205 protein-coding genes, 1 tRNA gene and 1 pseudogene (1 of these 207 only partly in view) are annotated in these 187,062 nt (G+C 56.3%); 123 read left to right on the top strand and 84 right to left on the bottom strand.

What is annotated here, in order from left to right:
• The 14 genes from BC777_RS10195 to BC777_RS10130 all read left to right on the top strand — a co-directional run.
• Positions 1-132: EF-Tu C-terminal domain-related protein (locus tag BC777_RS10195; RefSeq protein WP_446001710.1), on the top strand; the 132-nt coding region annotated here is incomplete at its 5' end.
• Positions 133-309: 177 nt separating this feature from the next.
• The gene (locus BC777_RS10190; protein WP_100367931.1) at positions 310-1,212 is read left to right on the top strand and encodes a hypothetical protein; all 903 of its coding nucleotides are present in this window, start codon (positions 310-312) and stop codon (positions 1,210-1,212) included.
• Between the two features lie 273 nt (positions 1,213-1,485).
• Positions 1,486-1,797, top strand: a complete 312-nt coding sequence (rpsJ, locus tag BC777_RS10185; protein WP_008236563.1) for a 30S ribosomal protein S10 — start codon at positions 1,486-1,488, stop codon at positions 1,795-1,797.
• A 12-nt stretch (positions 1,798-1,809) separates the two neighbouring features.
• Positions 1,810-2,664 carry a 50S ribosomal protein L3 gene (rplC, locus tag BC777_RS10180; RefSeq protein ID WP_100367930.1) on the top strand — a complete coding sequence of 285 codons (855 nt, stop codon included), beginning with the start codon at positions 1,810-1,812 and terminating at the stop codon, positions 2,662-2,664.
• Positions 2,661-3,281, top strand: coding sequence for a 50S ribosomal protein L4 (rplD, locus tag BC777_RS10175; RefSeq protein ID WP_100367929.1), 621 nt, complete (start codon positions 2,661-2,663; stop codon positions 3,279-3,281). The genes rplC and rplD overlap by 4 nt, the downstream gene beginning before the upstream one ends.
• Complete coding sequence (locus BC777_RS10170; RefSeq protein ID WP_008236551.1) at positions 3,278-3,574, top strand: 50S ribosomal protein L23; 297 nt, start codon at positions 3,278-3,280, stop codon at positions 3,572-3,574. The genes rplD and BC777_RS10170 overlap by 4 nt, the downstream gene beginning before the upstream one ends.
• Before the next feature lie 123 nt (positions 3,575-3,697).
• On the top strand, positions 3,698-4,597 hold the full coding sequence (ltnD, locus tag BC777_RS10165; protein WP_100367928.1) for an L-threonate dehydrogenase: 900 nt from the start codon (positions 3,698-3,700) through the stop codon (positions 4,595-4,597).
• 232 nt (positions 4,598-4,829) lie between these two features.
• On the top strand, positions 4,830-5,510 hold the full coding sequence (locus BC777_RS10160; RefSeq protein ID WP_100367927.1) for a hypothetical protein: 681 nt from the start codon (positions 4,830-4,832) through the stop codon (positions 5,508-5,510).
• Between the two features lie 254 nt (positions 5,511-5,764).
• Positions 5,765-6,607, top strand: a complete 843-nt coding sequence (gene rplB, locus BC777_RS10155; protein ID WP_100367926.1) for a 50S ribosomal protein L2 — start codon at positions 5,765-5,767, stop codon at positions 6,605-6,607.
• 2 nt (positions 6,608-6,609) lie between these two features.
• Positions 6,610-6,888, top strand: a complete 279-nt coding sequence (gene rpsS / locus BC777_RS10150) for a 30S ribosomal protein S19 (protein ID WP_008236480.1) — start codon at positions 6,610-6,612, stop codon at positions 6,886-6,888.
• A 3-nt stretch (positions 6,889-6,891) separates the two neighbouring features.
• Positions 6,892-7,272, top strand: a complete 381-nt coding sequence (gene rplV, locus BC777_RS10145) for a 50S ribosomal protein L22 (RefSeq protein WP_008236481.1) — start codon at positions 6,892-6,894, stop codon at positions 7,270-7,272.
• Positions 7,272-7,973, top strand: coding sequence for a 30S ribosomal protein S3 (rpsC, locus tag BC777_RS10140; protein ID WP_100367925.1), 702 nt, complete (start codon positions 7,272-7,274; stop codon positions 7,971-7,973). Before rplV ends, rpsC begins: the two co-directional genes overlap by 1 nt.
• A 15-nt stretch (positions 7,974-7,988) precedes the next feature.
• The gene (rplP, locus tag BC777_RS10135) at positions 7,989-8,402 is read left to right on the top strand and encodes a 50S ribosomal protein L16 (RefSeq protein ID WP_100367924.1); all 414 of its coding nucleotides are present in this window, start codon (positions 7,989-7,991) and stop codon (positions 8,400-8,402) included.
• Positions 8,403-8,741: 339 nt separating this feature from the next.
• Positions 8,742-9,380, top strand: a complete 639-nt coding sequence (locus BC777_RS10130) for a DUF2726 domain-containing protein (protein WP_133122540.1) — start codon at positions 8,742-8,744, stop codon at positions 9,378-9,380.
• Positions 9,381-9,542: 162 nt separating this feature from the next.
• Here the strand turns inward: BC777_RS10130 and BC777_RS10125 are convergent, their stop codons facing one another.
• Both BC777_RS10125 and BC777_RS10120 read right to left on the bottom strand, forming a co-directional pair.
• The gene (locus BC777_RS10125; RefSeq protein WP_168769125.1) at positions 9,543-9,968 is read right to left on the bottom strand and encodes a DUF1569 domain-containing protein; all 426 of its coding nucleotides are present in this window, start codon (positions 9,966-9,968) and stop codon (positions 9,543-9,545) included.
• A gap of 4 nt (positions 9,969-9,972) precedes the next feature.
• Positions 9,973-10,593 carry a TIGR02466 family protein gene (locus tag BC777_RS10120; protein ID WP_100367921.1) on the bottom strand — a complete coding sequence of 207 codons (621 nt, stop codon included), beginning with the start codon at positions 10,591-10,593 and terminating at the stop codon, positions 9,973-9,975.
• Between BC777_RS10120 and BC777_RS10115 the strand changes: the two genes are divergently transcribed.
• The 12 genes from BC777_RS10115 (at position 10,552) to rpmD (ending at position 16,235) form a co-directional block, all read left to right on the top strand.
• Entirely contained in the window at positions 10,552-11,631 is a 1,080-nt protein-coding gene (locus BC777_RS10115; RefSeq protein WP_168769124.1) for an outer membrane protein, read from the top strand. The two genes, BC777_RS10120 and BC777_RS10115, sit on opposite strands and share 42 nt — an antisense overlap.
• A gap of 266 nt (positions 11,632-11,897) precedes the next feature.
• A complete protein-coding gene (rpmC, locus tag BC777_RS10110; protein ID WP_100367919.1) occupies positions 11,898-12,104 on the top strand; it encodes a 50S ribosomal protein L29 in 207 nt (68 codons plus the stop codon).
• A gap of 3 nt (positions 12,105-12,107) precedes the next feature.
• Positions 12,108-12,338 carry a 30S ribosomal protein S17 gene (gene rpsQ, locus BC777_RS10105; protein WP_100367918.1) on the top strand — a complete coding sequence of 77 codons (231 nt, stop codon included), beginning with the start codon at positions 12,108-12,110 and terminating at the stop codon, positions 12,336-12,338.
• A gap of 82 nt (positions 12,339-12,420) precedes the next feature.
• A complete protein-coding gene (rplN, locus tag BC777_RS10100; RefSeq protein ID WP_008236500.1) occupies positions 12,421-12,789 on the top strand; it encodes a 50S ribosomal protein L14 in 369 nt (122 codons plus the stop codon).
• Complete coding sequence (gene rplX / locus BC777_RS10095) at positions 12,789-13,094, top strand: 50S ribosomal protein L24 (protein WP_100367917.1); 306 nt, start codon at positions 12,789-12,791, stop codon at positions 13,092-13,094. Before rplN ends, rplX begins: the two co-directional genes overlap by 1 nt.
• On the top strand, positions 13,094-13,657 hold the full coding sequence (gene rplE, locus BC777_RS10090) for a 50S ribosomal protein L5 (RefSeq protein WP_100367916.1): 564 nt from the start codon (positions 13,094-13,096) through the stop codon (positions 13,655-13,657). The genes rplX and rplE overlap by 1 nt, the downstream gene beginning before the upstream one ends.
• A gap of 13 nt (positions 13,658-13,670) precedes the next feature.
• Positions 13,671-13,976 carry a 30S ribosomal protein S14 gene (gene rpsN / locus BC777_RS10085; protein WP_100367915.1) on the top strand — a complete coding sequence of 102 codons (306 nt, stop codon included), beginning with the start codon at positions 13,671-13,673 and terminating at the stop codon, positions 13,974-13,976.
• 12 nt (positions 13,977-13,988) lie between these two features.
• Positions 13,989-14,381 (top strand): 30S ribosomal protein S8, encoded by a 393-nt coding sequence (gene rpsH, locus BC777_RS10080; protein WP_100367914.1) that lies wholly within the window; start codon positions 13,989-13,991, stop codon positions 14,379-14,381.
• Between the two features lie 9 nt (positions 14,382-14,390).
• Positions 14,391-14,924, top strand: coding sequence for a 50S ribosomal protein L6 (gene rplF / locus BC777_RS10075; RefSeq protein WP_100367913.1), 534 nt, complete (start codon positions 14,391-14,393; stop codon positions 14,922-14,924).
• An 11-nt stretch (positions 14,925-14,935) separates the two neighbouring features.
• The gene (gene rplR / locus BC777_RS10070; RefSeq protein ID WP_100367912.1) at positions 14,936-15,301 is read left to right on the top strand and encodes a 50S ribosomal protein L18; all 366 of its coding nucleotides are present in this window, start codon (positions 14,936-14,938) and stop codon (positions 15,299-15,301) included.
• A 153-nt stretch (positions 15,302-15,454) separates the two neighbouring features.
• Positions 15,455-16,033, top strand: coding sequence for a 30S ribosomal protein S5 (rpsE, locus tag BC777_RS10065; protein ID WP_100367911.1), 579 nt, complete (start codon positions 15,455-15,457; stop codon positions 16,031-16,033).
• A 13-nt stretch (positions 16,034-16,046) separates the two neighbouring features.
• The gene (gene rpmD, locus BC777_RS10060) at positions 16,047-16,235 is read left to right on the top strand and encodes a 50S ribosomal protein L30 (RefSeq protein WP_008236512.1); all 189 of its coding nucleotides are present in this window, start codon (positions 16,047-16,049) and stop codon (positions 16,233-16,235) included.
• Positions 16,236-16,368: 133 nt separating this feature from the next.
• Here the strand turns inward: rpmD and BC777_RS10055 are convergent, their stop codons facing one another.
• A complete protein-coding gene (locus tag BC777_RS10055; RefSeq protein ID WP_100367910.1) occupies positions 16,369-17,118 on the bottom strand; it encodes a sulfotransferase family 2 domain-containing protein in 750 nt (249 codons plus the stop codon).
• Between the two features lie 931 nt (positions 17,119-18,049).
• Here BC777_RS10055 and rplO point away from each other — a divergent pair.
• From rplO to BC777_RS09965, 18 genes are all read left to right on the top strand, one after another.
• The gene (gene rplO / locus BC777_RS10050) at positions 18,050-18,523 is read left to right on the top strand and encodes a 50S ribosomal protein L15 (RefSeq protein WP_100367909.1); all 474 of its coding nucleotides are present in this window, start codon (positions 18,050-18,052) and stop codon (positions 18,521-18,523) included.
• A gap of 104 nt (positions 18,524-18,627) precedes the next feature.
• Positions 18,628-19,986, top strand: a complete 1,359-nt coding sequence (secY, locus tag BC777_RS10045) for a preprotein translocase subunit SecY (protein WP_100367908.1) — start codon at positions 18,628-18,630, stop codon at positions 19,984-19,986.
• Positions 19,983-20,561: an adenylate kinase gene (locus BC777_RS10040; RefSeq protein ID WP_100367907.1), complete on the top strand. Its 579-nt coding sequence runs from the start codon at positions 19,983-19,985 to the stop codon at positions 20,559-20,561. The genes secY and BC777_RS10040 overlap by 4 nt, the downstream gene beginning before the upstream one ends.
• 262 nt (positions 20,562-20,823) lie before the next feature.
• The gene (gene rpsM, locus BC777_RS10035; RefSeq protein ID WP_100368099.1) at positions 20,824-21,192 is read left to right on the top strand and encodes a 30S ribosomal protein S13; all 369 of its coding nucleotides are present in this window, start codon (positions 20,824-20,826) and stop codon (positions 21,190-21,192) included.
• Between the two features lie 14 nt (positions 21,193-21,206).
• Positions 21,207-21,596 carry a 30S ribosomal protein S11 gene (gene rpsK, locus BC777_RS10030; RefSeq protein WP_008236527.1) on the top strand — a complete coding sequence of 130 codons (390 nt, stop codon included), beginning with the start codon at positions 21,207-21,209 and terminating at the stop codon, positions 21,594-21,596.
• A gap of 109 nt (positions 21,597-21,705) precedes the next feature.
• Complete coding sequence (locus BC777_RS10025) at positions 21,706-22,722, top strand: DNA-directed RNA polymerase subunit alpha (protein WP_168769123.1); 1,017 nt, start codon at positions 21,706-21,708, stop codon at positions 22,720-22,722.
• A gap of 172 nt (positions 22,723-22,894) precedes the next feature.
• A complete protein-coding gene (gene rplQ, locus BC777_RS10020; protein ID WP_100367905.1) occupies positions 22,895-23,314 on the top strand; it encodes a 50S ribosomal protein L17 in 420 nt (139 codons plus the stop codon).
• Between the two features lie 175 nt (positions 23,315-23,489).
• Positions 23,490-24,200 (top strand): hypothetical protein, encoded by a 711-nt coding sequence (locus BC777_RS10015; protein ID WP_133122538.1) that lies wholly within the window; start codon positions 23,490-23,492, stop codon positions 24,198-24,200.
• 158 nt (positions 24,201-24,358) lie between these two features.
• On the top strand, positions 24,359-25,669 hold the full coding sequence (locus BC777_RS10010; protein ID WP_100367903.1) for a replication-associated recombination protein A: 1,311 nt from the start codon (positions 24,359-24,361) through the stop codon (positions 25,667-25,669).
• Positions 25,670-25,700: 31 nt separating this feature from the next.
• On the top strand, positions 25,701-26,060 hold the full coding sequence (crcB, locus tag BC777_RS10005; protein ID WP_100367902.1) for a fluoride efflux transporter CrcB: 360 nt from the start codon (positions 25,701-25,703) through the stop codon (positions 26,058-26,060).
• The gene (locus tag BC777_RS10000; protein WP_100367901.1) at positions 26,057-27,112 is read left to right on the top strand and encodes an RluA family pseudouridine synthase; all 1,056 of its coding nucleotides are present in this window, start codon (positions 26,057-26,059) and stop codon (positions 27,110-27,112) included. The genes crcB and BC777_RS10000 overlap by 4 nt, the downstream gene beginning before the upstream one ends.
• Positions 27,105-27,770, top strand: coding sequence for an HAD-IA family hydrolase (locus tag BC777_RS09995; protein ID WP_100367900.1), 666 nt, complete (start codon positions 27,105-27,107; stop codon positions 27,768-27,770). Before BC777_RS10000 ends, BC777_RS09995 begins: the two co-directional genes overlap by 8 nt.
• A gap of 3 nt (positions 27,771-27,773) precedes the next feature.
• A complete protein-coding gene (locus BC777_RS09990) occupies positions 27,774-28,484 on the top strand; it encodes an ATP12 family chaperone protein (protein ID WP_100367899.1) in 711 nt (236 codons plus the stop codon).
• Between the two features lie 217 nt (positions 28,485-28,701).
• Positions 28,702-29,721, top strand: coding sequence for an amino acid ABC transporter substrate-binding protein (locus BC777_RS09985; RefSeq protein ID WP_100367898.1), 1,020 nt, complete (start codon positions 28,702-28,704; stop codon positions 29,719-29,721).
• Between the two features lie 128 nt (positions 29,722-29,849).
• The gene (locus BC777_RS09980; RefSeq protein WP_100367897.1) at positions 29,850-31,064 is read left to right on the top strand and encodes an amino acid ABC transporter permease; all 1,215 of its coding nucleotides are present in this window, start codon (positions 29,850-29,852) and stop codon (positions 31,062-31,064) included.
• Position 31,065: 1 nt separating this feature from the next.
• Positions 31,066-32,361, top strand: coding sequence for an amino acid ABC transporter permease (locus BC777_RS09975; RefSeq protein WP_100367896.1), 1,296 nt, complete (start codon positions 31,066-31,068; stop codon positions 32,359-32,361).
• 14 nt (positions 32,362-32,375) lie between these two features.
• Entirely contained in the window at positions 32,376-33,143 is a 768-nt protein-coding gene (locus tag BC777_RS09970) for an amino acid ABC transporter ATP-binding protein (RefSeq protein WP_100367895.1), read from the top strand.
• A 259-nt stretch (positions 33,144-33,402) separates the two neighbouring features.
• A complete protein-coding gene (locus BC777_RS09965; protein ID WP_168769122.1) occupies positions 33,403-35,007 on the top strand; it encodes a serine/threonine protein kinase in 1,605 nt (534 codons plus the stop codon).
• 19 nt (positions 35,008-35,026) lie between these two features.
• On the opposite strand, the gene BC777_RS09960 is transcribed toward BC777_RS09965, so the two are convergent.
• The 12 genes from BC777_RS09960 to BC777_RS09910 all read right to left on the bottom strand — a co-directional run bounded on the left by BC777_RS09960 (position 35,027) and on the right by BC777_RS09910 (position 46,238).
• Positions 35,027-35,554, bottom strand: a complete 528-nt coding sequence (locus tag BC777_RS09960; protein ID WP_100367893.1) for a SixA phosphatase family protein — start codon at positions 35,552-35,554, stop codon at positions 35,027-35,029.
• On the bottom strand, positions 35,551-36,156 hold the full coding sequence (locus BC777_RS09955; RefSeq protein ID WP_100367892.1) for a ferredoxin: 606 nt from the start codon (positions 36,154-36,156) through the stop codon (positions 35,551-35,553). The genes BC777_RS09960 and BC777_RS09955 overlap by 4 nt, the downstream gene beginning before the upstream one ends.
• On the bottom strand, positions 36,149-36,664 hold the full coding sequence (locus BC777_RS09950) for a hypothetical protein (protein WP_100367891.1): 516 nt from the start codon (positions 36,662-36,664) through the stop codon (positions 36,149-36,151). Before BC777_RS09950 ends, BC777_RS09955 begins: the two co-directional genes overlap by 8 nt.
• 59 nt (positions 36,665-36,723) lie before the next feature.
• Positions 36,724-37,578, bottom strand: coding sequence for an acetylglutamate kinase (gene argB, locus BC777_RS09945; RefSeq protein WP_375342417.1), 855 nt, complete (start codon positions 37,576-37,578; stop codon positions 36,724-36,726).
• 17 nt (positions 37,579-37,595) lie between these two features.
• Complete coding sequence (yihA, locus tag BC777_RS09940) at positions 37,596-38,243, bottom strand: ribosome biogenesis GTP-binding protein YihA/YsxC (RefSeq protein WP_100367889.1); 648 nt, start codon at positions 38,241-38,243, stop codon at positions 37,596-37,598.
• A 1-nt stretch (position 38,244) separates the two neighbouring features.
• Positions 38,245-39,000, bottom strand: a complete 756-nt coding sequence (locus tag BC777_RS09935) for an MOSC domain-containing protein (RefSeq protein WP_100367888.1) — start codon at positions 38,998-39,000, stop codon at positions 38,245-38,247.
• Positions 39,001-40,824, bottom strand: coding sequence for a membrane protein insertase YidC (yidC, locus tag BC777_RS09930; protein ID WP_100368098.1), 1,824 nt, complete (start codon positions 40,822-40,824; stop codon positions 39,001-39,003).
• A 151-nt stretch (positions 40,825-40,975) separates the two neighbouring features.
• On the bottom strand, positions 40,976-41,146 hold the full coding sequence (locus tag BC777_RS19365) for a hypothetical protein (RefSeq protein WP_168769121.1): 171 nt from the start codon (positions 41,144-41,146) through the stop codon (positions 40,976-40,978).
• Between the two features lie 253 nt (positions 41,147-41,399).
• Entirely contained in the window at positions 41,400-42,701 is a 1,302-nt protein-coding gene (locus BC777_RS09925) for an NAD(P)/FAD-dependent oxidoreductase (RefSeq protein WP_100367887.1), read from the bottom strand.
• Positions 42,702-44,096 carry an aspartate aminotransferase family protein gene (locus BC777_RS09920; RefSeq protein WP_100367886.1) on the bottom strand — a complete coding sequence of 465 codons (1,395 nt, stop codon included), beginning with the start codon at positions 44,094-44,096 and terminating at the stop codon, positions 42,702-42,704.
• Positions 44,097-44,104: 8 nt separating this feature from the next.
• The gene (locus BC777_RS09915; RefSeq protein ID WP_100367885.1) at positions 44,105-45,481 is read right to left on the bottom strand and encodes a glutamine synthetase family protein; all 1,377 of its coding nucleotides are present in this window, start codon (positions 45,479-45,481) and stop codon (positions 44,105-44,107) included.
• 73 nt (positions 45,482-45,554) lie between these two features.
• Complete coding sequence (locus BC777_RS09910) at positions 45,555-46,238, bottom strand: GntR family transcriptional regulator (protein WP_100367884.1); 684 nt, start codon at positions 46,236-46,238, stop codon at positions 45,555-45,557.
• A gap of 143 nt (positions 46,239-46,381) precedes the next feature.
• Here BC777_RS09910 and BC777_RS09905 point away from each other — a divergent pair, with 143 nt between their 5' ends.
• The 16 genes from BC777_RS09905 (at position 46,382) to BC777_RS09830 (ending at position 66,120) form a co-directional block, all read left to right on the top strand.
• A complete protein-coding gene (locus BC777_RS09905) occupies positions 46,382-47,470 on the top strand; it encodes a polyamine ABC transporter substrate-binding protein (protein WP_100368097.1) in 1,089 nt (362 codons plus the stop codon).
• 69 nt (positions 47,471-47,539) lie between these two features.
• Positions 47,540-48,661: an ABC transporter ATP-binding protein gene (locus BC777_RS09900; protein ID WP_100367883.1), complete on the top strand. Its 1,122-nt coding sequence runs from the start codon at positions 47,540-47,542 to the stop codon at positions 48,659-48,661.
• 5 nt (positions 48,662-48,666) lie between these two features.
• Positions 48,667-49,557, top strand: coding sequence for an ABC transporter permease subunit (locus BC777_RS09895; RefSeq protein ID WP_100368096.1), 891 nt, complete (start codon positions 48,667-48,669; stop codon positions 49,555-49,557).
• Positions 49,554-50,372 (top strand): ABC transporter permease, encoded by an 819-nt coding sequence (locus BC777_RS09890; RefSeq protein WP_100367882.1) that lies wholly within the window; start codon positions 49,554-49,556, stop codon positions 50,370-50,372. Before BC777_RS09895 ends, BC777_RS09890 begins: the two co-directional genes overlap by 4 nt.
• A gap of 70 nt (positions 50,373-50,442) precedes the next feature.
• Positions 50,443-51,411 carry a GAF domain-containing protein gene (locus BC777_RS09885; protein WP_245834238.1) on the top strand — a complete coding sequence of 323 codons (969 nt, stop codon included), beginning with the start codon at positions 50,443-50,445 and terminating at the stop codon, positions 51,409-51,411.
• Positions 51,412-51,635: 224 nt separating this feature from the next.
• Positions 51,636-52,121, top strand: coding sequence for a (2Fe-2S)-binding protein (locus BC777_RS09880; RefSeq protein WP_100367881.1), 486 nt, complete (start codon positions 51,636-51,638; stop codon positions 52,119-52,121).
• Positions 52,122-52,133: 12 nt separating this feature from the next.
• Complete coding sequence (locus tag BC777_RS09875; RefSeq protein WP_100367880.1) at positions 52,134-54,500, top strand: xanthine dehydrogenase family protein molybdopterin-binding subunit; 2,367 nt, start codon at positions 52,134-52,136, stop codon at positions 54,498-54,500.
• Between the two features lie 63 nt (positions 54,501-54,563).
• Positions 54,564-55,346 carry an FAD binding domain-containing protein gene (locus BC777_RS09870; protein ID WP_100367879.1) on the top strand — a complete coding sequence of 261 codons (783 nt, stop codon included), beginning with the start codon at positions 54,564-54,566 and terminating at the stop codon, positions 55,344-55,346.
• A gap of 126 nt (positions 55,347-55,472) precedes the next feature.
• Positions 55,473-56,849 carry a cytochrome P450 gene (locus tag BC777_RS09865; RefSeq protein ID WP_168769120.1) on the top strand — a complete coding sequence of 459 codons (1,377 nt, stop codon included), beginning with the start codon at positions 55,473-55,475 and terminating at the stop codon, positions 56,847-56,849.
• Positions 56,850-56,856: 7 nt separating this feature from the next.
• Positions 56,857-58,179, top strand: a complete 1,323-nt coding sequence (locus tag BC777_RS09860) for a hydroxymethylglutaryl-CoA reductase (protein WP_245834235.1) — start codon at positions 56,857-56,859, stop codon at positions 58,177-58,179.
• The gene (locus tag BC777_RS09855) at positions 58,176-59,087 is read left to right on the top strand and encodes a UbiA family prenyltransferase (RefSeq protein ID WP_100367877.1); all 912 of its coding nucleotides are present in this window, start codon (positions 58,176-58,178) and stop codon (positions 59,085-59,087) included. The genes BC777_RS09860 and BC777_RS09855 overlap by 4 nt, the downstream gene beginning before the upstream one ends.
• Entirely contained in the window at positions 59,084-61,477 is a 2,394-nt protein-coding gene (locus BC777_RS09850; protein ID WP_100367876.1) for a PEP/pyruvate-binding domain-containing protein, read from the top strand. The genes BC777_RS09855 and BC777_RS09850 overlap by 4 nt, the downstream gene beginning before the upstream one ends.
• Complete coding sequence (locus tag BC777_RS09845) at positions 61,474-62,577, top strand: BtaA family protein (protein ID WP_100367875.1); 1,104 nt, start codon at positions 61,474-61,476, stop codon at positions 62,575-62,577. The genes BC777_RS09850 and BC777_RS09845 overlap by 4 nt, the downstream gene beginning before the upstream one ends.
• The gene (locus BC777_RS09840; RefSeq protein WP_133122537.1) at positions 62,574-63,890 is read left to right on the top strand and encodes a hypothetical protein; all 1,317 of its coding nucleotides are present in this window, start codon (positions 62,574-62,576) and stop codon (positions 63,888-63,890) included. Before BC777_RS09845 ends, BC777_RS09840 begins: the two co-directional genes overlap by 4 nt.
• Positions 63,887-64,729, top strand: coding sequence for a hypothetical protein (locus BC777_RS09835; RefSeq protein WP_100367873.1), 843 nt, complete (start codon positions 63,887-63,889; stop codon positions 64,727-64,729). Before BC777_RS09840 ends, BC777_RS09835 begins: the two co-directional genes overlap by 4 nt.
• Entirely contained in the window at positions 64,726-66,120 is a 1,395-nt protein-coding gene (locus BC777_RS09830) for an AMP-binding protein (protein WP_100367872.1), read from the top strand. The genes BC777_RS09835 and BC777_RS09830 overlap by 4 nt, the downstream gene beginning before the upstream one ends.
• 147 nt (positions 66,121-66,267) lie before the next feature.
• Here BC777_RS09830 and BC777_RS09820 read toward each other — a convergent pair.
• The 4 genes from BC777_RS09820 to BC777_RS09805 all read right to left on the bottom strand — a co-directional run bounded on the left by BC777_RS09820 (position 66,268) and on the right by BC777_RS09805 (position 69,976).
• Positions 66,268-66,344, bottom strand: a tRNA-Arg gene (locus tag BC777_RS09820).
• Between the two features lie 61 nt (positions 66,345-66,405).
• Positions 66,406-67,806, bottom strand: coding sequence for a sensor histidine kinase (locus BC777_RS09815; RefSeq protein ID WP_100367870.1), 1,401 nt, complete (start codon positions 67,804-67,806; stop codon positions 66,406-66,408).
• Between the two features lie 16 nt (positions 67,807-67,822).
• Positions 67,823-69,241, bottom strand: a complete 1,419-nt coding sequence (locus tag BC777_RS09810) for a dihydrolipoyl dehydrogenase family protein (RefSeq protein ID WP_100367869.1) — start codon at positions 69,239-69,241, stop codon at positions 67,823-67,825.
• 3 nt (positions 69,242-69,244) lie between these two features.
• The gene (locus BC777_RS09805) at positions 69,245-69,976 is read right to left on the bottom strand and encodes a TVP38/TMEM64 family protein (protein ID WP_100367868.1); all 732 of its coding nucleotides are present in this window, start codon (positions 69,974-69,976) and stop codon (positions 69,245-69,247) included.
• A 300-nt stretch (positions 69,977-70,276) separates the two neighbouring features.
• Between BC777_RS09805 and rpmH the strand changes: the two genes are divergently transcribed.
• The 4 genes from rpmH (at position 70,277) to BC777_RS09785 (ending at position 71,948) form a co-directional block, all read left to right on the top strand.
• The gene (rpmH, locus tag BC777_RS09800; protein WP_008231458.1) at positions 70,277-70,411 is read left to right on the top strand and encodes a 50S ribosomal protein L34; all 135 of its coding nucleotides are present in this window, start codon (positions 70,277-70,279) and stop codon (positions 70,409-70,411) included.
• A 14-nt stretch (positions 70,412-70,425) separates the two neighbouring features.
• Positions 70,426-70,812, top strand: coding sequence for a ribonuclease P protein component (rnpA, locus tag BC777_RS09795; protein WP_100367867.1), 387 nt, complete (start codon positions 70,426-70,428; stop codon positions 70,810-70,812).
• Positions 70,809-71,030: a membrane protein insertion efficiency factor YidD gene (yidD, locus tag BC777_RS09790; protein ID WP_100367866.1), complete on the top strand. Its 222-nt coding sequence runs from the start codon at positions 70,809-70,811 to the stop codon at positions 71,028-71,030. Before rnpA ends, yidD begins: the two co-directional genes overlap by 4 nt.
• A gap of 213 nt (positions 71,031-71,243) precedes the next feature.
• Complete coding sequence (locus BC777_RS09785) at positions 71,244-71,948, top strand: outer membrane protein (protein WP_100367865.1); 705 nt, start codon at positions 71,244-71,246, stop codon at positions 71,946-71,948.
• Between the two features lie 122 nt (positions 71,949-72,070).
• Here BC777_RS09785 and BC777_RS09780 read toward each other — a convergent pair whose 3' ends face one another.
• Positions 72,071-72,607 (bottom strand): DUF3833 family protein, encoded by a 537-nt coding sequence (locus tag BC777_RS09780; protein WP_100367864.1) that lies wholly within the window; start codon positions 72,605-72,607, stop codon positions 72,071-72,073.
• Positions 72,608-73,027: 420 nt separating this feature from the next.
• Between BC777_RS09780 and BC777_RS09775 the strand changes: the two genes are divergently transcribed.
• From BC777_RS09775 to BC777_RS09765, 3 genes are all read left to right on the top strand, one after another.
• Positions 73,028-74,623 (top strand): PstS family phosphate ABC transporter substrate-binding protein, encoded by a 1,596-nt coding sequence (locus BC777_RS09775; protein WP_100367863.1) that lies wholly within the window; start codon positions 73,028-73,030, stop codon positions 74,621-74,623.
• A gap of 243 nt (positions 74,624-74,866) precedes the next feature.
• Positions 74,867-75,757 carry a serine hydrolase domain-containing protein gene (locus BC777_RS09770; protein ID WP_100367862.1) on the top strand — a complete coding sequence of 297 codons (891 nt, stop codon included), beginning with the start codon at positions 74,867-74,869 and terminating at the stop codon, positions 75,755-75,757.
• A 301-nt stretch (positions 75,758-76,058) separates the two neighbouring features.
• Positions 76,059-76,664: a LolA family protein gene (locus BC777_RS09765; protein WP_100367861.1), complete on the top strand. Its 606-nt coding sequence runs from the start codon at positions 76,059-76,061 to the stop codon at positions 76,662-76,664.
• 19 nt (positions 76,665-76,683) lie between these two features.
• Here BC777_RS09765 and BC777_RS09760 read toward each other — a convergent pair whose 3' ends face one another.
• Positions 76,684-77,274 (bottom strand): transglycosylase SLT domain-containing protein, encoded by a 591-nt coding sequence (locus BC777_RS09760; protein ID WP_100367860.1) that lies wholly within the window; start codon positions 77,272-77,274, stop codon positions 76,684-76,686.
• 75 nt (positions 77,275-77,349) lie between these two features.
• Entirely contained in the window at positions 77,350-78,231 is an 882-nt protein-coding gene (locus BC777_RS09755; RefSeq protein ID WP_100367859.1) for an AEC family transporter, read from the bottom strand.
• 81 nt (positions 78,232-78,312) lie between these two features.
• Between BC777_RS09755 and hspQ the strand changes: the two genes are divergently transcribed.
• The 3 genes from hspQ to BC777_RS09740 all read left to right on the top strand — a co-directional run bounded on the left by hspQ (position 78,313) and on the right by BC777_RS09740 (position 80,295).
• The gene (gene hspQ, locus BC777_RS09750) at positions 78,313-78,639 is read left to right on the top strand and encodes a heat shock protein HspQ (RefSeq protein ID WP_100367858.1); all 327 of its coding nucleotides are present in this window, start codon (positions 78,313-78,315) and stop codon (positions 78,637-78,639) included.
• A gap of 103 nt (positions 78,640-78,742) precedes the next feature.
• Positions 78,743-79,513: a peroxide stress protein YaaA gene (yaaA, locus tag BC777_RS09745; protein ID WP_100367857.1), complete on the top strand. Its 771-nt coding sequence runs from the start codon at positions 78,743-78,745 to the stop codon at positions 79,511-79,513.
• A complete protein-coding gene (locus tag BC777_RS09740; protein ID WP_245834231.1) occupies positions 79,483-80,295 on the top strand; it encodes an aspartate dehydrogenase in 813 nt (270 codons plus the stop codon). The genes yaaA and BC777_RS09740 overlap by 31 nt, the downstream gene beginning before the upstream one ends.
• On the opposite strand, the gene BC777_RS09735 is transcribed toward BC777_RS09740, so the two are convergent.
• The gene (locus BC777_RS09735) at positions 80,292-80,585 is read right to left on the bottom strand and encodes a Dabb family protein (protein WP_100367856.1); all 294 of its coding nucleotides are present in this window, start codon (positions 80,583-80,585) and stop codon (positions 80,292-80,294) included. The genes BC777_RS09740 and BC777_RS09735 overlap by 4 nt on opposite strands.
• A gap of 75 nt (positions 80,586-80,660) precedes the next feature.
• Complete coding sequence (locus tag BC777_RS09730) at positions 80,661-81,836, bottom strand: acetyl-CoA C-acyltransferase family protein (protein ID WP_100368092.1); 1,176 nt, start codon at positions 81,834-81,836, stop codon at positions 80,661-80,663.
• A gap of 271 nt (positions 81,837-82,107) precedes the next feature.
• Between BC777_RS09730 and BC777_RS09725 the strand changes: the two genes are divergently transcribed.
• The 7 genes from BC777_RS09725 to BC777_RS09695 all read left to right on the top strand — a co-directional run bounded on the left by BC777_RS09725 (position 82,108) and on the right by BC777_RS09695 (position 89,784).
• Entirely contained in the window at positions 82,108-82,449 is a 342-nt protein-coding gene (locus BC777_RS09725; protein WP_245834229.1) for a VOC family protein, read from the top strand.
• A gap of 5 nt (positions 82,450-82,454) precedes the next feature.
• Positions 82,455-82,994 (top strand): VOC family protein, encoded by a 540-nt coding sequence (locus BC777_RS09720; protein ID WP_100367854.1) that lies wholly within the window; start codon positions 82,455-82,457, stop codon positions 82,992-82,994.
• A gap of 63 nt (positions 82,995-83,057) precedes the next feature.
• On the top strand, positions 83,058-83,714 hold the full coding sequence (locus BC777_RS09715) for an ABC transporter ATP-binding protein (RefSeq protein ID WP_100367853.1): 657 nt from the start codon (positions 83,058-83,060) through the stop codon (positions 83,712-83,714).
• Positions 83,711-86,095, top strand: coding sequence for an FtsX-like permease family protein (locus tag BC777_RS09710; protein WP_100367852.1), 2,385 nt, complete (start codon positions 83,711-83,713; stop codon positions 86,093-86,095). Before BC777_RS09715 ends, BC777_RS09710 begins: the two co-directional genes overlap by 4 nt.
• Positions 86,085-87,113 (top strand): lipocalin-like domain-containing protein, encoded by a 1,029-nt coding sequence (locus tag BC777_RS09705; RefSeq protein WP_100367851.1) that lies wholly within the window; start codon positions 86,085-86,087, stop codon positions 87,111-87,113. Before BC777_RS09710 ends, BC777_RS09705 begins: the two co-directional genes overlap by 11 nt.
• On the top strand, positions 87,106-87,663 hold the full coding sequence (locus BC777_RS09700) for a pyridoxamine 5'-phosphate oxidase family protein (protein ID WP_100367850.1): 558 nt from the start codon (positions 87,106-87,108) through the stop codon (positions 87,661-87,663). Before BC777_RS09705 ends, BC777_RS09700 begins: the two co-directional genes overlap by 8 nt.
• Before the next feature lie 24 nt (positions 87,664-87,687).
• On the top strand, positions 87,688-89,784 hold the full coding sequence (locus tag BC777_RS09695; RefSeq protein ID WP_100367849.1) for a slr1591 family oxidoreductase: 2,097 nt from the start codon (positions 87,688-87,690) through the stop codon (positions 89,782-89,784).
• Here BC777_RS09695 and mnmH read toward each other — a convergent pair.
• Positions 89,771-90,823 (bottom strand): tRNA 2-selenouridine(34) synthase MnmH, encoded by a 1,053-nt coding sequence (mnmH, locus tag BC777_RS09690; protein WP_100367848.1) that lies wholly within the window; start codon positions 90,821-90,823, stop codon positions 89,771-89,773. The genes BC777_RS09695 and mnmH overlap by 14 nt on opposite strands.
• 82 nt (positions 90,824-90,905) lie before the next feature.
• On the opposite strand from mnmH, the gene BC777_RS09685 reads away from it, so the two are divergent.
• Positions 90,906-92,831, top strand: a complete 1,926-nt coding sequence (locus BC777_RS09685) for a hypothetical protein (RefSeq protein WP_100367847.1) — start codon at positions 90,906-90,908, stop codon at positions 92,829-92,831.
• Here the strand turns inward: BC777_RS09685 and BC777_RS09680 are convergent.
• The 3 genes from BC777_RS09680 to BC777_RS09670 are packed head-to-tail and all read right to left on the bottom strand — an operon-like array spanning position 92,828 to position 96,404.
• Complete coding sequence (locus BC777_RS09680; RefSeq protein ID WP_100367846.1) at positions 92,828-93,616, bottom strand: metallophosphoesterase; 789 nt, start codon at positions 93,614-93,616, stop codon at positions 92,828-92,830. The two genes, BC777_RS09685 and BC777_RS09680, sit on opposite strands and share 4 nt — an antisense overlap.
• A gap of 11 nt (positions 93,617-93,627) precedes the next feature.
• A complete protein-coding gene (serA, locus tag BC777_RS09675; protein ID WP_100367845.1) occupies positions 93,628-95,220 on the bottom strand; it encodes a phosphoglycerate dehydrogenase in 1,593 nt (530 codons plus the stop codon).
• Between the two features lie 44 nt (positions 95,221-95,264).
• Positions 95,265-96,404 (bottom strand): phosphoserine transaminase, encoded by a 1,140-nt coding sequence (locus tag BC777_RS09670; RefSeq protein WP_100367844.1) that lies wholly within the window; start codon positions 96,402-96,404, stop codon positions 95,265-95,267.
• Between the two features lie 303 nt (positions 96,405-96,707).
• On the opposite strand from BC777_RS09670, the gene serB reads away from it, so the two are divergent.
• The gene (gene serB / locus BC777_RS09665) at positions 96,708-97,583 is read left to right on the top strand and encodes a phosphoserine phosphatase SerB (RefSeq protein ID WP_100367843.1); all 876 of its coding nucleotides are present in this window, start codon (positions 96,708-96,710) and stop codon (positions 97,581-97,583) included.
• A gap of 41 nt (positions 97,584-97,624) precedes the next feature.
• Positions 97,625-98,746, top strand: a complete 1,122-nt coding sequence (locus BC777_RS09660; RefSeq protein WP_100367842.1) for a trans-sulfuration enzyme family protein — start codon at positions 97,625-97,627, stop codon at positions 98,744-98,746.
• Positions 98,747-98,933: 187 nt separating this feature from the next.
• On the opposite strand, the gene BC777_RS09655 is transcribed toward BC777_RS09660, so the two are convergent.
• Entirely contained in the window at positions 98,934-99,620 is a 687-nt protein-coding gene (locus BC777_RS09655; RefSeq protein WP_100367841.1) for a response regulator transcription factor, read from the bottom strand.
• Positions 99,621-99,777: 157 nt separating this feature from the next.
• Here BC777_RS09655 and ribA point away from each other — a divergent pair, with 157 nt between their 5' ends.
• Together ribA and BC777_RS09645 are read left to right on the top strand one after the other, a co-directional pair.
• Entirely contained in the window at positions 99,778-100,854 is a 1,077-nt protein-coding gene (ribA, locus tag BC777_RS09650; protein ID WP_100367840.1) for a GTP cyclohydrolase II, read from the top strand.
• A 106-nt stretch (positions 100,855-100,960) separates the two neighbouring features.
• Positions 100,961-101,563, top strand: coding sequence for a hypothetical protein (locus BC777_RS09645; protein WP_133122536.1), 603 nt, complete (start codon positions 100,961-100,963; stop codon positions 101,561-101,563).
• Between the two features lie 61 nt (positions 101,564-101,624).
• On the opposite strand, the gene BC777_RS09640 is transcribed toward BC777_RS09645, so the two are convergent.
• Positions 101,625-102,176 carry a pyridoxamine 5'-phosphate oxidase family protein gene (locus tag BC777_RS09640; RefSeq protein ID WP_100367838.1) on the bottom strand — a complete coding sequence of 184 codons (552 nt, stop codon included), beginning with the start codon at positions 102,174-102,176 and terminating at the stop codon, positions 101,625-101,627.
• Positions 102,177-102,306: 130 nt separating this feature from the next.
• Between BC777_RS09640 and BC777_RS09635 the strand changes: the two genes are divergently transcribed.
• The 3 genes from BC777_RS09635 (at position 102,307) to BC777_RS09625 (ending at position 103,912) form a co-directional block, all read left to right on the top strand.
• Positions 102,307-102,801, top strand: a complete 495-nt coding sequence (locus BC777_RS09635; RefSeq protein WP_100367837.1) for a L,D-transpeptidase family protein — start codon at positions 102,307-102,309, stop codon at positions 102,799-102,801.
• A gap of 69 nt (positions 102,802-102,870) precedes the next feature.
• Positions 102,871-103,353 carry an RNA pyrophosphohydrolase gene (locus BC777_RS09630; RefSeq protein WP_100367836.1) on the top strand — a complete coding sequence of 161 codons (483 nt, stop codon included), beginning with the start codon at positions 102,871-102,873 and terminating at the stop codon, positions 103,351-103,353.
• 73 nt (positions 103,354-103,426) lie between these two features.
• On the top strand, positions 103,427-103,912 hold the full coding sequence (locus tag BC777_RS09625; RefSeq protein WP_100367835.1) for a hypothetical protein: 486 nt from the start codon (positions 103,427-103,429) through the stop codon (positions 103,910-103,912).
• Here BC777_RS09625 and BC777_RS09620 read toward each other — a convergent pair.
• A complete protein-coding gene (locus BC777_RS09620) occupies positions 103,892-105,079 on the bottom strand; it encodes a lytic murein transglycosylase (RefSeq protein ID WP_245834227.1) in 1,188 nt (395 codons plus the stop codon). The two genes, BC777_RS09625 and BC777_RS09620, sit on opposite strands and share 21 nt — an antisense overlap.
• A gap of 130 nt (positions 105,080-105,209) precedes the next feature.
• Between BC777_RS09620 and BC777_RS09615 the strand changes: the two genes are divergently transcribed.
• A complete protein-coding gene (locus tag BC777_RS09615; RefSeq protein ID WP_211095350.1) occupies positions 105,210-105,614 on the top strand; it encodes a DUF1801 domain-containing protein in 405 nt (134 codons plus the stop codon).
• A gap of 230 nt (positions 105,615-105,844) precedes the next feature.
• A complete protein-coding gene (locus BC777_RS19220) occupies positions 105,845-106,960 on the top strand; it encodes a hypothetical protein (RefSeq protein WP_133122535.1) in 1,116 nt (371 codons plus the stop codon).
• 226 nt (positions 106,961-107,186) lie between these two features.
• Here the strand turns inward: BC777_RS19220 and rnr are convergent, their stop codons facing one another.
• The 9 genes from rnr to BC777_RS09570 form a co-directional block, all read right to left on the bottom strand.
• Positions 107,187-109,442 carry a ribonuclease R gene (gene rnr, locus BC777_RS09605; protein WP_100367833.1) on the bottom strand — a complete coding sequence of 752 codons (2,256 nt, stop codon included), beginning with the start codon at positions 109,440-109,442 and terminating at the stop codon, positions 107,187-107,189.
• Between the two features lie 34 nt (positions 109,443-109,476).
• Positions 109,477-109,890 (bottom strand): GNAT family N-acetyltransferase, encoded by a 414-nt coding sequence (locus BC777_RS09600; RefSeq protein WP_100367832.1) that lies wholly within the window; start codon positions 109,888-109,890, stop codon positions 109,477-109,479.
• A complete protein-coding gene (gene dapE, locus BC777_RS09595; protein WP_100367831.1) occupies positions 109,887-111,029 on the bottom strand; it encodes a succinyl-diaminopimelate desuccinylase in 1,143 nt (380 codons plus the stop codon). The genes BC777_RS09600 and dapE overlap by 4 nt, the downstream gene beginning before the upstream one ends.
• 61 nt (positions 111,030-111,090) lie before the next feature.
• Positions 111,091-111,213, bottom strand: a complete 123-nt coding sequence (locus BC777_RS19615; protein ID WP_281251791.1) for a hypothetical protein — start codon at positions 111,211-111,213, stop codon at positions 111,091-111,093.
• Positions 111,214-111,316: 103 nt separating this feature from the next.
• Positions 111,317-112,015, bottom strand: coding sequence for a heme-dependent oxidative N-demethylase family protein (locus BC777_RS09590; RefSeq protein WP_100367830.1), 699 nt, complete (start codon positions 112,013-112,015; stop codon positions 111,317-111,319).
• A 34-nt stretch (positions 112,016-112,049) separates the two neighbouring features.
• Positions 112,050-112,382 carry a DUF8846 family protein gene (locus BC777_RS09585; RefSeq protein ID WP_100367829.1) on the bottom strand — a complete coding sequence of 111 codons (333 nt, stop codon included), beginning with the start codon at positions 112,380-112,382 and terminating at the stop codon, positions 112,050-112,052.
• On the bottom strand, positions 112,379-112,660 hold the full coding sequence (locus BC777_RS09580) for a hypothetical protein (protein WP_100367828.1): 282 nt from the start codon (positions 112,658-112,660) through the stop codon (positions 112,379-112,381). Before BC777_RS09580 ends, BC777_RS09585 begins: the two co-directional genes overlap by 4 nt.
• Positions 112,661-113,488 carry a 2,3,4,5-tetrahydropyridine-2,6-dicarboxylate N-succinyltransferase gene (dapD, locus tag BC777_RS09575; protein ID WP_100367827.1) on the bottom strand — a complete coding sequence of 276 codons (828 nt, stop codon included), beginning with the start codon at positions 113,486-113,488 and terminating at the stop codon, positions 112,661-112,663.
• A 57-nt stretch (positions 113,489-113,545) separates the two neighbouring features.
• Positions 113,546-114,091, bottom strand: a complete 546-nt coding sequence (locus tag BC777_RS09570) for a thioredoxin family protein (RefSeq protein WP_100368090.1) — start codon at positions 114,089-114,091, stop codon at positions 113,546-113,548.
• Between the two features lie 90 nt (positions 114,092-114,181).
• Between BC777_RS09570 and BC777_RS09565 the strand changes: the two genes are divergently transcribed.
• A complete protein-coding gene (locus BC777_RS09565) occupies positions 114,182-115,027 on the top strand; it encodes an LOG family protein (protein WP_100367826.1) in 846 nt (281 codons plus the stop codon).
• A 128-nt stretch (positions 115,028-115,155) separates the two neighbouring features.
• Here the strand turns inward: BC777_RS09565 and BC777_RS09560 are convergent, their stop codons facing one another.
• The 3 genes from BC777_RS09560 to BC777_RS09550 form a co-directional block, all read right to left on the bottom strand.
• On the bottom strand, positions 115,156-115,605 hold the full coding sequence (locus BC777_RS09560) for a DUF805 domain-containing protein (protein ID WP_100367825.1): 450 nt from the start codon (positions 115,603-115,605) through the stop codon (positions 115,156-115,158).
• A gap of 184 nt (positions 115,606-115,789) precedes the next feature.
• Positions 115,790-116,965, bottom strand: coding sequence for a dual-specificity RNA methyltransferase RlmN (rlmN, locus tag BC777_RS09555; RefSeq protein ID WP_100367824.1), 1,176 nt, complete (start codon positions 116,963-116,965; stop codon positions 115,790-115,792).
• A gap of 93 nt (positions 116,966-117,058) precedes the next feature.
• Positions 117,059-117,589, bottom strand: coding sequence for an invasion associated locus B family protein (locus BC777_RS09550; RefSeq protein WP_245834225.1), 531 nt, complete (start codon positions 117,587-117,589; stop codon positions 117,059-117,061).
• A 192-nt stretch (positions 117,590-117,781) separates the two neighbouring features.
• Here BC777_RS09550 and BC777_RS09545 point away from each other — a divergent pair, with 192 nt between their 5' ends.
• From BC777_RS09545 to BC777_RS09535, 3 genes are read left to right on the top strand one after another with little or no spacing between them, the layout of a single operon-like run.
• On the top strand, positions 117,782-118,774 hold the full coding sequence (locus BC777_RS09545) for an asparaginase (RefSeq protein ID WP_100367823.1): 993 nt from the start codon (positions 117,782-117,784) through the stop codon (positions 118,772-118,774).
• Positions 118,775-118,828: 54 nt separating this feature from the next.
• The gene (locus tag BC777_RS09540; RefSeq protein ID WP_100367822.1) at positions 118,829-119,617 is read left to right on the top strand and encodes an exodeoxyribonuclease III; all 789 of its coding nucleotides are present in this window, start codon (positions 118,829-118,831) and stop codon (positions 119,615-119,617) included.
• Positions 119,618-119,626: 9 nt separating this feature from the next.
• Positions 119,627-120,652, top strand: coding sequence for an alcohol dehydrogenase catalytic domain-containing protein (locus BC777_RS09535; RefSeq protein ID WP_100367821.1), 1,026 nt, complete (start codon positions 119,627-119,629; stop codon positions 120,650-120,652).
• Here the strand turns inward: BC777_RS09535 and BC777_RS09530 are convergent.
• Both BC777_RS09530 and BC777_RS09525 read right to left on the bottom strand, forming a co-directional pair.
• Complete coding sequence (locus BC777_RS09530; protein ID WP_100368088.1) at positions 120,633-120,872, bottom strand: helix-turn-helix domain-containing protein; 240 nt, start codon at positions 120,870-120,872, stop codon at positions 120,633-120,635. The genes BC777_RS09535 and BC777_RS09530 overlap by 20 nt on opposite strands.
• A gap of 5 nt (positions 120,873-120,877) precedes the next feature.
• Positions 120,878-121,405: a hypothetical protein gene (locus tag BC777_RS09525; protein WP_100367820.1), complete on the bottom strand. Its 528-nt coding sequence runs from the start codon at positions 121,403-121,405 to the stop codon at positions 120,878-120,880.
• 66 nt (positions 121,406-121,471) lie between these two features.
• On the opposite strand from BC777_RS09525, the gene BC777_RS09520 reads away from it, so the two are divergent.
• The 6 genes from BC777_RS09520 to BC777_RS09495 all read left to right on the top strand — a co-directional run bounded on the left by BC777_RS09520 (position 121,472) and on the right by BC777_RS09495 (position 126,998).
• Positions 121,472-121,987, top strand: coding sequence for a hypothetical protein (locus BC777_RS09520; protein ID WP_100367819.1), 516 nt, complete (start codon positions 121,472-121,474; stop codon positions 121,985-121,987).
• 143 nt (positions 121,988-122,130) lie between these two features.
• Positions 122,131-122,484: a ribosome silencing factor gene (gene rsfS, locus BC777_RS09515; RefSeq protein ID WP_100368087.1), complete on the top strand. Its 354-nt coding sequence runs from the start codon at positions 122,131-122,133 to the stop codon at positions 122,482-122,484.
• Positions 122,484-122,954 (top strand): 23S rRNA (pseudouridine(1915)-N(3))-methyltransferase RlmH, encoded by a 471-nt coding sequence (gene rlmH / locus BC777_RS09510; RefSeq protein ID WP_100367818.1) that lies wholly within the window; start codon positions 122,484-122,486, stop codon positions 122,952-122,954. Before rsfS ends, rlmH begins: the two co-directional genes overlap by 1 nt.
• 102 nt (positions 122,955-123,056) lie before the next feature.
• Positions 123,057-124,571, top strand: coding sequence for a 2,3-bisphosphoglycerate-independent phosphoglycerate mutase (gene gpmI, locus BC777_RS09505; protein WP_100367817.1), 1,515 nt, complete (start codon positions 123,057-123,059; stop codon positions 124,569-124,571).
• Positions 124,568-125,641 carry a murein hydrolase activator EnvC family protein gene (locus BC777_RS09500; RefSeq protein ID WP_100367816.1) on the top strand — a complete coding sequence of 358 codons (1,074 nt, stop codon included), beginning with the start codon at positions 124,568-124,570 and terminating at the stop codon, positions 125,639-125,641. Before gpmI ends, BC777_RS09500 begins: the two co-directional genes overlap by 4 nt.
• 13 nt (positions 125,642-125,654) lie before the next feature.
• A complete protein-coding gene (locus BC777_RS09495) occupies positions 125,655-126,998 on the top strand; it encodes a S41 family peptidase (RefSeq protein WP_100367815.1) in 1,344 nt (447 codons plus the stop codon).
• A gap of 56 nt (positions 126,999-127,054) precedes the next feature.
• Here BC777_RS09495 and BC777_RS09490 read toward each other — a convergent pair whose 3' ends face one another.
• A complete protein-coding gene (locus BC777_RS09490) occupies positions 127,055-127,360 on the bottom strand; it encodes a YciI family protein (protein WP_211095349.1) in 306 nt (101 codons plus the stop codon).
• An 88-nt stretch (positions 127,361-127,448) separates the two neighbouring features.
• Between BC777_RS09490 and BC777_RS09485 the strand changes: the two genes are divergently transcribed.
• From BC777_RS09485 to BC777_RS09460, 6 genes are all read left to right on the top strand, one after another.
• A complete protein-coding gene (locus tag BC777_RS09485; RefSeq protein ID WP_100367813.1) occupies positions 127,449-128,333 on the top strand; it encodes a LysR family transcriptional regulator in 885 nt (294 codons plus the stop codon).
• A gap of 102 nt (positions 128,334-128,435) precedes the next feature.
• Positions 128,436-129,359 (top strand): MBL fold metallo-hydrolase, encoded by a 924-nt coding sequence (locus BC777_RS09480; RefSeq protein ID WP_100367812.1) that lies wholly within the window; start codon positions 128,436-128,438, stop codon positions 129,357-129,359.
• Between the two features lie 156 nt (positions 129,360-129,515).
• A complete protein-coding gene (locus tag BC777_RS09475; protein WP_100367811.1) occupies positions 129,516-129,899 on the top strand; it encodes a GFA family protein in 384 nt (127 codons plus the stop codon).
• A 140-nt stretch (positions 129,900-130,039) separates the two neighbouring features.
• Positions 130,040-130,855: an ABC transporter substrate-binding protein gene (locus tag BC777_RS09470; protein WP_100367810.1), complete on the top strand. Its 816-nt coding sequence runs from the start codon at positions 130,040-130,042 to the stop codon at positions 130,853-130,855.
• A gap of 1 nt (position 130,856) precedes the next feature.
• Positions 130,857-131,690: an amino acid ABC transporter permease gene (locus BC777_RS09465; protein WP_100367809.1), complete on the top strand. Its 834-nt coding sequence runs from the start codon at positions 130,857-130,859 to the stop codon at positions 131,688-131,690.
• Positions 131,690-132,421 carry an amino acid ABC transporter ATP-binding protein gene (locus tag BC777_RS09460; protein ID WP_100367808.1) on the top strand — a complete coding sequence of 244 codons (732 nt, stop codon included), beginning with the start codon at positions 131,690-131,692 and terminating at the stop codon, positions 132,419-132,421. The genes BC777_RS09465 and BC777_RS09460 overlap by 1 nt, the downstream gene beginning before the upstream one ends.
• 380 nt (positions 132,422-132,801) lie before the next feature.
• Here the strand turns inward: BC777_RS09460 and BC777_RS09455 are convergent, their stop codons facing one another.
• The 10 genes and pseudogenes from BC777_RS09455 to BC777_RS19695 all read right to left on the bottom strand — a co-directional run.
• Complete coding sequence (locus BC777_RS09455) at positions 132,802-133,677, bottom strand: alpha/beta fold hydrolase (RefSeq protein ID WP_100367807.1); 876 nt, start codon at positions 133,675-133,677, stop codon at positions 132,802-132,804.
• Positions 133,664-134,836: a glycosyltransferase gene (locus tag BC777_RS09450; protein ID WP_100367806.1), complete on the bottom strand. Its 1,173-nt coding sequence runs from the start codon at positions 134,834-134,836 to the stop codon at positions 133,664-133,666. The genes BC777_RS09455 and BC777_RS09450 overlap by 14 nt, the downstream gene beginning before the upstream one ends.
• Positions 134,837-134,855: 19 nt before the next feature.
• Positions 134,856-136,157 (bottom strand): cytochrome P450, encoded by a 1,302-nt coding sequence (locus tag BC777_RS09445; protein WP_168769119.1) that lies wholly within the window; start codon positions 136,155-136,157, stop codon positions 134,856-134,858.
• A gap of 78 nt (positions 136,158-136,235) precedes the next feature.
• Positions 136,236-137,141, bottom strand: a complete 906-nt coding sequence (locus BC777_RS09440) for an Lpg1974 family pore-forming outer membrane protein (RefSeq protein WP_100367804.1) — start codon at positions 137,139-137,141, stop codon at positions 136,236-136,238.
• A gap of 97 nt (positions 137,142-137,238) precedes the next feature.
• On the bottom strand, positions 137,239-137,697 hold the full coding sequence (locus BC777_RS09435; protein ID WP_100367803.1) for a hypothetical protein: 459 nt from the start codon (positions 137,695-137,697) through the stop codon (positions 137,239-137,241).
• A gap of 563 nt (positions 137,698-138,260) precedes the next feature.
• A complete protein-coding gene (locus BC777_RS09430) occupies positions 138,261-140,705 on the bottom strand; it encodes a GcvT family protein (RefSeq protein WP_100367802.1) in 2,445 nt (814 codons plus the stop codon).
• A gap of 93 nt (positions 140,706-140,798) precedes the next feature.
• The gene (locus tag BC777_RS09425) at positions 140,799-141,743 is read right to left on the bottom strand and encodes a GlxA family transcriptional regulator (protein WP_100367801.1); all 945 of its coding nucleotides are present in this window, start codon (positions 141,741-141,743) and stop codon (positions 140,799-140,801) included.
• Positions 141,740-142,618, bottom strand: a complete 879-nt coding sequence (locus BC777_RS09420; RefSeq protein WP_100367800.1) for a homocysteine S-methyltransferase family protein — start codon at positions 142,616-142,618, stop codon at positions 141,740-141,742. Before BC777_RS09420 ends, BC777_RS09425 begins: the two co-directional genes overlap by 4 nt.
• A gap of 197 nt (positions 142,619-142,815) precedes the next feature.
• Positions 142,816-143,043 (bottom strand): hypothetical protein, encoded by a 228-nt coding sequence (locus BC777_RS19530; RefSeq protein WP_245834222.1) that lies wholly within the window; start codon positions 143,041-143,043, stop codon positions 142,816-142,818.
• 7 nt (positions 143,044-143,050) lie between these two features.
• A pseudogene (locus BC777_RS19695) lies at positions 143,051-143,242 on the bottom strand (LysR family transcriptional regulator substrate-binding protein); the annotation flags it as partial.
• A 314-nt stretch (positions 143,243-143,556) separates the two neighbouring features.
• Between BC777_RS19695 and BC777_RS09410 the strand changes: the two are divergent.
• A complete protein-coding gene (locus BC777_RS09410; RefSeq protein ID WP_211095347.1) occupies positions 143,557-143,778 on the top strand; it encodes a hypothetical protein in 222 nt (73 codons plus the stop codon).
• Positions 143,779-143,924: 146 nt separating this feature from the next.
• Here the strand turns inward: BC777_RS09410 and BC777_RS09405 are convergent, their stop codons facing one another.
• A complete protein-coding gene (locus BC777_RS09405) occupies positions 143,925-144,395 on the bottom strand; it encodes a DUF6173 family protein (protein WP_100367799.1) in 471 nt (156 codons plus the stop codon).
• Positions 144,392-144,853, bottom strand: coding sequence for an Lrp/AsnC family transcriptional regulator (locus BC777_RS09400; RefSeq protein ID WP_100367798.1), 462 nt, complete (start codon positions 144,851-144,853; stop codon positions 144,392-144,394). Before BC777_RS09400 ends, BC777_RS09405 begins: the two co-directional genes overlap by 4 nt.
• A 105-nt stretch (positions 144,854-144,958) precedes the next feature.
• Here BC777_RS09400 and BC777_RS09395 point away from each other — a divergent pair, with 105 nt between their 5' ends.
• Together BC777_RS09395 and BC777_RS09390 are read left to right on the top strand one after the other, a co-directional pair.
• Positions 144,959-145,198, top strand: coding sequence for a DUF6356 family protein (locus BC777_RS09395; protein WP_100368086.1), 240 nt, complete (start codon positions 144,959-144,961; stop codon positions 145,196-145,198).
• Complete coding sequence (locus BC777_RS09390) at positions 145,199-145,972, top strand: class II glutamine amidotransferase (protein WP_100367797.1); 774 nt, start codon at positions 145,199-145,201, stop codon at positions 145,970-145,972.
• Here BC777_RS09390 and BC777_RS09385 read toward each other — a convergent pair.
• Positions 145,969-147,006, bottom strand: coding sequence for an MBL fold metallo-hydrolase (locus BC777_RS09385; protein ID WP_100367796.1), 1,038 nt, complete (start codon positions 147,004-147,006; stop codon positions 145,969-145,971). The genes BC777_RS09390 and BC777_RS09385 overlap by 4 nt on opposite strands.
• Positions 147,006-148,709 (bottom strand): acyl-CoA dehydrogenase, encoded by a 1,704-nt coding sequence (locus BC777_RS09380; RefSeq protein ID WP_100367795.1) that lies wholly within the window; start codon positions 148,707-148,709, stop codon positions 147,006-147,008. The genes BC777_RS09385 and BC777_RS09380 overlap by 1 nt, the downstream gene beginning before the upstream one ends.
• Positions 148,710-148,823: 114 nt before the next feature.
• Between BC777_RS09380 and BC777_RS09375 the strand changes: the two genes are divergently transcribed.
• Positions 148,824-149,771, top strand: coding sequence for an L-threonylcarbamoyladenylate synthase (locus BC777_RS09375; RefSeq protein ID WP_245834220.1), 948 nt, complete (start codon positions 148,824-148,826; stop codon positions 149,769-149,771).
• 259 nt (positions 149,772-150,030) lie between these two features.
• Here the strand turns inward: BC777_RS09375 and BC777_RS09370 are convergent, their stop codons facing one another.
• From BC777_RS09370 to ubiA, 5 genes are all read right to left on the bottom strand, one after another.
• Positions 150,031-150,435: a carboxymuconolactone decarboxylase family protein gene (locus BC777_RS09370; RefSeq protein ID WP_100367793.1), complete on the bottom strand. Its 405-nt coding sequence runs from the start codon at positions 150,433-150,435 to the stop codon at positions 150,031-150,033.
• Positions 150,362-150,796, bottom strand: a complete 435-nt coding sequence (locus BC777_RS09365; RefSeq protein WP_100367792.1) for a MerR family transcriptional regulator — start codon at positions 150,794-150,796, stop codon at positions 150,362-150,364. The genes BC777_RS09370 and BC777_RS09365 overlap by 74 nt, the downstream gene beginning before the upstream one ends.
• A gap of 204 nt (positions 150,797-151,000) precedes the next feature.
• The gene (locus tag BC777_RS09360) at positions 151,001-151,327 is read right to left on the bottom strand and encodes a hypothetical protein (protein ID WP_100367791.1); all 327 of its coding nucleotides are present in this window, start codon (positions 151,325-151,327) and stop codon (positions 151,001-151,003) included.
• Positions 151,328-151,336: 9 nt separating this feature from the next.
• Entirely contained in the window at positions 151,337-153,235 is a 1,899-nt protein-coding gene (locus tag BC777_RS09355; protein ID WP_100367790.1) for an OmpA family protein, read from the bottom strand.
• A gap of 55 nt (positions 153,236-153,290) precedes the next feature.
• Positions 153,291-154,256 (bottom strand): 4-hydroxybenzoate octaprenyltransferase, encoded by a 966-nt coding sequence (gene ubiA / locus BC777_RS09350; RefSeq protein ID WP_100367789.1) that lies wholly within the window; start codon positions 154,254-154,256, stop codon positions 153,291-153,293.
• Positions 154,257-154,268: 12 nt separating this feature from the next.
• On the opposite strand from ubiA, the gene BC777_RS09345 reads away from it, so the two are divergent.
• From BC777_RS09345 to BC777_RS09325, 5 genes are read left to right on the top strand one after another with little or no spacing between them, the layout of a single operon-like run.
• On the top strand, positions 154,269-154,991 hold the full coding sequence (locus BC777_RS09345) for a 16S rRNA (uracil(1498)-N(3))-methyltransferase (protein WP_100367788.1): 723 nt from the start codon (positions 154,269-154,271) through the stop codon (positions 154,989-154,991).
• On the top strand, positions 154,988-155,704 hold the full coding sequence (locus BC777_RS09340; RefSeq protein WP_100367787.1) for a hypothetical protein: 717 nt from the start codon (positions 154,988-154,990) through the stop codon (positions 155,702-155,704). Before BC777_RS09345 ends, BC777_RS09340 begins: the two co-directional genes overlap by 4 nt.
• Entirely contained in the window at positions 155,701-156,540 is an 840-nt protein-coding gene (locus BC777_RS09335) for a GNAT family N-acetyltransferase (RefSeq protein WP_100367786.1), read from the top strand. Before BC777_RS09340 ends, BC777_RS09335 begins: the two co-directional genes overlap by 4 nt.
• Positions 156,533-157,051, top strand: coding sequence for a hypothetical protein (locus BC777_RS09330; protein ID WP_100367785.1), 519 nt, complete (start codon positions 156,533-156,535; stop codon positions 157,049-157,051). The genes BC777_RS09335 and BC777_RS09330 overlap by 8 nt, the downstream gene beginning before the upstream one ends.
• Before the next feature lie 57 nt (positions 157,052-157,108).
• Positions 157,109-158,479, top strand: a complete 1,371-nt coding sequence (locus BC777_RS09325; RefSeq protein ID WP_100367784.1) for a glutamate--cysteine ligase — start codon at positions 157,109-157,111, stop codon at positions 158,477-158,479.
• Positions 158,480-158,516: 37 nt separating this feature from the next.
• Here the strand turns inward: BC777_RS09325 and BC777_RS09320 are convergent, their stop codons facing one another.
• From BC777_RS09320 to BC777_RS09280, 9 genes are all read right to left on the bottom strand, one after another.
• Positions 158,517-158,861, bottom strand: coding sequence for a hypothetical protein (locus BC777_RS09320; RefSeq protein WP_100367783.1), 345 nt, complete (start codon positions 158,859-158,861; stop codon positions 158,517-158,519).
• A gap of 14 nt (positions 158,862-158,875) precedes the next feature.
• Positions 158,876-159,298 (bottom strand): hypothetical protein, encoded by a 423-nt coding sequence (locus tag BC777_RS09315; RefSeq protein WP_100367782.1) that lies wholly within the window; start codon positions 159,296-159,298, stop codon positions 158,876-158,878.
• A 27-nt stretch (positions 159,299-159,325) separates the two neighbouring features.
• Positions 159,326-159,853, bottom strand: coding sequence for a GbsR/MarR family transcriptional regulator (locus tag BC777_RS09310; RefSeq protein WP_245834218.1), 528 nt, complete (start codon positions 159,851-159,853; stop codon positions 159,326-159,328).
• Between the two features lie 76 nt (positions 159,854-159,929).
• A complete protein-coding gene (gene plsY, locus BC777_RS09305; RefSeq protein WP_100367781.1) occupies positions 159,930-160,541 on the bottom strand; it encodes a glycerol-3-phosphate 1-O-acyltransferase PlsY in 612 nt (203 codons plus the stop codon).
• A complete protein-coding gene (gene pyrC, locus BC777_RS09300; RefSeq protein WP_100367780.1) occupies positions 160,541-161,824 on the bottom strand; it encodes a dihydroorotase in 1,284 nt (427 codons plus the stop codon). The genes plsY and pyrC overlap by 1 nt, the downstream gene beginning before the upstream one ends.
• A gap of 67 nt (positions 161,825-161,891) precedes the next feature.
• Positions 161,892-162,473: a hypothetical protein gene (locus BC777_RS09295; RefSeq protein ID WP_100367779.1), complete on the bottom strand. Its 582-nt coding sequence runs from the start codon at positions 162,471-162,473 to the stop codon at positions 161,892-161,894.
• A 1-nt stretch (position 162,474) separates the two neighbouring features.
• Positions 162,475-163,029, bottom strand: coding sequence for a hypothetical protein (locus BC777_RS09290; RefSeq protein WP_100367778.1), 555 nt, complete (start codon positions 163,027-163,029; stop codon positions 162,475-162,477).
• Positions 163,026-163,982 carry an aspartate carbamoyltransferase catalytic subunit gene (locus BC777_RS09285; RefSeq protein ID WP_100367777.1) on the bottom strand — a complete coding sequence of 319 codons (957 nt, stop codon included), beginning with the start codon at positions 163,980-163,982 and terminating at the stop codon, positions 163,026-163,028. The genes BC777_RS09290 and BC777_RS09285 overlap by 4 nt, the downstream gene beginning before the upstream one ends.
• A gap of 52 nt (positions 163,983-164,034) precedes the next feature.
• Complete coding sequence (locus BC777_RS09280; protein ID WP_100367776.1) at positions 164,035-164,805, bottom strand: hypothetical protein; 771 nt, start codon at positions 164,803-164,805, stop codon at positions 164,035-164,037.
• 101 nt (positions 164,806-164,906) lie between these two features.
• Here BC777_RS09280 and BC777_RS09275 point away from each other — a divergent pair, with 101 nt between their 5' ends.
• The 5 genes from BC777_RS09275 to BC777_RS09255 all read left to right on the top strand — a co-directional run bounded on the left by BC777_RS09275 (position 164,907) and on the right by BC777_RS09255 (position 171,735).
• Positions 164,907-165,698: a uracil-DNA glycosylase gene (locus tag BC777_RS09275; protein ID WP_100367775.1), complete on the top strand. Its 792-nt coding sequence runs from the start codon at positions 164,907-164,909 to the stop codon at positions 165,696-165,698.
• A gap of 11 nt (positions 165,699-165,709) precedes the next feature.
• On the top strand, positions 165,710-166,264 hold the full coding sequence (locus tag BC777_RS09270) for a hypothetical protein (RefSeq protein ID WP_133122534.1): 555 nt from the start codon (positions 165,710-165,712) through the stop codon (positions 166,262-166,264).
• Between the two features lie 7 nt (positions 166,265-166,271).
• Entirely contained in the window at positions 166,272-166,814 is a 543-nt protein-coding gene (gene moaB, locus BC777_RS09265) for a molybdenum cofactor biosynthesis protein B (protein WP_100367773.1), read from the top strand.
• A gap of 71 nt (positions 166,815-166,885) precedes the next feature.
• A complete protein-coding gene (locus BC777_RS09260; RefSeq protein WP_100367772.1) occupies positions 166,886-168,340 on the top strand; it encodes an efflux RND transporter periplasmic adaptor subunit in 1,455 nt (484 codons plus the stop codon).
• Complete coding sequence (locus BC777_RS09255) at positions 168,340-171,735, top strand: efflux RND transporter permease subunit (protein WP_100367771.1); 3,396 nt, start codon at positions 168,340-168,342, stop codon at positions 171,733-171,735. The genes BC777_RS09260 and BC777_RS09255 overlap by 1 nt, the downstream gene beginning before the upstream one ends.
• Here the strand turns inward: BC777_RS09255 and BC777_RS09250 are convergent.
• On the bottom strand, positions 171,732-172,535 hold the full coding sequence (locus tag BC777_RS09250) for a protein-disulfide reductase DsbD domain-containing protein (protein ID WP_100367770.1): 804 nt from the start codon (positions 172,533-172,535) through the stop codon (positions 171,732-171,734). The genes BC777_RS09255 and BC777_RS09250 overlap by 4 nt on opposite strands.
• A gap of 104 nt (positions 172,536-172,639) precedes the next feature.
• On the opposite strand from BC777_RS09250, the gene BC777_RS09245 reads away from it, so the two are divergent.
• From BC777_RS09245 to BC777_RS09235, 3 genes are all read left to right on the top strand, one after another.
• Positions 172,640-173,209 (top strand): YqgE/AlgH family protein, encoded by a 570-nt coding sequence (locus BC777_RS09245; RefSeq protein ID WP_100368084.1) that lies wholly within the window; start codon positions 172,640-172,642, stop codon positions 173,207-173,209.
• Positions 173,210-173,479: 270 nt separating this feature from the next.
• Positions 173,480-174,244 carry an SDR family NAD(P)-dependent oxidoreductase gene (locus BC777_RS09240; protein WP_100367769.1) on the top strand — a complete coding sequence of 255 codons (765 nt, stop codon included), beginning with the start codon at positions 173,480-173,482 and terminating at the stop codon, positions 174,242-174,244.
• 90 nt (positions 174,245-174,334) lie between these two features.
• Positions 174,335-174,712, top strand: a complete 378-nt coding sequence (locus BC777_RS09235) for a MerR family transcriptional regulator (RefSeq protein ID WP_211095346.1) — start codon at positions 174,335-174,337, stop codon at positions 174,710-174,712.
• 162 nt (positions 174,713-174,874) lie between these two features.
• On the opposite strand, the gene BC777_RS09230 is transcribed toward BC777_RS09235, so the two are convergent.
• From BC777_RS09230 to BC777_RS09205, 6 genes are all read right to left on the bottom strand, one after another.
• Positions 174,875-177,328, bottom strand: coding sequence for a GcvT family protein (locus BC777_RS09230; RefSeq protein ID WP_100367768.1), 2,454 nt, complete (start codon positions 177,326-177,328; stop codon positions 174,875-174,877).
• 14 nt (positions 177,329-177,342) lie between these two features.
• Complete coding sequence (locus BC777_RS09225) at positions 177,343-177,726, bottom strand: GFA family protein (RefSeq protein ID WP_100367767.1); 384 nt, start codon at positions 177,724-177,726, stop codon at positions 177,343-177,345.
• Positions 177,727-177,734: 8 nt separating this feature from the next.
• Positions 177,735-178,301, bottom strand: coding sequence for a helix-turn-helix domain-containing protein (locus BC777_RS09220; protein WP_245834215.1), 567 nt, complete (start codon positions 178,299-178,301; stop codon positions 177,735-177,737).
• Positions 178,302-178,404: 103 nt separating this feature from the next.
• Complete coding sequence (msrC, locus tag BC777_RS09215) at positions 178,405-178,857, bottom strand: free L-methionine (R)-S-oxide reductase MsrC (protein ID WP_100367765.1); 453 nt, start codon at positions 178,855-178,857, stop codon at positions 178,405-178,407.
• A gap of 4 nt (positions 178,858-178,861) precedes the next feature.
• Positions 178,862-179,920: an alcohol dehydrogenase family protein gene (locus tag BC777_RS09210; RefSeq protein WP_100367764.1), complete on the bottom strand. Its 1,059-nt coding sequence runs from the start codon at positions 179,918-179,920 to the stop codon at positions 178,862-178,864.
• A gap of 12 nt (positions 179,921-179,932) precedes the next feature.
• The gene (locus BC777_RS09205) at positions 179,933-181,087 is read right to left on the bottom strand and encodes an acetyl-CoA C-acyltransferase (protein WP_100367763.1); all 1,155 of its coding nucleotides are present in this window, start codon (positions 181,085-181,087) and stop codon (positions 179,933-179,935) included.
• 189 nt (positions 181,088-181,276) lie between these two features.
• On the opposite strand from BC777_RS09205, the gene BC777_RS09200 reads away from it, so the two are divergent.
• A complete protein-coding gene (locus BC777_RS09200) occupies positions 181,277-182,851 on the top strand; it encodes a gamma-glutamyltransferase family protein (protein WP_100367762.1) in 1,575 nt (524 codons plus the stop codon).
• A 137-nt stretch (positions 182,852-182,988) separates the two neighbouring features.
• On the opposite strand, the gene BC777_RS09195 is transcribed toward BC777_RS09200, so the two are convergent.
• The 3 genes from BC777_RS09195 to BC777_RS09185 all read right to left on the bottom strand — a co-directional run bounded on the left by BC777_RS09195 (position 182,989) and on the right by BC777_RS09185 (position 184,891).
• The gene (locus tag BC777_RS09195) at positions 182,989-183,687 is read right to left on the bottom strand and encodes an alpha/beta fold hydrolase (RefSeq protein ID WP_168769117.1); all 699 of its coding nucleotides are present in this window, start codon (positions 183,685-183,687) and stop codon (positions 182,989-182,991) included.
• Between the two features lie 168 nt (positions 183,688-183,855).
• The gene (locus BC777_RS09190; RefSeq protein ID WP_100367760.1) at positions 183,856-184,248 is read right to left on the bottom strand and encodes a hypothetical protein; all 393 of its coding nucleotides are present in this window, start codon (positions 184,246-184,248) and stop codon (positions 183,856-183,858) included.
• Positions 184,249-184,360: 112 nt separating this feature from the next.
• Positions 184,361-184,891 carry an NADPH-dependent FMN reductase gene (locus BC777_RS09185; RefSeq protein ID WP_100367759.1) on the bottom strand — a complete coding sequence of 177 codons (531 nt, stop codon included), beginning with the start codon at positions 184,889-184,891 and terminating at the stop codon, positions 184,361-184,363.
• 87 nt (positions 184,892-184,978) lie between these two features.
• On the opposite strand from BC777_RS09185, the gene BC777_RS09180 reads away from it, so the two are divergent.
• Both BC777_RS09180 and BC777_RS09175 read left to right on the top strand, forming a co-directional pair.
• Positions 184,979-186,646: a thiamine pyrophosphate-binding protein gene (locus BC777_RS09180; RefSeq protein ID WP_245834213.1), complete on the top strand. Its 1,668-nt coding sequence runs from the start codon at positions 184,979-184,981 to the stop codon at positions 186,644-186,646.
• Positions 186,643-187,062, top strand: partial view of an NUDIX hydrolase gene (locus BC777_RS09175; protein ID WP_100367758.1) — the 5' portion only. It continues 48 nt past the right edge of the window; the window shows 420 of its 468 coding nt (coding positions 1-420); its start codon is at positions 186,643-186,645; the stop codon falls past the right edge of the window. Before BC777_RS09180 ends, BC777_RS09175 begins: the two co-directional genes overlap by 4 nt.

The raw sequence follows: 187,062 nt of genomic DNA, 5'->3' as shown, positions 1-187,062 counted from the left end.
ATGCCGGGCGACAACCTGAAGTTCAACGTCGAGCTGATCGCACCGATCGCGATGGAAGACGGCCTGCGCTTCGCGATCCGCGAAGGCGGCCGCACCGTGGGTGCGGGCGTTGTGTCCAAGATCGTCGAGTAACCCGTAGGTCGGGGTTCTCCCCGACACAACGGACAGGCAAACGGAAGGCCGCCGCAGAAATGCGGCGGCCTTTTGGTTTTGTGTTACTGATTTACACACTTAAAAATTGTATTGATTTAGAAACAGTACCCTCTAAAGTTGTTTTTAGAGTAAAAATCAGTTATTGGAGAAGTAACATTGAGTGACCAACCTACAATTACCGTAGATGTGAATGACCAGGTAGCCATAGACATATTGGGTGCAATCGAGTTTCCTTTGGAGTTCAACATACCCGGCGATCGCAAGAGCCTGCAACTTGAGGGCCAAATTCCGATTGGAGAGGCTGAAATCATCAGTGTTGAAAGAATTGTCGACGGAGAAGCTGAAGACCAAAGTGAAATTCATGAAATAGGCGAATTATTTGAGCAAGCTATTCTTGGTGCTCTGAGCGAACTGGAACGCGGGCTACTGAATACGGATGAAATAAGTGGCAGTGAATTGGCGCTAATCTCCAAAATTGCGAACCTTCAGCAAGATGGCGCTCTTACGCTGAAAGCAGCAAATGCTGGGACTTTGGATGAGATTGGCGAAGCGCTAAGCGCCGTAGTTAACAAAAAATTCTTTGAATTCAGTGTCCTTTGGGCTCAGCTCCGGATCGTCGATAGACCAAAGGTAGATCTAGGAAATCCGATCCGAGTACTTGATCTATCAACGCGTTCAAGAGCGAAGGCCGAGGGCTGCATCAAGGTGTTTGGCAAGCGATATTGCGCGCGAGTTACCTCTCCTTGGATAAGGGTAGACGGGCAAGAAGCGGCACTGAACCTTATTACAAGTGGAACAGTTGTCAGTGCTCGGCCACGCTTCAAGAACCTTGATTTCGTCATTACAATCAAGATTTTGCGATGGAGGTTTAAGATCAAGATTGGCCTGACTACGCTTGTTAATCGATACTTTGATCGTTTGCCACCGGCAGAGATTGCAGACCTAAGCGCGTTTGAACAACCAATACCGTTTTCCAGCAGTCAAACAAAGCTCAAGGGAATATCAATCTCAACCGTTGAGGGGGGCTTGCGCCTCACTGCTGAAACAGAAGTTGTCTAGAGTTTCCGGGTGCGTGTTGCGTTTCAAGTGTTTAAATGCAGTACCATCCGTTCTGCTACAAGATCCGAAAGGGCAATTACTAGCTGGAGTATCACTTGACTTGTCTTTGCCTCTCCAACCCCCTTTACACCTCACCCGACTCCCCCTATAGCACCTCAATCCAACAAGGGTGCGCCGCGCGTGCCCTTTATACGTTGGACCAAAGACGCGACGAGGGTGGGGGATGAGCCTCTATCGTCCAATCCGTTAAGACCCTAATTTAAGGGTGATGACATGGCAGCGAGCCAAAACATCCGTATTCGCCTCAAGGCGTTTGATTTCCGGGTGCTTGATGCAAGCACACAGGAAATCGTCAGCACAGCAAAGCGCACAGGCGCAAGCGTGCGTGGACCGATCCCACTTCCAAACAAGATCGAAAAGTTCACCGTTCTGCGTGGCCCCCACGTAGATAAGAAATCCCGCGATCAGTTTGAGATCCGTACGCACAAGCGTCTTCTCGACATCATCGACCCAACACCGCAAACAGTAGACGCGCTGATGAAGCTCGACCTGGCGGCCGGTGTTGACGTTCAGATTTCTGTATAAGGGGTAGATCATATGCTCCGTACAGGACTTATCGCAAAGAAAGTCGGCATGACCCGGCTGTTCATGGAAGACGGCAAGCAGATCCCTGTGACCGTTCTTTCCCTCGAAAACTTGCAGGTTGTTGCACAGCGTACTGCTGACACCAACGGCTACACAGCTGTTCAGCTGGGTGCAGGTAACGCCAAAGCCAAGCGCACATCCAAAGCGATGCGCGGTCACTTTGCTGCTGCCAAAGTAGAACCAAAACGCAAGGTTGCTGAGTTCCGCGTTGCCCCTGAGAACATGATCAACGTGGGCGAAACACTGACAGCGAACCACTACTTCGAAGGTCAGTATGTTGACGTCTGTGGTACATCCATCGGTAAAGGTTTTGCCGGTGCGATGAAGCGCCACAACTTTGGTGGTTTGCGCGCGACACACGGTGTTTCGATCTCTCACCGTTCGCACGGTTCCACCGGTCAGTGTCAGGACCCGGGTAAAGTCTTCAAAGGTAAGAAGATGGCCGGTCACATGGGTGCGGCGAAAGTCACAACCCAGAACCTGCAAGTCGTCAAGACAGATGCTGACCGTGGTGTCATCATGGTCAAAGGCGCTGTTCCCGGCTCCAAAGGTGGTTGGGTCACAATCAAGGATGCGGTCAAAAAGCCGACACCTGAGAACGTGATCTACCCTGCTGGTCTGAAATCCATGGCCGAAGAAGCAGAGCGTCTTGCTGAAGAAGCTGCCGCCGCTGCCGCCGCTGAAGAGGAAGCCGCCGCAAAGGCCGCTGCCGAAGCAGAACAGGCCGCATTGGAAGCTGCTGAAGCAGAAGCCACAACTGAAGCCTCGGCAGATGATGCCGCGCCAGAAGAAGGTGAAAAAGAATGAAGGCTGATGCAATCAAACTGGACGGCAAGAAAGCTGGTTCCGTCGAACTGAACGACGAAATCTTCGGTCTTGAGCCGCGCAAGGACATCTTGCACCGCGTCGTTCGCTGGCAGCGTAACAAGGCAATGGCAGGCACACATGATGTGCTTGGTCGTTCCGAAGTGAGCTATTCCACCAAGAAGATTTATCGCCAAAAGGGCACAGGTGGCGCACGTCACGGCTCTCGTGGTGCACCGATCTTCCGTTCTGGTGGTATCTACAAGGGTCCAACACCCCGTAGCCACGCGCATGATCTGCCCAAGAAGTTCCGCAAGCTTGGTCTCAAGCACGCTTTGTCTGCAAAAGTTGCAGCAGGTGAGCTGGTGATTGTCGATGACATCAATGTCAAAGACGCCAAGACATCTGCCTTGGCCAAACAGGTCGGTGCATTGGGCTGGAAGCGCGCGCTGATCATCGACGGTTCTGAAGTCAACGCTGACTTCAAAAAGGCCGCCGCCAACATCACAACCATTAACGTTCTCCCGTCGCAGGGTGCCAACGTTTATGACATCCTGAAGTCAGACACACTTGTGTTGACCAAAGCTGGTGTCGAAGCTCTGGAGGCTCGTTTGTCATGAACGCCAAAGCAGAACATTACGATGTGATCCGCAAGCCGATCATCACCGAGAAAGCAACAATGGCTTCTGAAGCCAATGCCGTTGTTTTTGAAGTCGCGATCGACGCGAATAAGCCGATGATCAAGGAAGCTGTTGAAAGCCTCTTTGGTGTGAAGGTCAAAGCGGTCAACACATCCATCACCAAAGGTAAAGTGAAGCGCTTTCGCGGATCATTGGGCACACGTAAGGACGTGAAGAAGGCCTATGTGACGCTGGAAGAAGGCAACACAATCGACGTATCCACTGGTCTCTGATCAGACGTCGCAGAATTGAAGAAGGCCCTCGGTGCGAACCGGGGGCCTTTTTTGTTGTGCGGGCTCTTTCGTCCGATGTGGAACGCGATACTTTGTGTGCTGTGATGACAGAGGGTGAACACGATGAATGATGCTTTGACAACGGCTGTGGTCGGTCTTGGGTCGATGGGGTATGGCATGGCGGCCTCTTTGGTGGTGGCGGGGCATCAGACCCATGGGTTTGATATCAACCCTGATCAGGTAGCGCGCTTTCAGGCGGAGGGCGGTGCGCCCGGTGATATGGGGGCGGTTGTTGGCACTGTTGATGCGCTGCTTGTCGTTGTCCTCAATGCGGCGCAGACCGAGGCTGTACTCTTTGGCAAAAACGGTGCCGTCCCGCAGATGAAGCCTGGCAGTGTCGTGATCGCCTGCGCGACGGTTTCGCCAGAGTTTGCCCGCACCATGGCTGCGCGTTGTGCGGACCACGGCGTGCATTACCTCGACGCCCCGATTTCTGGCGGGTCGGTGAAGGCAGCTGCGGGCAAGCTGTCGATCATGGCGGCGGGTTCGGACGCCGCCTTTGCTGCTGCCGCCCCGGTGTTGGATGCCACGGCAGAAAAGGTGTTCACCTTGGGCGACGCGGTGGGCGCAGGCTCGGCCATGAAAGCGGTGAACCAGTTGCTGGCGGGCGTGCATATCGCGGCAATGGCCGAGGCGATGACCTTTGGCATGACCCAAGGGGTTTCCCCTGAAAAGTTCGTCGAAGTCATCCCCGCCTGTGCGGGCACCAGCTGGATGCTGGAAAACCGCGCGCCGCATATCGTGGCGGGGGATTACACGCCGCATAGCTCGGTTAACATCTGGCCCAAGGACCTTGGGATCGTGTTGGAAATCGCAGAGGAGGCGGGGCTCGACGCGCCCGTGACGCAAGCGGCCCTGGCCCAGTTTATGGAGGCAGCCGCACTTGGGCTGGGCGGCGAGGATGATGCAGCGGTGGCGAAGGTCTATGCGGGGCAGGTTGGGGTGCGGTTGCCGGGGGTGTAATGTGTCGGGGGAGCCCCCGACCTACGTAGGCCGGGGTTCTCCCCGGCGTTCCGAATTTGCCTCAAACGAAAGCGGCAGCGCCAGCCCGCCGGACGGGCCGTCGCTGGCCCGGCGCCTTCGGCTTGATTCTGGTCCGCGGTCGAGTATCTGTGTCTGACCAGTATTTGGCGGGTGGGACTGCGGGCCGCTAGAATTGCGTTTGGCAAAGTGACTTGTTTGGATTGGAATTGATATGCCCAAAGAAATTGATCGTGAGCCCCGTCCACTACGAAAGAACTTGGAGAGTGTACGCATCACTTTTGAAGAACTCACTCAGCTACTGGAGAGGCTCAGTATCAGCCATGCGGAAATTGAAGCAACGTCAAATGGTGCTAAGTTTGAAGGTTTGAGCGATATTAAGTCTGCTCCAGCAAGATTCGCTGGGAACCCTTTTATCCAGATTCCAAGTGGTACTAATGGCGAACTTGCCGCAAAAGCATCCATTGAGTTCCACAATGAAACAACCGAAGTAAGCGCTGGCTGGTACAAAGGAGGCAACACTCACAGCAGTGCAGACGATGCGCTGGCTAACACTCTTTACGAGGAGCTCAAGCCATTTGAATCCACCTTCTTTAAGCGTTTGAGCTGGCTCCAATCAAAAATTATGGGGGCTATTTTCATTGGTATTGCCGCGTTACTTTTAAATACTCGGATCGAAAATACTGTACTACTCGGTGGCGGACTACTACTAACCGGCATTTCCTCGGTGTCTCTGATTGCGATATGGTTGATCCGCGACTCTTTGGGCAAGGCAGCCGCAGTTTCATACAATCCAAGAGAGACTTTCTGGCAAAGACATGGCGAGTCCTCGATCGTAGGAATCTTCTCCAGCGTGGTAACCGGTGTGATCGTCTGGTATTTGACTAGTCCTTAGTCTTGCCGACATTTATGGTTTTCTGAATGAACCAACAAGTACACCCCCTTGCCACCCACACCCCTCCCTGCTACATCCCCGAAATCGCGTGGCCTCGGATTCGTTCCGGGGTCTTTGCGTTATGCGAAAAGCCGGGGAGAACCCCGGCCTACGTAGGTCGGGGTCTTCCCCGACGCACTAAATCGGGCACCTACGGGGGCCTATAACATCAGGGTCCTCTTGCAGGGCCCGCCAAGCAAACGGAAGAAGCTAACATGGCACTCAAGTCGTACAAACCGACGACGCCGGGCCAGCGTGGGCTGGTGCTGATCGACCGTTCGGAGCTTTGGAAAGGACGTCCTGTCAAATCCCTCACACAGGGTTTGACCAAATCGGGCGGCCGGAACAACACCGGACGGATCACTATGCGTCGTATTGGTGGGGGCGCAAAGCGTCTTTACCGCATCGTCGATTTCAAGCGTAACAAGCTGGATATGTCCGCTGTTGTCGCACGGATCGAATATGACCCGAACCGCACCGCATTTATCGCGCTGATCCAGTACGAAGACGGTACACAGAATTACATCCTTGCCCCACAGCGTTTGGCTGTTGGTGACAAGGTGATCGCATCTGCCAAGGCTGACATTAAGCCCGGCAACGCCATGCCATTCAGCGGCATGCCAATCGGTACGATCGTTCACAACATCGAAATGAAGCCAGGCAAAGGCGGCCAGATCGCCCGTGCAGCCGGTACTTACGCCCAGTTTGTGGGCCGTGATGGTGGCTACGCGCAGGTGCGTCTGTCATCCGGTGAATTGCGCCTGATCCGTCAGGAATGCATGGCCACTGTCGGTGCTGTGTCGAACCCTGACAACTCAAACCAGAACTTCGGTAAAGCGGGTCGTACCCGTCACAAGGGCATCCGCCCAAGTGTCCGTGGTGTTGCCATGAACCCGATCGACCACCCGCACGGTGGTGGTGAAGGCCGCACATCTGGTGGTCGGACGCCTGTGACACCTTGGGGCAAAGACACCAAGGGCAAGCGTACCCGTAACAAAAACAAAGCATCGCAGCGCCTTATCGTGCGTTCGCGTCATGCCAAGAAGAAGGGTCGTTAAGTATGGCTCGTTCCGTCTGGAAAGGCCCCTTTGTGGACGCCTATGTTTTGAAAAAAGCAGAAGCATCGCGCGAAAGCGGCCGCAACGAAGTGATCAAGATCTGGTCGCGTCGTTCTACAATCCTGCCTCAGTTCGTTGGTCTCACCTTTGGCGTCTACAACGGTAAGAAGCACATCCCTGTCAACGTCAGCGAAGACATGATTGGTCAGAAGTTTGGTGAATATTCCCCAACCCGCACCTATTACGGTCATGCCGCTGACAAAAAAGCGAAGCGGAAGTAAGCCATGAGCAAGGATAAGAATCCCCGCCGCGTGGCCGATAACGAAGCAATGGCAAAACTGCGCATGCTTCGCACGTCCCCGCAAAAGCTGAACCTCGTTGCTGGCCTGATCCGTGGCAAGAAAGTTGAGCAGGCATTGACTGACCTGACTTTCAGCAAAAAGCGGATTTCGGACGACGTGAAGAAATGCCTTCAGTCGGCCATCGCCAACGCCGAAAACAACCACAACCTTGACGTCGATGAACTGGTCGTCGCAGAGGCTTATGTCGGCAAGAACCTGACCATGAAGCGCGGTCGCCCTCGGGCCCGTGGCCGTTTTGGGAAAATCATCAAGCCGTTTGCAGAGATCACCATCAAGGTGCGTCAAGTTGAGGAGCAATCATAATGGGTAACAAAGTAAACCCGATCGGTATGCGTCTTCAGGTCAATCGCACCTGGGATAGCCGCTGGTACGCTGACACCAAAGACTATGGCGACCTTCTGTTGGAAGACCTCAAGATCAAGGCTTTCATCAAGAAAGAATGCGCACAGTCCGGCATCAGCCGCGTGATCATCGAACGCCCGCACAAAAAGTGCCGCGTCACGATCCACGCAGCACGTCCTGGTGTGATCATCGGCAAGAAAGGTGCAGACATCGAAGGTCTGCGCAAGAAGCTTGCAGCACTCACAGACTCAGAGCTGCACTTGAACATCGTTGAAGTTCGCAAGCCAGAACTTGACGCAGCCTTGGTTGCCGAAAGCATTGGTCAGCAGCTGGAACGCCGTGTCTCTTTCCGTCGCGCCATGAAGCGTTCGGTTCAGAACGCCATGCGCATGGGTGCCTTGGGTATCCGTGTGAACCTTGCTGGCCGTCTGGGTGGTGCAGAGATTGCCCGCACAGAATGGTACCGTGAAGGTCGCGTTCCGCTGCACACACTGCGTGCTGACATCGACTATGCACTGTATGAGGCGATGACGCCTTATGGGATCATCGGCATCAAGGTCTTCATCTATAAAGGTGAGATCATGGAGCACGATCCGTCAGCGCACGACCGCAAACATGCTGAGCTGCAAGAGGGCGCTGTCCCTCGCGGCCCACGTCGCTAAGGGGAGCTGATTTAAATGCTACAGCCAAAGCGTACAAAACACCGGAAACTGCACAAAGGCCGTATTCGTGGTGAAGCCAAAGGCGGTTCTGATCTGAACTTCGGTACATATGGCCTCAAAGCCATTGAGCCCGAGCGGATCACAGCTCGTCAGATCGAAGCCGCACGTCGTGCCATGACGCGTCACATGAAGCGTCAGGGCCGTGTCTGGATCCGCATTTTTCCGGACACTCCTGTGACATCCAAGCCCGTCGAAGTACGTATGGGTAAGGGTAAGGGCTCCATCGATTTTTGGGCATGCAAGGTCAAACCCGGCCGCGTGATGTTCGAAATCGACGGCGTGAACGAAACAATCGCCCGCGAGGCCCTGCGCCTTGCTGCGATGAAGCTGCCGATCAAGACACGGACCGTGGTTCGCGAAGATTGGTAAGTGTGCGTCGGGGCAGGCCCCGACCAACGGTGAGAATAGAGAGCCCCTGCCGAGAGATCGGTGGGGGCTTTTTTTAGGGTAGATCACCAAACTACATCGATAACGCCGCCATCGCTGTGGTTACAAAAACAGGTATTCAGACGTTTTGTAGCATCAGACAAATTGAGCTCATTAGATAGGCGCCACCTCTCGCGTTAAAATAGCTTACGCCGTGTTTCCTGTTTCGAAGTAGCACGCTGGATCGTCTATTTTGGCCGTTACGCGTTTGTCTTGGTGAAGATACACAAGATACACTAGCGTCAAAGTTGCAAATCCATCCTTTCAAACGGAGTGATTTCTTTGGAAGTAATTCTTATCATCGTGCTCATAGTCGTTGCCATATTGTGGCAGTCATCGCGCACTAAAAGTCAGCGCAACCGGCCAAATACATCGCGGATACAGCCAGCGCAGTCCAACAACAAACCCGTAGAAACCGCTCAAAAAAAAGTTCACCCAAACGATATGCGTGTGCCGGAAAACCAGCTGCGCGTTATTCGAGAAAATGAGTTTGGCCCGCGCAAGCCAATTAACCCCGAAGCATTCAAAAAGGTTTATCGGCCCGTTGAACGGTATTTGCAGCAAAATCAACCCGGCTTTCGGATGTTCGCAGAAGTTGGCATGGGTGGGTTTATTCAAACGACGCAAAAAGGCATGAGTTATCGTCAACGGCAATTTCTCTATGCTGCATACGGCAGCAAGCGCATTGATTTTCTTGTGATCGATCCACTGGGACGACCGGCCTTGGCCATCGAATATCAAGGTACTGGACACGCGATGCGCGACGATACGGTGGAACGTGATCAAGTGAAGCGCGCGATACTTTTCGCCGCTGGTATCCGGCATATTGAGGTACATCAAATGACCGAGCCCGCTGAATTGATTGCTGACGTTACCACACAGATTGAAGGGCATAAGAGCAAGTCTAAGCAATCCACCTAGAGAGCAAATCAGCGAGACCCAACCATCGGTTCGGTATCATCTTTGTCCGTATGGACTTTCAGACAGGTCTCAAAATGCCCCGGCGCATATTGCGAGCACGCGTCCGTGTCTTGATCGACAGCTTCATCGCGGTAAAGCCCGTCCTCTCGCGCAGGCCCTGTTTTACGAACCCACCTCTTCCAGATGGTTCTCAATATGCAGCAAATGTGCCTTCCCGAATTGCGCCTTGCTCAACCCGCCGTATGCGAAGTGCGGCTGCATCTTTCCTTCGAAGTTGCGGAACGTCTCCAATGACGTCCACAACCGCTCCAGCCCTGCCTCGGCGCTGATCTCGCTGACCACTTCGCCGGGGATCGGTTCGTCTAGCCCGTGTTTCATCTTTCCACGTGCGGAAAACATTTTGAACGCCAACGTCCCGACGGTGGCCTGGAAGAGCTTGGGCTTTTGCACCGGGTAGCCGTGCATTGAAAACTCAACCCCTTGGGCGAGGTGGTTGAACACCCGCCCCAACCCCCAATCGCCTGTGCTTTCGATGGCCGAAAGGTCCAGCCCTTCCAGCCGTGCGAATGCCAGATCTATATCGGGCATGATGTTACCCCCACGCATAGTTAAAACTCACCGACACCCGGTCGTCTTCGGCCATGTTCATCGGCACCTCGTGCCGCAGCCAGCTTTCCCATAGCAGCACATCGCCCACCGCAGGCTTCGCATAGAAGAAGGTGCGCAGCTCATCCCGCGCGTCTTTCGTCCTTGTGGGCGCGGCCATCATCATCGCCAGCCGCGGGTCTTCGAATTTAATCGCACTCGCCCCGTCGGGCATGGCGACGTAGGTTGTGCCGCTGATCACGGAATGGGGGTGGATGTGTCCGGTGTGGATGCCGCCTTCGGGTAGGATGTTGATCCAAATGTCTTCGAGTTGCAGTGTCTTGTCGCCAAGGTCGAATTGCAGGTCTTCGGCGAAACCCGCGACATGGGCGTCGAGGACCTTGACCAGATCGGCGAAGATGGGGAACCGCCAGGGCAGGTCCGACAGCGAGGCGTAGGAGGTGTAGCCGGGGTAGCCGTTGTCTTCGCACCAGTCTTGGCCCGCTTCATCGTCTTGGGCGATGGCGTAGCAGGATTTCTCAAATTCGTCGGTGTCGAGAGCTGCGCCCAAGGCAGAAAGTTTGGCGTGGTAGAGGCGGGTGGCGAACAGGGATGTGATATTGGACATGGACTATGCATAGCGCAAGCGAAAGGGCAGGGCGAGACCAACATAATCCAAATTCTCGGGCCAAACGCTTTGCCAGTCAAACAATTTAGGTCGCTGTTGTCATCTGCGGCCAACCGAGAGAGCACTGCTACTATATTTGTTTTGCGCGACTTTACCGGTGAAAAAGCACATAATATTCGGCTCTTTCACAAAAAGGTTGACGCTATGTTAACGATATTTAAACACTTTGCGTGGGTGGCGGTAACAATTGGTTGGGAATCTACAGTGCGAAAATTCATTCAACTTTTGCAAAAATCATCTATCAGTTGTGTCATGTTGCCTATGTTTTTGGGGCTTGGCACATCGGCCCATTCGGGCGGCCTGTCTGGCGCAATAGAAGAAGCGCCTATTGTCGCGGAAACGGACCGCGGCTGGCATGTGCTGGGCGTTGAGGCCTCTCTTAGTTATGGTGAACTGGACGGCAAACGCATCCTGACATCAAGCGCAGACAATAATGAACTTAACGTCGATTACCCCCTGCAGTCATTTGACCTTGCTCTCAACATCGCAAGTGGTGATCTGGCCCCGGGCAAGTCACGATGGATCATTAGCCCGTTTCTGACTGTTGTGATGGATGGTGCCGAAAATCTTGAAGTGCCCGATGGCGGTGCAACCGTTGAAAGCGGCGACTTTGATTGGCACGAAATTGGTCTGCGTGTTGAGCAAGAACGGTATCTGACGGACATGTGGTCATGGACAATAGGTGGAAACGCGTCGCTAGTTGACGCAGAAAACACACTGGTCGTTGAGACCAACGGCAACTTGCGTATCAAGGAAAATGAGGGCTGGCGTGCGGGCCTCTATGTGGGTGCAAACGCAAAGTTGAGCGAAAATTTTACGATCACCTCACGGCTTGGTTATGACTGGGCTGCATTTAATGAAAGTGCCCAGTGTCTCGAGCCCGGCGGCGGTGGCGACTGCCGGCCGGTGGCAAGCGATGACGACGATACAGAAATTGATGGGGCAGTGGCCAGTATTGGCGTGCGGTATAGTTTCTAAGATGTCCCTATCCTGACGTCACTGTTGTGTTGGGGTGGCCAGAGCGATGATTGCGTAACGAACGCTGTAATGATCATTCCTAATGGCGCATTTCTAAGATAAAACTGGGCTACACATACTGACTGTGTGACGCCCCGCAACTCTTTACCCACAAGGGGTTGCTTTGTGGGGCGATGGGGTCTAAACGGCCCACTTCTACACCCACTCCACCGGGAATCGGGTCACGCTTTTGCGGCCTGCCGGTGATGTTGACAAAGGAATATGGCATGAACGCCAATGAACTGCGGGATAAAACGCCCGATCAGCTCCGTGAAGAGCTGGTGAACCTGAAAAAAGAATCCTTCAATCTGCGCTTTCAGCAGGCCACTGGTCAGCTGGAAAACACAGCAGGCATTCGTGCGGCCCGCCGCAACGCTGCCAAAGTGAAGACAATCCTGAACGAAAAGGCCGCAGCGGCCGCCAAGGAGGCTTAATCTATGCCTAAGCGTATCCTGCAAGGGGTTGTGACAAGCAACCAGAACGCCCAGACCGTCACCGTTTCGGTTGAGCGTCGTTACAAGCACCCGCTGCTTCAGAAAACTATTCGTAAGTCGAAGAAATATCGCGCTCACGATGAACAGAACGCATTCAACGTTGGTGACCAGGTCCGTATCCAGGAATGCGCACCAAAGTCGAAAACGAAACGCTGGGAGGTTATTGCCTCTTAAGGCAGTAACACCTGGTTCAATCGAAACCCTGGGCCCCCGGACAGAAATCGGGACTTGCTCATAGGTCGGAAAAGGAAACCAAATGATCCAGATGCAGACCAATCTGGATGTTGCTGACAACAGCGGCGCACGCCGTGTTCAGTGCATCAAGGTTCTGGGTGGTTCTCACCGTCGTTACGCCAGTGTTGGAGACATCATTGTTGTTTCGGTCAAAGAGGCCATTCCACGTGGTCGCGTAAAGAAAGGTGACGTCCGCAAGGCCGTCGTCGTACGCACCGCCAAAGAAGTTCGCCGCGACGATGGTACAGCCATCCGCTTTGACAGCAACGCTGCTGTCATCCTCAACAACAACAACGAGCCTATCGGTACACGTATCTTTGGCCCAGTTGTTCGCGAGCTGCGCGCAAAGAACTTTATGAAAATCATCTCGCTTGCTCCGGAGGTGCTGTAATGGCTGCGAAACTCCGTAAAGGTGACAATGTCGTCGTTCTGACTGGCAAGGACAAAGGCAAGACTGGTGCGATTACCAGCATCGACCCTAAGTCTGGCAAAGCCATCGTGGACGGTATCAACATTGCGATCCGTCATACAAAGCAATCTCAGGCAACACAGGGTGGCCGCACGCCAAAGGCGATGCCGATCCAACTGTCTAACCTGGCAATCGTTGACAAGAATGGCAAAGCAACCCGCGTTGGCTTCCGTATGGATGGTGACAACAAGGTGCGTTTCGCCAAGACAACAGGGGATGCGATCTAATGCTTGATGCTGCAAATTATAGCCCCCGTCTCAAGGACCTTTATAAGTCCACCATCCGTGGTGCGCTGAAAGAAGAGTTCGGTTACAAAAACGAGATGCAGATCCCGAAGCTGGACAAGATTGTCCTGAACATCGGCTGCGGTGCAGAAGCTGTCCGTGACAGCAAGAAAGCAAAAACCGCACAGGAAGATCTGACAACAATCGCTGGTCAAAAGGCCATGACAACACGCGCCAAGAAATCCATTGCTGGTTTCCGCGTTCGTGAGGACATGCCTCTTGGTGCAAAGGTCACTTTGCGCGGCGACCGTATGTTTGAATTCCTTGATCGTCTGATCACGGTAGCTATGCCACGTATCCGCGACTTCCGCGGCGTATCCGGCAAATCCTTCGACGGCCGCGGCAACTATGCCACCGGTATCAAAGAGCACCTGATCTTCCCAGAGATTAACTTCGACAAGATCGATGAGAACTGGGGCATGGACATCGTGATCTGCACAACAGCGAACACTGACGCTGAAGCAAAGGCACTGTTGAAAGCTTTCAACATGCCGTTCAACAGCTGAGGGGAAATTAGATATGGCTAAGAAATCCATGATCGCACGCGAAGTGAAGCGTGAAAAGCTGGTCAAGCAGTACGCCGAAAAGCGCGCCGCCTTGAAGGCAATCATCAACGACAAAGAGGTTCCCGTAGAGGAGCGGTTCAAGGCGACCCTTGAACTGGCGAAACTGCCACGTAACTCCTCTGCGACCCGTTTGCACAACCGTTGCCAGCTCACCGGGCGTCCACACGCCTATTACCGTAAACTCAAGATCAGCCGGATCGCGCTGCGGGACCTTGGTTCCAATGGCGAAATCCCCGGCATGGTCAAGTCAAGCTGGTAAGGAGCACATATTATGAATGATCCTATCGGTGATATGCTCACACGTATCCGCAACGGCCAGATGCGCGGCAAAGCGTCGGTGGAAACACCTGCGTCCAAACTGCGCGGTTGGGTTCTGGATGTGCTTTCCGACGAAGGCTACATCCGCGGTTATGAAAAGAAGGACGGCAAAGACGGCCATCCTGCTTTCAACATTGAGCTGAAATATTACGAGGGTGACCCTGTCATTCGCGAAGTGAAGCGGGTTTCCAAGCCTGGCCGTCGCGTTTACCTGGGCGCCAATGACATCCCAACTGTCCGTCAAGGCCTGGGTGTGTCGATTGTCTCCACCTCGCAGGGTGTGATGTCGGATGCAAAAGCACGCAGCGCCAATATTGGCGGCGAAGTGCTCTGCACTGTATTCTAAGGGGATATCATGTCTCGTATTGGTAAAAAACCGGTTGAGCTGCCCTCTGGCGTTACCGCCACGGTGTCAGGTCAAACCGTTGAGATGAAGGGCCCCAAAGGGACCCGGACTTTCAAAGCGACTGACGATGTGACCATCTCTGTTGATGGCAATGTTGTCACCGTCGAACCACGCGGCAAATCCAAGCGCGCACGCCAGCAGTGGGGCATGAGCCGCACAATGGTTGCGAACTTGGCCACCGGCGTTTCCGAAGGCTTCAAGAAAGAGCTTGAGCTGTCGGGTGTTGGTTACCGCGCACAGATGCAGGGCAACACATTGAAGCTGTCGCTGGGCTATTCCCATGACGTCAACTTTGAAGTGCCTGAAGGTGTGACAGTCACAGCGCCAAAGCCAACGGATGTCATCGTCGAAGGTATCGACGAACAGCAGGTTGGTCAGGTTGCGGCGAATATTCGTGCTTGGCGTAAGCCCGAGCCCTACAAGGGCAAAGGTATCAAGTACAAGGGCGAATACATCTTCCGCAAAGAAGGCAAGAAGAAGTAAGGAACGCGACAATGGCAAACAGCAAAAGAACTCTGTTTCTGAAGCGCCGCATGCGCGTTCGGAACAAACTGCGGGGCGTGACAGCCAATCAAGGGCGTGCGCGTCTTTCGGTGCACCGCTCCAACAAGAACATCAGCGCCCAGCTGATCGACGACGTGAATGGCGTGACACTCGCGTCCGCTTCGTCGCTCGAAAAAGATCTGGGCGTGGTCGGCAAGAACAACATCGAAGCCGCTTCCAAAGTGGGCACTGCAATTGCAGAGCGCGCAAAGAAAGCCGGCGTAGAGGTTGCTTACTTCGACCGTGGTGGTTTCCTGTTTCACGGCAAGATCAAGGCTTTGGCCGATGCGGCCCGTGAAGGTGGTTTGAAGATCTAAACGACACGTCGGGGTAGGCCCCGATCTACGTAGGTCGGGGCGTGCCCCGGCTGCGATATGTAAAACGGGGCGACCCGGTTTCGATGATCCGGGGGCTTGAAACCCACCGCGATTGGACAACGCCTTCGGGCATGAAAACAAAGGACGCCATCAATGGCAGAACGTGAAAACCGCGGCCGCGGCCGCAACCGTGAAGAGCAAGCACCAGAGTTTGCCGACCGTCTGGTCGCAATCAACCGTGTTTCCAAAACAGTCAAAGGCGGTAAGCGCTTTGGCTTCGCCGCGCTTGTTGTTGTTGGCGACCAAAAAGGCCGTGTCGGCTTTGGTAAGGGTAAAGCCAAGGAAGTTCCTGAGGCGATCCGCAAAGCGACCGAGCAAGCCAAGCGCCAGATGATCCGCGTTGCACTGCGCGACGGCCGGACGCTGCACCACGACATCGAGGGCCGTCACGGCGCTGGTAAAGTGGTCATGCGCACAGCCCCTGTTGGTACTGGTATCATCGCCGGTGGTCCAATGCGTGCCGTGTTTGAAATGTTGGGTGTACAGGATGTTGTGTCCAAGTCCATCGGTTCGCAGAACCCATACAACATGATCCGCGCCACTATGAATGGCCTGTCCAAAGAGCAATCACCCCGCAACGTCGCGCAGCGCCGTGGCAAGAAGGTTGCTGACATTCTGCCTAAGCGTGACGAGGCCCCAGCGGCCGAAGCACCTGCCGCAGCTGACGCGTAAGGAGATTTGACAGATGGCTAAAACAATCGTCGTCAAGCAGATCGGTTCCCCGATCCGCCGCCCTGCCAAACAGCGTGCCACGCTGATCGGCCTGGGCCTGAACAAGATGAACCGTACTAAAGAACTGGAAGATACACCGTCCGTACGCGGCATGGTGAATTCGATCAGCCATATGGTCGAGATTATCGAAGAAAAAGGTTAAGCCGGGAGTCGGGGGTGAGCGGCATATTGCAAACGCTCCAATGGAGCGTTTGAGCAGCTAACGGGCGGAGCCCACCCAGACTTACGGCTTACTAGATTGAGCGCCTCGCAGGAAACTGCGGGGCGTTTTTGACTCATGTCGTTGGCTGGATACGTGAGATCATCTCGTAGTCCTTCGCGTAGACTTTTCGGCAGTGGGCAATCAGATCATCGCGATAGAAATCTGCCTTGTTCGGAACACGTCCGGTTTTCAAGAACGTGTCATGCAGTTGCAAAGCTGGTATACGGCATAAGTCCTCCGAAGGTGGTTGTGCATGAGATGCGTTGGTCGCACGTGCGAAGTATTTATCTGCCAATTCCGGATCAATGAGCAGCTTCATATTTTCATACAGTTCATGCAGCGGGAAGACGGCATTATATCTGATTGGCAACAGGTGATCGCATTGTGCCCTGATATGCCCATCCCGGTTCTCGACTGATCGACAATAGGACAAAACGAACTTCTTAAAAGATGCCTTGTTTGGATCTCGCCAAAGCTTCTTTTTGTAGTTGGCGAATATATCTTCCTGTCCTTTTTGCTGCACAAATTTATTCGTATAGGCGGAGATGAGCCGTTCAAACGGATCTCTGTAAACAAAAATTGTGGCGGCAAAGGCATTCAGATCACTTGACTTGTCAAAGGTATGGTGTCGCCTCAGAAACGCCAAATCTACGTGCGCGTCTTCCACGTTGTCTGCAAAAGGGGAAATGCCATGTATGAGTTTCTTAAAGGCTGAACAGCCGTTCTTACGAACGTAACTGTACATGTATTTCTTGCTATCGACGACAAATTCAAAGTGGTTGCGTGATGCTGTCGGTTGGTCCCATTCCAATGTGCCTGTCATATCTGATAAATGCCCAATCGCCTCTCGCTGCTTACAGTTTGTTGTTGACGAAATCTTTTGTCTAGACCTGATTCTATCGCCCGCCTGCGGGGCGTCTTTTTGGGTTAAGGTCGGCCAACAATGACACGTCGTACGATCTTGCGAGCCGTTTTGAAGTGCTTGAGCATTGAGTACGAATACTAGAGGTTATGAACCGCCTTACGTCGATATAGTGTTTTCCGCCATTCCAAAGTGTTTCAGAAGTTCACTGGCAGCTTTTAGCTTTTCAAGATCGTTGGAGTAAAACAACAAGTTGCTTTCCCAAAACTCAATCAATTCGTTGCTAGCTTCTGAAATTAACCTATCATCTCAAACGCCATCATGACGACTGACAGCAAGTTTAATAGTAGTGCAACGCTCGTCAGCGTTTGGGCACTCGAAGTCCCACACGTCATCGCCGAGTGGTTCGAACAGGAACCCCCGTTGATCATGCGGATCAGAGGTTTTGCCCATCCACATGGTCAATCCAAAGTAGTTGCCGAGCATTTGTCGGCAATCAACAGATCAATTGCCCAGCAAAGACTGACATTAGATCAAAGTTGGAATCAGGTCGCGTGGTAACCTGATTTTGAGGCATTGGATTGATGCAATAAATCGACTGCATAACCCAAAGGTTGAGCAAATTACTGAATATTGCTCGACGTAAATGTCTGCATATTGCCACAAGACTTTGAGTTTCTTTGTGCTAGCATTTGCAGAAGCGCAGCCTTGGGCCAATTCTGGCTGTCTCCGGATTCAGTGAGGTCGCAGCCGACCCCATCACTTTCTTGACGCCTTCCATCCTCCCGTCTATACGCCCCCAGTCGGACACCAAATTTCCGACTCACAACTGTAACGCCGTGTTTGGCCGCTCCCGTCGCTGGGGGCCAATTCCGGCAAAAGGAGAAGCGACATGAAACTGAATGAACTATCCGACAACCCAGGTGCAACAACGCGCAAACAGCGTGTGGGCCGTGGTGCAGGGTCCGGCAAAGGTAAGACCGGTGGCCGTGGTATCAAAGGTCAGAAATCACGTTCTGGTGTCGCCATCAAAGGCTATGAGGGCGGCCAGATGCCACTCTACCAGCGTCTGCCAAAGCGTGGTTTCAACAAGCCGAACCGCAAGACATTTGCGGTCATCAACCTTGGGCTGATCCAGAAATTCATCGACGAAGGCAAGATCGACGTCAAAGCAGACATCACCGAAGATGCGCTGGTCGCGTCCGGTTTGGTGCGCCGCAAGAAGGACGGTATCCGCGTTCTGGCCAAGGGTGATTTCAAGGCCAAAGCCAAGATCGCTGTCACCGGTGCCTCCAAGGGTGCTGTGGAAGCGGTTGAGAAGGCCGGCGGTTCACTGACTGTCACAACACCGGCAGCGGCTGAGTAAGACCTTGTGAGCGACCCTTTGGTCGCTTACATAGCCTTTGAAGTTTTCCCAAACGCCGCTGATCGGGGAACCGCAGCGGCGTTTCTTATAAAAAAGAGACCCATATGGCTTCTGCAGCAGAGCAAATGGCAGCCAACGTCAGTTGGAGCGCCTTCGGCAAAGCAACTGAATTGCGCCAGCGTATTTTGTTTACGCTTGGTTTGTTAATCATCTACCGCCTTGGTACGTTTATTCCCGTCCCGGGCATTGATGGTATTGCCCTGCAGCAGTTCATGGATGATGCGCAATCTGGCATCGGCGGTATTCTGTCGATGTTCACCGGTGGCGCTCTGTCGCGGATGGCGATTTTCACCCTTGGGATCATGCCTTATATCTCTGCTTCGATTGTGATGCAGCTTTTGGGCTCCATGTGGGAGCCGCTGAAGAACCTCAAGAAAGAGGGCGAGCAAGGGCGGCGCAAGCTAAACCAATATACCCGCTACGGCACCGTGGTTTTGGCCACAGTGCAAGCCTACGGCCTTGCTGTGAGCTTGGAAGCGGGTGGACTGGCCGCTGATCCGGGGCTGTTTTTCCAAGCATCTACCGTCATTACGATTGTTGGTGGCTGTATGTTCCTGATGTGGCTGGGTGAGCAGATCACGGCGCGCGGCATTGGTAACGGTATCTCGCTGATTATCTTTGTTGGTATTATTGCTGAAATCCCTGCCGCCATGGCGCAGTTTCTGTCGCAAGGCCGCTCTGGCGCGATCAGCCCTGCCGTCGTCGTTGGTATCATTGTGATGCTGATCGTCGTGCTGACCTTTGTGGTCTTCATGGAGCGCAGCTTGCGCAAGATTCACATTCAGTACCCGCGCCAGCAGCGTGGTATGAAGGTCTATGATGGCTCGACCAGCCACTTGCCGATCAAGGTGAACCCGGCCGGTGTTATTCCTGCGATCTTCGCCTCTGCCTTGCTATTGCTGCCCACCACGATCAGTACGTTCAACGGCGGCTCGTCCGGCCCGTTCATGTCCACGGTTCTGGCGCTCTTTGGCCCTGGCCAGCCGCTCTATCTGATTTTCTTTGGCGGCATGATCATCTTTTTCACGTATTTCTACACCCGTGAAGTCGCTTTCAAGACCGAGGATGTTGCAGAGAACCTCAAGAACCAGAACGGTTTTGTGCCGGGTATCCGCCCCGGTAAGAAAACCGAGGAATATCTGGATTACGTCGTGACGCGTATTCTGGTGCTGGGGTCCGGTTACCTCGCGCTGGTGGCACTGCTGCCAGAGATTATTCGCGCAGAATTGGCTATTCCTTTCTACTTTGGCGGTACATCGATCCTGATTATTGTTTCGGTGGGTATGGACACCATCCAACAAATCCAGTCTCATCTGGTCGCACATCAATACGAAGGCCTGATTGAGAAGTCTCAGTTGCGTGGCAAGCGTAGTTCAAAACGTAAGGGGCCATCGCGTCGATGAATATCATACTGCTGGGACCGCCGGGGGCGGGTAAGGGAACGCAAGCGGCCAGGCTTGTTGACGAACGCAACATGGTGCAACTGAGCACCGGCGATATGTTGCGGGCTGCCCGTACCAGTGGGACAGAGATGGGCAAGATGGTGGCCGCTGTCATGGACCGTGGTGACCTTGTGACCGATGAGATTGTCATCGGCTTGATCCGTGAACAGTTGGAAAGCGATGACGGCAAAGGCGGCTATATCTTTGATGGCTTTCCCCGGACGTTGGCGCAGGCCGATGCGTTGGACGATTTGTTGGTTGAGATGGGCGAAAACCTTGATTGCGTGATCGAACTGCAAGTCGATGATGAGGTTTTGGTCGAGCGTATTGTTGGGCGCGCGAAAGAGGCCGAAGCCGCAGGTCAGCCAGTTCGTGCGGATGATAACGAAGAAAGTCTGAAGATTCGTTTGATGGCCTACTACAAACAGACCAGCCCATTGGTGGGGTACTATTATGCCAAAGGTGATTTGAAATCTGTGGATGGTCTGGCCAGCATGGATGAGGTCGCGGCGAGTATTTCGGACGCTTTGGCCTAGCGCGAACAATTTTCGTCGAAAATTGTTCTGTTCGAAAGGATTTTCTGGAAAATCCTTAGCGCTGCGCGGGGCGGCTTGACCACAGTTCAAATGCCCCCTAAACAGCGCCATCCCTCGCGGGAATCAATTTGTGGTTAAGGGTCGCGCCCTGATCCCACAGAACACCTCGATATGACGCAGCCCGGCGCCCTTTCAGGTCCGGGCTTCCGTTGTGAAAAAAGGGTCTGGAATGACGGACCCGCAACGAAAAGGAATTGCACACGTGGCACGTATTGCCGGCGTAAACATCCCGACTGCAAAGCGGGTTCCAATCGCCCTTACCTACATTACCGGAATTGGGTCCACCAAAGCCGAAGAAATCTGCGAAGCGGTCAAGATTGACCGCGCGCGCCGTGTTAACCAGCTTTCTGATGCAGAAGTGCTGTCGATCCGTGAATATATCGACGCCAACCTGACAGTAGAAGGTGACCTGCGTCGCGAGACACAGATGAACATCAAGCGTCTGATGGACCTTGGTTGCTACCGTGGCCTGCGCCACCGTCGTAACCTGCCGGTCCGTGGTCAGCGAACTTCCACAAACGCACGTACACGCAAGGGCCCTGCAAAGGCCATTGCTGGTAAGAAGAAATAAGGGAGGCTCGATCAATGGCACGTGATACAAAACGCACCAAAAAGAAGGTTTCCAAGAACATCGCAGCTGGTGTTGCGCATGTGAATTCTTCTTTCAACAACACAAAAATCCTGATCTCTGACGTGCAGGGCAACGCGATCTCTTGGTCGTCTGCTGGCACCATGGGCTTCAAGGGTTCGCGGAAATCCACACCCTATGCCGCCCAAATGGCTGCTGAGGATGCGGGCAAGAAAGCACAAGATCACGGCGTGAAAACGCTGGAGGTTGAAGTGCAGGGCCCCGGTTCCGGTCGTGAATCCGCACTCCGCGCATTGGCTGCTGTTGGCTTTAACATCACATCTATCCGTGACGTGACCCCAATGGCCCACAACGGTTGCCGCCCGCCAAAGCGCCGCCGCGTCTAATTACACCCAAACGCCTTGGGGCTGTGTTTTGGCACGGTCCCAATCCGTCATTTCAACCTCGGGCGTTTGCCTTTTTGGACCATGAAGGCAGACTAGTATGGAGGGACATATGATCCACAAAAACTGGGCTGAGTTGATCAAGCCAACTCAATTGGAAGTTAAGCCGGGTAACGACCCCGCACGTCAGGCAACCGTCATTGCAGAACCACTTGAGCGTGGCTTTGGTTTGACATTGGGCAACGCCCTGCGCCGCATTTTGATGTCATCCCTTCAGGGTGCCGCCATCACTGCCGTTCAGATTGACAACGTCCTGCACGAGTTTTCATCCGTGTCCGGTGTGCGTGAAGACGTCACCGATATCGTGCTGAACCTCAAAGGTGTTGCGATCCGTATGGAGGTCGAGGGCCCCAAGCGTTTGTCCGTTCAGGCCAAAGGCCCGGGCGTTGTGACCGCTGCGGATATTTCCGAGACTGCTGGCATCGAGGTCCTGAACAAGGATCATGTGATCTGTCACCTTGATGATGGCGCCGACCTTTACATGGAACTGACCGTCAACACCGGTAAGGGCTATGTATCCGCAGACAAGAACAAGCCAGAAGATGCACCGATCGGCATGATGTCTGTCGATGCGATCTATTCGCCGGTCAAGAAGGTGAGCTATGACGTGCAGCCGACCCGTGAGGGTCAGGTGCTGGATTATGACAAGCTGACCATGAAGGTTGAAACCGATGGGTCGCTGACACCTGATGATGCAGTGGCATATGCCGCCCGCATTCTGCAGGACCAGCTGTCAATCTTCGTCAACTTTGATGAGCCTGAGTCAGCACAAACCGGTGCGGATGATGATGGTCTGGAGTTCAACCCGCTTCTGTTGAAGAAAGTGGACGAGCTGGAGCTGTCTGTCCGTTCGGCAAACTGCCTCAAGAACGACAACATCGTGTACATCGGCGATCTGATCCAGAAGACCGAAGCAGAGATGCTGCGCACACCGAACTTTGGCCGCAAATCTTTGAACGAGATCAAGGAAGTGCTGTCAGGCATGGGTTTGCACCTTGGCATGGACGTTGAGGACTGGCCACCAGACAACATCGAAGATCTGGCCAAGAAGTTCGAAGACCAGTTTTGATGGGGTGTCGGGGTAAACCCCGACCTACATAAATACCGTAAGGCGGGGTTCTCCCCGCCTTGCACAAAATGCCCGCACTGGCGGGGAATATCCTGGGCAATTCCGCCCCACTAACGGAGCCAGCGACACGCATCGCATCGGCCCATCGATAAAACAAAATGGAGACTATCACATGCGTCACGCAAGAGGTTACCGCCGCCTGAACCGCACACATGAACACCGCAAGGCGCTGTTCGCGAACATGGCAGGCTCGCTCATCGAACATGAGCAGATCAAAACAACATTGCCCAAGGCGAAAGAACTGCGCCGGATCGTTGAAAAGCTTGTCACGCTGGGCAAGCGCGGCGATCTGCATGCCCGTCGTCAGGCCAATGCACAGCTGAAGCAGGAAATGCACACAGCGAAACTGTTCGACGTCATCGGCCCGCGCTACAAAGAGCGTCAGGGTGGTTACGTCCGTATCATCAAAGCGGGCTTCCGCTATGGTGACATGGCCCCAATGGCGATCATCGAATTTGTCGACCGCGACGTCGATGCCAAAGGTGCGGCTGACAAGGCCCGTTTGGAAGAGTACGAGAACGCAGAAGATTAAGGTTCTCTGACCGAAGAATTTTGAAAGGCCTCGCATGCTTTGTGAGGCCTTTTGTATTGGTGAATGTCTGGTTTGAGCCCAAAGCTACCCTCGATAAGTCATTGTATCAGCGGTACTTTGACGATGATTATGAGTTACTTGCATTCAAACCCACCATGCATTCTAACTGTCTCAAATGGGAAAACCACTGATACCAGAAAAATCAATGACGCTAAATCAACGCGCTCGTTGTCGAATGCGATTTGCAGAGGATACGATCAAGTTATCGAAACCACTGATGCGCAATTCACGATGGAGCAACAAATCGCAGTATTTGTTCGGTAAAAATGATCAGATGTTTGTGAGTGGAGTCTTGTCCCCTGCATCAAACGAGGATGGAATGACCCTCGGCCTGAAAATAGAGCTTTCTGCGAAACCGATGATGGCCGACCTTGTACATTGGCATGCACAGGATTTAACAGACAACGTCAATCAACCACTTTCTTTTCGCGCCGCAGCAGCACACCAAGCACGCAGTTTCACTATGCATACATGGACAAAAACGTTTGATGATCCCCACCCAGAGCAAGCTGCAATGGCATTGTTAGAAGGCCTTGAAATAGGCGCGAACGAAATCACTCAAAAGACCTCAACAACTCCCTTTTCGGAAGTCATCAAAGACGCGGGTCAAAAAAGAAAGCATGCTGCGCTCTATTGGGCTTGTCTTGTCTTGGAAGATAAGATGGAAACCCTTGTTACAGACATTGAGCTATATTACTTGGAAACCAGCAGGAATTCTGATGTCGAAGCAACGAAAACATTTCTTAGAAAAATTCAAAAAAAATATATAAGCGCCCATGAATCTTTCATGAAAGGCGTAGATCCCTATTGGACGAAAACTCCCTAATTTGATAAAAAACCGACTGCACGCGAAAACTTCAGAGCGTGAGTATTTGATGAACGGCAGAAAAGTCCGCACAGCCGACCTTGTCTGCGTCCTCCGGAAAGCCTTCCACATGTGATAGCTTGCAATCAAGCGGCGCTCCGAACATATCTTTGGGGACCATGGCCGATCTTTTTGACAGCACAACTGCCGACACCACCGCAGGCCCGCGCCCGCTGGCGGATCGTTTGCGGCCCAAGACCTTGGCGGAGGTGATTGGACAGCAACAGGTGTTGGGGCCGGATGCCCCGTTGGGCACGATGTTGTCGTCTGGGTCGCTCTCTTCGCTGATTTTCTGGGGTCCGCCGGGTGTCGGCAAGACGACCATCGCGCGGTTGCTCGCAGATGAGACGGACCTGCATTTTGTGCAGATCAGTGCAATCTTCACGGGCGTGCCGGATCTGCGCAAGGTCTTTGAGGCCGCCAAGATGCGCCGTCAGAATGGCAAGGGCACCTTGCTGTTTGTGGATGAGATCCACCGCTTTAACAAAGCCCAGCAGGATGGGTTTCTGCCCTATATGGAGGACGGCACGATCCTGTTGGTGGGGGCCACGACCGAGAACCCCAGCTTTGAATTGAACGCAGCTGTTCTGAGTCGGAGCCAAGTGTTCATCCTCACCCGGTTGGACGTCAAAGACCTCGAACTGCTGGCACAGCGTGCAGAGAAGGAGTTGGGTAAGCCGTTGCCGTTGGATGGCCCTGCGCGCGAGGCACTGTTGGAGATGGCCGATGGTGATGGGCGTGCGCTGCTCAATCTCATTGAGCAGATCAGTGCTTGGACAACGGATGGCAAGCTGAGCACCGATGATCTGACCAAGCGGTTGATGAAGCGCGCGGCGAAATACGACAAGTCGGGGGATGAGCATTACAATCTGATCAGTGCGCTGCATAAGTCCGTGCGCGGATCAGACCCGGATGCAGCGCTTTACTGGTTCGCCCGTATGTTGGCTGGCGGCGAGGATCCGCGTTTCCTTGCACGCCGCATCACGCGGATGGCGGTTGAGGATATCGGGCTGGCTGATCCGCAGGCGCAGGCGGTGTGTTTGCAGTCTTGGGAAACATATGAACGGCTGGGCAGCCCGGAGGGTGAACTGGCCTTGGCGCAGGCTGTGACGTACCTCGCACTGGCGCCGAAATCGAATGCGACTTATGTGGCGTATAAGGGTGCTGTCGCGGCGGCCAAACAAACCGGGTCAGAGCCGCCGCCAGCCCACATCCTGAACGCGCCCACGACTTTGATGAAAGAGCAGGGGTTTGGGGCAGGTTATAACTATGACCATGATGCCGAGGATGGGTTTAGCGGGCAGAACTACTTCCCTGAGACGATGAAGCGGGGTGTTTATTACGTCCCGGTTGATCGCGGGTTTGAGCGTGAGTTGAAAAAGCGTGTGGATTACTTCGCAGGCCTGCGTGCCAAGCGCAGCAAGAATTGACAATCGCCCGGCAAGCGGTCAGAGCAGCGCCATGATGACACCTGTGATCTCTGTAGCCCTTGGCGGGGCGATTGGTTCTGTTCTGCGATACCTCGTGGGGCTGGTTGTGGCGTTTCCGCTGGGCACTTTGGCTGTAAATGTCATTGGCTCTTTTGCAATTGGATTGATCTGGGTGCATCTGGCAGATCGCGGATTGCAGCATTGGTTGCCGTTTTTGATGACGGGCGTTTTGGGTGGGTTCACGACCTTTTCGGCGTTCACTTTGGATGCGTTGCGGTTGGTGGAAGAAGGCCGCGTGACGGCCGCGGGTGCCTATGTGTTGGCGTCCTTGGTAATGTCCGTTCTGGCCTGTGCCGCTGGTCTTTGGATCGCAAGAGGAATGACAACATGAGTGGCGTGCAAACACGGGTCATTGGCCCTGATGATGGTGATCAACGCTTGGATCGGTACTTGCGCCGCCTGTTCCCGCATCTGACCCAAGGCCGCATCGAGAAGATGTGCCGCAAGGGTGAGCTGCGTGTGGATGGTGGTCGAGTGAAATCCAACGCGCGTATTGAGGTTGGTCAAAAGCTGCGTATTCCGCCACTACCGACCGAGGAAGAGGCCGCTGCGGCGGCCAACCTTGCCAAGCGTGGTGTGACCAAGGCAGATGCCAAGCTGATCCAGTCCTGTGTCATCTACAAAGATGACCACATCATCGCGATCAACAAACCCCCCGGTTTGGCGACCCAAGGCGGGTCAAAGACGACGCGCCATGTGGATGGGCTGTCCGAGGCGTTGATGTTTGATTATGAGGAAAAGCCCCGGTTGGTGCATCGTCTGGATAAGGATACCTCGGGTGTGCTGCTGCTGGCGCGCACGCGCATGATGGCCAAGCAGTTGACCGAGAACCTCAAGCATCGTGAAACGCGCAAGATTTACTGGGCCGCCGTTGCGGGTGTCCCCCATCCGCGTGCGGGGACGATCAAATACGGTTTGGTAAAGGCTCCGGGCCATGGCCGCGGTGGTGAGAATGAAAAGATGCGCTGTGTGCATCCGCGTGATCTCGATAGCGTTGAGGGCGCGAAACGCGCGACATCTGACTATGCCGTAATGGATACGCTTGCCAGCCGTGCCGCTTGGTGCGCCTTGGTCCCGATTACAGGGCGGACGCACCAGTTGCGGGCGCATATGGCCGAGATTGGGCATCCGATTGTGGGTGACGGTAAGTATGGTGGCTCTGGTCAGGAAAACCTTGGCGATGGTTGGGGCGCTGGCATGGGCAGTGAGATTGGGCGCAAGCTGCACTTGCATGCGCGCAGCCTGACAATTGAGCATCCGGCGACGGGGGCGACCCTGCATCTGACGGCCCCATTGCCAGAGCATATGCAGAACACATGGGATTTCGTGGGTTGGATCGTGGGCCACGCCCCCGTTGATCCGTTCAATATGCCTGATGAGTGATCTGCGGCTGGTGATCTTTGACGTCGACGGCACACTCGTTGACAGTCAGGCGGAGATTATGGCGGCGATGACCTTGGCGTTTCAGGCTGAGGGTTTGGCTTTGCCAGATCGTGCGACCGTCCTGTCGATTGTGGGATTGTCGCTGGCTGAAGCGTTTCGCGTGCTTTGCCCTGATGTGGACGAGGCGCAGCGGGTGCGGTTGGTTGAGGCTTACAAGGCGTCTTTCATGCAGCTGCGTTCGGATAATCGGGAAATGGGCCCGCTGTTTCCCGGTGCGATGGACGCATTGGATGTGTTGCGCGCGCAGGATCACACTTTGCTGGCCGTGGCGACCGGGAAATCGCGGCGGGGCTTGGATAAGGTGCTAGAGCGGCATGGGCTGACTGGGGTGTTTCATTCTGAACAAGTGGCAGACCATCATCCGTCAAAGCCGAACCCTTCGATGATTTTGACGGCGCTGAGTGAAACAGGCGTTCCACCGCAGAAGGCTGTCATGCTGGGTGATACGACCTATGACATGGATATGGCGCGTGCGGCTGGGATCAAGAAGATCGGGGTGACGTGGGGCTATCATGCGGCGGATGCCTTGCTGCCTGACGCGATGATCGAAGATTTTGCAGCTCTCGCGGGTGCTGTAGACCAACTGATAGGGTCTTGAACGATGAGCGACTGGCAACCCAAACGGTTCTGGAAACAGGCGCAGGCCGAGGCGTGTGATGGTGGGTTCACCGTCAAGCTAGATGGGCGTCCGGTGCGCACCCCCGCGAAAGCGCCTTTGACATTACCAACGCTGGCGATGGCTGATGCGATTGCGCAAGAATGGGATGCGCAGGAAGCGGTCGTCGATCCGCGCACTATGCCGGTGACGCGCGGCGCGAATGCCGCGATTGATAAGGTGCGGACGCAACGGGACGAAGTGATTGCCTTGCTGGCAGAATATGGTGACAGTGATTTGCTGTGTTACCGTGCTGCCGGGCCAGATGGGCTGATCAAACGACAGGCTGATGCATGGGACCCGATGCTGGACTGGGCGGCAGAGACGCTGGGTGCGCGGTTGTTTGTGGGCGAAGGCGTGATGCATGTGACCCAGAAGCCAGAGGTGTTGGACAAGCTGACATCTGAGGTCGCCGCGTTTGATGATTTCGCCCTTGCGGCGGTACATGATCTGATCAGCTTGTCGGGGTCGCTTGTCTTGGCGCTGGCGGTGACACGGGATGCCATCACCGTTGAAGACGCATGGACGTTGTCGCGCATTGATGAGCATTGGCAAATTGAACAATGGGGCGCGGATGAAGAGGCCGCAGCCGCTGAAATGGTCAAGAAGACGGCCTTCATTGATGCGGATAGGTTTTATCGTTTTTTGCTTCCGTAAAGGAAACGCACTGTTCAGTGCTGAATCAAGAAAATTTGCCTAATTTCGCGACAAATGCCTCTCGTTTTGTCTGTCTCGCCCTTGACTCTAAGCGCGAATAACCAAAGTCTTGTCGCATTGAGATGGGAGGGTCCTTCTCATTTATCATGACTGTCTATCGGGACGGGTAAAAAATTGGCCACCCCACGTTGGGGTGGAAACTCAGGAAGAGGTAAAAATGAAAAAAACCGCATTTTATGGCGCACTGACTGTTGCTGGCTTTGCTGCAAGCATGGCTTCTGCCGCAACATTGGATGACGTCAAAGAGCGTGGCGTGTTGAACTGTGGCGTGTCGACTGGTCTTGTTGGCTTCGCATCGCCAAACGCAAATGGCGTTTGGGAAGGCTTCGACGTTGGCGTATGCCGCGCCGTTGCTGCCGCCGTTTTGGGTGATGCAGAGGCGGTTGAATTTGTACCGCTGACAACAAAAACACGTTTCACAGCCCTGTCGGCTGGCGAAGTTGATATGCTGTCACGTAACACGACATGGACATTCAGCCGTGACGTTGACCTGAAGTTGGAATTCACTGGCATCAACTACTACGATGGTCAGGGCTTTATGGTCCCACGCGATCTTGGCGTTTCGTCCGCGAAAGAGCTTGATGGCGCGACTGTCTGCATCCAGACAGGAACCACAACAGAGCTGAACCTGGCGGATTATTTCCGTTCCAACAACATCAGCTACGAGCCTGTGCCAATCGAAACAAACGCCGAAGCGCAGCAGCAGTACCTTGCAGGCGCATGCGACGTTTACACGACTGACGCATCCGCACTTGCCGCGACCCGTGCATCTTTCGAAGCACCTGGTGATCACATCGTGCTGCCAGAAATCGTCTCGAAAGAGCCACTTGGCCCGCTTGTCCGTCACGGTGACAGCGATTGGGGTGATGTTGTGCGCTGGACACTGAACGCGCTGATCGCAGCAGAAGAGCTGGGTGTCACATCGGCCAACATCGAAGAGCTTGCAGCTGCACCAACTGGTAACCCAGAAGTGAACCGCCTGCTTGGCACCGAAGGTGAACTGGGTGCGATGCTGGGTCTGGACGCAAACTGGGCTGTGATGGCGATTTCGGCTGGTGGTAACTATGCTGAGCTGTTCGAAAAGAACATCGGTGAGAACACACCAATCGGTCTGGCACGCGGTCTGAACGCGCAGTGGACAGATGGTGGTCTGCTCTACTCACCGCCGTTCCGTTAAGAACGTTTAGAAGATCAAAGGGCGCGGTTATGACCGCGCCCTTTCACTAAAAACGATCAGAAAACCGACGCAAACGAACCGCGCAAAGCGGTCACTCAACACCGCGTCGTAACAACGGGGAAAATCTTATGTCGTCGATTACAGACCCACCACAGGGGTCATTCCGTCTGTCGATGCTGATCAACGATACGCGCTATCGTTCGCTCACTTTTCAGGCGATTGCAGCACTCATTCTGGCGCTGTCTATTTGGTATCTGGGAAACAACCTGATCCAGAACCTACGGCAGGCCGGCCTGAATATCAGCTACAACTTCTTGGGCAATCCTGCGGGTTATGACATCAACCAGACGCTTGTTGAATACACCAGCCGGTCAACACATGCGCAGGCAGCACTTGTCGGTATCCTCAACACGCTTCTTATCGCTTTCCTTGCTTGTGTGATGGCCACCATCTTTGGTGTGGCTGCGGGTGTTCTGCGCTTGTCGAACAACTGGCTGGTCAGCAAGTTGATGGGCGTCTACGTCGAGATTTTCCGCAATATTCCGGTACTGATCTGGATCATCATCATCTTTACCATCATGACGGCGGTGATGCCTGCACCTCGCGCTTTCCGTGGAGATGAACCTGAAGCGACGATGCTTTTGAATGCTTTCGCTTTCACGAACCGCGGTATTTATGTGCCCGCGCCGATCTGGGGGCCGGGATCGCTTGTTGTTGTGCTGACCTTTCTTGCGTCAATCGTAGGTATCTTCGCGTACAGGCGGTATGCAACCAAAACCCTTTATGCCACTGGGCGCTTGCTGCCGACATTCTGGCCAAGCATCGGGCTTTTCTTTGTCCCGACCATCCTGATGCACTTTATCATGGGGCAGCCGATCAGTCTGGACCACCCGGTTTTGGGTGGCTTCAACTTCTCTGGTGGGTTGCAGTTGGGTGCACCGCTGATCGCGCTTTGGTTTGCCTTGTCGATCTATACCGGCGCCTTTATCGCAGAGAACGTGCGCGCCGGTATTCAGGCTGTATCGAAAGGTCAGTCCGAGGCTGCGGGTGCGTTGGGATTGCGGTCCGGTCGGATCATGTCGCTGGTGGTGCTGCCACAGGCGCTGCGTGTCATCATCCCACCACTGATTTCGCAATATCTGAACATCACCAAGAACTCTTCACTGGCGATCGCCGTGGGCTATGCCGATGTGACGGCGACGCTGGGTGGTATCACACTGAATCAGACGGGCCGTGCGATTGAATGCGTGCTCTTGCTGATGCTGTTCTATCTGACGATTTCGCTGACCATTTCGGGTGTGATGAACGTCTACAACAACTCTGTGAAGCTGAAGGAGCGTTGATATGAGCGATACATCAAACACCGTCGCCTTCGTGCGCACCGAGACAATCCCGCAGATGCCGCCGCCAGCAGCAGAGACGGGGGCGATCAAGTGGATGCGGGAAAACCTGTTTGCCTCGATCCCGAATGCAATCCTGACGCTTGTGTCGGCCTATGTGATCTACAGCATTTTGGCGGGTGTCTTACCATGGATATTTAACGGTGTCTGGAACGCTCAGACCCTTGCGGAGTGTCGCGAGATTTTGGACGGGACGTCAGGGGCCTGCTTTGCCGTCCTGACAGAGCGCTGGCCTCAGTTGGTTTTCGGATTGTCCTATCCGGCATCTGAATACTGGCGTCCGAGCCTTGCTTTCGTGCTGCTGTTCTTTGCGGCAGCTCCGGTCATGTTCTTTGATTTGCCGCGCAAGATGCTGATCATCACCCTGTTCTACCCATTCATCACCTATTGGCTGTTGTGGGGTGGCACGGTGCTGATACCGATCCTGGCATTCGCAGGGTTTGTGGCGGGTTATCTTGTTTACCAACGCTTTGTCGCGGGCAGCTTTGCCGCTGGTTTCTTTGGTGGCGTGATTGCCGCGATGATCGTGTGGTACATCGGGGGTTTTCTTATCCCTGACGGGGCCAACCAAAACGCCATGCTCAGACCTGTCGCAAGCCGTGACATGGGTGGCTTTATGCTGAACATGATGCTGGGTGTGACCTGTGTATCATTGTCGATACCCATCGGGATCGTCCTTGCGTTGGGGCGTCAGTCATCTATGCCGCTGATCAAATGGATCTGCGTGGTCTTCATCGAGTTTATCCGCGGCGTGCCGTTGATTACCTTGTTGTTCGTAGCCTCGGTGATGCTCGCTTATTTCTTTCCGCCGGAAAGTTCTGTGGATTTGTTCCTGCGCGTTGTGATCATGATCACGATGTTTTCGGCCGCTTACATCGCCGAAGTGATCCGGGGCGGTCTGGCCGCTTTGCCCAAAGGGCAATATGAGGCAGCAGACAGCCTTGGGCTTGATTATGCACAAGCCATGCGCCTGATTATCTTGCCGCAAGCGCTTAAAATCTCGATCCCCGGGATCGTGAATATCGCCGTGGGGCTGTTCAAGGATACCACGCTGGTGTCGGTGATTTCGATGTTTGATATCGTCGGGATGATCCGTGGCCCAATCCTGTCCTCTACGGACTGGAACGGCGTCTACTGGGAACTGCTTGGCTTTGCGGCGTTGCTGTTCTTTGTCACCTGCTACGGCATTTCTCAATACTCACAATGGTTGGAGCGCAGGCTCGCAACCGACCATCGCTAAGGGAGGCCCGGACTATGGCCGAAGCAACGCAAATGAAAGTCTCTGACAAGGTTGCCATCACAATTGATGGAATGAACAAGTGGTATGGATCATTCCATGTGCTGCGCGACATTGATCTGACAGTTTACCAAGGCGAACGGATCGTGATCTGTGGGCCTTCGGGGTCTGGTAAGTCGACGCTGATCCGCTGCATCAACGCACTGGAAGAGCATCAACAAGGCAAGATCGAGGTGGATGGCACCGTGCTGTCTTCGGACCTCAAGAATATCGACAAGATCCGGTCAGAGGTTGGCATGTGCTTTCAGCACTTCAACCTTTTCCCGCATCTGACGATCCTTGAGAATTGCACACTGGCCCCGATCTGGGTGCGCAAGACACCAAAGAAGGAAGCCGAAGAAACCGCAATGCACTTTCTTGAGAAGGTGAAGATCCCCGAGCAGGCCGACAAGTACCCCGGTCAGTTGTCCGGTGGTCAGCAACAGCGCGTGGCGATTGCCCGTTCGCTTTGCATGAAGCCACGCATCATGCTGTTTGACGAACCGACATCGGCGCTTGACCCTGAGATGATCAAAGAGGTGCTGGACACGATGATCTCACTCGCCGAGGAAGGTATGACCATGCTTTGCGTGACCCACGAGATGGGCTTTGCCCGTCAGGTTGCCAACCGCGTGATCTTTATGGACCAAGGTCAGATCGTGGAACAGAACGAACCCGAAGAGTTCTTTAACAACCCCAAGTCCGACCGGACGCAGTTGTTCCTGAGCCAGATTTTGGGTCACTGAAGCAGATCAAAAGATGATCAGAAAGCCCCGGTGAAAGCCGGGGCTTTTTTGTACGGGCCGCGCTGAACCATGCCGGACACCCTCAGCTATAATATAATTATATGCCGATTTTCGTGGTAATTGTGACTATTTAGACTGCAATTGCCGCGGTTTTTAACCAAATTACAACTTATTTCTGGGCCACTATTTCTTTGAAGTGCCGCCTGCATTACATCACTCACGTGTGAGAGTGAGCCACGGGACGGGCAGCAGACGAGTGTTGGAACCTACGCGGATACTGGGGATTGAGAGCCCCGACGAAGCCATTGTTGGTGCGTTGCCTGCGCGTACGGTGCTGTCTGACGGGGCCTTCACGATCACCGAACCTTTGGGGCAGGGTGGCTTTGGTATCACCTATCTCGCGCGGGATATGACCCTTCAACGCGATGTGGTGATTAAGGAATGTTTCCCAGAGGCGATTTGTATTCGGTCCGGTGCTGATGTCGTTGTTCGCTCGGCCACAAACACCCCGCATTTTCGTAAATGTGTTGAAATGTTCGTGCGTGAAGCGCGCAGTATTGCGCGGCTTAACCACCCCAATATCCTGCATGTGCATGGAATCTTCGAAGAAAACGGGACCGCCTATATGGTGCTCGATCTTATCGAAGGGCCTGATTTGCTTGATATTATTGAGGACCCGGAGCGCACACTTGGCCCATCGCAGGTACATGCGCTGACGATCAATATCCTTGAAGCGTTGCGTGTTGTGCATGGGCAGAACCTGTTGCACAGGGATATTTCGCCAGACAATATTCTGGTTGATAAAGCGGGTCAGCCCACGTTGATTGATTTTGGGTCAGCGCGGGAATTCGCCGCCGACAGGATTAGGCAAAAGACGACGTTGCTGTTTGTTAAGGATGGCTATTCGCCTTTTGAGTTCTATGCATCCGGCGCCGCGCATAGCCCTGCCAGCGACTTTTATGCGCTGGGCGGTACGATCTATCACCTGATCACAGGAGAGGCTCCACCCAGCAGCCAGACCCGTCAGGTTGAGGTGCAGTCTGGTGCGCCAGATCCATATCGCCCGCTGGCGGGCCGATACCCAGATTATGATGACACGTACCTTGCTGCGATCGATACGGCTTTGCGGTTGCAGCCTGCACAACGCATTCAGACCGCAGAAGAGTGGCTGGCGATTATTGCGCAGGTGCAGGACAGCCCCGCACCACCTGTGCCAACGACGCCCAGACGTTTGCCAGAGAAGTACGGTAATCTTGTTTCCGAGACCAATAAACACGTCTTAGAGGATGAACCGGCGACGGCGAAAGCGGTTGTCGCGCAGTCTACGGCCCCAATTGCACCACATCCAAAGCTGGCATGGCGTGACGAGTTTAATCAAGAAACGGAGGAAATCCTCACCCTCGCTGATGTGCATCAGGATAGTGATCTCGACGATGTTGAGGCATCACCTGATATAGATGAAGATGTCGGGCAGCGTGGTTTGCTTGCCAAAGTCCGGGGTCTGTTTGCAAAGGAACCTCAGGTTGAGGAAGACGAGGACGTCGAAGCGCTGATGGTGCAAGCCTACCTGCAGCAGCAGGCCAAGCGCAGAAGACAGCGCAGCGGCGGGATTGGTTTTGCTGCAGCCAGCTACATCGCCATCAGCGTTTTTGGTATCTTAGCGGCCGCACTGATTTCCATCAATTATACGCGCGTGCAAGAGGACGACAGCTGGACGGCACTATTCTCTCTTCAAGGTTTTTGTCGCGGTGAGACGGCATTTGCCTGGACACCGGTGCAATTTGACTGTGCCCCAAGTGCCGATACGCGCAGGTTGGATTTGGGTGATCGCCAACGGATACTGCAGATGGATGACGCGAATTAACGTCATATCAACCTGAAGCTTACTCAATATCGTGGCTCGCTGTCCCAATCAGATCGCGCGGTACAACAAAAGCCTTGCAGTGTCCGGTACGCGGTTTGACCTCAACCCATCTTTCGATCTCAAAATCGATTACAGTCGTGGCGCAGGTTGGGTAATCGCTGAACCTGTGGTGCGTTGGCGCCGCTTTGACCAGGGCGTTCGCCAGCATCCCGATGCCAGGATTGTGCCCGATGACAGCGACAGTTTGGTCCACCTGCCTTTGCACCATATCAATGATTGTATCCGGGGCGGCATGGTAAATGCGTCCTGAGAGTTTCAGATGCGGTTTCGGCTCAAGCGCTGCCAGGATCAGTTTCGCCGTTTCTTGTGTCCGTATCGCGTCAGAGCAAAGCACCGTATCGGGCAGATAGCCTTCTTGCACCATCCATCCCCCAATCGCCTCTGCCGAGGCGCGTCCGCGTGTATTCAGCACCCGTGCATGGTCATCTGCAAAAGGATCACTCCAACTGGATTTCGCATGGCGGATTAGGATCAGGCGCAGGGTCACAGGAAGGCCTCCATATGGAATGCGGCTTGGGCGGGCAGGCGGGTGCCTTGGCCAACAGGGCATGCACGACGTGCCAGGCAACCGCGTGAGCGGCAGTCAATGCCTGCGTCTGAGGCGATATGGGATTTGCAGGCAGCCACGTCATAGCCGTCGTCGAATGCGCCCACGGGACAGGCTGTGGCGCAGGGTTGAGCACAGGTCAGGCAAGGTTGTTGGGCTGTGCCAAGGCGAGGTGGGGTGCGCCAGCGGATCGCCCCACGGAAGGACACGAAAAGCCCTGCCTCATCATGCACAAGAAAATCGATGGGTGAGGCCCAGAACCGCCCCGTCTGTTTGGCCCATGTGAAGAAGGGCGCATAAGGCGGGCCGCCAAAGGGGAAGAGCGCCTCTGCGTTCAGGTCTTCTGCAATGGCGGTGAGCACCCGCGCGGACCAGCGGTCGAGCGGGTCAGGTGCGCCATCGCGGTATTCGGGGCTACCGCGAAAGATGCTCCAGAACATGGGTTCATCCGGCCCGATCAAGCTAATCGTGTGATCCCCATCCGGGCAGTCACCCAAGGTGCGCAGCCCCACGGGTGCCAGCAGGCGGTCGATCTTATCCATCCGCGATCCGTGTCCAGCGCCGTGGCATGCGGACCACCCCATCGTCGCCACTATCGGCCTCGAACAGGACCTCATCGGCGCTGCAGGTATAATCACCTAAGGCAGAGCCAAGGGGGGCAGTTGTCTCATCCAAAGGGATCGTCATACGTTCGCCCAGCACGATGGCTTCGCTGACCATGCTGAAGCTGTCGATGACGATCAAGAACGCCCCATCATCTGCTTCGATAGTACCTTCGTTAAAGCCCGCCATGGTCATTTGGGTGGGCGGGATACCTTCGACGGCGACTTCAAGTGCCAGATCATTGATGTCAGTCGCCATGCGGCCATCGTCATACACCTCAAGCGTGGCCGAGCCGCCAAGTGCCGTTGCTGTGCCGGGCATGCCGCTGTTTGAAAGAAGGGTGGCGAGGTCATCAATATCTGCAGACCATTGTCCGATCAGGCAACGATCCAAGGCTGCCACTGGGGTCGCTGCGAGGATGGCGGCGGCGATGCAAAAAGGTTTCATAAAATGCTCCTGTCTGAAATGACACGACGATAGCATCAATCAGGGAATCGCCAAATATTTCAGACGCGGGGCCGCCGGATGAGGGAGCCTGCACCGTGGTCGGTGAACAGTTCCAGCAGGCAGGCATTCGGCGCACGCCCGTCAAGGATCACAACCGCACGCACGCCGTCGTTCATCGCCGCAAGCGCTGTTTCCGTCTTTGGGATCATGCCGCCTGCGATGGTGCCATCGGCGATCAGATCTGGAATGATCTTGGGGTCAATCTCGGTCAGGACTTCGCCGGATTTGTCTTTCACGCCTTCAACATCGGTCAGCAGCAGCAGGCGGTCGGCCTTGAGCGCGCCTGCAATGGCGCCAGCAGCAGTGTCGCCGTTGATGTTGAACGTCTCACCTTCGCGACCCATGCCCAAGGGTGCAATCACCGGGATTGCATGGGCGGCGTGGAGGTCGCGCAGGATCGTGGGGTCCACTGTTGAGGGTGTCCCGACAAAGCCGAGATCCTTGTGCGTCTGCTTGCAGATCATCAGGTTTGCATCTTTACCGGACAGGCCGACGGCTTTGCCGCCTTCTGCGCAGATCGCCTGCACCAGCCGGTTGTTCACCTGTCCCGATAGCACCATTTCGACCACATCCATGGTCGCCTGATCGGTGACCCGTTTGCCGTTCACGAACTCGGATTTGATATCCAGCTTGCCCAGCATTTCGTTGATCATCGGCCCGCCGCCGTGCACGATCACCGGGTTCAAACCGACTTGCCGCATCAGCACCACGTCACGGGCAAATCCGTGCATGGCCTCATCGCTGCCCATCGCGTGCCCGCCAAGTTTAATAACGACCGTCGCACCGGCATAGCGCTGCATATAGGGCAATGCCTGACTAAGGGTGCCGGCGGTGGCGATCCAGTCACGGTTCATGTCTTGGGTCCTTGTCTTCATGCGATATCCGCGATGATGGCGCGGAGCGTCTTGATGCCGTCGCCCTTTTCCGATGATGTCAGGATCAGTTCGGGAAATGCGGCGGGGTGTTTGGCTAGTGCCGCGCGGGTCTTATCAAGCGAGGCCTGCAGCGCGTCGCCTTTGAGTTTGTCCACTTTGGTCATGACAACCTGAAAGGTGACGGCTGCGCTGTCGAGCAGCGACATGATTTCTTCGTCCACCGCCTTGGCCCCATGGCGCGCATCGATCAGCACGAACACCCGCCGCAGGGTTTGCCGCCCTTGCAGGTATTGCTTGAGCAGGCGCTGCCATTTTTCAACGACCGCGACGGGCGCATTGGCAAAACCATAGCCCGGCAGATCAACCACATAAATATCGCCTGCGGTGAAAAAGTTGATCTCTTGCGTCCGCCCTGGCGTGTTTGATGCGCGGGCAAGGCCCTTGCGCCCGGTCAGCGCATTGATCAGGGACGACTTGCCCACGTTGGAGCGCCCGGCAAAGCACACTTCGACCCGATCCGCTGGCGGCAGGCCGTCCATCGCCACGACGCCTTTGACGAAATCGGTTTCGCCGGCAAACAGCAGCCGCCCTTTTTCAAGCGCATGTGCGTCAGGCTCGTCCACTTCGGGAAAGCGCATTTCCATGTCAGACCACCTTTGCCGTGTCGTTCAGGGCGACCTTACCGCCCTTGATCACCTTGGCATAGACGCCAAAATACTGATGGTTCCAACCGTCGCGTAAGGCGGCAAGCGTATCGGCATCGCGTTTGCCTGTGCGCGGGTTGGCCATGGTGTGCTTGCAGCGCTCAATGGGTTCAACGATATGCAGCATGGCCCCGCCGATCTGCACGTCCTTTCCCAGCCATTCCAGCTCTTCCCAAGGTCCTGCACCGTCCAACCAGATGTTGCCGCGCCAGCGTTCGATTTCCAGCGGTCGGCCCAGTTTCTGCGCCACGGCGTTATGGCTGGCTTGCGTCATGATGGACACGGTCGGATAGTTGCTGTCTGTCATGCCGCGCATCGGCGCTTTCGCCAATCCCACGGGTTGGCGTTTGTCAGGTGGGCAAAGCGGGCGGACCCATGCGATAAAACGGTCTGCGTCGGTGGGATCATCGGGGTTAAAGTTGATCTCTTCCAAGTCTGCATGCCGCAGCGTGATCGTGCCGGTTGCTTCGTCGAAACTGGCCCAAATCCCTGCCAGCGCGGGGGTCGATACGCCAATCATGAAGTTCCGGCACATCACCCATGTAGGGTTGGATGCGTCAAACTTTGATGCCTCATGGGTTACTGCCCACGTCCTGTCCCAAGGCATTGTTTGTCCTTCAAAAAGCGTTACCTCATCTAACGCTTCGCGACCGTGGCTTTTGATGGGGTGCCGCCACAGTGCGGCGACACTTGGCATCTACTTGTCCTCTTTCTTATCCGCGTCGGCGGTAGAGGCCTTCTTTTTCAGGCTGGCCTTGATGTTGCCAAACACATCCGGCTTTGCCCCATGGCTGCGCATAATCGCATACTGCTGGGTGAAAGTGATGATGTTGTTGGCGATCCAGTACAGTACCAGACCGGATGCGAAAGAGCCCAGCATGAACATAAAGACCCAAGGCATCCACGCAAAAATCATCTGTTGCGTGGGGTCTGTCGGGGCCGGGTTCAGCTTTTGTTGCAACCACATGGAAACACCAAGCAGGATAGGCAGGATACCGATCATGATCAGCGCAAGGATCGAACCGGGTTCTGGCGCAGCAAAGGGTAGCAGACCGAAGAGGTTGATCAATGACGATGGATCAGGGGCTGAAAGATCTTTGATCCAGCCGATCCATGGCGCGTGCCGTAGCTCGATGGTCACGAAGATCACCTTGTAGAGCGAAAAGAAGATCGGAATTTGTAGCAGGATTGGCAAACAACCAGCAGCCGGATTCACGTTATTATCCTTGTAAAGCTTCATCATGCCTTGCTGCATGGCTTGCTTATCGTCGCCGGTCTTTTCCTTTAGCTTTTCCATCTCTGGCTGAAGCTCTTTCATTTTGGCCATCGACACGTAGGATTTATAGGCCAGCGGCAGCACGATGATTTTCAGGATCACGGTCAGGGCAAGGATTGACCATCCCATGTTGCCGATCATGATGTTGAGGTAGTGCAGCAGCGCAAAGATTGGCTTGGTCAAGAAAAAGAACCAGCCCCAGTCGATGCTATCAAGAAAGCCACCAACGCCGCCTTCGTTTTCATAAGAACGGATCGCTTCCCATTCCTTTGCGCCGGCAAAGAGACGTGTTGTCACGGTCGTCGTCTGCCCCGGGGCAATGGTTTCAATCGGCATCACGGCCTCGGCCTGATAAAGGTCGCGGCTGTCGAAATATTTAGAGGTGGAACGGAAAGGCACGCCTTGCTCAGGGATCAGCGTTGTCATCCAATAATGGTCAGTATAGCCGATCCAGCCGCTCTCGGTCACATCCAGCCGTTCGGCCTGCGTGCGTTCGCGGGGGTCGATGGCGTATTCAGTGATGTCGTCATAGCCGGTTTCTTCCAGCTCACCATCGGTCATCCGCACCATGCCTTCATGCAGGATGAAGAAGTTTTTCAGATCATCTGGTTCACCGTGGCGGCGCAGCAAACCATAGGGGCGGGCAGAGATCGGGGTGCTGGTGGCGTTCTCAACGCTTTGCGCAAAAGTGAACATGAAAGCGTCATCGACAGCAATTTCAGTGCGGAAAATCTGGCCTGCGCCATTGTCCCAAGACAGGGTGACGGGGGTGCTTGGGGTCAGCGTATCACCGCTTTCCAGCGCCCAGACCGTATCGGGGCCGGGCACGGCAGAGGCTTCAATCCCGTCGGTTGCGGACCATCCGAAGGACGCGAAATAGGCACCCGGTTCGCCCACAGGTTTAAGCAGGCGCACGACGGCTGCATCTTCGTCAATCGTTTCGCGATAGTTGGTGAGTGCCAGATCATCAATCCGCCCACCCTGCAAAGAGATGGAACCGCTGAATTCGCCGGTTTCAATCGCCACGCGGGGGGCTTCGGCGGCAGGTTCAGGCGCTTCGGTTGGCGTTGTCGCGACGGGGGCTGCCGGGTCTGCCGATGGTAGCGTCGGATCCTCAAGCGTTTGGGCCGTTTCAACCGCCGGATCAATTGGCAGATCCTCCGGCGGGAACAGCGTGGTCCACGCCACGATAACGGCAAAGCTAAGCACCGTCGCCAGGATGAGGTTCTTGTTCTGGTCGTCCATCTGAAAACCGCCCATATTCCGTGGAAAAGTCTGGGGGCTGTTCAACCTGTCGCGCGCCGAAAGGTCAAGCTGTTTTCACTGATTTTGGACGGTTTGAAGCAGTTGTGAGCCGCACTGTCGCGGTGGCGCTGAACACCGCGCCGAAAGTGGGTCAGCCGTCTTGTTTATCAAGGAACCGCTGTCGCGTGCGTTGAAAGATCGCCACCAGACGCGGATCATTGACGGTAAGTTGGCTTAGCATCTCTGAGAAAGATTTTTCATCTTGCCCATAAAATGCCTGAGCTGCCTCCTGTGGGCTCATCGACTGCGTCGTGTTCTTCATTGATATTACCTTTCACACCCCATCAGATGCTTAAATACTGGCATCTGGGTGAATTTACGACCGTATTAGGGCCAAAAATGAGCCTTTGAACAAACAAACAGTTCTTTAATATGGAAATTTGATATCAAAGAATCTCAATGTCACAGCGGAAAAGCCCGTGTTCTGGCCTCTTTGGCGATTCCTCGCTTATTCAAACGCTCTGCACCTGCAAGTACAAGGCTTGTTTGAAAGTATGGTTAGCAAGCCATGACCGCTATAGCCGGTCACGTAGACCATACCACAACATGGCCAGAACCAGTAGGGGTGATCTTAGAGTCGGGCCACCGGGGAAGGCGGCAGTCGGCACTTGCGCCATAATGTCGAATCGTTCGGCTTGTCCGGCGATGGCTTCTGCCGCGATCTGTCCGGATAGCGTGCCCAGCGCGACCCCGGAGCCGGAAAACCCCGACATTGTCAGGATATTGCCGCCGATCCGTTCGTAATGCGGCATGCGGTTCATTGTGATGCCAAGTGTGCCGCCCCAGGCATGGTCGATCACGACGTCTTTGAGTTGTGGGAAAATCAGGGTCAACGGCTTGCGCACGGTCTTGGTGATATCGGCGGGAAATTTATAGCCATAGGATTCCCCGCCGCCAAACAGCAGCCGGTGATCATCGGAGAAGCGAAAGTAATTTACCACAAACTTGCTATCGGCGACGGCGTAGTTGTGGCGAATGATATCTTCTTGCGCGTTGGGCGACATCGGCGCGGTTGCGACGATGAAATTGTTGATCGGCATGACACGAGCGGCCACGTGTTTGTGCATACGGCCCAGATAACCGTTGCACCCCAGAACGACAAAACGCGCCTTGATTGTCGCTTGGTCTGTTGTGACCGTGGCCGGGTCGCCTTCGGCCACACCGATGACTTTCGACCCTTCGAAGATACGCGCGCCTGCCTTCTCTGCCAGCCGCCCCAGCCCAAGTACCAGTTCAAGCGGGTTCACATGCCCCGATCCCATATCCAGCGTTCCGCCATGATAGGCAGGCGAATTGACGATCTCGCGGCAGGCATCGGGTTCCAGCACGCTGATTTTGTCGTAGCCATATTTCGTTTGCATATGCGCGGCAAACGCATGGTTGTGTACGTGATCGCGCTGGCGATGCACTGTGTGCAGGATACCGGGGTGGAAGGTCGTGCGTACTTCGTCTTTGGCGCATAGATCACGCACCAGATCGACTGCCTGACATCCGATATCCCAGAGCGCACGGGCGTGGGTGTCGCCGACCATCGCTTCCAGTTCATCCTGATCGCGCCGCTGGCCCATGCTGACCTGCCCGCCATTGCGCCCTGACGCGCCAAAGCCTACGCGCTGGGCGTCGAGCACAACGACATCATAGCCACGTTGGGCCAGATGATAGGCGGTTGAGAGGCCGGTGAAACCGGCACCAACGACGCAGACATCGCAGGTGAATTCACCCGTAGCGGCGGGGAAACGCGTAAGATGCTCGGCCGTCGCGGCATAGTAGGAGGCTGGGTATTCACCCTGCCGGTCGTTGGCGGTCAGCAGGTCCATCTAGCCCACTTTCAGCAGATCATCGGCCTTCAGTTGCGCGTAACATTCATCCAGTGATTTACGCGCCCTTGCGATCAGAATGTCGATCTCATCGCAGGTGATCGACAGCGGGGGCGAGATGATCATCCGGTCGCCGACGCTGCGCATGATGATGTTATTGGCAAAGCAACGGTCGCGGCAGATGAAGCCTGCGGTCCCCGCTTCGGCTGCGAACACGGCGCGTGTGGATTTGTCTGGCGTCAGTGCGATAGAGGCCATCATGCCCACGATCTTGGCCTCGCCCACCAGCGGGTGATCTGCCAATGCTTCCCACTTCTCGCGCAGGTAGGGCGCGGTCACATCGCGCACGTTGTCGACCATACCTTCTTCTTCCAGAATGCGCAGGTTTTCCAATGCGACTGCACAGGCGACCGGGTGGCCGGAGTAGGTATACCCGTGGTTGAATTCGGTCTCGCGCAGGATCGCCGCAACTGCGTCAGATACGATAGACCCGCCGATGGGGATGTAGCCAGAGCTAAGCCCTTTGGCGATGGTCATGATGTCGGGTTCAATGCCGACGGTTTGCGAGCCGAACCAATTGCCAGTGCGCCCAAAGCCGCAAATCACCTCATCGGCAATCAGCAAGATACCGTATTTCTTAACGATCCGCTGGATTTCAGGCCAGTAGGTGTCTGGCGGAACAATGACACCACCAGCCCCTTGGATCGGCTCGGCGATGAACGCGCCGACCTTGTCAGGGCCGATCTCTTTGATCTTGTTTTCCAACTGGCGCGCGCGTTCCAACCCGAATGCTTCAGGGGTCATATCGCCCCCTTCGGCCCACCAGTTCGGCTGGTCGATGAATGCGATACCGGGAATGGGCAGGCTGCCTTGGCCATGCATGCCCTTCATCCCACCCAACGACGCGCCACCAATGGTCGAGCCGTGGTAGGCGTTCCAACGCGAGATGATGACTTCGCGTTCGGGTTGACCCTTTTCAGCCCAATAGGTGCGGACAAGGCGGATGTTGGTATCATTGGCGTCAGAGCCGCCGCTGGCAAAGAACACTTGGTTCATGTTATCCGGCGCAAGTTCAGCCAGTTTCTTGGCGAGCATCAGGGCCGGTACATGGGTCGTCTGGAAAAAGGTGTTATAGTAGGGCAGTTCTTTCATCTGGCGCGCGGCCGCTTCGGCCAGCTCGTCCCGGCCATAGCCGATGTTCACGCACCACAGACCCGCCATGCCATCAATGATTTCTTCGCCATCGCTATCTTTCAGCCAGACGCCTTTGGCAGACGTGATGACGCGCGGGCCTTTCGCGGCGAGCGCATTGGCATGGGTGAACGGATGCAGGTGGTAGGCTGCGTCGAGCGCTTGCAGTTCTTCGGTCGGCGGGTAGTTGGCTAGGATATTCATGCGAGACCTCAGACGTTCAAAAGAAGGTGGCGGCGTTCCCAAGGTGAGATTTCGCGCTGATACTCTTCGTTTTCGGCTTGTTTGATTTGTTCGTAGAGGCGGCAGAATTCTTGACCCAGAAGGGCGCGGATGTCGTCGGCCTCTGCAAAAAGCTCAAGCGCTTCGCGCAAGCTGGCGGGCAGAGCAATTTCGGCTTCCCAGACCTCTTTCATTGCTTCGGCGCGCGGTTCCACCTTGTTGAGCATACCCAGATAGCCGCATGCCAATGAGGCCGCGATGGCGATGTATGGGTTACAGTCCATCCCGATCACGCGGTTTTCGAGCCGCCGTCCTTCGGGGCCAGAATGTGGTACCCGCAGGCCAGTGGTGCGGTTGTCTGTCGCCCATTCCAGATTGGCGGGCGCGCTTTGCCCATCGACGGTGATGCGGCGGTAGGAATTTACGTAAGGGGCCAGCAATGGAACGATTTGCATCAGATATTTCTGCGACCCGCCAATGAACCAGCGGAACAACTCGGTTTCTGACCCATCAGCGTTTGAAAAGATGTTCTGCCCGGTCTTGGTATCGACCACGCTTTGATGCACATGCATTGCGCTGCCCGGCTCATCTCGCTTGGGTTTGGCCATGAAGGTGGCAAAGACGTTGTTCTTCAACGCCGCCTCGCGGATCGTCCGTTTGAAATAGAACACCTGATCGGCCAGATGCAGGGGGTCGCCATGCATCAGGTTGATCTCGATCTGGCCCGCGCCGCCTTCTTGGATCAGTGTATCAATGGAAAGGCCCTGATGTTCGGCGTAATCATAGATGGTGTCTATGACAGGTCCATATTCATCCACAGCCACCATTGAATAAACCTGACGGCTGGGCACCTTGCGCCCGGTCCTGCCAACGGGTGTTTCGATGGGGTCATTGGGATCAAGGTTGGGGGTTGTGAGATAGAATTCCAGCTCTGGCGCGATCACCGGCTTCCAGCCCTTGTCGGCATAGGCCTGCATGATGTTTTGCAGAATGGTGCGCGGGGCGATGGCAAGCGGTGTGCCGTCGCGGTTAAACATATCACAGATGACTTGCAGCGACGGGTCTTCTGCCCAAGGGATCGCGCAGGCAGTGGCCATATCGGGTTTGAGAACGATGTCCTTTTCCAGCCATTGGTTGTCGATGTCCATATCGACGTATTCGCCCGAAATCGTCTGATAAAAGAGCGAGATTGGCAGCGCCATTTCTGCGTCCGGTTGGAATTTCACAGTAGGCATCGTTTTGCCGCGTGACGTGCCGACCAGATCAGGTACGATACACTCGACGCCGTCGATTTTTTCGCCTTTGGCGTAGGTGATAAATTCGTCTGAAAGACGATCTTGCCAGTTGCTTTTATCGTATGACGACATGGGTGGCTCCTGCGCGGGCAATCGGGCGTTCTAGGGCTTGCTCGCAATAATTTGATCAAAATATTTGCAATAGTCAATTGGTGTCATTGGCGTTGGCGCGCGCGCCGTCTCTGGCGGCTGTCTGGCGCACAAATTCCATCCCTTGGCGGATGTCCTGCGCGATGGCGTCCTTGGTGGCAGTGGCATCGCCGTTGCGGAGTGCTTGAGTGGCCGCCCGGTGATGGTCGATCAGGTTGGCTGTGCCATAACGACCGCAAACCACACGCAATGATGGCCCGATGCGCAACCAAAGTGTTTCGGCGATCCGCCGCAAAATTTCGGCGTCCGCAAGGCCATAGAGATGGAAGTGGAACCGGTAATTCGCTTCAAGGTATCCACGCACGTCACCCACTTGAATGGCTTTATCGACCTGCGCGTCAAGCTGTTCTAAAACGTCGATATCATTTACTTTACAATGTTGCGCTGCCGCTTCCGCTAAAGCAGGTTCGACGGTCAGACGCACCAGTTCAATCTGTTGCAACCTGTGTTCCGTCATCGCGGGCACTTCGATGCGCCTGTTCTCGCGGGTCACCAGCGCACCTTCGGCGGTCAGGCGCCTGATCGCTTCGCGCGCAGGGGTGATGCCGGTGCGGATCGTATCGGCCAGCCCATGAATGGTCACGGGCTGCCCGGGCACGACCTCACCAAACAGAATCATCTCTTTCACCTGAAGGTAGATGTTTTCGTGTTCCGGCTTTTTCGTCACCAATTGGTTCATTCTAACGCCCGTCCCTGAGGCACAATGGATTTCATAAAGCCCTTAAGTTGTCAAAACCTATCAAATTCCAACAACATGATTGCAAAGGCCCAGAATTTCATCAAAGCTATCTGCGATTACGGGACAATCCAACGGAGGTTTACATGCTCAGAACGAAATCTTGCACTGCTGTTGCGGCGGTTGTGCTTGCCGCGCAAGCAGGGTGGGCAGAAGAGGTGCGGGTCTATAACTGGTCCGACTATATCGATGAAGAACTGCTTACCAAGTTTGAGGAAGAAACCGGGTATGAGCTGATCTATGATGTTTTCGACAGCAACGAAGTGCTGGAAACCAAGCTGCTTGCAGGTGGGTCAGGTTATGATGTCGTCGTACCTTCGGCGTCATTTCTGCAACGCCAGATCGCAGCGGGCGCGTTCCAAGAGCTTGATAAGTCGCAACTGAGCAATATCGGGAACCTGTGGGACGTGGTCGAAGCGCGGACCGAGACCTATGACCCCGGTGGCAATTATTCGATCAACTACATGTGGGGCACCACAGGCATCGGCGTGAACGTTGATAAAGTGACCGAGATTTTGGGTGAGGATGCGCCCATCAATTCGCTTGAGTTGGTGTTCAATCCTGAGAACATGGAAAAGCTGGCGTCTTGCGGCGTGCATTTTATTGATGCCCCGACCGAAATCATACCAGCCGCTTTGCAATACATTGGCGAAGATCCTGACGCAAAAGACGAAGAGACGCTTGCCAAGGCCGAACCTATCCTTGCTGCTGTTCGTCCTTACGTTCAAAAGTACCATAGCTCTGAGTATATTTCGGCTTTGGCCAATGGCGATATTTGCGTGGCCTTTGGCTGGTCCGGAGACATCCTGCAGTCACGTGACCGCGCGTGGGAAGCCGACAACGGGGTCGAGATTGCATATAACGCCCCTGTCGAAGGGGCCCTGATGTGGTTTGACCAGATGGCCATTCCTGTCGATGCGCCAAATCCCGAAGGCGCACATGCATTCCTGAATTTCATTTTGGACGCCGAAAACATGGCAGCGGCGTCGAACTATGTCTACTACGCCAACGGCAACGAGGCGTCCCAGCCGTTCCTGCTTGAGGATGTGATCGGTGATACCGCGATCTATCCTGATGAGGCCACGCTTGAGACACTTTACACCGCCACACCCTATGATGCGCGCGCGCAGCGTTTTGTCACGCGGATGTGGACACGTATGAAATCCGGCACCTAAACTGATGATGCCCCGGCCGTGCTATCGGTCGGGGCAATCTATTCGCGCAGATCAAAGGCCCCGATATCTATGCCCGAAACCGTGTTTGAGCCTTGGAATGATCCTGCCGCAAACCCACTGATCCAGTTTCGCAATGTCACCAAACGCTTTGGCGATTTCACTGCGGTTGATAATCTAAGTATTGATATCTTTGAAAAAGAATTCTTCGCCCTGCTTGGCCCTTCGGGCTGTGGCAAGACCACGATGATGCGCATGCTGGCGGGTTTTGAAACGCCCACCAGTGGCACGATCATGCTGGATGGGCAGGATATCTCGCCTATTCCGCCCAACAAGCGCAGTGTGAACATGATGTTCCAGTCCTATGCGTTGTTTCCGCATTTGACGGTGTATGACAACATCGCTTTTGGCTTGAAGCGCGATAAGCTGCCCCCTGACCAGATTGATGCGCGGGTCAAGGAAATGCTGCGCCTTGTGCAGATTGAAAAGTTTGGCCAGCGCAAGCCCGAGCAGATTTCGGGTGGTCAGCGCCAACGCGTGGCCTTGGCCCGCGCTTTGGCGAAAGCGCCGAAGTTGTTGCTGCTGGATGAGCCGCTGTCGGCGCTGGATAAGAAGCTGCGCCAGGACACGCAGTTTGAACTGATGGATATTCAGGAGAAGACCGGAACGACCTTTGTCGTCGTAACCCATGATCAGGAAGAGGCGATGACAGTCGCATCCCGCGTCGCGGTGATGGACCATGGTAAGCTGAAACAGGTTGATACTCCTGACCGGATCTATGAGGCACCCAACAGCACCTATGTGGCTGACTTCATCGGCGATGTGAACATCATCGAAGGTCACGGCAAAGCGCAGGGTGATACGATGGCGATCAGCTGGGCCGAAGGGCAGCCGCCGATTATCGGTACACCCTCAAAGCCAATGGATGATGGCAACGTCAGCTTTGCAATCCGCCCAGAGAAGGTTGCAATTTCGGCAGAGAGACCGGCGGATCGTAACAATGTTGTGCAGGGCAAGGTTCTGGATATCGCCTATCTTGGCAACCTGTCGACCTATCACGTGCAACTGCCAAGTGGCATCGTGATCAAGGCGCAGACCGCCAATTCACGCCGTCGTGCCAGCCGCCCGTTTACATGGGAAGATGAGGTCTGGCTGTCGTGGACTGATACAGCCGGTATCGTGTTGGAGCGCTGATGAACCTGCGTCGTTTCTCTCTTATCGCGGTGCCCTATTTCTGGCTGCTGGGGCTGTTTCTGATCCCCTTCCTGATCGTCTTTAAGATTTCGCTGTCAGACATCGCGCTGTCGATCCCGCCCTATACGCCGACGCTGGAATTGTCTGAAGGCTGGGCGGGCTTTCGCGATTTCCTTTCGCAGCTTGATTTTGAGAACTTCGAGTTTCTGGCGACCGATGACCTTTATTGGAAAAGCTATCTGTCCAGCGTCCAGATCGCCTTTATCTCGACCTTCATATGCCTGCTGATCGGGTTTCCTATCGCCTACGGCATGGCGAACGCGCCCAAGGAGTGGCAGCCGACATTGATGCTGCTGGTGATCCTGCCGTTCTGGACCAGCTTTCTGATCCGGGTGTATTCGCTGATCGGTATCCTGAGCCAGGAAGGGATGTTGAACCAGTTCCTGATGTGGCTGGGTCTGATCGGTGAACCGCTGACGATCCTGAACACCAATGTCGCCGTCTACATCGGCATCGTTTACACCTATTGCCCGTTCATGATCCTACCAATCTACGCCACGCTGATCAAACTGGACGGGTCGCTGCTGGAAGCGGCAGAGGATTTAGGCTGTTCGCGGACAGAGGCGTTCTGGCGCATTACCGTGCCACTGTCCAAAGCGGGCATCATCGCGGGCTGTTTCCTTGTCTTCATCCCGGCGCTGGGCGAGTTTGTGATCCCTTCCTTGCTGGGTGGATCAGACACGCTGATGATCGGCAAGACGCTGTTTGAAGAGTTCTACAACAACCGTGACTGGCCGGTCGCCAGTGCGGTTGCCGTCATTCTGTTACTGATCCTGATCATCCCTATCGTTCTTTATCAGCGTAACGAGCAGAAGATGATGGAGGCCGAGACATGAGGCGGCTGACATGGTTCAACGCGACCTCGCTTACGCTGGGTTTTGCGTTTCTCTACATCCCGATGATCGTGGTGATCATCTACAGCTTCAACGAAAGCCGGTTGGTGACCGTCTGGGGTGGGTTTTCCACCAAATGGTATGGGGAGCTGTTACAAAACGAAGCGTTCTTGGATGCCGCTTGGGTGACGTTCAAAGTGGGTTTCTTTTCATCCATCATTGCCACAATCCTTGGCACGATGGGGGCCTATGTGCTGGTGCGGGGCGGGCGGTTTTATGGGCGGACGCTGTTTTCGGGGATGATCTATGCGCCGCTGGTGATGCCCGAAGTCATCACAGGGTTGTCGCTGCTATTGCTTTTTATCTCGATTGGGCTGGACCGTGGTTTGTTCACTATCATCCTCGCGCATGCGACATTTTCGATGTGTTATGTCTCGGTTGTGGTCAGTTCGCGTTTGGTCAGCTTTGATCGATCCGTCGAGGAAGCAGCACTTGACCTTGGCTGCACCCCCTTTGAGGCGTTTCGTCTGGTTACGCTGCCGATTATCGCGCCTGCGGTGATCTCTGGCTGGTTGTTGGCCCTCACGCTGTCACTGGACGATCTTGTAATCGCATCCTTCGTTGCGGGCCCATCGGCCACCACGCTGCCGATCAAGGTGTTCAGTTCCATCCGGCTGGGCGTCAGTCCCGAAATCAATGCGCTTTCGACGATTCTGATTGGGTTGGTGACAATTGGAACGATCATGGCGTCGCTATCGACCAAGCGGGCGGTGATGCGCCGTGAGCGTGCAGAACGCATGGCTGAACAAGCTGGGTAGAGTGCGGCTTTGTTTGGCCGTCGCCGGATTTGACTCTTGTTTCTTTTTACGGATGAATGGTGTGGGGGGAATGCAGCATTTGGCCACGTTACCTACGACCCATGTTGATGCTGTTATGGCATCAGTGCAATCAAAGTCAGCCGCGGCACGGTCACGGTTGGCGGCCTCTTGGCGACGTTCCATGCTGGCGCATGGGCTTGACCCATCCCAAAAGGCCCCACAGGACTGTCTGACGGGTCGCGACATCGCCGAGCGTCGGGACGCATTGGGCCGTGTCATGGAAATCGCGGCACCAAAACTGGATCGTCTGTTTGAACTGCTGGGGAGTTCGGGTTGTGGCGTCGTGTTGACTGACGATGAAGGTGTCATTGTCGATCACCGCTTTTCGGACGCTGACCAGACAGTTTTCGAAGGCTGGGGATTAGGCCTTGGTGCGGTTTGGAGCGAGGCGGCAGAAGGCACCAACGGCATTGGCACCTGCATCACCGAAGAACGTCCGGTGACGATCCACCGCAATGAGCATTTCATGGCTCGCAACACCGCGATGAGCTGTATTGATGCGCCTATCTTTGGTGCCGACGGGCAGTTGATTGCAGCCCTCGACGTGTCCTCTGCCCGTGCGGATCAAACGCAGACCATCAACGGGCTTATCGCTGAAATGGTGTCGCAGATGGCCCGTATGGTAGAGGCCGATAATTTCCGCGCGAACTTTGCTGGCTCGCGCATCGTTGTGGCTGACCATGATGACACATCCTGCGCTATGTTGCTGGCCGTGGATCATGACGACGTGGTCATTGGTGCAACCCGTGGCGCGCGCAAGGCCTATGGGCTGGAAACGCAGGGTGCATTTGCGGCAATGCCAGCCAGTGATCTGTTCGGACGTGGGGATGGCCCTGTCGGTTTTGAAAAGGCCGAACGCGCCGCGGTCGTGCGTGCACTGGTGCGGGCCAACAATAACGTCAGCGTTGCTGCCCGTGATCTGGATGTGTCGCGCGCGACTTTGTATCGGCGCATGAAACGGCTGCGTTTGAGTGAATGAGCCGCAGCTTGTCTCAGATGTGCGACACTTTTGTGCTGGTGTGACAAGACGACCACTTTCCAGATGCAGCTAGAATTGCTGGTCTGTTCGCCTCGGGAGGCATTGTTGGTTTGGGAGGGCCGCAATGAAATGAACCGCACAGCAAAATATACATAAAGCACCGATTAGAGGCTTGTTGTCAGTATGACACGCCCTGATCCTTGATCATTTCTAGGGAGGAAAAGATGCCAAAGGTCACCATGAACATCAACGGACGCGCCCGGTCGACAGAGGTGGAAAACCGCACTCTGTTGTCCACCGCCCTGCGCGAAAAACTGCACCTGACTGGGACGCATATTGGCTGTGACACCAGCCAATGCGGCGCTTGTGTCGTGCATGTGAACGGCAAAGCTGTGAAATCCTGCGCGGTCTTTGCCGTCGAACTGGACGGGGCCACGATTGATACCATCGAAGGACAGGCGGCCCCGGACGGTTCGTTGAATGTGATCCAGCAGGCCTTCAAGGATCATCATGGATTGCAGTGCGGCTTTTGCACACCGGGCATGGTGATGAGTGCGGCTGCACTGCTCAAAGATAACCCCAAGCCCAATGAGGCCGAGATTCGCGATTATCTTGAGGGCAATATCTGCCGATGTACCGGATATCAGGGCATCGTAAACGCAATCATGGCCGCGAGCGGACAAGCCGTCCCCGCGATTGCCGCTGAATAGGGAGGATACCACATGCCAGATGGAGGAATTGGTGCACCAACCAAACGCAGAGAAGACACGCGGTTTCTGACGGGTCGCGGAAAGTATACTGACGATTTCACGCCACAGAATACGTCTTATTGTGCTTTTGCCCGCAGTCAGGTTGCGAATGGCAAGATCAAAAGCATTGATACAAGTGCTGCCGCCGCAATGCCCGGTGTCTTGGCCATATTCACGGGCGAAGATTTTGTCGAAGTGGGCGGCAATCCCGCTGGTTGGGCCATCGTCAGCCGTGACGGAGAGCCGATGAAAGAACCCAAGCGGCCCGTATTGGCCCACGGCAAAGTGCGCCATGTGGGTGATGCCTATGCTGCCGTCATTGCCGACACGCTTGAGGAAGCGATGGATGCGGTGGAAGCGATTGAAGCGGATATTGAGGAGCTTGATGCCGTGGTTGATATGGCCTCGGCTGTCGCGAATTCTGGTACGCTTGTCCATGACGAGATCGGAACCAACACCTGTTTTGACTGGGGTTGGATCGAAGATAACCGTGCGGCCACGGATGAGGCGATCAAGAAGGCGCCGCATGTAACGACCTTGGAATTGATCAACAACCGGCTGGTGCCCAATGCGCTGGAACCGCGTTGTTCGATCGGCGAATACGATCCCGGCACTGGTGATTATAAACTGACCACGACGTCGCAGAACCCGCATTTGTCGCGCCTGCTGATTTCGGCATTTGTGCTTGGCATTCCTGAAAACAAGCTGACGGTGCTGGCCCCTGATGTGGGTGGTGGCTTTGGGTCCAAGATTTATCACTACGGCGAAGAAGCCTTGGTTCTGGCTGCGGCCAAGAAACTGGGACGTCCCGTGAAATGGACCGCAACCCGCACCGAAGCTTTCCTGTCAGATGCGCATGGGCGCGATCACGTCACCAAGATTGAACTGGCCTGCGAAAAGGACGGGACGTTCATTGCCTTCCGGACTGAAACCATGGCGAATGTCGGGGCCTATCTGTCGAATTTTTCGACGGCGACCCCCACTTTCCTGCACGGCACATTGATGGCCGGGAACTACACCGTTCCCAATGTCTATGTGAACGTCAAAGCGGTGTTCACCAACACGGCCCCCGTTGATGCCTATCGTGGTGCCGGTCGCCCCGAAGCGACCTATTCGCTTGAACGTGTGATCGACAAATGCGCCCGTGAACTGGGCATGGACCCGGTCGAGATCCGGCGCAAAAACTTTATCAAGAAGGACCAATACCCCTATGCCTCTGCTGCTGGCCTTGAATATGACAGCGGCAATTATGATGCGCTGATGGATGGTCTGGAAAAGACCGCTGACTTTGCCGGATTTGAAGCCCGCCGTGCGGAAAGTGCAAAGCAGGGCAAGCTGCGTGGCCTTGGCATCAACGCCTATATCGAGGCCTGCGGCATCGCGCCGTCGAACCTTGTTGGTATCCTTGGTGCGCGTGTTGGCCTTTATGATGCAGCAACCGTGCGGGTGAACCCCACCGGCAATATCTCGGTCATGGTTGGGGCGCATAGCCATGGTCAGGGCCATGAAACGGCTTTCCCGCAGATTGTTGCCGATATGCTGGGCGTGGACCCTGAAACGATAGATATCGTCCACGGGGATACGTCGAAAATTCCGTTTGGCATGGGCACCTATGGGTCGCGCAGCCTTGCAGTTTGTGGATCAGCCGTGTTCCGTGCCACGGAAAAGATCATCGTCAAGGCCACCGCAATCGCGGCGCATATGCTGGAAGATGAACCGGATAACATCGATTTTTCCGACGGCGTCTTTTCCATTGCGGGCACGAACAAGAGTGTCGGATTTGGCGATGTCGCGCTGAAAGCCTACATCCCGCATGAGTATCCGATTGAGGGTCTTGAGCCGGGTTTGGAAGAAACGGCATTCTATGACCCCGCCAATTTTACCTACCCCTCTGGTGCTTATGCCAGCGAAGTTGAGGTCGATCCGGAAACAGGCAAGGTGACCATTTGTTCTATGGTTGCGCTGGACGACTTTGGCGTGGTCGTGAACCCGATGATCGTTACGGGGCAGGTCGAAGGCGGACTGGCACAGGGTATTGGTCAGGCGCTTTTGGAAAACAGCGTTTATGACGACAATGGCCAATTATTGTCGGGGTCTCTGATGGATTACGCCATGCCAAGGGCCGATGATCTGCCGAGCTTTGTGGTTGATCATAGCCATGCGACGCGCTGCAACCATAACCCGATTGGGTCCAAGGGATGTGGTGAAGCTGGTGCCATTGGCTCCCCTCCGACAATTGTAAATGCCGTGGTCGATGCGCTCGCGCGCGGGGGGCACGATGTCGATCATATCGACATGCCTGTTTCGCCCTCTCGTGTGTGGGCGGCGATGAACAAATGATTTTTGATTGGCCAAGGGTTGGGGTGCGCCCCGCCCTTTGGCTTCAGAACAAGGATATAAACCATGTATGATTTTGATTTGGTGATCCCCTCATCAGTCGCGGATGCAGCAAGCGCGATGAAAGCCGATGGCGCGCAGGCATTGGGGGGCGGACAGACACTTTTGCCGACCATGAAACAGCGGCTGGCGGCACCCGAAGTGCTGGTCAAGCTGAGCGATTTGGCCGAAATGGTCGGCGTCAGTGCCGCCTCTGGTATCTTGCGCGTTGGAGGGGCGACCACCCATGCACAGGTCGCAGAGGAAGGTGCCGCCTATCCTGCTTTGGCCGCTTTGGCGGGCAATATCGGTGACCCGGCTGTGCGCAATCGCGGGACGATCGGCGGTTCAATTGCCAACAATGACCCCGCGGCCTGCTATCCGGCGGGGGCGCTTGGATCAGGGGCGACGATCATCACAGACAGGCGTGAAATCGCGGCGGATGATTTCTTTACGGATCTGTTTGAAACAGCACTTGATGAGGGTGAGATCATTACGGCTGTGAACTTTCCCATCCCTGACGCTGCAAACTATCAAAAGTTCGACCAACCTGCGTCGCGGTTCGCGCTTGTCGGGGTCTTTGTGGCCAGATTTGGCGATGCCGTACGCGTTGCGGTGACGGGTGCTTCAAATGGTGGTGTCTTCCGCTGGTCCGTCGCAGAAGAAGCCCTGAGCGCTGATTTTTCGGCCAGCGCAGTTGAAGGGCTGGCGGTTAATGCGGGTGACATGATTTCTGATCTTCACGGCTCTGCTGCCTATCGCGCCCATTTGATCGGTGTTCTGACACGCCGCGCCGTGCAGAGTTGCTGATCGCGCATTCACGTTGGACGTAATCTGTTGCGCTTCATGCGCAACAGATTACGCGGTATGGAAAACCCTACATTGAACGACGTTCAATTCCTTGCTAAGTTTTGAGCTTGGAAGGGAAGTGCCATCGTGACCGTGCTCGCAACGACAATCGCGCCTATCGCGGGGCTTGAACGCCCGTATTTGGGGCATATACCAGGGCCGCGCACGATCCCTTTCTTGGGCAAAACCATCAGCTTTGGTTTGAACCCTTACGGCACCTATTTCGATCAGATCACCCGCTTTGGGGATGTGTTCCGTATGACCGTTTTCGGCGAAACATGGGCCGTTCTTGCCGGGCCTGACGCGTTAGAACATGTCTATCTGAACCGAGAGAATATTTTTTCTGCGCAAAATGGGCTGCGGGCGTTTGCTCCTTTGTTTTCGGGCGGGCTGCTGCACCGTGATGACCTTGACCACCGCGCGCATCGCCGTGTGATGCAAGCTGCGTTTCGCGCGCCTGTTCTCAGGAATTACCTTGATCTGATGAATGGCGAAATCGCCCGCTTGCTGGATGATTGGCCGACGGGCACAAAGATCAAATTTGCCCCCAGTATCAAGGAACTCACGCTTCGTTTGGGCGCGCATGTGTTCATGGGTGTGACGGATGCAGCAGAGGTCGCCCGTATCAACGCCGCGTTTATTCGCGAAGTCGCCGCGACCAGCGCGTTGATCCGCAAACCACTGCCTCTGACCAAGATGGGCCGCGGTGTTGCAGCGCGTGCTGCATTATCTAATGACTTCAAGCGGCTGATTGCCTCCCGCAAAACGACGGGCGGCGACGATTTCTTTTCGCAGCTTTGCATTGCTCAGGACGAAGACGGGCATGGATGGTCGGATCAGGACATTGTCGATCACTTCAATTTCTTGCTGGTTGCGGCTCATGACGCCGTCACAGGTGCCCTGACGGCGATGATCTGGGCGCTGGCCCAGGACCAAGCCATGCAAGACCGTGTATATGCTGAAATTGCTCGCCTCGGTGACGGGCCTGTGCAGTATGATGACCTTGACCAACTGGACCTGACCGACCGCGTGTACCGCGAAGCGCTACGACGCTTTGCGCCCTCGGCCTTTACCGCCCGCGCGGTGATGGCAGATACGGAGTGGCATGGCCACCGCCTGCCGCGCGGGACGAATGTTGTGATTTGTCCCGGTCCCGTGATGATGACGCCCGAGATTTTCCCGGACCCCGACCGTTTTGATCCGGATCGTTTTACCCCCGACCGGGCCGAAGACCGCAAGCATCGCTTTGCATGGTCCCCCTTTGGTGGTGGTGCGCATAAATGCATCGGGCTGCATTTTTCATCCATTCAGGTGAAAGCCTTTATGGCGCAGTTCCTGCAGCGATACCGCATCGAGATGGATGTGCAGGATCTGCCAAAGTGGCGCGATATTCCCACACCGATCCCGACAAACGGCTTGCCGGTAACGCTTTGCCCTCGTCAGCCCGCCTCAAAAACGCCATGACCGGGTCATGTACGATACCTATTTGGCGGTTGGTAATGACAGCACAATTTATCGGAGCAGCTTCGTGACCATTCCTACCCATGTCCAAGCGATGCTAAAGCGGATGCGTGAAAAATTCACGCCAGAGAAGTTACGTGCGCAGATGGCGGCGGGTAACGCACCCTTTCGCACCCTGCGCCCGGTACGCCAAGCGACTGAAACAACGGTGCTGCGTTATTGGGACCGCCTGATTGGTCCTGCCTCTGTGGCGGACCGTGACCAGATCGCGGATCCGGTAAGCCTTGCGGCGGCCGCGGATTATTCCGGTAATATCGAAAACTACATCGGTACGGTCAAAGTTCCCGTAGGGGTGATTGGCCCGTTGCGCGTGAATGGGATCAATGCCGCCGGTGACTATCATGTCCCCCTTGCCACGACCGAGGCTGCCCTTGTGGCCTCTTACGGGCGTGGTGCCTTTGCTGCGTCCAGGGCGGGGGGGATCAGTACAGCGGTGCTATACGAAGGTGTCATCCGCACGCCTGCTTTCACTTTTGACAACATTCTGAACGCGGGGCTGTTTGTTGAATGGATCGCCGAAAATATTACCGCTTTGCGCGGTGCTGCCGAAAGTACGACGCGACATGGGAAACTGACATCCGTTGAACCTGTCATCGACAACGACGTCGTATTCCTGATTTGCCGTTACACCACGGGTGACGCATCGGGACAGAACATGGTGACGATTGCCACCCATGCGCTTTGTGAAAAGATTGCCGCAGATTGCACTGTGCCTATTAATCGCTGGTATATCGAAGGGAATTTCTCTGGTGACAAAAAAGCCTCTGCGCTGGGCCTGATGACAGGACGCGGGCGCAAGGTCAGCGCCTCTGTTGTGCTGCCTGCGCAGGTCATTTCAAAGACCCTTGGAACGACGGCGCACGATATGCTTGCCTATGGGCGCATTGCCGATCTGGGCGCAAAACTATCGGGTCAGATGGGTGCACAGGCGCATTACGCCAACGCGCTTGCGGCTCTTTACATCGCCACCGGTCAGGACGCGGCCTGCGTTGCCGAAAGTGCCATGGGTTTCACCCGGATGGAGGCACGAGGCGACGATCTGTTCTGTTCCGTCACAATGCCCAATATCCTTGTCGGATCAGTGGGTGGTGGCACCGGTCTGGCAAGCCAGAGTGCGGGGCTGAATATTCTGGGGCTCAAAGGGGCCGGGAAGGGTGCTGCCCTGGCCGAGGTGACGGCTGCATTGTGCTTATGCGGCGAAATATCCATCGTTGCGGCCATTGCGGCGGGGGATTTTACGCGCGCTCATGAAAATCTGGCACGCTTCAGATGACCCTCGCGGAGCGTCTTTGGGTGTATCAGGCGGAACGGTTCCCGCTGGCAAAAACCGTGCCTCTTCTGGCGTGTTTTTCGGCGGCCTCCATCACGCTATCGGCAGTCTTGGCCGGTCGCCCGCTGCCCGGTTTTTCTGCCTACCTCATCGGCTTTTTCCTTGTCTTCATCCTGTTTTTCCAGCTGCGCGTCGCGGATGAGGTGAAAGACGGTGAAGACGATGCGAAATACCGCCCCGAACGCCCGATCCCACGGGGGTTGGTTACGCTCCGTCTGATCGTGTCACTTGGTGTCGCAACGATCCCGTTGGGTATCGTCCTTGCTTTGATCCATGGCGCTGGGCTGATCTGGCTTTTGTTGCTCACATGGGCTTGGCTGACTGCAATGACGTTTGAGTTTGGTGTGCCAGCATGGCTCAAGGCGCGACCCGTCGTCTATTTGCTGTCCCACATGGCGATCATGCCGCTGATTGACTTGTTGCTGACAGGGATCGAATGGTTGCCTCACGGGTCCGCAGCGCCTGCGCTTTGGTTGTTTATCGCCTTGTCATTCTCGAACGGTTGTGTCCTTGAAATCGGACGCAAGCTTTGGGCGCCCGAGAATGAGCGGGCGGGCGTTGACACATACTCCGGCCTTTGGGGGTCGAAACGCGCAGCCGATATCTGGTTGATTTTTGTCGGCATATCAGCCCTGCTGCTGATCGGTGTTGGCATCGCGACAGGCTTTGCACTGGCCTTTGCGTTGCTTGCGTGCGCAGGCTTTGCATGCTGCATCTTTATGGCCCGCCATTATGCCGCCACACCGACCCCAAAGGCTGAAAAACAGATGGATACCGTCGCAGGGCTGTGGGTCTTTGGCTGCTACGCCACCGCTGGTTTCCTTCCGCTTGCCCTAGGAGGTTTGCCATGATCCTGTTCGCCAACACCGACCCGGCCCAAGCGGGGGGCAAAGGTGCATCGCTTGCGCGGCTGGCGGAACATGGGTTCAACCCACCGGCCTCATTTGTGATCCCGGCAGATACGTTTATGGACGGCAAACCGCGATGCGGACTCAAGACCGCTGTGGCGAAAGCACTGAAATCTATCGGTCCCGGCCCCTATGCAGTACGGTCTTCTGGCCATGCCGAAGATGGGGTGGACCACAGCCATGCAGGTCAGTTTGACACATTCCTGAACGTCAAAGCCGCCGATGTTGTTGATGCTGCGGGCAAAGTCTGGGTGTCAGGCTTTGGCGAAACTGTCACCACCTACCGTGCGGTTAAATCCGGTGGTGACGCGGCGGCCCCTGCCATCGTCGTCCAACAAATGATTGATGCGCGCGTCTCTGGCGTGGCCTTCAGCGCGGACCCGGTCAGCGGGCGGCGTGATTGTGTCGTTATTTCCGCAGTCGCAGGTCTGGGTGATGCGCTGGTCAGCGGTGAAGTGGATGGCCAAAGCTGGCTGGTGGCGGACACGGTGACGGCCCCGGATGATCCGATTTTGTCGGATGCCGAGGTGCAAGGCATTGCCGCACTGGCGCGCAAGGCCGAAGCGGTCTTTGGCAGCCCGCAGGATATTGAGTGGGCGATTGATGCGGATGGCCTGCACATCCTGCAAGCACGTCCGATCACAACAGCGCTCAAGGCGCTGCCCGCGCCTGACACCGCACTGACGATTTTCGACAACTCCAATATCGTCGAAAGCTATCCGGGCATGGTATCGCCATTGACCTATAGTTTTGCGGTGCATGTCTATGACCGTGTTTACCAATCCTTTGTCCGGCTCTTGGGGGGTAAAGAGGCAACGATTGCTGACAACTCTGCGGTTTTCGGCAATATGCTGGGCCGTGTGGATGGGCGCGTTTATTATAATCTGGTCAATTGGTATCGCGCACTTGCCTTGCTGCCCGGCTTTTCGCTGAACAGGGCCCATATGGAAACCATGATGGGTGTTGATACACCCATGCCAGCCGAGGTCACAGACACCATTGGCCCGCCGCCCGCCAAAGGGTTTGCGAAAGTAACAGAATACGGCAGACTTGCTGGTGTCACGGCACGGTTGATTTTCGAGACATTGCGCCTGCCCCGGACCCGGCGCAATTTTTACGCCCGTTTGAATGCGGCATTGAAGAGCGACCTTGACCTGCAGACAGCGGGTCCGACTGCACTTGCGGCCGAATACCGCCGTATCGAGAGCACCTTGTTGGAACGCTGGGATGCACCACTGGTTAATGACTTTCTTTGCATGATTGCTTTTGGGGCATCGCGCAATTTGCTGCAAAAATGGCTGGGTGATGATGGTCTGTTGTTGCACAACGATGTCATGATCGGGCAGGGCGATATCGTGTCTGCCGAACCCGCGCATCGCATCGCAAAAATGGGTCGGATTGTAGCAGAACTTGATATTCCGCAAGACCAGATCGGCACGCACCCTGCCCTGAAAGATGAGTTATCCAGCTATCTTGCCAAATTCGGGGACCGTTGCACCGAAGAGCTGAAACTGGAATCCATTCCTTTGACAGAGGATCCGACGCAGCTCCTTGCTGCGATTGCGGCAAGTGCAGGGCGCCCGCCGGCTGAACATATGGCTGCTTCAGAACCCGATTGGCCAACGATTTTTCAAGGAAAACTGATCAAGGCGCGCGTGGCGAAGTGGATCGTCACATGGGCCAAGGCGCGGGTCCGTGACCGTGAAAACCTGCGCTTTGAACGCACCCGTCTGTTTGGGCGTGCCCGGCAGGTTTTTCTATCCATGGGTCGTGAATTCGCAGCGCGGGACCTGATGGACCGGCCACGCGATGTGTTTCACCTGACCGTACCTGAGGTCATGGGCGCTATTGAAGGGTTTGGTCTGTCGCCAAACCTGCGCGGGTTGATTGCGCAGCGCCAAGCCGAAGATGAAGCATCCGCCAGCCGTGTAGACCCCCCCGAACGGATCGAGGTCCGTGGCCCCGCAATCCTGCCTGCCACGACAACCCACGCCACCGTGGATATGGCGGAGACCGGTGACACCCGCAGCGCAACAGGCTGTTCGGCTGGGCAGGTCACGGCCAAGGCCTGTGTTATTCGCGACCCGAAAACTGAAAGCCTGGCCCCAGGAGATATTCTTGTCGCGCGACACACGGACCCCGGCTGGATCGCGGTGTTTTCCAACGCAAGCGCCATTGTGGTCGAACGTGGGTCGTTGCTGTCACACTCTGCCATTGTCGCGCGCGAATTGGGTATTCCCTGCGTTGTCGGCTTGAAGGGGGCGACGCAATGGGTCGAAGATGGCGATGTGCTGCATGTGGATGGTGCAATAGGAGTGGTCCGAAAGACATGACGCAAAGCTCTGAGATTGCCGCAAAGGCAAATTTTGACCACATCCGCTATGCGCAATTGTGGGAAGACGCGGACGTCTTATGCGGTGCACTTCCCCAAGAGCCGGGTAAAACGCTGGTGTCGATCTGTTCTGCGGGTGACAACGCTTTGGCGATGCTGACGCTTGACCCTGCGCGTGTTGTCGTCGTTGATCTGTCACCTGCGCAAATTGCTTGTCTGCACCTACGTATTGGTGCCTACCGTGCGTTATCACATCCGGAATTTCTTGAACTGATGGGATCGCGCCCCAGCACCCAACGCGGCGTATTGCTCGCGCGTGCTATTGCAGAGCTTGACGCTGAAACAAGCCAATTTTGGCAGGCCCGCCGCGATGATGTCATCGCTTACGGCGCTGGCGGTGTGGGCAAGTTCGAACGCTACTTTCGTATTTTTCGCACCAAATTGCTGCCGCTTGTGCATTCCAAGAAAACCATCGATGCGATCTTCGTGTCCCGCCCCAAAGCCGCGCGGCAAGACTTTCTTGATCAGCGCTTTAACACATGGCGCTGGCGGCTTCTGCTTAATGTCTTTTTCTCGCGTTTCATGATGGGGCGCATGGGGCGGGACAAGGCCTTTTTTGATCATGTGGAAGGGTCCGTTGCGCAACATGTTGCCCGCCGGATCAAACATGCAGCTGTTGACTGTGACCCGGCGCAGAACCCCTATCTGCACTGGATCATGAAAGGCACGCATGGAGACGCGCTTCCGATGCCATGGCGCGCTGAACACTATGAAACAATCCGCGACAGGCTTGACCGGCTGGATATTCGCCAAGGCGCGCTTGAGGCGTTTATCGATGATGGCGACAAGGCTGATGGTTTTAATCTGTCGGATATTTTCGAGTATATGTCGCCCGATGTTTTCGCCCAAGTCTACGGCCAAATTCTGAGTGCGGCGCACCCAAAGGCCCGTATGGTGTATTGGAACATGATGGCGCCCCGCCGCGTCCCGCTCGGCTTTGCCGAACAGATGACCACGCTGACCGCGCAAGAGGATCGGCTGAAAGCCGAAGACAAAGCCTTTTTCTATTCCGATTTTGTGATTGAGGCCGTCAAAGGGTGAGTGCGCCAGTGCAAATCGCCATCGCCTTTGTATCTGTGGCGGTCTTGCTTGGGCTGATGGCAGTCGTCAAACGCCTTGCTGCGGCGCGTGATATCTCTGCTGAGGTACAACGCAAGCTGGTGCATATCGGGACCGGGCTTTACGCGCTCAGCCTGCCTTGGCTGTTCACCGATGACTGGCCTGTCTACATGCTGGTTGGGCTGACATTGATCGTCATGGCAATCCTGCGTTTACCTGCCTTTGCCAAAGGCGGTATCGGTGAAACCCTGCATGGGGTTGAACGCCAGTCTTATGGTGATCTGCTGTTGGCGTTGGCTGTTGGGACGGTGTTTTTACTCTCGGATGGCCAGGCCATCCTGTATATTCTGCCCATCGCGACATTGACCTTGGCAGATGCCGCCGCCGCCCTGACGGGCAGTCGCTATGGCCGCAAATTCTTTACGATTGAAGATGGCCAAAAATCAATCGAAGGATCGACCGCGTTTTTCATGATCACACTGGTGATCGCCATGGTGTGTCTGCTTTTGTTGTCCGACGTGTCCCGGCCCAACGTCATCCTGCTGGCCGTAATGGTCGCCGCCTTTGGTACGCTGGTCGAGGCGGATAGTTGGCGTGGTTTCGACAATTTCTTTTTGCCTACAGGGTTGCTGATCTTTCTGGCGACCCATTTGGACAGTTCCTGGCAGGAGCTTTTTCTTTTCATGGGCATTTTCATGGTCGCGTTGGTGTTATTCCTGCGCGTTGCCCCGCAATTCGGGATCACGACACATGCGGCACGTGTCTATGTCATTGCAACCTTCTTGCTGATCTCCGTGACCGCCTTTCAAAACACTGTGCTGCCGCTGCTGGTTTTCGTGATGCACGCCATCGCGCACCGTCTGAACCCTTGCAAGGGGGATTATCCTGCGCTTGATATTGTGGCGGTTGTCGCGCTGTCCAGCTTTGGGTGGTTAATTGTTGGGTCTGTCGTGGGGGCCAATGCCCTGATGTATTACGGGCTGATGTCAGTTGGCCTGTGTGTTGGCCTTATAGCCGCCGGTTTGGGCCGGTCTGCGATCTGGGTCCGGGCCGGGGCGGCGCTGGTAGTGGGGACGGGGCTGTTCGGCCTTTACAGTGTTCTGATGCTGTACAACCCTGCTTTCGTGCGGTGGCCGGGTGATATGACAGCCGTTGGCGCGTTGGTGATCGTGCTGATGGTTATCGCGGTGTCATTACAACCTGTGCTGTTTGACACTCACCGCGCGGCAAAGCTGACGGGTCTGGCGTTGCTTGTGCCGGGGTTGGGATATGGGATGAAGGTGATAGGCGCATGAGTATCGAGACACTCAAGACAGACGACGGGCAGGTGACCATCTGGATGGATGGCCCGGCATGGGATGATCATCCAAAGGTCGCGACCGTCGGCAAGTGCAAGTTCACATCTGCCACCGCAGGCGCCCGCCTTTTGGCAGAGGCCGTAGCGCTTGCCAAATCCAAAGGTGCCACTGCCCTGATTGGCCCGATGGAGGGTGATACATGGCACGCCTATCGCCTTATCTCGGCGCGTGGCGATCAGCCCCCTTTCCTGATGGAACCCAGCAGTGCCGATCACGATGAGGCCGCGTTCAAAACATCAGGCTTCGACGTCATATCGTCCTATTTTTCAGCCTCTGCCCCGCTGTCTGCCTTGCCCGGCCCTAAACCTAAAGACACCGATGTTTTCACGATTGAGCCTTGGGACGGTACCGATCCGGATGCGCTTTTTACCCAAGTCTATGATCTGTCCTGCGCGGCTTTTGCGCATAACCCGTTCTATAAGCATATTGATCTGACCGACTTCCTTGCGATGTATCAGCCCGTCGTACCCCTTTTGAAACAAGAGCTTATCCTTTTTGCGCGCGACAGCACGGGCGCATTGGTCGGCTTTCTGTTTGGCATTCCAAACTATGCCGAAGGGCCAGAACCGCGTTCCGTGATCCTGAAAACCTATGCATCCGCGCAAAAGGGTGCCGGGCATTGGCTGTCTTATCAGTTCTATGTGAATGCCAAGGCAATGGGGTTTGAAACTGTTATTCATGCGCTGATGCATGACGACAATCTGTCAGCCATCCGGTCGGGGTTGAATGGCGCTGATGTGTTTCGCCGCTACGCGCTGATGGGGCGAGCCCTGTGACAACACTGACGGCGGCATTTGCGCAGGCTGCGGCGGATTACCATGACCGTACCGCCTTGATCGATGGTGACGGCACCGCTTATGGGTTTTCCGAAGTAAAAGAGTTGGCTGATCGCTATGCCGTAGCGTGGTCCGCCAAAGGTGTGCGCCCCGGTGATCGGGTCCTGATCGCAATGGGGATCGGGGCCGACCTTTATGCATCGCTGGCTGCACTTTGGTCGCTGGGCGCGACTGCCGTTTTGCCTGAACCGGCCATGGGTCTGGCAGGGATCAAGACTGCGATCAAAGCGACAGATCCCCGGTTCTTTTGTGCGGCCGGACCCTACCGATGGATCAAGCTGATGGTGCCGGGGCTGTGGGGTGCCAAACTGCTGACCCCTGGACAGCAAAACACCGTCGCCTATCCTAAACAGGATGTAGACCCCGACAGCACTGCCCTGATCTCATTCACCTCTGGCACCACTGGAACCCCCAAAGCCATCCCGCGCAGCCATGCGTTTTTGATGGCGCAATGGAAAGCGGTCGCGCCATTGCTGCAAAGCGAGGCAGCGGAAATTGATCTGGTGACCTTCCCGGTCTTTGTCTTGATCAATCTGGCTGAAGGGCGCACATCCGTGCTGCCCAGTTGGAAAATGTCCAAACTGAGCAGTCTTGATGCAAGCGCGGTTGTCCATTGGATAAAGACGCATGGATGCACGCGGGCCTTACTGCCGCCTGCGCTTTGCGAAAAAGTGGTTGCGGCTCAGGATACCGGCACGCTTCATCACATTCTCACCGGCGGCGGTCCGGTGTTCCCGGATGTTGTGCAACGCCTGAAAGACATCACCCCTGAGCTTGAAGTCACCACTGTCTATGGCTCGACCGAGGCAGAGCCGATTGCCCACGCCCACACCACCGTGCAAGGCTATGGTTTGTTTGCCGGGCACCCTGTTGATGCCGTCCGTTTACGGATTGTAGAGGGGGAAATTCAGGTGGCCGGCGATCATGTAAACACTGGCTATCTTGATCCCGCCCGTGATAGAGAAACCAAGGTGCGCGACGGGGATGCAATCTGGCATCGGACCGGCGATGCGGGGCATCTGGACGATCAGGGGCGGCTGTGGTTGTTGGGGCGCGTCGGAGATGAGGTGAGGACTGAGCGCGGCGTACAACACCCCTTCGCGATTGAGACTGCCGCACGAATGTGGCCAGGTGTCTCGCGGGTGGCCTTGATGGAACGGGATGAATTGCCTGTATTGGTGGTTGCAGGCGACGCCAAACAAGTTGAACTATGGCGCGGACGCGCCGCAGAATTCGGGATCAACGAGGTGCAGCATGTCGCGGCCATTCCGCTTGATAAACGCCATCATTCCAAAGTGGACAGGGTCGCCTTACGCAAACTGCTGGGTTGACGCCGGCGGGCCGCACCACCCACATGCGAACTGCATTGCAGTTGCTATCCCAACCCACGCGGTTCGGGCCCAGCTGTACCCGCTTGGGGAATAGGCCTGCCTTTTCCAGATGTGCGGTGTTTTGTGGTGAGTACAAGATGAATAATTTGGCGGACTGGGGAGGATTCGAACCCCCGACCCCTTGATTCGTAGTCAAGTACTCTATCCAGCTGAGCTACCAATCCGCGTGCCGTGGGATTTAGACGTGCTTGTCTTGTGATGCAAGGCCCAAATCGGGATTCTTTCTTATTCTGCCGCGGGGGCCAGAGCGAGGTCTGCTTTGGGGAGCTGGATCATGAAGGTTGTGCCCGTGTCATCCGTGCGTTGCAGTTCCAGCCGCCCGCCATGTCCGCGAATCAGATCGGCGGCGATGACAAGGCCCAGGCCGGATCCGCCTTTGCGTACGCCACCTTGGAATGGCTGGAACAAGTGCTCTTGCGCCTTTTGCGGCAAGCCGGGGCCGGTGTCTGTGATCGTCAGCCGCCACGCCTGATCATCTTCGCGCGCGTGCAGCCCGATTTCGCCGGGTTGATGTGTGGCCATGATGGCCTGTCGCGCGTTGCGTACAAGGTTGAAAATCACCCGGTACAATTGTTCGCCATCAGCCCTTAGCGTCATGGAGGCGGGGATATCTTCGGCAAATGACAGTGGATAATCGCCCGCCGCCAGCCTTTCGCTGTCGATCACATCCGCCACGATCTGTGCGAGGTTGACGCGTGCCAATGCGGGTGCTGGTTCGTCCACCCGGCCAAAGGCCAGCGTGGTTTCGCATAAGTTCACGGCGCGGGTGATCGAGTTCACCAGTTTCGGGGCCATCCGTTTCACCAACGGATCATCGGAGGATTCAATCCGGTCGGTGAAAAGCTGTGCAGAGGTCAGGATGTTACGCAGATCGTGGCTGACCTTCGCAACCGCACCGCCCAATTGCGCCAGCCGTTCCTTTTGTTTGAGTGCACCGGTCAATTGTGTCTGCATCGTTTGCAGGGCTTCTTCTGCGTCCCGCAATTCTTTTACGCCTGCCGTGGGTGTGATGATCTGGCGCGCGTCTTCGGGTGCTTTGGCGTAGGATTGCATATGCTGCACGACACCCTTGATTGGACGGACCAGCAAGATTTGCACCGATAAGAACAACAGGCTCGCTGTGATAATCGAGATGAAAGCCGACAAGAACAGGATATTGCGCCCATAAGCCAAGAGCGCGTCGCGCAGCGGCATCTCATCCATTGTCACTTCGATCAGCAGCCCGCCGTCGCGCACCGGGTTGCCGATGACGCGGATGATCCGGTCTTCGGTATCGACCAGCGTGCGCATCGCATCCGCGATCAAGGTCATGCTGCTGGGGTTGCGCAGGTCGTAAGTGGCTGTGATGGGCGATGGGATCGGCGATGACAGCGCCAATTGTCGGATTTCGTCGCGGCGCAGCACCACGTTGTAGACTTCCGCATTGCGCAGTAATTCGACTTCCAGCGCCGGGCTGATCATGTCGTCCGCTTCCAGCGCCAACGATGCGATTTGCGCACGTTCAAGTCGCGCCAGCAAATAATCCTCACGGAACCGCGCAACGGATGGCACGAAAATAAAAATCTCGGCCAGCATCACGAAGATCACCGTGAGGATCAAAAAGCGACCTGAAAGTGAGTTGGTCATGTTTCCTCGCTGAGGCTTATGGCAGCCAGCGCTGCACGAAGCCGACAACACGCTTTACCGTGGGGTTTTCAAAGAGTCTCGGACTAAAATAAGCGCCCGCGGCCCGTTTGTTAACCTCACTGACCGTCGGATATGGCAGAACAGTGTTTGCGATTGCTGACATCTTCATTTTGTTGGCGATGGCCATGGCCCACATGCCGATCAATTCGCCAGCCATATGGCCAGCGATTGATGCGCCGACGGGGCGCCCTTTCACGACCATGACTTTGATCAGACCTTTGGTTTTGCGTTCCGCAATCAACCGATCATTGTGGTGGAATTCAAAGCGCACGACTTCGAGCGTGCCACCATATTTCTTCTTGGCTTGCGCCTCGGTCAGGCCGACCTGCGCCAGTTCTGGGTCCGTATAGGTCGCCCATGGAATGTGGTCTGTGCGTTGCTTGGACGGCAGGCCAAACAGCATGGAGCGGATCAGAACGCCAGCATGGTAGCCCGCGACATGGGTGAATTGCAGACCGCCCGCCACGTCACCTGCCGCATAGACCTTTTTGTTGGTCACCGAGCGCAGATCGGGGCCTACTTTCAGGCCAGAGCGGTCATGCGCGATGCCGCCCGCGTCCAAGTCCAGTTTATCCGTGTTCACCTTGCGCCCGACAGCCATCAGCAGATGTGATCCTGTGAAGTCGCCTTTGGGTGTGTGCACGGTGATTGCCTCACCTTTGCCGCTGATCTTTTCGGCTTGGGCCTCTTCAACGATGTTGATGCCTTCGGCCTTGAGGTTTTCCAGCACAATCGCCGCCATCTCAGGATCGTCTTTGCCAAAGGCTTTCAAACCTTCAATTACGGTGACCTCACACCCCAAGCGACGGTGTGCTTGCGCCATTTCCATGCCGATAGGGCCGCCGCCGATGATCAGCAGGTGCTTTGGCTTTTCGCGCAGATCAAAGATGTCTTCATTGGTGTAATGTTTGACCGTATCGAGGCCGGGGATTGGCGGCACAAAAGGGCCAGACCCGGTTGCAACTACGAAGCGGCGCGCTTCGATGATGTTATCGCCCGCTTGTACTTCAGTTTTTGAAATGAAGGTGCCGAATTCCGAAATGACATGCACGCCCAAGCCTTCGAACCGTTCGACGCTATCCACCGGGGCAATTGTCGCAATCACATCATGAACGTGGTCTTTGGCCGCGGCATAGTCCACCTGCGCCTCAACTTCGCTGATACCCAGTTTCGCGCCGTGTGACATCGCGTAGGCCTGCTTTGCCGAAGCGATCAGTGCCTTGGAGGGCACACAGCCATAGTTCAGGCAGTCGCCGCCCATTTTGTGGCCTTCGAGCAGAACCACTTTGGCACCCATTTGGACTGCACCGGCTGCGATGGACAAACCGCCAGAGCCGCCGCCAATGATGCAAATATCTGTTTTAATCCGGTTCATGATTTAGAGGCCTTTCTTGCCGCGAATTGCGTTGATCGCGATGGGCAGAGCGGCGAGTACACACAGGCCGATGATGGGGAAGATGATCTGCGGTTCAAAAATGATGCCCAGGTTTGGTGTCTCGCCACGGGCGAAAACCTCGCCCAGACCAGCGCCGACAGAGGTGTAGACCACAGCGCCGGGGATAATCCCAAGGAAGGTCGAGATCACAAAGCGATGCAGCGGAACTTCAAGGAAGGATGGGATCAGGTTGGCAAGGAAGAACGGAACGGCCGGGACCAGACGGATCAGGAAGAGCATCGACCATTGGTTTTCGTCAATGCCGTCTTTGATCTTCTTCACGGCACCCTCAGAGCTTTCCAGCTTCTTGCCAAGGCTTTCACCAAACCCCCAGCGGGCAGCAAGGAAGATTGCGGTCGCACCGATGGTCGCACCCGTCATATTGAACAGGGCGCCGGGGAATGTGGCGAAAAGGAAACCACCAGTCAGCGTGGCGATTGTTGCCCCGGGGAGGGAGAAGGCAACAATCACCACATAGGCTGCGATAAAGACCAGAACGGTGAGCAGGTAGTTCGCGTCACGGAAGCTGAGGAGGGCCTCTCGGTTTTCGGCCAATGCCTCGAACGTCAGGTAATCGCGGAGGAAAAACGCACCCAACACGGCAACGATGCCGATGATAATGAGGGGCAGCTTCTTGAGTATCGGGTTGGCGGGGGCTTCGGTCATATCGGTCATCTTTCGGGTCCTACGGGTGTATCGGTGTCTGTTTGGTTGCAGTTTAGATGGACCCATCGCGGATTTCGCGATACCCACCTCACGGCGCATTGATGCAATCTACCCCTGATGTTTCAGTTTTGCGGGGTGCCCCCGTGAAGACTGTAACATTTGACGTGATCGAAATATGGGAATTGTTGCAGTTTCACCCCCGCACTTGCGTTGACATGGATAGCCACCCCCTCTAAAGGACGGGTCTGAATTGTAGTTAGGCTTCGAATCCCGCGCCTTGGGATTTGGCCATAAACCGGAGAGCACGCGATGAAGCGCACGTTCCAACCATCAAACCGGGTTCGCAAGAACCGTCACGGGTTCCGCGCACGTATGGCCACCAAGGCCGGTCGCAAGATCCTGAACAATCGCCGTGCCAAGGGCCGTGCGAAGCTGAGCGCGTAAGCGCACCAGCCGTTTTGACCGATTTGAAACCGCCGGCTGGGCCTGATCAGGGCACTCCGGCGGTTTCTGTTTGCGTATTGACCAAGCGCGCCGACTTTGTGCGTGCCTCAAACGCCCGCCGCCAAGGCACCCCCGGGATCCACCTGCAAGGCCGCAAGCGCGCCGAAGGCGAGGCGGAGGGTATCCGGGTTGGTTTCACCTGTTCCAAGAAAGTTGGCAACGCCGTGGCCCGCAACCGCGCGAAACGGCGCTTGCGCGAGGTTGCCCGCATCGTTCTTCCGGAAATGGGCCGGGACGGATGGGATTACGTGCTGGTGGGTCGCAAAGACACCACGGCAACCCTACCTTTTGATCAACTGGTGGCCGACTTGCGGCGCGCGATGAAAAAGGTGCATGGATGAGCCCGCTCGCTTACATCGTCTCACTCCCTGTTCGGGCGTACCGCTTGGTGTTTTCGCCCTGGGTCGGCATGAGCTGCCGGTATCAACCGACGTGCTCGGCCTATTCGCTGGAGGCGCTGGAAAAGCACGGGGCGATCAAAGGCAGCTACCTGACAGTGCGCCGCATCCTGCGATGCCACCCTTGGGGTGGGTCGGGCATAGATAACGTGCCGGATTAAGGTCATTTAATAAAAAAAATCACGATCATCGAAGAATTGTCTGTGAACCGCTTCATCAATGGGCGCGCCCTGAACTCTGTCCCTGAACTCTGTAAGGTCGGAAGCCAAAAGCGTTGCCAGTTCGCGAAATCTCAAGAAGGTTAAATTTCCGCTAAGAAAATGACGCAATTTCCCTGGAAGGAGTAAGCATTGTCGAATTAAAAGGAACGAGTGATGACAAGAACGATTTTTGCCGCAGTAATTGCCACTGCGCTTTCAACCTCAGCCGCCTTCGCAAATGATTGGTCCGGTCCATATGCGGGGGTGTCCTTGAACGCGGGGATGTTCAACTCTGAAACAACGGATCACTGGTGCTACGTCGCATGTGATGGCGCGTCGCTGGCAGAATTTGGTGCTGGTGCGGGCATAGCGGGCGGTTATGACGTCCAGATGAATGAGTTTGTTTTTGGTGTGGTCGCAGATTATACATTTACGAATTTCGAGACGGTAAATGAGCACGAAGATGTCACGGCTCCAGTAAACTATACGTCTTACACTGAATCCACATGGGACGGCATGTTGACGCTCCGCGCGCGCGCTGGTCTGGCTGTGGACAATACGTTGGTTTATGCGACGGGTGGTGTTGCCTTCGTGGATGTCAATTATCGGCACGACTACGACGCCGGACCCGTAGCTGAAAATGAAGGTTTTGAGCCATACAGCGATATTGAAGTTGGGTTTGCAGCCGGAGCTGGTGTTGAGCATAAATTCAATGATCTCTACTCAGTGAGCGCAGAGTACCTTTACGTTGGGCTGCAAAGCAGCGACGGTGGGGAGTACTACAACGACTTGGATGACCTTGATAGCCCATCCGACGGCACTGCCGACTACCGATCCAGCGCACATATGCTGCGCCTTGCTGTGAACTACCGCTTCTAAGCCTGTTTCTGCATTCAAATCGAATGGCCGGCACAATCATTGTGTCGGCCATTGGCGTTAGGTGTGATCCCTAAAAGAGAGATTTCACCGTCCAAAGTGAACAGTACATGTGGTGGTGTGCGCTAATCCTTCTCAAAAGAAATCGTCACGATGCCGATGTCCAACCCAAACCGCTTGACATAGGCCAAATTCAGCAACCGATCATCCGCCAAGAGCCACATCCAGTCGTCAAATCTCACGCGCAGCGTTTCGGTTTCGCCCGTGGCCGATGGCACCGGCAGATCGATCTCGTACTTCCAGTTAAAGCGGTCGCCTTGTTCCTGCCCGGTTGCCTGACCAATCACGCCCGGCGCGGTACCGACCCAACTGTCGTCGCCTGTCTTGGTTAGGGTCCAGATGCGTTGCTCTGTCGATCCGTCCTCATAGACAAAATCTTCGACCAGCCGAAGGCGTTCCCCGTCCCAATCCCCGTCAATAGTCACGACAAAGCTGCGCCGCACGGTGCCAAGGATGTCTTGGAACTGGCCATAGGCCACCAATTCACCATCAAAGAACTCCTCAAGGTTCAGTTTTCGGTCGCTGAGGCTCGGGTCGTCAAAGGAGGGCTTGCCGGTGCAGGCGGCAAGCAAAGCAAAAGTGGCGGCAAGGATAAGGCGCATGTTTGTCTCCGTATTCTGTTCTTCATACGCAGCCGAGTCGGGTTTAGATGCGCACGGGCTGCAACCGACCTCAGATGCCCGTATGACGGGAGCGTAAGGTCGCGCCGTACTACCTGAAATGCAGTGATTTCGTGGCGGCAGAAAATTTAGGTCGGTTCGGTGGCGTTGCGCCGCGGATTGGGTTGTGGTCCCAACGACTGCATGCCATCGTCGCATTGTGGCAAGACTGTGAAGCCCAACGGATCATCAAGGTTTTGATAATTTCGAAACCCACGAAACAAGGGTTTCCAGATTGTTGCCTAAATGTGCATAATTTCCCGGTAGACACACGAATTTCCCTAGTTTTGCCAGTATTTGGTATTTTAAACGTTAACTAACACCAAGCAAAAGACTAATGAACGTTCGGAGCTTCGAAGAAAAATGATTTCAAGAATTGGTCTGGCATTGTTGTACTCTGTCGCACCTGCAGCACTTGTCGCACAGGCGGTTGAATTGCGTTCGGGCGATGGCTTCATCAATGTAGAGGGTGAGATTGTTGGCTATAACGGGGTCATGGTGCAGGTCGAAACATCTGTTGGTGTCGTGGCGGTCCCTGCATCGGAAGTGATTTGCTACGGTGCCGGGTGTGACACGGTGGTTGCATCGGGTGATTTTGGACTGACCAGCGGTGCTTTTGCGGGTGTCGAGGGCGCTGCGGCAACCGAGGCTGTTGTCACACCCAGCACATCAAATGCGTTTACCGTCGGGTTTTCAGCGTCAGAATACGCAGAGCTTTACCGCATCGTGACAGGGGCCTACGCGGTCACAAATGCCTCTGCGACAAATGTTGAACTGACATCAGAAGGTGATCTGCTTTTGCAAAATAGCGATACGGGTCAATCTGCCTCTCTTGCTGTGAATGCTGACGATACTGCTCCTGATATCACCGTCGGCACTGTCTCTCTGAACGGGACGGCACCGGCGGAATACAACACGCCAGCCGCTTGGGCGCTTGGCACGAATTTGAGCCATCAGTTGCTGGGCCTCAACACCTTCTCGGTCATTGTTGCACCAAATGCAGGTATCTCGGAAATCTCGCTCGATGACTTGGCGCGCATCTTTGCCGGTGAGATTACAAATTGGTCCGAAATTGGCGGTGCCGATATGGGTGTACTGCCGCTGCAACTGCCACCGAATTCGCAAGTTGGTGCGGGCATGCAGCGTTTGGTCATGGAGCCCGCTGGAAAAGAGATCGCTGAGAATGTGCTGACACTGTCGAACGAGGCGGGCGTTGCAGCCTCAATCAACCAATTCCCAGGCAGTGTCAGCGTGATTACAACAGCTGCCGCAAACGCGGATGTCGTTGTTGATGTGACCGGGACATGCGGTATCGCCGTCGCGCCCACGCCATTCAACATCATATCCGGCGATTATCCTTTGGTGGGCCCGATCATGGCAACCTATGACGTGCCTGCCGCAACGCCCTTGATCGCAGAGGTCTTTGATTTTGCGTCCTCGGATGTGGCCCGGGGCCTGCTTGAGAACGAAGGTTTCATCAATCATGGGGCCATGGTCATGGACGAGGACGCAAAGAACGCACGTCTAAGCGATTTGCTGTCAGGGTCATTCGATGATGCGCAACGCACGGCCGCAGCCGAGATGTTTCAGGCGCTGGTCGATGCAGACCGTTTGTCATCCACAATGACAGGCGGTGTGGCCAGCGGCCCCGAAGGCGCATGGAACCGTGCGATGATGATTAACCTGATCGAGACCCTGCAAGATGATGCAAACAACGGCCGCGAGATTGTTTTTGTCGGGCATGGACAAAGCGCCGCGGGAAGTGCGGCCGCAATTGATGCATCAGCTGCGGCGGCAACTGTCTTTGCCGCTATATTTGAAAGCGTGGCAGCCGACACCATCGCAGCGGGTGGTTATAGCGTATCATCATATGGTTTTGGCGATGTCTCGCCCGCTGCATGTTTGGACGGTCAGGTCGCCGGATCGGACTACACCCGCATTGAAGTGTGGCTGCGTTAACCATTTTTGCCTCTTTTGCGCGACACAGCGCACCTTCTGGGTTTGATCAAAAGAGGGCAAATCACGGGGTGTTGGCCCAAATGCCACTCATGTCCGCCGCAGCCCGGACTTTCGCTGGGTGGTGTATGGAGGTCGGGAATGCGGACCTTAGTGAGCTTTCGCTGCGGTAGCACCAATGGCTGCTTTCGGGATCGATTTCGCATGCAAATTGACAAGGTCGCGAGGATCACAGACCCTGCTCGGATGAGCGATCAAGAAATATGTTCACACTGGATTTCTACGTCAGGTCGTCAAGGCGGGAACGGCAATGACGGCGCGCTTTTCCCATACTGGAGCTTTTCAAAAACCGCGATTGCGATTTGTGCACTCAAGTTAGTCGAAGCGCAGGTTTTGGCTTTGGATGCGTTACTCGAAGACCACCCATTTACGCTTCGCCAGTTGCTCGGCCATACCTCTGGCCTCCCTGACTATGGGTCACTACCAGAGTACCATGCGGCAGTTGCGCGAGCAGATGAACCATGGTCGCGCGAACAGTTGCTTGATGCAACGCTGGCGCAGGGCATGCTGTTCGCGCCAGGTGAGGGATGGTCATACTCCAATATCGGTTATCTGCTTACACGGGGTTTGATAGAACAGAATACTGGCAAGTCGCTTGGAGACACCATTTCTGACATGATTTGCAAGCCGTTGGGTTTGGAAAGCGTGACGTTTTGGGACAAACTTGAACAATCTGCTGCACTGCATTGGGATGCTGCGACTGGCTATGATCCGGGGTGGGTATACCACGGCTGTCTCATTGGATCGGCTTCGGACGCATCACACTTGCTACATGCTCTCTTCTCAAATGATTTACTCAGATCAGACACGCTGGCGGAGATGCTGAACCGACGCTCGCTTGGCGGTGCCATTCCCGGTCGTCCATGGACGGAGTACGGGTATGGCTTGGGTCTGATGTCCGGTGGGATCAGCGGCGCAGGACGAGGTGTCGGACATTCTGGCGGAGGACCTTTCAGCGTAAACGCTGTCTATCACTACCCTGACCTAGCCGACCCGATGACGATTGCCTGTTTCACAGACGGGACAGATGAAGGCGTGGCGGAGTTTGCCGTCGCAGAGTTGGCAAATCGACAATGATGGGTTCGCCCCACGCAGCGGACATAGGCCTCTTGTCACTTCTTGAAAACCGGACGCTCATCCTGTGCGCAGCATCGGGGACTTTGGGCTCAAAGCTGCCATTCGCGGCATAGGTTATTCGAGCGCATTGTCCTATTTGGTGAACACTGATGCCGCGGTCTTGACGGGACAGTCCCAGCCATCTGACGGTTGCCTGCTATCGTAAATCAAACGGCGTGATATCGCTTAACACCGCTTCACATGCTGTTGTATCGCCTAGCCAAAGGGTGCATTTCGTTACCCAACTACATAGGTAAGAGACATGAACAAACGTATCCTATCGATTATCACCGCAATCGCACTGACGCTTTACGCCGGTGCGGCTACGGCACAGCAGCTCAGCCTGGGCCAAATTTCGGCCTACCTGAACCAGTTGCAAACAGCCCAAGGTGGCTTCACCCAGATCAACGCGGATGGTACTTTAAGCACGGGCCAGATTTACATCAAACGTCCCGGCCGGATCCGGTTTGAATATAATGCGCCTGCGGATTCAATGGTTTTGGCTGGCGGTGGTCAGTTGGCGATATTTGATGCCCGCTCCAACACCGGCCCGGAACGTTATCCGCTCAACCAAACGCCGCTCAGCATCATTCTGCAGGATAATGTTGATTTTGAGCGCGCTGATATGGTCACCAATGTCACCTCTGACGGGACCACAACAACCGTGACGGCACAGGACCCCGACAACCCCAACTACGGCAGTATCCAGATGGTCTTTACCGCCAACCCGGTTGAGTTGCGCCAGTGGATCGTCACGGATGAAACCGGTACAGAGACGACAGTCATTCTGAATGATCTGGTCTCAGGCGGGGCGATCCGCGATATCCTGTTCAACATTCAGGCCGAGATACGTGACCGCGCGGGTTAAAGCAGCCGGAGGTTGAGCATCACCGCTTGCGACAAGACCGCAATTGCTGGTCATACATCACTGCCCGTGCCTCGACCTCGCCCGCGATCCGCACCAGCCAGCTTTTGGACCGCCATGTGCCGCGGTTAAAACCGCTGCGCCCGTCGTGATAGGCCAGATACTGATTGCGGGTGTCGTTGATTGGCACGCCCGTCTCTTCCACGGTCTGGACCATGTACCAGCCCATGAAATCGGTCGCGTCAAAGACATCATCACGCCGCGCACGGCTGCCGCCGGGGCCATCTTGGTATTCTTCCCACGTGCCATCCAGTGCCTGGCTATAGCCAAAGGCTGATGACTGACGCCCCACAGGGATCACGCCCAGCGCATAACGATGTGGGGTACGGTTGTTCCCGATGAATTTGCTTTCCTGATAGATGATCGCCATCAGCGACGGCACGGGCACGCCGTATTTACGCTCCACCGCTTGGAATGCACGAAGGTATTCGGGGCGCTCGGACACGATACTGCATGCATCATCAAGGTTGCGTGGCGCCGAGTTATAGCTCGAACCGCCGCTGCAGCTTGCTAGAAGCATCACACATGCCATGGCGCGAAAGATACTGCTCATCTGCCTCTCGCTTATATTTGTTTTTTTTGACTATAGCGCGTCCGGGCTTGTCTGGGAATCCCTCAAGCGCGGCAATCAGACCACAAAAGCAAGGATGAGCGGTAAAACGAGCACTGAAAGCAAAGTAGAGGCCACGACAAGCCCCGCAACGGGTTGTGCATCGGCCCCATATTTTTCAGCCAGCAGATACGATGTCACCGCCACAGGTGTGGCCACCTGCACGATCAGAACACCGGCGGCGATCGGATCAAGTCCGAACCATGTGGCTGCGGCCCAGCCTGCGCCCGTGCAGATCATGACCTTGATCACCGAAAGCACAACCGCCTGCGTCATCGCCTTGGTTTCTAGCCGTGCCACTGCGACGCCAAGTGTGATCAGCATCATTGGAATCGCCATTTGGCCGATTAATTCAATGGCGCTTGTCAGGAATTCTGGGGTTTCCCAGCCTTGCCACAGGAACAATGCCCCGAGTAACGTGGCGCCGACCAGCGGTTCTTGGATCACGCGCTTGAATGATCCGGCCCCAGCAACCATCCAGATGCCAATTGTAAAGGACAGGATCGCCATGATCGCAAAGACCACAACGGCATAGCCCAGCCCGATCTCGCCAAATGCGAAGAGCGCCAAAGGCAGGCCAAGGTTGCCCGTGTTGCCAAAGATGAGCGGCGCCAAATAGGTCTGCGTATCCAGCTTTGCCGCTTTCACGAGGATAAAACAGCCCACCATAACAAGGCCGTAGGCCACAAATGACGCCAATGAGAGGGCCGCGAGCGCTGCTGGTTCCACCTCAATGTTCATCAGTGCCACAAAGATGAGGCACGGCACTGCCAGCGTCATCGCCATCCGCGTCACAAACTCGACCCGGTATTCGAACCCCAGCTTGACCCAGACGAACCCAACGGCCGCCAAAAGGAATACGGGCGCGGTGATATTCAGCACTGTCAGGGCGAGGTTCACAGACTGTTTCCTTCAAATTTTAGTGCAAACCGTGGACTTTGCACCTGCAGCAAGCATATAAGGGCGCAAGGTAGGAAGACCATGTTCAAAACACGCGCCAAATATCATCTGGGCCAAGTTGTCCGTCACCGCAAGCACCCTTTCCGGGGTGTGGTGTTTGACGTGGATGCCATGTTTTCGAACACAGACGAATGGTACAACGCCATTCCAGAGGATAGTCGCCCCAAGAAAGACCAGCCGTTCTATCACCTTCTGGCTGAGAACGATCAGAGCTTTTATGTAGCCTATGTCTCTGAACAAAATCTTGTTGCTGACTATTCGGGCGAGCCTGTGGAGCACCCTGATCTGGACGACCTTTTTGGTCCGTTCGAGGATGGTCAGTACCCGTTGCAGGTTCAACTGAACTAATAACCCCTTTGGTGTCGTATCTCTGGCCGTCCTGACTGTCTGAGGGGTGGTCAACGCCGTTTGCCATGTTACATCCCTTCCAAGATTGAAGAAGGATGCCAAAATGCTCGTCGTTGTTTCTCCTGCCAAGTCCCTCGACATGGACCCGGTTGCGGTCCAAGCGACTGCCCCAGATTTTCAGGAAGACGCGGTGCGCCTGTCCAAGACGGCCAAGAACCTGACGTTGAAAGATCTGAAAGGTCTGATGAGCATTTCAGACGACCTCGCCCGCCTGAACCGGGATCGTTTCAAGGCGTTCGCGGCAGAGCCTGAAGCCGATGCGACGAAACCTGCGGCACTGGCATTTAACGGAGATACCTATCAGGGGCTAGAGGCCAAGACGCTGACCGAGGATGATATGGCATGGGCACAGGACCATCTGCGCATCCTGTCCGGCCTTTACGGCCTGCTGCGCCCGCTGGATGCGATCCAGCCCTACCGCCTGGAAATGGGCAGCCGTTTGAAAACAAGGCGCGGCAAGACGCTTTATGATTATTGGGGCGATACGATTGCCAAGGCGCTGAATGCGCAGGCAGAGGCCGTGCGCACCAGCACGCTGATCAATTGTGCCAGTCAGGAATACTTCGGTGCCGCCGACCGCAAAGCGCTGAAACTGCGGGTGATCACGCCGGTCTTTATGGAAGTGAAAGAAGATAAACCGCGTATCGTCAGCTTCTTTGCCAAACGTGCCCGCGGCGCCATGGCGCGGTTTATGGTTGAAAACCGAGTGATTGATGCAGAGGGGATCAAAGCATTTGCATCAGGCGGCTATGCCTATGACGCGGACATGTCTGCGGGCGACAAATGGGTCTTCCTGCGCGACTACCCCACCTGATGGATCTGCGCATTGCGATTATTGGACATGGGGCTATTGCGGTTCATGTTCGTGGCAAACTGGCGGGGTTGCATGTCACTGAGATTGCTCAAATTGTACGGCCAGGCAAAGAAAGCGGTGAAGACGCGCCGCCACGTATCTCTGACCTTAATGATCTGCCTCTCCACCCTGATCTGGTGATTGACTGCGGCGGACATCAGGCACTTGCGCAGCATGGGCCAGTGGCCTTGGCGCTGGGCATTGATGTGATGACGGTTTCTTTGGGTGCGTTGGCAGACCGCCAAGTTGAGCAATCTTTGAAGGACGCGGCCACGAAGGGCGGGGCGCGGTTGCATTTGGTGAGCGGGGCCATCGGTGGTCTGGATGCGCTGCGCGGGGCAAGTACCGGCGCGATTATTGAGGTGAGCTATATTGGGCGTAAACCACCGGGAGGGTGGCATGGTTCACCGGCAGAGGCAGTGCTTGATCTTGATGCGCTTACCGAAGCTGCCACGCATTTCAGCGGCACCGCACGCGAAGCCGCATTGGCCTATCCCAAAAACGCGAATGTGGCAGCTGCCGTTGCCCTTGCGGGGATCGGCCTTGATCAAACGCAGGTGCAGTTAATCGCTGATCCGACGGTCACGGAAAATCTTCATGAGGTCACCGCCAAGGGTGATTTCGGTACCTTCACCTTTACGATCGCAGGCAATGGTTTGCCCCAGAACCCGCGCAGTTCGTCGCTTGCCGCGATGAGCATCGTGGCGGCTTTGGCAGAGCGTCAGAAACAGATCGGGTTCTAAAAGTCCGCCGCGATCCGCATGTTGCGCAATGGGCGGACGGCTTTGATGGATGCCTCATAAAGCGGGTGCGCCTTATAGGCCGCCAAAGACGCAGCGCTGTCAAACTCTGCATAGACGATCACATCAACCTCAGATGAAAGCGCATCGTTTTGGGTGTTCCTGCGCACCTCAAACCTGCAGCTATCCGGGATGCCAGCCAAGAGTTCGAGACCTTCCACGATGCGCGGAATGTCAGCCTTGTCCTTGGCGCTGAAGAACACAACGTGGCGCAGGGCGGGGCGGGTGGTCACGGGGTGGACATCTCATTTCTTGACGTTAACCGTAAGAAGCATGAGGCACCCGCAACCGCAAGGGGACCGCCTGCGTTAAATCCGCTCAATTGCCAATGCGATGCCTTGGCCACCGCCGATGCACATGGTGATCAGAGCGCGCTGACCACCGATCCGCTCCAACTCATACATCGCCTTGACTGTGATGATGGCACCTGTCGCGCCAACCGGATGGCCCAGTGCAATCGCACCGCCATTGGGGTTCACGCGGGCAGGGTCAAAGCCCAGCTCTTTGGATACGGCAAGCGCTTGAGAGGCGAAGGCCTCGTTCGATTCAATCACATCGAAATTATCCACGGTCAGCTTGGTTTTGACCAAGAGGTTCGCAACGGCAGGGACAGGGCCGATACCCATCACCTCAGGGCGGACCCCGGCGTGGGCGTAGCCCAGAATGCGGAATTTGGGTGTGAGGCCAGCGGTCTCAGCAGCCTCCGCAGTGGCCAGCACAATTGCCGCTGCACCATCGTTCAGGCCAGAGGCGTTGCCCGCGGTGACACTGCCGTCTTTCTGGAATACCGGGCGCAGGCCCGCGAGCACATCCAAAGTGGTCGCCTTGGGGTGTTCATCTGTCACGAAATCCACTATCTCGCGGCGTTTCTTGACCGGCACGGGGGTGATCTGGCTCTCGAAGTAACCAGCCTCTATCGCCGCCGCCGCACGTTCCTGACTTTGCAACGCAAAGGCATCCTGATCCGCGCGGCTGATGTCATGCTCGGTCGCGACGTTTTCGGCTGTCACACCCATATGCCCGGTGCCGAAGGGGCAGTTCAGTGCGCCCAACATCATGTCTTGCGTGCGGACATCACCCATCTTTGCGCCCCAGCGCTGATCCGAGATGATATAGGGTGATCGGCTCATGTTCTCGGCCCCACCGGCGAGGCCGAATTCAGCGTCGCCCAGCATAAGCGATTGCATGACCGAAATGATCGCCTGCACGCCAGATCCACATAGGCGGTTCACGTTCATTGCTGGTGTCGTGTCCGGAATGCCAGCATTCATCGCCGCGACCCGGCTGACGTACATATCCTTAGGTTCAGTGTTGATGACATGGCCGAATGCCACATGCCCCACCTGCGCCGCAGCCACGCCCGCGCGTTCCATTGCAGCCTTGGTTGCAATAGTGCCTAACTCAATCGGAGAGGTGCCGGCCAAAGACCCGCCGAACGTGCCAATCGCCGTGCGTGCACCGCCCAAAATTACGATATCTGTCATGTCGGATCCTTTGTTCAGCTGTGCCGTGATCGTACTCCAGCGTGCAAAAAGAAACAGGGGAACGTGGCGGCAAACCTTGAAATCCGTCAACATACACCTAGATAGTATACTATAGTATACAATTAGAGGTGGTCATGCTGTTAGACTTGGCTGGGGGCAATCCGATGGTGGTTGTCGCTGTATTCATCGCGGTTGTTTGGCTGCTCGTGCGCTATAGTGGCGGCACGGGCAAGAACGGAAACGACAAAGAGTGATCGTTGGACTGGATCATATGCAGCTGGCGCTTCCCGCCGGAGCAGAGGATCAGATGCGCGCGTTCTATTGTGGTTTGCTGGGCATGGTTGAAATACCAAAACCCAGCACCTTAAAAGGGCGCGGTGGGTTTTGGGCGCGCGTGGTGGCGTTGGAATGCCACTTTGGCGTTGATCCTGATTTTCGCCCTGCGACAAAAGCACATCCCGCATTCATTGTCAGCGATCTGACCGCTCTGGCCAAGCGGTTAGAGGATGCGGGATATGATGTTGTCTGGGACACCGCCTTGCCGGATGTGCCACGATTTTTTACATCTGATCCTGTTGGTAACCGGATCGAGCTGATCGCAAAGGACACTTAGCTATCATGGAAATCCCTTTTCTAGGTATCGAGATATCGGCGACACTTATCCTGTTTCTGATGGTGTTGGCGTGGCTGTATCACGGCTACAAACAGCGCGAGCGGGATTTAAACGAAGAAGACCCCCGCCCAAAGATAAAACAGCGTGGGCGCGGCATGGATTTCAGTGCATCTCGGGATGCGGCCCAACTCAATGCGCGATTCCAGCAGGCGTTTATCCCGATGGAGCCGCATGAAGAAGACGCGCTGCGCGCTTTCTACCTAGATGAACTTGGTTTAACCGAGATGCGCGCGCCGAATTACCCCAAAGACGTTGATGGATTTTGGGCTGTCAGTGGGACCAGGCAGATCTATTTTGGCACGCAGCCCAGCTTTGCTTTCGATGTGCATGCTTTGCCGTCCTTTCCGATCGCGAACATCAAAACGGTTGCCCAGCAGCTTGCGGCCTCCGGCCATCCTGTCGTTTGGGACAACAGCACTGCCTATGTCCAACGCCTGATCGTGACCGATCCGGCAGGCACGCAAATCGCCCTTATCCGGGGCTAATCGTCGGACAAGGCGTTTCCTTCGGGCGTAGGCGTGTTACCTCTGACCGAGGAAACGAAAAACATGCTGCTGACTGTCCACGATATTCACAAAACCTATCAAACCGCTGATGGCCCATTTGAGGTGCTGCGCGGTATTGATCTGACGTTAGACGCGGGCGAAACGCTGGCGCTGACGGGCGAATCCGGTAGCGGGAAAAGTACATTGTTGCACTTGATCGGCGGGCTGGATACGCCCGATCAGGGACACATCCATCTGGGCAACCAGGATATCGCCACGCTTGATGACAACGGGCGTGCGGCGTTGCGCCGAGGCACTGTTGGCGTTGTATTTCAGCAGTTCAACCTGATCCCCAGCTTGCGGGTGGCCGATAACATTGCCTTTCAGGCGCGTTTGGCCGGGCAGCATGATCCCGCGTGGGACGCAACGCTGGCCGAACAGATGGGGCTTGGTCAGCAGTTGAATAAATACCCAGAACAACTGTCTGGTGGGCAACAGCAGCGTGTCGCGATTGCACGCACTTTGTCCCCGAAACCGCGCCTAGTGCTGGCGGATGAACCCACAGGTAATCTGGATGAGGCGACTGCGACGGCGGTGCTGGATCTGATGCTTGAACTTGTGACCGAGACCGGCGCGGGGTTGTTGATGGTGACCCACTCAAGCGCATTAGCAGACCGCATGTCACGCCGGTTGCATTTGCGATCAGGGCAGGTGGCATGACGCGCGCAACCTTGCAGGCATTGCTGTCGCATTGGTGGCGCAATCCATTGCAATTGTTTACCCTTTTGGCGGGCCTTGCTTTGGCAACGGCGCTTTGGTCTGGTGTGCAAGCGGTCAATGCCGAAGCGCGTGCTAGCTATGATGCCGCCGCTGCCACCTTGGGTGAGGGGCAGTATGACCGGCTGGTGCGCCAAGACGGGCAGCCGATGGCGCAAGACACCTATATCACCCTGCGCCGTGCCGGTTGGTTGGTCAGCCCGGTGGTGCAAGGGCGTCTGGAAGGGGTGCGCCTTGTGGGGGTAGAGCCGCTCACAGCACCGGGTGGCATTGGGCCTGTCATGCCAACGGAAGGCGGCGATATTGCCACCTTTCTGTTAGGGGAAGGGCAGCTTTTTGCCAATGCAGAGACTGCGGTTGAACTGCCCGACTTGAATGTTGTCATTACGCCAGAGGCAGCGCCGGGCACGGCTGTGACGGACATTGGGGTCGCGCAGCGATTGCTTGAAAAAACAGGCCAGATCGACAGTTTGATCGTGTTGCCGAACCAACCCATTGGTCGTGCAGAGTTACGCGTGATTGCGCCGGACCTGACCTTGCAACCGGCCCAAGGTGGCAGCGACATTGGGCGGCTGACGGATAGTTTTCATCTCAACCTAACCGCGTTTGGGTTGCTATCATTTGCCGTGGGTATCTTCATCGTGAATGGTGCAATCGGATTGGCATTTGAACAGCGCCGCCCCGTCGTGAGAACACTGCGCGCGCTGGGCCTGCCGCTGCGGCAGGTGATCATTCTAATGGGGGCGGAATTGATGATCTTCGCCTTGATTGCAGGGGTGATTGGCGTCGCGCTTGGTTACGTGATTGCAGCGCTGCTTTTGCCCGATGTTGCGGCCACATTGCGTGGGCTTTATGGCGCTGATGTATCTGGTACCCTACAACTGCGGCCCGCTTGGTGGCTGTCAGGCTTGGCAATCGCGCTTGGTGGCACAGCGATTGCAGCGAGTGGTGCGCTTTATCAGATAAGCCAGATGCCGTTGCTCGCGGCCGCACAGCCGCGCGCGCTTGCCATGGCAGCAGGTAGACGCGCCGCGATCCACGGCGTTTTTGCGACAATCCTCTTGGGAATTGCCGCCGTGATGATGTTCACCGCGAACGGTCTGATCGGCGGGTTCATCTTGCTGGCCTCGCTTTTGATCGGCGCGGCCCTCGCGTTGCCGCTCTTTCTGGATCGTCTTCTTGCTGGGGCCAGCGTAATCGCCAAATCGGTGACGGCGCAGTGGTTTTGGGCCGACACACGGCAGCAACTGCCGGGTCTGTCCTTGGCCTTGATGGCGCTGTTGTTGGCAATGTCGGCCAATGTGGGCGTATCGACAATGGTGTCGAGTTTCCGGCTCACCTTCACCGACTTTCTTGATCAACGCCTTGCCTCCGAGCTCTACGTGAGAACTGAGAATGAAACACAGTCTGCCGCGCTGGTCGCATTTGCCGCACCGCGCACGGATGCCATTTTGCCCATTCAGAGCGCTGATACGCAGGTTGCAGGCCAACCGACCGAAGTTTATGGCACACGCGATCATGGGACATATCGTGACAATTGGGTGTTCTTGCAGCAGGCGGATAACGCGTGGGACACTACGTTCGGGGGGCAGACCGTGCTGATCAACGAACAGCTTTCCCGCCGGGCGGGGTTAAATGTGGGCGATGAAATTTCTTTGCAAGGCACACCCTTTGCCATCGCTGGTGTTTATGGCGATTACGGCAATCCGATTGGACAGGCTGTGATTGGCGAAGGCATCTTTGCCACGCTTCATCCTGCAATCACGCCGCAGAATTTCGGCCTACGTATGGACCCCGATAGCGTGCCTGATTTCCTGGCCGAACTGGAGGCGGCGACAGGCATCCCGCCCAGCCAATCCGTCAATCAGGCCAGTATCAAGGCGATCTCACTGTCCATCTTTGAGCGCACATTTACGGTCACGACCGCGCTGAACGTCCTGACCCTCGCGGTCGCTGGTTTTGCGATCCTGATGAGCCTGCTGACGCTCGCCAGCATGCGCATTCCGCAACTGGCACCGGCTTGGGCGGTGGGTATGACACGTAGCCAGATTGGCAAGTTGGAACTGCTGCGCGCAGTGCTGCTGGCACTTTTGACGGCGGTAGTCGCCCTGCCGCTGGGGCTGGCGCTTTCATGGGTGCTTTTGGCCGTTGTGAACGTCGCGGCCTTCGGATGGCAGTTACCGATGTATTTGTTCCCGATGGACTATGTACGACTGGGTCTGTTCGCATTGCTGGCAGCTGCACTTGCAGCTTTGTGGCCCGCCCGACGTTTGGCCAGGACACCGCCCGCAGATTTGCTGAAGGTGTTTTCCAATGAACGTTAAAGCCATCCTTCTGACACTCTTCCTGCCCATCACTGCCTTCGCCCAAGGCTTCGCCGGGCTTGGGACAGATGCTGACGGTTTTTCCGTCCCGCAACCAGACCCGCAATTCGCCTTTCCCGCCGATCATGGCGCGCACCCGGATTATCGGATTGAGTGGTGGTATCTGACCGCAAACCTGACGGCTGCAGACGGCACGCCTTACGGACTGCAATGGACGCTCTTTCGTTCGGCCCTTGCGCCGGAGACAGGAGAAGGCTGGACCGCCCCCCAGCTTTGGATGGGACATGCAGCAGTCACAACGCCGGAAAACCACTACGTCGGTGAGCGGCTGGCGCGAGGTGGGATCGGCCAAGCAGATGTCGTTGATGATCCGTTTCAGGCATGGATCGACGATTGGGTGTTGGAGGGTGATTGGGAAACGCTGCGCATGACCGCCAGCGCACCCGATTTTGCCTACGATATGGCGCTGACTGCACAGGGACCGCTGATCTTTCATGGCGATGCTGGGTATTCGGTGAAGTCGGCGGCAGGGCAGGCGTCTTATTATTATTCGCAACCGTTCTTTGCGATTGAAGGCACGCTGCAATTGCCTGACGGTGATATCGCAGTGACAGGCAATGCATGGCTTGATCGTGAATGGTCGTCGCAGCCTTTGGCAGAAAATCAAACGGGCTGGGATTGGTTTTCGTTGTCCTTTGATGACGGTAACAAGATGATGGGGTTTCGGTTGCAGCAAACCGATGGCAACAACTTCACCTCGGCCACTTGGATCACGCCTGATGGGCAGACGACGCCTTATACCGATGGTGCCTTGGTGGCGACGCCGCTGGCGGTGAATGACGATGATGTCCCTGTGGGTTGGCGGGTGGAACTGCCCGAAAAAGGGGTCGATGTGACTGTGGCCGCCATCAATGAAAATGCGTGGATGACCACCAGCGTGCCCTATTGGGAAGGGCCGGTGACAGTAACGGGCAGTCACACAGGCGTCGGGTATTTGGAGATGACAGGCTATGAGTGAGTGGTTTGAAACCGCGGACGGTATCCTTGCACGCGTCTGGGGCACATTGGGCCAGGGTGTAGCAGATGCGAAGCATCCGGCGCGTCTGCCGACCTTTGCGACTGTTTCGCCTGATGGATTGCCAGAAGCGCGCACCGTTGTTTTGCGCAGCGCCGATCGTGAAACCATGGTGGTGACTGTTCATACCGATCTCTACTCTGACAAGATCAAAAGCCTGCGCGCCACACCCCATGCAGCGCTTCATATTTGGGACGCCAAGCAAGATCTGCAAATCCGTCTGCAAGCCGAGGTATCAATTGGCAGCGGGGCGGGGACCCGCGCCCTTTGGAACAAAATCCCCGACCACGCGCAGCAGTCTTATGGCGTTACCCCACCGCCTGGCGCGCCGATTAAGGGCGCGCTGGAATATGTCAAAAATCCTGATCCAGCGACCTTTGCGGTGCTGCATTGCACCGTTACCACCATTGATGCCGTGCACCTTGGAGCAGATCACCGCCGTGTCAGTTTCTCACGTATCGGTCATTGGCAGGGACAGTGGCTTTCCCCCTAAACCCGCGCCCGTTACAACAGCCTTATGAACAAACTACCCCTCACCCGCGACCTTGTGCTGATTGGCGGCGGTCATACCCATGCGCTTTTGCTGCGCAGTTGGGGGATGAACCCCTTGCCGGGGGTGCGGGTGACGGTGATTAATCCGGGGCCGACGGCACCTTACTCAGGCATGCTGCCGGGGTTTGTCGCAGGGCATTATACGCGCGATGAACTCGATATTGATCTGGTAAAGCTTGCGCGGTTTGCGGGTGCGCGCATCATCAATGGGTATGCGACAGGTATTGATAAGGGCGCACAGTTGATCCACGTCGTGGGTCGCCCTCCGGTAGCCTATGATGTGGCGGCGGTTGATGTGGGCATCACCTCGGCGATGCCTGATCTGCCCGGCTTCACCACCCATGCGATCCCGGCCAAGCCTTTGGGCACTTTCGCCAGCCGGTGGGATGCCTTCCGCGCCCAAGCCGATGCACCGCAACTTGCCATCATCGGCGGTGGTGTGGCGGGGGCGGAACTGGCGATCGCGATGGCCCATGCTTTGCGCGACAAACAGCCAACTGTGCGTCTGATTGATCGTAGCCGTGTGCTGACGGCCCTAGGTTACAAGGCGCGGCAAAAGATGCTGGCCGCGCTGATCGCCAGCAACGTTGAGGTCATCGAAGACGCCGAAGTGACCGAGATTTTTGCCGAAGGTATCGTGCTGCGTGACGGGCGCACGATCCGCAGCGATTTCACCACTGGTGCGGCAGGGGCCAAGCCGCATGATTGGATCGCCAAGACCGGTTTGGATTTGCACGATGGCTTCATCACCGTCGATGCTAACCTGCAATCCAGCGCGCCAGAGATCTTTGCCGTCGGCGACTGCGCACACCTGAGCCATGATCCGCGCCCCAAGGCCGGGGTCTATGCGGTGCGCGAAGCGCCGGTGCTTTATGACAACCTGCGCGCTGTCCTTTCAGGCGGGACCCTGCGCCCTTACAAACCCCAGCGCGATTACCTCAAGCTTGTGTCGTTGGGTGCAAAATCTGCATTGGCCGAGAAGTTTGGCACCGCCCGCGAAGGTCCGCTGCTGTGGAAGCTCAAAGATTACATTGACCGCAAGTTCATGATCCAGTTCGAGACTTTGCAACCGATGACGGCCCCCAAGCTGCCGCGCACGCTGGCGCTCGGCGTGAAAGACGCGTTGGGCGACAAACCGATGTGCGGTGGTTGCGGGGCCAAGGTGGGGCGCGCGGCGCTGCAATCTACATTGCCAGATCCCTTCGGCGATGACGCAGCAGAGGTGCAGCCCGGTCAGGTGATGAGCACCGATCATCTGCGGGCATTGACAGATGACCCTGTGCTGATGACCCGCATCGCAGTCGTGCATGCGCTGGGCGATATCTGGGCGATGGGGGCCAAGCCGCAGGCCGCAACCGCGAGCCTGATCCTGCCGCGTATGACGGCCACTTTGCAAGAACGCACGATGGCCGAAATCATGACGACCGCGTCAGAGGTATTTGCCAAAGCTGGTACCAAGATCATCGGTGGGCATTCGTCGCTGGGCGATGAATTGACCATCGGGTTTACGGTGACGGGGCTGACGCAAACCCCGATCACGCTTGCAGGGGCAAAGCCGGGAGATAAGTTGATCATCACCAAGCCGATAGGCAGTGGCACGATCATGGCGGCTGAGATGGCGGGCAAGGCCAAGGGCGCCGATGTGATCAGTTGTCTTGATCTGATGGTGCAGGATCAGGCGCATGCCGCGGTTATCCTGGGTAAGGCCCATGCGATGACAGATATCACGGGGTTCGGCCTTGCCGGGCATCTGCGCGGTATCTGCGATGCTTCGGGCGTGGGGGCCACGCTTGATCTGGATACGATCCCACTGATGGATGGCGCACGCGAACTAAGCGCTGCGGGTGTACGCTCGACCCTGTTTGAAGATAACCGGACTGGCGCTGGGCCTATCGCCGGGCCAAGTATGGATTTGCTTTTTGATCCACAAACCGCGGGTGGGTTGTTGGCAGCTGTTTCCGCGCGGTCGTCTGTTGCAGCTTTCAAGAAGTTGCAAGAGGTGGGTTATAACGCTGCAATTATCGGTGAAATCACCGAAGGATCAGAGATTAAAACGCGTTGATGGCCGCGGCGATTCCATCGGCGGCGCGTTCCTGTCCGGCATCATCCAGCGTTTCAACTGCGACCTCTGCCAACACCTTGCGTTCATAAATCCGACGCGATTTAGCGTATGATGGATCATAGTGATCCACCATCAAAGCATGCGATAGATCCACCAAAGCGCCGTCTCGCGAAAGTTTTATCCAACGATCAACGGTTGCGTGACCCCGCAAGCGGCGCAACGGGGCCAGTTTTTCTGCAACAACATCGGGGTTTTCAATCACCTCGCGATAGGCGCGAGCCAGATAGGCCGCACGCGCTGTTTGCGGGGCTTTTATGATGATGCGGGGTGCCGCCAACATCGCCGCCCACATTGAGGCTGGAATGCCAATGCGCCCGATCTTGCTGCTTTCCGCCTCGACAACAACGGGGCGGGCCGGATCCAGCTTGGTCAGTGCTACGGCAAGCCAGGTATCAAACGCTTTCTGCGATGGCTGCCCACCCGGCATCGCTCCGAGGAGCGAACCGCGATGGCCTGCCAGCCCTTCCAGATCAATGACTTGCACGCCGCGTGCGGTCAGGCGCGGTAAAATCTCGGTCTTGGCGGTGCCGGTATAGCCATCCAGCAGTATGAGCCGATGAACGAGAGGATCATCGTAAAGGCGTGTCTTCACCAACCGTCGGTAGGTTGTGTAGCCACCCTTGATCGTATCAGCGCGCCAGCCGATTTCAGATAACAGTGTCGAAAACACGCCAGAGCGTTGCCCGCCACGCCAACAATAAACCAGGGGACGCCAAGCGCCGTCCTTTTTCATCAATGGTCCGTCGATGTGATCCGCTAAATTGCGAATAACCATACCCGCCCCGATCTTGCGGCCATCAAAGGGGCTGATCTGTTTATAGATCGTGCCCACCTCGGCCCGCTGTTCATTGGACAGGGCGGGCAGGTTGATGGCGCCGGGAATGTGATCTTGCGCAAATTCCGCAGGTGAACGTACGTCGATCACGCTGTCAAAACCGTGGTTCAAGATCGCATCAAGGCTGGTGAATTCAATTGGCATTGCAACGGTCTACGGCAGTTGATGCGGCGACAAAAGGGCGAAAACCATTGCGGGTGCGTGCTGTGCGCCCTAGCGTAAGCCTATGAATTACGAAGACCTGCATTTGATCACGCGCTGGGCGCAAGTTGTACAGTTGCGCGACAATGGCCTGCTCACCCCGGCCGAACTGGTTTTACTGGAAAGCGCGCAAGCGGGAACACCGGCGCGCATTAGCCAGACGGTGCCGAACTTAAAAGCGCCCGGCGTGCTGATCCGGGCAGCATTGCTGCGGTATCTGATCCTTGGGGGATGCGATGATTTTCGCACCCAACCGTCGGGCGTCACGGTTTACGGGGCATGGATCGGAGGAAAGCTGGACCTGAGCTTTACGATTGCGCGGGGCCCTGTGGACTTTTTTAATTGCCACTTTGCAGAGCGCCCGCAGATGGTGCAATTGCAAGCCGATGGCTTGGCGATTGTTGGCTGTACCATGACCGACGGGATCAATGCTGCACGCATTCAGACCAGCGGGAACCTGACGCTGAATGGCAGCCGAATTGACGGCAAAGTGTCGCTTTCGGGCAGCGTGATCAAAGGGCATCTGTCCTGCACGCAAGCCACTTTGCGCCATCCGGAAGGATCAGCCTTCAAGGCGCAGGGTATGAAGGTCGCGAGTAGCGTGCTGCTCGAAGGTACCACAGCCACAGGGCAGGTGAGCCTGCTGGGCGCGCAGATTGGTGGGCAGCTGGTTGCGATTGGTGTGGCCTTTCACAACCCAAAAGGACACGCGCTGAACGCGCAAAGCACCCAAGTCCGCGGTGATGCTTTTCTGCGCTATGCTACGACGGATGGTGAGGTCAGTTTCATGGGGGCCGAGGTGAACGGCGTGCTTGATTTTGCCCATGCGACAATGCGCAATCCTGAAGGATATGCCTTGAATGCGCAGCGTCTGATCGTCCGCGAAGGGTTCATCTGGCGGCGGATGAAAGGTGTGGCGGGTGCCGTTGATCTGACTTCGGCGCATGTTGGCGATCTTTGGGATGATCCTGAAAGCTGGGCCATGTGCGAGCGACTTTATCTTAGCGGGTTCATTTATGATGTGCTGCATGGCGGGATCAACGTGCCAGACCGACTGGCATGGCTCAAGATGGGTGCGGTGTCGCAGCGCGAATTTTATCCGCAACCCTATGAACAGTTGGCGAAACTCTTACGCGAAACCGGGCATCGGTCGGACGCACGCGCGATTATGGTGGCCAAGGAGAAAGAGCAGCGCAAAGCCTCGCGCGAGCGGTGGCGGCGCGAAGGCGCATGGCGGCAGTCGTTGCTGAACACCAGCCTTTTGCCACCAGAAGAACGACCGGCTGCGATTGAGGCGTTGCAGGTCCGGCGACCCAATGATCCGGATGTGGCGCGTTTGGCGATGCTGCATCCCGCAGATACTGACGCGTTAGATATTGGTGAAATGACGTTACAGCTGGCCCAAAGGCAATTCCGGGATGAACAGCGTCGGTATGGGGTGCGGGTCGGTTGGCGTAACATGGGCAGCCTGATTGCGGACCGCGTCTTTGGATTTGTTGTAGGTTACGGCCACAAGCCTGAACGCAGTTTCTATATGCTGATCGCGCTCGTTTTCATAGGTTGGTTTCTTGCGGACCGATCTTGGGAAGAAGGCGATTTTGCCCCCACGGCTGGGCCTGTCTTGATGTCAGACAGCTGGCAGACACTCGCGACCGATCCAAATATTCAGAACCCTGCACAGGTCTGGTCTGACAAATACATGCTTGCCCCTGACGGGACGCCAGTGCTGACTGCCGGGCGCGACTATGAAACGTTCAATGCAGTTTCTTATGCCGTTGATCTGGTCATCCCCATTGTGTCGCTGGGGCAAGAGGCGGCATGGGCCCCATCCACCACGCGCGGTCCATGGGGCTGGTGGCTATGGTGGGTGCGCTGGTGGTTGATCGCCCTTGGCTGGATTGTCACCGCAATCGGTGCGGCTGCGGTGACAGGGGTTATCAGGCGGGACTAAGGCCGCAGCGGCACGCGCCCCTGATCGGTCAAAAGCCAACATTCGCGCCCTTCAAAAACCGCCGGGATCAGCGGGTTGCCGTATCCTGCCCCGCCATCCAGATCGACCCGATTGCCAAAATGCTGTGGACGATCAAGGGCGGTATGGCCATGAACGATCAAACGGCCATAATCGATGGCGCTGTCGATAAAACCTTCTCTGATCCAAAGCAGATCTTCAGGATCCTGCCATTCCAGCGGGAGCTGCATACGCAGACCGGCATGGACAAAAATCAGGTCTTCTGTCTGGTGGGTCAGAGGGAGCCCCTCGAGAAACGCCAGATGGATGCTTGGTACCGCTTGGCGGGCCAAATCTTGCAGTGCGGCTTTGTCGCCCCTGGCGTCCGGCCCTTCGAAATGCGCCAATGTTTCAAGCGGTACATCGTTTTGTTGCTCAAAATGCATAGTGCCCACCACCCCGTAGGAGGCAAGTGTCTGTGTTCCGCCCAATCGCGGGTTCAGCCAACTGATCCCCGATTTAACACGTGGATCATGCTCGCGCCCTTCGCGTACAAAGCGTGTGAATAGCCTGTCGTGATTGCCTTTGATAAACACCCAGTTGCGTCCGGCGTCGCGCCCGGCGATTAACGTATTGATCACGGCCCGGCTGTCCGGCCCGCGATCTGTATAGTCCCCCAAAAACACGATTTTGGCATCATCACCGCCATCCGCAGTGATCAACGCAAGCGCATGATCAAGCATCTGCTTCTGCCCGTGAATGTCACCAATCGCGTAGATGGGGTCCATATTTACGTCAGTCAAACGTTGAAGGTGAGGGGTTTGACCTGCTGGAACAATCCGGTCGCTTCCAGCGCCTTGATCGCAGGCGCTGGCACAGCTTCATCCACATAAAGAAGCGCAATCGCCTCCCCCTTTGCCTCAGAGCGGCCAAGCGTAAAGTTTGCGATGTTCACGTCGTTCGTCCCCATGGTTGTTCCCAGCGTACCAATGATGCCCGGCACGTCTTCATTGGTGGTGTAGACCATATGTTCCCCAATCTCGGCGTCGATATTGATGCCTTTGATCTGGATAAACCGCGGCTTGCCATCGCTAAAGACCGTCCCCGCCACAGAGCGCTCGCGCTTATCGGTGACGACGGTGACTTTCACATAGCCTTCAAACGCGCCCGATTGATCCTGTTTGGTGGTCGACACTTTGATCCCCCGCTCTTTGGCGATGATCGGCGCGCTGACCATATTTGTATCGGGGTTCGCCTTTGTCATGATCCCGGCAATGGTCGCTGCGGTGAGCGCCTTGAGGTTCATCTCGCTCGCTTCACCGTCAAACAGGATATTAATCGCCTTGATCGGTTCATCCGTCATCTGACCGATGAAGTTACCCAAATGGCCCGTCAGTTTGATCCAAGGGCCCATGACCTTGGCTTCCTCGGCGGTCACAGATGGCATGTTGAGCGCGTTTTGCACGGCACCCGTCAGTAGGTAGTCCGACATTTGTTCGGCCACCTGCAACGCCACGTTTTCCTGCGCTTCGGTTGTGGCCGCACCAAGGTGCGGTGTGACAACCACGTTGGGCAGGTTGAAAAGCGGGCTTTCGGTCGCCGGTTCCACCGCGAACACGTCAAAGGCAGCGCCTGCAACATGACCGGAATTCAGCGCTGCGGCCAAAGCCGCCTCATCCACCAGACCACCGCGTGCGCAATTTACGATACGAACGCCCTTTTTCAGCTTGGCGATGTTTTCTTCGGACAGGATGTTCTTGGTCTGATCAGTCAGCGGTACATGCATGGTGATGAAATCAGCGCGGCCCAGCAGTTCGTCCAGCTCAACCTTCTCAACGCCGATATCAAGGGCACGCTCTTCCGACAGGAAGGGATCGTAGGCCACAACCTTCATTTTCAGACCCTGCGCGCGGTCAATGACGATGGACCCGATGTTCCCGGCACCGATCACACCCAACGTCTTACCGGTCAGTTCCACACCCATAAAGCGGGATTTTTCCCATTTACCGGCATGGGTCGAGGCGTTTGCTTCGGGAATTTGCCGCGCGACGGCCATCATCATGGAAATCGCGTGCTCTGCCGTCGTGATCGAGTTCCCGAAGGGCGTGTTCATCACGATGATCCCCTTCTTCGATGCGGCAGGGATATCGACGTTATCAACACCGATACCCGCGCGCCCGATTACCTTGAGGTTCTCGGCTGCGGCGATGATCTTTTCTGTCGCTTTGGTGGCAGACCGGATGGCGAGGCCGTCATATTGCCCGATCACCTCCAGCAATTTTTCCTTGTCTTTGCCAAGGTCCGGCTGGAAGTCCACGTCAATGCCGCGATCCTTGAAGATCTGTACGGCGGCAGGTGAGAGTTTGTCAGAGATAAGTACTTTGGGGGCCATTGTGCCGCTCCTTTTCGTAAGTCTTAGGGTGGGTGCAACCCACGTTATGCGTTGATTTCAGCTTCAAACGCCCATTCGAGCCACGGCAGCATGGCTTCGATGTCGGACGTCTCGACCGTGGCACCGCACCAGATGCGCAGCCCTGCGGGGGCGTCACGGTAAGCGCCGATATCAAGGGCGATCCCCTCGGCCTCCAACCGTTTGGCGACGGCCTTGGCGAAGGCGGCGCCATCTGTGATACGGTCGTCAGTGAATTTGAGGCAGACGGAGGTGTTTGACCTCGTGGCTGGGTCAACGGCCAGATTGGCAATCCAAGGCTTGTCCGCACAGAAATTCCAAATCGCCCGCGCATTGGCATTGGCGCGGTGCATCAGCCCATCCAATCCACCAATGGAGCGGCCCCATTTCAGCGCCACAAGGTAATCTTCAACCGCCAGCATGGAAGGCGTATTGATCGTCTCACCCCGGAAGATACCTTCAATCAGTTTGCCACCTTTGGTCAGGCGGAATATCTTGGGCAGGGGCCAAGCGGGAGTATAGCTTTCCAGCCGTTCAACCGCGCGGGGGCTAAGGATCAACATCCCATGGGCCGCTTCGCCGCCCATGACCTTTTGCCAAGAGAATGTTGTCACATCCAGCTTGTCCCAAGGCAGGTCTTGCGCAAATGCCGCTGATGTTGCGTCGCACAACGTCAAACCTGCGCGGTCTGCCGGGATTACATCACCGGAGACCACGCGCACACCAGAGGTCGTCCCGTTCCACGTAAAGCAAACATCGTTGTCATAGTTCAGCGCGGCCATATCGACGATCTCGCCATACTCCGCCGTATGGGTCGTTGCTTCGATCTTGAGCTGCTTGACCACATCCGTTACCCACCCCGCGCCAAAGCTTTCCCATGCCACCATCTGCGCTGGACGTTCACCTAACAGCGACCACATCGCCATTTCGAACGCGCCGGTATCAGAGGCAGGCACGATGCCAATGCGGTAGTCCGCAGGCACGCCCAAAACCTCACGCGTGAGATCAATTGCCTCGGCCAACTTCGCTTTGCCCACAGCAGCACGGTGCGAGCGGCCCAAGGGCGCGTCGCTGAGTGCATCGAGTTTCCAAACGGGGGGTTTGGCGCAAGGGCCAGAAGAAAAACGCGGATTATCCGGCCGCGCTGCCGGTTTAGTCGTAACCATCAATGGTATCCTCACAGATATGCGCCCTTCGTTGGGGAAGGGTGTCCCACCTCGCGCAATAAAGTGACGACGTGGCATCTACAACAGAGAAAACGGCCTAAATCCGTCGGGTGAGCTGATTTTTGCGACACTGCGGTCGCGCATCGGAAACCAGCGTGGTCTTTCGCCCTGGCCGCTGCAGCGCGCGATACATATCGCTTTAAAGAAGTGCGGCAGTTTTCTCAGCGGGCTTTTCGACTTTTGGGGGGTGTCATCGCGGCCTGACGGCGCTAGACCTTGCGCATCTTTGCAAAGAGGTCCGCCATGCAGGTCGTCACACTGATCACAACCCCGACCGAGCGCAATCTGGATGCCGCATTGGTGGATAGCCTGCGCAATGCCTGGGGTGGTGGCGACGCCAATTGGCTGGCCGTGGATGAGGCAGCCGAGTTTGCAGTGCCCATCGCCCCCGGTAATCAATGGGATGTCTGGCGCGACTTGCAGAACGCCTGCGTTGATCTGGTCATCCAACCTGCCGAGGGGCGGCGCAAGAAGATGCTGCTGGCCGATATGGACAGCACAATGATCCGGCAGGAATGCATTGATGAACTGGCAGCCGAGGCTGGCGTGGGTGCGCGTGTCGCTGGCATCACGGCGCGCGCGATGAACGGAGAGCTGGATTTTGAAGCCGCATTGATTGAACGGGTTGGCCTGCTGAAAGACTTGCCTGAGACGATGATCGAACAGGTTCTGGACGAACGGATCACCTATATGCCCGGCGGCTATGAGTTGGTGAACACGATGAAAGCAAATGGTGCCTATGCGGCGCTTGTCTCTGGCGGGTTCACGGCCTTTACGGCGCGGGTGGCATCGGCACTTGGTTTTGATCAGAACCGCGCCAATACCTTGCTGGCGGCGGATGGCAAACTTACCGGTGATGTGGGGCGGCCAATCTTGGGTCAAGCGGCCAAAGTCGAGGCGTTGGAAGAGATCACGACACATTTGGGGATCACAGAACAGGACGTACTCGCCGTGGGGGATGGTGCCAACGATCTGGACATGCTGAAACGGGCGGGGACTGGCGTTGCCTTGCACGCCAAACCGACCGTACAGGCGGAGTGCGACATGCGGGTGAACCATGGTGATCTTACCGCCTTGCTGTTCTTGCAAGGCTACAGCAGAGATGAATTTGTGACATAGCCCCACTTGCATCTGTGCCCGGTCACACGGCACAAGACAGTATGGATAAGAACATAAAACCCGCCACCATTGCTGCCCATGCTGCAGGGGCGCTTGATGCCCAATCAGGGGGTGTTGTGCCTGCCTTGCAGCCGTCGACCACCTATCTGCGGGATGAGAGCTATGATCTGGTCCGCCCCGACAATATCTATTCGCGCGCGGACTCTGATAACGTGCGGCAAGCCGAGGAGGTGTTGCGCAGGCTCGAAGGCGCGGAAGAGACATTCCTTTTCCCCTCTGGCATGGCCGCGATTGCGGCGGTGTTTCGGACGCTGCCACATGGATCCACAGCAATTGTGCAATCTGGTATCTACTGGGGTACAACAGCATGGATCAGGGACTTCTGCGAGCGGCGTGCGATTACACTGATCGAGGTCGGTGCAGATGATCTGCGCGCCACCTGCCAAGCGACAGATGCAGCACTTGTTTTTATCGAAACACCCTCCAACCCGTGGCTGAAAACCGTTGATATCCGCGCCACGGCCGATGCCACCGAAGCTACGCTTGTTGTTGATGCGACTGCCGCGACCCCGATCCTGACCCGCTGTTTGGATTTTGGCGCAGACATCGTGATGCATTCGGCGACCAAGGGGATCAATGGGCACTCAGATGTGCTGGCGGGGGTGCTTTCGACGCGATCAAAGGACGCAAAAACCTGGGACATGATCCGCGCTGACCGCAAGATGGCGGGCGCAATCCTTGGACCGTTTGAGGCATGGTTACTGACCCGCGCGATGCGGACCTTGCCATTAAGGGTCGAACGGATGTCGCAGAATGCACAGGTGCTGGCCGAACATCTGCTAGGGCATGCTATGGTAGACAATGTATTCTATCCGGGTTTGCCTTCACACCCTGGCTTTGCGACGGCCAAACGCCAGATGGCCGGCGGTTACGGCAGTCTGCTATCGGTGCTTGTCAAAGGCGGCAAAGAAGACGCCTTGCGCGTTGTCGGCAAGTTGAAACTTTTCTTGCGCGCCACATCACTCGGTGGCGTTGAAAGTCTGGTGGAACACCGGCACACGATTGAGCCGCATACCGGTATTCCAGAGAACCTGATCCGCGTCTCTGTCGGGATTGAGGATATTGGCGACCTGATCGCCGATTGGGATCAGGCGCTGGGTTAGTCGCAGTCGCTGATATTGTTTGCTGCATTGGTGCAGCGCGCCTGAGCGAAGTCCCACCAAAAAAAAGCCCGGACACAAGGTCCGGGCAAGTCCAACAGGGAGGTGGAGATATAACCCGATCTCCGGCGGGATCTTGGGAACCCGGTGATCAAGAGAAGGGAGGGCTCAAAATCACCGGGGTGGAGTACTACGCCACCAATCTATAGCCACCGGATTCGGTCACAAGAAGGCGCGCATTTGACGGATCTGGTTCAATTTTTTGGCGAAGACGGTAAATATGTGTCTCTAATGTGTGCGTGGTCACGCCTGCATTGTAGCCCCAAACCTCGTGCAGAAGCACATCGCGGGCGACAACACCTTCGGTTGCGCGGTAGAGGAATTTGAGGATATTCGTCTCTTTTTCCGTCAAACGCACCTTCTTTTCGTCCTCTGTCACCAGCATCTTCTGGGCGGGTTTGAAGGTATACGGCCCAAGCTGGAATACAGCGTCTTCGGATTGTTCATGTGTCCGCAGTTGGCTGCGGATGCGCGCCAAAAGAACAGGGAATTTGAAGGGCTTAGATACATAATCATTCGCACCTGCATCAAGCCCCAGAATGGTGTCTGCATCACTGTCCTGTGCGGTCAGCATAAGGATCGGGCATTTGACGCCCTGCTTGCGCATCAGGCGACACAGTTCGCGACCATCTGTGTCGGGCAAACCCACGTCAAGGATCATCAGATCATAAAGACCCTCCTTGGCTTTGACCATTGCGCTGGTCCCATCGTCTGCCTCAAAGACGTCAAAGTCTTCGGTCATCAGCAATTGCTCACCCAGCGCTTCGCGCAGGTCATCGTCGTCATCGACGAGTAGAATCTTTTTGAGTTGTCCCATGACATCCTCCTTCGTTACGCCATTAGATTTGTGCTCTTGTTACGTTTGGGACAACCAATCCCTTCACCGTTTCACACGGACGTGTGATTTGCCGTGCAATTGTTTCACTTTGCGACGGAAACGGCTATCTGTTGAAACAAATGAAAGGTGGAAAGCCATGGGATTCGCCCCCGACATTACAGAAAGACTGGCCCGCGCCCGCGCTGATTTGCGTATGGGCGTCCCTGTTGTGCTGGACGGGGGGGCTGTGGTGCTGGCCGCTGAAACGCTGGATGCCGCGCGACTGGCTGATGTGCTGGCTTTGGGGGGCAGCGCTATGCTGGCCATCACAGGCCGACGGGCGCAGACGCTCAAGGCCCGCGTCTATGACGGTGATATCGCGCGGATTGTGCTGCCACCGGATGCAACACTTAGCTGGGTGCGCGCGGTTGCCGACCCGGCCGATGACCTGCGCGCGCCGATGAAGGGGCCATTGCAAACTGCGCGTGATGGATCAGCCGATATGCACCGTGCCGCGATTGTCATGGTCAAGGCAGCGCGTTTGCTGCCTGCCGCGGTTGTCTTGCTTTTGGATGATGCGGCGGGGTTTGCTCTGCGCAATAACCTGACAATTGTGCCTGCTGATGCCGCTTTGGATACTGGCCTCAGCCCACTGAACCCGATTATTTCTGCCCGCTTGCCTTTGGATGTGTCAGAAGCGGGACGCCTGCATATTTTCCGCCCCGATGACGGCGCGGAAGAACATTACGCCGTGGAGATCGGCAAGCCTGACCGTAGTGTGCCTGTGCTGTCGCGCCTGCATTCGGCCTGTTTCACCGGTGACCTGCTAGGATCGTTGAAATGCGACTGCGGCCCGCAACTGCGTGGGGCGCTGACGCAGATGGGGACCGAAGGGGCGGGGGTGCTGCTGTACCTTAACCAAGAGGGGCGGGGCATCGGGCTGGCCAATAAGATGCGCGCTTATTCCTTGCAGGACCAGGGGTTTGATACGGTCGAAGCCAACCACCGACTTGGGTTTGAAGATGATGAGCGTGACTTTCGGATCGGTGCAGAAATCCTCAAACGGATGGGGTTTGGGGCTGTGCGTTTGTTGACAAACAACCCCGCAAAAGTGGCGCGGATGGATGCCTGCGGGGTGCGCGTGATCGAACGGGTGCCGCTGAAAGTGGGCGGAAACGCGCACAACCATGCGTATCTTGCGACCAAGGCCGCGAAGTCGGGGCATTTGTTGTAGGATGGCGGCAAGAAGTCATACAAAAAGTCCGCGTTTGCTGATACTTGCAGCAATTATTCTTGGTGCCGCTGGCGTTGTGACGCTGATGTCGCAAGGTCCAACCCCCATGTCGGCGCCAAACGCGTCTCTATTGATACCGTCTGATGATACAGACCACCAAACAGTTGCGTTGCGTGGCTGTATTGAGGGTATTGATCACGCATCGGGTGCTGCCCTTTCCAATTTTGAGCAGATCGCAGCATGTGACGATTATGTTGCGATTGCCGAAGATAAAGTGCAGCCGACTTATACAAGGGCCGTCCATCTATTCGAAAACGGCATCACGGAAGCACATCAAGAGCAGGCCTATCAAGACTTCACCTTTGTGATCGATGCAGGCTCAACCAACCCCTCCGCCTATGCGAACCGTGCTTTGCTGAACATGCGATACCGCAACGCGCCTGATGCCGCATTGGCTGATATGAGTGCTGCAATTGACCTGCGCGAGGATAATCCGCGCGCATCTTACTTTGAACGGCGCGCTGCCATTTTGCTTGTACTGGCGTGGGAGTTAAAAGATGAAGCGCACGTCCATGGCGCCCTTGAAGATGTCCGCAGGGCGCAGGCGCTCAATCCAGACAGCCGCCGCTTGACTGCACTGAAAGACACGGCCGCCGATGTTTTGAGGCGTTTGCATATCGACGCTGGGCAAGACGTTCAAAAAGGCTGAGACATCTCGCGACGATAGCTTGGGGTGGACGGGTGCGGGTGCACAAAAACCGATACTTGATCTAATCTCGTTCGGCGATCCCGGTTGGCGCACCATCCAAGCTGTTGGCATTTCGGCGCTGCCAGAAATCCTCTACGCCTTCTTGACCCATATCCGCGAAATACGGCAGCAGCTCCTCGTGCCCGCGATCATGGTCGAACGGCATTACTGGCACGCCGGTTCCGCAAGACGTCTGGACAAGGTCAATCTTCATATCAAAGATTTGGCGACTGCCAGCCATTTTCGGGAATTGGCCAATCGCGGCATCCCAACCTTCATCGCCATGATGCAGCGTCTGCGCCTGTCCGTAGGTCCGCAAGATCAGCGCGTCACCCTCGAACGCACAAAACATCAGTGTCATCCGGTTTGCATCGCGCAAATGGGCTGCCGTTTCATTGCCGCTGCCTGTAAGATTCAACCAGACAATACGGGTGTCATCAATGATCCGCAGTGAGTCCATTCCTTTTGGTGAGAAGTTGACCCGCCCATCAGCGGCAGCGGTCGCCACAAAGAACAGCTTTTGCTTTTCGATAAACGCGCGCAGCGTTCCGTTCAGCTTTTTGGCAGTTGGCATAATGCGCCCTCCCTGTTGATTGGAACATAAGATGAGCATATGCGCTTTACTATGTTGAATGTTGCGACAACGCTATCTTTGCGGATATTCTGGTCGTCAGCGGGGCGCTCTTTGTGATTTACCTCGCCCCATGAAACAAACTGACCTCGTTCTTACCCCGACGCATCTAAGGTTCATGAACTGGCGTTTTCCCTGCACCATTGGGCGCGGTGGTCTGACGGCGCGCAAGAAAGAGGGCGATGGTGCCACGCCGCGCGGCACTCACCGCCTTGTGGGCATGCTCTACCGTGCGGACCGGATGGCGCGGCCTGCGGATTGGGCGTTGCCGATTGGGCCGTCCGATTTGTGGTCGGACGATATCCGCGATGAAGACTACAATCTGATGGTCCGTGCGCCGCATGCATACAGCCACGAACGCCTGCGCCGTGCTGATCCGATGTATGATCTGGTAATCCTGACCGACTGGAACTGGCCCTATGCCGTCAAGGGCCGTGGCTCTGCCATTTTTATCCATGCATGGCGGGGCCCCGGTCGCCCGACAGCGGGCTGCGTGGCTTTTCGTCCTGATCACCTGCGCTGGATTGCGGCCCGTATCCGTCATGAAACCCGGCTTGTTATCGTATAACCGCTGGCATTGATCATATCGTTGGGACACATCAAAAGGGGAACACCCCATGCAACATCAAGGCCCATTATGACCCCTGACGAGATCGCTCAACTGCCTTACCGCCCCTGTGTGGGCATCATGCTGGCAAATCCGCGCGGCCACATCTTTGTGGCCCAACGCAAAGACCGCGACACCGACGCATGGCAAATGCCGCAAGGGGGCGTGGACAAGGGCGAAAATGCGCGCGATGCAGCCCTGCGTGAGTTGGAGGAAGAGACCAGCATTGCCCCCAATCTGGTCGCGATTGAGGGTGAGAGCGAAGGGTTGATCCGCTATGATATCCCGCACGCATTGGTCCCGAATATCTGGAAAGGTCGGTATCGCGGACAAGAACAGAAATGGTATCTGATGCGCTATCACGGGCTCGATAATCAGATTGATTTGCACACCAATCACCCTGAGTTTACAGCCTGGCAATGGATGCCGGCTGACAAACTGGTCGCGCATATTGTGCCATTCAAGCGTGAGGTTTATAAACAGGTTTTGGCTGAGTTCAGCCATAAACTGTAAAAATCTAGGCGGCTGACCAAGAAAACTCGGCCCACAGGCGTCAAAACTTGAACCCAACAAAAGGATCAGGATAATGAAACCAGTTCTTCTTGCCGCAGCCCTTGCAGCCGTTGCCGGACCAGGCCATGCATTAAGCTGCATGCGCCCTGATCCGATCGAGACATTTCAGCGGCTAGCCGCTGCACCTGAAAGCTATTTTGTGTTGTATGGGCGGCTTACGTTTGATGAGGCCGACTTGCCCGCAGGCGTTTCCATGGATCAGTCCCGTGAACCCGGCCCAATTGCTGCGCGTTTTGAAGGCAAGGGCCTGACCCGGCAGGGCTTTACCAACGATTACTACAGTGACGTCACCCTGCAGATCGGTTGCGCCGGCCCCTGGTGCGGGTCGGCCCGCAGTGGAATCGATGCAGTGTATTTCGTCGAAGCAACCGATCCGCCCGTCACTATGCGTGCGGGCGCCTGTGGTGGCATGATCTTTGAAGAACCAAGCGATGCAGTGCTGGAGATGCTGACCAGTTGCATGCAGGGCGGGGCCTGTTCAGCGCAGCCTTTGCAATAGCCCCAGCGACGGGTGCCCATCGGGCGGCAGGCCAACGCTGCGCTGATAACCCCTAATGGCAGCCCGTGAATTTGGCCCGATCCGCCCATCTACGCCTTGCGTTGAAAACCCTGCGTCTGTCAGCCGCTGTTGTAGTTCGCGCCGCTCTGCCCGGCGCAAGCGGCGCTCATCGGCAGGAAAAGCCACTTGCAGCGGGCCTGCTCCGCGAATGCGATCAGACAGATGACCGACGCCGATAATATAGGCCTCGGCATTGTTGTAGCGCCCGATCACATCGTAGTTGCGGAAAAGCAGGAATGCGGGCCCGCCCGCACCTGTTGGTGTCGCCAGCGTCGCATCGCCGTAATCCGGCACGGCGCGCCCATCAGTGCCAAGCACACCCAAACGCGCCCAATCGCTAGGGCGGCGTGTCACGGTCCGTCCGGTCTGGCCAAAGTCAAACCCCTGCGGCAGGCGCACTTCAACGCCCCACGGCTGGCCCTTGCGCCACCCAAATCTGCGGAAATAAGCGGCGGTCGAGGCAAGCGCATCACTTGGATCATCGGCCCAGATATCGCGGCGTCCGTCGCCGGTGAAATCGACGGCATAGGCCTCATAGGACGTTGGCATAAACTGAGTATGCCCCATCGCCCCGGCCCATGACCCTGTCATATTGCGTGGGGCCACATCACCATTTTGCACGATCTTGAGCGCCGCAATCAGCTGGCTTTCAAAGAAGGCCCCGCGCCGCCCTTCATAGGCGAGCGTCGCAAGGGTAGAGATCAGCGGGGTATCGCCACGGCGCTGCCCGTAATTGCTTTCCATCCCCCATACGGCCACGACAACCTGTGGTTCAACATCGAAACGCGCTTCGATTTGTGACAGCACACCGGCATAGCGCTGTACCATTTCGCGTCCGTTGCTGACGCGGGTGTCTGATACGGCAGTGGACATGTAGTCGGCCAAAGGACGCACAAATTCGGCCTGATTACGGTCACGCTCAATACTATCGGGCAGATATCGCACATCGGTGAAAGCTGCGTTGAAAGTGGTATCACTGATCCCAGCGGCCCGCGCCCGCGCGCGAAATCCAGCGATCCAGTTGGGAAAACCCGATGCATCTGCAATGCCCAGCGAGGGAAGGGCGAGGGTTGAAAGACTTGATGCGATAAATTGCCTGCGGTGCATGTTTGCTCCTATTTTTTTTGATACTGTACCTGAAATCACGAAATGAAAAAGGCACAGCTTTGTGGCAGGTCCATTTATTGCCGAAAAGGTATTATTTTGATCATGTCACGGCCGGTGTTAAGCTGCTGTTATGTCACCTGATCCCACCGCTGCCGTTGCAGATGCATTTGATAAATTGCCCGAAACCGCGCGCGCCACCGCTTTGGCCCTGCGTGATCTGATCTATGAGGTTGCAGCACAGACCCCAGAGGCAGGTCCTGTTGAGGAAACCTTGCGCTGGGGGCAGCCTGCCTACATCACGCCCAAGACGAAATCGGGATCGACCTTGCGCGTTGGCGCGACCAAGGCCGGAGAGGCCGCGATTTTTGCCCATTGCGGCACGCGGATCATCAGCACATATGCCGCGACGTTTCCCGATATGGACCGTATTGAGGGCAACCGCGCGGTTATCTTTGCCGATGTGGATGCGATTGCGCCGGATCGGCTACGCCTGCTCATCCGGCATGGGCTGACTTATCATTTGTCTGACCGGTAAGCGGACTTTTCGGATCTTCGCTGCGCTTTGATCAAAGCCTACTTTCGCGAAGCAATTCAACAAAAGTTCGTTTTTGAACTTTCGTCTGAATGGAGCTGATCTGTTCATGCAGATCAAGCTTTTCATGTGGCCTGAGTTAAACAGGATTAGGTTGCTTGACACTTTGAACACCAGACGAGAATATCATCTCAAATTTATTTATTTAAAATCTTACACTTAGGAGAACGTAGATGCACCATAGACTAGTATCCACCTTGTTTGCAGTAGCATTTTCTAGTTCTATAATCGCGCAGGAAGCCTCTTCAACTGTCGTCTGGGGGATGTCATTTCAATCGGGATATTCAACAGGCGATGTTTCGATCACTGATTTTGATAATGTCTACGTAATAAACTTTGAAGGTAGTATAGGACGGCCATGCGAAGCCGTTTTAAGCGAGCAAGCTGATGGATCGTTTGCGCCGATTATCACAAACGAAAACGTCCAAGGATGTGATCGTTTAACTCGCGTAGTTTTCCGAGCACAAGACGGCGACACGCTACCAATCGAAATCACGAGACGCGACAAGACGCAGGTCTACCCGCTAGGGATACGAAACAGAGTTCAATCTGCCGGAACCATTCCAGACGGGATAGACATTCAAGGGGCATCGCTTGGTATGTCAATGCGCGAAGCCAAAACGCTCTTTACGGGCTTAGAGGAAATGACCGAAAATGTAGCTATTGTCGGCCGTAACCCTCGAAGCATCAGCTACAGCTACCAACAAAGTGATGGCTCAAACATCTACATGGCACTGAGTGAAAGCGTCACTTCAGATGAAGGTGGAACAATAAATCAAGCAGAGATGGCCGAGATGCCAGTCGCAGCTCTTGCTCGTTTTTGGAATCCATCTGCAGAGGCACGACCGAACCTTGATACGATGCGCGGGGCGCTTTTTGACAAGTTTGGAAATCCGTCAATACAAGTGGAAGAAGAACGATACAGCATTTACGAATGGCAGTATGACCTTGATGCCCGTTTACTAACAAACGCAAACGCACTCGCGTGCTCTACCAGTGACCGACGCGCATCAAGGGTGTCTTATTCATCAGAAGTTTCAACTGGTTTTGCAAATAGAACGCGGCAACCTTACACGCTGATGTTGACAGGAGCCTCCTCTTGCGGTGTCGCCATACGAATTCGGCTTGACCTAGTTGAAGGATACACCGTTGCCAGAATGGAGCAAACGTTATGGCGTCATGATAGTCTATTGCGTGACCAGCTTTTAGCGGCATCAAATGAAGCCGCACAGATCATCGCCACAACCGAAGATAGCTCAGAACAAGAAACCAATGCACCTGATCTTTGACTAGACGAGTGGAACTATAGCGCTTATCCGCAGCTTATCCCCGAAAGTCGTGGTCGGCGCAGCGGCATTACGTAAGGCACTATAATATTCTAAAACACGCGTTTTTGGAACGGCCGTGGGCTATCTTGTTGGATGCATCTAAAACTATCATCAAAGCCTAGGCCATTCTTGATTCGTGCAGCACGCAGCATTCGACACTTTAGGCTCAAACCGGTCATCTGCCGTATCACTTCCGTGTCCGCTTCACCTTCCGCGCGGTCTTTGCCGTCTTTTTTCGCGCCGACCCTACCTTGCGTCTTGGTGGTTTCCCCCGACCCCGCGATGGCCCCTTTGGCATCACGCGGTCTTCCAGTGTGAGTAGCTCAACAATCAACCCGCCGGTCACCGGCGCTGCCTCGGCCAGTTTCACAGTGACCCGCTGCCCCAAGCCAATGACCATCCCGGTGTCTGACCCCATCAAGGTCTGGCTCTCAGCGTCATAGTGGAAATATTCGCGCCCCAGCGTGCGGATCGGGATCATCCCATCGGCGCCTGTTTCATCCAGCTTCACAAAGACACCGAACTTGGCGATCCCGCTGATCCGCCCGGTCAGTTCGGCCCCGACCCGGTCAGACAGGAACGCGGCGAGATAACGATCCGTCGTATCGCGTTCGGCCGTCATTGACCGCCGCTCGGTGTCGCTGATCTGTTTGGCGGTGTCGGTCAGATGTTCGATATCCCAATCGCTCAACCCATCATCACCCCATCCATGCGCCTTGATCAGCGCGCGGTGCACGATCAGGTCTGAATAGCGGCGAATGGGCGAAGTGAAATGCGCATAGGCCCGCAGGGCCAGACCGAAGTGTCCGAAGTTTTCGGGGAAGTAATAAGCCTGCGTCATCGACCGTAGCGTGGCCATGTTCATCAGTTCGTCGTTATCGGTATCGGAGGCCCCCTTGAGAAGCTTGTTCAAGTGGGCCGTCTTGAGAACCTGCCCCTTGGCTAAGACCAGACCAGACGCGGTCGCGACCTCTCTTAGCGCGTCCAATTTTTCAGGGCTGGGTTCCTCATGTACGCGGAACAGCAAGGGCGACTTTTTGGCAACCAGCGTTTCAGCAGCTGCAACATTCGCAAGCACCATGAATTCTTCAATCAGCCGGTGTGCGTCCAGCCGTTCTTTGTACTGCACTGACGTGACCTTGCCATTGTCATCCAGCACGATCTGGCGTTCTGGCAAGTCCAGCTCCAGTGGTTGGCGCTGGGCGCGCGCCTTCATCAGCGCGGTGAAGGCATCGTAAAGGGGCGTGATGATGTCATCCATCAGCGGAGCCACTTTGTCATTCGGCTGACCATCGACGGCTGCCTGCACCTCTTCATAGTTCAGGGAGGCCACTGATTTCATCAGCCCGCGATGAAAGCTGTGATCAATCTTATTCCCAGCCATATCAATGCGCATGGCAACCGCAAGACAGGCGCGCTCTACCCCTTCGTGAAGCGAACATAGATCACCCGACAAACGGTCCGGCAGCATTGGCACCACGCGGTCGGGGAAGTAGGTGGAATTGCCGCGCTTGCGCGCTTCGCGGTCCAGTGCGGACCCGGGGGTGACGTAATGGGCCACATCGGCAATCGCGACCCAGATGATGAAACCGCCTGCGTTTTTCGGGTCGGGGTCAGCTTCGACAAAGCAGGCATCATCATGGTCACGCGCATCCCACGGGTCGATCGTGATAAGGGGCATGTCGCGCAGGTCTGTGCGGCCCGTCAGACTGGCAGGTTTTGCGCGGTCAGCCTCGGCAACAACTTCATCTGGGAAGTGGTCAGGAATGCCATGCTGGTGGATGGCAATCAGCGATACAGCGCGAGGTTCGGTCGGATCACCCAAGCGGGCAATTATGCGCGCTTTCGGCATACCCATCCGGCCCTTCGGCCCGGCCTGCTCTGCCTCAACCAGCTCTCCGTCTTTAGCGCCTCCTGTCGCTCCGGCAGCAACGGTCCACTGCTTGTCCGATCCTTTGTCGATAGGCAGAACACGGCCCCCTTCTGAGGCTTGTCGAAACACCCCCAGAATACGTTGCGGGTTCGTCCCGATGCGGCGGATCATGCGGGCGGTATGGCTGTGGTCTTCAGTCTTATCGACAGTCAGGCGGCCTAATATGCGATCGCCCGGCCCAAGCGCTGGATCGCTTGAGCGGAGCATCATCAAAATGCGCGGCTCGGCCCCTTCGCCTTTCCACTCCAGCGGCCGGGCAAAAAGATCACCATCGGCATCCGCGCCGACAACCTCCAACACCGCCACTGGCGGCAGCTCCTCTGCATCGCGATAGGAACTCCGGCGCTTGGTCAGCTTGCCCTCTTCTTCCAGCTCTTTCAGCAAGCGCTTGAGGTCAATGCGCGCCGCACCTTTGATACCAAAAGCCTTGGCGATGTCGCGCTTGGCGGCTTTAGTGGGGTTTTCGGAGATCCACGACAGGATTTCGGATTTGGAAGGGATACGAGTCATGGCGCAGCCCTAGCACGGCGTGATGCGGGCGTCATCACAACTCTCGGATCATGTCCTGATGGGGGATGCCTGCATCATCGTAAAACGGGCCGGTCGCGACAAAGCCAAGACGGGCATAAAACCCGATGGCATGATCCTGCGCGCCCAGTTTGGCATGGGTCAGACCGGGCTGGTCGCGTAGATAATCCATGGACACATTGACCAAGGCCGCGCCAAGCCCTGTCCCGCGTTGTTCAGGGACAACACAGATGCGGCCAATCTGCCCGACAGCGCCGTCAATCAGGATGCGGGCCGTGCCAACAGGTTGGTTGTCAATCGTCGCCAGAAGATGCGTGGCTTCGGGATCAAGATCATCAATTTCATCTGCTTCGGCGATGCCTTGCTCTTTTATGAAAATCTGACGCCGCAAGGTGATACAGGGCGCATAGTCGGTCACAATAGAAATCATGCAAAGTAGTCCTGCAAGACGCGCGTGTAGATCGCTTTGAGCTGTTCGATCTGTTCCACCGCAACCCGTTCATCCACCTGATGCATGGTCTTGCCAACCAGTCCGAATTCCACGACCGGGCAGTGGTGTTTGACAAAACGTGCATCCGACGTGCCGCCCGTGGTAGAGAGTTCAGGTTGGCGCCCGGTTTCCGCCGCGACAGCCTTGCCCACCAGATCAGATAAATCGCCCGGCGGCGTGACAAAGCTTTCGCCTGAAACCTTGATCTGCATCGTAACCTTCACGCCAAAGTCAGCGGCAACCTGATCTGCCGTATCCTGCATCCAAGCAGTCAGATCGGCGCTGGTATGGCTGTCATTGAAGCGGATATTTACAGTGGCTTTGGTCTGCGACGGGATCACATTGGTGGCCGGGTTGCCGGTGTCGATGGTCAGCACTTGCAAAGACGAGGGATCAAAATGCGCCGTCCCCTTGTCCAGCATGCGGCTGGACAACACATCCATCAGCCGCGCCATTGCTGGCATCGGGTTCTTGGCGCGATGGGGATAGGCGGCATGGCCCTGCAGGCCAGTCATCGTGAAAAACGCGGTCATTGATCCGCGTCGCCCGATCTTCATTGCTTCGCCCATGATATCGGGGCAGGTTGGCTCGCCTACCAGACAGACGGTCATGGCTTCGTTATTGGTCGCCATCCAGTCAAGCAGGGCCGTCGTGCCATCGACAGCATCGCCTTCCTCGTCGCCAGTGATAGCCAATACAACGGCGCCATCAGGTGGCGTCCCATTCACGAAATCAATGGCCGCCGCCGCAAAGGCCGCCACACCGGATTTCATGTCGGTCGACCCACGGCCATAAAGATACCCATCCTTAATCTCGGCGCCAAAGGGCGGCATCGTCCATGCGGCTTCATCCCCCAATGGCACGACATCGGTGTGGCCGTTAAATCCAAACGTCCGGTTTGCCCCTTGCCGTCCCCAGCGGGCGTAAAGGTTCGATACCTTGCCCCGATCAACACGCGTGCAGGTAAACCCACCCTTGGTCAGCACATCCTCAAGCAAGACCAGCGCGCCGCCCTCTTCAGGCGTGATTGACGGGCAGCGCACAAGGTCGGCTGTCAGGGCGACGGGATCAGTTGGCATGGCATGACTCCTTTGCGCTATGGCTAGCGGCAAGGATGCATAGATGCAATTTCGGATTTGGTCAGGCGGCCAGATACGCCCAGAAGATGAACATTAGGATCAAAACCAGCACGACCTGAATGACCATCGCCTTGATTAAGAATTTTGAGCGTTTTGTATCTGCATCGACGTCGATCTTTTTCATGATCTGGCTTTCTTGGACTGGCGCGATGTCGGGCCGTCGTCGCGCTTACAACATGACCAAAACTAGCATGGAACCGGGTGGCGGTCTATTGCAGTCGGGGTTGCTATGCGTGCAGCACAAAGGTGTGGATTGTAAAAACAACTGCATCGGTGCGTGGCAGGCGCAGGATGCACTGACGCTCTGAACGAATATAGGGCGTCACGTCACCGTCAACTTTCTTATAGGGTTGGTGCAGGTCCGCATCGCTGTAGAACAGCCTGTTGAACCGCCACATCGGGCGCCCGACCTGCACCCCGTCAAACAGCCGCTGCACCCGGCGGGCGATGTTTTCGTCATATTCAGGGACAGGCGCATGGATGCCGATAAGGGGGCGGTTGATCTTTTCCGCCAAACGCCAATTCGCGGGAAAGCAAAGTACAGCCCCGGTGAGCATGTGTTCTGCGCCTTGCTTTTCCATGATGCAGATGTCTTCCTGCACGACCTGCCCAAGCGTTTTCAGTGGGGCCGCCCAATCAATTTGCACTATGCGTCGGTCCGGGCAGGTGATCTGTGCCCCTGACACCGCGAAGCCAAGACCGGGCAGAATATGCAGCGCCTCTTCAAGCACTTCGCGACCGGCGGTGGGGTGTTCACATAGAACGGCCGTGGGTTTGTCGTGCAGCAGTTGCAGGCGGTATGCCATTTGTGCCGCATAGGTTTCGTCCACGCGCAACCAGTCGTCGGGGGCGCAGGGTTGCGTGCCAGGAAGCCGGGGATCGCCCGATTGCGCATCTGGGATACTGTCTTGAAGGATGACACTCATGGTGCCCCACAACACAAGGCGCACTGCATTGCGGCTAACTCACCTTATCAAAAAACGGGGTCATCTGGGCCACGATCACGCTGTTTTCCTTCAAGGCACGCGCCATCAGCGCCTTTTCATCGTCTGCGATGTCATGCCCTTCGGCTAGGCGTTCCTCCAATGTGCCATAGCCGGACACATCCAAGGGGGCGAGGTCGGCCTGTTTGAGGATCGCCACTGTTTCGCGCACCGCCTCTGCCTCATCCACGCCGCTGGCGTAGCACATCAGGGCCGCACCCGTGGCTTCTTCCGGCAGGCCGTCGCCAGTGTTCCGGCCCACCTCAACCAAAAGCGTGTAAACCTGCTGGCGGCTTTCTTTCTTGGTCATTTCGTTTCTTTCTCTTCCCAACGCGACCGGACCGCCCAGATCGTCGAGACGATAATGACGATCTGCAAGGGCGCATAGATCACCAGCATCAGTGCAAGGATTCGCCAAAAGAGCGACAGGTTCATCACGATTGTGAGGGACACCGCTGGCAGGAACAACAAAGCGAGCAATACCGCAATGATCACAATATCAGCCGCCACCGGCAACCACGCCGCCTTGAACGACGGCCGTATGCCTGCCGCGATGCGCTTGCGCGCCAGAAGGCGGCTGATAATCATTTAGTCCCGCAAGAGTTCGTTGATGCCGGTTTTGGAGCGTGTCCGCTCATCCACCCGCTTTACGATCACTGCGCAGTAAAGGCTGATGTTGTTCTTGGACGGCATAGAGCCTGCCACGACAACCGAATAGGGCGGTACTTCGCCATACATGACCTCGCCGGTTTCGCGATCTACGATCTTGGTCGATTGGCCGATGAAGACACCCATGCCCAAGACAGAGCCTTCGCGCACGATGCAGCCTTCGACGACCTCGGACCGGGCGCCAATAAAGCAGTTGTCCTCGATGATGGTCGGACCGGCTTGCATGGGTTCCAACACACCACCAATGCCGACGCCGCCGGACAGGTGCACGTTCTTGCCGATCTGGGCGCAGGACCCAACAGTGGCCCAGCCATCAACCATTGACCCTTCATCGACATAAGCGCCAAGGTTCACGAAGGATGGCATCAGCACCACGTCCTTGGCGATATAGGCCGAGCGGCGCACGATAGAACCGGGCACGGCGCGAAAGCCGGCCTCACGCCATTTGTTTTCCCCCCAACCGTCAAACTTGGATGGCACCTTGTCCCACCAGCTTGACCCACCATTGCCGCCAGAGATCGGTTCCATATCATTCAGGCGGAAAGACAGCAAAACGGCTTTCTTGGCCCATTGGTTCACATGCCAGCTGCCATCCTCCAGCTTCTCGGCCACGCGCAACTCGCCGCTATCGAGTGCATTCAGCGTGTCTTCAATCGCCTCGCGTGTCTCGCCTTGTGTCGATGTGGTGATGGTGTCGCGGGCATCCCACGCGGCTTCGATGGCGGTCTCTAGGGCGGCATTGGACATGTGGGTGTACTCCGGTCAGATCATTTCAGGGGTGTCTAGCGGGGCATGGCCGATCAATCAACGCCACTTAATCGAACATCCCATAGATGGGGTCTGATCCTGCGGGCCTTTACTCGTTTCCGCCACCTGGCGCATGGCATTCAGCAGCTCTGGCACGCGACCGGTCGGATCGCCCATGGCGGCATCATCCAACCGTCCACGATATTGCAGGCCACCTTGGGCATTGTAGCCAAAGAAGTCAGGCGTGCAGACAGCGCCATAGGCTTGCCCAACAGACTGATCCGCATCGACAAGATATGGGGCGGTCAGACCATGGGTCGCGGCAAACCGTGCCATATGCTCGGGCCTGTCTGCGGGATAATCCGCCCAATCATTCGACATGATGCAGGCCACGCCAATGCCCTCGGCTTGCAAAGTCTTGATGTCGGCCACAAGCCTGTCGATGATGGCAATGACATAAGGGCAATGGTTGCAGATAAAGGCGACCAACAGCCCGTTTTGACCCATCAGACTGTCTTTGGAATGTGTCGCCCCCTCCGGCGTCGCAAGCGAAAAATCCGGGGCAGGGGCTCCGAAATCGCAGATGGGGGTGTTCAGCAGCATGACAGCTCCTTTTACTTCGTCGCGTATTTGCATTGCATCTTGGGCACGGTCAGGCAAGCTTGGCGTCAAACAAGGCAGGATACTGAATTTATGAAAGACAACCGTCACCACCCGTTCCGCGACAGCCATCAGGACCGCGAAGAGGTCAAGCATATCCCCGACACCCCGCAAACGCGGGCACCATCCTATGCGCTCGCTTTTGCGGACGACGATTTCATGTGCCGCGAAGAGTTACGGCCCGTGCGTTTGCAACTGGAACTGCTTAAGCCCGAGATGCTGATGAACGAAGCGGATGTGAACTCAACCATCGTTCTGTTTGGTGGCGCGCGTATTCCTGAGCCTGCCAAGAAGGATACGGCGCGCACGCAGACGCTGTCTGATTTGTCGAAGTATTATGAAGAGGCACGCCGATTTGCCAAAATGATGACGACCAAATCGATCGAAACGGGTGGCACCGAAAATGTCATCGTCACCGGTGGTGGTCCCGGCGTGATGGAGGCGGGCAATCGTGGCGCAGAAGAGGCGGGCGGGCGGTCCATTGGGCTGAACATTGTGCTGCCGCATGAACAAGCGCCAAACCCCTATGTCACGCCAGAGCTCTGCTTCAACTTCCATTATTTCGCGATCCGTAAGATGCATTTCCTGATGCGCGCCTCTGCCGTATGCGTCTTCCCCGGTGGTTTTGGCACGCTGGATGAAACCTTCGAGGCGCTGACGTTGATCCAGACAGGGCGGATGGAGAAGGTGCCGTTTTTGCTGTTTGGCAAAAGTTTTTGGGAAAAGATCATCAATTGGGATGCGCTGGAGGATGCCGGGACAATCTCGACGGATGATCTTGAACTGTTCCGCTTTGTCGAGACAGCAGAAGACGCGATAGCGGCTTTGGACAATTGGGAAGGGAAGGGTGAAAAGCGCGGTGTGATACCGGGGCGCTAGGGGGAGGACCTTAACCGCTTGTCTTGATCGTTAGTCCCACTTTGGACCCTCACCAAACCGCATAAGCGATACTTTAGCGGCGTGCGAGGCAGCATCTGATTTGTGATGCAGCCCCGCCAGAACGTTGATCAGGCGAAAACATCCGAGTTGATATCGGTTCTGAGTGGATCAGGCCCGAATTTGTTGTCGCCATCAGTGCCTTTCAGGCAGGTGAGGATAAGTATCGCAATCCCGACCAACGTTCCGATGTATGGAACGTTGCTGGTGATGATGCCTGCCAAGACCCACCAGCCTGACAGGTTGCGGTCATGGAACCGGCGCACTTGCACGGCGATATTCGGGATCATCAAGTATAGGAAACCAACCACACAAAGTGCACCAACAACATAGTTGATAGCCGTGAACTCACCGGTATCTAGCGCCCGAATACCACCCAACCCCATGAACGCGGCGATGAAGCCAATCCAGCAAAGAACGACAAACAGGTAGAAGTACCAGTACTCAGACCGTGACGCCCTGCCGTTGAACGTGAAATACTTCTCTCTTAGACAGGTGCGTATTGCTTCCCTAAAACCCATTGTGCCATCTCCTGTTTGATTGAAAGGCTTTGATTAACGAATTTTTCATTGTGTAATCGCCAGCCTTTAGCGGTCGTAGATGGCAGTAATATGGCCGAAATGAAGCCGGAGTAGCGACGACCGACACCGCATGGACTGCCGCAAATGTTCTGCCGCCAGAATGGATTTTGGAAATTGCGAAAGGTTAAAGCCCGGCCTCTTGTGCGATCTGTGCTTTGGACTTGCGCGCCCGCTCGGTCGCGGACTTTAACTGCCCACAGGCCGCCATGATATCCTCTCCGCGTGGCTTGCGCACAGGTGACGCGTAACCGGCATCATAGACGATATCGGAAAACTTGCGGATCCGGTTGTTGGACGATCGTTTGTAGGGCGCACCGGGCCATTCATTGAACGGGATCAGGTTGATTTTGGCCGGAATACCTTCGATCAGTTTGATCAGGCGGTGTGCATCTGCGTCGCTATCGTTAACACCGTCCAGCATCACATATTCAAAGGTGATCCGCTCGGAATTCGATACTTTGGGGTAAGCGCGCAGTGCATCCAGCAATTCAGCAATCGGCCAGCGTTTGTTGATCGGGACAAGCCGGTCGCGCACCGCGTCTGTTGTGGCATGGAACGACACAGCCAATTGGCACCCGATTTCCTGGGCCGTGCGCGCAATCTCTGGCACGACGCCAGAGGTCGAGAGCGTGATCCGGCGGCGCGATAATGAAATACCCTCGGGGTCCATAGCGATTTTCATCGCATCACGCACGTTTTCAAAGTTATAAAGTGGCTCCCCCATACCCATCAGCACGATATTCGACAAAAGACGGGCATCGCCCTTGGGCCCGCCCGGCACCGGCCATTCGCCCAGATCATCGCGGGCGATCATGATCTGTCCCACAATCTCGGCTGCGGTCAGGTTACGCACTAGCTTTTGCGTGCCGGTATGGCAGAAAGAACATGTCAGCGTACAACCCACCTGACTGGAAATGCACAGGGTGCCGCGATCCGTTTCGGGTATGTAGACAACCTCAACCTCATGACCACCAGCGATACGCACAAGATATTTGCGTGTGCCATCGTCAGATATCTGACGGGTCACAACCTCGGGCAGTTCAATCACAAAGCTGTCTGCCAGCATCGCGCGGTAGTCTTTGGACAGGTTCGTCATCGCGTCAAAATCACGAACGCCCCAGTGATAGAGCCACTGCCAAATCTGGCCAACCCGCATCTTGGCCTGCTTCTCAGCCGTACCCGCCGCGATCAATGCATGACGCATCTGTTCATGCGACATGCCAATCAGGTTCTGCGGTCCGTCTGGCAGCTTGCGCGGAATGGTCAGCACGTCCTGCGTAATGGGGGCCTTGGCGTCCATGGGGTGATCTCTCAATTCGGGGTTTACGGGCGATATAAGAGAAAGAGGCGGCTTCCACAAGGAAACCGCCTCTTAGAATGGATGTATCAGGGTTTAGCCAGCGCAGCGGTTGGCCGCTTCGTCGGCGGCTGCGGTAAAGCCCAGCAGGCTGAAGGTATCTTGTGTCTGCGTGCCGCGACCGGACCGGCCTGTCAAAACGGCATTGGCGCCGCGTTTCATTGCTGCGACAACTCTTGCGTCATCTTCCGGTGTTGCGGGCCAGGCGGTTTCGCCTTGGGTGAACATCTGGAACGTGGTGTCGCCCACCTGCAGGCTGACGGTTGATTCGCTGGCGAAAGGATAGCCGCCGGTGAACATCACCTGACCGGCCACATTCTCGGATGGACGATGAAACACGATCAGGCGGATATCACCGCGACGCACATCAACGCTGTTCCCGTCGCGGGTGTTCAGCGTTTCTTTGGGGGCGGATACCGCCCAGCATTCGCTTGGGTCGCTTTCGACAAAAACGCTCCAATCGGTGTTTGCGGATACGCGATTGTCGCTTTCCTCTTGGGCCGCAGCCGCATTTGCCAACAACAGCGCCAATGACACGCCAATCATACGCGAAAAATTCAAAATCATCTTACAGCCTCCAAGCTGTCCTTGCCTCTGGATGCCTCATCCGGTTGCGATGCATCTGACGGCACCTTTTTCAACTGGCGAGACGGTGTTCAACTCGATAGCTTAGATCATAGCAAAAATCCGCCCTCTGGGGAAAGCCCCTATGCGCACAGCGCTAAGCGACAGGCTTATATAATTCAAAAAGGCAATAAAATGGCAAATCCTGTTGATCTCGTAGAAGTGTGGCGGGGTGATCTGCTGGAGTGCGTGCATCAGGGTCATGCCGTTGTGTGCGATGATACCGGTCAGGTTGTCGCGGCTTGGGGTGATCCAGAGACGGTGACGTATCCCCGCTCGTCCTGCAAGATGATTCAGGCGCTGCCCTTGCTGGAAAGCGGCGCAGGTGCGCATCTGACGCCGGAACAATTGGCGCTGGCCTGTGCGTCCCATAACGGAGCCGCTATTCACACGGATCGGGTGAAAGCATGGCTGGATGATCTTGGCCTCACCGATGATGCATTCCGTTGCGGGCCGCAGATGCCCGCTGATCGGGATGCACGCAATGGTCTGATCCGTGCGGATCAGCGCCCATGTCAGGTGCACAATAATTGTTCCGGGAAACACGCGGGTTTCCTCACGCTGACCAAGCATCTTAAGGCGGGGTCAGATTACGAGCTGATAGACCATCCGGTGCAGCAGGCCTGTAAAGCCGCTTTTGAAGAGGTCACGGAAGAAAACAGCCCGGTGTTCGGGATCGACGGCTGTTCTGCTCCCAATCATGCCTGCACGGTGCATGGGTTGGCGCGGGCCATGGCGTTCTTTGCCACGGCGGGTGACCGGTCAGACCGACGCAGTGATGCAGCCCAAAAGCTGACGAGCGCGATGATGCGTTACCCCGAACTGGTGGCAGGCGAAACCCGTGCTTGCACTGAATTGATGCGTGCAATGGACGGCAAGGCTGCGATCAAGACCGGCGCAGAGGGTGTCTTTATCGCGATCATCCCAGAAAAACGGCTGGGTATTGCCTTGAAGATCACGGATGGGGCCACCCGTGCCAGCGAAGCGGTGATCGCTGCATTGCTGGTCAAATACGGTGTGCTTGATGCGGGCCACCCGGCGGCGCAGGCGCGCATGAATCCGCCAATCAAGAACCGGCGTGCGATTGAAACGGGATTTATGCGCCCAGCGGCGATACTCGGCCTTTGACACAATTTTGACCATACCGGTCGACAGGCCCTAAGACTTAGAACGGATAGAACAATGCCCTTTACTCTTGCTACCTGGAATATCAACTCGGTCCGTCTGCGCGAAGATATCGTTGCACGGCTGATGCGCGACGAGGCCCCGGATGTCCTTTGCCTTCAGGAATGCAAAAGCCCTGTCGACAAAATTCCATTAGAGCAGTTCCAGTCATTGGGCTACACCCACATGGCTGCCCGCGGTCAAAAGGGCTATAATGGTGTGGCGATCTTTTCCAAAATCCCAATGGTCGAGGCCGGGGCCGAGGATTTTGCCGGGCTGGGCCATGCCCGCCATATCGCAGGCAAGCTGGAAAACGGTGTGACCATTCACAACCATTATGTGCCTGCTGGCGGTGATGTGGCGGACAGAGAGGTGAACGAGAAATTTGGCCAGAAGCTTGATTACCTCACCGATATGCGGGACGCATACCGCGCACAGAAACCACAGAAATCCATTCTCGTCGGCGATCTGAACATCGCGCCTCGTGAAGATGATGTGTGGGACCACAAAAAACTGCTGAAGGTCGTCAGCCACACACCGATTGAGGTAGAGCACTTTGCAGACGTGATGGAAGCCGGTAACTGGTCTGACGTGACACGCAACGATATTCCTGACGGGCTGCTGTACAGCTGGTGGTCGTACCGCGCCAAAGATTGGGATGCCGCTGACAAGGGCCGCAGGCTTGATCACATCTGGGCTACGCCGGATATCACGAATGCCGCGCATTCCAGCCGGGTGCTGCGTGACGCACGCGGATGGGAGAAGCCAAGCGACCATGCACCTGTCTTTGCCACTTTTGATCTCTAGGAGATACCGATGACACTGCCAGACAAGATGAACGCACTCGTCCAGCTGCATGATGGTTATGCCGCCACCCAAACGGGCCCGAACATTGCCGATCTAACGCCCTTTGTGGCGCATCAAACGACAGCGGTGCCCCAGCCCGGCGACGGACAGGCGCTGATCAAAGTGCATATGGCGGCGGTCAACCCGTCTGACATCCATTTCATCAAGGGTGAATATGGTCAGCCGCGTCGGAAGGATGTGCCTGCCGGATTCGAAGGTGTGGGCGAGGTTGTGGCCGGTGATACGCCACTTTTGGGTCAACGTGTCAGCTTCTTTGCCTCTGCATCTGGCGCTTGGGCTGAATATGCGATGACGGATACCGCGACATTGGTGCCTTGTCGTCCTGATCTCGCCGAGGTTGATGCGGCAGGGCAATTGGTCAACCCGCTGACGGCCATTGCGATGTTCGACATTGTGAAAGAAAGCGGCGCTGATAGTTTTGTTCTGAATGCCGCCGGGTCGCAACTTGGCAAATTGCTGATCGCGCTGGGCCGTGATCATGGGATTAAACCGATAGCGGTGGTCCGGCGCTCTGCACAGGCGGCTAACTTGCGTGCCTTGGGTGCCGCCGAAGTAATTGTGACAGGTGAGTTGGACCCGCTGGGGACAGCAAAGACGGTGTTTGAGACGTTCAAACCCCTTATCCTGCTGGATGCAGTGGGCGATCAATTCACATCTGATCTGTTCTTTGCAATGCCGGCTAACGCGCGTTGGATCAACTATGGCAAACTATCGACCGAAGCGCCTGCGCTGACGCAATTGGGCCAGATGATTTTTCAACACAAACAAATCGAAGGGTTCTGGCTGACCCGCTGGATGAAAGAGGTAGACCCCGCGCGCATTCCGCAAGCCTTTGCCGAAATTCAGGAACGTTTCGTGACAGGTGCATGGAAGACAGATGTTGCAGGCATTGTGCCTTTGTCAGAGGCAATAACCAAACTGCCCGAGGTCTTGGCGATGCCTGATGGAAAAGCTTTCATTGACCCGCGCGCATAAAGTCAGCGTCATCAGCGGGCGTCTGCGCCTCTAACAAATCTCCCGGCTGACACTCCAACACCGCGCAAATCTTGGCCAGCGTATCAAACCTGATCCCCTTTACCTTGCCTGATTTCAGAAGGCTGATGTTCTGTTCGGTAATGCCCACCGCTGCCGCCAGATCACGCGATTTCATCTTGCGCATTGCTAGCATGACGTCGAGCCGGACGATAATCTGCATCTCTTTCATACGAAGGACTTGTTCTCGGTTGCGATGTCAGAGGCTTCGCGCATCGCCCAGCCGATGATCACGATCAATGCACCAGACAGGGCAAAGAAGATAATCTCGCTGTTCACACCAATCGCGATACTACGCTGACCGGGCGGGTTGGCCATCGTCAGGACAAGCATCTGTAAGGGGCGCAGGACAAAACTTGCGGCGGCCAAGGCCAGAAACCCTTGCCCGATCCGTTGGATCAGCAAAGCGCAATGATCCGTCAAAACCTCGCCAGCGGCATAGGCTGTGAAAAGCTTGCGCATGGCATTCAGCGTGAACAACAGGATAACCAGTTTCAGCAAGCCAAGCGCAAGGGCGATCTGCAATTGGCTCTGCGTTGCGTCAGGTGAAACGGGAAAATCGACCTGAACCGTTGCAGGGGTCAACGGCGAGGTCATCAGACTAAGAGCGACGGCAAGCGGCAGCAGAACCATTCCAATAATCGTCAACCAACGGAGCAGACCGGCGCGTTTCGACAGAATATGAAGCTTTGACATTTATCACCTTTCTATTTCTAAAATTTAACGTAAAACAATAAAAAATATCTGTCAAAGGAGATTCGTATGCGGTTTTTACTTTTATCTGTGCTGGCCCTCACCGCCTGCACCAGCATCGTACCCCTCACAGCCATGCGGCTGAGCGGGCTGTCACCGGCCAGCGCTGATCCTGCTGATTTGGCCATTGATCTTGGCCTGCCTGCGGGGATCGACGTCAGCCCGGGCGGGGCCACAATGATATTCAAGGTCTCGCGCGTCGATTTGGGCGAGACGCGCGAGGGGCAGTTCGCGCTGAAACGCGACGGATCGATCTTTATGGTTGATCCCCAAGACTATGCCGACTTGCGGGCGCTACAGGCTTTGACCCGAACATGGCAAGCCGAAAACGATGATGCGACCAACGGGTCATTGATGATCAATGTCTCACCTTGCCGGATCGGTGATGGCCCGGCGGAGGATGCCCGCGTCAATGTGGCCGTGCGCATGCAACGGGACGGCGCTTTTTTGCCGTTGGTGCGTGACGGCCCACTGTCGGCTGTGACGTCAGAGCAGCAATTACAGGATATGCCGAACTGTCCGTGACCGCATTGTTGAAAAACACCGCCAGCGTTGCTACCTTTGATATATACCCGGGCGTCGGGGTTTTGACGACGTGCTTTAAGGAGGACAATGAACTGTCTCTTTCTACAGCGGCTGATACATCAGCCAAAGCCGGAGCCGCAGCAATGACGGCCCAGCAAGCAAGCAGCGAGAGCCTCTTGGCGGCTGTTCTGAAATCTCTTGATGACGACAAAGGCGAAGATATCGTGCAGATCAATCTGCGCGGCAAGTCCGAGATTGGTGACTATATGGTCATCGCATCGGGCCGCTCTACCCGTCAGGTCACGGCGATGGCTGAAAAGCTGGCCGATAAGATCAAGCAGGATTTCGGGATCATCTGTAAGACCGAAGGCAAGGACACTGGCGATTGGGTGCTGATCGATACAGGTGATATTATCGTGCATATCTTCCGACCCGAAGTGCGCGAGTTCTATCAGCTTGAAAAGATGTGGCAATCAGGGGCGGCGACCGCCGTCTGATGCGGGTCCAGATCTGCGCTGTCGGCCGTCTACGCAAAGGGCCCGAGCGCGACCTTTATGATGACTACCTCACCCGGTTTGACAGGACCGGGAGGGCGCTGGCCCTTGGCCCTGCGCAATTAATTGAAGTCGAAGACAAAAAGGGTGGCGGCATGGCCGCAGAGGCTGCTTTGTTGGAGCGTGCCATGCCGGATGGCGCATTGATCTGCACGATGGACGAACGCGGCAAGGTCATGAGTTCGCCGGACTTTGCAGCCCTTCTCGCCCGCTGGCGCGATCAGGGGCGGCAGGACGTCAGCTTCATCATCGGTGGTGCGGATGGGATTGATCCGGTCTTGCGCTCCCGTGCCGATGCGTCCTTGAGCCTTGGTAAGATGGTCTGGCCCCATATGTTCGTGCGCGTGATGTTGGCCGAACAGCTGTACCGTGCCGCCTCTATTCTGGCCGGTGGTCCTTATCATCGGGTCTAGGACCCTCCGGGGGGAGTTTTTTGGCCAAGATGAAGAAGAGGCCCGGTTTCCATGCGGGACCGGCTGCGTTAAACAACACGCAACACCACAAGGAGCTGTGCCATGCCCACCCCAAGACCTGTTGTTTTGTGCATTCTGGATGGCTGGGGTTTGCGCGATGAAGTCGAGGGTAATGCGCCTTTGCAGGCGAATACACCCAACTTTGATGCCATCATGCAAGGCCCGCATGCCAAGCTTTTGACCCATGGCCGTGATGCCGGCTTGCCCGGTGGGCAGATGGGTAACTCCGAGGTCGGGCACACCAATATCGGGGCTGGCCGGGTTGTGGCGATGGATCTGGGTCAGATTGAACTGGCCATTGAGGATGGGTCTTTCTTCGAGGCGGAGGCCTTGGTTAGCTTCACCGCGAAGATGAAAGAGAGTGGTGGCACAGCACATCTGATGGGTGTCGTCTCGGATGGTGGCGTGCATGGGCATGTGGATCACATCATCGCGGCTGCCAAGGCGCTGACGGATGCGGGTGTGCCTGTCGCGATCCATGCAATCACGGATGGGCGGGATGTTGCACCGTCTTCGGCCCAAAGCTTCATGAAGATACTGGAAGATACTCTGCCCGGCCAAGCGCAGATCGTTACTGTGATTGGGCGCTATTTTGCGATGGATCGTGATAACCGATGGGACCGGGTCGAGACGGCCTATGATGCGATGATCAAGGGCGAGGGGCATCAAGCTGATACCCCGCAAGCCGCGATCACAGCGGCGTATGATGACGGCAAGACCGATGAATTCATACCTGCCACGGTCATCGCGGACTATGCGGGAGTTGCCGAGGGCGACGGGTTCTTCTGCCTCAACTTCCGCTCTGATCGGGCGCGTGAGATTCTGGCCGCAATTGCTGACTCGGACTTTGATGGGTTTAAGCGAGACCAACCTTCTCTGGCCGGTTTGCTTGGTATGGTCAGCTATTCTGATCGTCACGATGTGTGGTTCAATACCGTGTTCCCCAAACGCGATATCCAAAATACCCTTGGCGCATGGGTGGCCAAACACGATCTACGCCAGTTCCGTCTGGCCGAGACCGAAAAGTACCCGCATGTCACCTTCTTTCTGAATGGCGGGATTGAGACGCCAGAGAAGGGCGAAGATCGTTATATGCCAAAGTCACCCAATGTCGCGACCTATGATTTGCAACCGGAAATGTCGTCAGGCGAGGTCACGGCGCGTTTCGTCAAGGCGATTGAGGACGGCTATGACCTGATTGTCACTAATTACGCTAATCCCGACATGGTAGGTCATACCGGTGATCTAGGGGCGGCCATCAAAGCCTGCGAAGCTGTTGATGCAGGGTTGGGGCAGGTCTTGGCGGCGTTGGAAAAGGCCGGCGGAGCCATGATCGTGACTGCAGATCACGGCAATTGCGAGACGATGATCGACCCCGAAACCGGGGGGCCGCATACCGCACATACGCTGAACCCTGTTCCCGTGGCACTTGTTGGCGGGCCGGATGGTGCCACATTACGTGATGGCCGCTTGGCCGATCTCGCACCCAGTTTGCTTGACCTGATGGGGTTGGAACTGCCCCCTGAGATGACCGGACGGAGCCTGATCGAAAAATGATCCGCCTCAGCGTTTTTCTGATCTGTTTCGCAACCGGACTGCTGGCGCAGCAAACCGCGCAAGAGGCGGCAGCACAATTACAATCTGCCCGGATGCAGCTTGAGGCAGCTGACGGTGCGCGTGATCGGATCGCAGCTTTGACGCAGACGGTGCAAGCCTATGAGGCCGGCCTTGCAGCCATGCGGGCCGAACAGCGCGACATCGCGTTGCGCGAAGGTATCCTGACCGAAGAGTTGGAATTGCGTACCGCAGAATTTGCCCAGCTTCTGGGTGTGCTTTCTGCCATCAGCAGAACACCGCAACCGGTGCTTCGCACCCATCCAGATGGCCCGCTCGATACCGTCCGTGCGGGCATGCTGGTCGCCGATGTCACACCAGGGCTTGAGGCCGAGGTGGCGCGGTTGGATGAATTGCTTGCGGAAACGCGGCGCGTGCGGGCGGCACAGGATGCCGCCGCGCAGACGCTGCAGGACGGATTGCAAGGGGCGCAAACCGCACGCGCGGCACTGGGCCAGGCGGTATCGGAACGCAGCGATCTGCCGACCCGCTTTTCGGATGACCCCGTACAAACGGCGCTATTGGTGGCCAGTGCCGAGACACTGGATGATTTTGCCACGCAAATTACCGCCGCGCGCCCGGAAAGTCCGGAAACGCTCAGCCCGCAGGGCAATTTACCTTTGCCAGTGGGTGGCACGGTCTTGCCGGATGATAACAGTGGCCGGCCGGGCATCCGTATCGCAGCGGCACCGCGTGCCCTTGTGACGGCCCCTGCACCGGCAACAATCCTGTTTCAGGGCCCGCTGTTGAATTACGGCACCGTCGTTATTCTGGAACCGGCCGCAGATGTCATGTTCGTACTGGCCGGATTTGCGGAAGTTTTTGGACAACCCGGCCAAGTCTTGCCGATGGGCGCGCCAATAGGGCTTTTGGGTGATACAAACGGTCTGGATGACGGGATTTTGACTGATAATTTGGGCAATGCGGCTGGGCAATCCTTGCAAGCCCTTTATCTTGAAGTTCGAGAAGGGCAAACTCCGGTAAACCCCGACGCGTGGTTTGCGGTCGAGTAGGTAAGGATACGTGATGAAAAAGACGATAATCGCCGCTGTAAGTGGTGCAGCAATCGGTTTGCTGGCAACAACGCAGATCGCAGGCCCGGTCCTCGCGCAGGATGCCGAGGCCGATACGAATGTTTATGAACAGCTTGACCTTTTTGGCGATATCTTTGAACGGATCCGCGCAAACTATGTGGAAGAGGTCGATGATAAAGAACTGATCGAGGCGGCCATCAACGGTATGCTTACCTCGCTTGACCCGCACTCCAGCTACCTATCACCTGACGCAGCCCAGCGGATGCGGGTCAGCACGTCGGGTGAATTCGGTGGCCTCGGGATCGAGGTCACGCAGGAAGAAGGCTGGGTCAAGGTTGTTTCCCCAATGGATGGCACCCCGGCAGAGGCCGCAGGTATTCAGGCTGGCGATTTTATCACAGCCGTTGATGGCGAAAGCGTGCTGGGTCTGACGCTGGACGAAGCCGTGCGAATGATGCGCGGCCCTGTTGGGGCAGAAATCATCGTGACAATCGTGCGCGAAGGCGAGGTTGAGCCATTTGACGTTTCAATCATCCGCGACACGATCAAGCTGACAGCGGTGCGCGGCCGCACCGAAGGCAACGCAGTTGTCATGCGGATCACGACGTTTAATGAACAGACCTTCCCGAACTTGCGCGAGGGCATGCAAGAGCAGGTCGCAGAAGCCGGCGGTTTTGAAAATATCGACGGCATCGTGCTGGATTTGCGCAACAACCCCGGCGGGCTGCTGAACCAGGCTGTTTACGTGTCGGATGCGTTTCTTGACGCGGGTGAGATCGTGTCGACCCGTGGGCGCGAGGCCGCAGATGGTGACCGGTTCAACGCGACACCCGGTGATCTGGCCGAGGGCAAACCTATCGTCGTATTGATCAACGGGGGCTCCGCGTCCGCCTCCGAGATCGTTGCAGGCGCTTTGCAGGATCATCGCCGGGCCATTGTGATCGGGACCAATTCTTTCGGCAAAGGCTCTGTTCAGACTGTTGTACCGCTGAGCCAAGATGGGGCGATGCGCCTGACAACAGCGCGCTATTACACCCCATCGGGCCGGTCTATTCAGTCGTTGGGCATCTCACCTGATATCATTGTTGAGCAGCCTTTGCCGCGCGCGGATGAGGATGAAGAAGCAGAAGAAGGCACATTGCGTTCAGAGGCCGGTTTGCGCGGGTCGTTGGAGAATGACAGCCTGAGCGAAGATGAAATCCGCCAGATCGAAGAAGATCGCGCGCGGGCCGAATCTGCTGCTGCGCTGCGCGAGGATGACTATCAACTGGCCTATGCCATCGATATCCTCAAAGGTCTGAACGCATTGGGGCCGACGGCGCTGGCTCGCGAATAATCTGGGTTTGTTTATGCTGTCAGCAGGCTGGCTTCCCCGCCCGCTGACAGCACCCATCACCGCGGCTGTATCAACCTTGAACCATTTGCGTAAACTTGGGTCCATTTGAGGATCACATAGGATTTGCGCAGCCCTGTCGGCCAGAACGGGTCTTCTCGGACCAGTTGATCGACCTGCTCAACTGATCCCGACGTGACGATCCACAGCCCATCACGTCCTTGTCCCGCAGGGTCTGATAGCGGCCCGGCCGCGGCGATCTTGTCTGCGTTTTGTTCTAGAAAATCGAGGTGCTGCACCATATGGGTCTTGCGGATGTCGGGGTCTGCATCCGGTGCGTCTTCGAATAGGACAATATATGTCACGCCTATGTCTCCTTGATCAGTATTGACCAAGGGTTGCACAGCATATCTGACGATTGAATCAACAATCATGCCGCCTTAGTCTGCAAGAATGCAGGGCTATGACTGGAACGATCTCAAATACCTCTTGGCGCTCTACCGCACTGGCAAGCTGAAAGAGGCAGGGCGTACCTTGGGCACCAGCGACACCACAGTCAGCCGCAGGATCAAGGCGTTTGAGCAGCACACCGGGCACCCCCTTTTTCTGCGCAGCGCGGCAGGCCGGTATGAACCAACAGATGCCGCCATGCGCATTCTGCCGCATGCCGAAGCCATCGAGATGGAAAACGTCACCATCAACGAAAGACTTGGGCAGATCACCGACCGTGTGACGGGCCATGTGCGCATCAGTTCGGTGCCGATTATCGTCAACCGTATTCTGATCCCCAACCTGCACAGCTTGATCGAACAGCATCCAAGATTAACGGTTGATCTGCTGCCCGCCTCGGAAAATCTGGACCTGTCCAAGCGCGAGGCAGACCTTGCGCTGCGCTTTGGGCGTCCCTTGCAGGGTGGATTGCGGACGACGGCGCAGAAATTGGGCGCGTTGGCATTCGGTGTTTATGCGCCAAAGACTATTGCGCCGGGCCAATCACATGATCTTGGGTGGATCACCTATGATGATGCTTACGCAAACCTGCCGCAGGCGCAATGGTTGGATGCCACCGCATCACGTACCACAGAAGCGCGCGCACGCCTTAGGGTGGCAGACGCAGAAACCGCGTTGGAAGCAGTCGCGCAGGGTTTGGGTCAGTCGCTTCTGCCGCGTGTGATTGCGGACGCCGACCAGCGCTTGCTACCCCTAGAATGGAAAGACACGCCCCCGACCCGAGAGGTCTGGCTTTTGTCGCATGTCGATCAGGCAGCCCGGTCCTCTATCGCGACGGTGAAAAGCTGGCTGCATGATCTTGGTTGGGATACGCACAAAAAATTGTGACCTGCCTGTATGCATGGACCGCAGATATGTCAGTGACTTCCTAAGATTTCGATCTATCTCCCAGATATCATTTTATTTTGCATAACCAACAGGAGAGAAAGAATGACCCACCTGACCCGCCGTAATCTGCTTGCCACAGGCACTGCATTGCCATTCGCCGGATTGGCTGCAGGTGCCGCCCGTGCCGAGGCGCCCATGCAAGGGGCCAGCTTTGCCACCCACCGCCGCTTTATGATCGGCGATTTTGAGGTGACCACGATCCTTGGCGGGACCACCCCGCGTGAAGAGCCGCAAAGCATTTTTGGCATGAACGTGTCGGAAGAAGAGTTTAACGAAGTCAGCCGCGCGAATTTCTTGTCCACAGAGGCGGCGCAGTTCTTTTTCACGCCGACGCTTGTGAATACCGGGTCCGAACTGATTTTGTTTGATACCGGGTTGAATGCGGCGGCCACTCTCGCTGCGATTGAGGGTGCGGGTTACACGGCGGATCAGGTCGATATCGTCGTCCTGACCCATATGCACGGCGACCATATCGGCGGATTGATGAACGAGGGTGCGCCGACCTTTACCAATGCACGCTATGTTGCGGGTCAGGTCGAGTGGGATCACTGGGCCGGTGCCGAGAACGAGCGCTTTGAATCAAACGTACGCCCCTTGGCTGATCAGACGACATTTATCGATGACGGTGGTGATGTGGTCAGCGGCGTCACTGGCATGGCCGCCTTTGGGCATACACCGGGCCATATGGTTTACCGCCTTGATAGCGCAGGCGCTGGCCTCGTGATTTTTGCCGATCTGGCAAACCACCCGGTCTGGTCGTTGGCGCGCCCTGATTGGGAAGTGCGCTTTGACGCCGACAAAGAGGCGGCTGCCGCATCGCGCCGCAATGTGCTGGGCATGATTGCAGCAGACCGTGTCCCGGCTGTTGGCTATCACATGCCATTCCCGGCTTTGGGCTATGTGGATACAGGCAACGACGATGCCGCCTTTCGCTGGGTGCCTGAATCCGGGCAACTGATGGGCTGATCATGCGGTCCTGGGGGAGGTCAGATGCGTCTGACCTTCCCCTACCAAGGCGCCATATCGCAGGCGTCGTAAAGGAACGGCGCTTTGCCGTTGATGCACGCGAACTTGTCTTTGGTGGGCATATCCTGATCGGTGTGGCGCAGGATGAGGTGAGCAATGCGAGGCGGTTGTTTATGTGGTGCGGTGAACTATCAGGTTTCCGGCCAAGTAAGATCGGTGGTTGCGTGTCATTGCACACAATGCAGAAAGGCGTCAGGGCATTATGTGGCTGCGACGCAGGTTCGCCTAGAGTGTCTTGAAATACAGGGCAACGATCATCTGAAGTGGTACCACTCTTCTGCGACGGCCAAGAGGGCATTTTGCAAGATTTGCGGCAGCCAACTGTTCTGGGCCGAGCTTGAGAGCGCTGATATATCAATCATGGCGGGGTCTTTGGATAATCCCACAGGGCTCCAACTGGACCGTCAGATTTGCACCGATACCAAAGGGGACTACTACGCGCTGCCGCATGTGAAGATCGTGGACCAGTCAAGTCTGTAAGTCACCACGCAGCGCCCAGCATTTGGGCAGTGCCCCCGCTATATTCCTGGTATTGCAACGCGCCGACGGCACCTGTGCTGGACAGCTTTGTGGTGGCGCACTACCCTTTCGGCAACAGGGACAACAGAAGGTTAAAGATTATGAAAAAAGCGCTTTCCATCGTCGCGATGACGCTCATGCTTACATCAACTGCGGTTTATGCGGACGACCATTGTGCCGCGGGCCAGACGCTGACCGAGGGCAAATTCACTATCGCAACAGGCAACCCGGCCTACTATCCGTGGGTGCTGGATGACGCACCCGAAAGCGGGCAGGGGTTTGAGGCAGCCGTGGCCTATGCTGTTGCTGCCGAAATGGGTTTCGCTGCGGAAGATGTGGTCTGGGTGCGCTCGTCCTTTGATGAGGCGATCCAACCGGGTGCAAAGAACTTTGACGTTAACATGCAACAATACTCAATCACCGCGGCGCGGGATGAGGTCGTGGACTTCTCGGCCCCCTATTACACCGCCCCCATGGCGGTGCTGGTCAGCCCCGGTGCCACTGAAACGGCACCAACACTCGACGCACTGCGCGATCTGAAATGGGGTGCGGTCGGATCGACGACAGCGGTGCCAAAGCTCACCAGCGTTGTTCAACCCACCAGTGATCCGCTGCTTTATGGTGACAACGCCGATGTGAACGCGGCGATGTCTGCCAATCAGATCGACGCGGCTCTGTTTGATCTGCCAACTGCGCTGTTCCTCAGCGCAGTGATGATCGAAGGCTCCAAAGTTATCGGGCAGTTCGCCCCCGACGCCAGCGACAATCCCGACCAGTTCGGCATGTTGCTGGAAGAAGGCAATCCGCTGAAAGCCTGCGTGGACGAGGCTTTGGCGGTACTGACAGCAAGCGGCGAACTGGCCACGATCGAGGCGACATGGCTTCAGGACACCACCGGTGTTCCACTGATCGAGTGATATGAACACGACCAAAGCGGCGGGTCTAACCCGCCGCGAAAAATACGAGGCACAGCAGCGCAGAAGGTCCCTGATTGTCGCAGCGACAAGCACTGTCGTGGTTGTGGCCTGCATCATCATTTTCATCCCCATGACGCCGGGATGGGAAAAAGTGCAACGCAGCTTTTTCAACGGTGATGTGCTGGCGGATACCTTTCCCAAACTGCTGGATGCATTCAAGATCAACCTCATGATCTTTGCGTGGTCTGCGCCTGCAATCGCCATCTTGGGTTTGCTCATTGCTCTTGCACGCGATGCCAAGTCCCCGGCACTCTTTCCGCTGCGCATCTTTGGCGCGACATTCACCGATGTTTTCCGCGGCGTTCCCGTGATCCTGACCGTCTACCTCATCGGTTTCGGCATCCCCGGCCTCGGCCTGCCGCGCCCGTGGAATTCGCCCTATATCTGGGGTTCGCTTGCGCTGATCCTCACCTACGCGGCCTATGTCGCAGAGATCTTCCGCTCTGGCATCGATAGCGTGCACCAAAGCCAACGATCAGCGGCCCTTTCACTGGGCTTGAGCGAACGGCAAGTGATGCGGGATGTCGTCCTGCCTCAGGCGATCCGCAACGTTGTGCCGTCCCAAATGAACATGCTGATCGCATTGCAAAAGGATGTCTCACTCCTCAGCTTCATCGGGCCGGTTGAAATCTTCCGCCAAGCGGGCGTCTTCAAATCCCTGACCGCCAATTTCACACCCTATGTTGGGGCTGCCATCATCTTTCTCATCGTCACGATCCCCGCCACCCGCTATGCCGATTACCTGATGGCCAAACAAATGCGGGACCGCAGCTGATGAGCAAACTAAGCCTGCGCGGCGTGGTCAAACGGTTTGGCGACAGCACCGTTTGCGATGGCATTGATCTGGATGTGGAAGAAGGACAGATGGTCTGCCTGATCGGTGCATCGGGTGCGGGCAAATCGACGCTGCTACGCTGCATCAACCTGCTGGAAGCGGTTGAAGACGGCGAGATTTTTCTCGACGGCGAGGACATCGCCGTTCCGGGTTTGAACCCGCAAGGGGTGCGTGCGCGCATCGGCATGGTGTTCCAAAGCTTCAACCTTTTCCCCCATATGACCGCACTCGAAAACGCCATGCTGGCCCCGCGCCGGGTGCATGGCCGATCACGGGCTGATCTGGTGGGCGAGGTGGAAGAGCTGTTCACGCGCTTCGGGCTGGCCGACCGCATGCATAACTACCCCGATCAACTGTCCGGCGGGCAACAACAACGGGTCGCGATCATCCGCGCCTTGGCTATGCGGCCCGAGGTGATGCTGTTCGACGAAATCACTTCGGCACTTGATCCGCAATTGGTGGGCGAGGTGCTTGACGTGCTGCTGATGCTGAAGCAGCAAGGGATGACGATGGTGCTGGCAACCCATGAGATGGGTTTCGCACGGCAGGCGGCTGATAAGGTGTGCTTTCTCAAAGACGGTAAGATTATTGAGGAAGGGCCGCCAGAGGCGTTGTTCGACGCACCGCAACGGGAAGAGACGAAGGCGTTTTTGGCGCGGGCGTTGAAGTAGGCTTGGTGTGTCGGGTGGTTGAGTGCCCCGATTCCAGTGGGGTTGGGATTGTCCGCTTTGCGGGACAAAACCGACATTGAGATTTTGAAGTTCGCCAACGCAGCACTACCTCGCGCCAACGGCGGGTCTGTTGTTGCTGCGCGGCGCTTGTAGTCAATGCGGTCGTTCGGGGGGTGTCGATCTTGCTCAAACTGAGACCGGCGCGGTTGCCGCAGCCTCCTCCCTCGGCGTCTCTTTCAGCAAGCCGGGTTGACATCATGCTTCGTAGGAGGCCAAGCAGTCGGCTAAAATTACTTGGATGTTCTTGCGACTATCGGCCTCAGAGGGAAAATTTATAGCTTTCGATCGGCAATCCGAGAAACCTCCTGCCAGTGGCCGGTCTACGATGGCGCAGATTGCCCGCCGACACAAACCGCACCCAGAACGGGCAATAGTAGGGCTGGATCAGTCCATGACGTGTGGCTACCACGTATGATTTGCGCATGACCAACCTTGCCCGACAAATGCCGCTGCGCGACAAATGCTGAAGTGACAAGCGGCACCGCACTTTGTGCACCCTGCAATAGCTGTGTCGGAGATCGCAGTTTGTTCAAGGCGCTTTCCAAATTGTAGACCTTGGTTTCGCTCTTACTCAAATTAGCAAAGATTGCGGGATCGAGGGCAAGCTGATGGTTTCCTTCGACGATCCGCCCACGCTCTGCCGCCAAAGTCAGCAACGCATCCCGCCCAGCCAAATCCTGCGGAACTGCGTTTTCCGCTTGGGCCAGAAAATCCTCGGGCGTTTCCGTACATATCGGCGCAAGGGCAGCCCATGTTTGTGCCGCGGGGTCTGTCGCGTATGACCAATGTGCCGGCAGGTCGACAAGGTACATGTGTTGCAAAGGCCGGGCCAAGAAGCTTTCAAACAAGAGCGCAATCATCGCCCCCCAACCCTGACCAAGCGCGGCATTCTGTTTCAGTCCATGTTCTTTCAACAGTGCAAAAAGCACCTCCACATACATGCGCAGAGTATAGCTTGCCTCCTCGACCGCAGCGCTTTTCCCGCGTCCCGGCAGGTCGATCATCACGACCTTATAGCCGAGGCGGGCAAGATGCGGTGCAAGTGGTGCAAAGTCATCGGACCGCCCGGCAAGGTCATGGATCAGGAACATGCATTTTTGGGGGTCTGGCGGTGCGGTCACCTCTACATGCAAATAGCTGTAGACCCCGCCAATCTCGACCATCAGGGGTTCGATGTAGCCTTCAATCTCTGGCATTGGCCAGCTCTTGCAATTGCGCTTCGACCATCACGATCCTTTCAGAGGGGTCGTGGCGTTGCCACTGGGCGTTGGCAGCAGCACTGCGTTCTGCCCAGTGGTCATCATCAGTCCAAAGCTGGGCAAGCGCGCTGACCCAAGGCACAGCCACGCTGGGCGGGGGGATCAGCCGGGGGTTTTCGCGCAAAGGTTCAGGCACATCAAAAAGTGTCGCACCATCGCCCAATAGCTCCGGGGAGCCCCCGTGGTTTGAGCCGACAATCGGGATACCAAGCGACAAAGCCTCAACCGCAGTCCTTGATCCGCTTTCGTGCCAAAGGGAGGGGATCAACAGAACATGGGTCCGCGAAAACACATCTGTCATATCCGCTTGCAGGCCAATCCTGCGGATATTGCGCATCTGTGAAAACGGGATACCGGCACTCTCTTCGACGTCGTCCAGATTGCCCCGGCTTTCAACGACTAGAAACTTAATCGACGGCAGTGTGGCATTCATCATCTCGGCGATCCGGTAGAACAGTGTGACGCCTTTTGGATAGCTTGGGTTCACAAAGGTCACGTGACGCGCAGATTTACCGGGGCGCTTGGCAACCGGCTGAGCGATGAATTTGCCAATCATGACGCTATCAAGGTTCAACCGGTCTTGGTACAGCGCTTGGGTGGCCACTGTATCCGTGAAAACAAGATCGACATTCGCAAATGTAACTTTGTCTTTGTAGCTGGGATTGGCCAGATACATCACGGACCCGATCCCCTGCGCGCGCGCCAGCCTACGGATGCCCAACTCATAAGGTGTTCCGCCATAGGATATGATCACATCAGGTTGGAAATCGGCGATCAGCGCCGTAGCGGCCTCAGTCAGCTGGTCGACCATCTGCGCATCTGCTTTGGAGACACTATGCACATTGAGGGGCAGGGCCAGATGCTTGACCCCCGCATCATCATAGCGCCAAAACGGGGTTTGCGGGTCCTTGGTGAACTTGCACCACTTTAGCATATCGACGGGTGAGGGCATTTGAGCTTTGTCAAAACACGCCCCGGACAACGACATCACCTCATGACCGCGCGCAGCCAGCTGGCCCAGAATAGTCTTGACCGAGATTGCAGCACCGCTGCTGGGATCAACAAGACAGGACAAGGACGTAAAAAGAATGCGCACGATCGTTCCCTTTTGGTCGTTAGTGCAGCGCTGTCATCGCCAGCTTTGTTCCATTGGCTTGCCGCATGCTGGCATCCCAACGCAGTTCAATTTTTGGCGCCGCTGGCGGGTCCAGCTGCATCGTATCCAGAATGACGGCCAAAGCGACCAGAATTTCCAGATTGGCAAAACGCGCACCGGGGCAGACCCGCCTGCCGTCACCGAAGGGCATGAAATGGTTGGCCCGGTCTTTGGTCAAAGCGCCATTGGGGTGCCGCTGCGGCCGCACATCCAGCGGATCAGGAAAGACGCGACTGTCCTGCTGCACACCAATAATCGACAGCAAAACACGATGACCCTTTTTCAAAGACCAACCGTCAATCTGCATATCCTCAACCACCAAGCGGCTGAGTACCGGGACCGGGGGGAATATCCGCAATGCCTCGATGACGAAGGCATTCAGATCATCCAGCGCCAGAACCTCTTTTGCGGTCAACGTCTGTCGGGTCGCCATCCCCTTCACCGAAGCACGCAACCGGGCTTGCAGCGCAGGGTCTTGGGCCAACAGCCACATCGACCATGTGATCGCGCTGGCAGTTGTGTCGAACCCGGCGAAAAGCAGCGTTGCCAACTCTCCAAAGCTGTCCACTTCATCAGGGCCTGCCTGCGCCAGATCAGCGATCAAAGTGCCGCCTTCACTACCTGCTTTGTTTGCCAGTATCGCCGAAAAGCGCGCTTGAAGATCAGCCTTCGCATCTTCTGCATCCAGCGCCAGAAATGACTGTTCAACACCCGATGCAGAGGGCCTTGGAAAGTTCTCCCATGACGCCAGGCGCAGAATTTTGCGCACGTCATCCAGCGTTGCGCTTCCCCACTCTTTCAATGGAAAACCAAGAACCATATCGCTGACGGTTTCAGCCGCAGCAAAATCGATTACATCGGCGACTGGGTATTCAACGCCGCCACTATTGGCCAAAAGATCAGTGCAAGCCGCCTGAAAATAACCGCGCGCGGTGCGCACCAGATCATCCGCGTTCGCATCGACGATATAGGACTGCGAATAGTCGCGCAGCTTGCGCCAATGTCCACCGTTTACCGTAAGGCGGCTTTCCCCAAACAGCCGGGCGTAGCTGCCAAAGTATTTATGAAAACTCTCATTACGATCGCGCAGGATCGTGTGGGCGGTATCCGCGTCTTGAACGAGGTGGAACACCGCACCACCCAATTCGATATCAAGGTTTTGGCCGGGCTTGGCTTTGGCCAAATGATATAGGACATGACAGGGGCTACTCAGCCATGCCTCGATCAACGGCGTACCTGTGGTGCGGATAAGCTCGGTCAACGCAGTGCTCCTGTCATGAAAAATGCGCCCCAACATAGGGGCGCATTTCTATTATTCCAAGCAAACAGTAGGCGAGGTTCAGAACGTCGTGGTGAACCCAACAAATGCGCCATGGATCAGACGCGGTTCCGAGTTTGGCGTGTCTTCGTCAGACGCACCATCAATGTTCCAAAACTGCTGAAGCTGGTAACCCACGGAAATCTTTGAAGAGGGCGACATAAAGTAGTCGACACCAATTTGTGCATCCAGGCTGGTCACGGTCTGAAGCGCAGACGACTCGTCTTCAATGTCACCGCCGCCGCCAAAGAAAAAGGTTTCGAATTGCCCTTCATCATCACGCGTGCCGCGCAAAACGGCCAAGCCGATTTCGCCGGAAATACCAAACTGTTCAGACAACCCGGTTGAAACACCTGCGCCAACACGTGGCCCAATCCCCAAGTAGTTGCTGGCGGATTCCTGATCAAATTCGTCGACTTCGCCGCCAGATTCGCTGCTACCGACCTTGTCGAGAGAACTGTCGCTTGCAACTGCGCGCGCACCATAGAACAACCGCAGGTCTATGCCTTCGGCTGACACCGTACGCCCCATTTCAAAGTCAAGCGCGGCAAACGAAAAGTCGTTGCTGCGTGTGAACGTATCTACGCCAAGACCAAAATCGTCGGTCGTTGCAATGTCGTTGTCAGGGTTGGTGCCAATGGTCAGCCCGAACGTCATATCACGTCCCGGCGCCGTCTGGCGCGCAAGCGATACACTACCGATGATAGCTCTGTCAGCGGTTTCGTCGCCGACCTTGTCCTCAATGTCCGACGGCGGGTTGGTGCCCGTCAGCTTATCATCATAAGCGTTGTTCAAAACGCCATATGCGCCCTGCACGTTCAGAGTGTATCCATCAGGAAAGGCACCATCCTGTGCCAAACCTTGCTGCGCGCCACCTGCGATCAATGCAGCGGCTGACGCAGATGTCATCATCCAAGTGTTTTTCATCGTAAACGACCTTCTTCTCAAAGATTTAAGAGGTCTTTGGCGGACAATCATGTCAAATCATGGGCAAATAAAAGAAGATTGTCTGAAATTTGCAGCCTTAAAAGGTACCGCCAACATTCAGCACTGTGTTTTTGCGGCCGGGCCGAACAACACCATCATATCCGCGCTTGAAAAAGACCCGTTTGCCTTTGTTTAACTCGCGCGCACCGCGGATCAGCCGGGGTGTCATCTTTGGATCAGAGGTCGCGAATATCGTCAGCGCGGCCGCATCAATACTGTCATCATAAAGTGGTTTCAGGATAGCGCGCCCCTCCATCCACTCGGACCCTGTCTCAACAGTTGTGTGCAGCCAGCCTGCATAGCCCACCACATTATTGTCCTGAATGCCAGCTAAGTTATGCCCATCGCGCAACTGCGTGCGGATCACCCCGGCGATGGCGTTCAATTCGAAATTTCCGAATACGTCGGATTCGGCCATGAAATCCATGACCATCCCATAAGATTCAAATGTGGGGGCAAGGCAAACGACCGTGCCAGATGTGTCAGTGTCAGCCATCAGGTATCTACCTTTGAAAGTAAGTTGGGCTGCGCAAATCACGCACGCTGCACCATCGGCGTCAAGGCCAACACCAACTTTTTAGGCCGCCTGACGTCGTGGACGTCGTTCATGCTTCGGTGGCTACAATGAGCAACGAACAGACCCTGTTTGGTCCCATAAGCGCTAGTGTCAGACAGAATGGCAGTGCGCTGCGATCGCAGCACGGTGTTCCAATGGCGGCCAAACAACAAACAGAGCTTCAACCGCCGGAGCCAACTGATCAAAACAGTTCCGCTAGGTATGGCCAAGGGAAATGGGTGTTCGTGCGGAGCACTGCGAAATGGCGCCCTATAGGCGATGTGCACGTTCTTATAACAACCCTTGCGGCGCGACGATCGAATGGCAGCGATCTCTACCGCCGCGCTGCAAACTGGACCGAGCGTTTGCAGCGATTTTCGTGCTGCGTGCACACGCAGCGAGAAAAGACGATGACTGGGTTGGGCTCAAACCAGACATCCCGCACCAACATCTCTTTGCAGCATCGCACGATCCATAGCCTTCAAAACACCGCAAGCGCCGCTTTAAACCTTCACACGCTCGCTTTTCGGATCGTAAAACGGCTTTGTCTGCGCCTCGGCCTTCACCCGCGTGCCCATCACGTCGATCTCATAGGTGCTGTCCAGCATCTCGGCAATGCTTTCGCCTTTGCAGGGCACATAGCCCATGCCAATCGCAGCCCCCAGGTGGTGGCCGTAGCCGCCGGATGTCAGATAACCGACCACCTTTCCATCCCGCACGATGGGTTCGTTATGGTACAAAAGTGGCTCTGGGTCGGTCAGTTTGAACTGGACCAGACGTTTTTCAAGACCTTCGTCGCGCTTGCGCAGCACGGCATCACGACCGATAAAGCTGGGTTTGTCACGCTTCACAGCAAAACCCAAACCGGCCTCCAGCACATGATCCTCAGATGTGATGTCATGGCCAAAATGGCGGAAGCCTTTTTCCATCCGGCAGCTATCCATCATATGCATTCCACACAGGCGCATGCCGAAATCAAACCCAGCCGTGGCCAAGGTTTCGAATACATGGCCGCACATGTCAGATGGCACGTAGACCTCCCATCCCAGCTCGCCCACATAGGTCACGCGGTGGACACGTGCCAACCCCATGCCGATTTCGATCTCTTGTGCGGTGCCAAATGGGTTCATATCGTTTGAGAAATCATTCGGCGAGACGGCCTGCAACAATTCCCGTGACCGCGGGCCCATGACCGCCAAAATGCCTTCGCCTGCGGTCACGTCTGTGATCACCACGTTGAAATCACCTTTATGGCGGCGCATCCACGTCTGGTCCGCAAGACGGGTCGCGGCAGGGGTCACAACCAGATAACACTCTTCCTCAATGCGGGTGACCGTCACATCCGCCTCGATCCCGCCTTGGTTATTGAGGAACTGTGTATAAACGATCTTGCCTACAGGCACGTCATAATCACCGCCGCCCACGTAGTTCATAAAGGCCATCGCGTCCCGGCCCTCGACCCGGATTTTTCCGAAAGATGACATGTCATACATGCCGACGTTCTGGCGCACGGCCATGTGTTCTTCGCGGACATTGTCAAAGAAGTTCTGACGTGACCAACTGTATTCATATTCTGCTTTTTGCGCTTCGCGGGCAAACCAATTGGCGCGTTCCCACCCGGCCAATTCGCCCATGACAGCACCGCGTTCCAGCAGGTGTTCGTGAAATGGCGTGCGGCGGATACCGCGCGCGGTTTCTTTCTGGCGGAATGGGAAGTGGTCGGCATAAAGCAGGCCCAGCGTTTCCCTGGATCGTTCGAAAAGATAGGTCTTGTTGCCTTGAAACGGCTGCATCCGGCTGATGTCTACATCGCCCAGATCGAAGGGCTTTTCGCCGCCGTCCATCCACTGTGACAAGGCCATGCCTGCGCCACCGGCGGATTGGATCCCGATGGAGTTAAAGCCAGCGGCGACCCAGACGTTATCCATCTCTGGCGCCAGACCAAGGTGGTAGGCGTCGTCAGGTGTGAAGCTTTCGGGACCATTAAAGAACGTATGGATACCCGCCTCCGCCAGCATTGGCAGACGCTCGACCGCGGCCTCTAGGATTGGCTCAAAATGGTCGAAGTCTTCGGGCAGTTGATCAAACTCAAAGTCGGTAGGGATACCATCCATCGCCCACGGCTTCGCATTCGGTTCAAACGCGCCCAGCAGCATCTTCCCTGCGTCTTCTTTGTAGTAGGCGCATTCGTCAGGCACCCGCAGCACAGGCAACTGTGTCAGGCCGTGAATGGCTTCGGTCACGATGTAGAAATGCTCACACGCATGCAGCGGCACGTTCACGCCCGCCATGCGGCCAACCTCATGGCCCCACATGCCAGCAGAGTTCACGATCATGTCGCAAGTGATGGTGCCCGTCTCGCCGTCTTGGTCCCATTCTACCGACTGCACGCGACGGCCCGTCTTGTTGATCCTCGTGACCTTCGTACGCTCGGCGATCAATGCGCCGTTCTGGCGTGCGCCTTTGGCGAGTGCCAGTGCAATGTTGGCAGGATCACCCTGACCATCCTTGGGTAGGTAAACGCCTGCTGTCACGCCATCAATATTCAGATGCTCGTAGCGCATTTTCACCTCTTCTGGCGAAATCTCTTCGACATCGACGCCAAAGGCACGCGCCATGCCAGCTTGACGAAAAATCTCTTCCTTACGCTCATCGGTCAGAGCAACCGTGATAGAGCCGCAGCGTTTGAAGCCGGTCGCAACACCTGTTTCTGCTTCCAGACTGCCGTAAAGCTCTTGGCTATATTTCGCGAGCTTGGTCATATTTGCGCTTGCCCGCAATTGCGCGATCAGACCGGCCGCATGCCATGTGGTGCCTGATGTCAGCTGTTTACGTTCCAGCAGTACTACGTCTTTCCAGCCCATCTTCGTCAGATGGTAGGCGACCGAACAGCCGATCACACCGCCACCAATAATAACGACACGCGCATGAGATGGGAGAGAGGGCATTCTGTGGCTTCCTGTAAATTGGTGATCTGAGATTTTTTGCCACCATGGTGGTGAACAGAATGCATGAAAAGCGTCGCTATTGTCGCAAATATACTATTTTAGGCGACCTTTCTTGCGCGCAGCATTCGGGGTCATGCCAAAGGCTTCGCGATAGATCGTGGTGAACCCGCTGGGAAAGCCGCAGGCAAGCCCGATTTCATTGATCCGCATATCGGTATTGAGCAGCAGGTTGTTGGCTTTGTGCAGCCGCAGCCCGCGATAATAGCTATTGGGCGTTGCGTTCAGGAGCCGGTTGAACTTTCGCTCCAACGAGCGTTTTGACAGGGTGGTCTGCTCTGCAATCTCGCTGATGGGCAGGGGGAACTCCATATTGTCCTTCATCAGCGCAAGGCAGGCATCAAGAGCACTATCGCCCGTGGTTGTTACCTCTTTGCCCGAAAAGGGCTGCAGCGTGTTGAAATGCCGGACGCGTTCATGAAGCAGGATATCGGCGACCGTTGCCATCGTGGTGGGTGATGCATGCTGGCTGGCAATCGACAGCGTGATGTCAAAGGTGGCGCTCATCCCCGCACAGGTGATGATCGCCCCGCTTTCAACGGCGAGGGTGGCTTTGGTGTCAAACAGGCCAAGTTGTTCCAAAAGCACGGTGCGGTTTTCCCAATGGGTTGTGTGGTTGCTGGGTTTGCCTGCGTTTTCGGTGATATAGCGGCTGGCAGCTTCTGACAGTAGCACAACGCGGGCCTGCCTGCTGGTATAGGTGGCCAGCGCCGGACCGAGCGAGAGTGCGGGACAATCCGGATCACTATTGCCGATGACAAAAAGATAGTCGGCCTCTGGTCGCGTGGGTATGGGCGTGCTGTCCACGATGACACCGCTACTTGCCCTGACCATGCCGCCTGATGCTGATCTGATCTGCCATTCGAAAATCGGACTGCCATTGATCCGGTTCGCCAACCGCAACACTTCGACCACGCCTGCAAATTCCGTCAGGATAAAACCATCGACGACATAAATATCAAAGAGACACGGCGCGCTCATGGGGCCACGATACGATGCCCGGCGGTCCTGATCTCTTGGGCGAGTTTGGTGATATGCGCAGGACCCACTTCGCAGCAGCCGCCGACAATCGTGGCACCACGGGCGATCCAACCCATGGCGAAGGCCGCATATGCGTCCGGGCCAAGGTCTTGGCGGGCGCTCAGCGCATCGACGGTTGGTTTATCACCCAAGAAACCTTCGCTGATCTGGGTAAAGCCATTTGCGTAGCCGCCGAAAGCTTTGTCGCCGGTGGCAAGCACACTGATAGCAGTGTCAATCGCTTCGGGGGATGAACAATTTGCAAGCAATGCGCTCGCGTCTTGTGTGACGGCTAACACATCTGACAAAGGCTCGCCCGACCGCAGTTTTGTGCCATCACTGTCGTTTACGGTCAGCGCTACCCAAACTGGTTTTCCTGTGGGCGCCGCAGCCTCTAAGACCGCGCGTGCATGGGCGACAGAGGCGACGGTTTCGCAGATGATCAGATCAACCTCTGGGGCAAGACGTTCAGCAACTTCGGTATAAGTCGCAACGGCAATATCATGGGCAGGCAGCAGGTCGGGACGGTATGACGCCCCAAGTGGCCCCATCGCGCCGGCCAAAACACCGGCATCTTTCGCCTCGGTCAAGGCAGCATCATAGAGCGCTTCGAACTTGTCCTCCAACCCAGTCCCATCCAGACGGTCACGCAAGATGGCGTAGGTATTGGTGGTATGGACCGTGGCCCCGGCATTGCGATAATCCGCATGTACCTCGGCCACCAATCCGGGATGGTCGATCATCACTTGGGTGGACCAAAGTGGCGTCGGACGATCGCCCGCACGATGCACCAGTTCCTGACCCATGCCACCGTCGAGTAGGATGATATCTTTCACGTATAAAGCGCTCCGAATCTTGCTTCGTACGTCGCTATCATTTTGTCAGTTATCAGGCAAAGCCGACTTTGCTGCCAGATCGTTGATGCAACTCGCGGCAGCAGAGCGCAAATTGGCCTTTCCGACCGCGCGCAGTGGACGACGGGTGAGCCCAAAGTTCCAGATGCTGCGCGATGTGCACATATCGGTTATCGACTTCACTGCGTCCGCATAATCTCACGGATCAGATCATTTGTCTCTGGTCTCGTCGTTTGGTGCCGATAAAGAAGGGCAGAAACAGTTCGCGAAATTTCAAGGCCGTCGATGGGTATCGACACGCGGCCCATATCTGCGGGAATTGCCGTGCTTGGCAAGATCACCGCACCTGACACTTGCAGCACATGTTCCATGCAAAGCATCACGCATTTCGCAATTTGGTCGGTCAAGCATGTCAATTTCAGCAAGAGTCGAAAGAGAAATGGCATTTAGTTCAGACAACGGATGCGACTTTGACACCACTACCTTGTAGTCCTCTTCATAGCGTTGATCTGTGCGATAGAGGTCTTCACTGACCTTCTCTGCCGTGACTACAATGTCAAATTTACCATCTCGCAATCCGGCAAGAAGCTCGGAAGATGATGCCACATCAATTCAATTTCGGCTTGCGGCAATCGCGTACGAATACGCTCCATAGCTGCCGAAATTCTGTTGCGTCCAATCGTTTCGCCGACACCGACCGAGATTGGAACCCGCTCCAAACGCATATGACGAACCGCCTCTGACTTGGCCTGTCACGTCTCATCATGAACTTTCTGTAGCATTGGTTGCATGTGTAAAGTTGCAATGTTCGCAGACAGCGAGAAATACCTGATCTGGTTCAATTCCATGGCCGTATTCTCCGCCACATTTCAACCCAGACCGAAACATTCGCCGAATTTCTGGCCGGAGCGGCCTGAACTGTGAATGAAACCGAACCGGGCACCGTACTTTGGTTTGCACTTCAAGCTGATGATACACTCGCTATCTTTGACATCTTAGCCGACAACTCAGGCCGCGAAGCGCACTTTGCCGGACAAGTCGCCGGACTGCTTAACGATAAGGCTTCAGAGTTGGTTTCAGGCGGATGGGACGACGGTGTAGTGGCAAACGTCCACAATTTCGACGTCCTCGCTATCAAGTAATCTTGAAGTGACTAGAGAAAGAAGTGCCCGGTGCGCATTACCGCCAGTGGTCACTTCTTCGGCAAACGACCGGTTTCAGGGAGGTTTGCTTGCAGTTTGAATAGCATTGCTTGCCACAAAGATGTTCTACGATCAACTATCCCGCCTCAAGCGTTATCGCCGTCCAAGGCCGAGGCCAGCCGAAACCCGATCCGGTTGGGTTCGGGTTGGTCGATGTGCTTGGGGCTGGCAACCAAGGTCACGTTCAATTGGCTGACGTGCTGTATCAATTGCGTGCGCGCCCCGCTTTCGTTCATACCGTAGTAGGTCACGATATCGGGGTCGTAGTACCCCAGACCTTCGATCTTGATTACGCCGGTCATGCCACCAGCGAGCCCCAGTCCGACCTCGTGGTCGTTATCAAGCTGTTTCTCGAAATTCTGGATGTACATGATGATCCGCTCATAAGCCCATTGCGCGGCGCTTTTCTTGGCGACGGGCTCTGACAGTGCTTTGGGCATTGTTTGCCCTGTGGCCGGTTGTGCCTCTGGGTCCGTGTGGATTTCGCGGCACTGGGGCAGGATGTCGTTCTCCATCAGCTCGGCTGAGGTATCGATCTGCATGGTTGTCTTGGTCATAGCGGCACCGCTGTTGTTTCCTTCATCTCCTCCATAACGAAACTTGCCGAGATGTCCGAGAGAGAAATGCGTGATGTCAGTCTTTTGTAGAACGCGTCATAGGCAGGGACATCGGCCACCCGCACCCGCAAGACGTAGTCCAGATCGCCAGTCATCCGGTAGGCGCCGACGATCTCGGGGAAGCTTTGCAATGTTGTTTGGAACTGCTTGAGCCAATTTGCGTCATGGGCGTTGGTTTTGATCAGGACCATGGCGGTCAGTGGCAGGCCGACGCTGGCCGGATCAACCAAGGCCACCCGGCCTTTGATAACGCCCAGTTGTTCCATCGCCTTGATCCGCCGCCAACAGGCATTGCGTGACAGGTTGACCGCAGCGCTGATGTCATCGACCGAAAGAGTGATGTCAGTTTGCAGGATGCGAAGGATTGCGCGGTCTATTTTGTCTATTTCATGTGGCATACTTGGGATGGTATCCCAATATGCCTTAGGTAGGCAACCATGTTTGGGATAGATCAGCTCAGTTGTTGGGTTAGTCTGTGAGAAATCAACAAGGGAATGCTAAAAATGTCTGAAGCATCACACTCTATCTCACGCAAGAACCTGCTTGCTGCTCTCTTTCTCAACCATCCGGCAACTGTGAACGAGACCTACTTTCAGCATATGCTGTTTGCTTTTTCTTTCGCCTTTTGGTTGGGTGCTGCGGCCCTTGCCGCTTTGCTTCATGCTTTTGTTCCCGCGCTTTGCGAGACCACGGCGAGCCGTATTTTGAAGCGTCTTCACGCCCGGATCGAGAGCCGCCATTAGATGTGCCGTATTGCGGCCTATACCGGCCCCGACATCCCACTTGAGAATATTATCGTCCGCCCGGCCCATTCGTTGCTGGAGCAAAGCCAGCATGCGACTGAGGCCAAGTTGGCCGTCAATGGTGATGGCTTTGGGATCAGCTGGTACGGGGCGTATGAAACGCCGGGCCTTTATCGTGATGTGTTGCCCGCATGGGCTGATGATAACCTGATTAATCTGTGCCGTATGGTACGTTCGCATCATTTCATTGCCCATATCCGGGCCTCGACCGTGGGTGAAACCAGCCGCGCGAATTGTCATCCGTTCACGTTCGGCAAATGGTCGTTCTGTCACAATGGCCAGATCCCGCATTTCAAGGCGATCCGCCGTCGCATGTTGGCGGCTTTACCGGATTATTTGTTTGATGCCATGCAAGGCACAACTGATAGTGAGATGATTTTCCTGATCTTGCTGGCGAATGGACTGGAGGATGATCCGGCAGAGGCGATGCGGGCGACGCTCGATCAGATCGGACCGATGGGTGAAGACGGGCCGACCAAGTTGACTTGTGTATTCTCGGATGGGCAGTCGCTTTATGCCTTTCGGCATGCATCCTCAGGGCAGGCCCCGTCGCTTTATGCGTCGGGTATATTAGACAACGGTGGCCGGTCTTTGGCGTCAGAACCGTTGTGTGGTGTCGCGCTGCGTTGGACCGAAGTGCCCACGGATACGATTTGTATTCTGACTGCTGATGGTTTGACGATGACGCCACTTACGGCACAGGCCGCAGCTTAAGTTGCTTGAAACACCCATGCACCATCTTCGCGCAATATGCGTGTTGCAAGTCCCGCTTGGTGCAGATGGTTAAGGTGAGCCACGGATTCTACCAGTGCCAGCCCGTATTCGCCTTGGCCGATAGTGCGTTTGAACAACGGAAGAAAGCATTCGCCAGCGCTTTGTGGTGTGCCGAGGTGCGCCAAGAGCCGTTTGAGGGCACCATGGTGGTTGTCGATCAGTTGCATCAGCCGCGTGGGTAGCCCAGTGAAAGGCAGCTTGTGCCCGCCGAGGATCAGTTGGTCGGGCTGCGCGTAGGCCTGGAACGCCTCGCAAGAGCGGAGCCAGTCGGTAACGGGGTCTGCGTCGGGTTCAGTGGGATAGACGCCAAGGTTGGGGCTGATGGAAGGCAGCAATTGGTCGCCGCCGATGACAAGGTTGTCGTCTTGGCTCCAGAAGGTGGCGTGTTCGGGTGCGTGCCCGTCGCCCATGCGGATATCCCACGTGCGCCCGCCCATGGTGATACTGTGCCCGTCGATCAGCCGGGTGTAGCCTTGTGGCAGGGGTGCGACGCAATCGGCGAAATTGAAGGGACGTTCGGTGCGCCGCTGTTCAAATATGTCTGGGTCCATACCTGCGCGCTTGTAGAATGTCAGTGCCTCTGCGTTGGGTACCTCTTGCACGTCCAATGTCAGCATTCGTGTCATCAGCCAGCCGGTACGAGGCATACACAGCGTCGCCCCATGATCCATGAACCATGCGGCCAGCCCAACATGATCCGGGTGGTGATGGGTGACGATGACGCGCGAGACGGGTTTCCCTTGCAAGGGCCCCGCCAGCAGTCTTTCCCAAATCGCCTGCCCGCGTCTGGACGCAAAACCGGTGTCAACTATTGTCCAGCTATCGCCGTCGTCCAACGCGTAGACGTTGACGTGATCAAGCGCCATCGGAAGCGGTAGGCGCATCCAGAGGACACCCGGGGCAACCGTGATTGCCTCACCCTCTGCGGGTGCGTCCGGGTATGGGTAGCGGATGCCGCTTTGGTCGTCGGGCATTAGGCCGCGAGTTCGTCTGCGGAAATGGCCATAAGATCCTTTGCCCCTTCACGTGCTTGGGCCAGAAGGCCCAGATGTTCGGGCAACATACGCTTGATATAGAAGGTTGCAAGGCGCGCGCGGGCGGCATCGCCTTTTACTGCACTGGCCAGATGCGCGTGACCGCCCAGAACGCGGGCAAAGGCCCGCAGATAAGGCACTGCACCGGCGAAACGATCGTTAAGGTCGTCTTGGGCGACAAGCCATTCAGTGGTTTCGCGCAGGGTCTCGGCTGATTGCCAAACGGCTTCGGCCAGTTCGGGCTGTGTCACTTTGGCAGCTTCGGCCCCTTGTTCAATCTCTTCAAGGATACGGAAGGCTGCCTCGCCCCCGTCCATCAATTTACGCGCTACAAGGTCCATCGCCTGAATGCCGTTGGTCCCTTCATAGATCGTGGTGACGCGGACGTCGCGGGCGTATTGGGCTGCACCTGTTTCTTCGATAAAACCCATGCCGCCGTGTACTTGGATGCCGGTGGCCGATACTTCGCAGCCCACGTCCGTGCCGAATGCTTTGCTGATGGGTGTCAGGAAGGCTGCGCGGGCTTTCCAGCCTTCGTCACCCGTGGCCAGCGCCATATCAATCGCAACCGCGTTCATCAGCGTGATTGCGCGGGCTGCAAAGATGTCTGCCTTCATCGTCGTTAGCATGCGGCGCACGTCAGGGTGTTCTATGATGCTGCCGCTGCCAGAGGCCTTGCCCTGTTTGCGGTCTTGTGCGTAGGCCAGCGCATGTTGCAGTGCGCCTTCGGCGGCGCCGACGCCTTGCACGGCGACGCCAAGGCGGGCGTTGTTCATCATAGTGAACATCGCCGCCATGCCGCCATTTTCGGGGCCTACAAGCCAGCCCTTTGCACCGGAATATTCCATTACAGCGGTGGGAGAACCGTGCAGGCCCATCTTATGCTCAAGACTGACGACACGTAGGTCGTTCTTAATGCCGGGGTTGCCGTCTGCATCCGGGATCAGTTTGGGGACCATGAAAAGGCTGATGCCTTTGGTTCCTGGCACGCCACCCGGCAAGCGGGCGAGGACAAGGTGGCAGACGTTTTGTGTGAAATCATTGTCGGCCCAGCTGATGTAGATTTTCTGGCCAGTGATCGCATAGGTGCCATCGCCGTTCGGTTCGGCCTTGGTGCGCAGGGCGCCCACATCGGACCCGGCCTGTGGTTCGGTCAGGTTCATGGTGCCGTTCCATTCCCCAGAGATCAGCTTGGGGATATAGAGCGCTTTGATCGCGTCCGAGGCGTGGTGTTCCAGCGCCTCGATTTGGCCTTGGGTCATCAGCGGGCTGAGTTGCAGGGACAAACAGGCACTGGCCATCATGTCGTTGACCGCAGTGGTAAGGGTCATGGGCAGGCCAAGGCCGCCAACATCTTGAGACGCGGACATGCCGATCCAGCCGCCCTCTGCGATCGCGGTGTAGCCTTCGGCAAAACCAGGCGATGTGCGCACGATACCATTGTCCAGATGGGCGGGGTGCAGGTCACCAGCACGGTTCAGTGGTGCGATGATGTCTTCGCTCATTTTGGCGGCCTCAGAGAGGATCGCTTGGGTCATATCGGGTGTGGCATCCGCGAAATGATCGGTTGCTGCGACCTGATCAAAGCCTACGATATGATCCATTAAGAACTGAAAATCGCTGATGGGAGCGCGATAAGGCATTGTTCTGTCTCCAAAATCTACAGCCGCTTGGCAAATGGCGGTCCGGGGGCTATGCATCGCCCAATATGGCCAATCTACCGCAGCATGGCCCCCCATCAACCAAAACGCCACGTCATGAAATCTGAACAATTGCTTGTGCTACAACCTGATGTTGCCGGTTTGGAAAAAGCGGCAAGAATACTGGGGCTTGGCGGGCTGGTATCGTTTCCGACCGAAACGGTCTATGGGCTGGGGTCGGATGCGCGGAATGACCGGGCCGTTGCGGGGATTTACGCAGCCAAGGAACGGCCCAGTTTCAATCCGTTGATTGTGCATGTGCCGGATACGGCGGCGGCAGAAGCTTATTGCGTGTTCAATGACGCGGCGCGCCGATTGGCACAGGCGTTTTGGCCGGGTGCATTGACGCTTGTGTTGCCTGTTCGGGCGGATGCGGGGATATCGAAATTAGTGACAGCGGGGTTGGATACGCTGGCTGTCCGCGTGCCTGATCACCCGGTGGCATCTGGTGTGCTGAGCGCCTTTGGCGGGCCGGTTGCGGCACCTTCGGCCAATCCTTCGGGGAAGGTCAGCCCTACCAGAGCGGCCCATGTGGTGGCCGGGCTGGGCGATCGGATTGATGCGGTGGTTGATGGTGGTGCCTGTGCGGTTGGTGTTGAGTCAACGATTGTGAGCTGCGTGGGTGCACCCGCTTTGCTGCGCGCAGGGGGTATTCCGGTTGAGGCCTTAGAGGCATGTTTGGGTCAAACGTTGGTTGCCGAGGAAAACCCGGACACCCCGATAGCACCGGGCCAGTTGGCGTCGCATTACGCGCCGCAAGGTAAGGTGCGTTTAAACGCACCTTACGCTGAACCGGGCGAAGTGCTGCTTGGGTTCGGTCCGGTAGAGGCTGATCTGAATCTCTCCGTCGCGGGGGATTTGACCGAAGCTGCGGCCTGTCTGTTTGCCTGTCTGCATGAGTTGGATGCAATGGGGGCCGCGGCGATTGCTGTCTCGCCCATTCCTGATCACGGGTTGGGCCGCGCTATCAATGACCGGTTGAGGCGTGCCGCCGCACCGCGATAGGTCTGTACATTCGCAGGTGCTTGTGACGTGGGGATGCGGGGCGACGTAGATGTTAATAAGAGCTCCAAATTCCACGAACCCAGCAATATCTCCTTCCATCATTGGCGTTTTGTGCGAAGTTGGAAGGTGGAAAGCCATCGCAACTGGGGGACCCACATTGGGGCAGGGACGAATTGCCCGAACTTCACTTGCGTGTCCGCTGAATGCTTAGCCTCAATTTCTAAATCGCCCAAGCGATGAAGCCAGACGGATGTTCATCTCATTCAGTAGAAAGGGTTTCAAAAACCTCCTTCGCGGTAAACAGCCCGTTCAGTGCTGCTGGGAAACCAGCATAGACAGCCATTTGCATTAGGACTTCAGTGATTTCGTCCTTCGATAGGCCAACATTCAACCCAGCTTCGATATGAATCTTTAGTTGTGGCGCGGCGGTCCCCATTGCAGCCAAGGCGGCTATTGTTGCGATTTCCCGGTCGCGAAGGGAAAGCCCAGGTCGCGCATAAATATCGCCAAACGGAAACTCGAACAGGTAGGTCGCGAAATCTGGCGCGATGTCAGCAAGCGCATCAATTACATTTTGCCCTGCTTGCCCATCAATCTCGTTCAGCGCGAGCTTGCCACGTTCCAGCCGTGTCATTTGCTCTGATCTTTGGTTTTCGTTGGTCATTTTGCGTCCTTATCTCTGTGTCGACATAGCCGTCGATTTTAGTGTCAAGGACGAGGAGACAGGCCTGCAAAGCGGCGACCTTTGCACGAACAACTGTGCGATGTTCTTCGAGCAATGCGCGTCGATCAGGACCTGTCTGGTCACCGAGATCACGCAACTTTGCGTAGCGCAACATATCTCGGATCGGCATTCCCGTGGTTTTCAACCGTTCCAGAAACTCGATCCAATTCAGGATAGAAGCGTCATAGTTGCGCCTTCCCCCACCATCGCGATCCGCACGGGGCAATAGGCCAATCCGCTCGTAGTAACGGATGGTATGGGTTGATAACCCTGAACGTCTGGCCAGTTCACCGATCTTCATTGCATGCCGCTTCTCGTCAAGACGCCATAAGATTTACAGGTTAGAGTTTACTCTAAGTCAATAGCTTCGCTCGTCGAAAAACCGCAGATTTGATAAAGCGCAGGTTTGATGGCAGTCCCAATTCCTGACATTCGCTGCTTGCTGTGTGATGGACTGCTTTGCCGCTTCGGTTTAAGCACGCGTTCTGAGCGTAAAGGCTATCTGCTACCCGACGTTTTGCCGCTCAATATATCCGCGGAGTTCTTCTGCTTCCTGCCGTGCCTCTCGCAGCCCGTCCATAGCCGCTCTTAGTTCTGCCTCGGTCTGGCTCAGTTGGTTGGTGATTTCAGCCTCACGCTGTTGCAGGTAGGTGATCGCCTGATCACGGGTTTCTTCTGCCTCATGCAGCGCTTGTGCCATCTTGTCCAGTTCACCCACCTCGGCTTTGGTCACGCGGGTAAAGCGGTTGACCAGCCAACTGGCAAACCAGCCCAGCATGAAGGCCACAAAAAGGATCACGGCCGTCGCAATGATGAATTCGGTTCTGTTCATAAGGCTGGTCTATTCGTTTTCTGGAGCAGTGTCATCTGCATCTTCGGTCGGTGGTTCCGCGGCCAGCTCGTCCAGTGTCGAGGCTTCATCGGCCGTGGATTCAGGCACGATCAGGCTGAATTCAATCCTGCGGTTGGCTTCACGACCTTCTTCGGTGTCGTTATCGGCGATGGGGTTTTCTTCGCCAAAGCCGATGGATGTGAAGGTGGACACAGGTACGCGGCGCGCCCGAAGCGCTGTCAGAACCGCGTCGGCGCGGTCTTGCGACAGTTGCTGGTTCATGATCTCGCGCCCTTGGCTGTCGGTAAAGCCCGACACCCTGATCCGCAGATCGCCGCAGGCTTTGAGGATATCAGCGATTTCATCCACCACGGGCTGTGTGGCCGCCGTCAGATCGGCTGAGCCGGGATCGAAGGTGATCTTTCGCGCATCCGTAACGGCGGTGATCTGTGCAATACATTCTTCTGGCGTCGGGATGCCAGCAATCGGGTCAAGCTCTTTGACATAGGTGACATCGATTTCAAAATCAGCAGTCTGGCCCAGTTTTTCGATCAGCAGCCGGGAAATTGCGCCGCTGGCATCCTCGTTCCCGGTGTTGCCGCGTATTTGTAGCTTGTCTGCTTCGACAATCACCGCTCCGTTTGAAAGCTCCGACAGGGCCTCAATCGCGGCAAGCACCCGGACGGACCAACCTGCGGGCAGTCCATCGGCCGTCCGTGTGCCCATCGTGATATCGCGCTGGCCAAAACGCGCCCGGGCAAAGTTTTCGACCACTGTATTGGTGATGTCATCGGGGACGCGGCCGCGTATTTGTACCGCCCCTTCGGGGCTTAACGTAGCGGTAAATCGCGGCAATTCCTCGGTTGTTTGTGTGGGCAGTTCGGGCAGTTCAGCAGTGAGCGCGAACGCCTCTGGCAGAGAGTTTTCCAGCCGCCCGACGATATTGTCAAAAGTGGCCTGCCCCGTCCCCACCGGAGCGATCAGTGTCACGTCAGTGTCGGCAATCGTGATGGTGCCGCCCCCCAAATTATCGACGGCGGTGATGGATTGTGCCACCGCCTGACCCCACGTCCGTGATGGTGCGCCAAGGGCGAGAATGCAGTTGGCCTGTTCCTGAAACCCAGCCTCGGATGCCGCAGTAAGGATCTGGCTGATGGCCTCTTCGGTATCGGCGGTGCAGGCGTCAAAGCGTGCGCCTTCGTCGTCCAGAATGAAGCGTGTGGTGAAGGGCGAAATAACGGGGCGTGGCGCGCTGATCTCAACAGCCAGCCGCACCCCATCGGGTGTGTTGCGTGCCAGTGCGATTTCAAGCTGTCGTTTTTCTGCAGGGCTGTCCGAAATAGCATTTACGATCACACGATCCGCGTTGACCGAGATTTTTGATTTATTCAGCAGATCAAGCGCGCGCAATGAATAGTCGAGTGCCGCGCGCCATGTGTCTGGCGTCGGATAATCGGCCACTTCAAGCAGATCGGTGACGGGCAGCCCATCGGCAATATCGGTGATCCGCGCGGCCAGTGCGTCGCGGTCCGTCGTGGCCGGGATCAACCCGATAAGTGAGACGCCGGCGTTGTTGCGCAGAATTTCGATGGCGAACTCGGGCGGTTGGATGACTTCCGAATCGGCAACAGACAGGTTGTCGATCACGCGGCTGGCGTCCACCATCCCACCGGCGGCCGAGATCGCGCGGAAGCGTACGGCCTCTGTCGGGGCTTCCCCTTCCAGGATCACCTGCAGTCCGTCACCCAGCACGGTCGCCCATTCATAGCCTTGATCTACAAGTGTTTCCTGCACCGCCAGCACAGACCGTTCTTCGACAACCGCGACGGTTGTTTGCGCGGCTCCGACCGACAAAAAACCGGCGGCGGCGAAAACGATCAGGCGTATGAAAAGAGCTGAGAGGCGCATGAGGTTCCAAAAGTTGATTGGACCATTGCATAGGCCCAGCAGCGGCGGTGTTCAATCACACCAAAAAGGCTAAGGCGAAAAATGGCAAAGGGATCAGCCCGGCATCTCGGTTTGAACGGAATATCTTCAGCAATCCATCACCGTCTTCGGGGTCGAACTTGGTAAGCTGCCATGTCAGATGCCATCCCAGCGCCCAAGGCCCGCCGATGGCGATGACCAGCGACAATGGTGAGCGTTCTGAGGCGGCAAGCAGGACCGCAAGCCCAAAAAGAACGATTGTGACGGTGAGGAAGAAACGCAGCCATTTCCGGCTGTCTTCGCCAAAAAGCCTTGCGGTGGATTTCACTCCGATCAGCGCATCGTCTTCGGCGTCTTGGTGCGCATAGATCGTGTCATAGAACAGCGTCCATGCGATCCCTGCGCAATAGAGTACGATAGGCACTGGACCGATGTTGTTGGTATGGGCTGCCCATGCCAGCAGTGCCCCCCAGTTGAACGCCAGTCCAAGGAATAATTGTGGCCACCATGTGAACCGTTTGGCGAAGGGGTAGATCGCGACAGGTACCAGCGCGAGGATGCCGAGGGCGATGGCGGTGGCGGGGAAGGAGATCAGGATCAAAAAGGCAAGAAGGGCCTGCACGACCATCCAGATCAGCGCACCGCGTACTGTGACGTGTCCTGCCGGGATAGGCCGCGAGCGGGTGCGTTCGACTGATCCGTCGATATCTCGGTCGCTGATATCATTCCATGTGCAGCCTGCGCCGCGCATCAGGAAAGCGCCGATACCGCAGCCGATGATGATCCAAGCATCGCTTGGCCCATAACTGTCAGTGGCCAGCATTGCGAGCGCCAACCCCCATAGGCAGGGCGCATAAAGCAGCCACGTACCAATGGGCCGGTCCGCCCGGCTGAGACGCAGGTAGGGGCGGCTGAAAGCAGGTGCAAACCGATCAACCCAATTGTCCTTTACGGCGTCTGCAACGACACCCGCAGGCTCTGGCACTTCGGCATCTTCGGTCATATGGTCCGCTTCATGGCATCCAAGGTTCGGCTTTATGTAGATCACCCGCTGGGGGAAGGGCAATCGGTTCCGCTGTCGCGGGAGCAGGCGCATTATCTTTTCGGGGTGATGCGATTGGGTGAAGGCACCGTGGTGTCGCTGATTAACGGCGCGGATGGTGAGTGGGATGCAGAGGTCGTAAAGGCCAGCAAGAAGGGTGGTGTTTTGACCTGCTCCGAGCAGACGGCCGCTTTGCAGATGCCCCCGGATTTATGGCTGCTCTTCGCACCTATCCGCAAAGAGCGGACGGCCTTTATCGTTGAAAAAGCGGTGGAAATGGGTGTGCGGCGGGTGATGCCTGTGCAGACGGATTTCACCCAGAGCGCCAATCGGATCAGGCAGGATAAATTACAGGCTCATGCGGTTGAGGCGGCAGAGCAATGCGGAGGGACGTTTGTGCCTCCTGTGAATGATTTGGCACGGTTGGACCGGGTTTTGGCAGACTGGCCAGACGACCGGCAGTTGATGTTTTGTGACGAAGTTTTGATCGGTGATCCTGTTGGGTTGCCGGATATCGCAGGACCATGGGCGATCTTGGTCGGGCCAGAAGGAGGGTTTTCGCCAGCCGAGCGGGACCGGCTGCGCGGGTTGCCTTATGCGCATCCGGTCAGCCTTGGCCCGCGGATTTTGCGCGCGGATACGGCGGCTGTGGCAGCGTTGACCGTTTGGCAGCAGGCATTGGGCGATTGGGGATGAGCACGGCCCCGCTCCTGCGTTTGTATTTGTTCTTTGCCACTGAAAATGAGCAGGCACTGATTTTGCGCCGGGCGGGCATGAAACTTTACAACCTGATTGGTTGGGATCGGGCAACTGATACCTTCACCCAAGGGCAATGGCTACGCAAGTCGCTGCGGGTCGAGGACTGCGCGCTTTCACCTGATGGCAAGCACTTTATTTACGCAGTCCATAATGCCGACCCAAATCAGCGTGCGGGCGCGCAATATACCGTTGTTTCGCAGGCCCCCTGGTTCACCGCACTCGCCCTTTTTCCCCAAGATCACTTCTGGCGCAGTGGCGGTTGGTTTCTGGATAACACCCACTACCAATTGCATGCATCGATGGAGGTTTCAGATATTATCGGGCGCGCGACGGGTTTGCATCAGGTTGTCAGTGGCAAGGTCAACAAGGACTGTCGCACTGGCCTGCGTCTGAAGAACGGCCAGCCCGCCCCTTTAACCAAAGCGCTGCGCGAACGTCTGCTGGCGGGGGCACCTGCACCGCAGCATGACGCCTTTGATCGCTATGAGGTGCAAGGTGGGCGCCTTTACCGGACCGTGGGTTTTGATTTGGAACTGATCCACGACTTTACCGAAATGACGCCGCGGTTTGAACCTGCCCCCTATAGCCTGCCACGCGATGACAGTGACGGCCTTGGGTGGCATCCCTTGGACCAAGAGGATGGCAAATGATCCGCGCTACCTTGCAAGACCGGCCCGCTATCGAGGCGTTCTTGAAGGCCCATATCGCAACCTCGATGTTTCCGCTGGCAAACCTGCGCCGCTATGGCATGTCCGGCGGGCATTCGCGCGCCATGCAGTTTTGGGTCAGGTGGGAGGCAGGTGAGATCGTTGATCTTTTGCCCCTGTCTGACGAAGGCGCCCTTTTCCCGCAATGCCCAAATCGGGTTTGGGGTGATGTGAAAACAATTCTGACCGGGAAGGCTGTCAAAGGCATGTTGGGGGACGCGGAACAGATTGCAGAATTGCGCAACGTCTTGGGGCTGCCCGCCCATGGTGGGCTGGACGTGGAAGAACCGCTTTATGAGTTGCCGCTCAAGGACATGCTGGTGCCCGACTGCACTGGGTTTACCTTGCGTCCACTTACGGACGCGCCGCGTGACCTTATCATTGCATGGCGCTGTGCTTATCTAAAGGAAGCCCTGCCAATGCCGGGGGAGGATCCTAAACAGAAGGCCAAGGATGACGTGGACAGTTTTATCGCCGCTGACACCCACAGGGTGCTTTACGAAGGCGACACTCCGATGGCGATGACGGGGTTTAACGCGACGCTGCCAGAGGCGGTGCAGATTGGTGCTGTCTATACACCACCAGCGGACAGGTCGCGCGGATTGGCGAGGCGGGCGGTGGCGATGCATCTCCAAGAGGCGCAGGCGGATGGCGTCGAACGCGCAATTCTATTCGCCGCCTCGCCCCAAGCATGCAAAGCCTATGAGGCAATTGGGTTTAGGCGCACGGGCGACTACACCATTCTTTTCTATCAGGAACCACAGGTGATCTATGGGTGATTTCTTGCGTCCCGAAGTACGCGCATTTTTCTGGCGCTGGCGCGAGGTTTTGATGGCGTGTGTCGTGCTCATTCTGGGCATTTGGTGGGCCGCGACGGGCGTCGGTATCAACGTCTGGTTAGGGTATATCTTCTGCGCCATCGGCATAGGCTGGGGTGTCGCGGCCATTCAGCGTGCCCGCTTTGCCCAAGATGGCGACGGTCCCGGTGTGGTTCAAATCCGTGAGCGTCGCCTGGCGTATTTTGGCCCGCTTGATGGTGGTATTATTGATGTGGCTGACCTGAGCAAGCTTGAGATCGATCCGACCAGCTATCCCGACCCCAGCTGGGTTTTGACCAGTATCGAGGGTCAAGTTCTGACCATCCCGATCAATGCCAAAGGTGCCGAGGACCTGTTCGATGTTTTCGCGGCCTTGCCAGACATCAAAACGAACACCGTGCTGGATGTGCTTTCACACACACCTGATGCGCGCGTCACCGTATGGAGCCGTGTCAAGCCGCTCTTGCATTGACACATGCCTTCGGGCAGGTCACCGATAAGACCTATTCAACAGCGGAGCGCAGCGCGCATGTCTATCCCTCAATCCGGCGGCGGCCCTATCGAACATCATGATCAGCTAGCCGAGGTGCTGTCCAAAGGGTGCAAGCCTAAGGCCGACTGGCGCATCGGGACCGAGCACGAAAAGTTCGGGTTTTGTCAGGATAGTCTATTGCCGCTGCCCTATGAAGGTGAACGTTCCATCAAGGCTGTGCTGGAAGGGCTTGAGGGCCGTTTCGGTTGGGACCGCGTTGAGGAAGAGGGCAAAATCATTGGCCTGACCAAAGATGGCGCCAACGTGAGCCTTGAACCGGGTGGGGCGCTGGAATTGTCGGGTGCCCCGCTAGAGACCATTCACCAGACCTGCGATGAGGTAAACGTGCATCTGGCCGAGGTGAAGTCGGTCTCTGATGAGATTGGCGTGAAGTTTATCGGCCTTGGTGCCGCCCCCGAATGGACGCATGAGCAGATGCCGCTGATGCCCAAGGGCCGCTACAAGTTGATGAACAACTACATGGAAAAAGTGGGCACGATGGGCACGGCGATGATGCGCCGAACTTGCACGGTGCAAGTGAACCTCGATTTCGGGTCCGAGGCCGATATGGTGCAGAAAATGCGCGTGGCAATTGCATTGCAGCCTGTGGCCGCCGCCCTGTTCGCCAATTCCCCGTTCTTTGAAGGTCAGGTGAATGGCCATAAATCATGGCGGTCGCGCATTTGGCGCGATCTCGATGCAGACCGTACCGGCATGGTGCCCTTCGTCTTCGACGAAGGCTTCGGGTTTGAGGCGTGGGTGCAATGGGTCCTCGATGTGCCGATGTATTTTGTCTACCGCGATGGCAAATATGTCGACGCGCTGGGCATGTCTTTTCGGGATTTCCTGAAAGGGGAACTGCCCGCACTGCCGGGTGAAAAGCCACTGTTGTCGGATTGGGCGGATCATCTGACGACCGTGTTCCCCGAAGCGCGTGTGAAACAGTTTATAGAAATGCGCGGGGCCGATGGCGGCCCTTGGCGCCGCTTGTGCGCGCTGCCTGCGTTTTGGGTCGGGCTGATGTATGATCAGGCGGCTTTGGACGCGGCGTGGGACCTGTGCAAAGGCTGGACGGCGGAACAGCGCGAGGCGTTGCGGGTGGCAGCGTCTGTCGATGGGTTACAGGCGCAGGTTGATGGGATCAACATGCACGATCTTGCGCGCGAGGTTGTGGCAATTTCAGAGGCCGGGTTGAAGGCACGTGCAATGCCCGGTGCGGGCGGCCTGATCGCGGATGAGACGCATTTCCTGAATGCGCTGCATGAGACGATTGAGAGCGGGAAGACGCCAGCGGATGAGTTGCTGGATCACTACCACGGTGATTGGGGCGGTGATCTGCAGCGGATTTATAGCGAGTACAGCTATTGAGGATTACACCCCGGAGTTGCCTCCGGGGTGCATTGATCTAGGCGGCCTCTGAACGGGCTGCTGCCTGCGCGACGACATCGCGCAAGGTTGCGATGGCGTGGGTGAAGCCCAAACCAAGACCAAGAAGCGACACGCCGATTGCTGCCAAGACAGTTTCAACATTGATACCTGCCAAGGTCATAAAGATGCCTGCGGCGATGATCATCACCGCACCGGTGCCAATGGCTATAAAACCGGTCACGATGGTCAAAGACCCGGCCCTTGCCGCGCGTCCGGTTGCTGGACAGTCTGACAGTGCCTCACCAATGCGAAAAATCATGTATGACAGGCCCGCCAGTGCGCAGGCGGTCACAAAGAAGAAGGCGGTAAAGAGAAGTGGCATTTTATGTCCTTTCGTTAGGTTCTGAGAATACGGATGTTTGGATGAAAGCTGGCATAAAGTGATCCAAAGGTACCTCCATAGAGCGGGGCAAAGATCATACCGAAACCGGCAAAGAACACGATTGCTTCGTTTGCTTGGTCGATATTTCCGTTTGCCAAAGTCACAATGCCGATCACTGCGGCCATGATGAAGTTCCCGGCTAAACCAAGAAGCGCGTAAGCCCCAAATCGTGGTTTGATATGCCCTACGGCCCACAACAGAAGGGGTGTGCCAATGACCAAATAGGGGAGGATCCCGAATGGCAAAGCAAACAACCCAAGAACGGTCCAAAACGTCAGCGCGGTGACCGCAAGAGGCGCACAGATGAGTGCCGCGACGAAGGCGGTCGGATGGACCGAATAGCGTATTTGGTTATGTATTTCAGTTATTTCTGTCATTTCAGAAACTCCTAATCAAAAAAAGGGTCAGTTTGATTTGGGCAGGAACCGTGCAATCCGGCCGCCAAGTCTCAGCGCCGCCATTTGCACCCCACGGGGTAGTCGCGCGACATCCATGTACCATTTGTCGAACATCTGCATGGTTTCCAGCGTCTCGGCCATGCGTGCTTTGACTTGGGGTGGGGTTGCATCGTCCTGCGCTTTTGCTGCGACCTTTTCGAGGGCTGCGATGGTAGGTGCAAATTCGCGGTTGCGGCGGCCTTCGATCACAACATGCGCAAGGTCGAACATGTCGCGGATGGAGTGGAACTTGTCACGCCGGTCGCCCAGATCGCGGCTGATGCTGACCAGTTTCCAAGCTTGCAGTTCCTTGAGTCCGTTTGATACGTTTGACCTTGCAAGGTTCAGCGCTTCACAAATCTCATCCGCGGCCATTGGTTTGGGTGACAGATGCAAAAGCGCATGGATTTGCGCGACGGACCGGTTGACCCCCCATTTGGTGCCCATTTCTCCCCAGTGGAGGATAAAGTCTTGCATGGTTGCGGTAAGTTGCATCTGATTTCCTAAATTTCTGTAATTTCAGAAATAACAGGATATATCGAAACGTCAAGCAGATTCGGCGTGCTTTCGTTCAGGTGCTTTTTGCGCCGATCTTGGTCTCGGCACCTTTGCGCAGGCGCATGATGTTGCCCCAGTGCCGGATGTAGATCAGAAAGCAAAGCGCAGCCGAGAGAAGAAACATCTCGCCTGTTGTGATGAAGCCGATAACCAGCGGAATCCACCCGGCTGTAACCAAGGCAGCGAGCGACGAATAGCGCGAGACCCCAGCGACGAAGAGCCAGATGGCGCAGGCGATCAAGCCGATTTGCCAATTGACGGCCAGCATGATGCCAAAGTAGGTGGCAACCCCTTTGCCCCCTTTAAACCGCAGCCAGACCGGGAAACAATGGCCTAGGAACGCCATGAGCCCGCCCAGTTGTGCTGCGTCTTTTGATGCGAGTTGGCTGGCGATCAGCACGACAATTGCGCCTTTGGCCGCGTCAAAAAGCAGGGTCAGGGCCGCCGCTTTCTTGTTCCCGGTCCGCAGCACATTGGTGGCCCCGATGTTTCCTGATCCAATCTCTCGCAGATTGCCGAGGTTCATGAGGCGCGCAAAAATCATCCCGGTAGGGATGGATCCCGCCAGATAGCCGATGACGGCCCAGAGGGCCAAAACCAGGTAAGTGCTTTCGATGTCAGGCATTATGCGCCCTCCCAGATGCGTTCTCCGCTCACCCAAGTGCCAAGGATCCGGCCTTGCATGCGTGCGCCATCAAAAGGTGTATTTTTAGATTTTGACAAGAGTGCCGCACGGTCAAGCTGGAACGGCGCGTCGGGGTCAAAGAGGACCAGATCGGCAGGGGCCTCCGCTTGCAACCGTCCTGCAGTCAGCCCCAGCAGGTGCGCGGGGTTCAGAGACATCGCGCGGAACAGGCGGGGTAGGTCGATCATCTCAGCATGATAAAGGCGCAGGGCGGCGGGCAGCAGTGTTTCGAGACCAACCGCGCCGCTGGCGGCTTCTTCGTATGGTAAGCGTTTGCTTTCCTCGTCTTGTGGCGTGTGCATCGAACTGATGATGTCGATCAGCCCTTCCGCGACCGCTTGGACCACGGCGACCCTGTCATCTTCGCTGCGCAAAGGTGGCTTGAGTTTAAAGAAGGTGCGATAGTCGGCAACGTCCAGCTCGTTCAGCGTCAGGTGGTGCACGCCGATACCAGCGGTAATCTGCAACCCGTTGCGTTTGGCGCGTTCCAGTGCGGGCAGGGCGCGCGCGGTAGTGATCTGGTCCACATGATAGCGCGCGCCGGTCATCTCCAGCAGCGCGATATCGCGGTCCAGTGCCATGCGTTCGGCCATCGGGCTGACACCCGGCAGGCCGCGCAGTGACGCAAATTTGCCCGAGGTGACGGCGGCTCCTTCTGACAATCCCGGTTCCTGCACGTGCCCGATCACCAGCGCACCCAATGAGCGGGCGTAGGTCAGCGCACGGCTGAAGACCTTGGTGTTGGTCACAACGCGGTCGCAGTCGGTGAAGGCCACGGCCCCTGCGTCTTGCAAAAAGCCGATCTCGGTCATCTCGCGCCCCTCGCGCCCTTTGGTCAGGGCGGCCATGGGCAGAACATGAACAGGCGCGTCTTCCTGTGCGCGCCGTTCGACAAATTCAAGCGTTTCCGGTGTGTCGATGGCAGGCAGCGTGTCAGGGCGTGTGACGATTGTGGTCACGCCACCCGCGGCTGCGGCCACCCCGACTGAGCGAAAGCTTTCCTTGTGGCGTTCGCCGGGTTCAGAGACTTTGACGCCAATGTCGATGATACCGGGCGCAAGGCACTGACCGCCGCAATCGATGACATTGGCGGATTTGGGGGGCGTCGCACCTGCGTCTAACACCTCTTTGATAATGCCGTCTTCGATCAGGATTGCACCCGGCCCGTCGGTCAGGGCGACCGGGTCAATCAGGCGGGCGTTGGCAAAGAAAGTCGTCTTCATCTAGCAGGTTCCTGCGCAAAAGGGTCGTCGGGTTGTCGCCGGATACCAGGCCGGGTGCAACCCTATCCTAAGGAGCGTGTTGCTCCGGTCCAAGTCTCCAGTCATTTCCGGCCTCAAGCCAATGTACAAACTGTTGGCGATATTGCTCAATATCGTCGCGCGGCAGTGGATTTCTGGGATCCTCACTCAGTGTGTAGGCCATGCCTTCGATAAACCAGCGCGGCAAAGATGATGCTTTGATCAGGCCGAAATGTTCTGCCTGCAAATGGTGGATGACCTCATGTCTAATAATGTAGTCCTCCCAACCCGCCGCGTTCACGACGATGGTATTTGCACCCCAGACATACTGCGCACGGAATTCCGAATGGCCAAAACGGTTAAAGCAACGGATTGTGCTACAAAACTGAAATTTGGGCGTTTGCTGGATGGATCCTATTTTCACTTCGACAAAGCGCATGGCCTCTGTTGCAAGGCGTTGTGCTTGGGGCGCTGTGTCCGGGTCTTCTACGCAAAGCGTATCGGTCACGCAGGTCAGACCAAATGTTTCCGGCGCAAGGCTTCGTAATGGTTTGATGGTGTGACAGGCCGTCATCACGATGCCAATGAGTGCAAGACCCAGCAGCATTGCCTTGGGTCGCCGCAGCTCCACTCTAGCCGCCTATCCAGATAAGCAATCCGACGAAGGCAAACATGGCGATCAGCGCATACATCGCGATCATGCCACCGACGCGGGCATCTGATTTTGGCGGTTTAACCTTGGATGTGCCCGCTGTGCCGATGGCTGCCTCAGAGGGGAGCGGTTCGAATTTCACACTGGCGCCTTCTTCAAGGTAAGTGCCGATCCATTTAAGCGGCGCTATTGGCGTGATTGTCGTCTCAAACCCGCCAAATGCTTTCGACAGCACGATCAGGACATGCCCGCTCATCGCGTTCAGCCGTGATGCATGCGGTTTGACGTCCGCTTCGGCGACGCCCAGCCCCTCGGTCAGGTAACCAGCCAGCCCCAGCCCGTCGAGGTTGCTGAGGGGGAAGAGTTCGACGAAGTCGCAGTCTAGATAGGTGACACCCAAGGCCCGGTTGATGGGTGCGGGCGTATCTTCGTCGGTACTTTCGGTAAAGCTGGCCGCTTGATCGGCCGTCAGATTGGCCATGAAAATACGAACCACGCCGCGCTCGGTTGCTTTGATGTGAAACGTCTCGCTCACACCATCACCTCAGCTGGGCTGCGGCTGGCGCGCAGGTTCTGGGCGAGCAGGTCCATTGCGGCCATGCGTACCGCGACGCCCATTTCCACCTGTTCTTGGATGACGGAACGGTTGATATCGTCGGCAATGGTGCCGTCAATCTCCACTCCGCGGTTCATCGGGCCGGGATGCATGACGATGGCGTCGGGTTTGGCGTGGGCGAGCTTTTCCGCGTCAAGGCCGTAGCGGTGGAAATACTCCCGCTCCGACGGGATGAAGCCACCGTCCATGCGTTCCTTTTGCAGGCGGAGCATCATGACGACATCGACGTCCTTCAGGCCCTCTTCCATGTTCTCGAACACTTCCACACCAAAGTCTGCGACGCCCGAAGGCATCAGCGTTGGTGGGGCAATCAACCGGATGCGATTTTCCATCTTGCCCAGCAGCATGATGTTGGAGCGGGCCACGCGGCTATGCGCGATATCGCCGCAAATCGCGATTGACAGGCGGTGCAGACGGCCCTTGGCGCGGCGGATCGTGAGCGCATCAAGCAGGGCTTGGGTCGGATGTTCATGCCTGCCATCGCCTGCGTTCAGCACTGCGCAATTGACCTTTTGCGCCAGCAAATCAACCGCACCCGAATGCGGGTGCCGCACGACCAGCAGATCGGGCCGCATTGCGTTCAGGGTCAGTGCGGTATCAATCAGCGTTTCGCCTTTTTTGATAGAAGATGCCTGCATCCCCATGTTCATCACATCCGCGCCCAGCCGCTTGCCCGCCAGTTCAAAACTCGCCTGCGTGCGGGTGGAGTTTTCGAAGAACATGTTGATCTGCGTCAGCCCTGCCAAAACGTCACGGTGTGCCACTCCACGCCGGTTATGGTCAGCATAGCCGTCGGCTAGATCAAGAAGGGTCGTGATCTCGGTGGGGTGCAGAGGTTCGATACCCAAAAGATGCTTGGCGCGGAATGTCATGGGACCCTCTTGGCAGATGTTCGGGGTCTTATAGGCGGCGGCGCTGCCTGCATCAATGGGGGCAGGTGTGCCCGGTTGGCTGCGTCCGGATATCCCACGGGACCATGAACTGGCTTTGGCGATATGACCAGTTGCCGTAGATTGGGCCATCTTCGCCTTCTATGATCAACGTCGCATGTGCCGTGTGTGTACCCTTGCCAAAAGTCAGGAAAGTCAAATCATGGGCATTTTGCGCAAAGCGCCAGCTCTGATTGAGGTAAATACAATAGCGTTCACCATTTGCCTGATGACTGGCAGATGAGTTGATGACCGCAGGATAGATCGCGCTCGCGAGTGTTGATGCCATAAGTGCAAGCGAAATGGACCAGCTATATATCGCTGCCAGTTTGCGCGATTGGCCAAAAGCCAAAATGACCATCCCTACGAAAATAGGGACTATATGCGCGAGATAGGCATGACCTGTCCCTTCAAATACAGCCGCCATTGGCAAAAAGATGGCGAACCCCATGCACACACCATTTGCGGTGTGCAGCAGTATTTCGAGAAGGCCCAACTTGCCATCTGTCCACCACGGCTTTGTGGTTATCCACCGTACCAATAATCTGAGGACAAGAGCGGTGACCGCCAATCCATTGAGGCTTGCAAAAAATAACACGGCGTAGGCCCATGCGCGTTCCTTGTCGCCCTGTGGTACCAAATACAGATCCAGCCAGACCATCATTGACAAGATGAAGAGTACACACATCCATGCCCAGCAGGCGCGCATCGGAAAGACAATGATCGGGATCAGCGTACAGGCAATTATGAACAACAGAATATGCATGTCGCAGGTCTGCAAGCATGTTCAGCAACTAATCTATGTCAATGCGTTAGTTTTTGCGCAGGCACTGCACAGCGCTGCCAATCAGGTCTATCATAGCCTTGATGGATTCGAGCGAGACATATTGGACCGACCGTGCGCTGTTGGAATGGCAGGTCGAATTGGGGGCGACAGATGCTATTCTGGACGCACCTGTGGATCGCTATGCGTTGGAAGCGGTCAAGGCCGCGCCCAAAGCGGCGACGCCCCCGACGCCCACTGCGGTCGCACCTGTTCAGGCGAAGACGCCGGAGGTTGATGCGGTCGCGCTGGCGCGGGCTGCCGCGCAGACAGCCTCGGATTTGGCGGCACTTTCGGCGGCGATGCAGGCGTTTGAGCAGTGCGAGCTGAAAAAAGGCGCACGCAGCTTTGTCTTTTGCGATGGCAACCCAGCCGCCCGCGTGATGATCATTGGAGAGGCACCGGGCCGGGAAGAGGACCGCGCGGGGCGTCCCTTTGTGGGCCGTGCGGGGCAATTGCTGGACCGGATGCTGGAGGCCATTCAGATGGGCCGTGCGGCGGATGATTCCGCGCGCAGCGTCTATATCACAAATGTGCTGCCTTGGCGGCCGCCGTCAAACCGCACCCCTGACAAGGCTGAGATTGCGATGATGTTGCCGTTTCTGGAGCGGCATATTTCATTGGCTGATCCAGAGATCATCGTTCTGATGGGTAACACGCCCTGTCAGGCTCTACTGGGGCGCACGGGGATCACGCGAATGCGTGGCAATTGGACAGAGGTCTTGGGCAAGCCGTGCTTGCCGATGTTCCACCCCGCTTACCTGCTGCGTAATCCGATTGCCAAGCGCGAGGCTTGGGCCGATTTGCTGGCATTGAACGCGCGCCTGCGCGGCTGAAAGAAGGGCAGATGAAACAACTGGCGGTGATTGCGACCCTGAGTGCGGCACCTTTGGCGGCTGACCCACTGGATCTGATTGACTATGAAGCGCTGTTCGCGGCTAGGGCGGCGGATGTCATGGATGTCTCTGAAACCCGTTCGCTCTTGCGTATTGGCGATGTCACACTGATCCGGGATGAAACTCTGCCACGGGGCTATACGGGTCTTGATGAAGGTGGTCAGGGGGCCATGGGATGTTTTGTGAGTATTCTGGCGACAATTGAAAGCGCGATGCAGGCGTGTGAGGCTGAATTACCCGCCGCACAGGTTGACATGCAAACGGCCTATCGCGCGCAGGCGCTGACCTTCTATGCTAATAATGTGGTGCCGCCTGTAGCGTTTGAAATGGTGGAGCAGCGCTACAACGCCCTTGTTGCTTCTCAGATCGAAGGCGCACGCCCGTTTTGTTCGAACCTTGATTTGGTGACAACGCTGGCGGATCGTATCTTTTCATCAGAAGGTGCAGAAGAAGTGAAAGGGATGATGTCGACCCCCCGTTTGCCCGTCGCCAACCCCTGCCTGTGAGGATCAGATGAGCCGCATTGATGAAACCAAGGACTTTGTACCGGTCCGCATCGCTGTGCTGACAGTCAGCGATACGCGCCAGATGGCGGATGATAAGTCGGGCCAGACACTTGTGGATCGGATCGCGGCAGCGGGCCATGCGCTGGCGGATCGTAAGATCATTGCGGATGAGCGGGATCAGATCGCTGACCAACTGCGCGTATGGTGTGCGGATGATGGGGTTGATGTCGTGATTTCGACCGGTGGTACCGGGTTGACCGGCCGCGACGTGACGGTCGAGGCGCATCGCGATGTCTATGAAAAAGAGATCGATGCATTTGGCACGATCTTTACGATCGTCAGCATGCAAAAAATTGGCACCAGTGCGGTTCAAAGCCGCGCAACAGCCGGTGTGGCGCAGGGGACCTATCTGTTTGCGTTGCCGGGATCTCCGGGCGCATGCAGGGACGCCTGGGATGAAATTTTGAGCAAACAGCTGGATTATCGGCACCGGCCCTGCAATTTTGTAGAAATAATGCCGCGTTTGGATGAGCATCTGCGACGGAAGTAGCGCTGTGGTGCGTACGACTGGACAGCGATGACTAGTCGCCTACCTCATGCAGGCAGGCCAAGGATATTTTAATGCGTTTTTTGCGTCGTAGTCTTACGGGTATTTTCTTACTGGCGGTCACGCTGGTCCTGATCGCATGGGCCGGCACGATGGTGCGCAACGCTGTTGTTGCCCGCATGAACGAAGAGCCGCGCAGCATACCGCAGCGCGAACGTGTTCTGGCTGTCAATGTGATCACGCTGGAGCCACAGACGATCGTTCCAGAACTGACCGTTTTTGGTGAATTGCGCAGCAGGCGGACGCTGGATTTGCGCAGTGCGACTGGCGGAACGCTATTGGAGGTCAGCGATGATCTGATCGAGGGCGGCACGGTTGCGACTGGCCAGCTTTTGTTGCGTATTGACCCGGCCGAGGCGCAGGCCGCATTGGACCGCGCGCAAGCCGATTTACAGGATGCGCAGGCTGAGGTGCGCGACGCAGACCGCGCGGTGACCTTGGCTGAGGATGATCTGGCAGCCGCCCGCGCGCAGGCCAATTTGCGTGATGTTGCCCTGACACGCGCCCGCGATCTTGAGGCGCGGGGCGTTGGCACAGCTGCTGCCGTTGAAACGGCAGAGTTGGACGCATCGTCGGCGCAGGTCACGGTTTTGACCCGCAGGCAATCGTTGGCTGCCGCACAGGCGCGGATTGATCTGGCGACAACCCAATTGGCCCGCGCTCGGATCAGCGTTGCAGAGGCTGACCGCGCGTTGGCGGATACCGAAGTCTATGCTGCCTTTGACGGCACCTTGTCCGGGGTGACGATCAGCCCCGGTGGCCGCGTCACAGACAATGAACTGTTTGCCCAACTGATTGACCCGACCGCTTTGGAAGTGTCTTTCCGTGTCTCGACCTCGCAATATGCGCGGCTGTTGGACGAGGCGGGTGCGCTGATCAATGCGCCGATAGCTGTGACTTTGGATGTATCGGGTGTAAACCTGCGCGCCGAAGGGCAGATTACCCGCGAAGGCGCCGCCGTTGCGGCAGGTCAAACCGGGCGGCTGCTTTTCGCGCGGCTTGAACCCGCACCTGGTTTCCGTCCCGGTGATTTCGTCACCGTGCGGATCAATGAACCGGCGTTAAGCAATGTTGCTTTAGTCCCCGCCACGGCAGTGGCCCCTGATCAGACTGTACTGATCGTGGTCGAAGAGGATCGCTTGCGCGCGGGCGATGTCGCCTTGCTGCGCCGTCAGGGTGATGACGTGATTATCGGGCTGGGCGACAACGCAGGGGCTGTGATTGTTGCCGAACGCTCACCGCTTTTGGGGGCGGGGATCAAGGTCCGTCCGTTGCAGGCCGGAGGGGCAGAGGACGCAGCCGAACCTGAGATGATCGCGCTGGATGATGCGCGCCGGGCCAAGTTGATTGCATTTGTTAACGATGGCCCACTTCCCGATGACGTCAAGGCCCGCATCATTGGCCAGTTGGAAGCGGATGAGGTGTCTTTTGAAACCGTGAGCCGCCTTGAAGCAAGGATGGGCAGCTGATGGTCACCGGGGGCGAAAAACTGACCGCGGGCGCGGGTGGTATTCTGTCCTATTTCACACGGCACCGGACGGCGGCGAACCTGTTGTTGGTCCTGATGCTGACCGCTGGCCTGTTCGCCTTTCCCAATATGCGAGCGCAATTTTTCCCTGATGTTGTCGTTGATGATCTGACGGTCTCGGTCGCGTGGGATGGTGCCGGGGCAGAGGATGTGGACGCGGCGATTGTGCAGGTTCTGGAACCGGTGCTGTTGGGTGTTGAAGGGGTCACATCCTCGACCAGCACATCGCGTGAGGGCAGCGCATCAATCCAGATTGAGTTTGATCCCGGCTATGACATTGACCGCGCTGGAGAAGATGTGCAGGTCGCGCTTGATAGTACCACCAATCTGCCCGCAGACGCTGAGGAACCATCGATCAGGCGCAGCGGCTGGCGGGATCGGGTGACTGATGTTGTGATCACTGGCCCGGTGGGTGTTGATCAGCTAGGCCGCTTTGCAGATGAGTTATCAACCCGGCTTTTTGCTGAAGGTGTCACGCAGGTCATCATCCAAGGGGTTGCCGCACCCTCAACCGTGGTTGAAGTGCCGTCGCTGTCGCTTATTCAGTATGACGTTGGCCTGTCAGAGATTTCAGAGCGGATTGCCGAAGAAGCTGCCGCCGACCCTGCGGGTGATGTATCCAGCAATGCCCGCGTGCGCACAGGTGTGGCCAAGCGCAGCGCCGAAGAGATTGGCGCGATTGTCCTGCGCTCAAACGCGGATGGATCGCAACTGACCATCAATGATGTGGCGACCATACGTGTGGAAGGTACGGACCGGAACCGCGCGTATTTCGTGGGCGATGACCCTGCGATCAAAGTGCGTGTCCAGCGGACCGCACAGGGTGATGCGATTGAAATGCAGCAGATCGTTGAAGATGTAGCCCAAGAGTTAGAGGCTTCTCTGCCCAACGGTGTATTGATTGAACTCACCAACGGGCGGTCAGAGCTGATCGAGGCGCGTTTGAACATCTTGCTTGAGAACGGCCTGACCGGGTTACTGCTGGTGGTTGGCCTTTTGTTCCTATTCCTGAACGCGCGCACCGCATTTTGGGTCGCCTTTGGTATTCCTGTGGCGATGCTGGCGGCAATTGCGCTGATGTATGCGGTTGGGATCACGATCAATATGATCTCGCTTTTTGCGCTGATCATCACCTTGGGGATCGTGGTCGATGATGCGATTGTTGTGGGCGAACATGCCGACTTCAGGGTCCGGCAATTGGGCGAAGACCCCACCGTCGCGGCAGAGCGGGCGGCCAAACGCATGTTCAGCCCGGTGTTTTCGGCGACGATCACCACGATTATCGCGTTCTTTGGCTTGGTCGTGATCGGGGGGCGTTTTGGTGATCTGATTTCCGATATACCGTTCACGGTGATTGTGGTCTTGGCCGCCAGTCTGGTCGAATGTTTCCTGATCCTGCCCAACCACCTGTCACATGCCATCGCCCATTCGGCGAAAGACCATTGGTACGACTGGCCTTCGCGCACCGTGAACCGGGGGTTTGATTGGTTCAAGGAAACGCTGTTTCGGCCCTTTATGGGCTATGTCGTCAAAGCCCGTTATCCGGTCTTTGCGATGGCCCTCGTATTGCTGGCCAGTCAGGTTGCCCTTTTTATCAAAGGCGATGTCAGCTGGCGCTTCTTCAATGCACCAGAGCAAAGCCAAGTGACCGGCAATTTCGCCATGCTGCCCGGTGCCACACGCGAAGATACCTTCGCAATGATGCGCGAGATGCAGCGCGCGACAGAGGCACTTGGCGCGCAATATGAGGCGGAACACGGCATCAATCCATTGCAATTCGTCACAGCCGAAATTGGCGGCAATTCAGGCCGCGGGATTGCAGGGTCTGATACCAAAGATGCCGATCAACTGGGTGCGATCACGATTGAACTGATTGATGCGGACAGTCGCCCTTACTCCAGCTTTGCCTTTGTCGCGGCCTTGCAAGAAAGTGTTGTGCAGCACCCTATGGCCGAAACGGTCAGCTTTCGCAGGTGGGGGTCCGGCCCCGGCGCGGATAGTCTGGATGTACAGATGTTTGGCGCTGACAGCGATACGCTCAAGGCGGCAGCAGAGGCGCTAAAGACCGAGCTGGCCCGATTTGGTGAGATTTCGGGGCTGGAAGATACGCTGGCCTATGACAAGGAAGAACTGATCCTTGAGCTGACACCGCAAGGCGATGCGCTGGGGCTGGGCATTGACGGGCTGGGCCTGGTTCTGCGCAACCGCCTTGGCGGGATCGAGGCAGCGAGTTTCCCTGATGGTGCGCGCTCTGCCACAATCCGGGTAGAGCTGCCCACCGGTGAACTCTCAGCGGATTTTCTGGACCGGACGCAAATTCGCACGCCCGATGGTGTTTACGTGCCTTTGGCCGATGTTGTAACGGTCCAAAGCCGGACCGGGTTTTCGACCGTAAGGCGTGAAAATGGTATCCAACTGATCTCGGTCCTGGGTGATCTGGATGATGAGGATGCGGCGCGCGCGACGGAAATTCAACAGATCATCAACGATGATATCCTGCCACGTATTGAAAGTAATTTTGGGGTTGAAACACAGCTTTCCGGGCAAAGTGAGCAGGAAGATCGCTTTCTTGATGACGCCCGGACCGGGCTGATACTGGTGCTTTTGGGGATTTACCTGACACTGGCATGGATTTTCAGCAGCTGGACACGGCCTGTGGTGGTGATGTCGATCATTCCGTTTGCTTTGGTCGGTACGATTTACGGCCATCATGTCTGGGGCATTCCGATGAGCATGTTCACCGTGGTCGGTCTGATCGGCATGGTCGGGATTATCATCAACGACAGTATCGTCTTGGTCACAACGGTGGATGAATACGCCCAAGATCGTGGGCTGGTGCCTGCGATTATTGATGGCACTGTAGATCGCTTGCGGCCGGTAATGCTGACAACCTTGACGACGGTGCTGGGGTTGACGCCGCTGCTTTACGAAGGGTCCAATCAGGCAGAGTTCCTCAAGCCAACGGTGGTCACGTTGGTGTTTGGTTTGGCCTTTGGCATGGTTTTGGTGCTGCTCGTGGTGCCCTCGGTGATGGCGATGCAGGCGGATGTGTATCGACAGGTGCAAGCGGCCAAGCGCGCCTTGCGCGGGCGCAGGTTGGCTATGTTTGTACCTGCCGGGCTGGGTGCGCTGGGGGCGTTGGTGCTGTTTGCATTGACGGTGGGGCCTGTGCTGCTGACAGGCGCGCCATTGCCCGCGATGGCTACGGCCTTACCCATGCTTGGTGGTGGGATAGTGCCAGCGTTTGGCCTGTTTATGGGCGGGCTGATGGTGTTGCTGCTGGCGATTTACGTCATCGCTTTGGTCGGGCAGGGCCTGCGCCGCGCGCAGGGTTAGCCTGCGCTGCACCCTTGCAAGTCAATCGCGTGACCATCATTGGCCAGCACGGTGATCCGCACACCAGAGCGATCAAAGGCAAAGGGCTGACCGCTGGGGTGAACCATTTCAACCGTGGCACGCAGCGTGGCCCCATCACGGATGACATCCGCCTGCGACACCCAGATGCGCGGGTCGCTCGGTTCAACGACTACGAATTCGGACGCACCGGATGCGGCCACATCAATTTGGGTTGTCATGCGCAAACCGTCGCTGATCGGATCGATCTTGCAGATGACATCGCCCACCTTGGCCTCTGACCGCGTCAGCGGGTCGTCGGCAAGCGCAGCTGTGATGGCTGCGTCCTGCGCGCCGGTTTGCGGCAACACGGTATCGAAAGTATATGTGACTGGAATGCAGATTTCTTCGCACACGCCAACGGTCAGATGACCGCTGATGGGAATATCGCCTGTCACCCCATCCGCAGCAACGATAAGAGGGAAAATCACACTATCGTAGTAGCCGATGGATTTCAGGCCCGCTTCTTCAAAGACGTCCGGCACAGGCCAATGGGGCGTGATGCTGGTGATGCCGCTGTTGCTGGCAAAGCTGAACTGCGGTGGAATACCCGCTTCGCCAGGCGCGCGCCAATAGGTGATCCAACCGGGGGCGAGGGTGATTTTGATGGCAGAGATATGATCTCCTGCGGCAGTACGCCAGCCGGGCAGGATTTCAAATGCGGCCTTGTCACTATAAGATTGCGCCGCGGCAAAGCTTGGCAATGCCATCAAGGCGAGGGGGATCAGCATGTTCTTGCGCATGCCACCTTACTTATTCATCAAGGCTGCAATGGGAAGTCACGTTTGCGACAGGCTTTGCAATGATGGTGCTTGCGTCGCCGCGCGGGCTTTCCCATCCTGAGCCCATGACCGTTTCAGATTCGACCCTTGTCGGTAAGTTGTTAATCGCGATGCCCGAAATGTCGGACCCGCGCTTTGCCAATACGGTGATCTATATGTGCGCCCATTCTGACGAGGGCGGCATGGGGCTCATCGTGAACAAGCCGCAGCCAAAAGTGACCTTCGCCAAACTGCTCAAGCAGATGGACATCCCGGTATCCGTCAGCGTGCGTGATGTCCGCGTGCATTACGGCGGGCCTGTGGACCATCAGCGCGGATTTGTGCTGCATTCGAACGATTATGCGTCTGACAACGGAACGCTGGATGTGGATGATGACTACCGCATGACAGCAACCTTGCAGGTGCTCGAAGATCTCGCGAAGGGTGAAGGCCCGGATGTGTCGATGATGGCGCTGGGCTATGCTGGGTGGGGGCCGGGACAGTTGGAATATGAGATTGGCCAGAATGGCTGGCTGACCTGCGCACCCAATGATGAGATTCTGTTTGGCGGGGACAATGACGGCAAATGGGCCGCAGCTCTCAAGCTGCTGGGTGTTGATCCCTTGCTGTTGTCAGCGACAGCGGGGCGAGCCTAGACAGCTTAGCGGGCGCAATCGCATAGGGCTTAGCACTGCCAAGGGCCACTCAAGTGAATTGATAGAAATAGAAAGAGTGGATTTTCTGAATAAGAAAGCTGAACGTCTTATTTGAGCCCAAACACCCGGATGCCGCGCCTTTCACAAAGGACGGCTTCCAAAAAGAAATGTTCGTAATCAAAAAAAGCCTTTGACCCTGACGTTAGTGTCAGGGCTCTAGGAACAGTTCTTATCTACATCGAAAGATTCGCAGATAGGAGACTGAGCGAAATGACAAATAATGATGTGTGGCAAGGCAAAGTAGCTATTGTCACAGGTGGCAGTTCCGGGATCGGTCAAGCGACGGCGACCGCGCTGGCAGAACGAGGTGCAAATGTCCTGATTACGGGACGCAATGCCGAAAAACTGGCAGAAGTTGTCGCCTTGAGTGACAATATCGAAGCTTTGCAGATGGATAGCTCGGACCCCAAGAGTGGTGAGCGGATCGTTGACTCGGCCATGTCTCGTTGGGGGCGTATTGATTTGGTTGTTAACAATTCAGGTGCCGGGCAACTCGCCCCAGTAGAGTCCTATGACCCGGATGTCATTGCAAATATGGCTGCCGTGAACATAGTCGCTCCTTCCGTTCTGGTGAAGGCTGCCCGTGCCGCATTGAGCGATAGCAAAGGGGCTATCGTGAATATCGGGACTGCTGTGTCACGTAATGCGGCACCGATGCTGTCGCATTATGCTGCGACCAAAGTCGCCTTGGAACATCTGAACAAATCCTGGGCGGTAGAGCTAGCGGGCGACGGCATTCGGGTCAACGCCATTGCACCGGGACCCGTTAAGACGGGTGCATTGACCGGAATGATGGGTCTGCCTCAAGAAATGGCCGACCAGATTGAGGAACAGGAAGCAGCACAAGTGCCGTTGGGACGTCGGGGTGTGACCGCCGATATCGTGCCTTGGATTTTGTGCCTCGGAAGTGCTGAAAACGAATGGCTGACCGGTCAAGTCCTGACCATCGATGGTGGCTGGTCACTGCGCGTATGATCTGACGGGAACCGGCTGGTTGAAATCCGCCACCCGGTTCTCCTTGATAAACACGTTTAACGCTAACATGTACGTCAGGCTTTGTAGGAGATGATTGAGATGCAAGCGAAAGAAGCTGCCGAGCGCCTAGGGATCACACAACGCATGTTGCGCCACTATGAAAACGAAGGACTGCTGGATGTGGGGCGCACGCTTAACGGTTATCGCAGCTACACAGAAGTTGACCTCAGACGCGCTGGTCGCGTCCGCGACTTTATTGCGACGGGCTTTTCTACGCGCGAAATCCGCGCCATGAGCGCATGCCTGTCGGACGAGGGTGCTGGTCCGTGCGAAGGCGGGCTAGAAAAACTGAAAGAGAAGCTGGAGCATATCGATAGGCTTCGGGCGGAACTTGACGAGAAGCGAAGCGCTGTAATGGACAGGCTCGCCACCCTGCAAAACGGTCTTGCCACCGTAAGCAGTCGTTGACCTTAGCCTATAGCGTACTCAGGGTTTGGTGTGTGTCAGAAATACATGATGTTTCGGTCAGTGTTGCGTGATTTGCCCGTTGATCCGCCTCAGAAAACTGAGCCAATCGGGTCAAACATCTCTGACGCTCTACATATTTCATCTTCAATGACGCCATCAGCGTCACGCGCGGATCCGTTCGTTTTGCGGATCCCAAAGCGGTTGATCCTCTTGGATTGTCGCTGTGTAACGTTCACCATAAATTTCAACTTCGACCTTGCCGCCGGGGGTATTCACGTCAGAGCGTAGCATGCCCAAAGCGATGGATTTGTTCACGCGGAAGCCCCAGTCGCCCGAAGTGGTTTCGCCAACCTTTTCATCACCCACCCAGATAGGCGACATGTAAGGCGCATCCGCCGGGCCGGGATTGTCGATGGTCAGCGTGGCAAAGCCTTGCTTGCGTCCCTGCTGTTTTTCACTCAGCAGCGCGGCCTTGCCGGGGAAATCCTGGGGTTTGTCGAATTTGATGAACCGCTCCATCCCGCCTTCCAGAAGGGTGTAGTCCGTGGACAGGTCACCCTTCCAGGCGCGATAGCCTTTCTCAATCCGCAGTGCATTCAGCGCGAACATGCCAAATGGTGTTGCACCAGCGGCCAGCACAGCGTCATAAAGCGCAGGCATCTTGTCCATACGGGCGTGGATTTCCCAGCCCAGCTCACCAGCAAAGCTGACGCGGGCCAGTTTGCAAGGGGTGCCAGCCACGGTCGCAGATTGATGCGTCAGCCAACCCGAGGTCAGGTCAGCGTCAGTACCCATCGCGGTGAACAGATCACGCGCTTTCGGCCCTGTCACGATCAGGGTCGAGAAGTCCCGTGTGATATCCGTCAGGGTCAGACCCTTAGGCAGATACTTGTCCAGAATGTCATAGTCATGCCACTGGGCCGAAGCTGCGGTGATCAGCGTGAAATGATCCTCTGCATGGCGGATCAACGACATCTCCGTCAGGATACGGCCTTGGCTGTCTGGGAAGTAGGCCAGGTTCATCCGCCCGATCTTGGGCAGCGCGCCCGCGATCATGCCACGCAGGAATTCCGCCGCACCTTCACCGGTCAGATTGAAACGGGAAAAGCCGGGCAGGTCGAGAACGCCAACACCGTCGCGAACAGCTTCGCACTCTTCCTTCACGCGGATTTGCCATGGGCCTTCACGTTCCCAAGTCTCGGTTGCTTCCGTGGACGTATCGTCACCATCTTTGGCGAACCAGTTCGCACGCTCCCACCCATTATAGGCACCCATCTGACCACCCAATTCACGGACCTTCGCATCCACCGGAGACAGCTTCTTATCGCGTCCAGCAGGCCACATTTTGTGGGGGAAATGCATGCCGTATTCATGGCCATACGTCTCCAAGGCCTTGGCGTGGCAGTAATTGTCATCCGCATAGTCAGTGTAACGACGTGGATCGACAGACCACATATCCATCTCGGTCTCGCCTTCGACCAACCACTCGGCCATGACCTTGCCTGCACCACCACCTTGGACGATGCCGAAGGTGAACGAATGCGCCTCGAACGCATTTTTCACGCCGGGCATTGGGCCGATCATCGGCAAGCCATCGGGGGCATAAGGGATCGGACCGTTGATGTTGCGACCAACGCCGCCAGTGCCCAAGACTGGCACACGCTCCATCGCGTCCTCTATATACCACTCCAGACGATCCAGATCGTCTGGGTATAGCTGGAAACTAAAGTCATGCGGCATGGGATCTTCGGGTGTGACCCAATGTGCCTTACAGTTCCGCTCATAGGGTCCAAGGTTCAGACCATTTTTATCCTGCCGCAGATAATAGGATGAGTCCACATCGCGGATCATCGGGGTCTTTTTACCGTTTTCCTTGGTCCAGGCTTTGATTTCGTCAATTTCCTCGGTCAGGAAGTATTGGTGAGACATGACCGTCAACGGCACGTCGCGGCCACCAAACGGCTTGAACCACTCACCCACGCGGGCCGCATAGTAACCTGCGGCGTTCACGACCTTCTCGCAGGTAATGTCGCCCTTCTCGGTATGGACGATCCAATCACCACTGTCTTTTTGTGTCACACCTGTCGCAGGACAGAAGCGTTCGATCCGAGCACCCAGATCACGGGCACCTTTGGCCAGCGCTTGGGTCAGCTGCGCTGGGTCGATATCACCATCCAGTGGGTCCCACAGGACGGCAGACAAATCATGTGTCTCAACAAACGGGTTGTAGGTCTTAACCTCATCGATGCCGATCATCTCAAGCGGCAGGCCCATTCCTTTGGCCTGTCCCGCAACGCGCTCAAATTCCTGCCGACGCTCTTTCGTGTGGCCTAGACGCAAAGCACCGGTCACATGATAATTCATCGGATAATCAACTTCATCCGCCAGCGACCGATACATCTCCAGCGAATAGCGCTGCATGTTCATGACGGCCCAGTTCGGGGCAAAGTTCGGGCAGTTACCCGCTGCATGCCATGTTGATCCTGCGGTCAGTTCGTTCTTTTCCAGCAACACGCAATCGGTCCAGCCCATCTTGGCCAGATGATACAGGGTGGACACCCCTACGACACCGCCACCAATAATCACAACGCGCGCAGTTGTTGGAAAGTCAGCCATGATGTTTGCCTTCTCTAGTCGGGGATGTGCGGGGCATCATCCGGGATGGTGTAATAATCGCCAGCATCGGCGGTAAAGATATGCTTACCAGCGGTCATGCCCGTGGGCAGGTCAAGCGAACCTGCGGCAATGCCCAGGTGATTTGCGCCAACCGGCTGATAAAACAGGCTGGAACCGCAATTTTTGCAAAAGCCACGGCGCGCATCTTTCGATGACTGAAACCAGCTCAGCCCATCATCGCGTGTAAAGGTTACATCGGCTATATCCGCGCGGGTCGACGCCCAGTAGTGCCCGCTCGTGCGGCGACATTGGCTGCAATGGCAGCAGGTAACAGTGTCGCGGGCATTGGCGATCTCAAAGGCCACCGCGCCGCATTCGCAACGTCCGCGCAATGCCACGCCCGCCCCTAATAGATCGGAGGCGAGATCACCCAAATAATCTCGCATGGGGTGTCGTGCCGGTTCCACCACTGAAACTGCTCGCCACGCAGGCGGAAGCTGTCGCCCGCTTCCAGCAGAAAATGCGTGCCATCCAAGGCAACTTCAAACTGACCACTCACGATATAGCAGACCTCTTGGGTGGGGCGGCTCAGTGGCTCTGTCAAATGCGAATGCGGCGCGAAGGTCGAATGGATCACCTCAAAATCATCCGTCAGATCAGGGGACAGCAGTGCCTCGGTCAAACCGGCTGTGCGGCTGCCAATGGGCCTGCGGGCATGGGCGCGCACGACCACCCCTGCTTCATCGGGTGCGACACCGACCTGTAGAAAGCTGGAGACAGAGACATCCAAAATGGAGGCGATCCGGTTAAGGTCCGCAATGGATGGATATGACATGTCCCGCTCGACCTGGCTTAACCAGCCGACGGAGCGACCCAACGCATCCGACAGATCAACCAAAGTCATCTTGCGGGCCTTGCGAATTGCCCGTACATCAGCACCAAGCGATGGGACTGTTATACGATCGTCAGGCATGATCGCACCGTGAATTTTTTCCATAGTATTTCATATAGGACGACCCCGTCATTTCGCAAATCTTTTGCTGTCTTTGCAGCCTTTGGACACTGCCACCAAAAGTTTATTTTTCAAAGACCATTTTAAGCATCTTTTGCATCTGCGATGCGTCTGTCTGGGTAAAGATATCCGGTTGATTGCTATCAATATCAAAGACACCGATCAGCGCACCGGTGCGGTTGAATACAGGCAAGACCAATTCCGATCTGGTGCTGCTGGCGCAAGCAATATGGCCAGGGAACGCATCAACATCCGGCACAAGCTGCACCGCGCCCGTGCGGGCTGCTGCCCCGCAGACCCCACGGTCAAAAGGGATCACCAGACAGCCGTGCCCGCCCTGGTATGGGCCGATTTTCAATAATTCGGGCGCCGTCACCCGATAGAACCCCGTCCAGTCAAAGCGGTCATCGCTGTGGTGCACCTCACAAGCGACAGTGGCCATAAGGGCCACTTCATCATCTTCGTCTTCCGTCAGTGCGGCAATTGTCTGATGCAGCGTTTCATAATTGACCTGCATGGGGTTAGTTCCTCTTATCATCCGCCACCGTCAATACGACCTTGCCGGTATAGTTCTTTTCCGCAAAGGCGCGTTGGGCAGCACTGATGTCTTTGAGGGGAAAGACCGCGCCGACAAGTGGCTTGATCGCGCCGGTCTCGATCCGTTTGATCAGTTTGCCAAATACTTCTTGCTCCAGCGCGGTGCAGCCAAAGAAGCTGAGATCTTTTAGATAAAGGGTCCGCACGTCCAAGCTGACCATCGGTCCACCCACAGCACCCGCAACCGCATAGCGGCCTTTGGGGCGCAGCACGTTTAGCAAGCGTGGGAACATGTCGCCTGCCACCAGATCAACCACCACATCAATGCTATCCGCACCCAGCGTCTGAACATCATTAGCGTCCCGATCCACAACGATATCGGCACCCAGATCTCGCAAAGACTGCGCCTTGCTTGCACGGGTGATCACGGCCACCTGCGCGCCGCGGGCCTTGGCCAATTGCACAGCGGCTGACCCAACGCCGCCAGATGCGCCTGTAATCAAAACCGTTTCGCCATCGCGCAAATTGGTCCGTGTCAGCATGTTTTCCGCTGTTGAATATGAGCATGGAAAGGACGCCAGTTCCACATCACTCAAAGGGCTACTGATTGCATAGGCATGACGGGCCGCAACGGTGCAGTATTCTGCAAAACCACCATCGCATTCAGACCCAAGAAACCACGGACGCGCTAGCATTTGGCCCTGCGCATGGGTCAGGCACGGCTCTACCAGCACACGCGCACCTATCTGGGCTGGGTCCGCCCCACTGCCGACGGCCACGATATGCCCGCAGACGTCAATGCCCTGAACGCGTGGAAATCGTAACGGCGCGCCGGCCCAACTGGCATCACCCGCGTCATTGTCACCTTTCGAATACCACCCCACGCGCGTGTTGATATCGGTGTTATTGACACCCGCCGCGGCCACGCGGATCAGCACCTCTCCGGCCATTGGCGCAGGGCGAGGTAAATCTTCTCGCCACTCCAGACACTCTGGTCCGCCATGGCCGGTTAGTGCCACACCGCGCATCGTCTCTGGCTTCATTTGTGCTGTCCCCTAAACGCGCTCAATTGCGATGGCCGTACCTTCACCACCGCCAATGCAGATGGCGGCAACGCCACGTTTCAAACCGCGCGTTTCAAGTGCGTTCAACAAGGTGACGATGATCCGGGTGCCAGAGGCCCCAATGGGATGACCCAACGCACAGGCACCACCGTTCACATTCAACTTGTCGCGGGTGATATGCATCTCTTGCATGAAGGCCATCGGCACAACTGCAAAAGCCTCGTTCACTTCCCACAGGTCCACGTCATCGACGGACCAGCCGACCTTGGCCAAAAGCTTTTGCGCGGCAGGGATGGGGGCCGTGGTAAACCAGCCCGGTGCTTGGGCATGGCTGGCATGGCCTACAATCCGGGCGCGGGCGTGGCTGGCATCGCCGGACAACACCAGCGCCGCCGCCCCATCCGAGATGCTGGAGGCATTCGCCGCCGTCACTGTCCCATCCGGACGGAAGGCGGGCCGCAACGTTGGTATCTTTTCTGGCCGCGCCTTGCCGGGTTGTTCATCGCGGGTGATGACCTCTTCGCCAGTGCGGGCGTGCACGGTGACGGGGGTAATCTCGGCATCAAAGGCGCCCGACCGCTCTGCATCCAGCGCATTGGACAGCGATGCAATCGCGTATTGATCCTGCGCGTCACGGGTGAACTGATATTTTTCGGCGCAATCCTCGGCAAAGGTCCCCATCAGGCGGCCTTTGTCATAGGCATCCTCTAACCCATCAAGAAACATGCTATCCTGAACGGTCTGATGGCCAATCCGTGCGCCATTACGCATCTTGGGCATCAGGTAAGGGGCGTTCGTCATGCTTTCCATGCCGCCCGCAACAATCGTTTCAGTACCACCTAATGCAACCTGATCAAACGCCATCATCGCGGTTTTCATACCTGAACCGCACATTTTGTTGAGCGTCGTCGCAGGGACGCTGTCATCCAGCCCTGCCAGAAACCCGGCCTGGCGCGCGGGGGCTTGTCCCTGACCGGCAGGCAAGACACATCCCATCAGCACCTCATCGACGGTCTCCAAACCAGCACCGCCAAGGGCCGCCCTGATCGCCGCACCACCCAAAGTAGGTGCGCTCACGCTTGCAAAGATACCCTGAAACCCGCCCATCGGCGTACGAGCCGCGCCAGTGATGAAAACATCGTGCATGCTGAAACCTCCATCCTATTCGCAAAAGCTACGCCTCTCGGCAGCAAAGGAAAACCCCGCAATAATGATACCACAGTTCTCCTTCATGTTGGTCCGAAAACGCTCGCCCTCTCTACAAACGCGGTATCCGCCATTGCACAGACCCACTGACGCGCTAGTCTGGACACAACAGCAAATGAAAGGCCCGACATGCGCAATTTTCACTACCCAGGCCGGTCTTCTGTCTACGCCACCAATGGGATGTGCGCCACGTCGCACCCGCTGGCCGCGAAAGTCGCCGTGCAAATGATGGAAGCGGGCGGCAATGCGATGGACGGGGCCATCGCAGGGGCTGTGCTTTTGGGGCTATGCGAGCCGCAGATGACCGGGATCGGCGGGGATTGTTTTGTGCTGATGACGCCACCGGGCGAAGACCGGGTGGTGGCGTTGAATGGATCGGGGCGTGCACCTGCGGGGATTGATGCAGAGGCAATGCGCAGCAAAGGTGCGATTATCGCACCTTACACAGCCGACGCTGTCACTGTTCCCGGTGCCGTCGATGCCTTTTGCACACTATCAAAAGACTGGGGCAAGCTGGGGCTCAAAGCAGCACTTGCCCCTGCGATCCACTACGCCGAAGCAGGCATCCCCGTCGCCGAACGGGTTGCATCGGATTGGGCGCAGGCTGTGGATAACCTCTCTGGTCATGCGCGGGATCTTTACCTGATGAACAACGCCGCCCCGAAACCGGGGCAGGTTTTCCGCGCACCTGAACAGGCGCAAGTCTTGCGCCGTATCGCCATGGACGGACGCGAAGGTTTCTACGAAGGCGAAGTCGCCGAAGACATGGTCGCTACCCTGCAAGCACTGGGCGGCACCCACACGCTGGACGATTTCGCAAACACCGCTTGCGACTATACAGACCCGATCATGGGCGACTACGGCGGGTTGGACCTCTACGAGCATCCGCCCAACGGGCAGGGGGCCACCGCGATCCTGCTGCTGAACATGCTCAAACACTTCGACATCGCAGGCATGGACCCATGGGGTGCAGAGCGCGCGCACATCGAGGCCGAAGCAACCAAACTCGCCTACGACACCCGCAACCGCTTCCTGTCGGACCCCGGCTACATGACGCGGCTTGACTACATGACCTCGCCTGACACTGCCGCAAAACTCGCCGCGTTGATCGACCCCGGCAAGGCGATGCCCGCCGGACTGCCGGGGGCCGAGGCAGTGCACAAAGATACGATCTACATCACCGTCGTCGATAAAGACCGCATGTGTGTGTCCCTGATCTACTCGGTCTTCCATTCCTTCGGCTCCGGCATCGCATCGGACAAATTCGGCGTCTTGTTCCAGAACCGAGGCGCCGGTTTCACGCTGGAACAGGGGCACCCCAACGAGGTCGGCCCCGGCAAACGGCCCATGCACACGATCATCCCCGCGATGCTGAAGAAAGAGGGCAAAGTGCATATGCCCTTCGGCGTGATGGGCGGACAGTACCAATCTACCGGGCACGCGCGCTTCGTGACCAACATCACCGATTTTGGACTGTCGCCACAGGCGGCCATGGACGCCCCCCGCTGCTTTGCCGAAAGCGATGAGTTGCGGGTCGAGGATGGCTACAGCGATGCGGTGAAAGCGGAGTTGAGTGCGCTGGGCCATAACGTGGTGCGGCCTGAGACGGCGATCGGTGGGTCACAAGCGATCCTTCTGCATGAAGACGGTGTGCTTGAAGGGGGGAGTGATCCGCGTAAGGACGGGTGTGCGATCGGGTATTGATGTGCCGAGCATCAGCGGGCGGGCCCTCTCAAATCACAAGTGAGTGTCAGCAAAGCGGGACGGAGCTGCCGTTGGACTTGTCGGGCGGAATGTCCGGTTCTGATGGTTATGTTGATCAATGCTCGACAAAGATTGGATCAGGTGAGAGCCTCTGCAATAGCGGCGGCAAGACCTTCGGGGTTTTCTAAACTCATTGAGTGCCCCGCATCGCGAACCACAAGCGTTTTGATCCCGTTTTCAGTTAGGACCTCGATATCTGCGTTTGGAAGCGACCGCTGGCCGAAGATGTAACTCTTCCGTGCCGCATGCTTGTAGAAAAGTTCGCGCCAGTCTGATGCCGACCCTTCAACAAGAGATTTCGCGCCAAGATAGACCGACTTAGGATCACTAAGTCGCAAGGTTGTAGCCCAGTCCGCATTGCCAGATGCGACAGAGTGCTGGACCGTCCGCAAGTGTTTTTGACGAACATAAATGTCTTCGTTTACGCTAGCGATGTCGCGGCTGAATTGGCCGCCACCACTGTCAAGATTGGCTTCTGACAGAACCAAATGTCTGACGCGATCTTTGAGCAAACCTGCCGTTTCAATAGCGACCGTTCCACCCAAACTATGTCCGTAGAGATCGACAACATCAAAGCCAAGATGTTCCACTAGTTCGTAAATGACCTGCGCGTGGTCTTCGATCCGGTAGCCAAAGCCAGATGGCCAGTCACTGTATCCGGACCCAAAGAAGTCGACAAGAATACTATGTTTGTCTGCCAGAGGTTCAGCGGTAGCAATGCTCGGATACTCAAACGATGATGCGCAACCCAAACCATGAAGGAAGATAATTGGCACGCCGCTGCCGTTAATCTCAAGATAGCGCAACGCGCCTTTAATTCTTCGCGGATGGAATGACTTCACAGGCGGCCTTGAATTTTGCTTACAAATCAAAATACATATTTTCTATGAAGCAGCCATTGGCCGCATTGCAGAAAAGCGAAAAAGTGGGCTCAAAGCAGCCGTTCAGCCCGCCCGCAACGACCGCAAAAACAACCCAATCCCACCCACCAGCAGCACCAGTATCACGATCAGATCAAACGCGCTCATCCGGGCCAGTTGTAGCGTCATATTTGCGATCACCCCAAAGATCAGCGCAACCAAGGAAGCCCCCGCGATCCCCCAGCCAATCCAGTTCTTCGAATTGTAGAAGATCATTCCCACCCCGAACATGAACGGGATCAGGATCATGCCTGAGGTGATCGGCACCCCGCCGATCCCGAACACCCGCGCCCCGAAGCCAAAGTTCGGCCGCACCACGATCCCGTTCAGCAGCAGATAACCACCGCCGACCATCATGATCAGTCCGATCAGAAAACTGCCGGTTCCACCGTCAGATCCACCTGCGCCACGTGCCATTGAAATTCCTCGATTGTCGCTTTGGGGCAGAGTTTAGGGCCGCCCCGCCGCATTTGCCAGCCGCATCGTTGTATGTACAGGTTATGTACAGCATGTGTACGCGTTGTGTACGTCAAATGCGGGCTTTTAGCGCGTCCATCAGCTCGGTCAGCATCTTGATGTACATCTCGCCCGTCAGCTTGCCGTTTTCATCAAATTCGTTGCTGGAGTTGGCCAGCAGAACCTCCGGCCCCTGCAGGATATCAGGCCGAAATGCCATCATCGCCAGACGCAGTGAAAATTGCGCACGCTCGCCGCCCGCCCGCCCCGCCGCGGCCGACATGATCGCCACCGGTTTGCCGTTCCAGGGCCCGCCTTTCGTACGGCTGACCCAGTCCAGCGCATTCTTGAGTGACCCCGAAATTGCTTTGTTATATTCGGGGGTTGAGATGATCACGGCATCTGCCGCGGCGATCTGATCGGACAAGGTTTGTACCTTGGCAGGAACGCCGTCCGCGTCTTCTACGTCGCCGTTGTAAAGCGGCAGATCAATGTCGGCGAGGGTGAATTCATCCGCACCGAAAATGGCAGCTGCGTTGTGGATAAGAAGAGTGTTCGTCGATGCTTTTCGCAGCGAGCCTGAGATGCCAAGTAGTTTGGTCATAAATGTTCCTTTTGCTGATTTCGTCAAAGGTAGCGCCGGTTTTATCGTTGGCCAGCACAAGGCTTGCAAGGGCGCACAGACTGGCACATGCTGATCGCAATTATACAGGAGCCAACGATGGTCCGGCACGGCGGAAAGATACTGAGCGATCAACTGGTTAAGCTAGGGGTAGAGCGGGTTTTTTCGGTCCCGGGCGAAAGCTTTCTCGCCGCTTTGGACGGCCTTTATGACAGTGGTATTCCCAACATCGTTTGCCGTCAGGAAGGCGGTGCTGCGATGATGGCCGAAGCCTATGGCAAAATGACTGGCAAGCCCGGCGTTTGCTTTGTCACGCGCGGCCCCGGTGCGACCAATGCGTCCGCCGGCATCCACATTGCGATGCAGGACAGCACCCCAATGGTGCTGTTCGTGGGCCAGATTGATAATCGGCACACGGATCGTGAGACGTTTCAGGAGGTCGATTATAGGGCCGTCTTTGGCGGGCTGGCGAAATGGGTGGCGCAGGTCAACGATACGGATCGGCTGCCCGAATACATCGGACGCGCCTTTCGGGTGGCGATGTCAGGCCGTCCCGGCCCCGTGGTGCTGGCCTTGCCAGAGAATATGCTGAGTGCTGACGCAGATGTGCCAGACCTTACCATGCCGGAGGTCACTTCAACGTCGCTTTCTGCTGATACCGCCCAGATCATCTTGCATGAATTGGCTCAGTCTCAACGCCCACTTGTCGTTGTCGGCGGCCCACATTGGTCGCCACAGGCGCAGGTGGATTTGCAGGCCTTTGCTGAGAACCAACAGGTGCCAATTGCCGTGAGCTTCCGCCGTCAGGACTACATCGACAACCACCATGCGAATTACGTCGGTGATCTGAATGTCGGCATCAGCCCCAAGCTGGCCCAGCGGGTGCGCGAGGCGGATACGCTGATCCTTTTGGGCACGCGCTTTGGCGACATTGAGACACAAGGCTATACGCTGGTTGATCCGGCGGCGCCGGGAAAGCGCATTGTGCATGTCCATGCAGATGCTGATGAGTTGGGGCGGGTTTATACGCCCGATATCGCGATCACCGCGACAGCACCTGCGGTGCTACGCGCGCTGGCGAATGCAGAACATACTGGCGAATGGGCAAGTTGGACCGCAGCGGCGCGGGCAGATTATGAACAATGGCTACAGCCACAGGAAAGCCCCGGTGCTTTGAAACAAGAGGACGTCATCAAATGGTTGTCGGATCATCTGCCAGATGACGCGATCCTGACCAATGGCGCGGGGAATTACGCGGCATGGCTGCATCGCTATTTTGTTTATAAACAATACGGCACACAGCTTGCACCGACCTCTGGATCAATGGGCTACGGGTTTCCGGCAGCAATATCGGCGTCCATCGCACACCCTGACCGCATGGTGGTATGCCTTGCAGGTGATGGCTGTTTCCAGATGACCTGCAATGAGATGTCAACGGCGATCCAGCATGGTGCCAAGCCCATCGTCATCGTGATGAATAACGGCCGCTACGGCACAATCCGCATGCATCAGGAAAAGACATATCCGGGGCGCGTGTCGGGAACGGTATTGACGAACCCCGACTTCGCGGCACTTGCACGGTCCTATGGCGGGCACGGAGAACGGGTTGCGCGATCCAAGGACTTCCCGGCGGCATTCGCGCGTGCGCAGGCGGCGGGGACGGTTGCCGTGCTTGAATGTCAGGTCGATGAAGACGCCTTGGCAACCTCGCTGAACCTGAGTGACTTGAAATCGTGACCGTATGGCGACCAAGACCCACTATCCGCGTTATCGCTATCGGTCTTCATTGGCGCGATGGCCGTCTTTTGGCGGCCGAGGTAAATGATGATCAGGGTGTTGTCAAAGGCGTGCGACCACTTGGTGGTGGTGTTGAGTTTGGCGAAACCTGGCGCGATGCGCTTATTCGAGAGTTTGATGAGGAATTGAATGTGACGGTGACGGTTGCGGGCCGGCCACTTGTACTTGAGAACCTTTATGAACACTATGGCGAACAAGGGCATGAAATTGTTTTTGCCGCAGATGTTTTGTTTCCTGACGGCGCGTTCGCTGCGACGGAGATGATCCATTTCAAAGAAGATAACGGGACGCCCTGCGTTGCCCGTTGGTTTGATCTTGATGATCTTGCCGCGCGGTCCATCCCTCTTTTCCCCCTT

Origin of the sequence: Yoonia maricola (assembly GCF_002797915.1) — a bacterium.
Taxonomy (GTDB): Bacteria; Pseudomonadota; Alphaproteobacteria; order Rhodobacterales; family Rhodobacteraceae; genus Yoonia; species Yoonia maricola.
The sequence above is the reverse complement of the archived record's forward strand: the minus strand, read 5'-3'. Positions and strand labels throughout refer to the sequence as shown.

Bases quoted from the DNA above. Each gene is read 5' to 3' on its own strand.
- BC777_RS09330 (WP_100367785.1), top strand. From the start codon at position 156,533: ATGGGTGATTTCTTGCGTCCCGAAGTACGCGCATTTTTCTGGCGCTGG.
- BC777_RS09955 (WP_100367892.1), bottom strand. From the start codon at position 36,156: ATGGATAAGATCGACCGCCTGCTGGCACCCGTGGGGCTGCGCACCTTG.
- BC777_RS09365 (WP_100367792.1), bottom strand. From the start codon at position 150,796: ATGAAGATCGGTGAACTGGCCAGACGTTCAGGGTTATCAACCCATACC.
- BC777_RS09975 (WP_100367896.1), top strand. From the start codon at position 31,066: ATGAGCGATACATCAAACACCGTCGCCTTCGTGCGCACCGAGACAATC.
- BC777_RS19220 (WP_133122535.1), top strand. From the start codon at position 105,845: ATGCACCATAGACTAGTATCCACCTTGTTTGCAGTAGCATTTTCTAGT.
- rpsJ (WP_008236563.1), top strand. From the start codon at position 1,486: ATGGCAGCGAGCCAAAACATCCGTATTCGCCTCAAGGCGTTTGATTTC.
- BC777_RS09680 (WP_100367846.1), bottom strand. From the start codon at position 93,616: ATGGACCCCATCTACGCGATTGGTGACATTCACGGGCAGAAGCAGATG.
- BC777_RS09775 (WP_100367863.1), top strand. From the start codon at position 73,028: ATGATTTCAAGAATTGGTCTGGCATTGTTGTACTCTGTCGCACCTGCA.
- BC777_RS09285 (WP_100367777.1), bottom strand. From the start codon at position 163,982: ATGACATTCCGCGCCAAGCATCTTTTGGGTATCGAACCTCTGCACCCC.
- BC777_RS09870 (WP_100367879.1), top strand. From the start codon at position 54,564: ATGTATGATTTTGATTTGGTGATCCCCTCATCAGTCGCGGATGCAGCA.
- BC777_RS10000 (WP_100367901.1), top strand. From the start codon at position 26,057: ATGAGTGGCGTGCAAACACGGGTCATTGGCCCTGATGATGGTGATCAA.
- BC777_RS09805 (WP_100367868.1), bottom strand. From the start codon at position 69,976: ATGACCGATATGACCGAAGCCCCCGCCAACCCGATACTCAAGAAGCTG.
- BC777_RS09240 (WP_100367769.1), top strand. From the start codon at position 173,480: ATGACAAATAATGATGTGTGGCAAGGCAAAGTAGCTATTGTCACAGGT.
- BC777_RS09440 (WP_100367804.1), bottom strand. From the start codon at position 137,141: ATGAAAAACACTTGGATGATGACATCTGCGTCAGCCGCTGCATTGATC.
- BC777_RS09280 (WP_100367776.1), bottom strand. From the start codon at position 164,805: ATGCATATTCTGTTGTTCATAATTGCCTGTACGCTGATCCCGATCATT.
- dapE (WP_100367831.1), bottom strand. From the start codon at position 111,029: ATGCCAACTGATCCCGTCGCCCTGACAGCCGACCTTGTGCGCTGCCCG.
- BC777_RS09255 (WP_100367771.1), top strand. From the start codon at position 168,340: ATGGTCACCGGGGGCGAAAAACTGACCGCGGGCGCGGGTGGTATTCTG.
- BC777_RS09315 (WP_100367782.1), bottom strand. From the start codon at position 159,298: ATGACAGAAATAACTGAAATACATAACCAAATACGCTATTCGGTCCAT.
- moaB (WP_100367773.1), top strand. From the start codon at position 166,272: ATGAGCCGCATTGATGAAACCAAGGACTTTGTACCGGTCCGCATCGCT.
- secY (WP_100367908.1), top strand. From the start codon at position 18,628: ATGGCTTCTGCAGCAGAGCAAATGGCAGCCAACGTCAGTTGGAGCGCC.
- BC777_RS09780 (WP_100367864.1), bottom strand. From the start codon at position 72,607: ATGCGCCTTATCCTTGCCGCCACTTTTGCTTTGCTTGCCGCCTGCACC.
- BC777_RS09845 (WP_100367875.1), top strand. From the start codon at position 61,474: ATGACGCAAAGCTCTGAGATTGCCGCAAAGGCAAATTTTGACCACATC.
- BC777_RS09630 (WP_100367836.1), top strand. From the start codon at position 102,871: ATGACCCCTGACGAGATCGCTCAACTGCCTTACCGCCCCTGTGTGGGC.
- rplO (WP_100367909.1), top strand. From the start codon at position 18,050: ATGAAACTGAATGAACTATCCGACAACCCAGGTGCAACAACGCGCAAA.
- BC777_RS09810 (WP_100367869.1), bottom strand. From the start codon at position 69,241: ATGAACCGGATTAAAACAGATATTTGCATCATTGGCGGCGGCTCTGGC.
- BC777_RS09920 (WP_100367886.1), bottom strand. From the start codon at position 44,096: ATGAATATCCTAGCCAACTACCCGCCGACCGAAGAACTGCAAGCGCTC.
- BC777_RS09400 (WP_100367798.1), bottom strand. From the start codon at position 144,853: ATGCCACATGAAATAGACAAAATAGACCGCGCAATCCTTCGCATCCTG.
- BC777_RS09200 (WP_100367762.1), top strand. From the start codon at position 181,277: ATGCGCAATTTTCACTACCCAGGCCGGTCTTCTGTCTACGCCACCAAT.
- BC777_RS09725 (WP_245834229.1), top strand. From the start codon at position 82,108: ATGCAGCTGGCGCTTCCCGCCGGAGCAGAGGATCAGATGCGCGCGTTC.
- BC777_RS09620 (WP_245834227.1), bottom strand. From the start codon at position 105,079: ATGCACCGCAGGCAATTTATCGCATCAAGTCTTTCAACCCTCGCCCTT.
- BC777_RS09470 (WP_100367810.1), top strand. From the start codon at position 130,040: ATGAAAAAAGCGCTTTCCATCGTCGCGATGACGCTCATGCTTACATCA.
- BC777_RS10055 (WP_100367910.1), bottom strand. From the start codon at position 17,118: ATGACAGGCACATTGGAATGGGACCAACCGACAGCATCACGCAACCAC.
- BC777_RS09560 (WP_100367825.1), bottom strand. From the start codon at position 115,605: ATGGGTTTTAGGGAAGCAATACGCACCTGTCTAAGAGAGAAGTATTTC.
- BC777_RS09310 (WP_245834218.1), bottom strand. From the start codon at position 159,853: ATGCAACTTACCGCAACCATGCAAGACTTTATCCTCCACTGGGGAGAA.
- BC777_RS09430 (WP_100367802.1), bottom strand. From the start codon at position 140,705: ATGCCCTCTCTCCCATCTCATGCGCGTGTCGTTATTATTGGTGGCGGT.
- BC777_RS09480 (WP_100367812.1), top strand. From the start codon at position 128,436: ATGACCCACCTGACCCGCCGTAATCTGCTTGCCACAGGCACTGCATTG.
- BC777_RS09580 (WP_100367828.1), bottom strand. From the start codon at position 112,660: ATGATTATCAGCCGCCTTCTGGCGCGCAAGCGCATCGCGGCAGGCATA.
- BC777_RS09210 (WP_100367764.1), bottom strand. From the start codon at position 179,920: ATGAAGCCAGAGACGATGCGCGGTGTGGCACTAACCGGCCATGGCGGA.
- BC777_RS09640 (WP_100367838.1), bottom strand. From the start codon at position 102,176: ATGCCAACTGCCAAAAAGCTGAACGGAACGCTGCGCGCGTTTATCGAA.
- BC777_RS09405 (WP_100367799.1), bottom strand. From the start codon at position 144,395: ATGACCAAGACAACCATGCAGATCGATACCTCAGCCGAGCTGATGGAG.
- BC777_RS09900 (WP_100367883.1), top strand. From the start codon at position 47,540: ATGCCCGAAACCGTGTTTGAGCCTTGGAATGATCCTGCCGCAAACCCA.
- BC777_RS09715 (WP_100367853.1), top strand. From the start codon at position 83,058: ATGCTGCTGACTGTCCACGATATTCACAAAACCTATCAAACCGCTGAT.
- BC777_RS09765 (WP_100367861.1), top strand. From the start codon at position 76,059: ATGAACAAACGTATCCTATCGATTATCACCGCAATCGCACTGACGCTT.
- rplV (WP_008236481.1), top strand. From the start codon at position 6,892: ATGAGCAAGGATAAGAATCCCCGCCGCGTGGCCGATAACGAAGCAATG.
- rplR (WP_100367912.1), top strand. From the start codon at position 14,936: ATGGCAAACAGCAAAAGAACTCTGTTTCTGAAGCGCCGCATGCGCGTT.
- BC777_RS09885 (WP_245834238.1), top strand. From the start codon at position 50,443: ATGCAGCATTTGGCCACGTTACCTACGACCCATGTTGATGCTGTTATG.
- BC777_RS09525 (WP_100367820.1), bottom strand. From the start codon at position 121,405: ATGTCAAAGCTTCATATTCTGTCGAAACGCGCCGGTCTGCTCCGTTGG.
- yidC (WP_100368098.1), bottom strand. From the start codon at position 40,824: ATGGACGACCAGAACAAGAACCTCATCCTGGCGACGGTGCTTAGCTTT.
- BC777_RS10025 (WP_168769123.1), top strand. From the start codon at position 21,706: ATGATCCACAAAAACTGGGCTGAGTTGATCAAGCCAACTCAATTGGAA.
- BC777_RS10120 (WP_100367921.1), bottom strand. From the start codon at position 10,593: ATGTCCAATATCACATCCCTGTTCGCCACCCGCCTCTACCACGCCAAA.
- rpsK (WP_008236527.1), top strand. From the start codon at position 21,207: ATGGCACGTGATACAAAACGCACCAAAAAGAAGGTTTCCAAGAACATC.
- BC777_RS10170 (WP_008236551.1), top strand. From the start codon at position 3,278: ATGAACGCCAAAGCAGAACATTACGATGTGATCCGCAAGCCGATCATC.
- BC777_RS09730 (WP_100368092.1), bottom strand. From the start codon at position 81,836: ATGACAGATATCGTAATTTTGGGCGGTGCACGCACGGCGATTGGCACG.
- BC777_RS09815 (WP_100367870.1), bottom strand. From the start codon at position 67,806: ATGACCAACTCACTTTCAGGTCGCTTTTTGATCCTCACGGTGATCTTC.
- BC777_RS10160 (WP_100367927.1), top strand. From the start codon at position 4,830: ATGCCCAAAGAAATTGATCGTGAGCCCCGTCCACTACGAAAGAACTTG.
- BC777_RS09530 (WP_100368088.1), bottom strand. From the start codon at position 120,872: ATGCAGATTATCGTCCGGCTCGACGTCATGCTAGCAATGCGCAAGATG.
- BC777_RS09380 (WP_100367795.1), bottom strand. From the start codon at position 148,709: ATGCCTTATCGCGCTCCCATCAGCGATTTTCAGTTCTTAATGGATCAT.
- BC777_RS09740 (WP_245834231.1), top strand. From the start codon at position 79,483: ATGGGTCTTCCTGCGCGACTACCCCACCTGATGGATCTGCGCATTGCG.
- rplE (WP_100367916.1), top strand. From the start codon at position 13,094: ATGCTTGATGCTGCAAATTATAGCCCCCGTCTCAAGGACCTTTATAAG.
- BC777_RS09220 (WP_245834215.1), bottom strand. From the start codon at position 178,301: ATGCCTGACGATCGTATAACAGTCCCATCGCTTGGTGCTGATGTACGG.
- plsY (WP_100367781.1), bottom strand. From the start codon at position 160,541: ATGCCTGACATCGAAAGCACTTACCTGGTTTTGGCCCTCTGGGCCGTC.
- BC777_RS10010 (WP_100367903.1), top strand. From the start codon at position 24,359: ATGGCCGATCTTTTTGACAGCACAACTGCCGACACCACCGCAGGCCCG.
- BC777_RS09950 (WP_100367891.1), bottom strand. From the start codon at position 36,664: ATGAAACCTTTTTGCATCGCCGCCGCCATCCTCGCAGCGACCCCAGTG.
- BC777_RS09235 (WP_211095346.1), top strand. From the start codon at position 174,335: ATGATTGAGATGCAAGCGAAAGAAGCTGCCGAGCGCCTAGGGATCACA.
- BC777_RS09635 (WP_100367837.1), top strand. From the start codon at position 102,307: ATGAAACAAACTGACCTCGTTCTTACCCCGACGCATCTAAGGTTCATG.
- BC777_RS09250 (WP_100367770.1), bottom strand. From the start codon at position 172,535: ATGCGCAAGAACATGCTGATCCCCCTCGCCTTGATGGCATTGCCAAGC.
- rpmC (WP_100367919.1), top strand. From the start codon at position 11,898: ATGAACGCCAATGAACTGCGGGATAAAACGCCCGATCAGCTCCGTGAA.
- BC777_RS09260 (WP_100367772.1), top strand. From the start codon at position 166,886: ATGCGTTTTTTGCGTCGTAGTCTTACGGGTATTTTCTTACTGGCGGTC.
- rplB (WP_100367926.1), top strand. From the start codon at position 5,765: ATGGCACTCAAGTCGTACAAACCGACGACGCCGGGCCAGCGTGGGCTG.
- BC777_RS09995 (WP_100367900.1), top strand. From the start codon at position 27,105: ATGAGTGATCTGCGGCTGGTGATCTTTGACGTCGACGGCACACTCGTT.
- BC777_RS09360 (WP_100367791.1), bottom strand. From the start codon at position 151,327: ATGAACAGAACCGAATTCATCATTGCGACGGCCGTGATCCTTTTTGTG.
- BC777_RS10040 (WP_100367907.1), top strand. From the start codon at position 19,983: ATGAATATCATACTGCTGGGACCGCCGGGGGCGGGTAAGGGAACGCAA.
- rlmN (WP_100367824.1), bottom strand. From the start codon at position 116,965: ATGGACGCCAAGGCCCCCATTACGCAGGACGTGCTGACCATTCCGCGC.
- BC777_RS09180 (WP_245834213.1), top strand. From the start codon at position 184,979: ATGCTGATCGCAATTATACAGGAGCCAACGATGGTCCGGCACGGCGGA.
- BC777_RS09880 (WP_100367881.1), top strand. From the start codon at position 51,636: ATGCCAAAGGTCACCATGAACATCAACGGACGCGCCCGGTCGACAGAG.
- mnmH (WP_100367848.1), bottom strand. From the start codon at position 90,823: ATGCCAATTGAATTCACCAGCCTTGATGCGATCTTGAACCACGGTTTT.
- BC777_RS09245 (WP_100368084.1), top strand. From the start codon at position 172,640: ATGACCGTTTCAGATTCGACCCTTGTCGGTAAGTTGTTAATCGCGATG.
- crcB (WP_100367902.1), top strand. From the start codon at position 25,701: ATGATGACACCTGTGATCTCTGTAGCCCTTGGCGGGGCGATTGGTTCT.
- serB (WP_100367843.1), top strand. From the start codon at position 96,708: ATGCAGGTCGTCACACTGATCACAACCCCGACCGAGCGCAATCTGGAT.
- BC777_RS09660 (WP_100367842.1), top strand. From the start codon at position 97,625: ATGGATAAGAACATAAAACCCGCCACCATTGCTGCCCATGCTGCAGGG.
- rnr (WP_100367833.1), bottom strand. From the start codon at position 109,442: ATGACTCGTATCCCTTCCAAATCCGAAATCCTGTCGTGGATCTCCGAA.
- BC777_RS09875 (WP_100367880.1), top strand. From the start codon at position 52,134: ATGCCAGATGGAGGAATTGGTGCACCAACCAAACGCAGAGAAGACACG.
- argB (WP_375342417.1), bottom strand. From the start codon at position 37,578: ATGAACCGTGACTGGATCGCCACCGCCGGCACCCTTAGTCAGGCATTG.
- BC777_RS09970 (WP_100367895.1), top strand. From the start codon at position 32,376: ATGGCCGAAGCAACGCAAATGAAAGTCTCTGACAAGGTTGCCATCACA.
- BC777_RS09980 (WP_100367897.1), top strand. From the start codon at position 29,850: ATGTCGTCGATTACAGACCCACCACAGGGGTCATTCCGTCTGTCGATG.
- BC777_RS09645 (WP_133122536.1), top strand. From the start codon at position 100,961: ATGTCGGCGCCAAACGCGTCTCTATTGATACCGTCTGATGATACAGAC.
- BC777_RS09230 (WP_100367768.1), bottom strand. From the start codon at position 177,328: ATGGCTGACTTTCCAACAACTGCGCGCGTTGTGATTATTGGTGGCGGT.
- BC777_RS09370 (WP_100367793.1), bottom strand. From the start codon at position 150,435: ATGACCAACGAAAACCAAAGATCAGAGCAAATGACACGGCTGGAACGT.
- BC777_RS09770 (WP_100367862.1), top strand. From the start codon at position 74,867: ATGAGCGATCAAGAAATATGTTCACACTGGATTTCTACGTCAGGTCGT.
- ribA (WP_100367840.1), top strand. From the start codon at position 99,778: ATGGGATTCGCCCCCGACATTACAGAAAGACTGGCCCGCGCCCGCGCT.
- BC777_RS09535 (WP_100367821.1), top strand. From the start codon at position 119,627: ATGACACTGCCAGACAAGATGAACGCACTCGTCCAGCTGCATGATGGT.
- rpsN (WP_100367915.1), top strand. From the start codon at position 13,671: ATGGCTAAGAAATCCATGATCGCACGCGAAGTGAAGCGTGAAAAGCTG.
- BC777_RS09670 (WP_100367844.1), bottom strand. From the start codon at position 96,404: ATGGTTACGACTAAACCGGCAGCGCGGCCGGATAATCCGCGTTTTTCT.
- dapD (WP_100367827.1), bottom strand. From the start codon at position 113,488: ATGTCCAATGCCGCCCTAGAGACCGCCATCGAAGCCGCGTGGGATGCC.
- BC777_RS09475 (WP_100367811.1), top strand. From the start codon at position 129,516: ATGCGAGGCGGTTGTTTATGTGGTGCGGTGAACTATCAGGTTTCCGGC.
- BC777_RS09935 (WP_100367888.1), bottom strand. From the start codon at position 39,000: ATGCCAAGTGTCGCCGCACTGTGGCGGCACCCCATCAAAAGCCACGGT.
- rpsC (WP_100367925.1), top strand. From the start codon at position 7,272: ATGGGTAACAAAGTAAACCCGATCGGTATGCGTCTTCAGGTCAATCGC.
- BC777_RS09615 (WP_211095350.1), top strand. From the start codon at position 105,210: ATGTCACCTGATCCCACCGCTGCCGTTGCAGATGCATTTGATAAATTG.
- ltnD (WP_100367928.1), top strand. From the start codon at position 3,698: ATGAATGATGCTTTGACAACGGCTGTGGTCGGTCTTGGGTCGATGGGG.
- BC777_RS09395 (WP_100368086.1), top strand. From the start codon at position 144,959: ATGTCTGAAGCATCACACTCTATCTCACGCAAGAACCTGCTTGCTGCT.
- BC777_RS09185 (WP_100367759.1), bottom strand. From the start codon at position 184,891: ATGACCAAACTACTTGGCATCTCAGGCTCGCTGCGAAAAGCATCGACG.
- BC777_RS09925 (WP_100367887.1), bottom strand. From the start codon at position 42,701: ATGGACCTGCTGACCGCCAACGACCGGCAGGGTGAATACCCAGCCTCC.
- BC777_RS09710 (WP_100367852.1), top strand. From the start codon at position 83,711: ATGACGCGCGCAACCTTGCAGGCATTGCTGTCGCATTGGTGGCGCAAT.
- gpmI (WP_100367817.1), top strand. From the start codon at position 123,057: ATGCCCACCCCAAGACCTGTTGTTTTGTGCATTCTGGATGGCTGGGGT.
- BC777_RS09760 (WP_100367860.1), bottom strand. From the start codon at position 77,274: ATGAGCAGTATCTTTCGCGCCATGGCATGTGTGATGCTTCTAGCAAGC.
- BC777_RS09585 (WP_100367829.1), bottom strand. From the start codon at position 112,382: ATGACCAAGAAAGAAAGCCGCCAGCAGGTTTACACGCTTTTGGTTGAG.
- BC777_RS09590 (WP_100367830.1), bottom strand. From the start codon at position 112,015: ATGAGTGTCATCCTTCAAGACAGTATCCCAGATGCGCAATCGGGCGAT.
- rpmH (WP_008231458.1), top strand. From the start codon at position 70,277: ATGAAGCGCACGTTCCAACCATCAAACCGGGTTCGCAAGAACCGTCAC.
- BC777_RS09990 (WP_100367899.1), top strand. From the start codon at position 27,774: ATGAGCGACTGGCAACCCAAACGGTTCTGGAAACAGGCGCAGGCCGAG.
- BC777_RS09495 (WP_100367815.1), top strand. From the start codon at position 125,655: ATGAAAAAGACGATAATCGCCGCTGTAAGTGGTGCAGCAATCGGTTTG.
- BC777_RS09435 (WP_100367803.1), bottom strand. From the start codon at position 137,697: ATGGCTGACACTGACACATCTGGCACGGTCGTTTGCCTTGCCCCCACA.
- BC777_RS09850 (WP_100367876.1), top strand. From the start codon at position 59,084: ATGATCCTGTTCGCCAACACCGACCCGGCCCAAGCGGGGGGCAAAGGT.
- rpsE (WP_100367911.1), top strand. From the start codon at position 15,455: ATGGCAGAACGTGAAAACCGCGGCCGCGGCCGCAACCGTGAAGAGCAA.
- BC777_RS09890 (WP_100367882.1), top strand. From the start codon at position 49,554: ATGAGGCGGCTGACATGGTTCAACGCGACCTCGCTTACGCTGGGTTTT.
- BC777_RS09600 (WP_100367832.1), bottom strand. From the start codon at position 109,890: ATGATTTCTATTGTGACCGACTATGCGCCCTGTATCACCTTGCGGCGT.
- rpsH (WP_100367914.1), top strand. From the start codon at position 13,989: ATGAATGATCCTATCGGTGATATGCTCACACGTATCCGCAACGGCCAG.
- rplF (WP_100367913.1), top strand. From the start codon at position 14,391: ATGTCTCGTATTGGTAAAAAACCGGTTGAGCTGCCCTCTGGCGTTACC.
- rplQ (WP_100367905.1), top strand. From the start codon at position 22,895: ATGCGTCACGCAAGAGGTTACCGCCGCCTGAACCGCACACATGAACAC.
- BC777_RS19615 (WP_281251791.1), bottom strand. From the start codon at position 111,213: ATGAAAAAGATCGACGTCGATGCAGATACAAAACGCTCAAAATTCTTA.
- yihA (WP_100367889.1), bottom strand. From the start codon at position 38,243: ATGGAAATGCGCTTTCCCGAAGTGGACGAGCCTGACGCACATGCGCTT.
- BC777_RS09785 (WP_100367865.1), top strand. From the start codon at position 71,244: ATGACAAGAACGATTTTTGCCGCAGTAATTGCCACTGCGCTTTCAACC.
- BC777_RS09540 (WP_100367822.1), top strand. From the start codon at position 118,829: ATGCCCTTTACTCTTGCTACCTGGAATATCAACTCGGTCCGTCTGCGC.
- BC777_RS09910 (WP_100367884.1), bottom strand. From the start codon at position 46,238: ATGAACCAATTGGTGACGAAAAAGCCGGAACACGAAAACATCTACCTT.
- BC777_RS09385 (WP_100367796.1), bottom strand. From the start codon at position 147,006: ATGCCCGACGACCAAAGCGGCATCCGCTACCCATACCCGGACGCACCC.
- BC777_RS09905 (WP_100368097.1), top strand. From the start codon at position 46,382: ATGCTCAGAACGAAATCTTGCACTGCTGTTGCGGCGGTTGTGCTTGCC.
- BC777_RS09345 (WP_100367788.1), top strand. From the start codon at position 154,269: ATGGCATCCAAGGTTCGGCTTTATGTAGATCACCCGCTGGGGGAAGGG.
- BC777_RS09915 (WP_100367885.1), bottom strand. From the start codon at position 45,481: ATGTCGTCATACGATAAAAGCAACTGGCAAGATCGTCTTTCAGACGAA.
- rpsS (WP_008236480.1), top strand. From the start codon at position 6,610: ATGGCTCGTTCCGTCTGGAAAGGCCCCTTTGTGGACGCCTATGTTTTG.
- rplP (WP_100367924.1), top strand. From the start codon at position 7,989: ATGCTACAGCCAAAGCGTACAAAACACCGGAAACTGCACAAAGGCCGT.
- BC777_RS09375 (WP_245834220.1), top strand. From the start codon at position 148,824: ATGAAATCTGAACAATTGCTTGTGCTACAACCTGATGTTGCCGGTTTG.
- BC777_RS09860 (WP_245834235.1), top strand. From the start codon at position 56,857: ATGTACGATACCTATTTGGCGGTTGGTAATGACAGCACAATTTATCGG.
- BC777_RS09700 (WP_100367850.1), top strand. From the start codon at position 87,106: ATGAGTGAGTGGTTTGAAACCGCGGACGGTATCCTTGCACGCGTCTGG.
- BC777_RS09270 (WP_133122534.1), top strand. From the start codon at position 165,710: ATGAAACAACTGGCGGTGATTGCGACCCTGAGTGCGGCACCTTTGGCG.
- rplX (WP_100367917.1), top strand. From the start codon at position 12,789: ATGGCTGCGAAACTCCGTAAAGGTGACAATGTCGTCGTTCTGACTGGC.
- BC777_RS09695 (WP_100367849.1), top strand. From the start codon at position 87,688: ATGAACAAACTACCCCTCACCCGCGACCTTGTGCTGATTGGCGGCGGT.
- BC777_RS09390 (WP_100367797.1), top strand. From the start codon at position 145,199: ATGTGCCGTATTGCGGCCTATACCGGCCCCGACATCCCACTTGAGAAT.
- rplD (WP_100367929.1), top strand. From the start codon at position 2,661: ATGAAGGCTGATGCAATCAAACTGGACGGCAAGAAAGCTGGTTCCGTC.
- BC777_RS09565 (WP_100367826.1), top strand. From the start codon at position 114,182: ATGAAAGACAACCGTCACCACCCGTTCCGCGACAGCCATCAGGACCGC.
- rlmH (WP_100367818.1), top strand. From the start codon at position 122,484: ATGCGGGTCCAGATCTGCGCTGTCGGCCGTCTACGCAAAGGGCCCGAG.
- BC777_RS19365 (WP_168769121.1), bottom strand. From the start codon at position 41,146: ATGAAGAACACGACGCAGTCGATGAGCCCACAGGAGGCAGCTCAGGCA.
- BC777_RS09655 (WP_100367841.1), bottom strand. From the start codon at position 99,620: ATGGGACAACTCAAAAAGATTCTACTCGTCGATGACGACGATGACCTG.
- rpsQ (WP_100367918.1), top strand. From the start codon at position 12,108: ATGCCTAAGCGTATCCTGCAAGGGGTTGTGACAAGCAACCAGAACGCC.
- BC777_RS09550 (WP_245834225.1), bottom strand. From the start codon at position 117,589: ATGATTTTGAATTTTTCGCGTATGATTGGCGTGTCATTGGCGCTGTTG.
- rplN (WP_008236500.1), top strand. From the start codon at position 12,421: ATGATCCAGATGCAGACCAATCTGGATGTTGCTGACAACAGCGGCGCA.
- BC777_RS09985 (WP_100367898.1), top strand. From the start codon at position 28,702: ATGAAAAAAACCGCATTTTATGGCGCACTGACTGTTGCTGGCTTTGCT.
- yaaA (WP_100367857.1), top strand. From the start codon at position 78,743: ATGCTCGTCGTTGTTTCTCCTGCCAAGTCCCTCGACATGGACCCGGTT.
- BC777_RS09705 (WP_100367851.1), top strand. From the start codon at position 86,085: ATGAACGTTAAAGCCATCCTTCTGACACTCTTCCTGCCCATCACTGCC.
- BC777_RS09570 (WP_100368090.1), bottom strand. From the start codon at position 114,091: ATGCTGCTGAACACCCCCATCTGCGATTTCGGAGCCCCTGCCCCGGAT.
- serA (WP_100367845.1), bottom strand. From the start codon at position 95,220: ATGGCCCCCAAAGTACTTATCTCTGACAAACTCTCACCTGCCGCCGTA.
- hspQ (WP_100367858.1), top strand. From the start codon at position 78,313: ATGTTCAAAACACGCGCCAAATATCATCTGGGCCAAGTTGTCCGTCAC.
- BC777_RS09685 (WP_100367847.1), top strand. From the start codon at position 90,906: ATGAATTACGAAGACCTGCATTTGATCACGCGCTGGGCGCAAGTTGTA.
- BC777_RS09625 (WP_100367835.1), top strand. From the start codon at position 103,427: ATGAAACCAGTTCTTCTTGCCGCAGCCCTTGCAGCCGTTGCCGGACCA.
- rsfS (WP_100368087.1), top strand. From the start codon at position 122,131: ATGACGGCCCAGCAAGCAAGCAGCGAGAGCCTCTTGGCGGCTGTTCTG.
- BC777_RS09500 (WP_100367816.1), top strand. From the start codon at position 124,568: ATGATCCGCCTCAGCGTTTTTCTGATCTGTTTCGCAACCGGACTGCTG.
- BC777_RS09520 (WP_100367819.1), top strand. From the start codon at position 121,472: ATGCGGTTTTTACTTTTATCTGTGCTGGCCCTCACCGCCTGCACCAGC.
- BC777_RS09460 (WP_100367808.1), top strand. From the start codon at position 131,690: ATGAGCAAACTAAGCCTGCGCGGCGTGGTCAAACGGTTTGGCGACAGC.
- BC777_RS09205 (WP_100367763.1), bottom strand. From the start codon at position 181,087: ATGCACGATGTTTTCATCACTGGCGCGGCTCGTACGCCGATGGGCGGG.
- BC777_RS09425 (WP_100367801.1), bottom strand. From the start codon at position 141,743: ATGAGCGCGCCGTGTCTCTTTGATATTTATGTCGTCGATGGTTTTATC.
- BC777_RS09340 (WP_100367787.1), top strand. From the start codon at position 154,988: ATGAGCACGGCCCCGCTCCTGCGTTTGTATTTGTTCTTTGCCACTGAA.
- pyrC (WP_100367780.1), bottom strand. From the start codon at position 161,824: ATGAAGACGACTTTCTTTGCCAACGCCCGCCTGATTGACCCGGTCGCC.
- yidD (WP_100367866.1), top strand. From the start codon at position 70,809: ATGAGCCCGCTCGCTTACATCGTCTCACTCCCTGTTCGGGCGTACCGC.
- BC777_RS10015 (WP_133122538.1), top strand. From the start codon at position 23,490: ATGGGAAAACCACTGATACCAGAAAAATCAATGACGCTAAATCAACGC.
- BC777_RS09485 (WP_100367813.1), top strand. From the start codon at position 127,449: ATGCAGGGCTATGACTGGAACGATCTCAAATACCTCTTGGCGCTCTAC.
- BC777_RS09720 (WP_100367854.1), top strand. From the start codon at position 82,455: ATGGAAATCCCTTTTCTAGGTATCGAGATATCGGCGACACTTATCCTG.
- rplC (WP_100367930.1), top strand. From the start codon at position 1,810: ATGCTCCGTACAGGACTTATCGCAAAGAAAGTCGGCATGACCCGGCTG.
- rpmD (WP_008236512.1), top strand. From the start codon at position 16,047: ATGGCTAAAACAATCGTCGTCAAGCAGATCGGTTCCCCGATCCGCCGC.
- BC777_RS09545 (WP_100367823.1), top strand. From the start codon at position 117,782: ATGGCAAATCCTGTTGATCTCGTAGAAGTGTGGCGGGGTGATCTGCTG.
- ubiA (WP_100367789.1), bottom strand. From the start codon at position 154,256: ATGACCGAAGATGCCGAAGTGCCAGAGCCTGCGGGTGTCGTTGCAGAC.
- BC777_RS09455 (WP_100367807.1), bottom strand. From the start codon at position 133,677: ATGCCAGAGATTGAAGGCTACATCGAACCCCTGATGGTCGAGATTGGC.
- BC777_RS10125 (WP_168769125.1), bottom strand. From the start codon at position 9,968: ATGCCCGATATAGATCTGGCATTCGCACGGCTGGAAGGGCTGGACCTT.
- BC777_RS09835 (WP_100367873.1), top strand. From the start codon at position 63,887: ATGAGTATCGAGACACTCAAGACAGACGACGGGCAGGTGACCATCTGG.
- BC777_RS09855 (WP_100367877.1), top strand. From the start codon at position 58,176: ATGACCCTCGCGGAGCGTCTTTGGGTGTATCAGGCGGAACGGTTCCCG.
- BC777_RS09335 (WP_100367786.1), top strand. From the start codon at position 155,701: ATGATCCGCGCTACCTTGCAAGACCGGCCCGCTATCGAGGCGTTCTTG.
- BC777_RS09190 (WP_100367760.1), bottom strand. From the start codon at position 184,248: ATGGCACGTGGCGCAGGTGGATCTGACGGTGGAACCGGCAGTTTTCTG.
- BC777_RS09320 (WP_100367783.1), bottom strand. From the start codon at position 158,861: ATGCCACTTCTCTTTACCGCCTTCTTCTTTGTGACCGCCTGCGCACTG.
- BC777_RS09355 (WP_100367790.1), bottom strand. From the start codon at position 153,235: ATGCGCCTCTCAGCTCTTTTCATACGCCTGATCGTTTTCGCCGCCGCC.
- BC777_RS09275 (WP_100367775.1), top strand. From the start codon at position 164,907: ATGGATTCGAGCGAGACATATTGGACCGACCGTGCGCTGTTGGAATGG.
- BC777_RS09465 (WP_100367809.1), top strand. From the start codon at position 130,857: ATGAACACGACCAAAGCGGCGGGTCTAACCCGCCGCGAAAAATACGAG.
- BC777_RS09325 (WP_100367784.1), top strand. From the start codon at position 157,109: ATGTCTATCCCTCAATCCGGCGGCGGCCCTATCGAACATCATGATCAG.
- msrC (WP_100367765.1), bottom strand. From the start codon at position 178,857: ATGCAGGTCAATTATGAAACGCTGCATCAGACAATTGCCGCACTGACG.